This is a genomic window from Novosphingobium sp. PP1Y, from assembly GCF_000253255.1.
Taxonomy (GTDB): Bacteria; Pseudomonadota; Alphaproteobacteria; order Sphingomonadales; family Sphingomonadaceae; genus Novosphingobium.
Genome location: NC_015580.1, coordinates 1,315,001 through 1,544,394, shown reverse-complemented (window position 1 = coordinate 1,544,394; position 229,394 = coordinate 1,315,001). Strand labels below are relative to the sequence as shown.

Below are 229,394 nucleotides of genomic sequence, written 5' to 3'. Positions count from 1 at the left end.
ATAATGCCCAACCTGGCTTTCGATCGGCGCAGGTGCTTCGAGCGGAGTAAAATCAAGCGGCAGGATCGACGGCGCCGCATCGGTTGGATGGACCTTAAGTGGAACTGGTTTCGTCTTGTTCGCAACCAGCCGAAGCGGCAATGCTGGCTTGATGCCGATGCTGGGTCCCGCGGGCAGGCTTACCCGGTCAGGGAGCATATCGATCAGCAGATGAAGCTCGGCAAAGTTTGCCGGCTGGGCGATGATCGGGCTGGTACCATCCTCAGCCTTGTCGAGAATCAGGAGCCGGGTTGAGATTGAGGTGCCCTGCTTGATGAAACCGCGCTCGATCGTCGCGTTGAGGCGCAACGAGAGGGGACCAGCGATCCCGGCGAGGAATTTCGGAAGCTCGAACCATTCGGGCATCACTGCGACCAGGCGGCCACCGGGCAGGAGGCGCTTCCAGGCAGAACGTAAGTGCCGGTCGCCAGTGCGGCTATCGTGGCCCCTCTCGATACCGTGTGAATATGGCGGGTTCATCAGCACCACGCTCGGACCCACGTCGGGCGTGAGAAGTTCGTCGATCAGTTCCCCGTCAAACCCCGTGACTGTCGCCTCCGGAAACACAACGCCTAGGCATTCGCGGCGCAGCGGCGAAATCTCGTTGAGAGCAAGACGCGCAGTTGCCTTTGCTGCCCATACGCCCAGCATCCCGGTCCCGGCCGACGGCTCGAGAACCAGTTCAGCGGCAGAAATCGCGCATGCCTTTGCAGCCATCCAGGCCAGACGGGGCGGCGTCGCGAATTGTTGCCACTCGATCTGCTCATCGCTCCGGTTGGACTGGGTCGGGACCAGACGTTCGAGGTGCGTGAATGCCTCATCGGCGAAGCTGGAAGACATTGCAGGTGAGAATTCAGTTGCCTGCGCCAGGAACAACACCTGCGCCAATTCAAGTGCGGCATGGGCATCGCGTACGGACCAGCGTCCTTCGGCGTCGCTACCGTCGAAGTGATCGGCCATTGTTGCATTCACAGTGAGCCGTGAAATCGCTTGATCTGCAGCGAGCCGCGCGGCCAGCGCCCTCGCGGCTGCCAGCACTTGCGGCTCGGCGGGATCGGAGAATGCGAAAGCGGTATTTGCGTGTGACATGAGAGACCTCCTGAAGAGGCCCGGGGTTTGTCCGGGTGTCCGTTCGGATGGATCCGCCCGGGGGCCTCACAAGGCCCCAAGCCCGCTTTCCTCTCACCGACATTCAGACCGTAGCTCGGACTGAGCGCATGAGCACATCATTCCAGTCGTCGCCGGTTAGCTCCGGACGCCTGGTGACAATCAGCCGCCCTTCACAAGCGTAGGCCTCTCGCGCACGCTCTTCAGCAAGGTGCCCGCCCGCATCATTGTCGACAAAGAGATACAGCTGGTGCACCGATTCCGGGATTGTGGCCAAGCCGAAGCGTTCGTTTCCTAGCGTCGCCCAGCAGGGAACCTTGAACATTTGCATCGCTGAGAGGGCCGTTTCGTTTCCCTCTGCGAGGCCAAGGCGTCCCCCATTCGGGTACGCGAAACGCACCGCCCCAGAACCGGGGCTGCCTAACGCACGCCTGGGCTGATCGAAAGAAGCCAAGCTGGTTTTGTCGAGGTCAAGGAAGGAGCGGTGCAGCGCCAGAATTCCTGCATCATTGCGCACGGCCGCCACCATCGCGGGTAGAAACCGGACAGCACCCTTTGGCCCCAGCGGCATATGCGGGTGGAAACGCAGCTCCGGCGAAGAAATCGTGATGCCTCTGGACACGAGGTACTTCTCGGCGGGGCTGCCAGCGATGGTCGATGCCTCACGCCAGAGCCTCAGCGCATTGCGATTGGCGACTTCCTCGCGCGGTTCGGCCACGATCGGACCACTCGTGCCATCGAACAGGTCCGCAATTCGTATTCCGAGCCCGGCCATGGCTTCTATCACCGCCTCGTTCGTGCAGCCGGCAAAGCAATGAACAAGAATTGCGCGCTTTCCGAGTGTGATGCTTAGCGAAGGAGTGCGATCGTCGTGGGCCGGGCAGCAGCACATTCCGCGCGAACGCGACCAGGCACCGCCCAGCTGCTCGACTATCTTGCGCGCGCGGTTTTCCAGTTGCAGACCTTGGAATTGGGATGATCGGTGTTGGTGCATGGGGCATCTCCATCGTAACGTGCCTCCACCCGCGCAGCCTCCGCTCTGCGTCGCTGACGTTTCATTTTCCTACATCACATGTTCTATATATGTTCTTTCCCGATTCGACCACCAAAGGATTCGGGAATGAGACTGAAATGGGCAGTAGTTGCAGGGGCAACGACAGGACTTGGGTCCGTCCTCCCCGCTCACGCGCAGGAGATGGAGCCCCCTCAGATGACCGTTGCCTCGGAGTTGACGACCGACGGCTTCCGCGTTGCAGAAGGGGCTGATGGCTTCCTTCTCGTCGAACATGGCATTTGGAGAAAGCCTCCAACGATCTGGTCCGAGCCGCCGGCTACCGATACGGGTCGAACCTATCTGCCCTATCGATATCCAAAGCCCCAAGGCAGCGCGCCATCGGGATTCCGTCGGGCAAGCTACCTTCCTCATGTTTACGCTGCTGAGGCTCAATACTCGCTACCAAGCGGCCTTCTCGACGCTCTTGTATGGACGGAATCACGATATAATCCGATGGCCATCAGCAAGGCCGGGGCCGCAGGTTTGGGGCAATTGATGCCAGGGACAGCGCGGGACCTTGGCGTTTCAAATCGCTTCGATCCCAAGGCGAACATCTTGGGTGCGGCCCGATACCTACGCCAGATGCTGGACAAGTTCGGGGTAGTTCATCTGGCCCTCGCTGCCTACAACGCAGGTCCAGGTGCCGTCGAGCGCGCAGGCGGTATTCCTCGCAATGGCGAGACGCCGGCCTATGTGCGCGAAGTGCTGCGCCATTGGCGTTTTTGAACGGGGGGTGTTGTGAGCGCGGGTCGAATACGCGTCTCGGGAATTTTAAGCCGCGGTAGACGCGGGATGTTCCTGACCACGACAGACGAAGTCGTCTGGATCATCGAGAGCGAAGAACCCGAATGCGAATTCGTCGGATCAGCGGTGATTGTCGAGGGGGTTGTCGCAGGTCGAGATCGTTTGCGCGCAGACTGGATTGGACCGGTCTGATCGATGCCATAGTTATCAGGCTGCGCGCTTCCCTGCCTTCTTGATGTCGATCACCTTCCCGCCGCTCAGATAGTCAGCCCAGTCCTGCATCATCCGGCGCCGGGGAGCCAGATATTCAGCGGCATTGTAAGCTCCACGCACGTCGTTTTTCTCCGAATGCGCGAGCTGTAGTTCGACCCAATCCTCATGGTATTTCCTGATCCACATGGGCGGCTTGCCGAACTCGACCAACTGCTCATTGGCCCAGGTGCTCGCCAAGCCCCGGAAGCCGTGTACGGTTTGGCGACTGTGGTATCCGAGGCGATAGAGCGCGTAGATCATTGTGTTCTCTGAAAGCGGCTTGTTCGGGCCGTTACCCGGGAAGAGAAACTCGCCAGGCGCTGCTGCTATCATAGATTTCGCGATGTGCGTTGCCTGCTGCGAGAGGGGAACCAAATGCTCTCGTCCCATCTTCATTCGCTCGGCCGGTATGCGCCAGACAGGTGATTTGCCGCCGAGGTCTTCGAACTCGGATTTGGCGGCGAAGCGGAGCTCCTTCGTTCGAACCCAAGTCAGGAGCGCAAAGAGAACTGCGTCACGGGTGATTGAGGACCGTCGTTCGCCATCTTCCTGGTAGGCATGCAGCTTCTCGATGAATGCGGGCAATTCGCTGAGCGGCAGCCGGCTCATATGCTTCACTCGTGGTCGCGGCTTTAGCGCCCCACGCAGATGTGTCGTCGGATCATTCGAGGCCAGGCCACACGCGATTGCGAACTGGAAGACTTGCCCAACCCCTTGCTTCGCACGCCGGCTGATATCGAGCGCGCCTCTTGCTTCGATTTTGCGTATCATTGCCAGGACGTCGGGCGCAGTGATTTCATGCACGAGTTTCTCGCCGATGGCTGGAAACACGTCCCTTTCCATGCGCGACCAGACACGTTCGGCGTGCGCGGCATTCAACGCGCTCTTTCGATTTTCATGCCAGCGCTTTGCGACATCAAAGAAAGTGGCACTCTCCTGCGAGATCACTTCCCCCTTGGATTTCGTTGGATCCTTGCCCTCGGCTAGCAACGCCTTTGCGGCTGTGCGCTTGGCACGCGCTGCAGCTATCCCGAGGTCTGGGTAAGCGCCGAACGAGAGCAACTTCTCCTTGCCTGCGAAGCGGTACTTCATCCGCCACAACTTTGATCCGTTCGGCTGGACGAACAGGAATAAGCCCTCCCCGTCGGCCAGCTTGTAGGCGCGATCACTTGGCTTGGAATTTCGGGCCTGAGTCTCCGTGAGAGGCATTGGGGGTATCGCTCCTTTCCGACACTCCGCGAAAATACCCCCAAAATACCCCCACACCAAATCTGGCTGCATGTGGAAGACCATGGGCGCATGCGGACGCGAATCACCCGCAACCCTCTGCTTTTCTTTCGATTTTTGGAAAAATGCGGACGCTTGTGGAAGCTTCCGGATCAAAGGATGGTAGCGGAGGAGGGACTCGAACCCCCGACACGCGGATTATGATTCCGCTGCTCTAACCGGCTGAGCTACTCCGCCATACCATGTGGCCTGTTCCGGCCGCCCCGGTTTGCCCGGTGCAGGCCGCGTCCTTTAGGGGGGAGGTTGGGATCGGTCAACACCTGAAATGACGAATTATCCGCGAAAAGGAATCGTCCTGATTTCGCGCCACAAGCCGTCTTCCCAGGCGTAGAGGCCGAAGCCGCGAAAACGGAATGGAACAGGCTTCAGTTGCGGCGCCAGTTCGCCCTGCAGCGCCCGTGCCTCCTCAGCCGTCACCTTGTTCTGGATCGTGATGTGAAGCCGCAATGGCCTTGCGTCCTGGCTGGTCAACAGACCGTGCATGCGCTCGGCGATCACGCCATGCAATTCGACGATCTCAGGCGCTTCGACTGCAAGGGCAGTGCCGTGCCCGAGCTTCATCAGGCCGGTCATGCGCGCGGGCGGTGGCGGGCTTGCGGCGAGGTCCTTGAGGACCTGCACAAGCTCCTCCTCCACAGAGGCCGGCAAAGCATGGAACAGCGTGACATGAGCCCGCAGGCGATTGCGTTCAGGCGGGTAGTGGGCGCGGCGCAGGCCATCGGCCCATGAGAGGACGTCGCCCGGGAGTTCGGCCGTGACCAGCAGGGGCGCGCCGGGCTTGCGCTCGGGACTAAGGGCTTGTCCGGGCAGATTCGCGCCGATGGTGGCCTCCTCGGGTTGCGCGCCGTCAGCGGCGCGGCCGGCAACCTAACGCATCAGGCGTCAGAGTTCACCGCGCTGGCGACGGATCGCGAACCACTTCTTCACGTTGTCGTTATGCTCGGCCAAAGTCGCGGCGAAAGCATGACCCCCGGTACCGTCCGCAACCATGTAGAGCGCATCGGTCCTGGCCGGATGCAGGACAGCCTCGATCGAAGCGCGGCCGGGATTGGTGATCGGATGCCTGGGCAGGCCGACCATCGTGTAGGTATTGTAGTCGTTGACCGCCTGGATTTCCGACTGGAGGATGCGGCGGCCCAGCGGTTTGCCCCTGGTGATCGGGTAGATGATCGTCGGGTCCGCCTGCAAGAGCATGCCTTCGCGCAGCCGATTGGAATAGAGGCCGGCCACCATGCGCCGCTCGGAGGCCTTGCCGGTCTCCTTCTCGACGATCGAGGCGAGGATCAGAGCTTCCTCGGGCGTCTTCACCACAAGGTCCTTGCCGCGCTTGCCCCACTCCTCCTTGAGCGTGCGGGTCATCGCGGCCTGCATGCGGCGCAGAACGTCCTCCCGGCTGTCGCCCGACTGATAGGCATAGCTGTCGGGCAGCACCGAGCCCTCTTCGGGCACCGGTACTTCCCCGGTCAGTTCCGGCGTCGCCATCAGCCGCTCCTGCACCATGATCGAGGGCATGCCCTCGGGGATGGTGACATAGCGGCGGATCACGTCATCGCTGGTGATGATGCCGAGCACCCGCGAGGGGCTGGCATGAGCGGGGATGGCGAACTCGCCGGCCTTGATGGCGCCGCCGCCGCCGAAGATCCGCGCACGCAGCGCGAAGCCGGAAGCGGAACGGATCACGCCCTGCTCTTCCAGCCTTTCCGCAACTGCCGTCAGGCTGGCGCCCGCAGGCACGATGAAGTTGCGGTCCTTCTCCAGAGGGCCGGAACCGAACCAGCCGCCCAGGAAGCTCCAGAGAGCCAGGAGGACGGCCGCGGCAAGCACCGCGGCCAGAATCCATCCGCGCCGGGACATCATCGGCCCGTCCGCTCCATCGGCTATCGCCTCAGTCGATCTTGCGCATCACCAGGCTGGCGTTGGTGCCGCCGAACCCGAAGCTGTTGTTGAGCACGGCGCGCACTTCGCGCTTCTTCGCGGTGTGCGGCACGAGGTCGACGCCCTGGCAGCTCTCGCTCGGGTTATCGAGGTTGAGGGTCGGCGGCACGATCTGGTCGCGCAGTGCGAGGATGCAGAAGATCGATTCCACCGCGCCAGCACCGCCAAGCAGGTGCCCGATCGCCGACTTGGTCGAGCTCATCGAGACATCGTTGATGGCATCGCCGAAGAGGCGGCGCACCGCGCCAAGTTCGAGCTCGTCGCCAAGCGGGGTCGAGGTGCCGTGGGCATTGATGTAGTCGATGTCCTTGGGCTCGACGCCGGCCTTGCGCAGCGCCATCGCCATCGAGCGGTATGCGCCCGAGCCTTCGGGATGCGGCGCGGTGACGTGGTAGGCATCGCCCGAAAGACCGTAGCCGATCACTTCGGCGTAGATCTTGGCACCGCGGGCCTTTGCGTGCTCGTACTCCTCGAGCACGACGACGCCGGCGCCCTCACCCATGACGAAGCCGTCGCGGGCCTGATCGTAAGGGCGGCTGGCCCTGCTCGGATCGTCGTTGAAATTGGTCGAGAGCGCGCGGGCCTGCGCAAAGCCGGCAATGCCGATCGGACAGATGGTGCTTTCCGCGCCGCCCGCCAGCATGATGTTGGCATCGCCGTCCTTGATCATGCGCGCCGCGTCGCCGATCGAATGGGCGCCGGTCGAGCAGGCGGTGACGACCGCGTGGTTCGGGCCCATCAGGCCGTACTTGATCGAGACCTGACCCGAGATCAGGTTGATCAGGCGGCCGTGGACGAAGTGCGGCGAGACGCGGCTCGGGCCCTTCTCGGCCAGCACGAGCGATTCGCTTTCGATGCCCGGCAGGCCGCCGATGCCCGAACCGATCGAGCAGCCGGCCATGAGGCGGGTTTCCTCATCCATGTCGGCAAGACCGGCGTCTTCGATCGCCTGGCCCGCGGCATCGATGCCGAAGACGATGAAGGGATCGACCTGACGCTGGACCTTGTGGTCGACGCGCTTGTTGGCGTCGAAGCCATATTCATGATCGGCCGGCTTCACTTCGCAGGCGATACGGCATTTCTGGTCCGAGGCATCGAACTTGGTGATCGGCCCAGCGCCGCTCTTGCCGGCGAGGATATTGGCCCAGGTGGTCTCAACATTGGCACCCAGCGGGGTGACAAGACCAAGTCCGGTAACGACGACGCGACGCATTCATGCTCTCCAAAAATGCAGTTGGCCGGTAATGCATCTGGCCAGGGAAATTCAGTTGGCCGAAACGGCAACAGGCCCGCCCCTTAGAGGTCGAGCCTGTCGATATCAATCCGGGTTCCGGCATCCCGCCCCCTGACATCAGTCAGGGAAGCGGCGAAACCGAAGGACTGGCTCAGCCCTTGTTTTCTTCGATGTACTTGATCGCATCGGAAACGGTGCTGATCTTTTCAGCAGCATCGTCCGGGATCTCAACGCCGAACTCTTCTTCGAAGGCCATGACCAGCTCGACGATGTCGAGGCTGTCTGCGCCCAGGTCGTCGATGAAGCTTGCTTCTTCGGTCACCTTGTCGGCTTCGACGCCGAGGTGCTCAACGACGATCTTCTTAACCCGATCGGCGGTATCGCTCATTTGAATAGACCCCTTCTCAATCCGGAGGATAAAATCTCGAAAGTCGCCCTAATGACAACGAGTCGAGCTGGCAAGCCTCCCGCTGAACTTAGGAGGATGTCGGCAAGGTGACATACCCCCTGTTATCCACTGTCCAGGCGGGATTCCAGGCAATTTCCCAGGCATGGCCGTCCGGGTCGGCCACATAACCGCGATAGCCGCCATGGGGCGGGCTGTCCGCCTTGCGCAGCAGCGATGCTCCGGCTGCGACGAGCCGCGCAATGGCATCATCTACGGCCTGCGCGCTCTCGACGTTGTGCGCCAGGGCGAAACTGCCCGAACCCGATGCCTTGCGCTGCATGTCCCCGTCGAGGTCGCCGCGCCCCCAGATCCCGAAGACGAACCCGTTCATCTGGAAGAAGGCGACGTCGTCCATCTCGAACGCCGGCTCCCAGCCGAACCCTTCGCGATAGAAAGCCTTGGCCCGGGCCATGTCGGCGACGCCAAGCGTGATAAGCGCAATCTGCTGCTGCATTGTACAAGCTCCAACCTCAAGCGCAGCAACCATCGCCGCACCTGCAAGGCCATGGGGCTCGCCGGATGGCTGCCTGGTCACGCATGCCCCGGATGCAGGCCAGGGCGAATGCGCGGGCCGGCTCAACCGGAGCCGGCCTACCCATTTCAGGCAGACATCAGTCTATCAGCCTGCGTCGGGCGCGACAACGTGGCCCGGCGTGGCAACGGCGGGCTTCACCGCATCGACGACACGCAGGTGCAGTTCGCGAAGCTGCTTCAGCTCGGCCGGTGACGGCGCGCCCATCAGCAGGTCTTCGGCGCGCTGGTTCATCGGGAACAGCGTGACTTCGCGCAGGTTCTGCGCGCCGCACAGGAGCATGACGATGCGGTCGACACCGGCCGCCATGCCGCCATGCGGCGGCGCGCCATACTGGAATGCGCGGTAGAGGCCGCCGAAACGATCCTCGACGTCCTGCTTCGACAGGCCGACCTTCTCGAAAGCCGCAACCATCAGCTCAGGGCTCTGGTTACGGATCGAGCCGGAAGCGATCTCGTAGCCGTTGCACACGAGATCGTACTGGAACGCCTTGATCGTGAGCGGGTCCTGCGAGGTCAGCGCTTCCATGCCGCCCTGCGGCATCGAGAACGGGTTGTGCGCAAAGTCGACCTTCTTGTTGTCCTCGTCCCATTCGAAGAACGGGAAGTCGACGATCCAGCACAGCTCGAAGCGGTCCTTGTCGATCAGGTCGAGCTGCTCGGCGACGCGGGTGCGGGCGAGACCGGCGAGCTTGGCCGCCTGCTCTTCCTTGCCGGCAGCGAAGAACACGCCGTCGTTGGGACCAAGGCCCAGTGCCTCGATCAGCGCCGCGGTCTTGTCCTCGCCATGGTTCTTGGCGATCGGGCCGCCGGGGACGCCGTCCTTGATGTTGATGTAGCCCAGGCCCGAGAAGCCCTCGCCGCGCGCCCAGTTGTTCATCTCGTCGAAGAACTTGCGGCTGCCAGCGCCCGCGCCCGGCGCCGGGACCGCGCGGATCGTACCGCCGTTCTCGACGATGCCCGCGAAGATGCCGAAGCCCGAGCCCTTGAAGTGCTCGGTCACGTCCTTGATGACGATCGGATTGCGCAGGTCCGGTTTGTCCGAACCGTAGTCCAGCATCGCCTGGGCATAGGGAATGCGGCGGAATTCACCCGAGGGGGTGACCGGCTTGCCCTTGGCGAACTCGGCAAAGACGCCCTGGATCACCGGCTCCATCGTTTCCCAGATTTCCTCCTGGGTAACGAAGCTCATCTCGAGGTCGAGCTGGTAGAACTCGCCCGGCAGGCGGTCGGCGCGCGGGTCCTCGTCGCGGAAGCACGGCGCGATCTGGAAGTAGCGGTCGAATCCGGCAACCATCAGCAGCTGCTTGTACTGTTGCGGCGCCTGCGGGAGCGCGTAGAACTTGCCGGCGTGAATGCGGCTGGGCACGAGGAAGTCGCGCGCGCCTTCGGGCGAGGACGCAGTGAGGATCGGCGTCGAGTACTCGGTGAAGCCGATGCCTTCCATGCGGCGACGCATGTCCGAGATGATCCTGGTGCGCGTCACGATGTTGGCGTGCAGCGTCTCGCGGCGCAAGTCGAGGAAGCGGTACTTGAGGCGGATGTCCTCCGGATACTCCTGCTCACCGGCGACCGGCATCGGCAGTTCCTCGGCCTTCGACAGCACCGTGGCGCTGCGCGCATAGACCTCGATCTCGCCGGTCGGCAGGTTCGGGTTCACCGTTGCCTCGGTGCGCGCCTTCACGTTGCCCTCGATGGTCACGACGCTTTCGAGACGCAGCGAATCGAGAATTTCGAGCGCGGGGCTATCCGCATCGGTCACCACCTGGGTGATGCCGTAGTGGTCGCGCAGGTCCACGAAGAGAACGCCGCCGTGGTCACGCTTGCGATGTACCCAGCCGGACAGGCGGACGGTCTGGCCGACATCGGCCGCAGTCAGGGCGCCGCAAGTGTGGGAGCGATAGGGATGGGTCATGGCGTGGTCGCGCTTCTTCTCAAGAAAACTGGTTGCAAGCGCAGCCCCCTAGAGGACTGCCGCCACGATTTCCAGATGGCGTTTGCCCTGAGCCGATTTCCGCCCTCGCCCGCAGGCCCGCAAGATGCCGGGGCGTTACCCGAAATTAATCTCGTAACCCGAAATAAACGATTGCACTTCTATCTGCGATCCTACGGGTCATCAGGAGAGAATAACATGCTGGCCGAAATCACGATCGACGGAATGGTCGATGAGGAATTCCGCCATGCCATCGAGGTCCTGTTGCGCGAAGGCCAGGCCGAACAGGCGGAAACCTGGCTGCGAAGCCGAATCGCCCTGGTCAGCGGCCCGGGACTTCCCCTGCCCGAACGTTTCCCGCAGATCACTTCCGCAGACCTCCTGATCACGGGATGGGAAGACATCGCCGGACGACTGGCGCACCTGGACGCGCTGGGCGCGCCGATCACCGCCATCGGCATCGACCTCAGCGACCCGGGCCACATCGGCCTCTCGCCCGATCCTTCCGGCCTGATGCCGCCGCACGTCGAGACGCATTACTACAGCGATGACGCCTGGCCTTTCTCGCGCAGCGACCGCGCTTCGCTTCTGGGCGGCTACGTTGGCGCCGCAAGCCGCTGGACGGATCGATTTGTCGAAGTGGACGACACGATCGGCATTGCCGGCATCGACGATCTCTACGGCGCAGTTTTCGCGCTCGAGCAGCGCTGCCGTCCCGGCGGCGACGCCAGCGAAAAGGAACGCCGCGCCTATATGCTGGGCGCCAGCTTCATCGCCGTCCTTGCCCATATCGCCGTCCGCGACACGGCCATGCGCGAAGGCCTGCCGCGCCCCATGGCAGTGCTGGTCGGCAGCAACGAATCCTATCCTTTCGTCGCGGCTCCCGCCGTGGCCGCGCCCGATGCCTTCGTCTGCGAGCCGGCGCTGCAGCCTGCGCCGATTGCCGGCCCCGTCGCCGATACGACCGGACCCGGCCATGGCAGCTTCGCGCCCGCGACGTACCAGCCTGCGACCGGCCCTGCGGAACCTTTCGAGGACCACCGCCCACTCGAGGAAACCGCCGCTCTTCTGGAGCTTCGCGAACTCGCAGATCCCGGCGCCGATCCGGGCCTCGAACCCGAAGGATGGGAACCCCCGGAAGTCCCGGCGCACACCACCGGAACGCAGTTGCGCAGGCGAATCGTCACTCCTGAAAGTATCGCCGAACTCGAAGCCTTGGAAAAACCGAGCCTCTTTCAGAGACTATTTCGTCGCAAATAGTGGGGGAGCCTTCCCCTAAACCTTATCCGAGAGCGTTGATCCTGCGTCCTGTTAGGCGTAACGCCGCTGTTCAATGATCATTCATCCGCTCATAACCCAGACCGAAGATCTCGCTGCCCTGTGTGAACGACTGGCAAAATCCGATTTCGTCAGCGTCGACACCGAATTCATGCGCGAGAACACCTATTGGCCCGAACTCTGCCTCGTGCAGATCGCCAATACGGAGGAAGCTGCCGCGATAGATCCGATGGCCGAAGGCCTCGACCTGTCGCCGCTGCTCGACCTGCTGACCGACAACGAGGAAGTCCTGAAGGTCTTCCACGCCGGCGGCCAGGACGTCGAGATCATCTTCAACGCCACCGGTCGCACCCCGCACCCGATCTTCGACACCCAGATCGCGATGATGGCGATCAGCCAGTCGGAGCAGATCGGCTATTCCAACCTCGTCGAATCCTGGCTCGGCCTGACGATCGACAAGGGCGCGCGCTTCACCGACTGGTCGCGCCGCCCGCTCACCGAGCGGCAGATCGAATATGCCATCGGCGACGTCACCCACCTTTCCAAGATCTTCCCGAAGATCCTCAAGCGCCTGATCAAGACCGGGCGCGGGGCCTGGCTCAATCAGGAAATGGAAAAGCTCGCCGATCCGGACAATTACCGCAACGATCCCACCCAGGCCTGGAAGCGGATCAAGGCGGCAGGGCGCAACCCGGCCATGCTCGGCCGCCTCAAGGCGATCGCCGAATGGCGCGAGCATGAAGCGCAGGGCAAGAACATCCCGCGCGGCCGCATCGCCCGCGACGAAACCCTCGCCGACCTGGCCAACCACCCGCCCAAGCAGCAGTCGGACCTCGCCAAGGTGCGCGGCCTGTCGCAAGGCTGGAAGGACAACGAAATCGGCAAGCGCCTGATGGCAACTATCGCCAAGGCCCAGCCGCTTCCCGACGACGAGATGCCGCCGCGCGCACCGCGCGGGGCTCCTCTCGGCAAGGAAGGCGCCCTCGTGGCAGACCTGCTCAAGCTGCTGGTCAAGATCCGCGCGCGCGAGATCGACGTGGCCGCCCGCCTGCTTACACGCAGCGATGAACTCGAACTGCTCGCAGCGGGCGTCCGCAAGAACCTGCCGATCCTGCAGGGCTGGCGCTACGAGGTCTTCGGCAAGGATGCACTGGACCTGGTAGAGGGCAAGCTGGCCTTCGCGGTCGAGAACGGCAGGCTCAAGATGACCCATGTCGATGACGAGGTACCGCAGGAAGCGGCCGCGGAAACCGGCGAGATGGCGACAGCGGAGGACGAAGGCGGCCAGGCCACCGGATGACCGTCTACCAGCCCACGCTCAAGCAGCTGCAGTATCTCGTGGCCCTGCATGAGCATGGGCACTTCGGACGCGCAGCCGAGGCCTGCTTCGTGTCGCAATCGACGCTTTCGGCAGGCCTGCGCGATCTTGAGACGCTGCTGGACGTGACGCTGGTCGAGCGCACCAAGCGCGCGGTGCGCTTCACCCCGCTGGGCAATGCCGTCGTCGCCAAGGCCCACCGCATCCTGCGCGAGACCGAGGAGCTTTCCGAACTCGTCCAGTCGAGCGGAAAGCCGCTCTCGGGGGAAGTGCGCATGAGCGTTATCCCGACGATAGCGCCCTTTCTCCTGCCCCGGATGCTGCCCCGCCTGCGCCGCGAAAGGCCCAACCTCAAGCTGTTCCTGCGCGAGGAACCCAGTGCGGCCGCTATGGAATCGCTTCACCACGGCCGGGCCGACTGCGTGCTGCTGGCCCTGCCCTACGCAACCGGCGAAGTGGAGAAGGAGACGATCGAACTCGACGCCTTCTACGTCGCCTTTCCGCACGACGACCCGCGCAATCCGCCCGAGGAAGTCGCTCCCGACGTCATCGACGAGAACCGGCTCTTGCTGCTCGAGGACGGGCATTGCCTCAAGGACCATGCGCTGGCTGCCTGCAATCGCCCGGAGCTGCGTGCCAGCGCAACGATGATCGGTACCAGCCTGCACACGCTCGTGCAGATGGTCGATAACGGCCTCGGGCTTACGATGCTGCCGGAGATGGCGCTCGACGCAGGCATCCTCAACGGCACCAACGTCGTGGCCCGCCCTCTCGTCTCGCCCAATGCCAACCGCGAGATCGCGCTCGTATGGCGCAGGAATTCCCCGCGTTCGGACGAATTCCGGATGCTGGCGGACGAATTGCGGGCGGGATAGTCCTCCCGGAATGCACTTTGCGATAAAGCGTATGGCGACGACGGCCTGATCGGCCCGCCGCATCAGTCCATGTGCTTGAGGCCGACGCGCATGTAGTCCCAGCCGGTGATGATCGTCAGCGCCGCTGCCGCCCAGAGCGTCGTCAGGCCCACGGTATGCGGCAGGTTGATCGCGATTCCGGCGAAGGGCACGTTCCACCAGGGCATCGCTCCGCCGAGAATCAGCGCGCCGAGCGAAACCATCTGGAAAGTCGTCTTCCACTTGGCGAGCTTGCTGACCGGAACCGAAACCTGCAGCGGCCCGAGAAATTCGCGCAGGCCCGAGACGGCGATTTCGCGCACGAGAATGATCAGGCCGGCGATGACGTGCATGTCACCCACATAGGGGCCGCGCAGGATGCCCTGCGCCGTCAGCACGAGGATGACCGCAGCCACCATGATCTTGTCGGCGATCGGGTCGAGGAAGATCCCCAGCTTCGAGACCGTCCCGCTCGAGCGCGCGAGATACCCATCGAAATAATCGGTTATGCCCATGAGGCAGTACAGCCCGAAGGCCAGGCCGTATCCGAACTCCCAATTCGGCCACCACAAGAGAAATGCCAGAAGCGGCACAGTCAGGATGCGGGACAGCGTGAGGAGATTCGGCAAGGTGAGCATTCAGGCAATGCCCATAGCCGGTAACGCAGGGAGGAATAAAGTGCCGATCAGGGGTTGTGCCCCTCGCCCACCGCTTTAAGTGTCCGCGCACCAGAATTTGAGGCCGGTTACAGATCAACAGATGACAACGACGTCAAAACTCATCCGGGCCCGACGTTTCCTGCCGCTGTTCGTGACCCAGCTTCTCGGCGCGTTCAATGACAACCTGTTCAAGAACGCGATGGTTCTTTACGTGGTCTACAGCGTCTACAACTCCGAGGCCGACGAGGCCCGGTTCAGCGCTTTGGCCTCGGCGATCTTCATCATTCCGTTCTTCGCGCTCTCCGCCCTGTCCGGCCAACTCGCCGATATGCGCGACAAGGCGAAGATCATCCGCATCATCAAGTTCTGCGAAATCCTGATCATGCTGGTGGGCGGAGCCGGACTGGCGCTTGCCTGGCAGGGCATCGGCCTGCACACCATTGCGATTCCGCTGATGCTGGTCGCACTTTTCGCGATGGGCATTCACTCGACCTTCTTCGGCCCGATCAAGTACGCCATCCTCCCGCAGCACCTGCGCGATGGCGAAGTGCTCGCCGGCACCGGCCTCGTCGAGGCGGGGACCTACATCGCAGTCCTGGCCGGAACCATCGTCGCCGGCTGGATCAGTGTCGATGCCGCGGCGATCAGCGTCTTCGTGGTCGCCTGCATCGGCTATATCGCCGGGCGGCAGGTCCCGCCCGCTCCGCCGATGTGCAAGCCCGAACCGCTCGACTTCCATATCTGGCGCTCCTCGATCCAGCTCGTGCGCACGACGATGCAGGACAAGCGGGTGTTCCTGGCAATCTGCGCGATCAGCTTCTTCTGGGCGATCGGCACTGTCCTGTTCATCCAGTTCCCGCCGCTTGCCAAGAATATCCTGGCGGCCAGCAAGGAAGTCGCCAGCCTGTTCCTCGTGATGTTCTCGGTCGGCGTCGCCATCGGGTCGATTGCGATCAACGCCCTGCTCAAGGGCACGGTCTCGGCCCGCTTCTCACCGCTCTCGGTGATCGGCATGGGCCTGTTCCTCTTCGCGTTCGAAATGGTCTGCAGCGCCTGGACGTCTCACGGCGCACCGGGCGAACTGATGGACGTGGCGACCTTCCTCTCGCAGCCGCTGGCAGTGCCGCTGTTGCTGACGCTGCTCGGCATCGCCGTGTGCGGCGGCATGTTCGTCGTGCCGCTCTATGCCTTCCTGACCACTTTCGTGGACAAGTCGCAGACCGCGCGCACGGTGGCCGCCAACAATATCGTCAATTCCGGCGCAATGGTGGTGGGCTCGCTACTCACCGGCCTGCTGACCCTGCTCGGGCTCGCGATCGTACAGCAATTGCTCGTCGTGGCGCTGTGCTGCGTTGCTTCAGCCTGGCTCGGCTACCTGCTGTTTCGCGCAGAAAAGGCCGCAGAAGCGGCCTGACATCAATCCCTTTCCCGGGAAGATCTGCCCTCAGGCGATAAAGACGAGCATCGCGACGAGCGATGCGCAGTAGGCCTGCAGGAAGCTCTGCCAGTCCCCGCCCGTCATCTTCCAGCGCAACCTGGCAAGGGCATTGTCCTGCTGCACCTCCTGATCCAGCGGCGCCAGGCGCACATGGGCAGGAAGCGAGCGCCGGAACGGATGCCGGGCGGCTTCATCGGTCAGGACAAGGGCGCGTCGCTTCATGGCTTTCATGAAGCGGAAATTAAGACTTTGTTTACTTTTTCCGCAAGCCGCTTGTCGCGCCCCTCCCAAAACGGGACGGCGCGCGCGAGTTTGAGCAAGCCCGGCACAGCGCATTGGCGTACAACGCAAAAGGGCCGCCTTGCGGCAGCCCTTCAACCGGTTTCCTTGCGGAACCTGCATGCGACCTAGACCTTGTCGCCCAAAGCGCCCTTCACCTTGCCCTTCAGGTTCTGCATCTCGCCCTTCTTTTCCTGGGCCTTGCCTTCTGCTTCGAGTGAAGGATCATTGCGGGATTCGCCAGCAGCCTGCTTGATGTTGCCGGCTATTTCGTTAGCGAGGCCCTTGGCCTTGTCCTTGAGTTCACCCATAAAATTATCTCCTTGTTTCAGCGGAAGAAATTTCCCACCGTCACTAGGAAAGAACGGGCAGGCAGGACATCCGGTTCCCGCAGCGCGCCCGGCCGTGGCTGAGACGCGACCAATCAAGCGGATGCGCGGTCAGCCCTCCGACCTGGCGATAAGGTAGTCCCATTCCTCGGGCGTGATCGCTGCGACCGAAAGCCGCGAGAGCTTGACCAGCTCGATCTCCGCCAGTTCGGGATCGGCCTTGATTTCCTTGAGCGTGACCGGCTTCTTCAACTTGCGAACCGGCTTGACCTTCACGGCCGCCCACTTGCCTTCCGGATCGGTGGGATCGGCAATCCCCGCTTCGCTGATCGTGACGATGCCGACGATCTCCTTGCCGATGTTCGAATGGTAGAAGAACGCCTCGTCGCCCACTTCCATCGTACGCAGGTTGTTCGCCGCGCGATGATTGCGCACGCCGTCCCAGGTGCCTTCGCCCTCTGCGACGAGGTCATCCCAGCCGTATGCGTCGGGTTCTGACTTCATCAGCCAGTAGCGCTTCGCCATCTTTTGCCTTTCCGTTTCGACTAAAGTCCAGAAACAAATTAGGTAGGCCGCATAACGATTCACTACGGAATGCACCACTATGGACCTTGCCGAAATCCCCGTCCTCAGTCTCGACGCCGACCGCGAAGCCCTGCCCGGGCTCATCGGCGAGAGCTTTCGGACTTTCGGTTTCGCCATGGTGCGCGATCACGGTATCGCCCCGGATCTGATCGAGCGGGCCTGGGACCTGACCCGAGAGTTCTTCGCGCTGCCGGTCGAAACCAAGATGCACTACTTCAAGGCCGGCCAGGGCGGGGCGCGCGGCTACACGCCGTTTCGCACCGAAGTCGCCAAGGGCGCGACGGAGAAAGACCTCAAGGAATTCTGGCACATCGGGCGCGACCTGCCTGACGGTTCACCGCTCGCCTCAACCATGCCGCCCAACATCTGGCCTGCGGAAATCGAGGACTTCCAGAAAACCTTCACCCGGCTCTACGCGGCTTTCGACAGGGTCGGCGCCGAACTGCTCTCGGCGATCGCCATCGACCTCGGCCTCGATGCGCGCTGGTTCGACCATGCCATCGAGAACGGCAACTCAGTCCTGCGCCTGCTGCACTACCCCCCGGTCAGCCGCGATGCGGGTGGTGCAATCCGGGCCGGCGCGCATGAGGACATCAACCTCATTACCCTGTTGCTCGGCGCGGAGGAGGCAGGCCTCGAACTGCTTGGCAAGAATGGCCAGTGGCTCTCGGTGGCGCCGCCCGAAGGGGCGATGGTGGTCAATATCGGCGACATGCTGCAGCGCCTGACCAACCATGTCCTGCCCTCGACCACGCACCGCGTGCGCAATCCCGCAGGGGACCGCAGCACGCACAGTCGCTACTCGATGCCGTTCTTCCTGCACTTGCGCAGCGATTTCCCCTTCGTCACCCTGCCCCAGTGCGTCACTGCGGAAAACCCGGATCGCTATCCGCAAGTAATCACTGCCGACGACTATCTGCAGGAGCGTCTGCGTGAAATCGGACTTATCGCATGATAACAGGAAGTTGAGAGACCTTGATCGGGCACGGTGACAAGGCCCCTCCACGACAATAACGGCAGGCTTTACGGAAATTTCAGCTTAACCCGGTAAACGTCCCAGGACATTCCAGCTCCGGGGGGATTTTCGGTGACAGCAACCAAGGTGGCAGACATTCAGGACGTCTGCGCCGATCAAGCGGATGACCGTCAGATCGACGTCGTCGCGCTCGGCATTGTCACCGCCGCGATCCTCCTGTTCGTCGCGACAGGTAGTGAAGTCGGTCCCGCGGTCGTACGCTCGATCCTCGAGCGCGGGCCCGGACCGGACAACTTCATCCTCAATGCCTTCCTGCTCAACATCGCGATCATCATCTTCGGCTGGAGCCGCTACCGCCAGCTTTGCGACGAGATCAAGCTGCGCAAGCGCGCCGAACGGCAGGCCCGCCTGCTGGCCGAGACCGATCCGCTGACCGGCTATCTCAATCGCCGCAGCTTCAACACCGGTGTCGCCAAGTTGCTCGCCGACAATCAGGTTGAGGATCGCGCGGTCGTCCTGATGATGATCGACCTCGACAACTTCAAGCAGATCAACGACTACAACGGCCACAAGACCGGCGATCTCCTGCTGCAGGAGTGCGCGCGCCGGATTTCGGCAAGCCTGCCACAACAGGCCGTCATCGGCCGGATCGGCGGTGACGAATTCGCCGTCGCCCTCGCCTTCGACACGGGCCGCGACGAATTCCTCGATCAGGTCGCCGAATCCCTCGTCGACCGGATGAGCCGCCCGATCGCCATCGACACGCTGCTGCTCGAAGTGACCGCTTCGGTCGGGCTCGCCCGTTCCGACCTGCTGGGCATCGACGACGAATTGCCCGATGCCCGCACGCTGCTCGAACGCGCCGACATCGCGATGTACCATGCCAAGCGCCGCGGCCGGAACAGCTATTATTGGTTCGAAGCCCAGATGGCCGACGAGATGCGCTTTCGCAGCGAGATCGAACACGGCATCCGGCAGGGCATCCCGCGCCAGGAATTCGTACCCTTCTACGAACAGCAGATCGAGTTGCAGACCGGCAAACTGATCGGTTTCGAGATGCTCGCGCGCTGGGATTCGCCCAAGTTCGGCATCGTCGCACCGGACCTTTTCATTCCCATCGCCGAAGAGATCGGCGCGATTGCCGACCTGTCGGAAAGCGTGATCTCGCAGGCACTCGAAGATGCCAAGACCTGGGACGACCATCTCACCCTCTCGGTCAACATCTCGCCAATGCAGCTGCGCGACCCCTGGTTCGCCCAGAAGCTGATCAAGCTACTGATCGAGGCGAAGTTTCCGCCGCACAGGCTGGAGATCGAAATCACCGAATCCTGCCTGCACCAGAACATCGCCCAGGTCCGTTCGCTGATCACCAGTCTCAAGAACCAGGGTATCAAGGTCAGCCTCGACGATTTCGGCACCGGCTACAGCTCGCTCGCACAGCTGCGCAGCCTGCCCTTCGACCGCATCAAGATCGACCGCAGTTTCGTATCCAGCCTTGTCGACAACAAGGACAGCGCCGCAATCGTCAATGCCATCGCCCAGCTCGGCAAGGGGCTGGACATGCCGATTACGGCCGAAGGTATCGAGAACGGCGCGGTGCTTGAACGGCTGATGGAATTCGGCAGCATTACCGGGCAGGGATATTACTATGGCAGGCCGCAGCCGGCCCGTGAGGTCAGCGAATGGCTGGGCGGCATCGAACTGATCGCCAACCGCCAGTTCCTTGAAAGCGAACTGCCGCAGCTACGCCGCGGCGCTGTGCAGGATCTGCCCACTGCGCAGGCGGACACGCAGGACACGCCTGTCGATCCCGCAATCAAGCCCGCAAAGCGCGCCTGATCGGCTCCTTTTCGACGCATCACCACTGGACCTGAGGCCCGCCAACGCATAGATCGCGCGCCATGCGGATCGAATTCACCAAGATGCATGGGCTGGGCAACGACTTCATCGTGCTGGACGCGCGTGAGCGCGCCCTGCCGCCGATCGACTCCGCTGCCGCATCTGCCCTTGCCGACCGCCACACCGGCATCGGCTGCGACCAGCTGATCCTGCTTGAGCCCTCTTCCGAGGGGGATTTCCGCATGCGCATCTTCAATGCCGACGGCAGCGAAGTGGAGGCATGCGGCAATGCCACCCGCGCGGTCGGCCTGCTGCACGGCCAGCCGGCCCGGATCGAGACGCTGGGCGGCTTGCTCCACGCCTCGCCAAGCGACAGCGGCATTTCCGTCGAAATGGGCAAGCCCCGCTTCGACTGGGACCGCATTCCGCTTGCCTATGCAATGGACACCCATTCCATGCCGGTAGGCTGGGATGAGCTGACCGATCCCATCGCCGTCAACGTCGGCAATCCGCACGTGATCTTCTTCGTCGCCGATCCCTATGCGGTCGAAATGGACCGGCTCGGCCCGCTGATCGAGAACGACCCGCTGTTCCCCGAGAGGATCAACGTCAATGTCGCTGCAGTGACCGCACGCGACGCGATGACCCTGCGCGTGTGGGAACGCGGCGCCGGCCTTACCCGCGCCTGCGGCACCGGCGCCTGCGCGACGGCCATCGGAGCGATGAAGCGCGGCCTGGTCGATCGCCGCGTCACCGTGACCCTTCCTGGCGGGCCGCTCGTCATCGAATGGCGCGAGGACGGCGAGATCGTCATGACCGGTCCGGCGACCGAGAGCTTCCGCGGCTCGTTCGATCCGGCCGATTACGGGATGCCTGCGGGCGGGACCAAGGTTTGACGGTCGAAGTCCATTCCCTCGGCTGCCGCCTCAACATCGCGGAAAGCGAATCCCTGCGCGGCCTGCTCGGCGAGGCGCGGGATCTTGTCGTGATCAATTCCTGCGCCGTGACGGCCGAAGCCGTGCGCCAGACCCGGCAAGCGATCCGCCGCGCCCGCCGCGCGCGGCCCGACGCGCGCCTTATCGTCACCGGCTGCGCCGCCGAAGTGGAGCGCGAGATGCTGGGGCAGATGCCCGAGGTGGACGGCCTCGTCGCCAACACCGCCAAGCTCGATCCACGCGCCTGGAACGTGCCTGCTGCCCCGCCCCTTCGCGCAAAGGGTGGCTACACGCGCGGCTTCGTGCAGGTGCAGAACGGCTGCGACCATGCCTGCACCTTCTGCGTGATCCCGCAAGGCCGTGGTCCGAGCCGTTCGCGCAGCGTGGCCGAAGTGATCGAAGACATCGCCGTGCATGTCGATGCGGGAGTGGGCGAGATCGTCCTTACCGGGGTCGACCTTACCTCCTGGGGCAGCGACCTGCCCGGCGCTCCGCGACTGGGCGCACTGGGCGAAGCGATCCTGGCCCGCTTCGCCGCCCTGCCCCGCCTGCGCCTGTCCTCGATCGACGGCGCGGAAGTGGACCCCGGCCTGTTCGAACTGCTTGCGCATGAACCGCGCATGATGCCGCATGTGCATCTTTCACTACAGCATGGCGACGATCTCATCCTCAAGCGGATGAAGCGGCGCCACAGCCGAGCCGATGCCATCGCGCTTGTCGAAGGGCTGCGGGCCCACCGCGGCGATCTTGCCGTGGGCGCGGACATCATCGCCGGATTCCCAACCGAGGACGAAGCCGCGCACGCCAACAGCCTCTCGATCGTCGAAAGCCTGCAGATCGTGCACGGGCACGTCTTCCCCTACTCGCAGCGACCGGGTACCCCGGCCGCTCGCATGCCGCAGGTCAGCCCGCCGCTGATCAAGGCCCGTGCCGCGGAATTGCGTACCACCATCGCCCGCCAGCGCGACACTTGGCTGGAAGGCCTTGTCGGTAAGACGCTGACAGTGCTTGCCGAGAAAGGCGGGACCGGCCATGCCGAGAACTTCGCGACCGTGCGCCTTCCCGAGGGCACGCATCCCGGCGCACTGCTACGCATCACGCCTGGAAAGGCAGTCGAAGGAATACTGGAAGTATGAGTGACGAAGGCGCCCCCAACGACGCCTGGTCCGAACGCCTCTTCGGAGGCTTTCGCAAGACCTCCGAACGGCTGACCGGCAACCTCGCCGGTATCGTCGGCAAGACCCGCCTGGACGATGGCCAGCTCGACGACATCGAGGACGCCCTGATCATGTCGGACCTCGGCCCGCGCGCCGCGGCCCGCATCCGCGAGCGGCTCGCCGAAGAACGCTTCGAGCGCGATGCCGATGAGCGCGCGATCATGGAAGTCGTCGCGCGCGAGATCGCCGACATCCTGCGCCCTGTCGCAAGGCCGCTCGACGTGGTGGCTTTCCCGCGTCCGCAAGTGATCCTCGTGATCGGCGTCAACGGATCGGGCAAGACCACGACGATCGCCAAGCTGGCGCACCTGTTCCAGGAACAGGACTATTCGGTCATGCTGGCAGCGGGCGATACCTTCCGTGCCGCGGCCATCGGCCAGCTTGGCGTCTGGGCCGAACGGCTGGGCGTTCCCATCGTCAAGGGCCCCGAAGGCGGCGATCCGGCTTCCGTCGTGTTCGATGCGGTCAAGGCTGCGACCGACCAGGGCATTGACGCGCTGATCGTCGACACCGCAGGACGCCTGCAGAACAAGCGCGAGCTGATGGACGAGCTGGCCAAGATCCGCCGCGTCCTGGGCCGCCTCAACCCCGAGGCCCCGCACGACGTGGTCCTGGTGCTCGATGCCACCAACGGTCAGAACGCGCTGTCGCAGATCGAGATCTTCAAGGAAGTCGCGGGCGTCTCCGGCTTGATCATGACCAAGTTGGACGGCACTGCACGCGGCGGCGTCCTCGTCGCAGCGGCCGAGCAATACGGGCTTCCCATCCATGCCATCGGCGTCGGTGAAAAGATCGACGACCTGCGCCCCTTCAACCCGGACCTCGTGGCCCGGGTTATCGCCGGAATCGCCTGATGACCCAAGCATCCCCCGCCAAGGCCGAGGAAAAGCCGCGCAGCTCCTGGCTCAATCTCGTGGTCGACTACGGACCGCTGCTGATCTTCTTCCTTGCCTACCGGCACTATTCACCGGCTGACAGCGAGGACAGCATCGCCACTGTAGCCGCCGTCATCAAGGGCACGCTCGCCTTCATGGCTGCCACCGTGATCGCCCTCGTCGTCTCCAAGTGGCGGCTGGGCCATATCTCGCCGATGCTCTGGCTGACGACGGTGCTGATCGTAGGCTTCGGCGCTCTGACCGTGATCTTCCACGATCCGCTGTGGATCATGATCAAGCCAACCGCGGTTTACCTGATGTTCTCCGGGGTACTCTTCATCGGGCTTTGGCGCGGCAAGCCGATGCTCAAGTATCTTCTGCAGTCAGCCTTCGAGGGTCTGGACGAGACCGGCTGGATGAAACTCTCGCGCAATTGGGCGTGGTTCTTCCTGTTCCTGGCCGTCCTCAACACCGCGCTCGTCTATGCCAAGCATATCGGGGTCATCACTTTCGATACGTGGCTGCAGGCCAAGCTCTGGGGTTTCACGGTGATTTCCTTCCTCTTTACTTTCTCGCAGCTGCCCATGGTGCTCAGGCACGGCATGGGCGAAACTGCGAAGGAAGAGCTGATCGAGAATCCCCCGCACGACTGAGCCTGCGGGAAGGTCCTCCTCCCCATCCCATGATTTCATGTGACAAGCCGTGCCGGAATCGCGATAGTGCGTTGCCGGTCGCTGACTAACGCCAACAGCAGGGGGGCCGGCGCAAGAACATAAAGGGGGATGCAATGGCGAAACTGTTCGGAAACCTGAATCTCGTCCTGGGTGTAGGTATCGCGCTCGCGATCCTGATCATGCTGGCCTTCGCGCCATACTCACCGGTCAATCTCAATTCGGTCTTCCGCTGGCTCCACGTCTTTTTCGGGATCCTGTGGATCGGCCTGCTCTACTATCTCAACTTCGTGCAAGTGCCGCTGATGCCGTCGATCCCGGCGGAGCAGAAAGGCGCGGTCACCGGGCACATCGCGCCCAAGGTGCTATTCTACTTCCGCTATGCGGCGCTGTTCACGGTCATCACCGGGCTCGTCGTCGCGTGGGCCAGCGGCTACCTCGTCCAGGCGCTCAGCTTCGCGGGCGTTGGAGCCGTCGCGCTGATCGGCGTGGGCATGTGGATGGCCCTCGTCATGGCCTTCAACGTCTGGTTCATCATCTGGCCCGCCCAGAAGAAGATCCTGGGCATCGTCGAAGCCAGCGCCGAGGAGAAAGCCGCCGCCGCGCCGCGCGCGCTGATTGCCAGCCGTCTCAACACGCTGCTGTCGATTCCGATGATCTACTGCATGGTCAGCGCCAACCTCGGCTGATCGGTCACCGGAAACGCAAAGGGCGGGCCTGCCTTCGCAGCAGGTCCGCCCTTTTTGCTGTCCTCTCAAGAGGGAAGACGGACTGCGCGATCAGATCTCGAGCTGGCTGCCCAGTTCGACGACGCGGTTGGTCGGCAGGCGGAAGAACTCCATCGCACTGGCCGCATTGCGCATCATCCACGCAAAGAGCTTTTCGCGCCAGATTGCCATGCCCGGCTTAGCAGCCGGAAGCAGCGTCTGACGGGAGAGGAAGAAGCTGGTCTTCATCATCTCGAACGGAGCGCCGCAGATCTGGGTATTGGCCAGCGCTACGGGGATATCAGTCTCTTCCATGAAGCCATAGCGCAGCGTCAGGCGATAGAAGCCCTGCCCGAGGTCCGAAACCTCGTAGCGCTCGCTTGCCTCGACATAGGGCACATCGGCCACTTCGACGGTCAGCACGACAACGCGCTCATGCAGCACCTTGTTGTGCTTGATGTTGTGCAGCAGCGCCGAGGGCACGCCGACATTGCTCGATGCCATGAAGATCGCCGTACCCGGTACGCGCGCAGCGCTGCCGTGCGCGCTCTTGGCGAAGACGTTGAGCGGCAAGGCGGCCTCGGTCATGCGCAGGCGCATGAGGCGGCGGCCCTTGTTCCAGGTCGTCAGCAGCGTGAAGGCAATACCGCCGATCAGCAGCGGGAACCAGCCGCCATCCGCGATCTTGGTCGCGTTCGCAGCGAAGTAGGCGCCATCGACGATGAAGAATGTAACGATGACCGGGATCGCCAGCCACAGCTTCCAGCGCCACAGCACGATCAGCAACACCGTCATCAGGCAGGTGTCGATGAGCATCGCGCCGGTAACCGCAATACCATAGGCCGAAGCGAGGTTCGACGAGTTCTGGAAGACGAGGACCAGCACGATCACGCCGGTCATCAGCGCCCAGTTCACGAAGGGAATGTAGATCTGCCCGACTTCGTGCTCGCTGGTGTGGCGGGTCGAGAGGCGCGGGATGAAGCCAAGCTGCATCGCCTGGTGGGTGATCGAGAACGCACCCGAGATCACCGCCTGGCTGGCGATGAACGTCGCGCAGGTGGCCAGGATGACGAGCGGCAGGCGCAGGTATTCCGGCGCGAGGTTGAAGAACGGGTTCTCCATCGCCTCTGCCGCCGAAGCATCGTCCAGGCCGAGAATCATCGCCGCCTGGCCGAAGTAGTTGATCAGCAGGCAGGGCATTACGAAGCCGAACCACGACATGCGCATCGGGCCGCGCCCGAAGTGGCCCATGTCCGAATAGAGCGCTTCCGCGCCGGTCACGGCCAGCACGACCGAGCCGAGAGCCAGGAAGCCGAGCATCTTGTCGGTCAGGAAGAACTGGATCGCGTACCACGGGTTCAGGGCGACGAGCACGCCGGGCATCTGCACGAGGTGATAGATGCCCAGGATCGCCAGGACCGAGAAATAGATCACCATGACGGGCGCGAAGAGCGCTCCCACCTTGGCCGTCCCGCTTTTCTGCAGAACGAACAGGCCAATCAGCAGGACCAGCGCAATCGGCAGGACGAGCGGCGCCAGGCGCGATTCGACTACTGTCAGGCCTTCGACCGCCGAGAGCACCGAAACCGCCGGGGTAATCATCGAGTCGCCGTAGAACAGCGAGGTCGCAAAGACGCCCAGCAGCACGACAAGACCACCGTATCGCGATTTCTTGATGTGACCGGAAATCAGCGCGACGAGGGCGAGGCTGCCGCCCTGCCCCTTGTTGTCCGCGCGCATCAGGATGCCCACGTACTGGATCGATACGACCAGCGTCATCGACCAGAAGATCAGGCTGACGACGCCCAGAATGTGCAATTCGTCGATGGCCAGCGGGTGCGGGCCGACGAAAGTTTCACGAAAGGCGTAGATCGGGCTGGTACCGATGTCTCCAAAAACGACGCCGATCGCCCCGAAGGCGAGCTTGGCGACGTTGTTGGAACCATGACCATGGCCCCCGGGGACTGGATGCGCGGAAGACATCGCCGGATTGATTACCGACGGGGTTTCAGCACCACGACCCGATTGTTCATCACTCATTCCTGCGCCCCGTCATGGACTGGATAAGCCATCTCGCAGCTGCGGCAAGGGGTGGCCGTTAGCAGCATGCAAAGACCCAAGCAACGATACTTAAATCAGGCTCAGGGGGTTGACTGACCCGAAGAGGGACCTTGCCCACCCGATTGTCCGGCAAGGAACGCCTCCAGCTTGGACAGCTGATCCGCCAGAGGCGCGCGCCAGGGAGCATCCTCGGGCGCGCGTTCGAGCAGGTCGGACCACAGCTGGCGGGCCTCGGCGTAGCGACCAGACTGGGCGAAAGCGAGGCCCAGGAAGAACGGCGGCCCCGGTGCATCCGGATCCGACAGGGCCGCCTTGCGGAAGGCATAGAGCGCCGCGGGCGTCAGCAGCCCATCGGCATGGGAGACCAGCGCGTTGCCCATTGCCAGCCATGCCTCGGTGTTCTTGGGATCCGCATCGACCGCACCGCGCAGAACCTCGGCAGCATCGCCGTAACGGCCGTTTCGCGCCAGTCCGTCGGCAATCACCACCCAGCGATCGCTCGGCGGCAGGCTGCTGTCGCTGACCTTTCCGCGCGCATCGACCATCGCCGCTGCGTCCTTGGAGACCTGCTCGGACGCTGCCTTGGGCGCAGCGGGCAACCCCGGGCTTGCCTGCGAAGCGTAACCGGCAATGCCCAGGACGAGCGCAGCGGCGATCGCTTCCCAGCCGCTGCGCGGCGCCTTGAGGACAAAGGCAATCGCAACGAAGGCAACGACCGCCAGAACGACGACGAGGACCCAGGTCATTGTTCCCCTCCCCTGCGAAAGCGCCGGCGCAGCAACAGCACGGCCAGCAAGATGAGAAAGGCAGGCACGGCAAAGAGCGGCCAGGTGAGGCTGGTCAATTGCGGTGCGTAGCTGACGTAATCGCCGTATCGTTCGATCAGCCAGCCGCGAATCACTTCGGGATCTTCGCCTGCAGCGATCCGTTCCCGCACGAGCGAGCGCATCGAACCGGCAATCGGCGCATCCGAATCGGCAATGGACTGTCCCTGGCACTGCAGGCAGCGCAGCGTCTCCATCAGCGCCTGCGCTTTCTCCTCCTTGGCCGGGTCTTCTAGCTGGCGATAGGCATAAGGCGCGGTCGACTGCTCTTCCTGCGCCATGGCCGGCCCAGCGCACAGCAGGCCCAGAGCGGCCACGATCACCGCGAACAGGCGGCCCGACGGGCGAAGACAGACTGGCAGGCGGCTCACTGCGCGGCCTCCTTCAGCTTGTCGAGAATCATCGGGATATGTTCGGGACGGATTTCGCCGATGTGCTGGTAGCGAATCACGCCCTTGCCATCGATCACGTAAGTCTCCGGCACGCCAGAGGAGCCGAGCGCGAGCTGGACCTTGCCGTCATCATCGGCACCGATTCGCTGGAACGGATCGCCGTGTTCGGCAAGGAAACCCTGCAGCGCCTCGGTCGTGTCACGCACGGAGATGCCTTCGATCGGCACACCTGCCCTGGCCAGTGCCGCCAGTTGCGGTGCCTCGACGCGGCACGGCAGGCACCAGCTGGCAAAGATGTTCACGAGATGCGGCGAGCCATTGGCGAATTGCCGACTGTCGAGCCCGGGTCGACCGGGCAATGCCGGCGGAAGCTGGAACTCGGGCATGGGCTTGCCGACCAGCGTGCTGGCCACGTTGCGGTCCGCCGGACGATAGAGCCCGATCATGACGAGCGCGACGAAGGCCACGAACAGCACCAGGGGCAGCCAGATCGCCCACTTGGGGGCCTTGGGAGGCGTTGGCTCGCTCATCGGCCCTGACTCTCGCGCCTGTCGGCAATCTTGTCACGCGCGATGAGGCGGCGCAGGTCGCTCTTCACGCGGCCGATCAGGGCCAGCACACCGCCCAGGGCAATCAGCAGACCCCCCAGCCAGATCAGGGTGACAAAGGGTTTCCACCACAGGCGAAGCTGCCATCGACCGTCTTCCGCTTCCCCGCCCAGAACCGAGTAAAGCTGCCCGTTCCAGCGCGTCAGCAGCGAAGATTCGCTGGTCTGCTGCGGGGGCGCCCAAAAGCTGCGCGACTGCGGCCGGGCGATGACCGGGTCCGAATCCTTGTACCGCACCTTCAGTGCCGCCTCGAGCGCGGTCCAGTTGGGGCCGGCCACCGGTTCGACCCGTTCGAGGCGAACAAGCCACGGACCGACCTGCGTCGTCTCGCCGGGCCTCACCGCAACCAGCTTCTCGACCGAGAAGGCGCTCTCGCTGCTCATGCCGAACAGCGCCACGGCAATACCGAAGTGTGCGATCACCATACCCCACACCGGCAGCGGCGTGCGGCGCAGGTTGCGTTCGCGCAGCGGCATCAGGCTTGCCCAGGCAAGCCCTGCGGCCAGCGCCAGGCCGATGAACGGCAGGAATGCGACACCGCCAACGACCAGCAGCGCAATCACGCCTGCCGCAACCAGCATGGCGGGAATCACCAACCGCTTGCCGACCCGGGAGAAGGCATCGCGCCGCCAGCGAAGCAGCGGACCGACCGCCAGGACCATCAGCATCGGCACGGCGAACAGGGCGCTCATCGGGTTGAAGTACGGCGGCCCTACCGAGACCTTGGCGCCCATGGCCTCGGCCACCAGCGGATAGAGTGTCCCGAACAGGACGATGCCGAGAATCGCTGAAAGCATCACGTTATTGAACACCAACGCGCCCTCGCGGCTGACGACGGCGAAGCGCTCGCCCTCGGTCACGGTCGCGGCGCGCAAGGCGAAAAGCGTGAGCGCCCCGCCGATGTTGATCGCCAGAAGCGCGAGGATGAATGTCCCGCGCTCGGGGTCGACGGCAAAGGCATGGACGCTGGTGAGAATGCCCGAGCGCACCAGGAAGGTGCCGATCATCGACATCGAGAAAGCCACGACGCCCAACATGATCGTCCAGGCGCGCAAGGCATTGCGCGCGGCGAGAACGCTGGCCGAATGCAGCAGCGCAGTCGCCGCCAGCCAGGGCATGAGCGAGGCGTTCTCGACCGGGTCCCAGAACCACCAGCCGCCCCAGCCCAGCTCGTAATAGGCCCAGTAGGAACCGGCGGTGATACCCACCGTCAGGAAAATCCAGGCACCCATCACCCACGGCCGCATGGCGCGGGCGAAGGCCGGCCCGACCTCACGCGTGACCAGCGCGCCGATTGCGAAGCTGAAGGCCACCGAAAGGCCGACATAGCCGAGGTAGAGCGTGGGCGGATGGAACGCGAGGCCGAGGTCCTGCAGCAGTGGATTGAGGCCGTTGCCCTCCGCCGGAACCGGCGAGAGGCGTTCGAACGGGTTCGAGGCGATCAGCAGGAAGGCATAGAAGCCGAGGCTGACGAAGGCCTGTCCGGCCAGCGTTGCCAGCATCGTCGGCTCGGGCAGGCGCCTCTCGATCAACGCAACGAAACCGCCCGCCATGCCCATGACCGTGACCCACAGGAGCATCGAGCCCTCGTGGTTGCCCCAGGCACCGGCGATCTTGAAGACCAGCGGCTTCATCGAATGCGAGTTCATCGCCACCAGCTTCACCGACAGGTCGGTGACGGCAAAGACGTAGATCAGGCACAGGAACGAGACGAGCGCGAGCAGCCCCTGCACGACCGCGACCGGGCGCACGACGCCGCCCAGCGCTTCGCCGCGCCGGGTCAGGCCAAGCGCACCGGCAACGAGCTGCAGCGCGGCGAGCGCGGCGGCAAGCCAGAGCGCGGCGAGTCCGAATTCCGCGATCACTGCGTTTCCGCCACGATCTTGTCGGCCTGCGCTGCAGTCATCTCCTGCATCTCGCGCGGGACGTAGTTCTCGTCATGCTTGGCCAGCAGGTTGTCGGCAATGAAAGTGCCGTCCTTGCCCATCCGGCCTTCGGCGACGACACCCGACCCTTCGACGAAGAGCGAGGGGACGATGCCCTTGAAAGTCACCGGCACGCGCGCCTTCCCATCCTCGACGACAAAGGCGATGGTCACACCGTCGCCCTCGGTCTTGAGCGAACCCTTCTCGACCATGCCGCCAAGGCGCACGGCGCGGTCGGGCGCTGGCGGACTGGCGACAATCTCGTTCGGGACATAGAAATAGCTCGCCTGATTGCGCAGCGCCCAGGCCGCGAGCAGGCCAGCGCCAATCAGCACGACCAGCGCAAGGACGAGGAGGACCAGCCTCTGGTGTTTCGCTTTCACGGCCATCAGCGCTGCCCCCGCGCCTTGTCGCGGCGGGCCTCGGCCCGCTTCATCGAGATCAGCGACCAGGCAATCATCGCAAGCGTCGCCCCCACGCCGACGGCGTAGGACGCGATCACGAAAGTCCAGGCATCCATAGCCTCGCGCATCAGATAATTGCCTCGCTCATCCCGTAAATGCCGCTTGTCTTTATCAGAATGCCGCTTCGCTCATCGCCTTGCGGCGCAAGCGGGCCTCTGCCTGCTGGTCGGCGAGTATGGCCCGCATCCGGGCCAGCACGACGCCTGCGAAAATCAATGTGAAGCCGAGGGTAGCGGCCAACAGCGGCCACAGGAAGGCCCCGTCCATCGCCGACTTGCCCATGGTGATGCTCGGCGGTTGGTGCTGGCTGTTCCACCAGATCACCGAGTAATGGATGATCGGAATGTTCACCGCACCGACCAGCCCGAAGATCGCCGGTGCCCGGGTATGCCCGCCGGCGCTGGCCTCGCTCGCCTGCGACAGCGCCATCCAGCCGAAATAGAGGAAAAGCAGCACCAGCATGCTGGTCAACCGGCCGTCCCAGACCCACCAGGTCCCCCAGGCGGGACGCCCCCACAGAGATCCGGTGATCAGGCAAACCGCGGTAAAGACCGCACCCGGCACCGCGCATCCGCGCGCGGCGATCCCGGCGAGCGGATGACGCCAGACCAGTTCGCTAAAGCTGGCCGCGGCAATGCCCATCCAGCCTGCCATGCCCAGCCAGGCAGCGGGAACGTGAAGGAAGACGATGCGCACGGTCTCGCCCTGCAGGCGCTCCGGCGGGGCGCGAAACAGCCCCCAGTAAAGCGCGACCGTCGCGATAACGACTCCGACGCCCATGCAGAGCGGCATCAACCAGCGGGCGATGCGCAGAAAACGGGCAGGATTGGCAAAGCCGTGCATGACAGGCGCGTTCTATCGACAGACGCGCGCGGGGCAAGTGGACTTAGGGTCCACGCTGCAGATTTTCACCCGCATAATGCCAAACCGCTCAGGCAAAGGAAGAAAATGGGGCGATCGATGGGGTTCGAACCCACGACCTCCGGTACCACAAACCGGCGCTCTAACCAACTGAGCTACGATCGCCACACCGGGACAGGAGCAATGGCGCCTGCCTCCGGAAAGCCGCCCGGAACGCTGCAAGCAGCGATCAGTGCGGGAGCGCGCCTTTGCACAAGGGAGGCCATCTTGCAAAGCAAAAATTCGGATCGATGCAAGACTCCTGCAATTTTCCCGCGACAATCGTGCCGCTAGTGTCCGCCCCATGACGGCTCCAGGCGAATCATCCGGCGCTGCCCTCTTACGTACGGGCATGCAACGCTTCCCTTCCTCGCGGCTCGAACTCTTCGTGAAGCGCGATTTCCTCGACACTGCGCAGTGCGATGCCCTGATCGCGCTGATCGAGGCCGAACACCGGCCCTCGACTGTCGCCAACTACAACGGCGACGACGTGTTTCGCACCAGCTCTACCTGCGATCTGTCCCCCGACGTTCCCGCCGTGGCAGCCCTCGCCCGAAAACTCTGCGATATTTCCGGCATCGACCCGGCCCATGCCGAACCCTTGCAGGGCCAACGCTACGAGGTCGGCCAGGAATTCAAGGCCCACACGGACTATTTCGAGCCCAACAACAGCGATTTCGAAAAGTACTGCAGCGTTTCCGGCCAGCGCACCTGGACCTTCATGATCTACCTGAACGACGTGGATGCCGGCGGCGCCACGCGCTTCAAGGTGATCAACAAGCTGATCCAGCCCGAACGCGGCAAGCTCGTCGCCTGGAACAACCGCCGCCCGGACGGCAGCCTCAATCCCGCCACCCTGCACCACGCCATGAAGGTGCGTCAGGGCCGCAAGTACGTCGTCACGCAGTGGTTTCGGGAACGGTCGTGGAGTTGAGCCGAGGGTGACCTAGTGCCCTCCCCCGGCCCAACATCGCTTATTTCGGCGCGCTGATCACCGCGCAGGCGATGCGTCCGCCCGCAGCGCCCGAGGGCTGGCTCTTGTAGTCGTCCGCACCGGCGTGAATCACCAGGGCCGAACCATCGGCATCCTCCAGAGACTTCGGTCCCGGCGCGAGCGTGACTCCGGTATTGAGGATCTGCGTTTCGAGCACGCCATCGGCACCCACGTGCTGGTTGGGCATGTCGCCGCCGTGCGGACCGCCCTCGACCATCAGGCCATGCATGGCGCCCCCTGCGGCAAAGTGCCCGCCCGCAGTCGCGAACTTCTCCGCAGGCTGGCACACGCCCTTCTCATGGAAGTGGAAGCCATGCTCACCTTCGGGCAGCCCCTTGATGTCGGTCGAGACAAGAACGCCGGTCGGCGTGTCCTGGAGAGTCACCATCCCCAGCGCCTGACCATCGAGCCCGATCACGGTCGCATGGACTGGCGGCGCGGCCGCTTCGCCGTGATTGTCTGCCAGGGCAGCATGAGCCGAGAGCGCGGCTGCGCAGACGGCTAGGGTTCGGACGGTACGGATCATCGGTAATCTCCCTTTGGGGCCGGAAACTCATGTTCAGACAGGACGCCGCGGACAGCACATTTCCTCAAGTCGAAACCGATCGGTCCGGTTCCTGCCGACACCATCGCGCAGCAACGCTACGCGACCTTCCATAGGCTAGGCTTATCGGCCTGAAAGGCAATTGCGGACAGAATCTTGGCACCCCGCAAGACGAATCGTCCTTCGACCACCCCCAGCAATGAGCCTCCATGGAGATGCCAATGCCCGGTCAACGTCTCACCCAGCCAAGTCCATCCCTTCAGGATGACCAGAACCCCAAAGCCTTCGATCCGTCCGAGCGGAGGCGCGAGGAACGGCGCCCCACCAGCTTCGAGGCCACGCTGGAATTCTCCAACGGCGGGCGGGCCTCCGTTATGCTCGCCGACGTCTCACTTCACGGATGCTGTGTGCGCACCGAAGCGGAAAGGCTGCACCAGGGCGCGTTCGTGTCGATCGGCATGGGCGCCGAACCGAAGATACCGGCAATCGTGCGCTGGGTTCGCGGCAGCTCGGCAGGCATGGAGTTCCTTCTCCAGGTACCGGTTGAACATGCCGACTGGCATGACCTGATAGGCAACGGACCGAACTGAACCAGCCCGGCGAAACGGGCCGCCGCGTCAAGTCACGGCTGCAACAAAAAAGGCGGCCCTTGCGGACCGCCCCTTTCGCGTGTTCGCGATGGAACCCCGGCTCACTTCTTCTTGAGCGAGAGTCCGCCGAAACGCTTGTTGAACTGCGCGACGCGGCCGCCTTCGTTGACGCGCTGCGTACCACCGGTCCAGGCGGGGTGCGACGTCGGGTCAACTTCCAGAACCAGCGTGTCACCTTCCGAACCCCAGGTCGAGCGGGTCTGGAACTTGGTGCCGTCGGTCATCTGGACGGTGATCATGTGGTAGTCGGGGTGCGTATCGGCCTTCATTTCGAATCTCTTTCGCATATGGCCGGTTCCGACCGGCCTGCCTTGGAAAGCGGCGCGCTTACAGCGAAGCGGGCTGAAATGCAAGTGGGAGTGGGCTTCCCGTCCGTGTACCCATCCTGCCGGCGGGAGAGCCGACCGGAAGGCCCCACCCCGAAAAATCAGCTGTCGGCGATCATTGCCGTGAAGTTCACTTCACATGTGACCTTGTCGCCGATCGACGCCTTGCCCCAGAACTTGCATACGCGCGAACGCTTCTGGACGAAGCCGGCGCGCAGGTCGAGCAAGTTGCCGGGGGTTACAGGATTGCGGAACTTCGCGTCCTCGATCGCCATGAAGTAGACCAGCTTGCCGGTCCCGGCGAGGCCGAGGGACTCGATGGCAAGGATACCTGCCGCCTGCGCCAGCGCCTCTATCTGGAGAACGCCGGGCATGATGGGACGGCCCGGGAAATGCCCCTGGAAGAAATCCTCGTTGAAGCTGACGGCCTTGACCGCATGGATCTCCTCCTCGGTGAAGGAGACCACGCGGTCGACCAGCAGCATCGGGTAGCGGTGCGGAAGCGCCGCCAGGATCTTCGCGGTATCGTAGACCTGTTCGGTCGTCTCGCTCATGTCCTGCCCCCGATCAGCTCTTAGCGTCCGGTCGGCTGGGCAGCCGTGCTCGGCGCAGCCTGGCCCTGGGCGGCGGCCTGCTGCGCGCGCGCTTCACGGATCTGGCGCGGTTCCCAGCCCGACGGCGGGACCAGCTGTGCCGACGGGATCGAGGCGTTCAGCTCGTTCAGGATGTCCTGGTTGAGGTTGTAGGCGCTGCCGTTGACCGCAAGGATCGAGTCCGGCGAAAGCAGGATCGAAACCTTCTTCTTGGCCATCGCGGACTTCACCGCAGCGTCGAGCTTGTCCTCGATCTGCTCGTTCACATAGGCCTGCGACAGGCCGACCGGCGCGAGGATGCGCTGGATTTCCTGCTTGCCGTTTTCCTGGATCTGCTGGATCTGCGCGGCCTGCTGCTGCAGCGCAGTCTGGTTCGGGTTCGCTGCCTGACGGTCGGCGTTGAACTTGTCGATCATCGGCTTGAGCTGGGCATTGAGCGCTTCACTGCGCTGCTTGGCCTGATCGTACTGCGCCTTGTAGGTCGACTCGCGCTGCTGCTCGGCAGTCTTGTATGCGTTCGAGTTGGCGATCACCGCATCGAAGTTCGCAATCGCGAGGCCCTGCACGATGGTGCCACCGTTCTTGTCCTGCGCAAGAGCGGGCTGAGCAGCGACGGTAACCAGCGCCAGGCTCGAGGCCAGCGCGGCGGACTTGAGAAGAGTCTTCATCAGAATTGTGTTCCCACGTTGAAGGTGAATGCCTTGGTGTCGTCGCCCTTCTCCTTGAGAAGGACCTTCGAGAAATCGATCCGGAACGGACCGAAGGGCGAATTCCAGTTCACGCCGATACCGACGGCAACACGCGGCTTCCAGGTGTTGCCCAGGTACTGTTCGGTAAAGTAGCTGGTGCTGCCGGCAGGGTCGCCATTCGGCGTGGTCGTGGTGCCGGTGATGTTGTTGTCGGCGTCGCGCGTATAATAAAGCTGGTTGCCGTCGGAATCGCGCTGCTCGATGAAGCAGCCGTTGCTGCAATCGAGGGTGTCGGGCGTCTTGGTGCCCCATACGGCGCCGGCATCAACGAAGATGGACGGGCGCAGTCCCAGTTCGCGGGCACCGGAACCGAGCGGAATCTCCAGTTCACCGCGAGCCTTGTAGTAATACTTGCCGCCGAGTGCGTCGTCGGAATCGTTGGACATGGTCGTGTCCTCCGCGCCAACGACGCCGCTGTAGTACTGACGGATGACGCGCGGGCCGACGCCGCGGATGCCGAAGCCACGCATCTGCGGCTCGCCGAGGTAGAAACGGTCGGTCAGACGTACACTGTCGCCACCGTAGCCCTTGATCGCGCCGCCTTCGCCCTGCACGGAGAAGACGAAGCCTCCGCCGAGCGGCCAGTACTTGGCCGCGTTGGCACGCAGGCGAGCGTACTTCACGTCACCGCCCAGCCCGGCGATATCGAGGTTGATCGATGCGGTTTCACCCCTGGTCGGACGCACGCGGTTGTCGAGCGTGTCGTAGATCAGCGACATGCCGACGATCGAACTCAGGCGCTTGCCGATGGCTTCGCACAAGTAGCGGCCGGCGCGCAACGGATCGCAACTATAGTCGCCGTTCGAGTCAATCGAATAGAACTGGCTCTTGCTCACCGAGATGTCGTCGTAGTTGAGCGTATAGCGGCCAACCGCCGTCAGGTACTCGGTGAGCGGCACACCGGCGCGGACCTGGAAGCCGGTAGTCGACTGCTGGTAATTCGTCTTGCGGCTGGAGTTGTAGTAGTTGAAGCTGTTGTAGTCGCGGCGATAGATGTCGACACCCAGCGACACGTTCTTGTCGAACAGGTACGGCTCGACGAAGCTGGCCTCGACGCTCTTCGAATAGCGCGAATAGCTGCCTGAAAGGCCGACTGTCTGACCGCGGCCGCGGAAGTTGCGCTGGCGGATCGAGGCCTGGAAGATGAAGCTTTCAAGGCTCGAGAAGCCCGCCGAAAGCTGCAGTTCGCCCGTCGGCTTTTCCTCGACATTGGCTTCAAGGATAATGCGGTCGTCGGCGCTTCCGGGCTTTTGCTCGACCTCGAACTTCTCCTGGAAGTAGCCGAGCGACTTGATGCGGTTGGTCGAACGCTTGACCTGCAGCGAGTTGAACGCGTCGCCTTCGGCCAGACGGAACTCGCGGCGCACGACCTTGTCCTGGGTTAGTGTGTTGCCGTTGATGTCGATGCGCTCGACATAGACGCGCGGCGCTTCCTGGATGACGAAGGTCAGACCCATGGTGAGGTCGTCCTTGTTGCGGTCGTACTGCGGCCGCACGTCGGCGAAGGCGTAGCCGTAGGCACCGGCGGTGTCGTTCAGGCTCTCGATCGTGTCTTCGACGAGCTTGGCATTGTACCAGTCGCCCTGCTTCATCGGCAGGTTCTTGGTCAGGCGCTCGCCATCGAAGTCACGCAGCTGGCTTTCGACCTTCACATCGCCGAACTTGTAGCGCTGGCCTTCCTCCACCACGTAAGTGATGATGAAGTCCTTCTTGTCCGGCGTCAGCTCGGCGACCGCGGAGACGACGCGGAAATCCGCGTAGCCCTCGGTCAGATAGAACTGGCGCAGCTTCTGCTGGTCGAACGCCATGCGATCGGGATCGTAGCTGGTGCTCGAGCTGAAGATGCGGGTGAAGCGCGCCTGCTTGGTCACCATCTCGCCGCGCAGCTTGCCGTCGGAGAAGTGCTCGTTGCCGATGATGTTGATCTGGCGGACCTTGGACTTGTCGCCCTCGGTGATCTCGAAGACGATGTCGACGCGGTTCTGGTCGAGCATGACCATCTTCGGCTCGACGGTCGCGGCGTAGCGGCCCTGGCGCTTGTAGAGTTCGATGATGCGGGCGACGTCGGCACGGATTTTCGAGCGGGTAAAGATCTGGCGCGGCGCGACCTTGATCTCGGGCAGGATCTTGTCGTCCTTGATGCGCTTGTTGCCCTCAAGGATGATGCGGTTGACGACCGGGTTTTCCTTCACCTGGATGGTGACGTTGCCGTTGTCGTTGGAAATCTGGACGTCGGCGAAAAGCTCAGTCTCGTAGAGGTCCTTGAGCGCAGCGTCGGCCGATGCCTTCGAGTAAGGCTGACCGACACGCAGCTTGATATAGGAGAGGACCGTCTGCGGCTCGAGACGCTCGGCACCGGTCACCTGGATCGACTGGATCGTCTGGACAGGCGCAGTCTGGCTCGACTGGGTCGAGGCCGCATCGCCGCCCGCATCCTGAGCGAAGGCAGGTGCAGGCAATCCGGCAAGGATCGTGCTGCCGAGAAGCACGGCTGCGATCTGCGAAGCACGGTGGGCGTCAGTGCCTCGAACCATTTCCAATCCCATCATTCTACGCAAAATCCTGTAATCGATATCGCGAGACTATCTGCCGTCGGCGACAAGACATGAACCCGACCGCTAACCTGTACGGCAGGCAGTCGCAGCCATCTGCCCGATGGATGGCTTGCGATCAAGCAGCCAAACCCGGCAAGATTGTGATCGCGAGTGAATTCCTCCTGGCTATCCCCCGAAAATCGGGAGCGAAGCCACATCATTGACCGTTACGAAGACCATCAGGGCCAGCACCAGTGCCACGCCCGTCCGTATCGCCCACTCCTGACTGCGCACACTCAGCGGCTTACGACGGACCGTCTCGGCCGCGTAGAAAGCCAGGTGCCCGCCGTCGAGGCCAGGGATTGGCAGGAGGTTGATGAATGCCAAGTTAATCGAAATCAGCGCCGCGAAACTGATGAAATCCTCCCAGCCGAGGGAGAACTGCTCGCCCGAATATTTGGCGATCTTGATCGGTCCGCCAAGCTCCTTCACCGAGCGTTCGCCGGTGAAGATCTGGCCGATGCCGGTTACCATCATCTTCATGATGCCGAAGGAATTCTCGAAGCCGAGCTGCACCGCCTCAGCCGCGCCGACCGGCTCGATCTCGCCGAACCCGGCCTTGATCCCGAGCTGACCGACAGTGACCTTGTTACCCTTCTCGTCGACCGCCTCACCCCTGCCCAAAGTGACCGGGAAGATACGGGTCTGTCCGTCGCGATTGACCACGACCGAGATCGTATCACCAGCGCGCGGCTGCACGAGTTCGGGAATCTGGGTGAAGCTGCGGATCTCGTGATCGTCGATGGCGGTAATGCGGTCGCCTACCTTCAGGCCGCCCGCCTCCGCGGCAGAATCGCCGAAGAAGCCCCCAACCGTGGGCACCGCGAAGTCGATGCCCAGATCGCCGATGCGCGACTGGTTCCCGAAGCTATCGCTGACGGTCCGGTCGGCCAGCTTGACCGGTAGCGAGATATCGCGCCCGTCACGCCGGATGCCAAGCGTGACGGTCCGCCCCGGAAACGGGACGATATGCTCGGGCAGGTCGGAAATGGTGGCGACCTTGTCGCCATCGACGGCGACGATCTTGTCGCCGATTTCCACGCCGGCCGCCTGCGCCTGCGAATCCTGGGTGAACATCGCCACTTCCGCCGGCGATACGATCTTGCCGTGGGCGAAGTTGAACGCAGCGATGATCGCGACGGCGAACAGCAGGTTCGTCAGTGGCCCGGCCAGCACGATCAGCGCGCGCTGCCACAGGGGCTTCACATGGAATGTCTGGGCTCGCTCCTGCGGGGTCAACCCGTCCTCGGCGGCCGTTGGGGCGCTGGCGGCATTCATGTCGCCGGCGAACTGGACGTAGCCGCCCAGCGGCAACGCCGAGAGCTTCCAGCGGGTTCCACGCCTGTCGGTCCAGCCGGCGATCTCCTTGCCGAAGCCGATGGAGAACGCGTCGGCCTTCACACCGAACAGCCGGCCGACGAGGTAGTGTCCCAGCTCATGGATCAGCACAAGCGGGCCAAGCACGAGCAGAAACGCGAAAATCGTCGTCAGCAGGTTGGGTGAACCGGTCAAGTCAGGCAGCCTCCATCAATATCCGCGCCCTTGCCCGCGCTTCCCCGTCGACAGCCAGCACTTCGGCAAGGCCGGTCGGCGCGGGCGGCGCGAAGGACCCGAGTACGTCTTCCACATGTGCGGCAATGCGGGTGAACCCAATCTGACCGTTCAGGAACGCGGCAACGGCGACTTCGTTCGCGGCGTTGAGAACGGCGGGAATGCCGCCCCCTGCCTGCGCTGCCTCACGCGCAAGACGCGTGGCCGGGAAGCGCTCTTCGTCCGGCTTGCGGAAGGTCAGTTCGCCGATCTCGGCAAGATCGAGCGGCGCACAAGGCGTGTCCATTCGCTCCGGCCAGGCCAGGGCCGATGCGATCGGCACGCGCATGTCCGAAGGGCCAAGCTGGGCCAGCGTCGATCCGTCGCGATACTCGACCATGGAATGCACGATCGATTGCGGGTGGACGATGATGCGCAGCCGGTCGAGCCCGACCGGAAAGAGGTAGTGCGCCTCGATCAGTTCAAGGCCCTTGTTGAACATCGTGGCGGAATCGACGCTGATCTTGGCGCCCATGTCCCAGTTGGGATGCTTGATCGCCTCGGCCGGAGTGGCGCGAGACAGACGCTCCCACGACCAGTCGCGGAACGGGCCGCCACTGGCAGTCAGCGTGATCCAGCGCACATGCTCGGCCGCATTGCCCTGCAGGCACTGGAAGATGGCGTTGTGTTCGGAATCGATCGGCAGGAGCGTCGCGCCATGCCTGGCCACCGCCGCGGTCATGATCTCGCCCGCCGAAACGAGCGCTTCCTTGTTGGCAAGCGCGATGACACCGCCCCGCTCTATCGCGGCCATGGTCGGGGCCAGACCCGCACAGCCGACGATGGCGGCCACGGTAAAGTCCGCGCCGCGCCCCGCCGCTTCTGCCAGCGCAGACGCGCCGCCAGCCGCCTCGATCCCGCTGCCGGACAGCGCATCGCGAAGTTCCGGCAATTTCGCTTCGTCCGCGACGACCGCGATGCTGGCGGAAAACTCCCGCGCGAGCTTCGCCAGTTCGGCGACATTGCCGTTGGCGGTCAGGGCCTCGATGCGCCAGGCATCCCGATTGCGCCGGAGCAGGTCCAGCGTCGAGGCGCCAATCGAACCGGTGGCGCCGAGAACGGAAATGCTGCGCATCATCACGAGCCCGGTTGAAACAGGATCATGAGGCCTAGCACGAAAAGCACTGCCAGCAAGCCATCAACGCGATCGAAGAATCCACCATGTCCGGGAATGAGACTGCCCGAATCCTTCACCCCGGCGCGCCGCTTCAGCCAGCTTTCGAAGAAATCCCCACCCTGCGCGCAGATCGCGAAGAGAATCCCGGTCATCAGGCAGGTGGCAAAAAGCGGGACCACGCGGGCTCCGAGATACCAGCACGGCTGCATGCCGAAGCAGGACACTTCCTCGACCGCCCGGCCCGCCTGGGTCAGGGAAATCGCGCCGGAGCGCCAGAGCATCGCTGCGCCGAACAGGACCAGAGTCGCAGCCGCTATCGCACCGAACAGTCCGGCCCATGTCTTCGAGGGGCTGATGGCCGGAGCGATCTTCGGTCCTCCGAAAGTCCGTCCAGCAAAGTAGGCGCCGACGTCGACCGCAATGACCCCGCAGACCACGGTCAGCAATGGCGCGAGCGTGAAGGCCGGATTGCGCAGGAACAGCAGCATGGCCGCGCAGGTGCCGACATAGAACATGCCGGCAAAATTCCAGAATCCACGCTCAGCCGGATTCGGCGTGCCGGCCCGGGTCAGCTTCACCCACTCCCACAGCACACCCACAGCGATCGCGCAGACGAAAGCGGTCCAAACCGCACCGCCCAGCCATATCGCGAAACCTGTAACGGCGAGCATCACGACTGCGGAAATCGTCCGCACCCGCAGATCGGACTTCTTTGGAGCATCGCTCACGTCAGCATCCCCTGCCCTGCATCGTCACACAGGGTCCCTTTTCGTGTTTCGTGCCGAGCCGCGCAGACCGATCCGTTCAGCGTCCGCCATAGCGACGCTCACGGGTGGTGAAAGCCTCGAGGGCGTCGCGCAAGTGCTCGGCCGTAAAGTCCGGCCACAGCACGTCGGTGAACATCATTTCGGCGTAGGCCGCCTGCCAGAGCAGGAAGTTCGACAGCCTCACTTCTCCGGAAGTCCGGATCAGCAGGTCGAGCGGCGGCAGGTCAGCCGTATCCAGTTCGGCGGCGATGGTCTCGGGCGTGATCGGTCCCTTGGCCGCAGCCCTGGTTGCCGCGCGGGCGATCTCGTCCTGCGAACCGTAGTTGAGAGCGACGGCCAGCGTCGTGCCGGCATTGCCGGCAGTACGAGCGATCGCCTTCTCCACCAGTTCGACAACATCGGGCTTGAAGGCCTTGTAATCGCCAATGATCTTGAGGCGCACCCCGGCCTCGGCGAATTCGTCGAGATCGGATAGGATGAACCGTTTCATCAGGCTCATCAGGTCCGAGACTTCTTCCTCGGGGCGGCGCCAGTTCTCGGTCGAGAAGGCATAGAGGGTGAGCGCTTCGAGACCCATCTCACGGGCGCCGCGCACGACCTTGCGCACGGCCTCGACACCGCGCTGGTGCCCCAGCGCGCGCGGCATCAGGCGCTTCTTCGCCCAGCGCCCGTTGCCATCCATGATGATGGCAACATGGCGCGCCCTTACGGGTTCGGCCTTGCTCATCCCATACGCCTCGATCCGGACCGAACGCGTATCCTCACTTGTTGAGGATTTCCTTTTCCTTGTGCGCCAGCGCGTCGTCGACGGCCTTGATCTGCTCGTCGGTCAGCTTCTGGACTTCGGCCTCGGAGCGCTTGCGCTCGTCTTCCGAGATTTCCTTCTTGTTCTCGTCGGTCTTGAGGTTTTCCATGCCGTCGCGGCGCACGTTGCGGATCGCCACGCGGGCCTTTTCGGCATACTGCCCGGCCAGCTTGGCGAGTTCCTTGCGGCGCTCCTCGGTCAAATCGGGGATCGGCAGACGCAGCGTATTGCCGTCGTTGATCGGGTTGAGGCCGAGGCCCGCCGAACGGATCGCCTTTTCTACCGGGCCGATATTCGACTTGTCCCAGACCTGCACCGAAAGCAGGCGCGGTTCGGGCGCCGAGATCGTCGCGACCTGGACGATCGGCATCATGGCTCCATAGACTTCGACAGTGATCGGCTCGAGAAGCGCGGTGTTGGCGCGGCCGGTGCGCAGACCGGAGAGGTCGTGCTTGAACGATTCCACAGCGCCGTGCATGCGGCGTTCGAGATCGGCCTTGTCGTACTTGGCCATGGCTATCAGGCTCCTTTCTGGACGATCGTCTGCGTGCCCTCACCCGCGAGAACCCGGGCGAGGTTGCCCTTCTCTCGGATCGAGAACACAACGATCGGAATCGAATTGTCGCGGCACAAGGCAACGGCGCTGGCGTCCATCACCTTGAGATTGTCGGCGAGGACAGTGTCGTAATCCACTGTCTGGTAACGCTTTGCGCCAGGATTGGTCTTGGGATCGCTGTCATAGACACCGTCGACGCTGGTACCCTTGAGCAGCGCGTCGCAGCCCATTTCGGCCGCGCGCAGGGCGGCGCCGGAATCGGTGGTGAAGTATGGTGCGCCGACACCGGCCGCGAAGATCACCACGCGACCCTTTTCGAGATGGCGTTCGGCCCGGCGGCGGATCACCGGCTCACATACCTGATCCATCTGCACAGCCGACTGCACCCGCGTCTCGACGCCGAGCTGCTCGAGCGCGTTCTGCATCGCCAGCGCGTTCATGACGGTCGCCAGCATGCCCATGTAATCGGCCTGGGCACGGTCCATGCCCTTGGCCGCACCGGCCATGCCGCGGAAAATATTGCCCCCGCCGATCACCAGGCAGATTTGCAGCCCGGATTCCTTGGCCGCCTTCACTTCCTTGGCCAGTTCCGCCACGAATTCCGAGTCGATGCCGAACTGCTGCTCCCCCATAAGAACCTCGCCCGACAGCTTCAGCAGGACGCGTTTATAGGAGGGATTGCTCATTGGCCGATTTTCTCACGCAGGGGGATGAACGGCCATCGCATTAGGGGGCGGCGCGCGGATTGCCAAGGGGCGAGCTTGCGCAAATGCACCTCGCCGCGACCGATGCAGCCAACGTTTCGACCGTTCGCCGTGAACTCCGCGCAAGAAGGGGCGCAGCGCCCACGCGCCGCGCCCCCGTCCCGACGTGCCGGATCAGGCCGCCGCGCTCTCCAGCGGGCCGCCCACCGAGCATGCGGTATCGACGCCCAGCACGTGTGCCACGCGCCCCAGCGCCATCCACGCCGCCGTGCTGTATGTCAGGTCGACGATCTCCTCATCGCTGAGCGCACCTTTGAGCTTGGTCCAGAACGCCTCGTCGCCGGATAGCCCGCGCGGATCCGTGCCCATGCGCTGCGAGTATTGCACGGCAAGGCGCTCGCGCTCGCTGAGCGATGAAAGATCGCCATTGAGAACCGCCTGATACATCGCCTCGTCGGGCGCATCGTCCTGATCGATGACGCCATGTTCGATGCCGAGCAGGCGCAAGTCACGCTGCGAACGCCAGTTCATGCACACGATGCAGCCATTGATCACGGCCGTCGCGATGCGACACGCCTCGAACATGCGCAAAGGAAGCTTCGAATAGCGGTATGGTGCCATCGAGAATTCACCGCCTGCCTTGGTGATCTCCCGGCAATATTGCGCTGAAATATCCGGGATCGCATTGCCCGGCTGGGGTGCCAGTTCGACTCGCATAGGTCGCTCTCTCCTCTCGGCCGACCCTCATCCGGGTCGGTCTCCGACCGAAAGCCCTGATGACTCCGGCGTGGCAACAAGGCTACGCGGTCAGAGCAAAAAGTCAAACATGTCTGTTTTACGACGCGGCGATGCCGGCCACAACAAGAACGGGCCGGGAAGCCCAAGCTTCCCGGCCCGTTCTGATAATTCCCGAAGGAAGCTGGCTGAAATCAGCCCGCAACCGCCGCGGCGACTTCGGCTGCGAAGTCCGACTCTTCCTTCTCGATCCCTTCGCCGAGCTGGAAGCGCACGAAGTCCTTGAGGACGATCTTCGTGCCGGCTTCCTTGCCAGCCTGGTCGACGACCTGCTGGACCGGGGTCTTGTTGTCCATGACGAAAACCTGGCTGAGCAGCGCGTTTTCCTTGGCGTACTTGGCGATCGCGCCTTCGACCATCTTTTCCTGCACGTTCTCGGGCTTGCCCGATTCGGCCGCCTTTTCCTTCGCGATCTTGCGCTCACGCTCGATCAGCTCGGCGTCGAGATCGTCGGCGTTGAGGGCCAGCGGGAAGGCAGCGGCGATGTGCATCGCAATCTGCTTGCCCAGGCCTTCGAGAACCTCAGCCGAAGCGTCCGACTCGAGAGCGACGAGGACGCCGATCTTGCCGAGGTTCGGAGCGGCCGCGTTGTGCATGTAGGGAACGATGAGGCCCTGCGAGACTTCAACGGTCTTCATGCGGCGAACCTGCTGGTTCTCACCGATCGTAGCGACGTTGTTGGTCAGCGCGTCGGCTACAGAACCGCCGTTCGGGTAGTCAGCAGCCTTGAGCGCTTCGACGTCGTCACCGGCAACGCCCAGGGCGACTTCGGTGGTCTTGCGCACGAAGTCCTGGAACTGCTCGTTCTTGGCGACGAAGTCGGTTTCCGAGTTGACCTCGACCGCGACGCCCTTGGTGCCGGTCACGGCAACGCCGACCAGACCTTCGGCAGCGGTGCGGCTCGACTTCTTGGCAGCGGCGGCAAGACCCTTGGCGCGCAGCGCGTCGACGGCGGCTTCGATGTCGCCGTTCGATTCGTCGAGAGCCTTCTTGCAGTCCATCATGCCGGCGCCGGTGCGCTCGCGCAGATTCTTCACGTCAGCGGCGGTGTAGGCCATCGCTTTTATCCTTCTTCAGTAATTGACAGGCGCGCCGGGCCCGATGGACCCGGCGCGCGACATTTCAATGACGAAAATGCCGATTGCGTCGGGCCGATCAGGCCCCTGCGGTTTCCGCAGCGGCTTCGGCGACCGGCTCTTCCATGGCGCCAATGTCGGCACCCGAGTCGACAACCGCGTTCTGGCCACCCTTGGTCGCAGCCTGGGCGATCGCTTCGCAGTAGAGGCGAACGGCGCGGCTGGCGTCGTCGTTGCCCGGGATCGGGAACGCAATGCCTTCGGGGCTGACGTTGGTGTCGAGCACGGCGACGACCGGAATGCCGAGGGTGTTGGCTTCCTTGATCGCCAGGTCTTCCTTGTTGGCGTCGATCACGAACATGACGTCCGGAATGCCGCCCATGTCGCGGATACCGCCGAGCGAAAGCTCAAGCTTGTCACGCTCACGGGTCAGCTGAAGGACTTCCTTCTTGGTCAGACCGGCCGTGTCGCCGGCAAGCTGCTCTTCAAGAGCCTTGAAGCGCTTGATCGACTGCGAAATGGTCTTCCAGTTGGTGAGCATGCCGCCCAGCCAGCGATGGTTGACGAAGTGCTGACCGCAGGCGCGGGCGGCCTGGGCGATCGGCTCCTGGGCCTGGCGCTTGGTGCCGACGAAGAGCACCTTGCCGCCGGCCTGCACGGTGGCCGAGACGAAGTCGAGCGCGCGAGCCATGAGCGGCACGGTCTGCGACAGGTCGATGATGTGGATGCCGTTGCGGGCGCCGAAGATGTACGGCTTCATCCGCGGATTCCAGCGGTGGGTCTGGTGGCCGAAGTGAGCGCCGGCCTCGATGAGCTGCTGCATGGTGACGACAGGAGCCGCCATAAGTAAATTCCTTTCCGGTTGCACCTCTGGAAGGCTGGAACCGTGCGGCCGGGCAAGAAGCCCCTCGATCCGCTGCGGCACCGGTATGTGCGCCTTCCATGTGGATTTGCCCTGCGCGATCTGCCGGGAATCGACAGGCACCGCTCAGGCGGGGCCGCCCATAGCCCTCTCCACTCGAGAAATCCAGCGCGAAATTGCGCCGGAACCGCTGCGCCTCGGCCAACCCGCCTCGGGAACGGAGCCATGTCTCGGGGACAATCCCATGTCCGCTGTCCTAGTTCCCGCTCGCAAGCGGCAACCCGAAATGCCCCATGCTCAAGCCGCCCAATCGCCCTGCATGCAGAAACAGGCTTGACTTGAATGGAACAAAATAAGAACAAGAGCCGCAAGGAACATTGGTAGAACAGATTCGTTATTTCCACAAGCTGTCCACAACCCTGTCCCTCACGGGATCGGGCGCTGGCCCTGAAAGGAAGATGGTCATGACTGCATTTGCCGCTTCGCTCTTCACCCTTGGCGCAATCGTGTCGCTCTGGGTCATCGCCGCAAGCTGGATGCGCCACGGCCGCAAGGCATTCGCGCTCCGGGCCCAGCTTCAGGCTTGCCCAGGTACGCTGACTGTCACGTGGAAGATGATCGAGCGGGTGCCGGTTCCGGCCCTTGCCGCGCTCAGGACGGATCGGAAGGGACGTCCGGCCCATCGTCAGGCCCAGCGGTCGGCACTGGTGTGGCCTGGCCTTGAGCACGCCGCCTGACCTTGGCGTAGGACGCGATTCCCAAGGGGATCAGGGCAAGATAGCCCAGCGTGATCACCGCCAGAGTATACCAGGGCTCGGTCAACAGCGCCGCCACGGTCAGGCCGACCACCGCGATGAGGCCAATGCGCAAGTCGCGCGGGGGCTGCATCTTCGACCAACTCAGGGTGGGCACGCTCGAAATCATCAGGAAGGCGATCAGTACCATCCAGATGCTAACAGCAACGTCATTGGCGAATTCGGGAATGCCGGTCGCGATCCACAGATAAATCGGCAGGAAGGCAAGGCCCGCGCCCAGCGGTGCGGGAACGCCGGTCAGGAAGCCCGCCTGCTTGTGCGGCTGGTCGAGCATGTCGAGGCGCGCATTGAAGCGCGCGAGGCGCAGCACGCAGCAGATCGCAAAGGCAAGCGATGCGATCCAGCCCAGGCTGGGCAGCTGGTGGAGCGTCCACAGATAGACGATCAACGCGGGGGCGACGCCGAACGAAATCGAATCGGCCAGGCTGTCGAGCTCGGCCCCGAAGCGAGTCTGGGCGCGCAGCAGCCGGGCTGCACGGCCATCGATGCCGTCGAGCAGACCGGCGAGAATTACGGCTTGCACCGACTTCTCGAAATCCCCGGCAATCGCAAAGCGAATCCCCGTCAGGCCGGAACACAGTGCTGCCGCAGTGATGGCATTGGGCACGATCGCCCGCATCGAGAGCCCGCGCGCAAGCCGGCGGCGCGGCGAAAGCCGATCCTCGGCAAGCGGATCGGGCTCATCGATCACTGCGCGACGCCCTCGATCACGCGGGCTTCGGACACTTCGGCAAGGACGGTTTCACCGGCAACGATGCGCTGCCCCATGAGAACCTTCGGCTCGGTGCCGGCGGGAAGATAAACGTCGACGCGGCTGCCGAAGCGAATCAGTCCGACGCGCTGGCCTGCGGCGAGAATGTCGCCCGGCTTGACGAAAGGAACGATCCGGCGCGCGACCAGACCGGCAATCTGCGTGAAGCAGATGCGCAGGCCATCGCCGCGTTCGATAAGGATGTGCTGGCGCTCGTTCTCTTCGCTTGCCTTGTCGAGATCGGCATTCACGAACTTGCCGGGGATATAGATCACCCGCCGAACGGTGCCGCCGATCGGCGCGCGATTGATGTGGACGTCGAACACGCTCATGAAAATGGAAACGCGCGTAACCGGCTGCGTATCCATCGGCTTGGCACCGCTACCGTCTTCCATGGTCAGCTCACGCGGCGGCGCGACCTTCTGGATCAGCGTCACGAGGCCATCGGCCGGCGCAACGATCGCACGCTCGTCCTGCGGCGTCACACGCACCGGATCGCGAAAGAAGGCCAGTACGCACAATGTGAGCACGGCAAGCGGCCAACCGACCCACGGGCCCAGCAGCAACCAGCCTACAACCGCGATCACCCCGGCGATGCCGCCGAACTTGCGACCTTCGGGATGGATGGAGGGCCAGCGCCACGAAGCTTCGCCGCGACCTTGGTTATCGAGAATATCTCCGGGCATGGCTCTCTTCTAGAAGTGCTCGTCGGATACCGCAATGCCAAGGAATACCGTAGCTTCCCTGGAGGGGTATCGCCGATGTCGGTGATGGGGAAGCTGGTGGTGGACAGGGCTGGATTCGAACCAACGTACGCTTGCGCGGGCAGATTTACAGTCTGCTGCCTTTAACCACTCGGCCACCTGTCCACACCAGTTCTGGCTTGCGGGAAAACCCGCTTTGGTGAGGCTCCAGGAAGGAGCCCGTTGCCGAGGAGCCGCGCCTTTGCCGAAGCGAGCCTTGCCTGTCAATGGGGTGACTGGCAGGAGCGAAAATAGTTTTTTGTTGAAAGGACATTTCATGAGTAAGCGCGGCGATCATCAGGGCGGTGGAAAACCAGCCCGGGCCCTACGTGGAAGGGCCGGCCGCATGAAAAACGGGCGCGGTAGCGGACGTGCTTCCTCGGGCATGGTTCGCCTGTGGGGAAGACATGCCGTTGAAGCCGCTCTCAAGAATCCCGACCGCCATCACCGCAAACTGTGGGCCACTCGAGAGGGCGTTGATTCGCTCGACGGCGAATTACCCACCGATTTCACGGTCGAATGGGCACAGCCCGCCGACCTTGCCCGGCTCGTCGCCCGCGACGCGCCGCACCAGGGCCTCGTTCTCGAATGCGAACCACTGGATGATGTCTTTCTCGCCGATGTGCTCGACGGCGACCCGGCACGGCCCGTTCTCGTGCTGGACCAGGTCACCGATCCTCATAACGTCGGCGCGATCATGCGCTCGGCCCTCGCCTTCAATGCCTGCGCCATCGTCACGCAGGACCGTCACGCTCCGCCCGAATCGGGCACTCTGGCCAAATCGGCCTCCGGCGCGCTCGAAACTCTGCCCTGGGTACGCGTGGTGAACCTGGCCCGCGCGCTCGAGGAGATCGCCGAAGCCGGATACTGGCGGCTCGGCCTGGATGGTGAAGCGGAGGCCACGCTGGCCGAAGCCCTCCCCGCCGGTCCTGTCGCGCTCGTGCTCGGCGCTGAAGGCGACGGAATGCGCCACAACATCGTCCAGCACTGCGACGCCGTCGCCAAGCTGCCGATCAGCAGCGAGATGGAAAGCCTTAATGTCAGCAATGCCGCTGCCATCGCGCTTTACGCGGTGGCGACGCGCTGACTTGAGAAAATCAGCCACAGCTCTGAAACCAGGGGGAACAGAGATGCGACACTTTGCAATGTCCAAAATACACGGCCGCAGAGCGCTAACCGCGCTGGCGACCGGGGCCCTCACCCTGCTGCTGGCCGCGTGCATCTTCGCGCCCGGCAAGTTCACCTCGCAGCTCGACGTGCGCAAGGATCGCAGCTTTGCGTTTCGCTACACCGGCGAGATCCTGATGGTGCCGCTGATGGAGGCGTCGAAGAAGCAGAACTTCGAGCCGGAGACCTGCTACGAAGAAGACAGCTTCGACGAGCGCAAGTGCACCGACGACGAGATCGCGCAGCAGAAGCAGGAATGGGAAAAATCGCGCGAGGAAAGCAAGCAGAAGGACGCACAGGCCGCGCAGATGCTGCTGGGCGGCATCGACCCGAGCAACCCGGAATCCGGCAAGGCGATTGCAGAGAAACTGCGCCGGCAGGCCGGCTGGAACAAGGTCGAGTATATCGGCAAGGGCAAATTCGATGTCGACTTCGCCATCGAGGCCCGTCTCGACCATGACTTCACCTTCCCGACCTTCGAAGGCATGCCAATGACCAATGCCTTCGTGCAGCTATCGCTGCGCCAGGACGGCACAGTGCGAGTCGACGCCCCCGGGTTCGGTCCGGCCAACAGCCCGGGCGCGATGGCGGGCATGATGTCGGGCATGGCCAAGGGTGCGGCGGGAGGAGATGACGGACCGGCCACGCTGGCGGATGGTACCTTCACTATCCGTACCGATGCGCAGATACTTGCCAACAACACCGATGAAGGCCCCAAGGCCGCTGCTGGAAGCACGCAGACGCTGGCCTGGCAGGTCAACCCGCGAACGCCTGCAGCCCCCACGGCCCTGCTCAAGCTGGCGCCCTGAACGCGAAAGGGTCCGGTAACGCCGTGCGCTACCGGACCCTGCCTGAACCTGGCTTTGGACACTGCGCTATCGCGGCGTCGAAGAACCAATAAGAAACGCCGCGCTGACCCTGGGGTCGGCGCGGCGCAATCTTTTCAACCTGTGAGGCGAACAGGCTGGCCGTCTGGATTAGTTGACGGCGTCCTTGAGGCCCTTGCCAGCCTTGAACTTCGGCTGAGCCGAAGCCTTGATTTCCATGGGCTCGCCGGTGCGCGGGTTGCGGCCGGTCGAGGCCTTGCGCTTGGCAACCGAGAAGGTGCCGAAACCAACCAGGCGGACCTCGTCACCCTTCTTCAGCGCGCCGGTGATGGCGTCGAAAACGCCTTCGACGGCCTTGGTCGCATCGCTGCGGGTCAGACCGCTGGTGTCGGCAACTGCGCTGATGAGATCGTTCTTGTTCATTATGGGTACCCCCTAACCTTTCAGTGGAACCGGATGTGATGGGATAGTTGAATCGCCTCTTGAATGGCCCGGGAATTGAGCGGGTTTTCTCTGCCGTGTCAAAGACAAAACAGGCGAAAAACCCGCACTTAATCGCGTTTTTCCGCCATTCTTGTGTCGAATTGCGATTGTGCAGCGCAGCATCGGTGTTCTGGAGACATTCCGAATCGCTGCCCCTGTGCAAACCTGCCGAGGTCAAAACCGAAAGATCGCAACCGCGTCATTCGGCGTAACCCCGATTCGGGTGTTAACATCCTGTAATCTGGAGGCCTTGCCATAGACCAGGAGGATTGCAGGAGCGCGCAAAAAAGGCGGTCCGAACCGAACCGCCTCTCAAGCTGCCTGCCGCAAGACAGGCAATGTGCCGATGCTTACGCGTCGGCGCGAACGTCGCGGCGCTCGGCGATGCGGGCGCGCTTGCCGGTACGACCACGCAGGTAGTACAGCTTGGCACGACGCACGACGCCGCGGCGAACCACGGTGATCGAATCGATGTTCGGCGAGTACAGCGGGAAAACGCGTTCCACGCCTTCACCGAAGCTGATCTTGCGGACGGTGAAGTTCGAACCCATGCCACGGTTCGAACGCGCGATGCACACGCCTTCGAAGTTCTGGACGCGGGTACGGGTACCTTCGACGACCTTCACACCGACGCGGACGGTGTCGCCCGGACGGAACTCAGGGATATCCTTGCCGGCCTTGGCAATTTCCTCGGCCTCGATCTGCTGAATCAGGTTCATGAACCCAAATCCTCATCTTTGTGCCGCGCGCCAGAGGCAGACTGGTCCCGAGCGCCCCTATGACGCTCCCAAAGGTCCGGTCTGCGTAACCGTGTGTCTTCCTCCGCCTTTTGTTTCCGCCAGGCGGCGATCTTCGCATGATCCCCCGATCGCAGCACTTCAGGGATCGTGCGCCCTTCCCACTCGGTGGGTCGGGTATAGTGCGGATACTCGAGAAGACCGTCCTCAAACGATTCCTCGGCCCCGCTGGAAGCCGCGCCCATTACGCCGGGAAGCAGGCGAATGCAAGCGTCCAGCAGCATCAGGGCCGCAGGTTCTCCGCCAGACAGGACGATATCGCCGACCGACACCTGCTCCACGTTGCGTCCCTCGAAGATTCGCTCGTCAAAGCCCTCGAAACGGCCGCACAGGATGGTCACGCCCGGACCGGCCGCAAGCTCGCGCACCCGGGCCTGCGAAATCGGGCGGCCGCGCGGCGTCATCGCGATCACCGGGGCCTCGGGGCTGAGGCTGCGCGCATGGTCAATGGCGGCGGCCAGAACGTCGGCCTTGAGAACCATGCCCGCGCCACCGCCGGCAGGCGTATCGTCGACCGTGCGGTGCTTGTCCCTGGCGAAGTCGCGGATCTGCACCGTCTCGATCGACCACTTGGCTTCGGCCAGTCCGCGCCCGGCAAGCGAAATGCCGAGGGGGCCCGGAAACATGTCAGGATAAAGTGTGAGGACGGTGGCCGCGAATGTCATGGCCGCGGCAAAGCCCAAATCGGCAGCGCGGGCAAGAGGCCCGGACGCGAAAATGTCACAAGGGCTTGAAGATCCGGTCAGGCAAGACGCCGCGATAGGCTTCGAGTTCCTCCAGCAGCCATTCGCGCAGGCGCTCGATCTTGCGTACCCCGACGCGGTTGACCGGATGGACCAGCCAGTGTGCGCTTCCCGGCATATAGAGTGTCTCGAAGGGCTGGATCAGCCGCCCGCTCTCCAGCTCTGCCTGCCAGAACAGCGGGGACATCAGAGCCACGCCGTAACTTTCCTGGACGATGCTCGCTTCCTGGGACTGGTTGTCCATGACGATGCCGCGGCGCGGCGCGAGCTTCGCTTCCACCCCGGCAGCAGCGAACCACCCGGCCCACCCGGCATCGTTCGGCGCGAGCCGCTCCGCGCGCAGGAGATCCTCAGGCCTGGCGATCGCATTCGCCTCAAGGAATTCGCGCGTGCAGATCGGCGTGAAGTGCTGCCGGAACAGGAACGTGCTGCGCAGCCCCTCCCAGACGCCGGAACCGGCGCGGATCGCCACGTCGAAGGACGAATTGCCCAGATCGATCGTCTCGTTCGCCAGCGACAGGCGCACCGCCAGGTCCGGAAAACGCATCTGGAAGCGGCCGATGCGCCCGCTCAACCAGACGCTGCCGAGCGAGATCGCGGCATTGATCGCAAGGACCTCGTGATCCTCCTCCCTCAGCGCCGCGAAGGCGTCCGCCATGCCGGCAAAGGCTGCCGTGACGGCCGGGAGCAAACGGTGCCCCGCCTCGGACAGGCGCACCCTGCCCTTCTCGCGCACGAAAAGAGAGCGGCCAAGACGATCCTCCAACTGGCGCACCTGATAGCTGACCGCAGCCTGCGTCATCCCGAGTTCCTCTGCCGCGCGCGAGAAATTCTCGAGGCGACCCGCGGCTTCGAAGGCGCGCACGGCACTGAGCGGAGGAAGCGGTTCCATGCCGCAATCATAAGCCAGCCTTATACCCTTCGCCAGTGCTTTTGTTGGCTTGGCAGCGCTCCGGGGAGCATCAGGATCGGGTCAGAACCACCCTCCAGGCAAGGAGCAGAACCATGCAGGACGATCACTTCATCAGGGATTGGAACACCAGCCGCATCAGCTTCACCGGCGAGCGCACACTGGCACTGTCGCGGCTGGTACGCCGCTTTCATCGCCGCCCTCAAGCCAAGGATGCAATAGGCAAGGCTTATGGAGCCTGCAAGGAAACGGCGCTTGCCCGCAAGGCCCGCCTGACCGGCATCGCCCTAATCGGGGGCATGTCGGCCGGAACCAGCCTCGCCGTGCTTCTGCTTGGGCTTGCCGCGATGACTTACCCGGTGGCCGGTCATGCCGTCAGCGCTGCGCAGGCCAGTTGCGCAGGCACCCTGGCCTGAAACGGCGCACTGGGGCGCGCCAGGGCGTTGGTCAGTTCGGGAAAAACGAAGAAGGCCGCGCACGGTGCGCGGCCTTCCCCTGTTCATTCTTCCGCAAAAGCGGCGGCGATCACCAGCTTCTCGTGATCCCATTCGGGCACGGCTGCCTCGTTCATCGGCACCATGAAGCGGCGGCGCTTGCCATCCTCGCCCGGTGGTCGCTCGATCTCGACGACGTCGCCGGCTCCGAAGTTCTCCACCGCGACACAGGTACCCAGCGCTTCACCCGTATCGGAAACCGCGGCCAGACCGATGAGATCCGCAAAGTAGTACTCGCCATCCTCCAGCTCAGGCATCGCCGAGCGAGGCACGGTAAGTGCGGTACCGCGCAACTTCTCGGCGGCGTTGCGGTCAGCCACTTCCTCGAAGCGGGCGATGGCGCCGCCCTTTCCGTCATCGCGCAGCTTCTTGAGCGTAAGGGTCGAATCGTTGAAGGCGCGGTAGCGCTTGAGCGCCGCCACGCCTTCACCGAACAGCTTGAGGCGGACTTCGCCCGTCACGCCGTGGGCGCCGGAAACGGCAGCCAGCGTGACGGTGCGGTCGTTATCAGCCACAGGTCGGTCCTATGCGGACTCAGCCCTCGGTCTGTTCCTCGGTCGCTTCGGCAGCGGGAGCTTCCTCGGCAGCCGGTGCTTCCTCGGCGGGTGCTTCTGCAGCAGCCTTGGCAGCCTCTTCGGCCTCACGCAGCTTCTCGGCCTTCTCTTCGGCGCGATCCTTGGCCTTCTGGCCCGGCTCACCCTTCTGCGGGTTGCTGGTCGCGGCGCGTTCCTTGATGCCTGCCTTGTCGAGCATACGGGCAACGCGGTCGGTCGGCTGGGCGCCAACGCCAAGCCAGTAGCGCACGCGGTCTTCGTTCAGGCGAACGCGGTTCTCGTCGTCCTTGGCGAGCAGCGGGTTGTAGGTGCCAACCTGCTCGAGATACTTGCCGTCGCGCGGAGCGCGCGAGTTGGACACGACGACCTTGTAGTACGGGCGCTTCTTGGCACCACCGCGCGAAAGACGGATAGCTACGGACATTCTTCTACCTTTCTGTCAAATTCTGTAAAAATCACTTCTTCAAAAACTTGCTGAGATCGGGCTGACCGGCTCCGCCGAGCCCGGGCAACCCGCCCGCGCCGGGGCCGAGACCCTTGCCGCCGAGACCCGGCATGGCGCCGTCGAGGCCGCCCTTGCCGAACATCGCGGCAAGCCCCTTGAGGCCGCCCATCTTCTTGATCTGCTTCATGGCCTTGGACATCTCCATGTGCATTTTCAGCAGCTTGTTGACGTCCTGGACCTGGGTACCCGAACCATTGGCGACGCGGATCTTGCGCTTGGCGTTGAGCAGCGCGGGATTCGCCCGCTCCTTGGGCGTCATCGAACCGATGATCGCGTCCATGCGCAGCAGGACCTTGTCGTCCATGCCCGACTGCTGCATCGCCGCCTTGGCCTTCTTCATGCCCGGCATCATCCCGGCCAGCATGCCAAGACCGCCCATGTTCTGCATCTGGCGCAGCTGGGTGCGCAGGTCGTTCATGTCGAACTTGCCCTGCTCCATGCGCTTGGCCAGCGCTTCGGCTTCCTCGACCTTGACCGATTCGGCGGCCTTCTCGACGAGGCTGACGACATCGCCCATGCCAAGGATGCGGTTGGCAACGCGGCTCGGGTGGAACACCTCGATCGCATCGGCCTTTTCGCCGGTACCGGCGAACTTGATCGGCTTGCCGGTAACCGCGCGCATCGAAAGCGCGGCACCGCCGCGGGCATCGCCGTCCATGCGGGTCAGCACGACGCCGGTCAGATCCACTTCGCCCGAGAAGCTCTGCGCGACGTTGACAGCGTCCTGGCCGGTCAGCGAGTCGACGACGAGCAAGGTCTCGCGCGGGTTCGAGATGGCGGCAACCGCCTTCATCTCGTCCATCAGCTGCTGGTCGACGTGGAGACGGCCGGCAGTGTCGAGCAGGAGGACGTCGATCGCCTGCAGCTTCGCCGACTGCATCGCGCGGGTGGCGATCTCGGTGGGCTGCTGTCCGGCGATGATCGGCAGTGTGGCAACGCCGACCTGCTCGCCCAGAACCTTGAGCTGTTCCTGGGCAGCCGGACGGTTGACGTCGAGCGAGGCCATCATCGCCTTCTTGCCGTGCTTCTCCTTGAGCAGCTTGGCGATCTTGGCAGTGCTGGTGGTCTTGCCCGAGCCCTGGAGGCCGACCATCATGATGACGACCGGCGGAGAAGCGTTGAGGTCGAGCTCCGGCGTCGTATCGCCGCCGAGCATTTCCACCAGGGCGTCGTTGACGATCTTGACGACCTGCTGGCCCGGCGTGACCGAGCGCAGGACCGACTGGCCTACCGCCTTTTCAGTGACCTGATCGACGAATCGGCGAACGACCGGGAGGGCGACGTCGGCCTCGAGCAGCGCGATGCGCACTTCGCGCATGGCATCGCGAACGTCCTGCTCCTTGAGCGCGCCGCGACCGCGCAGCTTGTCGAACACGCCGCCGAGACGATCGGAAAGGCTGTCGAACATGGCCAAACTCCACTTTTGGCAAGCCATCGGCCTGCCAGAACGCCGAAAACGCCGGCAGGCGAAACCTCGCTGACCGGCGTGCCGTGACAATTACGCGAAAAACGCCGGCGGACGAAACCTCGTCGGCCAGCGTATCGCTATCACGCGAAACTCATATGTCGAAATGGTGGAGCCGAGGGGGATCGAACCCCTGACCTCTACAATGCCATTGTAGCGCTCTCCCAGCTGAGCTACGGCCCCGTCCATTTCAGCAGATCGAGCCTGGGAGGTTCGATCCGTTTCCCTTGCGTCAACCTTGGCTTCCGCTTGGGAGGCCGCCCTCTAGTGGGGGCATTCCCGGTTGGCAAGAGAGAAATTTGCGAGCGCGGAATTTTTTTTGTCCGCGCCCGCCAATTCCTTCACGCAGCGCGCTTACTCGTCGCGATCGTCGTCGTCACCGCCTGCGCCGATGCCGAGATCTTCGTCGCCGCCGAGGTCGACGTCGTTGTCGGGCGAATCGCCGTCATCATCGATGTCGAGATCGTCATCGGCCAGATCGGAGTCCTCCTGCTCGGGGGCTTCCTTCTTCTGGACTTCCTCATAGGGAATCGGCTGCTTCGACTTCAGCACCGGTTCCGGATGCCACTCGTTGCCGCACTCAATGCAGGTAACCGGGTCGTCCTTGCCCAGGTCATAAAAGCGCGTGCCGCATTTCGGGCAGCCGTGCTTGGCGCCCCACTCAGGCTTTGCCATGAAACGTCCTCATCTTTCCGGCCCGAAGGAGCCGGGCGTAAATTCCGTGTCTTGATGGTGGGACAGGCGCGCAAAATCAAGCATGCCGGCCGCATCAGGGCGCGCGCCTTGCCATAGGCGGCCCGCGCTGTCAAAAGCCGCGCGATTTTGCAGCCCCTGATAGTCCGAAAGAAGTTCCATCGTGAGCCACGCCGACGCCGCCGCCATGCGCCCCCGCCGCTTCCTGCCGACCGGCCCGCTCAAGGGCAGGATTCGCGTCCCGGGCGACAAGTCGATCAGCCACCGCTCCATCATGCTGGGTGCGCTGGCCGTGGGTGAAACCCGCGTGACCGGCCTGCTGGAGGGCGAAGACGTGCTGGCAACGGCTGCAGCGATGCGGGCGATGGGCGCCTCGGTCGAACGCGTCGGCGACAGCGAATCTGGCGGCGAATGGGTAGTGAACGGCGTGGGCGTAGGCGCCCTGCTCCAGCCCGAGGCCCCGCTGGACATGGGCAATTCGGGCACTTCGACCCGCCTGCTGATGGGCCTGATCGCCAGCCACCCGATCACCGCCACCTTCATCGGCGATGCCAGCCTGTCGAAGCGCCCGATGGGCCGCGTCATCACGCCGCTCTCGCAGATGGGCGCCAGCTTCGAAGCGAGCGAGGGCGGGCGCCTGCCGCTGATCCTCAAGGGGACGTCGCCCGCGGTGCCGATCACGTATCGCCTGCCGGTCGCCTCTGCGCAGGTGAAAAGCGCGGTCCTGCTCGCAGGCCTGAACACGCCGGGCAGGACGACGGTCATCGAACCCGTACCCACGCGCGACCATTCCGAACGCATGCTCAAGGGATTTGGCGCGCAGCTCGAGGTCGAAGTCGAACCGGACGGCACGCGCATCATCACCGTGACCGGCGAAGCGGAACTTCGGCCGCAAGTCATCGACGTGCCGGGAGACCCTTCCTCTGCCGCGTTCTTCATCGTGGCCGCCCTCCTCGTTCCCGGCAGCGAAGTGCTGATCGAGAATGTCGGCCTCAATCCCACGCGAGCAGGCCTCGTTTCGGTCCTGCGCCAGATGGGCGGCGACATCACCGAGGTTAACCCGCGCGAAGTGGGCGGCGAGCCGGTCGCCGACCTGCTCGTCAAGCACTCGGTCCTCAAGGGCATCGACGTCGATCCGGAGATCGCGCCCGCCATGATCGACGAGTTCCCCGTCCTTTTCGTTGCTGCCTCGCTGGCCGAGGGCAAGACGACCACGAGCGGCCTCGACGAATTGCGTGTCAAGGAATCGGACCGCCTCGCCGTCATGGCCGCCGCACTCACGGCAGCGGGCGCGCGCATCGAGGAGCGCGAGGACGGCCTCGTGATCGAAGGCACCGGCGGCGAAGCGCTCCCCGGCACGGAAGCGGCGATCGCCACGCACCTCGACCACCGAATTGCCATGTCGATGGCCGTGGCTGGCCTTGTCAGCCGTGGCGGCGTCGAAGTCGACGATACCCGTCCGATCGCCACCAGCTTCCCGGTTTTCGAATCGATGCTGGCCGGGCTGGTCGCATGATCCTGCCCATTTCCTCGCAACTGGCGAACGTCATCGGCTTCGCGGGGATGGCGTGCATCGTCTTCGCCTATGCCTACATCACCGGCCGCGAGAGGCCGAACCCGTTCGTGCAGCACGGCGTGAACCTGCTGGGGGCCTGCCTGCTGACGATTTCGCTGCTGGTAAACCTGAACCCTGCCTCGCTCGTGCTCGAGGGTTTCTGGGCCGCCATCGCAATCTGGGGCCTCGTCAAGGCCGTGCGCGATCGCACGTCCGGCACCCGGGCAAGGCAGAACTAAGCAATTCGGTAACCAGCCTCGCGTAGGGTCCCTTCAGAAGCAGGGGACTTTCGATGCGACTGGCGCGACCCGGCGACGGGGACATTGTCACGATGGCCGCTCACGCGGTCTGGCGCATGCGGCGCGCGATCGCCCAGGCCCCGCTACTTCTGCTTGTCCCCGCAACGCTGCTGATCGCTGCGCTCACCGCCCCGCTCGGCGTGCTTGTGCCGCTGCTCGCCTGGCTTGTCCGACACTCCTGGAACTACGAAGCCGAACTGACCGAGCTTTATGGACGCGACAGCCCGGAACTGGACGATATCGCGCGCTGACCTTGCCTAGCCTCGCGTGAAAGGCCAAAGGCAGCGCCATGATTATTGCCGTCGACGGACCAACCGCCTCGGGCAAGGGCACCATTGCCAGGGCCCTCGCCGCTCACTTCGGACTGCCGCATCTCGATACCGGCCTGCTCTACCGTGCGGTGGGCCGCCAGGTCATGCTGAACGGCGGCGACCCCGACGATGCCGAAGCCGCACTTGCCGCCTGCGCCTTCCCCGACAGCCTGCTCGACGATCCCGAACTGCGCTCCGAAGCGACCGGGGGCCTTGCAAGCCGCGTTTCGATCCACCCGCCGGTGCGCAGCGCGCTCTACGAACGCCAGCGCGCATTCGCCCTGCAGCAGGGCGGCGCCGTGCTCGACGGCCGCGACATCGGCACCGTCATCGCTCCCGAGGCGGACGCCAAGCTGTTCATCGACGCCTCGGTCGAAGCCCGCGCCCAGCGCCGCTTCCTCGAAATGCAGGACCAGGGACGCGAGGTCTCGCTGGAGGCCATTGCCACCGACCTTGCCGCGCGCGACGAGCGCGACCGCAATCGCGCGGATTCGCCGCTCGTAGCGGCGAATGACGCAGTGCTGATCGACACCTCCAGCCTGCGCCGCGAAGAGGCCATCGCCGCGGCCATCGCCGCCGTCGATGCGGCCATGGATCGCGCCCACGCCTGAAGGCCGCGCAAGGCCCCATTTCCCTTGCATTTTGCCCCCCCGGGGCGTAGTGGCCGCCGGTCCGATGGGTCCCTGCGGCCTTGAGGACGCCGTGACCGGCATTCGGCCGCCGCGGCAGTTCGGCCCTTTGGCCCGGTCATCGCATGGGGCGATGAGCGGAGAAAAGACCGGCGGATTCAACCGCCTGGCCGGAAAAATCGTTGAACAGGAAAGACCTGATAATGGCTACTTCTGCCAATCCGACTCGCGACGATTTCGCGAAAATGCTTGACGACCAGCTCGGCGGCGTCGCCGATGACGGCTTCGAAGGCCGCGTCGTCAAGGGTACCATCACCGCCATCGAAAACGACAAGGCCGTCATCGACGTCGGTCTCAAGAGCGAAGGCCGCGTGCCGCTGCGCGAATTCGCGCGCGGTGAAGCCGAGCACGGCCTGAAGGTCGGCGACGAAGTCGAAGTCTATGTCGACCGCGTCGAGAACGCCGAAGGCGAAGCGATGCTGTCGCGCGACCGCGCCCGCCGCGAAGCCGCATGGGACAAGCTCGAAAACGAATTCGGCGAAGGCAAGCGCGTCGAAGGCGTGATCTTCGGCCGCGTCAAGGGCGGCTTCACCGTCGACCTCGACGGCGCCGTTGCGTTCCTCCCCGGCTCGCAGGTCGACATCCGCCCCGTGCGCGACGTCACCCCGCTCATGGATGTGCCGCAGCCCTTCCAGATCCTCAAGATGGACCGTCGCCGTGGCAACATCGTCGTGTCGCGCCGCGCCGTCCTCGAAGAAACCCGCGCCGAACAGCGCAGCGAGCTGATCGACAAGCTGAGCGAAGGCCAGGTCATCGACGGCGTCGTCAAGAACATCACCGACTACGGTGCGTTCGTTGACCTGGGCGGCATCGACGGCCTGCTCCATGTCACCGACATGAGCTACAAGCGCGTCAACCACCCGAGCGAAGTGATCAACATCGGCGACACCGTCACCGTCCAGATCATCCGCATCAACAGCGAAACGCAGCGCATCTCGCTGGGCATGAAGCAGCTCGAGAGCGATCCGTGGGAAGGCGCAGCCGCCAAGTACCCGGTCGGCGTGAAGCTGAGCGGCACCGTCACCAACATCACCGAATACGGCGCCTTCGTGGAACTGGAGCCGGGCATCGAGGGCCTCGTCCACGTGTCCGAAATGTCCTGGACCAAGAAGAACGTCCACCCGGGCAAGATCGTTTCGACCTCGCAGGAAGTCGAAGTCATGGTGCTCGAGGTCGACTCCGACAAGCGCCGCATCTCGCTCGGCCTCAAGCAGGCTCAGCAGAACCCCTGGGAAGCCTTCGCCGAGAAGCACCCGGTCGGCTCGCAGGTCGAGGGCGAAGTCAAGAACGCCACCGAATTCGGCCTGTTCATCGGCCTGGACGGCGACGTCGACGGCATGGTCCACATGTCGGACATCGCATGGGGCATCTCGGGCGAGGACGCCCTGGCCCTGCACCGCAAGGGCGAGCAGGTCTCGGCCGTGGTTCTCGACGTCGACGTCGAGAAGGAACGCATCAGCCTCGGCATGAAGCAGCTTGAGCGCGGTGCTCCGGCCGCCGGCATCGCCGCTGCTGGCAGCACCCTGCGCCGCGGTGAAACCTGCACCGTCACCGTTCTCGAAGTCCGCGACGGCGGCCTGGAAGTCCAGGCCGGCGAAGATGGCGCCACCGGCTTCATCAAGCGTTCGGACCTCGGCCGCGACCGCGACGAACAGCGTCCGGACCGTTTCCAGGTCGGCCAGAAGGTCGATGCCATGGTCACCGGTTTCGACCGCTCGAAGAAGCCGAACTTCTCGATCAAGGCCCGTCAGCTGGCCGAAGAGAAGGAAGCGGTCGAGCAGTACGGTTCGTCGGACTCGGGTGCGTCGCTCGGCGACATCCTTGGCGAAGCGCTCAAGAATCGTTGATTCTCGGGCGTCCCGTCCGGGACACCGTAACCACATCACCAAGGGCCCGTCCGGAGCGATCCGGGCGGGCCTTTGCTTTGTGCAGGGCTTCAGATTACGGACATCGTCGCTACATTGATCCGCAGGAGAGATCCCGATGCTCGAAGTCCACCAGTTTCCCTGCCTGTCCGACAACTACGGCTTCCTGCTGCACGATCACGATAGCGAGGAAACCGTCTGCATCGACACGCCCGATGCCGACGAGTACCTGCGCCAGGCCGGCAAGAAGGGCTGGCAGATCACGCAGATCTGGAACACCCACTGGCACCCCGACCACGCCGGCGGCAACGAGACGATCAAGCGCGTCACCAATTGCTCGGTCACTGGCCCCAAGGCGGAAGCCGACAAGATCACGGGGATCGACCGCATGGTCGGCCAGGGCGATGTCATCAGGATCGGGGACCGCAAGGCCTGCGTCATCGACGTCGGAGGCCACACGCTAGGCCACGTCGCATATCATCTGCCCGGTGCCCGGATGGCCTTCGTCGGCGATTCGGTGTTCGCCCTGGGATGCGGCCGCATGTTCGAAGGGACCCCGGAGCAGTTCTGGACCAGCCTCAAGCGGGTAAAGGCCCTGCCGGCGGAAACCATGCTCTACTGCGCACATGAGTACACTGCCGCCAACGCAAAGTTCGCGGTCCATGCCGATCCCGACAACGCAGAGCTTGCCGGCTATGTCGAAGAGATCCTGAAACACCGCGCCCACGATCAGCCCACTGTGCCGATGAAGCTGGAACGCGAGCTGGCGACCAATCCCTTCCTGCGCGCCGACAATCCCCGGGTGCAGGCCCGTTGGGGCGGCGGCGATGCCGTGGCCACCTTTGCGGCCCTCAGGCGCGCCAAGGATGATTTCAGGGGGTGATGCCGCCCCTTCGGGTTCGGCGCGCCTCTGGCAAGGCCAGGGGCATGTCAGCGCGCCGGGCCGCTTGCGGCAGCGATTAACGCTTCGCGCGGCCTGAATACCAATTTGAGACTACGCCATCTTGTCGCTTTCCTTGCTTTCGCTTGTTTGATCCAATCGGGAAACAAGAAACAGGGAGGCGTAAATGGCACGATCTTTACGCGTGTTGACCGATGAAGGAGAGCGGCTCCCCGAGCCCGCTACGTCGTTCGACGTGACCGCCGAGCTTGGCAAGCTGCTGGTAATGCTTCGCGAAGTCTGTCCGCCCAATGCCGATGTCAGCTTCGACTTCGACGGGCAGCTCCACGTTCGAATCGATGTGCGGCAGGTGGAGGAAGTCCGCCTGATCCAGTCGCTCCTGCCCAGCGTCGGCGTGGGCCTGTTCGACAACATCAGCCATGGCCGTACACCGCACAGGCCATTCTACCACCGCATCAGCGCCGTGGTGATCCACTAGGCTGGTGCGCGTATCCCGTTGCCTGTCGTCACCCCGATCTTGATCCGGAAGCCTGCCCGTTCTGGAAGAAGCAGCAAGAAAACAGAAGCCCCAACCAGTCCGGGGATAACGTGAGTGGGGCGCCGATCCCGCGGCGAAACGACCCGGGTACGGACAACAAAAAAGCCCCCGCGAAGGCAGGGGCTTTCTTGTTTTTAGATCGTGGAGCCGGGCTCAGATAGAGCCGATGGCCTGATCCACGAATGCCTTGTCGGCAGTGGCCGAATGGTTCGCCTTGATCAGTATTCGGGCCGAAGCGGCAGCAGCGGCAGCGGCCTGGTTCTGCAGGTCGGTCACGGCAGCACGCTCGGCAGCACCGATCTTGTCCTGCGCCATCTTCTCGCGGCGCACGATCACATCGGCGGAGTCCTTCTCAGCCTTGGCGACGATCGCCTCGGCTTCGTGACGGGCATGATCGATCATCGCCGCCGCGTCCTTTTCGGCGTTGGCGATCTTGTCAGCATATTCCTTGCGCAGGGCTTCCGCCTCTGCGCGAAGGACCTTGGCCTCTTCGAGCTGCGCCTTGATGTCGGCAATCCTGGAATCGAGGCCGCCGGCGATCATCCTGGGCAGTCCCTTCCACAGGGCGATCAGGATCAGCACGATCATTGCCGAGCTGACGACCGCTACCGGCGGGGCAACGCCCAGCAGCAGAGGTTCGGCATGGTGCTCCACGGCGGCGTGGGTGTCCTGGGCTCCGGTGACTTCAGCGGCCTCGTGGGCAAGGCCCTGCTCGACCGCGGGGGAGACGTTCTCAGCCATGGACCAGGTTCTCCTTCACGGTCGCACGAACCGCGGCATCGTCGAGAGACAGGCCGGCGATGCGGCTGACGATATCGCGGGTGGCGTCGGCAGCGACGTCCTCGATCTCGGCGGCAGCCGACTTGCGGGCCTCCGCGATACGGGCTTCGGCTTCGGCCAGCTTCGTGTCGATCACGGACTGGGCGGCGGCAAGACGCTGCTCGGTAGCGGCAGCGGCCTTGGTGCGGGCCTCGGCGATCAGGGCCTGAGCCTCGGCGCGATTGGTGTTCTCACGCACGCGCCATGCTTCCTCTTCCTCATTGGCCTGCTTGCGCGCGCGCTCTGCAGCGATGAGGTCGTCGGAAATCTGTTTGTCGCGCTGCGCAACCGTATCCATCACCTTCGGCACCATGCCCCGTCCGACGACGAAGAAGGTGAAACCGAAGAAGACCAGCAGCCAGAAGATCTGGCTGGAATAGGTCGCGGCTAGCTGTTCGATCTGAGGCATTGGTCAGCCCTGTCTCGAGGTGGCCGGTAAAAAACTTGCCTCCGCGAGCCGGCCGCTTCACCAAAGGGCGTTGGCGGCCGGTGCGGGGTTTGCGCGCGATCAGGCGAAGATCAGCAGCGCGGCAACAACGAACGAAAGCAGACCGAGAAGCTCGGCACCGGCGAAGCCGATGAAGAGACGGCCCTGCTGCGCGTCGGCAGCACCCGGGTTGCGCAGCGCGCCTTCGAGGAACTTGGCGAAAACGCTACCCACGCCGATCGAAGCGAGACCGCAACCGATAGCGGCGAGACCAGCACCAAGCAGCTTTGCAGCTTCTGCGTCCATTTCAAAAACTCCCTTTGGTAAACTTGAAGGATAAAATCAGTGAAGGTTCTCTGCGTCGTTCAGATAGACGCAGGTGAGAAGAGCGAACACGTAGGCCTGGATGCCGGCCACGAGCAGTTCCAGCGCGCAGATGCCGACCATCAGCACGAAGCTGGGCAGACCGGCAATGGCGAACAGGCCGATGTTGGCGTTGCCCGAGCTGATCACGAAGCTCGAAAGCACTTCGAGCAGGACGTGGCCGGCCATCATGGCGACGAAAAGTCGCAGACCAAGGCTGAACGGACGCACCAGGAACGAGATGAGTTCGACGAAGAAGATCGGAACAACCATCACCACGGGCGTGCCGTGCGGCACGAAGAGCGAGAAGAAGTGCAGCTTGTGCTTCACGAAGCCGACGATGAGCACGATCGAGAACGACAGGATCGAGAGCACGCCGGTGGCCGAGAAGTGGCTGGTGAACGTGAAGGGATGCAGGCCGATCACACCGAGCGGCAGCAGGCCAAGGAAGTTCGCGAAGAGAATGAACATGAACAGCGAGAAGATGTACGGAACGTACTTCTTGCCGTTGGGGCCGACGTTGGCGGCCAGCATTCCATCGACGAAACCGGTGAAGGTCTCGACCGCCATCTGCCAGCGACCCGGCACGAGCTGGCGCTTGGCGCCACCCGCAACGAAGACCAGCAGGGCGACGGTGGCGATAGCCATCCACAACGCACTGTTCGTAAAGGCGATGTTGTAACCCGCGATATTCCAGCCATCCGAGCCGAACAACGGCTGGATGCTGAACTGATGCATCGGATCGACCTTCGCTTCGGCTGCCACGCGAATTTCCCTGTCGCCAATGAACGACAGCGCCCTGTTCACCCCCCGTTGGGTCAATTCGGGCGCTGGTTCGAATTCCTTATAATATTTCTGAAGGCAACGAAGATTCCGAAGAACAACATCACCAACAGTCCCCAGGGCGAGGTCCCGGCAAAGTGATCAATCACCCAGCCAAGGAACAAGCCACCGGCAACACCTCCCAGCAAGTCGGCCAGGACGCGGTTTCCGGCGCGATAGCTCGCATCCGATTCCGCGCCTCCAACCGGCTTGTGACGCTGCTCTTCCCGCTCGCGAAGGGCCTTGAGCCTTTCGTCCAGCGAATCGATGCGGGCGTCCTCACCGACAGGGTCCCGTGCGTTTGGCTCGTCGCTCATGCCTTCCCCCTTCGTGTTTGCACTCTATCGTGCACTCAACCCGGTTCGATCGACACAATCAACGGCTGCCCGCCGAGGGCGCCGCCCCCTTAGGGTGGGGGATTTGCCGAGTCAACCGTACCGCGCGTGGCACTCTTCAGTTGCAGACGCAGTATCGAAGCGCATCTGCGGAAAGCGCGCAAGAAGCCTAGTACCAATTGCCGATGCCGGAACAATAGCGCATCGGCGATACACCGGGCATCGTGCAAATCGAAAGGGACTGCAAGGCGCGTTTACCTTGCAGTCCCTTCACCAATTCGAATCGCGAATTCCTGGCCGGACAGGCCACCCGGAAAAGAATTACGGGCAGCGCGGATCGCGTACCGGTGCACCGCCGTCGCGGACCTTCCAAGAGCCATCGGGCGCCTGATACTTTTCACCGGGCTTGGTTTCGAGAATCAGGCGGCACGCGGTCGCGAAGGCATATTCCTCGATCGTGCTCTTGCCTGCGGCCTTCTCGGTGTAGACGGCGCGGCGCTTGTTGTTGAGGTCCTTGACCATGGCGCGAACGTCCGGCGACGCATTGCCGACCACGCCGAGGTAACCATCGGTCTGCTCGCCCACCTGCCCCGCAGCGCGCGCGGCGGCGTAGGCCGGGTCGCGATTCTGGGCGAAAGCCGCGCTACCGGCGCCCAGCGCCAACATGGCACCGGCGATGCCGATTGCGGCGACAGACTTGCGGAACAGACTTGCCATCAGAAAATCTCCGGGTTCTCGTCGATCGTATTGGCTGCATCCGCCGCCAACTTGTAGATCACTTCCTGCCTGATGTTGATGTTCAGCTCGATCACGATCGGCTTGTCGGGCGCGGAAACATTGATGCACCCCCCAAGCGCCGGGACCGTGCCCAACACCACCATCGCGGCGCATGCGGCGCGCCAGCCGGACCGGGGCCTTCCCTGCTGCATCGTCAACTTCCCTCGGCCGAACATGGCGGGGTATGTTGCAGCTGGAACGCTTCCGGTCAATTCGCAGGATTTCATGGATTATTCTCGCTGACTGGAGGCTGAATGGCGATGGATGGAGGCCGCGGCCTCACTTTCCCGTCCCGGTCGATCAGACCGAGCGTTCGCGGATCGGTGAGATAAGTCGGATCGTAAAGCGAGCGCATCGAGCCGAACAAGCTGAAGAACGGCGCCTTGATGTTGAGAATGAAGCGAATCGGCAGCTTGGCAACCTGCCTGGTCAGGAAGTTGCTCTTGGCCCCTGCCCCCTGGCTCAATCCGTCGAAGCTGATACGGGTCACGATCTCGCCGGACAGGGATCCGCCGAGGCCGATCTCCATGCTCTTGTAGTCGACCGACCTGAGGGCATTGAAGGCGAAGTTGCCCATCGCCGAGAGGTCCTTGTAAGTCAGCGCGCCGATGTAGGAGACATTGCCGCCCGGCTCGCGCGACTTGAGGTAGCCGTTCTCGATCCGTCCGCCGTCCTCGTCGAAGACCAGCGGCAGTTCGCCGTCGAACACGCCGGATGCATTGATGTTCGAGAGATCGAGGTGCTGGACGAAAGTCGCCGCGTCTAGCCCGGTCACCTTGAGTGTGTAGTTGCGCGTCTCGGCAACGCCGATGCGCATGCGTGCAGGTTCCAGCGTCAGCGTGCCGTCCATAAACGGCCAGTGCGCACCGTTCACCACCAGCAGATAGTCGGGCTTCATCTCGAAGGAGAGGACGCCGTCGTTCACCTCTATGCCCGGGTTGATCGAGGCGATCCTGAGCTTCTGGTCAGGTGCCGTAACAAGGCCGAGCAGGTCGGTGAAGCGCACTTCGCCGGAAAGCCCCTTCACCGGGCCGAAGGCGGCGGCGAAGTCCACGCCATCGGTTGCAAAGCGACCGCGGCTGCTCACGCCCGCCTCGTTCCAGTCGATGCGACCGGTACCTTGCACCGATCCTTCGAGATTAGAGACCACACCCAGCGCGAGATGGGACAGTGTGTCCGCCTGCAGCGATTTGTCGAAAGTGATCCCCCTGACCGTCAGGTCCGCGTGACCGCTGGCATCCATGAGATTGTGAACAATGTCGGCTCGCACAACCTCGCGATCCGAGCGCGGCTCGCGCATCACCGCTTGGGCAGTGATCACATTGTCGGCAAGACGCAAGGTGGCATCGCGGGCGACAACCGGCTCGAAACGCGCCACCTTCTCGCGGTCGACCAGCGTGAAGCTCGCCTTGTCGATGGTCAGGACACCATCGGCGTAGCGCCAGTCCCCGGCCGTCTGATGAAGGTCGAGCGGCACGGCATAGAGCGCGACGTCCGCCTCATCGAACTTCCCGCCGATATCCTTGCCCACGAGCGCATCGAGGTGGGTCACCCTGAACCGGGAAGCGCTGTCAGCAGCCCCCAGTTCGACATCGAGTGCTTCGGCCGAGACGGCGCCGGGATTCGATCCCTTCTGGGCGTAGCCGATGGCTCCGCTGGAGAGGCGGATCGGGGTTTCGCCGAGGTGTCCGGCGAGATCGAGTGAAGGAACGCCGGCAGCCAGCTCGAATCGGCCGGACCGGCTACGCAAGATCGGGCCTCCCGCGGCAGGGCAGACTTGCAGGCTCCGCTTGTCGATCGTCAGGTTGGCAAAGGCGAGACGGTCGAAACCGATCGTCGTGCACCGCGGCCAGACGCTCAGATCCCCGTTCGCCGCCCAATCGCCATGGACCGGCAGGATCAGGTTTTCGGCGCTCCCGCCCGGCAAGGCGCCGGTCAATCGGGCGCTGCCGGTAAAGCCGAGACTGCCGCCCGGCGCCTGCACCAGATCGAGCGCGGGCAGGGCAAGGCGCGTGTCGCCCGCGCGGTATTCGGGCATCTCGACATGCATCGAAAGCCCGCCATTGTCGCTGGATTCCATGCGCCCGGCGATCCTCGGCAGGCCTTGCCCGCCAGTCGCGAAATTGCCGGTCAGGCGCGGCGCACTTCCGGAGAACATGGCCTGCACGCGCGAAAGCGTCAGCAAGGCCTTGCCGCTGCCGCCCCGCACGGAGCCGCGCGGGACGACGAGGCTGATACCCTCACGCGAGTGCCGCAGGATCAGGCTCGCTTCGAGAGTGCTCCCCCGCGTCTCGCGCTGGAGCGCCTTGCGGACCTGGCTTGCCACCGGCCCCAGAAAAGTGCCTTCGCCCGAACGCGCGGCATCGGCAAGGGTCCGGTCGAGCTGTGCGCCCAGCGCCAGCCCCTTGCCCGAAAGTTCGCTTTCGACATCGATCCGCGCAAGGCCGGCATTCGAACGCACCCGGCCGTCTATCCCCAGGCTGGCCATCCGCGCCTGCGGCGTCGCAAGACCGCGCGCGGTAAGATCGTAGCGGGCGTTGAGCGTCTGCTTGCGATAGCTGACCTGTGCCTTGCCCGAAGCCCCGTCGAAGCGGTTGCTGGCGTAGTGGCCCTTCCCGGCCGTCAGGCCGATGCTGCCTTCACCGCCGTCGAGCGCCTTGTCGAAAGTGAAGTCGATCTTCGCTGCGGAGTTGGCGAGCGCCAGATCCTGATCCGCGCAATCGAGGCTCGCGAGCCGCAAGGGCCCGGCGAAGCGCGGCCTTTGCGAGGCTATCGAAATCTTGCCGTAAAGACTGGCCTTGCCGGTCTCGCAGCCAGCCATGGTCAGGCCGGGCGCCACTGCTGCCAGTTCGCCTGCGAACCCACCGCGCAAAGGCCCTTGCCCTGCGATCCGAACCCCGATCCGGCCATGCTCGCTCTCGACCAGGCCGCGTCCGTCGACGATCTTCAGATCGTAGTCCGGCATCGCGAAAGGCTCCTTGCCTCCCGTGAACAGCATCTTGTCGAGCGCGCCGAAGCTGGGACGATTGCCATGCATCGTGCCGTAAAGGCGCGGCTTGACGATTGTGATCCGGCCGATCCCGGGAATGCCCCAGTTCAGGCGCGTCCGGACGCGAATTTCCTCGATGGTGAGATCCGGCCTGTCCGGATCGCCGATCGACAGGTTGCGGATCACCTGTTCCGAGGGACCGATGCTGACGACCTCGTAGCGTGCGGGCAGGCCCAGCGAATCGAGTTGGCTCGCAATGAAGTTGTCGGCAATGTCCTCACGCAGGAGCCAGACGGTACCGCCGGCCACCGCGGCAAGCGCCAGAACGCCTGCCAGCGGCGCGCGCCAGCGACGTCGCCGCCGGGCTTCTCCCGCTAGCGGTTCAGGTGTCTCGATTCCTTCGACAGGCTGGTCTTCGTCTTGCGCCATCCGCTCCATCACTTGCGCTGGCCGTGCCGGAAAGGCAATTGTTTGTGCAGGATATGCCAGACCAAGCCCCACTCTTCGATGAACGCGGCACCGATTCCGGCGAAGGAATGGCGCATGGCGAAGCCCCGCGCGAAAGCCGCAAGGCGGGCGGCAACGATCCGGCCGGTCATCGCGCGCGCCTTCGCAAGCGGCTGATCGAGGGCGGGGACGAGGCTCTGGCGGATCATGAGGTCATTGAACTCCTCCTGATGCAGGCCGTTCCCCGCCGCGACATGAAACCGCTGGCGCGCAGCCTGCTCCAGCGCTTCGGCTCTCTGGCGGGGGTTCTGCAGGCTGCGCCGCGCACGCTTGCCGCGCATCCGGGCATGGGCGAGGCGAGTGCCGTCGCCCTGCGTATCGCCACAGTCGCCGCCACGCGGCTGGCCCGGCAGAAAGTGCGCGAGGCGCCGGTCATAGGATCGTGGCAGGCCCTGATCGACTACCTGACCATCGACATGGCCCACCTCACCCTCGAACGCGTACGGGTGCTCTACCTCAATGCGAAGAACATGCTGATCCTCGACGATCTCGTCGGCGAAGGCTCGATCGACGAGGCCGCGATCCACCCGCGCGAAGTGATCCGGCGAGCGCTGGACCTGGGCGCGACGGCCTTGATCATCGTCCACAACCACCCGTCCGGCTCACCCGAGCCCAGCCGCGCCGACATCGATGTGACCAACCGCATCGCCGAGGCCGGCAGGCTGCTCGGCGTCACGGTCCACGATCATGTCGTCATCGGCCGCGAGGGCCACGTCAGCCTGCGCGCCAAAGGCCTGATCTGAGATGTGCGTCGCCGCCATCGCCTGGGACGCTCACCCCGACTGGCTCCTTGTCGCCATTGGCAACCGGGACGAATTTCACGCCCGTCCGGCCGCTCCGCTCGCGCGCTGGAACAATGGCAGCGGGGTCATTGCCGGCAAGGACCTGCTGGGGGGCGGGACCTGGCTCGGCCTAAGCGAAGCGGGCCGCTTTGCGCTGCTCACCAACTTCCGCGTGCCGGAAGGTTCCCGTCCCGGCAGGCCGAGCCGGGGGAAACTCGTCACCGACCTGCTCGAAGGCCGGGATCCGGAGGGCCTGGGGCAGATGAATGCCTTCAATCTGGTCGAGGCCGACCACGGCGAAGCTCGGTTCCACACCAATTACCCACGTCTGGAAAGCCGCCGCCTGACGCGCGGGATTCACGGCTTGTCGAACGGCGGCTTCGACGTTCCATGGCCCAAGACAGTCCAGTTGCAACAAGCCCTCGCGGCGTGGCTGAAGCAATCCGCTGCGGAGATCGCACCGCTGCTCTCCAGCCTGCGGTCGGATACGCCGCCCGCCGAAACGGCACCGATCGAGAACGGGCCCGAGCCGCAATTTGCACCGATTTTCATCCGAAACGAAACTTATGGCACCCGCTGCAGCACCGTGGTGACTATTGCGCGAAGCGGGCATGGCCTGATCCACGAACGCAGCTTTTCCGCCACCGGCGAGGTTACCGGGGACAGATCCCTCGCCTTCCGCTGGCCCCTCGATTGACCCCGCCCCGCGCGTGGACCAGCAATTGCGCATCACCTGTGAAAACTTTTCTTTTCTTGCGCATCGGCGGTTTGCCGGTAACTCCTCGCCCCGGGGAATGCATTCCCGGGTGCGGCGTGTAGAACAGGGATAACGATGATCTTCGGAATCGATGCGGGTTCGCCGGCCGTGATGGCCGTGCTCCTGCTGCTGCTGTTCCTGGCCTTCGCATTCGAGGTGGCCGCGCCCGAAGTCGTCGCTCTCGTGCTGGTCTCCGTCCTGCTCCTGCTGGGCGTTCTCTCGACCGACGACCTGCTCGATTCGATGGGCAATCCAGCGCCGCTGACCATCGCCTGCATGTTCATCGTCTCGTCCGCCATGGTGCGCACCGGCGCGCTGGACCTGATGGCCAGCAAGATCACCGGGCTGGGCAAGCGGCGGCCGACACTGGCCATCGCGGTTTTCCTCGCGACGATCGCGACGCTTTCGGCGTTCACCAACAATACCCCGCTGGTGATGATGATGATCCCGGTCGGCATGGCGCTGGCCAAGGAACTGCGGATCACACCATCGAAGATCCTGATGCCGATTTCCTTCGCGGCGGTCCTTGGCGGCACCGTGACGCTGCTGGGCACCTCGACCAACATTCTGGTGGACGGCGTCGCCCGCAAGGCGGGCCTTGCGCCCTTCTCGATCTTCGAGATCGCTCCGGTCGGCGCGGTCGTGGCTATTGCCGGCGTCATCTGGCTGGCAATCAGCCACCGCCTCCTGCCCGACCGCCAGACCGTTGCCGGGCTCACCACCCAAGGGGAGAACAAGCGCTTCATCGTCTCGATCTTCGTCGAGGCGGGATCCCCCTACATCGGACAGAACCCGCGAGAGATCGATCTTCTTTCGCGTTCCGAGCGCCGGCTGGTCGACGTCCTGCGCGAAGACGTCTCGCTTCGCCGCGACTTCGATCACTGCCTGCTGGAAGAAGGCGACATCCTTGTCGTGCGCACTTCGGCCGCAGATCTGATGACCATCAAGGAACGCGGCGACCACGCTCTGACCGATTCATCGGCCGACCCGCACGTCGTGCAGCTGTCTTCGCGCAATTCGGTCATGGTCGAGACGCTGCTTGCGCCGGGCGCGGGCATCATCGGCCATACCCTGGCCGACTTGCGCCTGCGCCGCCGCTACGGCGTCTATCCCATCGCGCTGCACCGCAAGGGCACCAATCTGCAGAAGCGCTACGAGGACGTGCCGCTGCAGGTAGGCGACACCCTGCTGCTCGAAGGCGCACAGGAGGACCTGCGCAGGCTCGTCGAGGACCAGCAGCTGGTCAACATCGCCGAGCCGACGATCCGCGGCTTCCGGCGCAACAAGGCCTGGATCGCGGTCGCTACGATGCTCGGCATCGTCGTAGCCGCCTCGTTCAATCTCATGCCCCTGGCAGGTCTTGCGGTGCTGGGCGTCGCAGTCGTGCTGGGCTGTCAGTGCGTCGAACCCGATGAGGCGTTCAAGTCCGTCGACTGGCGCATCATTGCCCTGATCATCGCCATGCTTTCGATCGGCACTGCGCTGGAAAAGACCGGACTGGTCGAATCGGTCGTGCATCTGGCCACCCCCTGGCTCGGAACGATGGGCCCGATGGTGGCGCTCGCGGCGATCTACCTGCTCAGCCTGGTCCTGACCGAACTGGTCACCAACAACGCGGTAGCCGTGGTGGTCACGCCCATCGGGATCCATCTTGCCCAGGCGCTGGGCGTCGATCCGCGCCCCTTCGCGGTCGCGGTGATGTTCGCCGCGTCGGCCAGCTTCCTCACCCCTATCGGCTACCAGACCAACACCCTTGTCTATGGCGCCGGCGGCTATCGCTTCTCCGACTTCTACAAATACGGCTTCCCGCTGACGGCGCTGGTCACGGTCACCACGCTGATCATGATTCCGCTGATCTGGCCGCTCTGACGCGACAGTCCGTCAGGTCAGGTTGAGCCGGAACGCCGCCAGCCGCGCTACGGCCTCGTCGAGAATCGCGTCAGGCTTGGTAAAGCAGAAGCGCACGATGTGCTCGGGCCTGCCCTCGCCTTCGTAGAGCGCGGAAACCGGGATCGTGGCGACGCCGGCCTCGCGGATCGCGCGCTCGGCGAAATCGCGGTCGCGAATGGGCAGTCCGGAAGCCGCCAGATCGACGCAAAGGAACCAGGTCGCCTGGTTGGGCAGAACGGCGAATCCCGCCCGGTCCAGTCCTGCCATGAGCCTTGCGCGCGAAGCGGCCCATGCAGCGCGCTGATCGTCCAGCATCGCGTCGGGCAGGGTAAGACCTTCGGCCACGGCCCATTGCAGCGGCGGTGCGCTGGCATAAGTCAGGAACTGGTGGGCCCTGGCCAGCCCAAGGCCGACATCGCCCCTGCCGATCATCCAGCCGATCTTCCATCCCGTCACGCCGAAGATCTTGCCCGCCGAGCCGATCTTCACGCAGCGCTCGGCCATGCCGTCGAACTGCCTCAGGGAACGATGGCGCTTCGCGTCGAAGCGCACCTCCTCCCAGACTTCGTCGCAGATCGCGATGAGATCGCGTTCGATGCAAAGGCGCGCAATCGCCCCCATTGCCTCCTCGCTCGCCACGGTCCCTGCCGGATTGAGCGGATCGTTGAGTATCAGCAGCCGTGTCCGCTCGGTCAGCACCGCCTCTATTGCCGAAATCTCGTAACGGAAATGAGGCGGCACCAGAGGCACCGAAACGGGCACGCCCCCGGCTCTGAGGACCATCGGCGCATAGGCATCGTAGGCCGGCTGGAACAGCACGACCTCGTCTCCGGGCTGGACGAGCGCCAGCAGCGATGCGGCAATTGCCTCTGTCGCTCCGGAAGTTACGGTCACATCCTGAGGATCGACCTCAAGCCCCTGACGCCGCGCGTAATAGCCGCAAACCGCCTCGCGCAGTTCAGGCAAGCCCGCGCCGGGAGGATACTGGTTCGACTTCTCGCGCAAGGCGCGCACCGCCGCCTCGATCACCGGTGCGGGACCGGGACCATCCGGGAAGCCCTGCCCCAGGTTGATCGCCCCGGTTTCGCGCGCGAGCGCCGACATCCGGTCGAACACGGTCCTTTCCATCTGTGCATAGACGGGATGGACCCGGCTGGACGACATCATGACTCAACTGCTCCTTTACCGGGGCGGGACGAATTGAAGACCGGAGCGATAGCCTTCAAGCTGCCCGAAAGCACCTGTCCCTGTCGCCCCCGGGCGCCTTACCTTCAAACCTTTTGCGCTGCGAGCCCGTCTCAGCCCCCTCAGTTAAATCCATGAAATCGAACAGGAAGCGCCGGTTTGCCCTCCTGCCAGCGTCGGGCTACGAACATGCCTTTCTGGAACTTGATCTGCGTTCAAGCGTCTATCGCCTTGAAGCTGGACGATTCGATGCAAGGGACCTCAATGCGAATCGCCCTGGCAATGACCGCAAGAGAGATAAGCAGCCCGGATCGGCAGGACCGTTCCCTGCCAACCCCATGGGGACTGACTTGAGCAAGATCAGCCGATTCACCGAACGCCTGCCGCTGCTGAGCGGCATGCCGCCGGTGCAATATGGCGTGACGCTTGCGCTGTGCCTGCTGGCCCTGCTGCTGCGCTGGGAACTCGATGGCGCTTTCCCTCCGGGCTACCCTTATCTGACGTTCTTCCCGGCTGTCATCATCACCTCGTTCCTGTTCGGCCCGCGCCCGGGCATCGTCGCGGCCGTGCTCTGCGGCCTGTTCGCGTGGTATTTCTTCATCCCTCCGCGTCTCTCCTTCCACGGCGACAGCGGAACCGTGACCGCGCTGCTGTTCTATGGCGGTGTGGTCGCAGTCGACATCGGCCTCGTCCACCTGATGCAGGCCGCGAACCGCAGGCTGCTCGATGCACGGGAGAACGTGCGTGAGCTGGCAGAAGAGCGTGGGCGGCTTGCCGATCGCAGCGAACTGCTGTTTCAGGAAATGCAGCACCGGGTCGGTAACAACCTGCAGATGATCGCGGCGGTCCTGTCCCTCCAGCTGCGCGGACTGAACGAACCGAGCGCACGCAACGCCCTGTCCGACGCCGTCTCGCGCCTGCAGGTGATCGGGCGAATCCAGCGCCAGCTCTACCGCCCCGATGGCGATCTCATGCCGCTCGACAGCTTCATCCGCGAAGTCATGGGCCAGTTGATGGCCTCGAACGGCAGGCCCGGGATCGCGTGCAACATCGAAGCGGACTCCGGTATCGTACTCAGGCCTGGAACTGCCGTTCCGCTTGCCCTGATTCTCTCGGAAGCGGTGGCCAATGCGCTGGAGCATGGGCTTTGCGAGCGCGAGAGCGGAACGATTCTCGTGAAGGTCCTCCAGCGGGACGACGACATCCTCCTCTCTGTCGAGGACAATGGCGCCGGTCTGCCCGACGGGTTCGACCTCGAAAAGGCGGACAGCGTGGGCCTGCGCATCTCGCGGCTGCTCAGCCAGCAGCTCGAGGGCCGGATGATCCTGGAAAACCACGGTTCTGCGCCCCATTTCGATGGCGCGCGGATGACGATGGTTCTACCTGCATCGCAGATGCGAGCGCCGGAGAATGGCCCTCTTTGACACGAGGCAGGCCAACTGCCTGCAACGACCTGTCGATTCGATCAGTCTATACAGCTTCGCTAACTTGCGATTCAGCCATGCGCGCTTACATTGGCGGACGAAAGGACGGTTTATCCGACAATGAACGACGACCAGCCCAACGGCAATCCCTGGGTCAAGAGCCTCCTCGTCTGGGGTGGCATCTTCCTTGCACTGCTCATGGTGGTTTCCATGTTCAGTTCGCGCAGCGACGCTGGCCCGATGATTCCCTATTCCGATTTCCGCGCCAAGGTTGCCGAAGGCAGCGTGATGGCGGTCGAGATCGGCGAGGAACGCATCGATGGCCAGATGAAGAACGGCGACACATTCTCCACCGTGCCAGTTCCTGGCGACACCACCCTGACGCAGCTGCTCCAGGCCAATGACGTCAAGTATGCCGGCAAGGCGCCCGAGGAAGGCAACCTGCTGGTCTACATCCTGGCCCAGACCTTGCCCTTCCTGTTGATCGTCGGCATTGCGTTCTTCGCGCTGCGCCAGGTCCAGAAAGGCGGTGGCTCGGGTGCGATGGGCTTCGGCAAGTCGAAGGCGAAGCTGCTCACCGAACGGTCGGGCCGCGTTACCTTTGCAGACGTCGCGGGCATCGACGAAGCGCGCGAGGAACTGGAGGAAATCGTCGAGTTCCTGCGCGATCCCTCGCGCTTCTCCAAGCTCGGCGGCCAGATCCCCAAGGGCGCGCTGCTGGTCGGCTCGCCCGGTACCGGCAAGACGCTGCTCGCCCGCGCCATCGCGGGTGAAGCGGGCGTTCCCTTCTTCACCATCTCCGGTTCGGACTTCGTCGAAATGTTCGTGGGCGTGGGCGCCAGCCGCGTACGCGACATGTTCGAGCAGGCGAAGAAGAACGCACCGTGCATCGTCTTCATCGACGAAATCGACGCCGTGGGCCGTCACCGCGGCCATGGCCTCGGCAATTCGAACGACGAGCGCGAGCAGACGCTGAACCAGCTGCTGGTCGAGATGGACGGCTTCGAGGCCAACGAAGGCATCATCATCATCGCCGCGACCAACCGTCCGGACGTGCTCGACCCCGCGCTGCTGCGCCCGGGCCGCTTCGACCGCCAGGTCGTCGTGCCGGTTCCGGACATCGAGGGCCGCGAGAAGATTCTCGAAGTGCACATGAAGAAGGTGCCGCTTGCCCCCGACGTCAATCCGCGCGTCATCGCCCGCGGTACGCCGGGCTTCTCGGGCGCGGACCTCGCCAACCTCGTCAACGAGGCCGCCCTGCTTGCCGCGCGTCGCAACAAGCGTCTCGTGGCCATGCAGGAATTTGAGGACGCCAAGGACAAGGTCATGATGGGCGCGGAACGCCGCTCGATGGTCATGACCGACGACGAGAAGAAGATGACCGCCTATCACGAGGCCGGCCACGCGATCGTCTCGCTGAACGAAGAAGCTTCGGACCCGATCCACAAGGCAACGATCATCCCGCGCGGCCGCGCGCTGGGCATGGTCATGCGCCTGCCGGAACGCGATTCCTACTCGTATCACCGTGACAAGATGCTCGCGAACCTCTCGGTCGCGATGGGCGGCCGCGTCGCCGAGGAAATCATCTTCGGACACGACAAGGTCTCCAGCGGCGCCTCGTCGGACATCCAGTATGCCACCAGCCTGGCCCGCAACATGGTCACCAAGTGGGGCATGTCCGACAAGCTCGGCCCGCTGCAGTACGAAGAGCAGCAGGAAGGCTACCTCGGCATGGGCGGCTCGCATCGACTGATGGCCTCGGACGAGACCAACAAGCTGATCGACAGCGAGATCCGCCTGCTGGTCGACACGGCCCATGCGCGCGCCACGCAGATCCTCAACGAGAAGAACGAGCAACTGCATCTGCTCGCCAACGCCATGCTCGAGTACGAGACGCTCTCTGGCGACGAGATCAAGCAGCTCATGGATACCGGCGAGATCGACCGGCCCAGCGAGCCGAGCGGCAAGGGCAAGCCCGCGCGCGTGGCCGGGTCCTCGATTCCCAAGGCCGGCAAGCGCTTCTCCGGAGGCACAGCGCCGCAAGGGGCCTGATCCAGCGGATCGCATACCGCGGTTTTCCCTCGGGAAAATGCAGGAGGGGGCGGCGAGCAGAGATGCTCACCGCCCCTTTTGCTTGCCTGCCCGCTTCGGCCCGACCGCCTATTTGCGGCGTTCAGCCAGCTTGCGCTCAATCGCATTCCACAAGAGCGCGAACTGCTTCGCAGCCGGACTCTGGGGCGCAAAAGCCCCGACGGGCCGCTGGCGAACCGCGCTTTGCTCCACTACGCTGGCATAGGGGATGGCAGGCCAGTTCGGATGCTCCTTGAGCACTTCGCGGTGCAGCCCGCGCCGCAGGTCGAGCATCGAGAGTACCGGCAGGATCGGCGGATGCTTGCGGGTATGGCCCGCGATCTCCCGAACCACGAGATCGAAGGCCCGCGACGAAAGCGGCGATGGCGGCAAAGGCACGATGACGAGATCCGCTGCGCGCACGACCTGCGCGCTCACCTCGTTCATCACCGGCGGGCAATCTAGGATGATACGATCGTAGTCAGTCGCCAACTGCGCGGTAAGCTTGGCGAGACGCTTGCGCTTGCCGATCTGGATGAGCTTGGTGTCGAGCGCGCGCAGACTCTCGTCGGCCGGCAGAACGTCGATGCCATCGATGGTGGTATGCTGGATCAGCCGCTCGGGAGATTCTTCTTTCGAGAACACATCCTCGGCATGACGCGATCCCCTGGGCTCAAGGTCGAACAGGAAGGCCGAGCCACCGGCTGCATCGAGATCCCACAGCAGGGTGCGATGCCCGGACAAGTTGGCCGCGCACCACGCAAGATTGGCGGCGAAGGTGGTCTTACCTACGCCGCCCTTGACACTGTATATGGCGATTGTCGCACCGGAGGGCTTCGCCCTCCCGGATGATCTGGCACTGGTGCTGCCGGCTATGCGGGGCAGTGTACGTTTCTTTCCACTCACCCCGCAGAGACTTGCCGGTCAACCTGTCCCAGTCAACCTTAGACCGTCAGCCGTCGTAATCGCCGCCGATCGAGGTGTTGCGGGTCGGCGCCGAAGCGGTGATCCGCAGGGCCTCGGCCGACTGGCTGAGCGAGCCGACATCGTCCATCTCGTCATCGTCGTCGGGCAGCACGCGCTGCATCGAGGTGATGAGCGTTTCCTTGAGCTCGGCGGGACGAACCGTCTGCTCGGCGATCTCGCGCAGGGCAACAACCGGATTCTTGTCACGGTCGCGGTCGACGGTCAGCTCCGCACCACCTGAGATCTCACGCGCACGCTGTGCGGCAAGCAGGACGAGATCGAAGCGGTTGGGAATCTTGTCGACGCAATCTTCGACAGTAACGCGCGCCATGGGCACTCCGTAAGAATCTGCTGGTTCGGAAAGGCCGGCCAATAGGCAGATGGGCCGGGAAAGTCAAGAAAACGCGGGGGAGGCGCATTTGCGCCCCTTCCCTGTCAGCCCAGTTCCCCGCGCGAGGCCTGCAGCGCGAGCCGGGCGAGCTCTGGAAAGGCCTCGGCGCGTTCCTTTGCCTGTGCGTTGGCTGCGGTGCCGCGGATCACGCGGCCCTTGATGCCGTGGAAGATCGCGGCGAGGCGGAAGAAGTTGAAGGCCATGCAGTAGCGGTAGCCCGGCATGTCCTTGCGCCCGGTGCGCCGGCAATAGGCCGCGACGTAGTCCTTTTCGCTGGGAATGCCCAGGGCGACGATGTCGGCTCCGGCCAGCCCGGCCACGATATGCGGCGGCATGTGGTACATCATCGCGTGATAGGCGAAGTCTGCCAGCGGATGGCCCAGCGTCGACAGTTCCCAGTCCAGCACGGCCATAACCCGCGGCTCGGTGGGATGGAAGATCATGTTGTCGATGCGAAAATCGCCGTGGATCACGCTCGATGCGCCGTCGTCCTCGGGCATGTTCGCCTCGAGCCAGTCGATCACCGCGTCCATGTTCCCGTCGCGGCCCGCAGCCTCGTCGTCGCGGTACTGCTTCGACCAGCGCCCCACCTGGCGCGCGAAGTAATTGCCCGGCCTGCCGTAGTCACCAAGGCCGATCGCCTCGGGATCGAAGGAATGCAGCTGCGCGAGCGTCGCGTTCATCGCATCGTAGAGCGCCGCGCGCTCCGCGTTGGAGACGCCCGGCACCCTCGCATCCCAGAAGATGCGCCCTTCGACCATCTCCATGACGTAGAACCAGGTCCCGATGACATCGTCATCGGTGCACAGGCCATAGACCCTGGCCACCGGGAAACCCGCACCGTGAAGCGCCGACAGCACCTTGGCCTCGCGCTCCACCGCATGGGCGCCCTTGAGCAGCTGGCCCGGCGGCTTGCGCCGCAGCACGTAGCTGCGCGAGGGCGTCACCAGCTTGTAGGTCGGGTTCGACTGTCCGCCCTTGAACTGTTCGACCGCCAGGGGGCCCTCGAAACCCTCCACATGGGTCTCCAGCCACGCGGTCAGCGCGGCTTCGTCGAAGGCATAGCCTGCGCGGACCGCAGTCGTGCCGGTATTGGCCTCTACAACGTCTGTCATGCCCCTGCCGCTTCCTTCGCTGCCTCCTGGGCCTTGCGCCAGTCGCGCTTGATCTTCTTGGCAAGCGACCACTTGTGGACTTCGGTGGGGCCGTCGTAGATGCGAAAGGCGCGCACTTCGCGGAAGACCTGCTCGACGATGGTGCGTTCGGTCACGCCGGTTCCGCCCATGACCTGGATGCAGTTGTCGGCGATCTTCATCAGGGCCTCGGACACCGAGACCTTGGCCATCGAGCTTTCCACCGTGCCCAGCGAGCCGGTGTCCAGCACGGAGGCGCACCAGTCGATCATCAGCTCGCACTGCTGGATGAGGATCTTGTTCTCGGCCAGCATGAAGCCCACGCCTTCGTGGTCGATCAGGGTCTTGCTGAATGCCTCGCGGCGGCAGGCGTAGTCGGTCGCGATCTCGTGCGCGCGGATGCAGCAGCCAAGCCAGCGCATGCAGTGCGACAGGCGGGCAGGCGAAAGGCGGATCTGCGCATACTTGAAGCCTTCGCCCGGAAGGCCGAGCATCTGGTCGGCCGGGATGCGCATGTCCTTGATGGTCAGCGTTGCATGACCGCCGGGCATCGAGGTGTCGATGGTATTGGGAACTTCGTCGATCACGATCGCCGGATCGGGCAGGTCGACGAGGAACATGCAGGCGCCGCCCTTGGTATCCTCTTCCGCCGAGGCCGCCATGACGATGCCGACCTTCGCGCCCTGCGCACCGGTGATGAAGGTCTTGCGGCCATTGACGACCCAGTGGTTGCCGTCCTTGCGGCAGGTCGTCTTCATCATCGAGGGATCGCTGCCCGCACCGCCCCATTCGGCCGGCTCGGTCATGAAGAAGGCCGAGCGCCCCGAACCGTCGACAAGCGGCTTGAGGAAGCGCTCCTTCAACTCGGGCGAACCGACGTGGCCGATGAGGTACATGTTGCCCTCGTCCGGGGCCATCGTGTTGCACGCCAGCGGGCCGAGCGGCGAAAGGCCGGACCTGATCAGGACAACGGCCGTCTCGCGCTGGGTCAAGTGCGAACCGTCAGCCTTGATGTGGGGCGTAAGTACCCCGGCATCGCGGGCCCTCCCGCGCATCTCCATCACCAGTTCGTCGGTCGGCGCACCGTGGTGGTCGCGGCGCGGGTCCTTCTCGTAAGGCACCACAACTTCGCGCACAAAGGCTTCCACCCGCTCGGCCATGTCCAGGGCGTATCGGGAAATCTCGGTCATTACTGCAGCACCCTGATCGGATCGGAACCGTCCCAGTCCCGGGCGGCATCCTTCATCATCTGGAACAGGCCTTCCGTACCCGACATCGGTTGAAGATACTCGATCACGTGGCCCGGACCCTTGCCCGGATCGACATAGATCACTTCACCGTCCTCGCCGACCTTGCCTTCGACGATGACCTGCGCTCCCGCCTCGGCGCAAGCCCGGCGCGCTTCCTGGATGTCGTCGACGAAGACGCAGATATGGTGAAGCCGGTCGCGAACGGCATATTCGCCCGCGTAGAGCGAAGGCGCATCGCTATCCGTCTTGATCAGTTCGATCTGGATATCGCCCCAGTACCCGATCGCCATGGAGAAGACGGCATCGGTGGGCTCACCCTTGTACTTCATTTCGCCAAGGCGCACGTCATTGAGGACAAAGAACGGGCCGACGCCGACGGTCTCGATCCAGTATTTCATCGCCTCGTCCCAGTCTGTCGGGAAATAGGCGAGCTGGATCACTTCGCCCAGCTTCTTCAGCGGTCCCGGAGTAGCGGAACTGGTCATTGTATGTCCTTTCAGGCGAAGATGCCTTCCGGCTCCTCGATGAGGCTCTTGAGCGTCTGCAGGAACTGAGCCCCTGCCGCGCCGTCGATGGCGCGATGGTCGACCGAGAGCGTGAAGGAAATGCGGTTCTCAAATGCGACGCCGCCTGCCTCCGTCTCGACCGGCTGGCGCTTAGCGGCACCTACTGCGAGGATCGCGCCCTGCGGCGGATTGATGATCGCATCGAAGTTCTCGATCCCGAACATGCCCAGGTTGGAGACGGAGAAAGTCCCGCCTTCCATGTCCTCGATGCCAAGGCGACCCGCCTGCGCCTTGTCGATCAGGCGGCGGGTTTCGGCCGCGAGCTGGTCGATGCGCATGAGGTTCGCCTGGCGCACGACCGGAGTGACGAGGCCCTTGGGGCTCGCCACCGCCATCGAGACGTCGGCGTGCGGGAAACGGTAGATCTCGGTGCCATGCACCTGGACGTTGACATCCGGGTGCCGGGCGAGCGCCATGGCCGAAGCCTTGACGATCCAGTCGTTGACCGAGGCCTTGCAACCCAGCACGAGGTTGGCCGTCTTGCGCATCTCGATGAGCCTGTCGGCACGGGCCGACATGCGCAGGTAGAAGTGAGGGATATCCTGCTTCGCGGCGGTGAGTCGCTGGGCAACCACCTTGCGGATGCGATCGAAGGGTACAACTTCGGGGCGGTTCTCACCGGCCACGAACTCGGGCGTTCCCACGCCGGCACCGGCAGTCGGCTTTGGCACCAGCGCCAGCACATCGGCCTTGGAGATGCGGCCGCGGGCACCCGAGCCGGACACGCCGGAAAGCGAAATGCCATGGAGCGCGGCAAGGCGGCGCGCAAGCGGCGAGGCGAAGACCTTGAGGTTGTCCTCCTGAACCGCCACCGGCCCCTTGAGCGTGGGCACCGCCGACCCGCGCAACGCCTTGACGACGTCCTGGTGGGTGATGCGTCCACCCCGGCCCGATCCTTCGATCACGGCTATGTCGACGCCTTCTTCCTCTGCAAGGCGCAAGGCCTCGGGGCTGATCGGCCGGTTGGTGTCGATCTTGATCCGCTGCTTCTCCGGTTCCGCCGGAGCCGACGCGGCAGCGGCCGGTGCGCTTGCAGCGGACTTTGCCTTCGACGCGCCTTCGGCCACGCCGCCCTCGGCCGGCTTGAAACCGGCGATGAAAGCCTCGATGTCGGCATCGGAATTGCTGCCGTCGTCGAAAACGGCCAGAAGCGCGCCGACGGGCTCCGCCTCACCGCCGCCCTCGACGACGATGCGCCGCACGGTGGCATCGTATTCGGCATCGACCTCGTTGGTGATCTTGGCGGTTTCGATCAGGCACAGCGTCTGGCCGCGCTTGAAGCTCTCGCCTTCCTTCACCATCCACTCGGCGATGGTTCCTTCGGTCATCTCGATACCCCACTTGGGCATCGTGAAGGCGCGAATTCTACTCATGGGTGCGCCCTCCTCAGCGATATTCCAGGGTCTTGCGCACAGCCGCCGCGACCTTTGCGGGGCTCGGCAGGTAAGCGCTTTCCAGTTCGCGGGCGAACGGGACAGGCGTGTGCGGCGGGGTAACCATCTCGATCGGTGCCTTCAGGCTGGCGAAGGCCTTCTGCGCAACGAGCGCGGAAATGTCGGTTGCCAGCGAGCAGCGCGGCGGCGCTTCGTCGACGATGACGAGACGGCCGGTCACCTCGACGGAGTCGAGGATCGCCTCCTCGTCGAGCGGCGAAGTCGTTCGCAAGTCGACGACGTCGCAGCCGATCCCGTCCTGGGCCAGATCGTCGGCTGCCGTCTCGGCATAGCCGACCATCATGCCGGACGCGACGATCGTAACGTCCTCGCCCGCTCGGGCAAGGCGCGCGTGACCGAATGGCACGACATAGTCCGGATCGTCCGGTACTTCGCCCGACAAGCCGTAGAGGAACTTGTGCTCGAGGAAGACCACCGGATCGTCATCGCGGATCGCCTGGCGCAACAGGCCGCAAGCGTCGGCCGGGGTGGCCGGCATGACAACCTTGATGCCCGGCATGTTGGTGACGAACTGGCTGATCATCTGACTGTGCTGGGCCGCCGCGTTGTAACCGGCGCCGCACGGCATGCGGATCACTGCCGGACAGACCGACTTGCCGCCGAACATGTAGCGGAACTTGGCAATCTGGTTCCAGAGCTGGTCCATGCAAACGCCGATGAAGTCGGCGAACATGATTTCTGCCACCGGCCGCTTGCCGGCCAGAGCCAGGCCACCCGCCGCGCCCATGATGGCGCTTTCCGAAATCGGCGTGTCGATCACCCGGTCCGGGCCGAAGGCGTCGTAAAGGCCGGTCGAGGTCGACCAGATGCCGCCGATGGCCTCGGGGCCGCCGGCCGTTCCCATGCCGCCCACGACATCCTCGCCAAGGACGACGACGCGCTCGTCACGCTGCATTTCCTGGAAGATCGTGTTGCGAATGGCGTCGCGATACATCATTTTTGCCATGGTTTCGCTCCCGCCGTTCAGTAGCTGATGTAGACGTTGTCGAGGACGTTTTCGGGCTTGGGCCGCGCCGCATTGCGCGAGGCCTGTACCGCATTCTCGATGGCTTCGAGCGCCTCGGCATCGAGCTTGTCGATGTCTTCGTCGGTGAGCAGCTTGGCGCCGGTCACGCTGGCGCGGAACTTCTTGAGACAGTCGCGCGTCTCGCGCAGGCGATCGAGTTCGCCCTCACCGCGATAGCGCTGCGGATCGCCTTCGAAGTGGCCGAAGAAGCGCTCGGTATCGAATTCGACTGCGGCCGGGCCATTGCCGGGCGTGCGCACGTAGTCGAGAACTTCGCGCATCGTGTCGTGAACCGAAAAGAAGTCGGTGCCGTCCCCGCGCCAGACCTTCATGCCGAAGGCTTCCGCGCGGCTGGCGATGTCGTTGTTCGTGCCCACCGCATAGTCTACGCCGGTGTGCTCGGAATAGTGGTTGTTCTCGAAGACGAAGATCGCCGGAGCCTTGGTGACGACAGCCAGGTTCATCGCCTCGAACGTGGTGCCCTGGTTGCAGGCACCGTCGCCCGAGAAGGTGATGGCGACGGCCAGCTTGCCGTCCTCGTCAGGCCCGTCGATCTTGTTGGAAAGCGCCGCGCCCACCGCGATCGGCGCACCGCCGCCGACGATGCCGTTTGCGCCGAGCATACCCTTGTCTATGTCGGCAATGTGCATCGAACCGCCCTTGCCGTTGCACAGACCTTCCTGGCTACCCCAGATTTCCTTCATCATCCCGTCGACATCGCAACCCTTGGCAAGGCAGTGGCCATGGCCGCGGTGGGTAGAGACGATCTTGTCGGCAGCTGTCAGATGCTCGCACACGCCCACGGCAACGGCTTCCTGACCGCAATAGAGGTGCGTGAAACCGGCGATTTCACCGGTCTGGATCTCCTCGTGGAGACGTTCCTCAAATTCGCGGATCAGCTTCATTTGCCGATAGGCGTGGGTCAACGCCTCGCGGTTCAGCTGCATGTGGGCTTCCTCTCTTGGTTCGAATTGCGGTGACCGGTTCCGTGATCGCTCACAGGCCCAGCACCGACTTGGCGATGATGGTACTTTGAACTTCGTTGGTGCCGCCGAAGATCGTCCAGGCGCGGCTGTTGAGATAGCGCGGCGAGGCGAGCTGGGCTTCCTTCGAATGAAGCGCAAGAGGGGCCTCGTTGCCGTAAAGCGGACGCGCCATGTCGAGTTGCAGCCCTGCCGGGCCGTAGAGGTCGACCGCCAGCAGATCGATCTCCTGCCGCAGGTTCGAGGCGAGCATCTTGGTCAGCGACGTCTGCGGTCCGGGCTTCTTGCCCTTGGCAATTTCCGAAATGATCTTCAGTTCGATCATCTCCAGCGCCTCGACGCTGAGGCGCGTCTGGGCAATGCGGCGGCGCCAGTCCACCTGGTCGATCAGCTTGCCGCCCCGGCCGTCGCTTTCCTCGCGCGATGCGGTTTCGATCTGGTCTAGATCATAACCGAGCTTGGGTGCATGGCACGATCCGCCGCGCTCATTCTCGAGCAGGAACTTGGCGATGGTCCAGCCCTGCCCTTCCTCGCCGACAAGATTCTTGGCCGGGACGACGACGTCCTCAAGGAAGACCTGGTTGACTTCATGGTCCCCGGCGACGGTCAGGATAGGGCGCACGGAGACGCCGGGCGTGTCGAGATCGATGAGCAGGAAGGAAATGCCGGCCTGCTTCTTCACCTCGGTATTCGTGCGGACCAGCGTGAACATGCGGTTCGCGTGATGGGCATGGGTCGTCCAGATCTTCGATCCGTTGACGATATAGTTATCGCCATCGCGCACCGCGCGGGTCTTGAGACTGGCAAGATCAGAGCCCGAACCGGGCTCGGAAAAACCCTGGCACCAATAATCCTCGCCCGACAGGACGCGCGGCAGATAATAGGCCTTCTGCTCTTCGGACCCGAAAGTCCAGACCACCGGAGCGAGCAGCTTGAGGCCGAGCACGGTGAGGTTCGGCGCACCGGCCAGAGCGCATTCCTTCTCGAAGAGATAGCGCTGCAGCGGCGTCCAGCCGGTGCCGCCATGTTTCTTGGGCCACTGGTAGCCGAGCCATCCCTGCTGGTGCAGGATCGCATTCCAGGCCTGCCCGATCTCGGGTTCCACGAAGACCGACGGCGTACCCGCCGCGCCGTCCTTTACGACATCCGGCAGGTTGTCGCGCAGGAATGCGCGCACCTCGGCGCGGAATTCGGCGTCTTCAGGCGAAAGTTCGATATCCATTCAACGTTCCAGAATTGTCACGGCCGAGACACCGGGCGCACCGTAGACGTGGCTGTAAGCCGTCCTGGGATTGCCCGGGACCTGCCGCCCCCCACCGTCACCACGCAATTGGACGACGTTCTCATAAACCTGACGAAGCCCCGACGCGCCGATCGGCTCACCGCAGGCAAGGCAGCCGCCATCGGTATTGACCGGCAGCCTGCCGCCGATCTCGGTAAGGCCTTCGGCGAGCCACTTTTCCTGCTCGCCATCGGCGCAAAAGCCGTTCTCGGCCATGTGCATGATCTCGGCGCCAGCCTCGGTATCCTGGAGCTGCGCCACGGAAATGTCCTGAGGGCCGATCCCGGCCAGCTTGAAGGCATCCGCCGAGGCAATGCGCGAAGCGGTGCCGCGCGGCACGCTGTCGTTTTCGACAACATCGAGCGACGGCGCGAAGACTTCGAAGGAATGCGCCGGACGGGTGCGCATGGTTGCCGCCTTGAGGCGAACCAGCGGCTTGCCCAGTTCGCGCGCCTTCTTCTCGCTTGCGAGCAGCAGCGCCACACCGCCTTCGGCGGGCGAGCAGAACATGTACTTGGTGTAGGGATCGCTCACCAGCGGCGCTTCGAGGATTTCCTCGAGCGACACCGGCTGTCGCCGCCAGGCGTGGGGCGCGTGAACGGCATTGCGAAAGGCCTTCTCAGCCACGCGGCCCAGCGTTTCATGCGAAATTCCGAACATGTGCATGTAGCGCATGATCTTCGCCGCAAAGAACTGCGTGGTAACCATCTGCCCGACTTCGCCGTACCAGTCCGGCAGGTTGTACTCGCTGGGCAAGGCGTTGAAGGCACCGCGCGGGTGCTTGTCGAAACCGACGGCAAGGCCAAGGTCGAACTCACCCGACTTGATCGCCATCTGCGCCGAGAACAGCGCCGAACCGCCGGCCGCGCAGCCGTTGCGCACGTTAATGAACTGGACCCCGGTCAGGCCGAGGCGATCGACCATGGTGTCGGGATTGCCGGCGGCATCCGAGCTACCGTAAGCGAACTGAACCTGCGGCCAGTCGACACCGGCATCGGCCAGTGCCTGCCGAACGGCGTAGACGCCCTGGTCGACGCCCGAAACGCCATCGGTACGGCCGAACTTGTGGATGCCGATGCCGACGATGCAAACGTCGCTCATGCTGCCCCTCCTGCTGGTGCGAAGGCCGGGATCATCACCGGATCGGCCGCATCGGGATCGAGCGGCGCCGGCGCCAGGCGCAGCGACATGCCGATCGTCACGTCTTCGAAATCGACATCGACCAGCCGCGCCTCGACAATCGTCTCACCCGGCAGCTCGACGTAGGCAACGATCCAGGGGAGGAATGCCTCGGGGCCGGCATAAGGCGGCGTCTTGGGACGAAAGCGCTGCACGGTGTAGGACCACAAGGTTCCGTCCCTGCCCAGAGGTACGGGCTCGTAGCCGTCGCCTTCGGGGCACGGAAAAACGATGCGTCCCGTCGCAAGGTCGCGTCCCCCCACCAGTCGTGGAGAGGTTTCGTCCGTGAAAAGGCCTTCGGCAATAGCGCGCATCATGCTCCCACCCCGGTATATATGAGTCCGGTCATGGTGTTGGTTTAAGCCTTCGCGGCGCGGCTTTCCGACTCACCAAAACGCTAGGGTAGTCATTACGCTAGTTCGTGCATCCCTACGTGCAGGGAGACGGACATGACCGAGACTTGGGACTACATCATCGTCGGCGCAGGATCTGCCGGCTGCGTCATGGCCGAGCGCCTGAGTGCCGACGGGCGTTCGCGCGTGCTAGTGCTGGAAGCCGGCGGCGAGAACGACAGCTTCTGGGTCACCCTGCCCAAGGGCGTCGCCAAACTGGTGCAGAAAAGCGAACACATGTGGGCCTATCCCGTCGCCCAGCCACGCGAGGAAGGCGGCCCCGGCGGCGAAGTGTGGATTCGCGGCAAGGGCCTGGGCGGTTCCTCCTCGATTAACGGAATGATCTGGAGCCGCGGCGAGCCGGCCGACTACGACGCCTGGGAAAGCGAGGCCGGGGCGACCGGGTGGAACGGTGCCTCGATGACCGAGGCTTTCCTCGAACTAGAAGACCACGCCGCGGGGCCATCGCCCATGCGCGGCTCAGGCGGCCTCGTTCACGTCGATCCCGCCTGCTACTCCTACCCACTCGCCGACCGCATGATCGAGGCGGGCGAAGCTATGGGACTGCAACATGTCGACGATCTCAATGCCGCCACCGGGCCGCGCGTAGGGTTGTTCAGCCACAACATCCGCAAGGGCAAGCGCGAATCCGCCGCGCGCACCTACCTCGCCGTCGCGAGAAAGCGCCCGAACGTCACGGTGATGACTGACGCTATGGCCGAGCGCATCGTCTTCGACGGCACCCGTGCCGTTGCCGTGGAGGCAACCGTCAAGGGCCAGCCGCGCCGGCTCGACTGTTCCGGCGAGATCGTCGTGTCCTGCGGCGCGATGGAAAGCCCGCTCCTGCTTCAGCGTTCGGGAATCGGCGATGCCGACCGACTGGCGGCAGCCGGCATCCCGGTCATCGCCCATTCGCCCGATGTCGGCGAGCGGATGATCGAGCACCTCTCGATCTCCATTCCCTATCGCCTCGAAAAGGGACGCGGCACGAACAGGAGCTTTTTCGGCATCGGCGCGGCGCTGGCGATGCTGCGCTATCTTGTCAGGCATGACGGCATCCTTGCCACCGGGCCCTTCGAAGTGGGCGCCTTTCTCAATGTTGCGCATCCCGACGGACGGACCGACGCGCAGTTCTATCTGGGCGGCTACACCTTCAGGATCGGCGATGACAACGACCCTGTCCCGCTCGACAAGATCGACCCCAAGCCGGGCGTCACGATCTACGGCCAGCTGCTGCGCCTCACCAGCGAAAGTTCAGTACGCGTCACCGGTCCCTCGCCCTCGGACGCCCCGGAAATACTGCACAATTTCCTTTCTACCGAGCATGACCGCAAGTCCGCCATTGCGCTGGTAAGAGCCATGCGCCGGTTCATCGCCTCGCCGCCGCTGGGCGAGATGGTCGGCCCCGAACTCATCCCGGGCCCACAAGTGGAAAGCGACGATGACCTGTTGGCCGCCTTCCGTCACCTGTCGACATGCGGACTGCACGCGATTCGTTCCTGCCGCATGGGCGGGGACCCGCAGGCGGTCGTCGATCCGCGCCTGCGCGTGAACGGCGTTCAGGGACTGCGCGTCGCGGATTGCTCCGTGATCCCGTGGCACGTCACCGGCAACACCAATGCTCCCGCGATGGCCCTCGGCCTGCGCGGCGCGAAGCTCATGCTGGAGGACAGGGGCTGACGCCCCCTCCCCTTCATCAGCGAATTCAGGTCTGGAGCGAGATGTAGCCGAGCTGGGCCGCCTTGAAGACGGTCTGGCTGCGGTTCACGGCGTTGAGCTTGGTCGCGGCATTGTGGATGTGAAAGCGCACGGTGGCGCGACTGCGCGACATGATCATGCTGATCTCGAGGTCGGTCTTGCCGATCGCGGCCCATCGCAGGCATTCGACTTCGCGCTTGGATAGCCGGGATTCCGGTGGCAGCGCCTGAACCGAGCCCATGATCTGGACATAAGTCGAGATGAACGTGCGCGAATAAAGCCCCAATGCATCCGAGTAGAGCTTGAACTCCTCGGACAGGTCCGTCTTTGCCTTGTCCAGCGGGTTGAAGCTGACGGCGCCGATCTGGCCGAATGGCAGATGCACGGGAACGCAGATCGCCGCCTGGGTCAGCGCGCGCTGCTCGAAATTGGCGATATTGATAGAATCCAGATAGGCATTGGGCTCGAAGGTGCGGAAACCTTCGGCATTTGCCCAGAACGGCTGACTCTCGAAACGGCAGGCCGACGTCAGCGGCGAATCCAGCGCAATGCGGGAATTGCGCCACCAGACCTTTTCGTCGTCGCTCCAGCCGAAAACTTCCGTTGCGAGAATATTGCCTTCCGCGTCAACCGGAGTTCGCTTGTCCGCGATATCGTGCGCGGGAGCAGCTCGAAACCCGCACTCAAGGGCAATGCGGTGCAATGCCTCAGCTGCGGGCTTGATGCCTTCCGGAGTCATGACCCGGACGGCATCGATATTTTCCTGTGACAACAAATTCATGAATTCCTCTCTCGCGAGCCCGTCTTACCCCGCCGTTCCCGCCGGCACAATCGTCCCAAGGCCGAATTTCCGCCCACAATGCCTAACCTTTTGCGCAGCGGAGGACCACCCATCGATAGTGGTAAAGCGGAATTACAGACGGGAGTGGAAAGTGAATTTCGAACTGAACGAAGACGAAGAAATGCTGAAGGCACTGACTGAGCGTTTCGTCGTCGACCATTATGACCATGACAGCCGCCGCGCCTTTCTGAGTGAACCCAATGGTTTTTCCCGGAAGAACTGGGACTTTCTGGGCGAACTCGGCCTGATCGCCGCACCCTTTCCCGAAGAACTGGGCGGCCTCGGCCTCGACGGCACCGCCATTGCCACGGTCTTCGAAGCGCTTGGCCACGGCCTCGTTGTCGAGCCCCTGGCGGAGAACGTGGTACTGGCCGGACGCCTCTTTGCACTCACCGCGCCGGAGGATCTCAAGGCCGAATGGATCGAGGACCTGCTGACCGGTACGCGCCGCCTTGCCCTCGCCCATGCCGAGGCAGGCACGCGCGATGGCCTGATCTGGGTTGAAACCAAGGCCAATGCCGATGGCGGCAGCTATCGCATCACCGGATCGAAGCCCTATTGCATCGCAGGCGGCGGGGCTGACGGCTACATAGTTTCGGCGCGCGTTTCCGGCGCGCCCGGCGACAGGGACGGGGCCGAACTTTTCTTCGTCCCGGCTGACGCCGAAGGTCTCAAGACGCGGGACTGGCCGCTTGCCGACGGCAGCGTCGCCACCGACATCACGCTCGACGATGTGGTTGCCACCAGACTCGAAGGCGGGCTCGGTGCCCTGGCAGAGGCCGAGCAGGTTGCCACGCTTGCCCGCAGCGCCGAAGCGCTGGGCATCATGGCGCGCATTTTCGAGGAAACGATCGAGTACCTGCGCACCCGCGACCAGTTCGGCGTGCCGCTCGGTTCCTTCCAGGCCATCCAGCACCGCATGGTCGCGCAATATGCCGCTATCGAACGCAGCCGGGCCCTGCTCAACCTCGCGCTCGTTTCGTGGGGAACGGACGACTTTGCCCGCAACGTCCAGGGGGCCCGCGCCTTCATCGCCGATGCCTCGGTAACGCTGGGGCACGAAATGATCCAGTTCCACGGCGGCATGGGTGTGACCGACGAACTGGCGGTGGGCGGCGGGCACAAACGCCTGCTGGTTCTTTCGCGCTGGCCCGAACCGGCCCAGTCCGCGCTCGACCGCTTCGCCGGACTGCTGCACTGATAGGACAAGTTCCTGCAAACTGAAAAAGGGGCGGACCGGTTTTCCCGGTCCGCCCCTCTTCTTTTAGGCCCGCGGAGGAAGTCAGGCCCGCTCGCGATCCTTTATCCAGGCAATGCCGCGGCGCAGCAGGTCGTAGAAGACCGGCAGCTCCCAGGCGCAGCGATCCACTGAAGGCCACCAGTCGAGCATTGGCTGAAGATCGTAGTGTCCGCGGCAATGCCCCAGCGTATTGTAGAGCACCGCGCCCTTGCCGTGGCGCTTGATATACATGACCGGATGGACTCCAGGCGCATCGGCCGCCTCGACGAACCCGGTGCCTTCCTCGGTGCACTCGGTCTCGAGAAGAACGTGCAGATCGCCGTGCTGTTCGAGGTGATACAGCTCGTCGTTAGTCTCGAAAGCCTCGATCCCCTCGACCAGCGGGTGCGTGGGATCGGCTACCGTGACCTTGTATGGGGCAATCGGCGGATGGGAGACGAACTGGCTACCCAGCATGTCCATCATCAGCGGCGCCCAGCGCGGCGCATCCCACAGTCCGTTCTGCAGCAGGCGCAGTACCGAATTGGTACCGTGCAGCGCGTACCAGCGACCGCCGGCGGCCAGCCAGTCGCGCAGGACTTCCTGCGCTGCCAGCGAAGGCGTGACGTCGCAGGTATACGTGATGATGATGTCGGCCTTGCGGATCGCATCGAGGTTTTCATAATCCTCGAACACGCGCGTGCGCACGCTCTGGTCCTCGGCCAGAAGCTTGAGCAGTTCGAGCCGGGCAAAGTCCATGTCGTGCCAGACGCCGCCGCAGATGAAGACGCAGTCTATCCGGGGCGGATGCTGGTCGACATGCGCGCCTTGCCCGCCATACGCGCCTTCGCCGCTCATGCCGCATTCTCCTTGCTGCCACCCAATTCGCCGCTGATGTACTTCATCATCGTGTCCTGGAACTGGCGAATGCGGATTTCCTGGTAATTGCCCAGCTGGACTTCGCCGTTCTTGGAGGCGTGAAGGCCGTCCTGAACGAAGGGCAGGTTGTCCATATCCTGCTCGAACACATCGCCAAGGATGCCCAGTTCCGGCGCTTCGGTCCATTTCTGGTCGAGCGTGAGGAACTTCAGCGGCGCGCCATGCGGCATCGGCTGGCCCTTGGGAATGCGCGAGAGGATGCGCACTTCCATGATGCAGGTGTCGGGCGTCTTGCCGGGTCGCCAGTTGTAGACGATATTCGGCATGTAACCGCCCCAGGGCGCGAAGTTCGGGAAGACGTTGTAAACCAGCGCATCGAGCAGCTCGGCGTCGGTCGCATCCTCATGGTCGTAGCCGGTCTGTTCGGTATAGGCCTTGCGCATTGCCGCACCCAGCGCCGCGCGCGCCGTCATCCCTTCCGGCACAGCGATCGCCATCGGGTTTTCGGTGGCGCCTTCCTCATAGTTGTCGGCCGAGCGTCCGTTGTACTTGATGAACTGGTCGACGATCCACTGCTCGCCCTTACCTTCCTTGATGTGCGGGCTCATCACGCCGAAGGGGGTAAGGTTGACATTCACATTGTCGCCCCAGGTCCAGTAGGCGGCATTGGAATCGCCGGTGAAAGGCAGCAGCTGCGGGTGGGTAACGATCGTGTGCCAGGCCTCCATGAAGGCCTCCATCACGACCTTCCAGTTCGCCGGTACTTCCTTGGCCACGCGCATGACGGTCGCGCATTCTTCGTGCCGCCAGCGCTTGAAGTGCTCGGGCAGCGGCGCGAGGTATTCCTCAAGGCTCGGCCCGCCCTTTTCCTCGCGAATGAAGATGTAGCCCGCCCAGCGGCCCACTTCGGCTTCGGGAAGCCCCATCTCCTTTTCCTTGAGATGCGGGAAGTCCCACTGGCACGGCATCGAGTTGAACGATCCATCCTTGTTCCAGGCAAAGCCATGGAAGGGGCAGACGAACTTGTCGGCGCTGCCGTCCTCGGTGCGCAGCTTGCGCCCACGGTGGAGGCAGACGTTATGCATCGCACGGATCGAGCCGTCGTCTTGACGCACGATCAGGTAAGTCCGCCCGACGTTCTCGTAGACGACATAGTCACCGGCTTCGAGCAGGTCCTCTTCGCGCGCAACGAACTGCCACACGTAAGGCCACATCTTCTCGCGCTCCAGCCGAGCGAATTCCTCGCTGGTGTAGCGCTCGGCGGGGATCGGGTCGGAGCCGCGATAGGTATAGCTCTCCTCGGTCAGGATCTTCGGCGGCGTTCGCGAATCCGTGGCCATCAGTTCGGCCCAGGTGATACCTTCGCTGCGGTCTTCGCCCAGTTTCACTTCGGGGTCCCGGTCAGCCATCTCTCTGCATTCTCCCAAGAACGGAATTTCCTGTTTGGTCCATGTCTGGACCAGCGTGAAGTCATAGTCACCTTGCCGAAATCATAGGTTGTTCCGCCGCCCGGATCGGCCATGTTGCGCTTGGAAAGCAATTTTTGGGAGAATGCCGTGAGCAAACGGCTTGAAGGCAAGGTCGCGCTGGTCACCGGAGGCACTTCGGGCATCGGCGCGGGCACGGTCGAGCGGCTTGCCGCCGAAGGTGCAAAGGTCATTTTCACCGGTTCGAACGAGGCCGCCGCGCAGAAACTCTGCGCTGCCACCGGCGCACGGTTCGAAAAGCACAACGTGACCGACGCTGCGGCCTGGGGACCTCTGATCGACCGCATCCTCGAAGAACATGGCAGACTGGATATCGCTTTTGCCAATGCCGGGATCGAGGCGGGCGACGGGAGCGTCGAGGACATCACCATCGAGGCATGGAACAACATCATGGGCGTGAACCTCACCGGGGTGATGCTCACGGTGCAGCACGCAATGCGCGCCATGGCCAGGAATCCCGATGGCCCGACCGGCTCGATCATCGTCAATTCCTCGATGAACGCGCACCGCGCGATGGGCAATTTCGTGGCCTATTCGGTTTCCAAGTCAGCAGTTCTCGCACTGGTAAAGTCCTCTGCCGTTCACGCCGGCAACCAGAAATACAAGATCCGCGTCAACGCCGTCCTGCCGGGCGTGGTCGAAACCGCGATGATCAAGAACCTGATCGACAAGTCGGGCGACCCCGAGGCCACGCGTGCCGCCTACGAGGGGCTATCGCCGATGGGTCGCATGGCCACGGTCGAGGAAATTGCCGGGCTCGTCGCCTGGCTGGCTTCTGACGAGGCCCGCTTCTCTTCGGGCAGCGAATTCACCATGGACGGTGCCAGCACCGCGGGGATGAACGGCGTATGAGCGATCTGGGTTCACAACGCCTGCAGGGGCGCGTCGCCCTCGTTTCCGGCGGTCTGCGCGGCATCGGCCTCGCCTGTGTCGAACGCTTCCTGGCCGAGGGCGCCGAAGTCGTGCTGACCGACCTCGATGCGCCCGACAGCGAGCTTGCAAGCACGACCGTTGAGCGGCTCGGACAGGCAGCCAGCTACCTGCAGGCCAACGTCACGAAGAGCGAGGACTGGGAGCGTGCTCGCGCCTCCGTTGCGGAACGGCACGGCAAGTTGCACATCCTGGTCAACAATGCCGGCACCGATCTGACCGGCCCGGTCGAAAGCCTGACAGACGAAGGCTGGCGGCGGATCATGGCAATCAACGTTGACGGCGTCTTCATGGGCACCCGCGCTTTCGTCCCGATGATGGCCGAGAGCGGCAAGGACTTCAAAGGCGGCGCCTCGATCATCAACGTCAGTTCGATTATGGGCCTTGTCGGCATGAACGAGGTCTCTGCCTACAATGCCAGCAAGGGCGCGGTGCGCATGTTCACCAAGGGCATCGCCGTCGAATTCGCGGAAAAGAAGATGCCGATCCGCGCCAATTCGCTCCACCCCGGATTCGTAACTACACCCCTGCTCGCACAGGGTTTCCAGCGCTGGGTCGAAAGCGGCGTCGCTGAAAAGGCACAGGACCTGGTCGACATGGTCGCGGGCAAGACGCCGATCGGTCGCCTCGCGGACCCTTCGGAGCTGGCAAGCGCGGTGTTCTTCCTCGCCAGCGAGGACAGCTCGTACATGACCGGCGCGGAACTCGTCGTCGACGGCGGCTGGACGGCCCAGTAACCACTACAAGGCCAACAACCACAACAAGGCCAGTAACCACAACAAGGGAAGACAAAAGACCATGACCATCGCCCTTCCCGGCGTCGTCGCCGTCGTCACCGGCGCGGCCGGTGGCATAGGCCGCGAAATCGTCAAGGCCATGAAGGCTGCCGGAGCCACCGTCATCGCCACCGACTTGCGCGACAGTGCAGACATCGAGGGCGCCGACCATTACCTCAGGCACGACGTAACCAGCGACGCCGACTGGCGCGCGGTGGAAGCACTGGTGCGCGAGAACTATGGCCGTCTCGACGCGCTGGTGAACAACGCGGGCTTCTCCATCGTGACGAAGTTCGAGGACACGCCGCTGTCCGAATTCCACAAGGTCAACGCGATCAACGTGGATTCCGCGATCATCGGCACGCAGATCATGCTCGACCTGCTCAAGGCTGGCGGCAAGGCCCGCAAGGCTGGCGCGTCGGTCATCAATTTCTCGAGCGTGGGCGGCCTGCGCGGCGCGCCGTTCAACGCCGCCTATTGCACCAGCAAGGCCGCGATCAAGATGCTGACCAAGTGCCTTGGCGCCGAGTTCGGCGCACTGGGCTATAACATCCGGGTCAACTCGGTGCACCCCGGCGGCATCGACACGCCGATGCTCGGTTCGATCATGGACCGCTACGTCGAAATGGGCGCCGTCCCCTCGCGCGAAGTCGCGATGCAGGGCATCCTCGCCAATCATCCGATCGGCAGGATGGGCCGGCCCGATGAAATGGCCGGCGGCGTGGTGTTCCTAGCCAGCGAGGCCTCCAGCTTCATGACCTGCGACGAACTCGTGATGGACGGAGGCTTCAGCCAGGTCTGATCCCGGATCGCGATACTACGGGAGCCGCCTGCACCATCGGCTCCCGCCCTGCAATGCCAAGTGAAGGAACCCGCGCAATGTCCCGCAAGCTGCCCGGTGTAATCGGCGTGCACCATATCGGCGTGTCGGTTCCCGACCTCGACAAGGCGCGCGAATTCTATCTCGATATCCTTGGCGCGGTGGAAGAAGTCGAACCGCTGAGCTGGGCCGACAATCCCTTCATCGACAGGATCGTGGGCCTCGAAGGTAGCGCCGCAAGGCAGTTCTTCTGCCGCCTCGGCAACGTCCAGATCGAAGTCTTCGAATACAGTGCCCCCAGGCAGGCCCCGCTCGCCCCCGGCCGCGGGGTCAACGAATATGGTTACACGCACTTCGCGATACAGGTGGAGGATTTGGAAGCCGTGCACGAACGCATCGTCGCGGCGGGCCTGCCGGTCCATGCGCCGCCCGACATGTCATCGATCACCGTCGATGCCGACGGGACCAAACACGGCTACTCCGGAACCTACTGCCGCGACTTCTTCGGCAACGTGTTCGAGATCCTGGAAATCCACGAGACCCCGGAAATCCTGCCGATCTAAAGCGACGAGCCCCCATCGATGACGAATTCCGCCCCCGTTGCAAAGGCGCTTTCGTCGCTGGCGAGATAGAGGCACAGGGCGGCCACTTCATCGGGCTGGCCGATACGGCCGATGGGATGGCCGGCCACCCACTCGGCGTAAAGGGCATCGGGATTGTCCGACTGAGCCAGAACCTTGTCGAGGATCGGAGTATGGATCACGCCCGGATGCACCGAATTGCACCGCATGCCGTACTTCTCGCGGGCATAGTGCAGCGCGATCGACTTGGTCATGTGCGTAACGCCCGCCTTCGCCGCATTGTAGGCGGCCAGATAATGCGCGGCACGAATGCTCGCCATCGACGCGATATTGATCACCGACCCGCCGGTGCGCTTCATCAGCGCGATGACGTGCTTGCAGCCCAGGAATACGCCGGCAAGATCCACGTCCAGCTCGTGCCGGAAGGCATCGAGCGCGAGGTCCTCGACCGAACCGATGGTGGTGATCCCCGCGCAATTGACCAGCACGTCGATCCGGCCATGAAGCGCCTCGACGCGTTCGAAGGCGTCGATCCACTGGGCTTCGCTGGTAACGTCGAGGCTCACGAACGCCGCCGCCTCGCCCAGTTCATCGGTCAGTACCTGCCCGCCTGCCTCGTCGATGTCGGCCAGCACGACATGCGCGCCTTCCTGAACGAAGCGGCGGACAATCGCCTCGCCAAGACCGGAGGCCGCCCCGGTGACCAGTGCGACCTTTCCCGCGATCCTGCCCGTCCCGGCCATGATCATGCCTCGATAGGAATGAGAAAATCCATCGTGTAGCGCGTGGCCTTCCAGCCCGCATCGGTGCGTTTGACGTCGAAGTAATAGCGACCGTTCACGGTAATCCCGCCGCCCGCCTTGTACTTGCCCATGCCGATCACGTAGGCGCGGATCGATGCGGTATCGCCGTCATAGGCGGTGATTGCAAAGTTGGTCAGGTAATGGCCATGGGCCGACATCACCTCGAAAGTGTCCTCGAAGAACTTGCGGATCTCACCGTGTCCATTGAGGCTGGGGAAATTGATGCCCGAAAGGTCGAACACCGCGTCCTCCACAAAGACGTCGAGAATGCCGTCGATGTCGTGCAGACTGTCCACCGCGTGAGCGTAGGAGATCAACAGGTCCTGAATGGCGAGGCGGTCCTCGATCGGGCAAGCGGTCATCTACGGTAATCCTCTCAGGTCTGACATCTTGGGAAATGGGGCCGGCAACCTGCCCGGCTGCCGGCCCCGAGGGGAATATCAGGCGATCAGCGGCGCCCTTCGAGATAGTCGTTGATGACCTCGTGGAAGCGGCTGATGCGGGTTTCCTGTTCGGCCAGATAGGCGCGGTCGAAGCCCATCGATTGCAGGCCCTTCTGCTGGGTCACAGCCAGCGACAGGTCCTGCGACAGGAAGTCGCCCTGCGCGATCGCGGCCTTCTTCTCACCGAACAGCGCGGTCTCGTGCTCAGCCTCCTCGTAGGGACGCATGCCATAGAGCGTGGCGACTTCGTCGGCGCCCTCGATCTCGGGAACCATGTACCAGTAGTCGAAGGTCGACCAGTTGGGGTCTTCCGGATCGGGTTCGGTCCGGAACATGTGCAGGCCCTCAGGGGTGCCGGTCAGCGTCAGGTTCGGAAAGCAGGTTTGATGGAACTGGTCGGTCAGTTCATCGTCGCTCATCGTCGCAAAGTGATGATGGCCCCGCTCAGGGCCCAGCCGGCGCCGTGCTTCCTGCAGGGCCTTGCGCGCTTCCTGCGCCTTGCCTTCGAATTCGGACGGGTCGAGATCCCATTCCTTCAGCACGTCGGCCCACAGCGGCATGACGTTGACCGAACTTTCGTAGCGGCTGGAGGGCTGTAGTTTCTCGATCATGCGGTTGTGCCCCTGCGGGTACATCTCGAAGATCGTCGTCGAGTAGTGATCGTCGATCATCGGCTGGAACTGCGGGTGCACGGCCGGGATGTGATAGGACTCGTTGAAGTTGTCCGAGGCGAACTTCCAGTTGGTGTTCACGCGCAGGGTCAGCCAGACGACGCGCTTCCAGTTCGCCAGATCGCGGTTGCCAAGCAGTTGCGGTACCGGGTCGAGATATTCCTGCAGCGGCAGCGCATTGGGATCGAAGCTGTAGAAGACGAAGCCGCCCCATGTTTCGCAGGGCACTTCCTTCATCCGCAGGTTATCGCAAGGGTTACCTTGCGGAAAGTCCTCGGGGTCCTGCACTTCGTCGAGAGCGCCGTCAATGTTCCACTTCCAGTTGTGGTACGGGCAGGTCAGATGCTTGGCGACGCCCCCCTCCTCGACGTTGACGAGGCGGTTCCCGCGATGCTGGCAGACATTGAAGAAAGCGCGGATCGAGCCGTCTTCCTGCCGGATCATGATCACCGATTCATGGCGGAAGTTGTGCGTGATGAAATCGCCCGGCTCTTCGAGCTGGCTTTCACGCCCGCCCACGTGCCACACGCGCTTCCACATGTGTTCCCATTCGCGCTCCGCGAATTCCCTGGAATAATAGCGGTCTCCGGTGACCGCATCACCGCGCGCCTTGGGAAACTGGGCCGAAGGGTGCGTGGGATAGGTCGCGGCTTTTTCTGGGACTTCGAGATATCTTGTCATGGCAGACTTTCCTTCTGTCCCGGCCTTCTCCGCGACGCACCGGGTCGGGTTTTTCTTGTATTTCCGTTCTGGTTATTGCGCCTCGGCAGGAAATCCGGGGCGGATAGGATCGGTCACGCCGTCCCAGCCCTCTGCGGCTGCGGCAACGCGCTCGAAGAAATCGGTCTGGATCGGATTTTCCTCGATCAGCTCGATCATGCAGCCGATCGATTTGCTGGTATCGATATAGCTGAAACGGAAGCCGCCGAACTCTCCATCGACCGCGGCGACGAAACCCTGATCGACATAGCTGGCGTAAACCGCATCGTAGTCGCCGGTATAGATGGCGAGGTGATGAAATCCCCCCTCACCCTTCGCGATGGTGTCGCGATAGGCGGAGGGGCTGTCGCAGTGCTGCTGCACGAGCTCGATCTGCACACCGCCCGACTGGGCGATGGCGACCGAGAAATCGAGGCCGGCAGCCTTCTTGCCGCGATAGGCGTATTCGGCGACCTCGATGTGCGGGACGACGAGGAACGGCCCGATCCCGGTGGTCTGGGTCCAGCGCGTGCAGGCGGTCTCGATATCGTCGACCATCAGCGCAACCTGCATGACATGGCGGCCCGGGACACCGGGAGCGGGAAGGTTCACCAAGATCAGTCCTTGCCCTGGACCATGTCATTCAGCAGTTCGTGGAAGCGCTGAACGCGCTTTTCCTGACCAGGCAGGATGCAGCCCTTGAAGCCGCGGGAGTTGAGGCCCTGCTGCTGGCTGGTACCGATCGAAAGGTCCTGGTCGGCAACGAAGCCCAGACTCACGCCGTCACCGTAGACCGAGTGGCGAGCCTCAGCGTCATGACGAAGCGGCAGGTTGCCGATCGGCGTGACGACTTCCTTCATGCCTTCCACCGGCGGGTAAAGGCACCAGTGCTGGAAAACGCACTTTTCCGGATCGGTGGGATGCGGTTCGGTGCGCAGGATCTGGCACTGCTCCGGGCTCATCGTGATCGTGAGGTTCGGGAACAGCGTGCAGTGGAAATAGTCCACCAGCTGCTGGTCGGTCATGTCGTCGTAGTTCTTGTAGCCGCGGCCCGGACCGAGCTTGCGCTTGGCCTCGATGATCGCCTGGCGCAGGTCGCCGGTATGACCGTTGTATTGCGCCGGATCGATGCCCCAGGCCGCCGCGATCTCGTCGAGCGGGGCGGGAACCTCGGTAGTGTGGAAGTCCTGGCGCGTGGTGGCCTGGTGGCCCTTCATCCACATCGAGTTGTGGCCCGACGGGTACATTTCGAACAGCGTATCGGGCAGCCCGTCGTTGATGAAGGTCGACAGTTCCGGATGGATCGTCGGCAGGTGGTAGGATTCGTTGAAGTTGTCGCGGATGATCTTCCAGTTGAACTCGCAGTCCGCCGACAGGTTGAGCACGCGCACCCAGTTGTCGAGGCCATAGCCCTTCAGGCGTTCGGGGAACGGCGAGAGCCATTCCAGCAGCGGCGGGACATCATCGTCCATGCACCAGAACACGAACGGGCCCCACGTCTCGCAGCGCAGCTCGGACAGGTGCACCTTGCCGCAGGGGCTACCGCCCTCGAAGTCGTCGGGATCCTGTACCCTGGCCAGTGTCCCGTCGAGGTCAAAGGTCCAGTTGTGGTAGCCGCAGACGATGCGCGGAACGCTGGTCGCATCGCCAAGGACGAGGCGGTTGCCGCGGTGCGGACAGGAATTGTAGAAGGCGCGGACCGAGCCGTCCTCCTGCTTCACCATGATTACCGATTCCTTGGCGAAGTTGTGGCGGATGATGTCGCCTGGCTCCTCCAGTTCGGCAAGGACACCGCCCAGGTGCCAGACCTTGGGCCAGAGATGCTTCATCTCCTTGTCCATCCACTCCTTGGAGATGTAGCGATCGGCGGTGATCGTATCGCCGCGCACCGGCTGATCGAACTCCTTCGAATAACGTGAGATATTGGCCTGAACGTTCATGGTCTGGTTCCTTCTCGACTTCCGGGGGCTGGCCGCCAGCATTGCGGGCTGAAATCGAATTTGCGGCGAGCGGCAAGGTCGCGGATCTCCGCGACGGGACCGAAACCCCGCGATTGCGTCCTATCGAGCAACCTTGCCTCTCCCATTGTCAGAAGCTGTAGCGGAAGGTCGCGCCGTATTCGCGCGGCGCCCCGAGCGAGGCCAACGTACCGATGCCGGCCAGGCTCAGCTTCTGGTTGAAATACTTCTCGTCGAACAGGTTGCGGCCGTAAATGCCGATCTTCCAGCCGGCATCGTCAGGCCCCCAGTTCAGGCTGGCATTGACCAGCTCTACCGGCCCGACACGTTCCACCGGAAGGTTCGTATAGCTGGTGAACTTGGAGCTGGTGTAGCTGTACAGTCCGTTCGCGGTCAGTGTACCATTTCCAAGCGCCATCTGCCAGTTGGCGCCGAACGAGGCGTTCCACTTCGGCGAGTTCATGAGGCTGTTTCCGGCATAGGAAGCCGGAACCAGGCCGCCCGTTGCCGGGTCCAGGATCTGGGTGTCGTATTCCTTGTACTTGGCATCGAGGTAGGCCAGCGCGCCGGTCAGGGTCAGCCCATTCACCGGCGCGGCGGTGATCTCCAGTTCGAAGCCCTTCGTTTCAGCCTTGCCCGCATTGGCGATCGATGCCGAGTTCGCGCCTGAGGGATAGGTGATGTTCTGCACCACCTGCATGTTCTTGTAGAAATTGTAGAATGCGGCGAGGTTCACGCGCAGGTGGCGGTCGAGCAGGTCTGCCTTGAACCCGGCTTCGATAGTGTCGAGCTTTTCGGGATCGAACGGACCGATGTCCTCGGCCAAGACGATGCGCCCGGTAAAGCCGCCCGACTTGAAGCCGCGCGCATAGTAGCTGTACAACATGACGTCAGGCGTGACCTTGTAGTCGAGCCCGACCTTCCAGCCGACGTTGTTCCATGCCTTCTTGCCACTCGCGACGATCAGCGAGCCCGGGATCAGAGGATCGTCGAAAGTCGCGACCCCGTCCGGATTGATGGTGTTGGCCGTCGTGGAAACCGCGTCGGTCTTTTCATGGCTATAGCGAATGCCGGCCTGCAGGCGCAGGTCGGGCGTTATGTCCTGGTAAAGCTGCGCGAAGCCGGAGATCGACCAGTTGGTCTGCTCCTGCGTCTGCGGCTGGCCGAGACCCGGCAGGAAGCCGTCGAGCTTGCCCTGCTGGTCCAGCGTGTAGTGCTGGCGGAAGTAGTAGCCGCCGACGATCAGGCGGGTGCTGTCGGTGATGTCGACCAGGTCGCGCAGTTCCTGGCTGAACTGGTGATGCTTGATCCGGCGGTGCGTCTGCAGAAGCACCAGCGTGGTCGCATCGTCGTCCGAATAGAGGTCGTTGTCATAGTCGCGATAGCTGGTGATCGAGGTCCAGTCGCCGATGCCGGTCGACAGGTTCTGCGTCAGCGTTATCGAATAGGAATCGCGATCGTTCGCGTCGGGTTGATCGTAGCTGAGACCGCGCTTGAAATCGAAGGCCTTTTCGGTCTCGCCGGGAACGTAGAACAGTTCGCCCGGGCCGGCGAGCAGGATGCCCGTCTGCGAACCGTTGCGGCTGCGCACATATTCGCCGATCACGGTCGCATCGTAGTTGCCCTGGGCGTACTTGAGGTAACCGCGCAGCGAGGTGATGTTGCGCTCGCCGATGCGGCGATTGTCCGCGTAGTTGCGGAAGTAGCCGTCCATCGAATTGTGCAGGACGCTGATCTTCCCCGAAAGGTTGTCGGTGATCGGGAAGTTCAGCGCGGCATTGAGCTCGACATGGTTGTAGTTGCCGTAAACCGCTTCGAATTCGCCGCCCAGTTCGCCGGTCGGCTGCTTGGTCACGACGTTGATGACGCCGCCTGTCGTATTGGCGCCGAACAGGGTGCCCTGCGGTCCGCGCAGCACCTCGACCCGGTCGATGTCGAACAGCGAAAGCAGCGCTGCGGTGTTGACGCCGACGACGACACCGTCGACGACCACCGAAACCGTCGTGCCGACATAGGGGTCGGCATCGTTGACACCGACGCCGCGAATGGTGAAAACGGCCGAATCCGGCGAGTTGGAGAACGTGTTGATCTGCACGTTCGGAATGGAGTTGGACAAGTCAGCGACATTGTTGACCTGCGCTGCGGCAAGACTTTCGCCAGTGACAGCGGTCACCGAAATCGGAACATCCTGCTGGCTCTGCGCCTGCTTCTGGGCGGTAACGACGATCTCTTTGAGTCCGCCGGTGGATTCCTCACTCTGCTGCGCATAGGCCGGCGCCTGCACGATGGCGGCGCAACAGGTCCCCAGCAACAGATACGATAGTGCCCTCTTCATGCCTCTCACTCCCCTCTTGTCGTTCCGTCCACATTTTTGATGCGTGGATTGGGAAAATCAGGGTGACCGAAAATAACCGGCTGCCCTGCCGGTTTTTATGCTATACCTTGCCGCGTCAGCCCACCTGCCACTTTGACTAGGTATTGCGCGCCAAGGAACCTCGGGCAATTTCTGGCGCATAACTCCGGGGGTATGAATGACGATCGAAGCATTGCAGGACCGTATGTTGAGCGCCCTGCGACCGGATCACGTGTCCGAGCCACCCGCGAAGTGGCAACAGCGCAAGAGCGCCAGGATGCGCGAGAAGCTGGTATCGACCGCCGTCGATTGCCTTCTCGAACAAGGCTATACCGGCCTCACCACCGCGGCCGTCGCCACACGCAGCGGCGTTTCGCGCGGGGCCATGCACCATCATTTCCCGACGCGCCTGGAGCTCGTCAGTGCGGTCGTCGAGCATGTCGTCTTCGAACGGATGCGCGCATACCTGTCGGACTATTTCGACATCCTCGCCAACCGGCAGGGCGAAGCGATCATCGAACTTGCCTGCGAGGCGCACTGGAGCTCGGCGCAGAGTCGGGAATATGCAGCCTATCTCGAACTGACGGTCGCCGCGCGCACCGACACCGAGCTGGCGGAGCTCTTCAATCCTGCTTCGCGCCGCCTCGACGAAGTCTGGACCGGCGAAATGATCGAGGCCTTTCCGCAATGGAAGGATCACTGGGACATGCTCAAGCTCTCGCACGACTTCATCAGCGCGATGCATATGGGCATGGTCCTGCACAAACCGATCTACAGCGGCACCGATCGCATGGAAGTGCTGCACCGCTTCGCGTCGCACACCATCCAGGAACTCTACGACCGGCGCTGAAATCCCGGGGGGGAAGCCCGGCTTTCAATCCACCCGCTTGAAAACCGGCAAGTCGACCTGCTTTCTCTCACATATGACAGGTGTCGCAGGCCTTCCTCCTCCACCAGACTTGAGGCGATAACGAATCAATTTGGGAGAGAGGTCCCATGAACAAGCCAGCCGACTTCGAAGCCCCGCTCGACGGGCGCGATCCATCCAACCTGCGCGGCGATCCCATCACCGGCGATCGCTACTTTTCGCGCGAATTCATGCAGCGCGAATGGGACATGCTCTGGACCCGCATATGGCACATCGCCGGACGCACTGCAGACATTCCCGAGGCAGGCGATTTCGTCGTGCATGACTTCATGAAGGAATCGGTGATCGCCGTGCGGCAGGAAGACGGCTCGGTCCGCGCCTTCTTCAACTCCTGCGCCCATCGCGGCATGCGCATGGTCAAGGGCATGTCGTCGGTCGATGCGATCTCCTGCCCCTATCATGGCTGGCGTTACGGCATCGACGGCAAGCTGATCCATGCCCAGGATAGCGACATCGACTTCCCGCAGGGCAACCCATGCGGAAAGCTCGGCCTCCAGGAACTGCGCTGCGAAATCTGGGGCGGTTTCGTGTGGTACACGATGGCCAAGGAAGGTCCCTCGCTCCAGGAATACCTCGCGCCGATGCCGGCGGTATACAAGAACTACCCGATGGACACCGCGGTGCGCGTGGCCTGGTACCGCATCGCGCTCAACGCGAACTGGAAGTTCGTAACCGACAATTTCTCCGAGAGCTACCACACCCGCACCGCGCATCCGCAAGTACCGCCATGGATCGACCAGGACGTCGACACCGCAAGGCATGAAATGTGGGCCAATGGCCATGGCCGCACGGTCCAGCCAATGCGCCCCTCCCTTTCGGACCGGCTGCCGCCGGACCAGCCGCATCCCTACAAGATGATCCTGCAGGCCTGGGGGATCGATCCCGAAGGCTACGCCTCCTACGAGGACATGGCGATGCAGGGCTGGCTCGACCTCAAGGCGGCCAAGCAACGCGACTGGAAGGAGCGCGGCTACGTCCACTACGAGAACATGAACGACGAGGAGATCACCGACAGTCCGCACACGGTGATCTTCCCCAATGTGACGATCAGCTTCCTGCCCGACAACCTCGTCTTTTTCCGAAGCGAACCGCATCCGGAAGACCCGGAGAAGTGCTACTTCGACCTGTGGTGCATGGCTTTCCCGGTCGAAGGGCAGGAAATGGTGGAATCGGTCATGGCCGGCCCGAAGCCGCTGCGCGAGGTTGCCGAGTGCGAGCATCGCGATTTCGACGACGGCAAGGGCATCCCCGAACTGGCGGGCCAGATCGTCTATCAGGACATGGAACTCGCCGAAGGCATGCAGGCCGGCATGCATTCTCGCGGCTATACCGACGCGTACCTGACAGCCCAGGAAACGCGCGTGCGCTTCTTTCACGAAGTGCTCAATGACTGGCTCGAAGGAAGGAAACCCTGATGGCAAATGTGGCAATTACCGGAGCGGGTCGAGGCATCGCCCTCGAACTCGTCAAGAAGCATCTTTCGCAAGGCGATCGTGTCTTCGCACTGGTGCGCAATCCGGGAGGCGCGAGCGAACTGAACGCACTTGCGGAAAGTTCCTCCGGCAAAGTGACCGTTCATGAAATGGACGTTGGCAATGACGCTTCGGTGGCAGCCGGCGCCGCCTCTACCGGGGACGCCCCCATCGATATCCTCTACAACGTCGCCGGCGTGATTGGCGAGACTGCCGCGCAGCTCGACAGCTTCGACTGGAAGGACTTCGACAATACCGTTGAAATCATGCTGAAGGGGCCGATGCGCGTCATGCTCGCCTTCCTGCCGCGCATGAGCGAAGGCTCGAAGGTCATGAACTTCTCGAGCCAGCTCGCTGCCTCTACCTGGCCTTATGGCGGCTACTATCCCTATGTCGCGACCAAGGCCGGGCTGAACCGGATGATGCGCTCGGTGGCCATCGACCTAAAGGACCGCGGCATCGTCATCGGCCTGATCCACCCCGGCTACGTCCAGACTGACATGGGCGGCCCCAATGCCGATATCAGCCCGGAAGAAAGCGCGCGCCAGATCGTCGCTCTCGCCGAAGGCTGGACGCTCGACAAGTCGGGTGACTTCTACAAGTGGAACGGCGAGGAACACGCCTGGTAAGGGAGATCGAAGCAATGGCCTTTACCGGCAATTTCGAAGACCGCGTGCTCATCCGCGAAACGATCGAGACATATGCCCACGGCGTGATGACCAAGAATGCAGAGACCTGGGCCGCGACCTGGGCCGACGATGCCTTCTGGGCCTTGCCCGAGTATCCGGACCTCGGCGGTTTCACCGGCAAGGAAGCCATCGTTTCTGGTTGGGTCGAGTCCATGAAGCACTATGGCCTCGACAACTGCACCAAGCCGATGATCTACGTCGCCCATCCCGGCGAGATCAACGTTGACGGCAATCGCGCCACGTCGATCTCCTACACCTCGGAAATCTTCGAGGACCCCGCGACGAAGAAGACGCTTCGCGTCCGGGGCCGCTATGTCGACGAACTGGCAAAGATCGACGGAAAGTGGCTGTTCACCCGCCGCGAATATACGACGATGCACACCGCCGAGGACTGATCGGCATCGCCCATCCGGGCTTTCAGCCGACGGGAGGCAGGTCCGAAACCGCTTCCGTTACGCTGAAGGTCCGGATGCGCGAACGATCGAAGAGCTTTTTCTCATCCTCGACGATCATCGCGATCGTTTCCGGATCGCCCATCGCGGCAAAACACGCATCGCGCGTGGCCTCGTCGGGGAAATCGATCTCCATGACCACATCCGCATCGCAGGTCTGGTCCACCCCGTCCGTGGGCGTAAGGAAGCGGCGGACATATCGGGTGGCATAGCCCGACAGCACCTTCTCGCCGATATGGCGATGGCTGGTCTCGTAATAGTCGCGAAAATCCTCGCGGCTCATGCCCTCGCGGCGCTTGAGCAGGGTGATGACGGTCACGGTCATGCCAGCGTCTCCAGGAAACTGCGGGTCGCATCGGCCACGGCTTTCGCCCGCAGCGCCGGGTGGGAAAACGCCTCGCGCAAGGCAGCAGAGCGCAGTTCGATCGACAGCGGGATCTGCGGCGGCAGCGCCTCCAGCATCGCCGCAAGCGGCAGCACGCCCTCCCCGCACTGTTCACGCAAGTCGATGGCGTCAATGATCACGGCATCGAAATCGTCTGGCGCGGGCCGCTCGGCGCGGGCGTCGCAGAGCTGCGCATAGGGCAGCAAGGCCCGGTCGAGCGCAGCGATCTCGGCCACCGTGGTTCCCGAGCGATCGACGTGGATCGGGTCAATGAGCAAGGCCCGCAAGGGATGTGCAACCCGGTCGAGGACGCCAATCGCCTGCGACAGATTCTTCACCTCGGTAAATATCCCGAATTCCAGCGCAACGCGCATTCCCGTGCCCTCGGCATGGCGGCACAGCGCTGCCAGCTGCTCTACCGTCACCCCCGCGTCGTGATGGGAAGAAACGCAAAGGACGTTCTTCGCACCCAGTTCCATACCAACATCCAGCACGCGCTTGTGAACGTCGAGCGAAGTCTCGGGCTTGATCCACACGACTTCGACATCGAGCACCGGTAGCCCCGTAGCCGCCAGCGCGGCCCGGGTTTCACGCGTGGTGCTCTCGGTCCATTCGCCCGGTTCGACCCAGATACCGACCTCGTCGAATCCGCCCGCGGCGGCGGCCTCGACGATGTCGACCGGACCGAACTCGGGAAGGACACCCGAGGCAAGTGAAATACGGTGCATGAAATCCTCTCCCCGGTGGCCTTGCGCCCGACTGTTTACATCTGCGGTTCGGGAAGCGTCTCGTCGTCCTCGAGATACCAGTTCAGCCATTCGTGGAAGAACTGGTTGCCGCGTTCGTTGCGACCGAACGTGATGTCGTCATGCGCCCCGCTCTCGAGTCCCTTCTGGATCTCGAGACCGATCACGTAGTCTTCCTCGTACGTCACATCGCGGAAGAAGTTCATCGCCGCCTCGACTTTCTCACGGTCGGCTTCGTCCTTCACCGGCTCGCGGCGCAGGTAGTTGAGGACGGTGCGGTTGCGATCCGGCGTCGGCCCGGGGAACAGCTGGGCAATCTGGGTGATTTCCGGTGCGACGAAGATCGAGACGTTGGGGAAGAAGATGCGCACGAAGTCGTAGCCGTTGTTCTCGCACTCGCCCCACTTCTCGCGCGGGACGTCCTTGAGCTGATCGGCGATCGAATGCTGCGGGAAGCCGATGCGCATGTTCGGGCCGAAGCCTTCGTAATGCATCGTGTTCGACGGGGTGCGCGGGAAAATCGTTTCCGGGTGCAAAGACTGGAAGTGATAGCCTTCAAGGTATCCGTCGAATGCGATCTTCCAGTTCGCACCCTCGATCGTGCGATTGCCCAGGTAGGTCCAGTTGGCGAAGTCGAGCGCTTCGAAATCTTCGAGGTAGCCGCGGAAATACCTGTCGAGGTCCATCGGCGCATTGGGCGTCAGGCACACGAAAATCATCCCGGCGCGCTCTTCGCAGGGCAGGACGCGCAGGCCCATCTGCGACTTGTCGACCTCGCCGAAGGTGCTCGCTTCGGAAATGCCGAGCAGGCGGCCGTCGGCGCCGTAAGTCCAGGCGTGGTACTTGCAGGTGAAGCGCGAGCAGTTGCCCTTGCCCTGATCGGCGACCGGCGCCCCGCGGTGCGAACAGACATTGAGGAAGGCACGCACCTGCCCCTGCTTGTCGCGATTGATCAGGACCGGCACGCCCATGGCGTCCATGGCCTTGTAATCGCCGGGATTGGGCAGTTCGGCCGTGAATGCCAGCAGCAACGGTACGCGCTTGAAGATCAGCTCGATTTCCGCATCGAACTGATCCTTGTCAGTGTAGCTGTTCGATGGGACCTTCAGCGTCTTGTCGGTCATGAAGGTCTTCTTGTTCTCGACGTAATCGAGCATGATTTCGGCGACGTCGCCAAGGCGCTGGACGCGGTCCAAAGCTGTTCTCCCAATTTGATTCAACGCGATCCTGTGCGAGACGCCGATCCCGAACAAGCTGCTAGAGTTGCTAGGCCATGGGAAATAGCGGCCCGATCGCTTGTCCAGCCCGGATCGCCGCTGCAGCAATCTTCTCTTGCTTCGTTCCCTTGCCTTTTGGACAGTTGGCCGCAAGGCGCAGCAAGGGCAGTCAGGTTTCATGGTTGAGAGGAAGAGCCCTCCCTGGGCATGGCTAGAGATCCCCCCACCCCACCTTGCCGCTTACGCCGGCACGGGGGCCTGGGACGAACGTACCATCGCGCAGCAGGCGGCGGCGCTGGCCGAAGCAGAACCCGACTTCGTCGCACTGCTCGACGGCGACGTCTCGATGACGCGGGCAGAAGCAGTCGCCGAAGCCGAGGCGCTCTCGGCCGCCATGCACGCGCGGGGCCTGAGGCCCGGAGACGTGATCGCCTTCCAGGTGCCGAACTGGCGCGAAGCCATGGTCATCAACCTCGCTGCCGCGATGTCCGGCCTCGTCATCAATCCCATCGTGCCGATCTACCGCGATCACGAAGTGTCGATCATGCTGGGGGATTGCGGGGCGCGCGCGTTCTTCGTCGCTTCCTCGTTCCGCAAGTACGACTTTGCCGAAATGGCGCGCCGCATCAAGGGCAGCCTGCCCGAGCTGCAGCACATCTTTACCGTGCGCGGAGAAGGCACGGACGACTACGCCTCGCTGGTCGAGGAAGGCCGCGCCTTGCGCTTTGCCCGGCCGCAAGTCGATCCGCTCGGCGTCAAGATGGTGCTCTATACCTCGGGCACCACCGGCCGTCCCAAGGGCGTGCTGCACAGCCATGTATCGATCGCCCGGATCTTGCGGGAAAGCGCCGCATACTGGGGCCTCGTCGAAGGCGAAGCGACGCTTATGCCTTCGCCCGTCACCCATGTCTCGGGCTACGCCAACGGCCTCGAGGCGCCGTTCATCTGCGGCACGCGAACCGTGCTGATGGAAGCCTGGAACGCGCAGGAAGCGCTTGCGCTGATCGACCGCCACCAATTGGTCGGAACAGTCGCGGCAACACCCTTCCTCGTCGAATTGGCTGCCGCGGCACGGGCCAGCGGCGACCGCCTGCCCAGCTTCCGCTTCTTCGCGTGCGGCGGCGCTGCCGTACCGAACGACCTGATCCCGGCCGCCAATGCCGCCTTCGCCAATTGCCGCGCCTTCCGCGTCTTCGGCGCTTCCGAGGTGCCGCTCGTCACCTTCGGCTGGCCCAACGTGGAAAGCCTTGCGGCAACCACCGACGGCGCCATCGTCGATTACGAAGTGCGGATCGTCGATCATGAGGACAAGGACCTGCCGGACGGCAGCGAAGGCGAAATCCTTGCCCGCGGCCCCGCCATGATGCTGGGCTATGCCGACGAAACCCAGACCCGCGAAGCGATCACCACCGACGGCTTTTTCCGCACCGGCGACCTCGGGGTGCGTTCCGATGAAGGGGCGATCACCATTACCGGGCGCAAGAAGGACCTGATCATCCGCGGCGGCGAGAACATCTCCGCCAAGGAGATCGAGGACGTGCTGCACGGCCATGCCCACGTCCGCGAGGCCGCCGTCGTGGCGATGCCGCACGACCGGCTCGGCGAAGGTGTGTGCGCCTACGTCATTGCCGAGGGCGCCGTCCCGACACCCGACGATCTGATTGCGCACGTGCTCGCCAGCGGGCTTGCCAAGCAGAAGATCCCCGAACGCTTCGAATTCCGGGAGGACTTCCCCCGCACGGCCTCGGGCAAGGTACGCAAGGACATCCTGCGCGCCGACGTGAAGGAACGCATCGCGGCACCTTCGGAAAGTTGATCCGGCCTGGCACGCGCGTGCACACGGATTGCTACGCCTGCCACCCTGCCGTTGAACTCAAGTTCTCCGTCACCCCCGATCAAGTCCGGGGTGACGGCAGGAACCTGAATGTCAGGCCCAGTTCGATCCCGCTGCATGGCGCCCGGCACGGCGCCCGAAGTAGCTGCCCGGACCGAGGCTCAAACCGCTGGCATAGGCCTTGCCCGTGCGCGGAATGTGCGCCGCGCTCGCGCCCACGACGTATAGCCCGGGGATGACGTTGGAGCGCAAGTCCAGCGCCCTTCCCTGCTCGTCGGTCTTGATCCCGCCCAGCGTGATGAACAGGTACGTCGACTTGTCGAAGCTGATATCGAACGCGGCATAGGGCCCGACATCGAGCGGCTTTAGCCAGTCGGCGTGCTTGTGGAAGCGAGGGTCTTCGCCCTTGGCAGCGCCTCTGTTGTATTCGCTCATGGTCCTGACCAGCGATCCGGTCGGCAGGTTCAGTCCCGCCTCCATCTCCTCGATCGTTTCCCAACCGTCGACCAGCTGATGCTTCGCGAAGGGGTTTTCAGGGTAAGCGAAGACCTCGCTGTCGAGGATCAGGTAGGCAGTCTGCCCCGGCTGCTCCATCACGAAGTTGCCGAGCCGGCCGTGATAAACGTCCTCGGCCACGAAGCGCTCGCCGTTGCGGTTGACGACGATGCCCTTGATCAGCTGGCCCGGCGGGTAGATCGAGCCGGTCGGGATCAGCCCGTCCATCGCAACCGCGTAGGCACCTGCCGACATCCCTAGCCTGACGCCCGCACCGTCATTGCTGGGGATCGCCAGCGGCTCGGACGTTTCGGTCAGGAGCGGCAGATGCTCGTCGAGGAGTTCCTTGCACAGGTTGTGGCTGCCGCATGCGATGATAACCCCGCGCCGGGCCTTGACGAAAGACGTGCCGGTAGACTGCTTCACCTGCACGCCGACGACGCGCTTTTCCGCGTCCTGCACCAGCGCGATAACGGCGCTGTCGTAGATCGCGGGAATCTCCTCGTCGATGCAGCGCTGCAGCAACGGCTTCATACCCTCCGAGCCGGCATTCTCGCCCTGCCCCACCACCTTGTGACCGCGCGGTGCGGGCTTGGCGGCCTCGCGATAGGGCCAGGCCTTCTCATTTCCGGTCCACATCAAACAGGTGGAATCGAGCAGGTAGACCGCCTTGCCCGGGAAATATGTGCGCTCGAAGGGAACGCCCTGTTCCTCCAGCCAGTCGAAATGGTCCTTGCTGTCGCGGCAGAACGCCAGGGTCGCATTGGGATCGAGCGGATCGCAGCTAGCCATGAGGAAACGCGCCATGTCCTCGGCGCTGTCCTCGTAGCCGGCGGCGCCCTGCACCGCCGTACCGCCGCCGAGATAGAAGATGCCCGAGGACATCGCACTGGCGCCCCCACCGCCCGAGGCGCGCTCGACGATCAGCACATCGGCACCTGCACGATGGGCCTCCAGTGCCGCGCAGGTTCCTGCAACGCCCTGTCCGACGACAACGACGTCGACCTCGCGCTCCCAGGCGTCCACCGCATCGGGAGCGATTGTCGCAGGAACCTGCGCCGCGCTCATTGAGCAGCTCCGGTTGCCGCCGCGACCGAGGCCTCGATCTCGCTCTTCATCGGATTGCGGCGCAAGGTAAGGCCGCCGTTCACCTGGAGGTTCTCGCCGGTCATGAAGCACTCGTCACTGGCTAGCCAGACAGCAGCCGCGGCGATGTCGTCCGAAGTGCCGATCCGGCCCAGCGGGTACCCTGCGAGGAAGGAATCGAACAGGCCGGGCACATCCTTCGCGTACGAAGTCATCGGCGTATCGGTGAGGCCAGGCGATATCGAATTGGCGCGCACGCCCTCGCTGCCGAATTCGTGGGCCACGCAGCGGATCACATGGTCTGCCCCGGCCTTGGTGCCCATGTAGGCGGCATGGTCGTTGAGCATGATCGTTGCCGTCGCCGAGCTGATCTGGATGATCGATCCGCCCCGGCCGCCATTGCTGCGCATCATCTTGCGCAGCATTGCCTGATAGAAATGGAAGGGGCCGATGTATTGCAGGTCGGTCATCGCCACAAGATCCTCGTGCGTCGTGTCGAGGAAGGGCTTGAGCAGGCCCCAGCCGGTCGCGTTCACGGCGATGTCGATGCCGCCAAGCCTCGCCTGCGCGGCATCGGCCAGGGCATTGACGCTGGCTTCGTCCGTGAGATCGCAGGCAGCCCATTCGCAGCCGGTTTCTTCCGCAAACTTCTTCAGAACATCGTCCTTGCGACCGGAAACGAGCACGCTCGCGCCTTCTTTCATGAAGCGGCGGGCGATATGCTGGCCCATGTTGTCGGGGCTACTTGCGCCCAGGATGACGGCCCTCTTGCCTTGCAGTCGTGCCATGGCTCTCTCCTTGATCGTCTTGTCTGGCAAAGAGCTAGCACGCGCGCCGGACCAGCATTCCTGATCAAAAGTGTAGTGGTCCCCATGGTCCTCAGCGGCGAAAGGAGACATTCGCACAGGAGCCGGATACCAAGGTCCGGCAATGGCAGAGGAGCTGATCACATGGATCTCGGACTGAAGGGCAAGAAGGCCATCCTGCTCGGCGCCAATGGCGGCATCGGCCGTGTTGTCGCCCGGGTACTGGCCGCCGAAGGATGCGACGTCGCCATCTGCGGTCGTTCCCAGGGCAAGGTCGACAACGTGATCGGCGAAATCAAGTCGCATGGCGTAAGCGCGTATGGCGAAGCGCTTGACGTGACCGATCCGGCCGCCGTGCCCGCATTCGTCGAGAAGGCCGCCGAAACACTGGGCGGCTGCGACATCTTCATCAGCTTCACCTCGGCCAATCCCGGCCAGGACACCGACGAAGCATGGCAGACCATACTGGCCGCCGACATCCTGCCGATGCGTCGCGGCATCGCCGCCGCGCGTCCGTTCCTTACGAAGTCCGAGGACGGCTCGATCGTGTGCATCAGCTCGACCGGCGCAGTCGAGGAATTCATGGGCGTACAGCCCTACAATTCGATCAAGGCCGCAGTGATGAACTATTGTTCGGCCATGGCGCAGTCCTTTGCGTCAGAGGGCATTCGCGCCAACTGCATCACTCCGGGCCCGGTCTGGACCGAAGACGGTCCCTGGGCCTACATCAAGGACAATATGCCGGAGTTCTACAACCAGATCCTCGGATCCATTCCCAATGGACGGATGACCACCGGCGAGGAATTGGCCAATGCCATCGCCTTCACCGCTTCACCGGCCTGCAAGGCGATGACCGGCGCCAACATCGTGATCGACGGCGGCTTCACCAAGCGCGTCCAGTTCTGACACTGGCCCTTCATACGGACAGCGATGACGGGCTCCTTTTCGGAGCCCGTTTTTTTTTGGCCCGAAAAATCCGGCAACCTTGCCGGTAACTTCATGAAAGCCCCCTGCTTGTGCGGTTTCCTAGCAAAAAGTACAGGCCCTGCCCGCGCCCGTTCTTGACCTGAATCAAGCGCGGTGCCGCGCAAATATGGGATCTGTCTCTCCAGAACATGCGGAGAGGCAACAATGGCTGATTTCGATTCTCGCGAAGGCTTCAACAAGGCGCGTTGCCCCGGCCCGGGCTGGGAAGACATCCTCGCCGCAGACGACGTGGCCCCGCCCGCGTTCGTCGCGCAGGACCAGTACCAGTATCTCGGCTCCGATGCCGTCGACGCCTCGCGCTATTACTACCCGGAATTCTTCCGCGCAGAAAATGAAAGGATGTGGCCGCGCGTATGGCAATTTGCCGCGCGCGAGGAAGACCTGCCCGAGCCGGGCGACTATGTGACCTATGAAAACGCCGGCCGCTCCTACCTGATCGTGCGTCAGGAAGACGGCAGCGTCAAAGCTCTCCACAACGTCTGCCTCCACCGCGGACGCAAGCTCAAGACCGACAGCGGCAGCGTCGAGCAGTTCGTCTGCCCGTTCCACGGCTTTTCATGGAACACCGACGGCAGCCTGCGCAACATTCCCTGCCGCTGGGACTTCGGGCACCTTACAGACGAGAAGATGCAACTACCCGAGGCTCATGTCGGTCAGTGGGGCGGCTACATCTTCGTGCGCGAAAGCGATGAGGGACCGAGCCTTGAGGAGTTCCTCGAGCCGCTACCCGAGTTCTTCAAGCGCTGGCGCCACGAGGAATGCGTGACGGTCGCCTGGGTGGGCAAGGTCGTGAAGGCGAACTGGAAGATCACCATGGAAGCCTTCATGGAAAGCTACCACGCCTACGTCACGCATCCCCAGCTCATGCCCTTCACCGGCGATGCCAACGCCGCCTATCACGTGCTCTCGCGCCACGTGAACGTGAACTACACGCCCTTCGGCGTCGTCAGCCCCCACGTCTCCGACGCGAAGCTCTCCGAGCAGTGGATCATCGACGAATTTCGCAAATACAACGGACGCTCTGCCGACAACTATGAGGCGAACAAGGACGATCACGCGATCGACGTAGCCGAAGGCAAGACCGCCAGGCAGGCACTGGGCGACGCAATGCGCAAAACCTCCCAGGAGATGTTCGGCGGCGATTACTCCCAGGTCTCGGAAAGCGAGCTGCTCGACGCGCTGGTCTACAATGTCTTTCCCAACTTCGCGCCATGGGGCGGGTTCATGCCGAACATCGTCTACCGCTGGCGCCCCTGGCCCGATCAGGACCATTGCCTGATGGAAGTGCGCGTGATCGCCCGGGTGCCCGAAGGCCAGCCGCGCCCGGTCGGAGTGCCGATGCACATGCTGGGCGAGGACGAGGACTGGTCCGATGCGCCTGAACTGGGCGTTCTGGGCGCGGTCGTCGATCAGGACATGACAAACATGGAACTGACTCACGAAGGGCTGAAGGCCTCGAAGAACCAGCGCGTAGAACTGGGCGACTACCAGGAAGTGCGCATCCGCCACTTCCACCAGACGCTCGATTCCTATCTCAAAGACTGAGGGAGCCCCCACGATGACCGACCTCATGGCCAAGTACGGCGATGCCGCAGAGCGCATGCTTCACTTCGTCGAAACCCGCACGACCGACCAGGCAAGCGGTGTCTTCCAAGTGCCCGTCGCCAACTACCTCGACGAAGACCGCTGGGAGCGCGAGAAGGAGCGGATCTTCAAGCGCCTGCCGCTCATGCTGGCGCTTTCGATCGAGCTGCCGCAGGTCAACGACTACAAGGCCATGGACGTCATGGGCCTGCCCGTCGTGATCACCCGCGCCCGGGACGGCAAGGCACGCACCTTCCTCAACGTCTGCAAGCACCGTGCCGCCAACCTCGCGCCGGAGGGCAAGGGCAATTGCCGGGCCTTTTCCTGTCCCTACCACGGCTGGACTTATGCCAACGACGGCAAGCTCATCGGAATTGCCGAAGCCTCGACATTCGGCGAGGTCGACCGCTCCACTCTCAACATGACGCAGCTACCTTGCGACGAGGTGGCCGGCATGATCTTCGTGATCCTGACGCCGGGTCTGGAGATAGATGCGCGCGCTTGGCTGGGGGACATGTACGAGCACTTCGCCGCGCTCAAGCTGGAGACCTGGTACTATCACAAGTCCAAGGTCATGCGCGGCGCAAACTGGAAAGTCGCCTACGACGGCTATCTCGAGGGATACCACTTCCAGGCCGCGCATACGAATACCGTCGCCACCCGTTCCCCCTCGAACCGCGCAATATACGCGGGGCACGGGCCGCACATCCTTATCGGCTTCCCGCAAAACACGATCACCGGCCTGCATGACCTGCCTCGCGACCAATGGGGCGCCCAGGAGAACAGGGGCTACGACTTCATTCGCATGCTCTTCCCCAATTTCGCACTCTTCCTCGCGCCCGAGATGTGCCAGTTCGCCCAGCTCTTCCCCGGCGCAAAGGCGAACGAAAACGTCACGGTGATGAACTACGTCTTCCCGATCCGGCCCGAAACCGAAGAAGGCATCAAGGCGCTGGACGAGATGTGCGACTTCTTCTTCGACGTGGTGGAAGAGGAGGACTACTTCCTCGGCCTGAAGGTCCAGAACGGGCTGGAGAGCGGCGCGATGACACATCAGGTCTTCGGTCGCAACGAACCGGGCAACCAGTTCTTCCACAAGTGGGTGGACTACTACCTCGACGAGACCGGTCAGACCCCCGCGCCGGTCATGAAAGCGTGAGGTAGGCTGGAGGGGCGGCCCGGAGGAGAGCCGCCCTTCCTTCGATCAGGCGATCTTGAGGACCAGCTTGCCAGTGTTCGCACCGCTGAACAGCCGCATGAAGGCATCGAAGGCATTCTCCAGGCCTTCCTGGACGTCCTCGTCGATGCGCATTCTGCCCTCGGCCAACCACCGCGCCATCATCGCCCCGCCTTCGGCAAAGCGATCCGCATAGTCGGCGATCAGGAAACCGTGCACCACCGCCCGGCGGGCAAGCACCTGCCACAGGTTGCGCATCCCGATCCTCTCCTCAGAATTGTATTCGCTGATCAGGCCGCACAGGACGATGCGCGCATGAAGCGCGAGGTTGAACAGTTCGGCCTCCATGACCGTGCCGCCGACATTCTCGAACACGACGTTCGCGCCATCCGGCGCCGCCTTGGCGATTTCCGCCGCAAGCGTCTCGACGTCCTTGCCCTTGTAGTCGATCGCGGCATCGAACCCGTAGTCCTCGATCAGGCGGCGGCACTTGTCCGGACCACCGGCAATGCCGACGACCCTGCAGCCCACGATCTTGCCGATCTGGCCGACTGCCGAACCGACCGCACCGGCCGCACCCGAAACGAGGATCGTCTCGCCCGGCTGCGGCTTGCCCGCTTCAAGCAGACCGAAGTAGGCGGTCAGCCCCACAGCGCCCAGCGCCGAGAGAAAGTTCGAAGGCGATGCCACGGCATCGACGTCAACGGGCATGGTAAAGCCCCCGGGCATCGCGACAGAGTAATCCTCGATCGCATTGAGACCCATGACCCATTGCCCCGGCGTGAAGTCGGGATTGTCGGACGCATGAACGACGCCCACGGTCGTCGCCCGAACCGGATCGCCAAGCGGGATCGGGGGCATGTAGCTGGGCGCATCGTCCATCCAGCCGCGCTGGGCCGGATCGAGCGAGATATAGTGGTTGCGTACCACGATCCCCCCCGGCGGCGGCGAAGGAATTTCCGCGCTGACCAGCTCGAAATCCTCGGGAACGGGTGTTCCTTGCGGCCTGCGTACAAGCAGGAAGCGCCGATTGACTGCCATGGCATCGATCTCCTTCAATTGGCCAATGGGTCGGCCTTCGCACCCCTGCGCGCACCTGTGCAAATTGGCAGGTCGGCAAGCGCTTGATTATCCGACATAGTAAAGGGGAATTTACGGCCAAGAAGAGATTGGTCCAAGGGAGGAAGTACTGATGGCATCCGCAACAATTCGCGGAGCGTGGTTTGCTGCGCTTTCGACAACTGCCCTTACCTGTATTGCGACCCCCGCTTGTGCGCAGGAGAGCATTGACCAGGGCGTGGAGACGACGAACCCCAATGAAATCATCGTTTCTGCCCGTCGCCGCTCCGAAACGCTGCAGGATACCCCGATCGCGATTACCGCGGTCAACACGGCGATGCTCGAAAACAAGGCGGCTGTAAACATCGGCGATCTGCAGGGCGCGGCCCCGGGCCTGCTCATAACCCAGCAGAATTCGGGCGCGCAGGCAGCCAACATCTCGATCCGCGGCCTGACTTACGCCGACATCGAGAAGTCGCAGACCCCGACCGTCGGCGTCGTCGTAGACGGCGTGACGATCGGCACCAACACCGGCCAGTTGCAGGATGCCTTCGACATCGCCCAGATCGAAGTCCTGCGCGGCCCGCAGGGTACCCTGTTCGGCGCGAACACCATCGGCGGTGTCATCAACATCACCCGCACCAAGCCGACCATGGAACCCGGCGTGAAGGCCGAATTCACCTATGGTCGCTGGAATACCTGGGCAGCCAAGGCGATCGCCAACTACGGCGACGGCGAGACCTGGGGCGTCAAGGCGTGGTACTTTCACAACGAGACCGACGGCTTTTACCATAACGCCACCCGCGACACGAGCGACGGCTGGAGCAAGGGCGACAGCTACGGCGCCAGCGTGCTGTTCCAGCCCACCGGCTCGGGCTTCGATGGGCAGTTCACCATCGAAAACGTCGTCCAGAAATTCAACCCGGTCGTCAGCAACCTGACCAACAGCTCGGAACTGTTCTGCGGCCTCATTCCCGCCGAGGAATGCAACCGCAACAACACGACCGACCTGTACACCACCTTCGGCGAAGCCGCGGTGAGCACCTATCACGCTCCCGACGCGACGCTGCAGATGAACTACGACGCCGGTGCCGTGAAGCTGACCTCGATCACCGGCTGGCGCCACAGCCGCGAGGCGCAGACCCAGGACTTCGACGGTTCCTCGGTTGACCTCTATTATGCAGACCGCCGCCAGCACTACACCCAGTGGAGCCAGGAACTGCGCGCTGCAGGCAACCTGTTCGACGGCTTCGACTACGTCGTGGGCGGATACTACTTCCACTCGAAATACGACCTGACCCAGTACACCCGCTTCTTCGGCTTCGATTCCTCGGTGCCGGCGGACGAGTTCGACAGCAACCCGCAGTTCGTCAACGGCAAGACGACTAGCTACGCGTTCTTCGGCGACTTCAACTGGGCCTTCGCCGACAAGTGGCGCCTGTCCTTCGGTGGTCGCTGGTCGCACGATAACAAGAAGCTGACCAACGCCTTCGAACAGTCGGGCCTGATCGGATCGGGCGATGCCAACTTCACCAAGTTCACGCCCAAGATCGGCATCGACTATCGCCCCAACTCGGACACCATGCTCTACGCAAGCTGGTCGCGCGGCTACCGTTCGGGCGGCTTCAGCCCCCGCGCCGCCACTGCGGAAACGGCCAGCACGCCGTTCCAGCCGGAAACCGTCGATGCATACGAGGTTGGCGCCAAGCTCTCGCTGTTCGACCGCATGCTGGACATCAACCTCGCCGGCTACGTGTCCGACTACAAGAACATGCAGCAGAACCTGACCGTCCCCGGCGGCCCGACGGGCAACCAGACGATTACCGGCAACGTTCCTGGCGGCGCGATCATCAAGGGCATCGAGCTTGACGGTTCATTGCGCGTCACTCCGGAATTCCGGATCACCGCTTCGGGCGCCTACATGAAGTCGCACTTCCGCAACTTCATCACCGACGGCGTCCTTGGCACCGACATCGTACCCTTCGACTACTCGGCCAACCGCCTGATCTACGCGCCGAAGTTCACGATGTCGCTCAACGCCGACTACGAAGTGCCGACCAGCTTCGGCAAGATCGTCGCCACGGCCGGCTGGCGCCACATCAGCCCCTACGACGAACAGATCTCGGCTGCCTCGCTGACCCCGGTCACCGACGGTTCGGGCAACGTCACCCAGGTCATCGTCAACGGCAACGATCCACGCGTGCGCACCACGACGCAGGATCTCGTCGACAGCAGCCTGACCTTCAACTTCGATCTCGGCGATACGGAAGCCTATTTCCGCGTCTTCGGCCGCAACCTGACCAATGAGAAGACCACGACGCACGCCTTTACCGTCGCCGGCCTGTTCTCGTTCGGCATGGCTCTCGAACCGCGTACCTACGGCGCGACGATCGGCATCAGATATTGAGTCCGCGACTCGCCCTTACAGGCGCAAGCTCCTAGGGTAAGTACATAGGGGGGACGCGGGGAAGCCATGGGGTTTCTCCGCGTCCTACCACGATAGAGGAGAGTAGTACGATGGGCCGCCTTGAAGGAAAGATCACGCTGGTAACCGGAGCGGGCTCCGACCGCGGGCTCGGCGGGGCAACCGCCAAACGCTTCGCCGAGGAAGGGGCCTTCGTCTATCTTACCGACCTTGACATCGCAGGAGCCGAAGCCGTCGCCGCAGCTATCCGCGAAAGCGGTGGCCAGGCCGAGGCGCTCGCGCAGGATGTCACCAGCGAAGCGGACTGGGACCGCGTTTTCACGACGATCGAGACCGGCCACGGCCGCCTCGACGTACTCGTAAACAACGCCGGCATCGCCGTGCTCAAGCCGATCGCCGAACTGACGGCCGCGGACTGGGAAAAACAAAACCGGGTCAATCTCGACAGCGTCTTTTACGGCACCCAGCGCGCCGTGGCGCTGATGCGCAAGATCGGCCACGGCGGCTCGATCATCAACCTGTCGTCGATTGCCGGCCTGGTCGGCGTGCAGATGTGCGGCGCCTATGCTGCGGCCAAGGGCGGCGTGCGCTTGTTCTCTAAGGTCATCGCGCAGGAATGCGCGGCCCAGAACATCCGCTGCAATTCGGTGCACCCGGGCATGATCGAAACCGCCATGCAGGACGTTGCGCGCAAGGACAATCCGGAAGGCTTCAAGCAGATCGTCGCGGGCATTCCGATGCAGCGCATGGGCGAGCCGCTCGACATTGCCAACATGAACCTGTTCCTCGCTTCGGACGAGAGCCGCTATATCACCGGTTGCGAATTCGTGGTCGACGGCGGCGTTACCGCAATGTGACCGCACGGGTGCCCGGGGCCGGCCATTCGGCCCTGCCCCAGGCATCCAGTCTCCGTCAGAGCCTGACGATGGCCTTGCCGATGTTCTTTCCAGTCAGCATCCGCTCATAGGCGACAAGGACGTTTTCCAGACCTTGCGTCTCGTCGAAGCGGGTCGACAGCTTGCCCTCGTCCATCCACTGGCGCAGTTGCGGCAGAAACTCGGCTCCTCGCTCCAAGAAATCGGGGATGAAGAAACCCTCGATGCGCAGGCGCCGCATGAGGATCTGGTCGAAGCGCGCAGGCCCCGGCATCGGCGCGTCATTGTCGTAGCCGGCCACCAGACCGCAAATCGCCACGCGTCCGTAATGGGCCATGTTCGGCAGGACCGCATCGAGGATCGGCCCGCCGACATTGTCGAAGAAGGCATTGATCCCGCCATCGACGGTCGCCAGCCGCGCCTCGACATCCTCGCCTCGATAGTCGATCGCCATGTCGCATCCCAGCTCTTCCAGCAGATAGCGGCACTTGTCCGGCCCGCCGGCTATGCCGACGACCTTGGCACCCAGGTTCTTGCCGACCTGGCAGGCAAGGCTCCCGGTCGCGCCGGCAGCAGCGGAAACCGCCAGCCACTCGCCAGATTTGACTGCAGCCACTTCCTTGACGCCGACATAGGCGGTCCAGGCATTCATCCCCAGAGCGCCGAAATGCTGACGTGGATCGGCAATCGTGTCGTCGACGATCTCCAGCCCGGCCAGCGCAGGCGTAAGCGTGGCATAGTCGGACCATTGTCCGAAGCCGCGCACCAGAGAGCCTGCGGGAAAGGCGGGATCGCGCGTTTCGCTTACGCGGCCAAGGCAAAGTCCGACCATTTTCGAGCCCAGCGGCAGCGGCGGCTGATAGCCGTCCGTGCGCGGGCTCATCCACATGCGGGTGCCCGCGTCCATCGAGAGGTAATCGACGGCGATCCGCACTTCACCATCGCCAATCGGAGAAAGCTCTTCTTCACAAAGTGTAAGATACTGGGAAAAATCAGTATTCCCCTGGGGATGGCGATCAAGACGCCAGTAATGGAAAGTTGTCATTCAGGTCTCCTCATGCCCCGCACGGTGACCGTTGCAAGAAAGGCACGGAACCTCACCAAATTAATAGGCCTATCCGTTTGCATAGGACTGCCCATCCGTTTCTAGGAGATACATACCCCTCAAACGATTTAAGAATAATGGGAGGTACCTGATATGCAATTCCCCAAGTCCATTCTGCTTGCGTCAACGGCATTTGCCGCCGTGTCCATTGCCGGGCCCGCCCTGGCCCAGGATACGACCGGCAGCGAAGAGGCGACCAGGAACACCGGCCTGAGCGAAATCGTCGTGACCGCCCGTAAGCGCGTTGAAAGTGCGCAGGACATTCCTGTCGTCGTCACTGCGATCTCGGCCCAGACGCTCGAGCAGCGCGACATCACCAGCATCGAAAAGATCGCAGCCGCTACGCCGAGCCTGACCGTCGGCCACGCCTCGAACGGCTCGGCCGCGCAAGTCACGCTGCGCGGAATTGGCTCGTCTTCGACCTCGATCGGCATCGAACAATCGGTCGCCACGGTCGTCGACGGCGTTTATTACGGCCAGGGCCGCATTCTGGAGGAAGGCTTCTTCGACCTTGCCGGCGTCGAAGTGCTCAAGGGCCCGCAGGTCCTGTTCTTCGGCAAGAACGCCACTGCCGGCGTTATCTCGATCAAGACGGCCGATCCCACCCCCGAATGGGAATTCAAGGCCCGCGCCAGCTACGAATTCAAGGCTCAGGAAGCCGAGCTCGAAGGCGTCGCCTCCGGCCCGCTGGCCGACGATCTGGGTATTCGCGTCGCCGTACGCGGCAGCAAGGCCTGGGGCGGGTATTACAAGAACGTCTCGCGCGACTATGACCTTGCGCTGCTGCCGTTCACCTCGACCCCGACCAGTTCGGACCAGCCGGGCAACCGCCAGTTCCTGGGCCGCGTTACGCTGAAGTACGAACCGACCAGCGAAATCACCAATACGCTCAAGGTCTCGTACAACTACAACAAGGCGAACAACTCGAGCTACAACTACGTCGCCTATAACTGCCCGACCGGCTTCACCGCGCTGTCGGGCGATGCCTGCGGCCTGAACTTCCAGACCCATCAGAACGACATGCCGGCAGAGGAAGCGACCAACTTCCCCTATGCGGGCGACGGCAGCCTCTACAACAAGTACCGTTCCGCAGCGATCACCAACACGTTCAACTACGAGCTTGGCACGGTCACGCTGACAAACGTCACCAATTACAACTGGAACAACAACCGCTGGCTGTGCGCCTGCGAATTCCAGGCCAATCCGCTCTCCGTGTGGGCCACCGAAAACTCGAGCTGGAAGGCCTTCTCTAACGAAGCGCGCGCACTTACGCACTTCGACGGTCCGCTCAACGTGATGGTCGGCCTGCTTTACCAGAAGACCAAGCGCGACTTCGAACAGTTCGTCAGCTTCAGCCTCTCGGACATTCCGGCCGCGGGCAGGTTCCAGTACATCGACGCCTACAAGACCAGCTACACCAAGGGTGAGACGATCTCGGGCTTCGGCCAGGTAACCTGGAAGCTGACCGACAATCTCGAACTCGACGGCGGCGTGCGCTACACCCACGAGACCAAGAAGAGCGCCTTCACCCAGCCTTACGTCAGCCCCGCCTTCACTGGCGCTTGGGTACAGGGCCGCACGACGCTGGGCGACCAGACCTTCACCAACTGGTCCCCGGAAGTCTCGCTGACCTACAAGCCGATTCAGGACGTCATGTTCTATGCGTCGTACAAGACCGGCTACAAGTCGGGCGGCTTCTCGAACGGCGGCATCGACTCCGCCTTCGGCAATCCGGCGGTCGACCTGCTGTTCGATCCGGAGACGGCAAAGGGCTTCGAAGCAGGTGTGAAGTCCACCATCCTCGACAACCAGCTGCGCCTGAACCTGGGTGCCTACAGCTACAAGTACAAGAACCTGCAGATCGACTTCTTCAACTCGTCGATCATCGCGTTCCAGACCCTGACCGCCGACGCGCGAACCAAGGGCGTAGAGCTCGATTTCGAATTTGCGCCTTACGCGGTTCCGGGCCTGAACGTGCACGGCAGCCTCAACTACAACGACGCCAAGTACGACAGCTTCCCCGACGCCCCCTGCTATGCGGGCCAGACGCCGGACGAGGGCTGTAACCTCACCGCTGACGGTGCAGGCGGCTATCGCGTCCTCACGGCGGCCGAGATCACGGGCGGCACGCCAGGCGTCCGCCAGAACCTGAATGGCATGGTGCTGGGCATGGCCCCGCACTGGACCGGTTCGCTGGGCGTCAACTACGACACCCCGGTGGGCGGCGGCTTGAAGGCAGGCGTTGGCGGCAACATGCGCTACAGCTCCTCCTACCTGGTCCAGGGCTTCGGCGTCCCCCATTCGCGCAACAGCTCCTATGCCACGCTCGATGCCGGCCTTCGCTTGGGCGCAGAGGATGACAGCTGGCAACTGGCGGTCATCGGCAAGAACCTGACCAACAAGCAGTACATCAACGGCGGCGTCGACGGTCCGAACACCGGTTCGGGCACTGGCACGCCCGGCGGCGTGCATGCCGACCAGCTCGGCTTCGGTGCCGAACCGCGCACGGTCACCGTCCAGGTCACCACGCGCTTCTGATCGCAGCGCCTGGGGCAGACCGGTTGCGGCCGGTCCTGCCGGCCGGAACAGTCAAGGAAGGCGGGGGCCATTGGCTCCCGCCTTTTTCGTTTCATCACGGTCGCTTGCATGCGGAACAAGAAGAATTGTCCGCAATGCACGAAACCCGGCGGGGTCTGGCTGGTTGTCGAAGGGAAACACGGAGATTTCCCGCATGCCCAGCATCAAGTCCGCCAAGGTCGCCGACGTCATCGTCGAAACTCTCGAACAGGCCGGCGTCAGAAGATGGTATGGCGTGCCCGGCGACAGCCTGAACCACGTGACCGACGCGATCCGGCGCAGCGACATGCGCTGGATTCATGTCCGCCACGAGGAAGCCGGTGGCTTTGCCGCAGGCGCCGACGCCCTGCTGACGGGCGAACTGGCTGCCTGCGCGGGATCGTGCGGGCCCGGTAGCCTGCACTTCATCAATGGCCTGTTCGAAAGTCACCGCAACCGTGCGCCGGTCGTGCTCATCGCCAGCCAGATCGTACGCGACGAACTGGGCTTCGAGTTCCCACAGGAGGTGGACTTCACGCAGGTCTATGCCTCGTGCAGCGTCTTCTGCGATGAGATCCGCACGCCCGCGCAGGCCCGCCGCAAGACGGCCATGGCGGCTCAGGCCGCGCTCGCGAAGAAGGGCGTCGCCGTCCTTATCGTACCAGCCGACGTATCGCAGGCCGATGCTCCCGACGAGCCTCCCTTTCTGGTCCATCGATCCCAACCGCGGACCCTGCCCTCGCAGGCCGAGTTGCAGACCTTCGCCGATGCCCTCAACGACGGCGGACGCATCGCGATCTACGGAGGCTCCGGCTGCGAGGCAGCACATGCACAGGTCCTGGCCCTTGCTGCGAAACTCAAGGCCCCGGTGGCCCACACTTCGCGCGCCAAGGACTTCCTGGAACACGACAATCCCAACCTCGTGGGCATGACCGGCATATTCGGGTCCGAGGCCGGCTATCACGCGCTTATGGACTGCGACACGCTGCTGCTGCTCGGCTGCGATTTCGCCTGGCGCCAGTACTACCCGGACAAGGCGACGATCCTGCAGATCGATATCGACGGCACCCACCTCGGCAGGCGCCACCCGGTCGACCATGCCGCCGTAGGCGATGTGCGCGATACGCTGGAAGCACTGCTCCCGCTGGTCGACGAATGCACGGACCGCGAGTTTCTCGACGAATGCCTCAAGCATCGGGCGCGCGCGGTCAGGGAGCAGGAACGGCATGTGAAGGCCGACGACAATCACGCCATTCATCCCCAGTACCTGACCGAGACGATTGCCCGCCACGCCGACGCCGATGCGATCTGGACTGCCGACGGCGGATCACCAATGGTCTGGTGCCTGCGTCACGTCCCCTCCACAGGCCGCAACCGCACCGTCGTCTCGCTGACCCACGGCACGATGGCCAATGCCATGCCGCAGGCGCTGGGCGCGAAGGCGGCGTTTCCCGACCGGCAGGTCATCTCGTTGTCGGGAGACGGCGGATTGTCGATGCTGCTGGGAGACCTGCTAACGGCGATTCAGGAGGACCTGCCGATCAAGGTCTGCGTCTTCGACAATTCCTCGCTGGGGTTCGTAGAGCTGGAGCAGAAGGTCGAAGGTCTGCTCGATGCCTATACGAACCTCAAGAACCCGGACTTCGCCCGCCTTGCCGAGGTGATCGGCTTCTGGGGGCGCCGCGTCGAGAGGGCCAGCGACCTCGATACCGCGGTCGGGCAATGGCTCGCCCATCAGGGCCCTGCCCTGCTCGATGTCGTCACCGACCGCTACGAACTGGTCATGCCTCCCAAGGTCGAGGCGAAGCAGGTCTTTGGCACGGCGCTCTATTCGGCCAAGGCGGTCCTGTCCGGCCGCACCGGCGATGTCGTCGATCTGGTCAAGGGCGCACTATCCTGACTTGCGCAACGCACGCTCCCCATGCGTGCCGAAACGAAAAAGGCCCGGGATCATCCCGGGCCTTCTGCTTAATGCGATGGATCGTCCGCCTCAGCAGCCCTTGGGCGCGTGCTGGCGATGAATGTTGCGGAACGAGCGGCTCTTGAACAACCACTTGCCGTCGATCTTCACGCAGGTGTCTTCGTAGAGGCCGCGATCGCGCATGGTCGTGCCGTCCTGATCGTAGACCTCGGAAGTATAGCTGCGCATGACCGCCGTATCCCCGTCGATCTCGATCGAACCGGGCCATGCCTCGAACATGATGCCGGGGTAGGACTTCATCGCCTCCACCCACATTGCAACGATGGCCGGGCGCCCTTTGGTCGTGCCGAGTTCGGGATAGTCCGGCAAGGACCATTGCGCATCCTCGGCCCAGGTCGCCCCCCAGGCTTCGGCGTCGCAGCGCGTCACCGCATCGGCATACGTCTCCAGCAGTTCGCGAATGGCGAGGCGGTCCTCGAAGGGGCCTGTATAGGGCATATCCTGTTCTCCCGATTGATGCTCTGTTCGAAACGCGAGCCTAACGGGTCAGCCCCGCATTCCTACTATGGCTAATGCGAGGGCGCGGACAGGACCGATCAGGTCACGACCGGGCGTTCGTCCGGTCCCGGCGCGTGATCCGGCAGGGAGACCTCGATCATGCCATTCTCGACGCGCAGGGGAAAGCGGCGCAGGTCAGCATAGGCACCGCCGATGCAGCGGCCGGTAGCCACTTCAAAGCGCGCACCGTGCAGCGGACACATGATCGCCCCGCGCCGCACGCGGCCGGGCGAGAGCATCGCCGCCTGATGGGTGCAGCGGTCGTTGACGGCATTGAAGCCGTCGTCTGTCTTCACGACCAGGACGCTCCAGCCATCGACCTGTGCCGACAGCTTGCCTTCTTCGGGAAACTCAGCTTCGGCCACGATGCCGTGCCACAGTTCGTGTTCGCGGGTATCACTCATGCAATTCAAATCCTCACCATGGTCTTGCCGATCGTGCGGCCAGACATCAGGTCGATAAAGGCTTCCGGCAGCTTTTCAAATCCATCGCGTAGATTGGCCAGCGGCTTGAGCTTGCCCTGGGCCACCCATTCGTCGAGTTCGGCCTGAGCCTGCTCGATTACGTCGAGGTGGTCGTAAGTCAGAAAGCCCTGCATCCTGATGCGGTTCACCACAAGCTGCCAGAGGGTTTTGACGCCATAGGGATGGTCGGCATCGTTGTACTGACCGATCATCCCGCACACCGGCACGCGGCCGTGGGTGCGCATGAGCGGCAGCATGGCTTCCAGCGTCTCGCCGCCAACATTGTCGAAATAGACGTCCACGCCCTCGGGAGCCGCCTTGCGCACTTCCCCGGCAATGTCGGGCCTCGCGCGGTAATTGATCGCGAAATCGAAGCCCAGGTCGCGGATGACCTGCGCCTTCTCGTCGGAGCCGACAAGACCCACGACCTTGCAGCCCTTGGCCTTTGCGATCTGGCCCACGGTCGACCCGGTGGCCCCCGCGGCCGCACTGATGACGACGGTCTCTCCCGGCTTGGCCTCGCCCACCGCAAACAGACCGATCCAGGCCGTCAGGCCTACGGGACCCAGCGCCCCCATGTAATGATGCAGTTCGGTCCCGGGCTTCTGGTGCACAACTTCCAGGCCCAGCGCATTATCGTCGAGCACGAAGTATTCCGACCACGTGCCTAGCGCCCGCACCATGGTGCCGACAGGATATTTCGGATTGTTGGATTGCACCACCTCGCCCAGCGACATGCCGTTGACCGGCGCGCCCAGCGCGACCGGCGGCAGATAGCTCGGCCGATCGTCGAGGAAGCCGCGGATCGCCGGGTCGAGCGAGGCGACCCGCATGGCGACGAGGAACTGACCTTCCCCCGGAACCGGCATGTCGGTTTCCGCCATTTCGAAATCTTCAGGCGCCGGCATGCCTTCCGGCCGCCGCGCGAGCAATATGTGCCTAACCTTTCCCATTGCTCCTGCTTAGCCGCCCGAAGCCCCGCCGGAAGGCTAGCGGAATCGCTAGGTCGACCCGGTCTTCCATCTGCAGCAGATTTTCCGCCAGCCAGACCGGGACCCGTGGCTATTCCTAAGGCTAGGTTCGCAGCCCCAGGTTTCTACGCAGTCTGTCCCATGGAAGAGGAGACCAAGGCCATGAGCATGACCCCACAGGAAATGATCCAGTTCGTCGACGACCTTTACACGGCAACCGGCGCGGGCGACTGGGATAAAGCCGCCTCGATGCTTACCGACGACTTCGCGGTACATGAAGCCGACAGCCTGCCCATGGCCGGGACATATCGCGGCAAGAACGCCCTGCAGGAACTCTTCGTCAAGGTTATGGGGATGTGCGACGTCGCCAGCCTCGACCGGATCGAGACGACCGCAGGCAAAGACCACGCCGTGACCCTCCTTTCCTTTCGCTTTGCCGACCCGGACCTGGCACCGGCGGAGCTGTGCGAAGTATTCAAGTTTCGCGACGGCAAATGCTGCGAGATCAAACCCTACTACTTCGATCCGTCGGTCTTCCATGCCGCAACCAGGGCCAAGGCTGCCGCAAGCGCGGCCTGACCTGAAAGCCCCTGCAGTCGATCGGCGAGGGAGATCATGAAGGCAGTCTATTACTTCGAGAACGGCGGGCCGGAGGTCATGCAATATGGCGACCTGCCCGACCCGGAAGTCGGCCCGAAAACTGTGCTTGTCGCGGTCGAATGGATTTCGATCGAAGGCGGCGACCTGCTCAACAGGTTGGTTTCGCCGCCATCGAAGACGCCGTTCGTGCCCGGATACCAGGCCTCCGGAAAGGTTCTCGCGGTGGGCTCTGAGGTTACGCGCTTCAAGGAAGGCGACAAGGTCATCGGCTTTGACTGGCACGGCAGCCATGCCGAGCTATTCGCCGTGCCCGAACACTATGCCTATCCCGTGCCCGAAGGTCTCGACTTGCAGCAGGCGGCGACGATCCCTGTTGCTTTTGGAACCGCGCATGACTCGCTGTTCCAGTTCGGCCAGGTGAAGCCGGGCGAATTCGTTCTTGTCCAGGGCGCGGCGGGCGGCGTCGGCCTTGCAGCCGTGCAACTTGCCAGTCAGGCAGGCGCGGTCGTGATCGGCACGGCATCCAGCCGCGAAAGGCTGGAGCGGATCGTGCCTTTTGGCCTTCACCATGGCATCGACTACCGCACGGAGGACATCGCTGCGCGGTGCAAGGAGATCACCGGAGGCAATGGCGTCGACCTCATTCTCGACCTTGCCGGCGGTCAGGGCAAGGACGCCCTGATCAGCGCGATCCGTCCGCACGGCCGCTACGCCGTCATCGGTGCTGCCACGGGCAACCTGCCCAGCTTCGGGTTCTTCGAACTGATCCGCAAGGCGATGCACGTCTATGGCATTTCCTTCGGCCGCGAGATGAATACCGAGCGCGCGCATGCGCTTCTGGCCGACATCGCCCGGCGCATGGCGTCGGGCAATCTACAGATGCCGATCGACGCCGAGTTCGACCTTTCCGATGCCGTCGCCGCGCATCGTCACGTCGCCGAGGGCCATCCCTTCGGGCGCGTTCTGATGAAAGTCAGCCGCTAGCGCCGGTCCATCGCTGTTTCCGGGCTTCCCGGCACAAGCGCCTGCCACGAAAGACGAAATGGCTGCCGCGGGCAGAACGCGGCTTCCTTGCTTGCCTTAAATCGAGCGAGGTCGCCTTAGCGGCAGCCACCTTCGTTTCGCCGCACGTCGACGGCGGCCTCAAGCATGCGGCATTGCCAAGTTCGCGATGAGAACATATTAAGAACATATGCAAAATGCCGCGATTCTCGAGCGTCTCGAAATCCTCGCCGATGCGGCCAAGTACGATGCCTCGTGTGCCTCGTCGGGAACAGTCGACCGGAGCAGCAGGAACGGACGCGGCGTGGGCTCGACGTCAGGGGGCATGGGCATCTGCCACGCCTATGCCCCTGACGGTCGCTGCATTTCCCTGCTCAAGCTGCTGCTGACCAACCACTGCATCTTCGATTGCCATTACTGCGTGAACCGCAAGAGCTCGAACGTCGCACGCGCACGCTTCACACCCGAGGAAGTGGTCGACCTCACCCTCACGTTCTATCGCCGCAACTACATTGAAGGCCTGTTCCTCAGTTCGGGTATCGTGCGCAGCCCGGATCACACAATGGAGCAGATCGTGCGCGTGGCGCGTACGCTTCGCGAGGTCCACGATTTTCGGGGCTACATCCACCTCAAGACGATTCCCGAGGCCGATCCCGAGATCGTCGCCGAGGCCGGCCTGTGGGCGGACCGCGTCTCGATCAACGTCGAACTGCCCACCGCGGCAAGCCTCGCCCGGCTGGCGCCCGACAAGAACGCGCCGCGTATCGAAGGCGCCATGGACGATTTGCACAGCCGCATCGTCGATGCCCGGGACGCCCGCCGCAAGTACCGCGCTGCCCCGCGGTTCGCCCCGGCCGGGCAGTCCACGCAGATGATCGTCGGCGCCGATGGCACTTCGGACACGCAGATCATCGACAAGGCGAGCAGGCTCTATGGCCGGTTCGGCCTGCGCCGCGTCTATTACTCGGCCTTCAGCCCCATTCCCGATGCGAGCGCGGTACTACCCCTGCAGCGGCCGCCCCTGATGCGCGAACATCGCCTCTACCAGTCCGACTGGCTCACGCGCTTCTACGGTTTCGCACCGCACGAAGTCGGTCAGGCTGCCGATGCGAATGGAATGCTGCCTCTCGACATCGATCCCAAGCTCGCCTGGGCGCTAAAGTTCCGAGACCGTTTCCCCGTCGATCTCAACCGCGCACCGCGCGAGGCGATGCTGCGGGTGCCGGGCTTGGGCGTAAAGGCGGTGGATGCGCTGCTTCGTGCGCGCCGCCATCGCTCGATCAGGCTCGAAGATCTGGCCCGCGTCACGAATTCCCTGCGCAAGCTGCGCCCCTTCGTGGTTACAAGCGACTGGCGCCCCGTCGCCATGCTCGACCTGGCGGACCTGCGCGCCCGCCTCGCGCCCCGGCCGCGCCAGATGGAACTCTTCGCATGATCGGCGCCAGGCTGGGCGATCCTGACGATTTCGACGCCTGGCGCGACATGGCCCGCTCCTTCATTACGCGCGGTATCCCCCCAGAGAAGATCGCCTGGAGCGAAGGCGAGGACAACGCCGACCTGTTTTCCTTCACCGAAGATGCCGCGCCGCATCCTTCCAGCCTTCCCGAACCATCGCCAACTCCGGTGCGCGCATCGACTGCCTTTCTCAGCCTGGCGACCAGTGTCTTCAGGCACAGCGATCCGGCGCGGCTCGATCTGCTCTATCGCACGCTATGGCGGTTGCAGAAGCACCCACGGCTGATCGAGGACACCACCGATGCCGACGTTGCGAACCTGCGCCGTCTTGCCCAGCAGGTCCGCCGTGACATCCACAAGATGCGCGCTTTCCTGCGTTTTCGCCAAATCGAGGGCAATGCGGGCACAGAGCGCTATATCGCGTGGTTCGAGCCGGAGTATCGCATCGAACTTGCCAACGCGCGCTTCTTCGTCGAGCGGTTCGCCAATCAGCGTTGGTCCATCCTCACCCCGCGACTGAGCTTGCATTGGGACGGTACGACACTGGCACGAGGCCCTGCAGCCTCGCGCGCGCAGGCTCCTGCCGACGATGCCGCGGAGGACCTATGGCGCGGTTACTACCGGTCGATCTTCAACCCGGCGCGCCTCAAGACCAAGGCCATGATCAAGGAGATGCCGCGCCGTTACTGGCACAACCTGCCCGAGGCCCGCGAAATTGCCGCACTGATCTCCAGTGCGCAAAGACGCGAGACTTCCATGCTTGCGCAAGGTCGCGAACTCTTTGCCGAATTGCGCCCCGTCGACCTCCCTTCGCTTGCCGAGGGGATCGCGCACTGTCGGCGTTGCCAGATCGGCTGCAACGGCACTGCGGCAGTTCCCGGCGAAGGCTTCACCGGCGCCCGACTGATGATCGTGGGCGAACAGCCCGGCGACAACGAGGAATTGGCCGGGCGCCCGTTCGTCGGTCCTGCCGGAAAGCTACTGAACGCCCATCTTGCCGCCGCCGGAATTGACAGGCAGGGGGCCTACGTCACCAATGCAGTCAAGCATTTCAAATTTGCCGCGCGGGGGAAACAGCGTCTGCACCAGAACCCGACCGCGCGGGAAATCGACACCTGCCGCTGGTGGCTGGATACGGAGCGCGCACTGGTTCAGCCGCGCATCGTCCTCGCGCTTGGTGCCAGTGCCGCCCGCGCCCTGACCGGACGCACGCCGTCGATCGGCCGCGAACGTGGGCGCATGCTGCAGCTGCCCGACGGCGTCCCCCTCCTGCTGACGGTACACCCCAGCTACCTGCTGCGGCTCGACGGCCCGGCGCGCGAACGCGAGGAAGCACGCTTTGCATCGGACCTCGCAGCGCTAGCCATACACCTTCGCGATCCGGCAGTTCGCGACAGCCAATCAGCCTAGCGCGGACAAGCCGCCAGCATCTGCGGGCTAATTCGCCTGTTTGCCGGCGTACCGATCCGTCGCGCGGATGAGCTGGTCGAGTATCCCCGGTTCGGAATAGGCGTGTCCCGCCCCTTCGATGAGGTGAAAGTCGGCCTCCGGCCACGCCTTGTGCAGCGCCCATGCATAGTGGGCCGGACACGGCATGTCGTAGCGACCGTGGACGATGGTGCCCGGTGTGTGCCGGAGCTTGTGCGCATCGCGCAGCAACTGGCCCGGTTCGAGCCAGCACGCATTGACGAAGTAATGCGTCTCCAGCCGGGCGAATGCCAGGGCGAAATGGCCGTCGTCGTGCTGCGCGGAAATCGCGGATTCGGGCAACAGCGTGATCGTTTCGCCTTCAAACATGCTCCATGTCCGGGCGGCGGCGATCCGATCCTCCATCGGCCCCGTCGTCAGGCGACGATGATAGGCCCGCAGGATGTCGCCGCGCTCGGTCTCGGGGATGGGCGCGATCAGGCGCTCGTACTTGTCGGGGAACATCTGCGAGACACCGAACTGGTAGAACCAGTCGAGTTCCGGCTTCGAACACAGGTAAATGCCGCGCAAAACCAGTTCGCTTACCCGTTCGTGATGGGTCTGCGCATAGGCCAACCCGAGGGTCGATCCCCAGGACCCGCCGAAGACCAGCCACTTCTCTGCGCCGACAAGCGTGCGCAGCCTCTCGATGTCGGCCACCAGGTGCCATGTCGTGTTGTCTTCAAGCCCGGCATGCGGGGTCGACCTGCCGCAGCCGCGCTGGTCGAAGAGCAGCACGTCATAAAGTTCGGGGTCGAACAGGCAGCGGTGCGCCGGAGCGATACCGCCACCTGGACCTCCGTGCACGAACACGGCGGGCTTGGCACCCGGTGTGCCGCATCTTTCATAATAGATGCCATGGCCTTCGCCCGTGTCGAGCATGCCGGTTTCGTAAGGTTCGATGGGGGCATAGAGAGTTCGTAGCATCGCCCCATCCTGCGCGATCGCAACCCAAAAGGATAGATCGCGAACCTCTCATTGCGCCCGCGGTCCACGACGTGAATGCGCCTACCCGGCCCGGCGTGCCGTCTTGCCTGCGGACCCGCGGTCGACCGGCCGCTCCAACGGCAGGCCGAGGATCGCAAACGCCGCGATGACCGAACCAAGGCCCATGGCAGCCGCCACCAGCGCAAGGCCGAAACCGTTTGCGAACAGGTACCCGGCCACGACCGGCCCCATCGCCGCCCCGCCGCGGCCGATACCGATAACGAAGCCGGTTCCCCCTGCCCGCAGCTGCGCAGGATAGGCCGCCGCGATCAGTGCATAGAGACCGACGACAGCGGCGTTGGAGAAGAACCCCGCAATCGCCGCCGCCCGCTTCAGGGGATCGAGTCCGCCCGAGGTAAAGCCGAATGCCGCAATCATCAGGAAGCTGAGCACGAGGATCGCGATCATCAGCTTGCGCAGCGGCATGCGCGTTGCCAGCACGCTGAACAGGAGCGAACCGGTCATGCCGCCAACGTTTGCCCAGACGAGGACGCCGCCAGCAGCGGAAGGCTCGAAGCCCAGGTCCACCACGATCTTGGGAATCCATTTCAGGATGAAATAGAACGCGGTCATGTGAAAGAAATAGGCCACGGTCAGCAGGATCGTGACGCGGCGCATGTCTCCCTTGAAAAGCCCGGCCCGGTCCGCCTTGGCCACCACTTCGACCGGCGGCAACATCTCGACGACGCGGTGGCCAAGGCGCTGCAGCGACTTGTTCACCTTGCCAAGCGCTCCTTCCGGGCCGAACCGGCGCATGGAAAGATCGATCGATTCCGGCAGGACCAGCAGGACGATCGGCAGGAAGACGACGGTCATGCCCGCGCCCAGCCAGAAGATGTCGCGCCAGGTTCCGTCGACGAGCAGGCTTGAGGCAATGGCACCGCCCACGATCGCACCCAGGGGATAGCCCGCCGCCATGATCGCGACGGCAGCCGAACGATAGCGCGCATTCGACGCTTCAGCGACGATGGCATTGGTGCAAGCCAACATGCCCCCGATCCCCAGGCCGGTGATCAGACGGATCACCGCCAGTTCGACGATGCCGCCGGACAGGGCCGCGGCCGTCATCCCTGCAGCCATGACCAGCAGGCTGACGACCACGACGGGAATGCGGCCCACGCGGTCGGCCACCATGCCCAGCAGGATCGAGCCGACCGACATGCCGATCAGTTCCATCGAGAGGATGACCCCAAGGGCCGCCCGGTCCACTCCCCAGTCCGAAGCGATCCCGGGCGCGGCAAAACTGATCGAAAGGACGTCGAAGCCGTCCAGTCCGTTCAACAGCACGCACAGGGCCACAACGACGATCTGCCGCCATGTCATCCGCCCGGAATCGACGATCTCGCGCGGATCGATTACGCCTGATGCCATCTAAGTCTCTCTCCCGCCGGGGGGCTGGTCTTGTTCTTCGTCTCGATCGGCCGCCCCGTAAGGGGCAGAGGCTCAGATCGGGTAGTGGCCGTCCTGGGTATCCACCGTGATCCAGCGGGTTTCGGTGAAACTGTCAATTCCCTGCCTGCCGCCAAACCGGCCGTAGCCCGATGCACCGACGCCGCCGAAGGGCATTTGCGGTTCGTCATGCACGGTCGGTCCGTTGACGTGGCAGATCCCTGCCCGGACCTGCCGTGCCAACTGTAATCCACGCGCGATGTCGCGCGTGAATATCGCAGAGGACAGGCCATATTCGCTGTCATTGGCAAGCGCGACGGCATGTTCGGCATCACGTGCCCGCGCAATCCCGACGACCGGCCCGAAGCTCTCGTCGCGGAACAGCTTCATGTCAGTCGTGACCCCGTCGATCACGTGGGCCGGCATCAGCACGCCTTGGGCTTCGCCGCCGACGACCTGCCGGGCCCCCTTGGCTACGGCATCCTCGATCAGTCCGAGGCAATGGTCGACCGTCTTGCGATCGACCACGGCACCGAGCGGGGTCGTTCCCTCGCGCGGGTCGCCCACGGTCATCGAGGCGGCCTTGGCCGCGAAGCGCTGCGCGAATTCATCGGCCACGGCATCGACGACGATGATACGTTCGGTCGACATGCAGATCTGGCCCTGGTTCATGAATGCGCCGAAGGCCGCGGCCTTCACCGCCTCGTCAAGATCGGCATCCTCCAGGACGATGAAAGGGGCCTTCCCGCCCAGTTCCAGCAGACACGGTTTGAGGTGATCGGCCGCCCGCCTGGCGATGATCCGGCCAACCGCAGTCGATCCGGTGAAATTGATGCGCCGCACTTCGGGCGCATCGATGAGCGCACCCACGACATCTCCGGCATCGGCCGGCGCATTGGTCACGCACTGAACGAGGCCTTCGGGAAATCCGGCTTCGGCAAAGGCTTCGACGATCAACCGGTGCGTTTCCGGGCAGACCTCGCTCGCCTTCAGGATGACGGCATTGCCGCAGGCGAGCGGGACCGCAATTGCGCGCACACCGAGGATCACCGGGGCATTCCACGGGGCGATGCCGAGGATGACGCCGACCGGCTCCTTGACGGCCATGGCGAGGCATCCCGGCTTGTCCGACGGGATGATCTCACCAGAGATCTGTGTGGTCAGTGCAGCGGCTTCGCGCACCATGCCCGCAGCCAGCATGACGTTGAACCGGGCCCAGCCCTCGGTCGCACCGATTTCGCCCATCATGGCGTCCACGAACCGGTCCGCCCGGGCTTCGAGCGCGTCCGCGGCGCAGTTGAGAACCTTACGCCGTGCGCCGGGACCCATCTGCCCCCACTGCGGCTGCGCACTGGCCGCGCTGGCCGCGATTGCGGCCATCTCGTCTGCCTGCATTGCCCTGGCTGTGGAAGCGACCTCACCGGTCATGGGATTGATGCGCTGAAATTCCATCGGACTTATCCTCGAAGCAAAAAAGGAAGGCCCGGCCCTGCCTAGCCGACAGGATACCGGGCCGCGGCGATCAAGCGAGATCGCCAGTCAGGTGATGATCAGAATTCATAGCCGACCTGCATGTACCACGCGCGCGGCCGGGCATAGATCACTTCGGCATAGCCCAGCGTCGCAAGCGAGGCATTGCCCTGAACCTTGTAGTGTTCATTGAACAGGTTCTGGACTCCAGCCTGGACCGTGAGCCCCTTGCCGTCCTGCGCCAGCGTGATCGACGCATTGGTGACCGCATAGTCGCCCTGTTCGATCTCGGGCACGCTGCCGGTGATGAAGGTCGTCTTGGTCTGGTAGCTGACGTCCACGCGCGGGGTCAGGGTCCAGTTGCCCAGCATGACTTCATAACCGATGCCCAGGTTACCCTGGAACGAGGGCGTGAGCGGCAGTTCGTCACCCGGCGCGATCGTCGCGGTTGCGCCAGGGATTGCGGTAACCGAACGGATCTGGTCATCGAGGTGGCTCAGCCCCGCATCGATCTGCAGGCCCCAGGCCGTGTGATAGCTGAATTCAGCTTCGAAGCCCTGCATGCGCGCCTTGCCCGCATTGAACAGCAGCGGCACCGGGCCCTGGCGGAAGATGAGCTGGATGTCCTTGTAGTCGGCGCGGAAGGCAGCAAGATTCAACCGGACATCGCCCAGGTCAAACTTCGCACCCACTTCATAGCTGGTCACCTTCTCCTCGTCGAAGGGTACCGGCACGAAGCCCGGCGGCGGTGCGTTGTAGCGGGTATTGAAGCCGCCCGACTTGAAGCTGTTGGCATAAGACACATAAGTGCTCAGCCAAGGCGCCACGTTGTAGCGGATGCTCGCCGACCCGGTGAGCGCGGAGAAGCTCTTGCGATAGGGACGATAGTATATGTACAGCGGCCCGCCATCGGGGATTGCCTCGGTCGGGATCGGATCGGGGTCCGGCAGCGTCGCGGGGAACAGACTGCTGACGTTGCCGATGTAGGACTTCTTGTCCTTGGTGTAGCGCGCGCCGACCGACACTTCGAGATCGTCGGTCAGCTCGTAGGAAACTTCACCGAACCCGGCGACCGAATCCGTCTTGAGATCCGAGAGCTGAAGGTCGCGGCTGCCCGGACCGCCAGTGAGGACAGAGGAAATGACAGGCGGCGACGGCGGGAAAGCCAGCAGCACCGTGGCCCGCTCGAAGCTCTTCTCGTTGTAGTAGAACCCGCCCACGATCATGTTCAGCCGATCGAAATCGAACTGGAACTGGAACTCCTGGCTGAACTGCTCGGAACTGGTGGTGAGATCGGTGGTCAGGATGTCGAACGGCGTGTTGTCGGCATCGCGCACACCGCGCGACTTCGTCTTGCGATAGGATGTGATCGTCTTGAAGCTCAGCCAGTCGGACAGGGTTGCCCGAGCGGTCGCGGCAAGGCCCCAGGTCTCGGAAGTGCTGGTGACCGGCGCGGTGCCGCCATTGGTGAACTTGCCCAGCGCCTGATAGTCGTTGGCGCAGCGCGCATCGTCGATCGAAGGCACGAAAGGCGCGCCAAACCGGGGATCGCCGGGTGTGAGCGGCGCGAACGGAATGGTCGCGCCCGGACAGCCCGCCCCAACGCTGACAATAGCCGGAACCGGCGCATTCTCGTTGATGCCAGCGAATACGAACGGCGCGCCGTTCTCGTCGCGCTTGTTGTAGTCGCCGCGAATGAACAGGTCGAAGTCGCTCGACGGCTCCCACTTGATCGAACCGCCAAGGCTCCAGGAATTGTCATTGCCCAGATCGAGTCCGTCATAGACACGCGTGACATAGCCGTCGCGCTTGCGAAAACCGCCTGATACGCGCGCCGCAACCGTTTCGCCGAACGGCAGGTTCAGCGCCGCGAAGCCTTCGCGCAGGTCGTCGTTGCCGATGCGCACCCGCCCCTTGCCGCTGAACTCACCGAGTACCGGCTGCTTGGTGCGCACAAGGATGGCGCCGCCGATCGTGTTGCGACCGAAAAGCGTACCCTGCGGCCCGCGCAGAACTTCAACGCCGGCGATATCGCCGAAGTCGATTGCCCCGCCTACGGCCCGGCCCACATAGACTTCGTCGATATAGATGCCCACGCCCGGATCGACCGCAGCGGTCGGGTCCAGCTGACCGATGCCGCGAATGAACACGACGGTCGCCGCGCTGTTGCCCGACAGCTGCCCGGCAGACTTGAACTGAAGACTGGGGGTTACCCGCTCAAGGTCCTGGGTCTGCTGGATCTGCCGGCTTTCCAGCATCTCTGCAGACAGTGCCGTTATCGCGACAGGCGTTTCCTGAAGGCTTTCCTCACGCCGTCTTGCGGTGACGACGATAATGTTCCCCGCGGCCTGATCGCGTCTGGCCTGCGTGTCTGCGTCGCCTTCCTGGGCCAACGCGGGCGCGGCCAGCCCGACCGCTGCCAGCGACAAGCAAGTCGATGCTGCATAGAATGCCCGAATGAATTTAGAATGCTTTTGCATGCCCACCTCCCTTGAATTCGGGCATTTTGCCCGATGATGCGCTTTTATGGCCTTTGGCCACTGTTCTTATTTATAGCTATTGGCTATAGCAATATCCTGCTAAGCGCAAGGATAAAACATGGCCACCCAGCTTGACAGTCTTCGCTTCGTTGTGAACGAGCTTTAACACCGCAACTTGGCGCCATGCGCAGGGAGATACCGAAAACGTGGCAGACGACGTGACCGACCCGCTGGAAGAACGGCCGGGTTACCAGCTGAAGCGCGCTGCAGCAGCTGCAATGAGCGATCTCAACGATCGGCTTTCGATGCTCGACCTGCGCCAGGTCGACGCGTCGGTCTTGATGATGATCGATGCCGAACCCAACGTGATCGCCAGCCATATCGGCCGTGTCCTCGACATCAAGAGCGCGAACATGGTGCCCCTGCTGCGGAGGCTCGAGGAACGTGGGCTGATCGAGAAGGTCCCGCTCGACGGAAAGTCGCACGGGCTGCACCTGACTGTGGACGGCGAGACCATCATGGCCGATGCCCGCGCGATTCTGGACCAGTTCGAATTCGACCTGCTGGAACGTATTCCCGCCGAACATCGCGAACACCTGGCTCCGGCGCTACGGGCGATCTGGCACACCGAGGACTGATCGCGCTCGCCGCCTCAGGCGACGAGCATCAACGCATCGAGCACCGACAGCCCCTGCCCTTCATCGTAGAGCATCACGGGATTGAGATCGATCTCGAGGATGCGATCGTTGCCCTCCATGACCCTGCCCACCGTCTCGGCGAGGCGTGCCAGCGCCGCAACATCGCGCGGCGGGGTGCCGCGAAATCCTCGCAGCAGGGGCGCCTGGGCCAGGCCGTGAATGGCAGCGGCGATCGCGTCGACACTCTCGCCCGGGGTGATCAGCGTGACATCGCCAAGGATTTCCGCGGTAACGCCGCCGAAGCCGACCAGAACCACGGGCCCCCATTCGGGATCGCGCTTGGCGCCGACGATCATCTCCGTTCCGGGCTCCCCCATGGCTTCGATCAGCACGCCGTCCAACGCGATCGTGGGATCGTAGGCCGCCACGGCCTCGTACATGGTCGCCCATGCCTCGCGAACGACCGTCTCGCCCGCGAGCCCCAGCCGGACTCCGCCGGCATCGCTCTTGTGCCCCAATGCCGAAGCCTGCGCCTTCATCGCCACACGCCCGCCAAGCGCGGCAGCGGCAGTCACTGCCTCATCAGCACTGGCGGCGAAGCGGCCTTCCGGAAAGGCAATTCCCGCCCCTGCCAAGATCTGCTTGGCACGATATTCCGGGATCGTGCCGGCCTCGAGACCGGCAAGCGGCAAGGGGGCGGCCAGTGTCGCGCCAACCCTGGCCTTGCGATGGGTGAGACGCGCAATCGCCCGCAAGGCACGCTCCGTGCTCGGAAAGCAGGCGATGCCCGCAGAACGCAGACGCTCCAGCCATTCGCGCGGCACCTCGGCACCTTCGTCAAGCCCGGCGAACACGACAGCTTTGCTGCTTTCGCGCCCTTCGAGGGCCTTGAGCAAGGCGGGAAACTTCAAGGCACAAGTCGTCGCATCGGTCTGGATAAGCCCGACGAGGATGGCGCCGACGCGATCGTCGACCAGCAGCGCCTCAATGGTCTCGGTGTAGATCTGCGGCTGCGACAATCCCATCGCCGTTATGTCGAGCGGATTGGAGACCGGGACGAATTCGGGCAAGGCCGCCCGGAGCGCGGGACTGTCGGCATTGCCAAGCGGAGCCAGGGCAAGGCCCAATTCTTCCGAGAGGTCTAGCGTCAACGCCTTGAAGGCACCGGACTCGCCCAACACCGCAGCGCCCGCTTCCGGCAGGCCCGGCGAGCGGACCGCGATTTCGGATACATCGGCCAGTTCCTCCAAAGTCTCCGCCATGACGACCCCGGCCTGCTCGACCATCGCGCGCATGACCTTGTAGTCGCCCGCCATGGCCCCGGTATGGGTCGCTGCGCTTTCCCGCGCGGCGCTGGACCGCCCCGGATGCAGCAGGACAACTTCCTTGCCTGCCGCACGCAACCGTTGGACCGCCTGCAGAAAGGCGCGCGGCTGGCGGAAATGCTCGACGATCATGGCGATGACGTGAGTGTGTGCATCGTCGACGAGCCAGTCGAGATAGTCCTCAACCCCGCTCGCCGCCTCGTTACCGGTCGAGACCGTATAACTGATACCCAGCTCGCGCGACTGCAGCATCGTGGCCAGCACGGCAGCCATCGCCCCGCTCTGCGACACGACTGCGATCCCGGGGCCCTGCGGCGGTTGGCAGCGCGTTTCCACGAAGGTCAGCGGCACCTTGTCGACGTGATTGACACAACCGAGGCAGTTGGGCCCTTCGACGACAATGCCATGCCGTTCCGCAATCGCCGCGATCTCGCGCTGTTCGGCAAGACCTTCCTCGCCATCTTCGGCAAACCCGGCAGAAAAGATGACGGCCGCGCCAACACCGCGGTCGGCCAGCCCCTTCAGCGCCGGAAGAATGCCCGCGCGCGGAATGGCGAGGACAGCGCAGTCGACGCCCTCGGGCAAGTCCTCGATCCCTGCATAGCACTTGCGCCCACCGATCTCGTTGCGCTTGGGATTGATGGGGTAGATCGCCCCATCAAACCCGTTGCGCTCGAGGTTTGCCAACATCGAGGCTCCCAGCGCACCGGGCTTGTCCGATGCGCCAACGACGGCGACGGATCGCGGCCTGAGCAACCTGTCGATGATCTTCGGGCGCTTCATGTCTCGCACCTCTCCCGGATATGATTTCTTAGTCCAACTTGCTCTTGTCGAAGGCGCCCAGCCCCGGCTTGTACGACTTTTCGTCGAGGAACTGGCGGGTCGCCTCCTTGCGGCTCTGCTTGCCGCCGAAATCGTTCAGAGCTTCCTGCGTCCGCACGAGGTAGTCCTCGGCGTTGTCGTAAGTCATTTCTCGCACCCGGCGGATCGCCCACTTCGTGGCGCGAAGGGCGTTGGTGTCCTTCTTCTTCAGGCTGTCGCAGACTTCCTGCACGCGCGCCTTGAGCTTGTCGTCCGGCAGGCACTCGTTGACGAGACCCCATTCGGCTGCCTGTTCACCGGTCAGGTTCTCACCCATCATCGCATGGTACATCGCCCTGCGGAAGCTCAGCAGCTCGGCAGCAACCTTGCTTGCCCCGCCGCCGGGCAGGATCGCCCAGTTGATCTCGGACAGGCCGAATTGCGCAGTCTGTGCGCAGAAAGCAAGGTCGCAGGCGAAGAGCGGGCCATAGCCACCGCCGAAACACCAGCCGTTAACCATCGCGACCGTGGGCTTCTCGTACCAGCGCAGCCGTTCCCACCAGCCATAGGCTTCCCGCTGGGATTGGCGAATGGCACCGATGCCCTTTTCCTCGTTCATGCGGAAATATTCGAGCAGGTCCATGCCCGCAGACCAAGCCACGCCCTCACCGGCGAGGACGAGAACCTGAACGTCGTCACGAAACTCGAGTTCCTCGATCACGCGCATCATCTGGCGGTTGAGCTTGGGGCTCATGCAATTGCGTTTGTCGGGGCGATTGAAATAGACCCACGCAACACCGTCCTCGATGTCGTAGCGGACGGTTTCCTCTTCAGGACGCGGATCTGGTTGTGATGGCTTAGCCATGGATCATCTCCCTAAAATGCCGAACGCATCGGCCCCTATAGCACAAGTACTAGCCAAAGTTTTTGCTATGATCAATAGCTATTTTGCATATCAATTTTCCAGCCACGACAATTCCCGGCGCAAAGGCGAAGGCTGTGGTGGACCGAAGGTGCTCTCCGGCCATGAATGGGAGGATTGAACCACGCTTGCTCCGCTGAGGTGCCCTTAGCCCGGGCCGGCCGGGCTTTGCGCCCCAACCTGCGCCACGAGAGGCAGTCGTGATCGTTCAGGGAACTTCCGCAGGGCCTGAAGCTTTGTCCGAACAAGGAGAGCGTCATGGCCATCACCATCAATTCGCAAAGCCACGACTTGCCGGGCGATCCACGCATCACCCTGCTCGACTTTCTCCGTGACCACCTGGGCCTGACGGGAACCAAGAAGGGTTGCGATCACGGGCAGTGCGGGGCCTGCACGGTCATCGTGAACGGGCTGCGGATCAACAGTTGCCTCTCCCTGGCGGCGCTGCACGATGGCGACAGCGTAACGACGATCGAAGGCATCGGAACCTTGCAGGCCCCTTCCGCGCTGCAACGCGCCTTCGTTGAGCATGACGGTTTCCAGTGCGGTTACTGCACTCCCGGGCAGATCTGTTCGGCGACGGCGCTCCTCGACGAAATCACGATCGGCTGGCCAAGCGATGCGAGCGATGACCTGAATGGCCCGGTCACCCTCACCCACGAAGAAATTCGCGAACGCATGAGCGGCAATCTGTGCCGCTGCGGCGCCTATGCCAACATCGTCGAGGCCATTCTCGCAGCTTCGTCGGCGGAACCGGCATGAAGCCTTTCGATTTCCAGCGCGCCGAAAGCCTCTCCCACGCCGCGCAACTTTGTGCAGCGGACACCGCCTCGCCGATTGCGGGCGGTACCAATCTGGTCGATCTGCTCAAGCTCGAAGTGACCGCGCCGGACACGCTGGTGGACGTCAATCGCCTGCCGATGAGCGATATTGCCGGGCTCGACGGTGGCGGCCTGCGCATCGGTGCACTCGCGACGAATACGGCCGTGGCGGTGGATGAACGCGTCCGCTCGGACTGGCCTGTGCTGTCCCGGGCGATACTGGCCGGTGCGACGCAACAGCTTCGCAACCGCGCAACCACCGGTGGCAATCTGTGCCAGCGCACGCGCTGCTATTACTTCACCGACACCAGCCAGCCCTGCAACAAGCGCGCCCCCGGATCGGGCTGCGGCGCCATCCCCGGCATCGCGAGGCTCCATGCGGTACTCGGCTCCAGCAACCAGTGCATCGCCACTTATCCCGGAGACATGGCCGTGGCGCTTGCGGCGCTCGGCGCCACTGTCGAGATCGCGAACGGCGACCATGAGTTCAGAACGGTACCGGTGCGTGAATTCCATCGTCTGCCTGGCGACACGCCCTGGAAGGACAATGTATTGGAAGCTGGCGAAATCATCACCGCGATAACCCTGCCGCCCCCGGTTCCCGGCAAGCAACTCTACCGCAAGGTTCGCGAGCGTTCCTCCTACGCTTTCGCGCTAGTCTCGGTTGCCGCCATCGTCGACATGGCCGAGGGACGCATCGCCCGCGCCGAACTTGCCTTCGGCGGCCTTGCCCACAAGCCCTGGCACGATCCGCGCCTGTCCGAACTGCTGATGGGAAAGACGCCCGACGAAGCTCTTTTCGAACAAGCCGCCGACCTGCTGCTCGAAGAGGCTAAGGGTTTTGGCGAGAACGATTTCAAGATTCCTCTCGCGCGCCGGACCCTCAAGGCCGTGCTGGGCGATGCCACGGGAGTTGCACTGTGACCGTTCATTTCCGTCAGGACGAACCCGACAACCGCAACCTGCTCGACAGTTTCGGGCAGAAGATCATCGGCAAACCGCTGTCGCGGCCGGAGGGTCTGGCCAAGGTCACCGGCACGGCGCCCTATTCGGCTGAATATGTCGTCCCCGGGTGCCTGCACGGTGTGCTGGTCACCGCACCTTTCACCAAGGGCCGCATCTCGCGGATCGACAAGGAGGCAGCCCTGGCGATGGATGGCGTCGTCGCAGTCATCGACGATGAGCGCATGACCGTGCGCCCTGCCCAGGGCACGGCCGGAAAAGCGCCGAAGCAAGACCCGCGAGAGATCGCCTACCATGGCCAGCCGATCGCTCTCGTCGTCGCCGAGACTTTCGAACAGGCGAGCCACGCGGCAAAGCGCCTGCGGTTCGACTTCGAGGCGCAGGACCCAGCCGAGTTGCCGCTCGATCCCGCCGCAGTCGACGCCAAACTAAAGAAAGGTGGGACACAGACAGGCGATCTCGCACACGCCATGGCCACGGCTGCGCACAGCGTCGACCTGACATACACGACCGAGGGCCACGCCAGCGCTGCCATGGAACCGCACGCCGCCATCGCCAAATGGGACGGCCAGAAGCTGACGGTTTATGCCTCCCTGCAAATGCCCAATTACAACATCGCCGAACTCGCCGATGCGCTGGGACTGGATGAGGACGCCATCCGCCTTGTGGCGCGTTACGTGGGCGGGGGCTTCGGCTCAAAGCTTGGCATCAGTCAGGAAACCCTGGCCGCCTCGCTTGCGGCGATGGAACTGCAGCGGCCGGTCCGGGTTATCATGACCCGCAGGCAGGTGTTCCAGACAATCATGCGCCGCTCCGAGACGCAGCAACGCCTGCAACTGGCTGCCGATGCTGAAGGCAGGCTGACAGGCTTCGGTCACGAGGCGCGCGTTTCCAACCTTCCCGCAGAACCCTTTGCCGAACCGGTGCTGCAGTCCAGCGCCTTTCTCTATGGCGGCGAAAACCGTCTGCTCCAGCTCGAAGTCGCGCGCGTCCATCGCATGACCGCCGGATCGGTTCGCGCGCCGGGCGAGGCGGTCGGCATGCCGACGCTCGAAGCGGCCATGGATTGCCTTGCCGAAAAGGCGGGGATCGACCCTGTGGAACTGCGTCTTCGCAACATACCGGACAAGCACCCAACCCAAGACCTTCCGTTCACCGCCCACGGCCTCGCCGAGTGTCTCACGAAAGGTGCAGAAGCCTTCGGGTGGGACCATGGACCGCGCAAGCCCCGTCATCGGCGGGAGAGCGAATGGTGGATCGGCACCGGCATGGCCAGTGCAGCGCGGGTCCACAATGTCGCCGAGGCCAAGGCAAGCGTCACGCTCAATCCCGACGGCACTGCCACGGTCCAGAGCGATATGACCGACATCGGCACCGGCACTTACGCCATCCTTGCCCAAATCGCGGGAGAAATGCTGGGTCTGCCCGGCGAGAAGGTGCTCGTCGAACTGGGCGACACTGCCTTTCCCCGCGGTCCCGGGTCGGGCGGAAGCTGGGGCGCCGCCTCGGTAGGATCGGCGGTGTCGGTTGCCTGCGAGGAGATCCGCAACCGGCTTGCCGGAAAGGCAGGCGTTTCGCCGAAGGATCTGAAGCTGGAGGACGGAAGGATCGCAGGAAGTTCCGGCCGACCGATCGGCGATCTGCTTGAGGGGCAGCCGCTTTCGGTAGTCGGTCATTACGAGCCAGGCGCGATCTCCGAAGACTTCGCGGCATCAAGTTTCGGCGCGTTCTTCACCGAAGTGCGCGTCAATCGACATACCGGCGAAGCGAGAGTCTCACGAATGCTGGGAGCCTTCGGCATCGGCCGCGTGCTGAACGCCAAGACCGCGCGCTCCCAGTGCATCGGCGGCATGACCTGGAGTATCGGCGCCGCTCTGACCGAGGCGCTGCTGTTCGACCCGCGCAACGGCCACCTCGTCAATTGCGACCTCGCCGAATATCATGTGCCCGTCCACCGCGACGTTCCCGACCTCGAGGTGCTGATGCTGGAGGAGCGCGATCCCGCCGCCAGCGCCATCCAGGCAAAAGGCGTGGGCGAACTGGCCATGTGCGGGGGAGCCGGCGCGATTGCCAACGCAATTTACAACGCCTGCGGCGCACGCCTGTTCGACTTTCCGATGACCCCCGACAGGGTACTGGCGGCGCTGCCCGATTGACCGTCAGCTGCAGGCACCCATTCAGTATCTGCGCGCCCGTTACCGGTCAGCCCATGCCTCGCGGTGGGCCGAATGCTACCTCTCCCCGGCCAAGAATCATGGCACCATCGCGCGCGGGATCACGCGCGGGACAAGTCGTCGTAGTACAACGCCCGAAGCGCCGCATGAACGGGGCGCTTCGGGCAGAAGGGATCACGGCTTCGCGGGAAATTGCTTTCGCTTCACAGTCCAGCCAGGCGTCTTGCAAAGCCCGCAGTCTTGCCCGGTAAACATCAGTCCGGCCTGCCTGTCGCCCTTCAACTGCCAGTTCAGCCATGTGGCACCCACGCGCGCCCATTCGCCACCATCGGCCAGCGCAAGCGTCCCGCCATGGCCGACCGGCAGATTTGCCAGCATCACCGGGACATGTGCAATCCGCGCGAAGTCGTCGGTGCCGTTGGGATAGGCAATGTCGGTCGGACCGCCCAGGATATAGGCGACGGGCGTGTGCAGCCGCTTGAGGTCGTCCTTGACGATCTTCACCCCGCTCAGGCCCGACCCGGTTCGATTGTAAACCCCGCTGCCGAAGGCGATCACCGTGTCGACGCGCGGATCGGCGCCCGCGGCCAGCGCCTGCAAGCCACCGCAGCTATGCCCCGTGGCGGCGATCCGCGTCGTATCGATATGACCGTATAGCGGATCGGCTGGATCGGCATTGACGCGTTCGGCCCAGTCGATCGCGTCAAGCATTTGCGCGGCCGAGGTTTCGTCGGCCTTGCGCTCGGCCTCGGTCGGCATGCGCATGGGCCCCTCACCCGGCTGCGGCAGGGCGGCAAGCACCGGGCGCTCCTGGCGCGGGGCGCCGTTGGCGATAACGAGATAGCCGTGGCTGGCGAATTCCTTGAGCGCATGTCCGGCGCTCAACCCGTCGTCGCGGCAGCCGCCATTGCCCCACAGGACGAGCGGCAGTTTTCCTTCCGGCAGAACTTGCGGACGATAGATCGTATAGCCCGGCGCATCGGCGCGTGCCTGCGCCACCGCCGGATAGGTGCCGCGCCCACCCGGCCCGCCGATCTGGCCGGAAATGGCAGCGTCGTGCGGTTCGCGCAGCGGCAGGTCTATGCGCGAGCCGGACTGCCAGCCGCGCTCGATTTCCAGCACCGGCGGCGGGTCCTGCCGCACCTCGGCCAGGTTGCGCTGACGCGGATCTGCTCCGGTCATCACGAAGCGCAGCCGATAACCCGGCTCGATGCGGTGAGAGAGCGGCATCATGGCGATTTCCATGCGAGCGGTCTCGCCCTTGCCCAGCGGCGAGACGTCCTTGCGCAGTCCGCTATGCCAGGGCAGTCCGAGGTTGTCCCATGGCGCCGGAGCGATCGCGCGGTGCGACAGCTTAAGCCGCCCGAACGAAAGCACTTGCGCCGCCCCGCCCGGAGATACTTCCTCCAAATAGACGAAGACATCGGCATCGGGACGGTCCGACTGCAACTGCAGATGCGCCAGCGGATAGCCGAGCAGGTCCACCGGATGCTCGAGCGGGGCACTGGTATAAGTAATCCCATGGGCGTCGAGCGGTTCGGGCCAGAACGCGAAATAAGCGTCATTGGCTACATCATAATCGACCGTGAACCGGTCCGTACCGCTTTCACCGGGGCGGGAAGAAAGCGCGCGCGCGCCATCCATGTCGCCCCCATTCAGATACCACGACCAGGTGGTCGAACCGGCGCCAGGCAAGGCGTCCTGTCGCACGTAGTGACCCTCGGCATTGCCGTCGGCCGACCAGAATGTCACCGGCGGCTGCGCGGAAAATCCGTTGTCAGCGCCCTTCAGGTAGTAATCGAAATAGCGCGTGATCTCCCCGGTGAAATCGAAGCCCGGCGGCGGCACGCAGTGGCTCCCGGGGCCCACCAAGAGCCGACTGCCAAGGTTCTTCGCGGCAACCAGGACCTGGCTCGTCGGTTCGTCCTTCCAGTTCCCCCACATGTAGGTCGCAATGCCCGACTTGCGGATCGCATCGGCGTAGCGCCAGATCGCCACTTCGTTCCAGAAGTCGTTGCCCGTCAGCGGCGACACGCTGTCACGATAGGGCATGGAGTACCACAGACCGCCCATCGAAGTGTTCGCGGCATGCTCCGCCACGGCCTTGCGCAGCATCGCACCGTCGGGATCGGCGTCGACCGGCACGCTGGCAAGATCGACCGTCGGCGGCTCGTCAGGCCGGGTATTGAACTGCGCGGTCAGGCCGCCCCGGCGCACGAAGGCATATTTGTCCCAATCGGTCGCGCCAATGAACGCGGCCTTGAGCGAGGGCGGCGCGGTACTGACCGTGTGCATCGTCGTGCCGCCCAGATAGGAACAGCCGATCATTCCGACCTTGCCGCTGGAAAATGGCTGGTGCGCCAGCCACTCGACGAGGTCGTATCCGTCGCGCGCCTCGGTACGGTCCTGGAAGCCGCGGCGATGGCCGAAGGAGGCCCCTTTGCCGCGGATGTCGGCCACGGCGACGACATAGCCTGCCCGCAGCAGCGAGCGCAGGGCCAACTGGTCGCCCAGTGCGGCCTCGACGATCTTGCCGTCCTTGTCCTTGTAGCGTGCGCGATAGGGCGTGAAGGCGAAGATCACCGGCAGTTTCTCGTCTGTGACGCCGTCTGCATTGGCGGGACGATAGACGTTCATGGCCAGTTTCGTGCCGTCCCTGACCGGCACATAGAAGGAACTGCGCGTGTAATCGGGATAGTCTTCGGCCCGCACGCCCGAAGCGACAACAAGGGAGCCGGCGGCCAAAGCGGAGAGAAACACGGTCGTCCTGCGCCAAAGCCGATGCGCACGGCCCACCCGGAATTCACCTGTCATTGCCCGGATGCCAGCCATTGCAGTATCTCCTCCCGGTGTTGATCAATTGTCGGCGGAGCCTCGTTCGTACCCGGTTGCCCCGGCCGCATGCGGAAACCCGCGTTGGGTACCGAGACCCGGTCGCCTCCCGGCAAACCCGCGATCGACATCTCCATCAGCGCGTCGGGGGTGGCGAGGCTCGCCGCTTCACCGACCCGGCGGATCTTGCCGCAAGGGATGCCTGCATTGCTAAGGTCCCGTTCCCAATCGCCGGAATCGCGAGTCAGGAAGATCGCTGCCAGTTCCCCGTGCATCGCATCGAAGTTGGTCCGGCGCGCATCGGCCGTGGCGTAGCGCGGATCGCTGAGCCAGTCCTGCCGCCCGAGTTCGCGTGCGAGCGCGGCGAACTGGTTCTCCTGCACTACGCCAAGCGAGACGTGCCGCCCGTCGCGCGTTTCGTAGAGCGCAGCGGTCGGCAATTCGCTGTAGCCGGTGTTGCCGAGCCGCCGCAGCGGGCTACCGGTCACGAGATAAGGCGTAAGTGCGGAAGTCATGAAGGCCAGGCTCGCGTCGAGCATCGATACGTCGATATAGGCACCCTCGCCGGTCCGCTCTCGCTGCAACAGCGCGCCCAGGATCGCGACAGCCGCGGTCTGGCCAGTCAGCGTATCGACGATGGGGAAGCCCACGCGCACTGGCGGATCGCCCTCCGCGCCGCTCAGCATCATCATACCGCTCGTCGCCTGAACGATATTATCGATGGCGGGCCAGTCGCGTTGCGGGCTGTCCTGGCCATATCCCGAGACGGAACAGAAGACGATACCGGGCCGAATGGCCCGCACCGCTTCGTATCCGAAGCCGAGGCGGGCGATCACGCCGGGTCTGAAGTTCTCCAGTAGTACGTCGCTGCGCGCGACGATTTCCCGCGCAATTTCAATGTCCTTCGGGTCCTTCAGGTCAAGCGCAATGCTCTTCTTGCCAACATTGGCCGCGATAAAGGCCGGGCTCATTCCATCGTACTGGCGGTTCGAGCCGTAGTTGCGAAACTGATCCCCATTGGGAGATTCGATCTTGATCACTTCCGCGCCCATCAGGCGCAGCAGGTGGCTGGCGAAGGGGCCCGCCATGACATGGCTGAAATCGGCCACCCTCATCCCGGCTAGCGGCTGCGTCATGAGCGACCTCCACACTTGACCCGATTGCGGGCGACAAGACTTTCGCGAGCCACGCGATAGGCTTTCATTCCATTGATTCCGTATTGTTCGAGCGAGCGCGCGGTCTGTTTTGCCTCGCGCAGATAAAGGGCCTCGAACCGCGCCTGTTCAGCTGGTTCGGCCGGACTGTCGACAATGATCCCGCGCCCCGCCGCCTTGCCTGCCGCTGCAGCAGCGCGGTTCTCCTGGGCAAGCGCCTGCTCCCAGACACCAATGCCTTCTTCCAGGATTTCCCGCTGCGAAGGATCAAGCGCGTTCCAGGCATCGAGGTCCATGGCGCGCCCGGGATAGGCACCGCGCGGGATGCGCAGTTCGAAGAAATAACGCGTCACTTCCGCGAAATGAAGCGAACGCAAGGTATCGGGTGGAGCGACGACGCCGTCTATCACCCCCTTGGCAAGGGCGCTGTAAACCTCGCCCATCGGCAAGTCGACCGGATCGGCACCGAGTGCCTGCAGAATCGGCAGCAGTTCGGTCGGCGCCCTTATGCGCAGGCCCTTGAGGTCTGCGAGATGCTCGACCTTGCGGTTGCGCGTCAGGATGCCGGGCAGCACCCCGCCCTGCACGGCCAGCACTTTCAGCCCGGTCAGCTCGCGCGAGAACTCGGGCACTGCACTCGCCATGCAATGATAAAGCGAGAGCTGCGATTCAATCGTATCCGCCCCGCTGTAGAAGCCCGTCTGCGTGCGAAGCAGATGCGTGCCGCCGCGCGAATAGATCGGGGTGATCAGGCCTATGTCGGCCACCCCATGACGGATCTCCTCCATCGACATGTCGGAAGACAACAAGGCCCCCGACCAGATCGGGCGGATCACCAGCTTGCCACCCGAGCGCTTCTCGACAAAGTCGATCCAGCGCTGGTCGGCCCGGCTAAAGGGATGCGAAGGCGGATAAGGGGAGGCATAGACCAGCTCGGTCACGCCCTGGGGCAAGGGCCGGGAACAGGACGCCAGCAAGGCCAGCGCCAGCAAGGCGGCCAACCGCTTCATGCCAGCCCCTTGTCCCGCAGAAAGTCCTCGACCATCGCGACCATCCGGTCATGATCCCAGATCTTGGCGTCGACCATGTCGGCATCAATCATCAGTACAGGTACGCCGGCCTTCTCCAGCGCCAGCGCGGTCAGCTTCGTGCCCGATTGCGAGAGGCGGTTGTCAGGCGGGAGCAGGATCACCGCCGCATCGATCCCGCAGCGCTCGGCTTCCGCGGTCATCCAGCCGCTCATCCACGGCGGCAGGTGCAGCGTTTCATTCATCGAGGCAACGCGGCTGGCGAGGGCCTCCATCGGCCGCCCCTTGATATCGCGGATATAAGCGGGCCCGGCAAAGGGCATGTACATCGACCAGACGAATACCGCGCCGAGATTTTCCTCAAGCGCCTGGTAGAACCCGGGATCGTGCCATACCCCCGCGCCGATCCACATCAGGCGCAGACGCTCCTGCGCAGCGGCGCCCTGCCCCTTCGCAATCCGCTCCAGAACCTCGTCCCGGAATTCGCGGGCATGGGCAACTGCCCAATCCGATCCGCGATGCCACTGCGGGATCATCGTATTGGGCATCTGCTCGGCAATGGAGACCGGACACGGCCGCGCCTCGCCGATGGCGCGGGCGGCTTCCCAGATATAGCCCTCCTGTTCGTTGATCCGCTCCATCAGCGTCTCGAACCTGGCGGCGTCGAACTTACGGCCCGTGCGTTCTTCCAGCAGGGCGATCAGGTCTTCCATCTCCCGCACCATCTGCGCGATCCGATCGGGCTGGTAGATGCGTTCCCAGTCGGCCTTGGCGTTTGCGTACCAATCCTCTTCCTTATGCTCCCAGGCGGGCGCTTCCATGGGGAAGAACTCGCTGCCCAGTTCCTTCGCCCAAAGGCCGAAGACATGCTGGATGCAATCGCAGGTCAACCGCGCGACCAGCACCGTCGGGGTCGGCAGCCCACCCCAGGGCGCTGTCTCCGGTTCGTTGGCGAGCGTGCAGGCAAGGCCGAGCGAGCAATACTTGCAGCTATTGGCGGGAAAGCCCTTGTCCACCATGGCATCGAAATAGCGGCCGGAAAGCTGCTTGGCGGAAATGTAGGCGGACCACCACTGGTTCGTGACGATGGGAATGCCCATCGCGTGAAACAGCTCGTGCGGTGTGTCGGCCTGGACGATGGCGTAGGGTTCCTGATCGTCGACGACGCGGCGGCGCAGGTCCTGGCCGAAAGCCTTCTGGTAGGCCGTTGCCTTTTCGGTACAGGCAAGAACCTTGCGGCTGCGCTGGTTGGCGGATTGGCTCAATGGAATACTCCGTCGTCATCGAGGCGGGCGATATCCGCCACCGAGAGGCCCGAGAGACTGCGGGCGATTTCATGACTGTGCTCGCCCATCGACGGCGCGCGGAAAGGCTGCATCCGGTCTCGCGAAAAACGCATCGGCGTCGCCACGTGCCCGAACCTGCCGAGCAACGGATGATCGAGGTCCCACAAGACCTCGCGGGTCGCGATCTGAGGATCGCGCTCGATCAGGTCCTCGCAGTCCTGCAATGCGCCGGCGGCTATGCCCGCGGCCTGCAGCTGCGCGGCGATGGCGTGGTCCTCGCGAATGCAGGTCCAGGCGGCGATGTCGGGGCCGGCAATCTCCAACAGGCGGCTGTGCTCCTCAGGCGTAAAGGCGCTGATTGCCACCCAACGGTCTTGCCCCGCGGCGGGGAAGACATCCTGGAACGGTACTGCGGGATCGGCGTTTCCCAGCCGCCGAGGATGCTGCCCCGCTCGCGCCATCGCCAGGAAATCGCGCATCTGCTGGACGCAGATTTCATACATGGAAGCATCGATGTGACCCCCCTGCCCGGTCTCGCGGCGGCGTTGCAGCGCCGCGGCCACATGGCCTGCCATGACGTAGGGAACGATCACGTCACCGTAGGGCACCGCGCCCGGTATGACCGGTTCACCGTCCGGATAGCCGGTCAGGAAGGTACGGCCGGACAAGGCTCCACCGGTTCCGTCGACACCCCATTCCTGCGCCAGCGGACCGGTCTGGCCGAAGACGCTCCCCGAAACCATGACGATACCCGGATTGCGCGACGCCAGCCGGTCGTAGTCCAGCCCGAGCTTGGCCATCGTCCCGGGCGAGAAGTTCTCGACCACCACGTCCGCCCAGTCCACCAGGGGATCGAGCACTTCGCGCGATGCAGGTTGCTTGAGATCGAGTGTCAGACTGCGCTTGGAGGTATTGAGGTTCGCGAACCACGGCTTGTCGTCGAGACTGGTGGCCGAAGATGCCGCCACCTGCACGTCCATGCGCGCAAGATCGGGCCGGTTACGGGTCTCGATCTTGACCACTTCCGCACCAAGATCGCCCAGCGTCTTGGTGGTGATCGAGCCGACCAGCGCCCAAGCGAAATCGAGTATCCTGACGCCGGAAAGCGGCCCGGACCGCGTGCCCGCATGGATTGCCGGAGCCGCAACGGCGGCACCGTCCCGCACGAGCGCAAAGCGCTCGGGCAAGCCGCTCGGCGTATCGAGGAAGCCGCGGGCGGCGAGATGCGCATCATGCAGGACATCGGACGGTTCGTTCACGACGCAGGCGTTGATGCCCCTGCGGCGGCCCTCCTCGGCAATCTCCGCCTTGGTGCGCGCGGCGAAGAAGCGGGCCATTGCCGCTTCCCACTGGGCGCGCGTCTCGGCCGGAAGGGTCGAGCGGTTGTATGCCAGCCAGTCGACCTCGCGCATGGGATTGTCGCAACCGGTCTCGTCCATCCATTGCGACAGTGCGCGGTTCGCAGGCGCGCCCAGCCGCCCGGTCATCAACGCGTGGAAACACCAGCCGTCGGCGAGCTTCCAGATCACCCGCACTTTTGCGCGGCCATAAGCGATGCACCCGCCGGCCCGATCGAGCTTGCGCTTGTCAAACTGCCATACGAGGATGCCGTTGACGTTGCGGCTCATCGCCACTTGCTGGATCGATACGTCGACGTGCTGGCCCTGCCCATGTGTGCCACGCGCGAAGTGCGCCGCCATGGCTCCGGCCGCCGCGACCATGTCGGCGTGAAAGGTACAGGCATCGCCCGCTTCCTTCACCGGCTTCTCGCCTAGCTCGCCGGTCAGGCGCAGCGCGCCGCCCATGGCTGAGGCCACGAGTTCCCCGCCGCGCCATGCCGAACGCGGACCACCCGAGCCGAAGGCAGTTACCGAGACGTGGACGGCATCGGCAGGGATTCCCAAAGCCGCGGTCGCCTCAAGACCAAGATCGTCGATCACGAACGATGCGTCTTCCACCGATCCGCCCAATTCGGCGCCAAGCGAGGCGAGATAGCGCGCAAGCGGACGATCGTGCATTGAGCCCAGCACGGCCACGCGATGTCCGGCCAGCAGGCTCATGCGTTCACCTCCATGAGAAAGGCCTCGATTTCCGCGGCGGCTCCGTCGCGCCCCAGCCAATCGCGGCGAGTGAGGATGAGGGAGGGCAAGCCCGAGGCTTCGATCGCAGCGCGCTCGTGCGGCAGGTGCCAGCACTGCGCCTCGTCTTCCTCGATGCGCCAGAGGACGACTGCCGCAGCGTCGCTTGCAGCAAGTCCGGCGCGCAGCGTCGCCGCCGGATCGGCAAAGCTGCGCGGTCCTTCGGCACGGACATGAAGCTTGCGGCCGAGGGCGGCGTAGGGATTGCCGCTCCCGCGCTCTGCAGGTGCGCCAAGGTCGGCCCATTCCTGCGCGAGCGTACGCCCCGCAGCGCGAAATCCGGCCCTGGCGACCGCATCGTGCAAACGCATGTCGGGCGGATTGCTCCCAGCCAGCAGGCAGACGCGGCCCTCGCCCGGCTCTGCACTCTCACCGCCCGCTGTATCGTGGCTTGCGACGATGGCCTCTTCGAGATCCGCTTCGCTCACGCCCAACCGCTCGCCCATCTCGCGCAGCTTATCGACAGTCCGGTCCAGGCTAGTGCGCCGCGGGATCTTGGCAATGTCGAGGATGATCGCTTCGGGGCCGCCCAGCTGCCCCAGGCGCTGGAGTTCGCAGACGTAGTAGTAAAGGCGCTGCGAAGTATCGTCCGCGCGGCTGAAAAGCACCTGGTCGAGATCGTCATAGGCCCCTTGCGCCCAGCTCTCCAGCACGCTCCGCGCCCAGGGAGCGAACTTGTTTTCCAGCCAGCGGTCGGCGAGCGGGGTCTCCAGGTCCGGATCGAAGCGGATCGCACCGGAATTGCGTCCGGTCGCATTGAGCAGTTCAATCGGCAGATTTGGGCCGGCGATTGCAATCATCGGTCAGGTTCCAAGCATTTCTGGCAACCACAGGACGATTGCCGGGAAGAGGATAATCAGAAGCAGGTGCAGGAAGTCTGCCGCGAGGAACGGGAGCACCCCGCGAAAGATGCTGGAGATCGAGATCTCCTCCGCCACGCCCTGCATGACATAGAGGTTGATGCCGAGCGGCGGGGTCAGGAAGCCGACTTCCATCGCGCGAACGAGGAAGACGCCGAACCAGATCGCGCTCATTCCGGCGCCTTCGACGATCGGCAGAAGGATCGGCGTCATCAGTAACATGAGTGCCAGTCCGTCGAGCACGGTGCCGAGCACCAGCAGGACCAATGCCACCAGCACGAGCGTGCCGAATGTCCCGGTCCCCAGCCCAGCCACGAATGCGCCTGCCGCGTCGGCTAGCCCGGTCACGCCAACGAAGACCGAAAAAATCAGCGCACCGATCACGATCAGGTAGATCAGCCCGGTGGTGCGCAGCGTCTCGCGAAAGGCGGTGAAGAGGCACTCGAGACTGAGCTTGCGGCGCAGCGCAGCGATGGCGAGTGCCCCGGAGGCACCGATGGCCGCCGCTTCCGGCGGGCTGAACCAGCCCACCGCGATCCCGCCAATCACCAGGAGAACAAGGACGAGGATTTCCCAGATTCGTGCGAGCGCACGAAAGCGCGCAGGCCAACTGGCCCGCTCGCCTGCAGGACCCAGTTCGGGCCGCAGTCGCACCAGGAGCGCGACGACCGCCACATAGAGCAGCGCCTGCGTGATCCCGGGGACGATGGCAGCGGTAAACAGGCGTCCGATCGATTGCTCCGCGACGATGCCGAACACGATCAGGGCGCCCGAAGGCGGGATCATCTGGCCCAGCGTGCCACCCGCAGCGATGGTTGCGGTCGAGAGACGGTCGTCGTAGCCCCGCTTCTTCATCTCGGGATAGGCGACGAGGCCTACGGTCGCGGTCGTTGCCAGGCTCGAGCCGTTAATCGCACCGAACCCGCCACACCCGGCGATGGAGGCATAGGCCAGTCCACCGCGCCGATGGCCGACCAGCTTGGCCGCGGCATCGAACAGGTCGCGACTGGCATCCACCGCGAAGAACAGATGCGCCATGAACAGGAACAGCGGCAGCGTGCCCAGCTCGTAGCGCGTGAGCGTGTCGATGACGATCACACCCGCCTTGATCAGACCGGCCTCCGGACCGATCACGAGCATCAGGCCGCCGAGCCCGACAAGCCCGAGCACGGCGCCGATCCGCCCGCCCGCCAGCAGCAGCGCGAAAAGTACGAGGATGCCGACGAGGCCGCTTGCCGCAGTATCGATCATTCACCGGCCCTTCGCACGATGCGCAGCATCAACACGGCGCAGATGGCAAGCAGGCAGGCGTTGGCGAACAGGCGCAGCACGCGCCACGGCACGCCAAGCAGCTCGCTCTCCTCGTGCGCGTTCCACATGTCGACGGAAAGCCAGATCGATCCCACCAACAGGGCAAGGACGAAAAGCAGCGTCAGCCCATCCGAACAGCGGTCCGCCAGCGACCGCCAGGAGGGCGGCAGGCGGTCGACGATGAGCCGCACCCGGGCATGGGAACGGAATATGGTCGAGACCACCAGCCCGATCGAGCCAGACACCAGTACCGCAGCCTGCATCAGTTCGATGGATCCGGTAACCGGCAGGCCCAGGTGGCGGCCCAGCACGGCGAGCGTATCTATCGCCGTGGCTGCCAACAGCGCAGCGCCGCCCAGCCAGATCACGATCTTGAAACTCGGGTTCACGAGACGGCTTCCACCCTGCCCTTGTCGTTCACGGCGATGGGGGGCAAGCCGGCGTCGCGCGTGATCTTCTCGAGATAGTCGGCAATGGCGCGGGCGCGTGGCCCAGCGGCAAGGACCGGACGGCCCGGCGCTTCGACATGCACCGGCACGATGGCAGCACGCGGTGGGCCATCGCCCAGTGCGAGGGTGCCGATGAAGGCATTTACCGCCTCGGGATGGAACGGCGCGAGGTAATAGGCCGGGTCGGGTTCGAAACCGAACAGCTCGCGCCGCCGAGTTGCCCATTCCCGCCGCGCAGCGTTGTCCTGATCGGGCGAGAGGGCGCGCGTCACGACGCAGCCGTTACCGAGGCCGTGAAAGATGGGCCGGCCGCGGTGGAACTCGATCCCGCGCACGATGTGCGCATGATGCGACACGACGGCATCCGCGCCGCCGTCAACCGCCAGACGGGCCACCTCGCGCTCATAAGGGGCGACGAACGAGGGCGTGTGAACTTTGCCCTTGTGCAGGGCGACGATCACGAAGTCCGCCACCTTGCGCGCCTCTGCGATGTCCTCGGCCAGCATTTCGGCAACCGTCGCCGGAACGCCGACGATCTCGGACATGGGTGCAACCGGCGCCCCGTCGCGGGTGTCCAGCGGCAGATAAGCGCAGCCCGCGGACCTTTCCTTGGCCCATCCCGCCTGCGGACCGACGCAATTGTAGCTGAGCAGGGCAACCCTGCGGCCCTTGGCCTCGGCCACGGCCGGGGTGCGGGCGCGGGAAAGGTCCGCCCCTGCCCCGGCGTGACCGATGCCGAGCCGATCGAGTTCCGCAATCGTATCGGCAATGCCCTGCGCGCCGCAGTCGGCCATGTGATTGCCTGCAAGGCTGACCATGTCGAACCCTGCCCGCGCCAGCGCGTCGAGGTTCTCCAGCGGCGCGCCCGGCGCGGGAACGTCGCCTTCCAGTTGCTCGGCACTCACGGTGTGCGGCACTTCAAGATGGCCGATCGCGAGATCGGCCTCCTGCAGGACCGGGGCGATCTCCGCGAGCCAGTAACCGGGATCGGGTTCATCCAGGACCAGGTCGCCGGTCACGGCCAGGGTAATCGCCTTCGTCATGCCTTCACGCTCTCCGCCGCCGCTTCTCAGAAGCGGACCCGCGCGCCCACTGCGAACTGGCGCCCGATGGGGTTGGCCGCGGTCGCATCGTATCCGCCGCTGCCGTTGGGCCCCGGCGCCACGTTGACATAGGGCGGGTCAACATCAAACAGGTTGCGCACTTCCGCCGAGAGTTCGAGGCCTTCGAGGCCCGGCCCGGAAAACGTCTCGCCCACACGCCAGGTCAGTGAGAGATCGACCGGGGTATAGGAATCCACCTTCTCAGACGGGGTGACGACATTGTTGGTGTAGCCCCCGACATGGCTGATCATCGTGCGCAGGCTGAGCGGACCGTGGTCCCAGTTGGCCACGAAGCGAGCCTTGAACTTCAGCGGCTGGAAGATCAGGTTCAACTGATCCACCTGGTCCGCCGCCGGCGACACCGCCACCTTGTAATCGGTGATATAGGTGCCCGAGGCATTCAGCGTCAGGACGTCATCCTTGCCGATATCCGCGCTGTAGCCGATGTTGAAGTCGATGCCGCGCGTAATCGACTTGCCGAGATTCAGGCTACGCCCATCAACGAAGAGATTGACGTTGGCGATGTCGTCTCCCGGAAACGGGCGCAGGAGGATTGGAATGCCCTGGTCGACCAGCGACTGGATGCGATCGCGTGCCGCCTGATCGTGCAGGATAACGCCCGTCCCGGCATACTGGTTCTCCTGCGCCAGGATGGCGAGATTGGACAGCAGCGCCGTGACCTGGTTGTCGTAGGCGACGTCGAAGTAGGTGAGCGAGATGCGCAACCGGTCGATCGGCTCGATGTCGGCTCCCACCGACCACGTCGTCGCCGTCTCGGGTCCCAGATCGAGATTCGGTCCGGACAAAGTATAGCCCAGCAATGGCGCACCGCCCGAGGGGTTCTGGTAGAGCTGGCCGAACAACGCATTGGAATTGCCGTAGATCTCCGGGATCGTCGGCGCGCGGAACGAGGTGCCGTAGCTACCGCGCAACTTCAGGCCGTAGAACGGCGTCCAGTTGACGCCGAACTGCGGGTTGGTGGTGTCGCCGGCATCGGAGTAGTCGTCGTAACGGACTGCCGCGGTCAGCTCCAGTTCGCGCAGGCCGGGAGTAGCATTGCCCGCACCGAAGATCGGGACGAGCAGCTCGGCATAGACCGAGTCCACCTTGCGGTCGAAAGAGCGAAAACTGATCGGCGTCGTCGGCGCGCCGCGTGCGCTGCCCAGTTTGGCGGTGAAATCCTGCTTTTCGTAGCCGACCGCCAGCTTGACCTCGCCACCCGGCAATTCGAACAGCGGACCGTGCGCTCCGATCTCGTAGAAGGTCAGCTCACCACTGGTCGGGGCAAGGAAAATCTGGTCGAACAGCCCGTCCAGCACCGACTGGCTGGTGCGGCCAAGCCCATAAGGATCGAGCGCCGTCGCCGGATCGCCGCTGGCCAGCGCCGCCGCCAGCGCACCGCGATTCAAGCCGTCGTAGGAACCTGAAAAGTCCTTGGTCTTTCCGTAGCTGAGCAGGGCTTCAACTTGCCAACGGAATGGCAGGTTGAAACGCACGCCGGGTGAAACTTGCCAGCTTTCCGCCGAGCCGGTCGTCTGGCTGGTCGGGATGTCGTTCACGAAGCTGTAGTCGATTGTGTAGCTGCTTCCAGTGAAACCCGGCGGGCGCACGAAGAACGCATTCGTATCGGGCACCGCAAGCTGCGTGCTGATAACCGCGCCTTTGCGGCGGAACTTTCGCTTCGAATAATAGCCGTCGAAAAACAGCTCCATCCAGTCATTGACTTCGAAAGTAGCCGTTCCGTTCAGGGAATTGTATTTCTGCTGCGGGAACAGGTCCTGTCCGATCTGACTGTCGCACAAGTTGGACGTGCCGGGCGTGATCGCTCCCGCATTGGCCTGAGTATACTGGTCGGGCAAAGCATAAGTCGTGCCACCAATGGTCATCGTCCCCGGAGCGCACCCGGTCACGCGGTAGTCGTTGCCGCCGAAAGGCACCTGGTTGCTGGTGTAGAACTTTCGGTCGTCTCCGCTCAGGTTGGAGCGCTCGACATGCTCGAAGGCCACCATTACCTGGCCACGATCGAAGATCTTGCCGAACGCGGCGCCCGCCGACCATTCGTCGAAGGCGCCGTCCTCGGCGGTATTGTAGCGGGCGAACCCTTCGACCCCATCGAGGTCACGCCGCGGAATGAGATTGACGACGCCCGCGACCGCATCCGAACCGTAAATCGCCGACGCGCCGTTGGCGACAACCTCGATACGCTGCACGCCCAGCGTGGGCAGCACCGAAGGATCGGTCGAGCGGCTGTTGTTCACGGCACGATGGCCGTCGATCAGCACCAGCGTCGCGTAAGGTCCGATGCCGCGCAAGTTGACCGTATTGCCATAGACAATGTTGCCCGAACCGCCGGCTTGCGCGCGTGAATTCTCCGAAACGCCAAGGTCGAAGTTCTGCGGCAGTTCCTTGATGACCCTATCGATGGTGATCGAACCGGACTGAGTGATTTCATCGCGCCCCAGGACTGTCGCCGCAGCGCCAACCGGCGCGCCCGAGCTGACGCGACTGCCGGTCACGATGATCTTGTTCGCATCTTCCTCCGAGAGCCCCTCATCCTGTGCATGCGCCAAGTAGGGCAGGCAGAGCACTGCCAACGATACCCCTGCGAGCAGGCCATTTCCGGTCAATTGACGGACTTTTCCTAGCTTCTGCATCCTTTGCCTCCCTCGTCCGCCCGGGAATTCGTGCCCGGTGCGTGCAATCGATCGAGCATTTCAGCCCCTCTGCCCGCTTGTGTTTTCGCAAAGCCGGTCTGCATGCAAGGAAAATATCGATGACGATATTGTTGACAATTCTGTCGATCAGATTCAGTACTTGGGCATGGACGACATTGCCAAGACTCTTCCGCAGAAAGGACCTGCGAGCTCCGAAATCGCAGACTGGATTCGCGACCAGATCCGCACCAGCCGCTTCGTCCCCGGGCAGCGGCTGATAGAGGTCGACATCATTCGCAAGACAGGCGGAAGCCGATTCAAGGTACGCGAGGCATTGCAACGCCTTTCGGCCGAAGGTCTGGTCGAGATCGAAGAGAATCGCGGTGCCTCGGTGCGCGAGGCCTCAATGTCGGAAATCCGCCAACTCTACCGCTCGCGCGCAGCGTTGGAGAGCATCTGCGCAGGCGACTTTGCCCGCGATGCATCGCCGACGGAGAAGGCCGAACTGCAGGCTATCGCTGAAGAGATGGAAAGCTGCCTGGAAGACGGCGCGCCGGAGCGCTTCGGCAGCCTGAATGCCAAGTGGCACGCGATGATCATGCCCGTGACCGGCAATACCGTCATCGCAGGCATCGTACGCCGCCTCAACACACCGGTTCACCACCTGCTGTTCGAAACGTTCTACCGCGGGAACCGCATGCGAGACGCCGTGAACGACCACCGGTTGATCCTTTCCGCGATCATCGAAGGCGATGTAGAGGGTGCGGAAAAGGCCATGCGCCAGCACGTCGAAAACGGTCTGCAGTTCCTGACCTCACTGGACAAGGCGCTCCATCGCGAGTGAGCCGGCCGGCCCGGCGGTGCGGACACGCATTCAATGACAGAGTCTCAAGTAATCCATGTCGCCGACAGCTACGAAGGCAAGCACCCTGGCATGGAGCTGCACGGCTAATTGACTGACCGACTGACGCCGGCAGGATCATGCGGCGGGGCTGAAGCCATCTTTGTGGGTATGTCGATCGAGATACCGCATGATGATGTCATCGGTGATGTTACCGGATGTGGTCGAGCTCCTGCTGGATCTTCCGCGATGATCGCCCCTTGGCCCGGCGCACGAAGTCGCTGGCAGACACATGCGGCAGGATTTCGACGAACATGTCGACGTGATCGCAGGACAGGGCGCCGTTGATGATCGTCACGCCCATCTCTGCGCAGACCTGCTTGATGACCTCCCGGACCCGCAAGCGGACGTCGCCATGGAGCACCTTGAAGCGGTACTTCGGAGCCCACACGAGATGATAGCGATGATGGAATGTCGTGTGACAACCGCTCTTGTAGCGCATAGCCTGTAACCTCGCGAGGCTGTGGCTGAAGCCAGTATTCGACTGAAAGTCGGAGCGCTTCCTACCCACCAATGCAGCCACAAACCCGGCACTGGCAGATCTCGAAGGTCGACCGTCCGGTCGGTTTACATTGCGAATGACGGGCATTAGCCTCCGTTCCCGAGCGATTATCGCGGCCTTGATCTGTTCTCCACACAGATCCAACACATATTGCGGAAAGGGATACCGTGCGTAGATTGCCGTCGCCTATGGCGAGAACCTGCGGCTCAAGAATGAAGGAAATTGCCAGCCGAACGGCCCTTGCCTGCCTTTTGGCGATTGCCTCTTCTACGGGAACCTTCGTGGTCTCCGCACATGCCCAAGCCGATGTCTCTTGTCGTTCGAGTGACAGCGCAGGCGATCTGCTTCCTGATGATCGGGCGGCACGGGACGCATTGCTTCAATCAACGGCATTTGATGCGACAATCTATGGAATGTCGGCCTATCTGCAGTATGAGCAGCTGTATCGCCAGGTCTACGATCGCAACTCGGCCAACTATACCGGTTTCAACCGTTTCTCGCACGAGCGCGAGCTGGCCGGTCCGGATTATGCAACGTTCAAGGTCCCAAACTCAGACACGCTTTATTCAACAGCCTGGATCGATCTTGAAAATGGTCCGGTGGAAGTGAACATTCCTCCCACCAGCCTGAAATACTTCACGCTCAACATCTTCGATATATTCGGTAATCCCGGAAACCTGAGCAGCCGCACAATCGGGTTCAAGGGCGGGCGCTTCATGCTCGCCCCCCCGAACTGGAAAGGCACACCGCCCCCGGGGGTGACCGTTTACCGCTCCAGTTCGGTGCGAGTCTGGATCCTCATGCGGGTCTTTGCCCAGTCGAAGCGCGAGCTCAAGCTGGCCCGTGACTTTCAGGATAGGGTGGAGATCGGCTCTGCTCCGCCCACTGGACAAATCCCGGCGCCTGAAGCGGGCGCGGCGGGCTTCCTGCGCGTGCTGGACAACGTGCTGCGGGTCGACGGCTGCCTGCCCGGCGAAGAGGCTCTTGTCTCGCGCTTTCGCATCCTCGATATTCTGGGTACAGAGCCGTTCGATCCCGCGCATTTGAATGCCACGTCGCTGGCGGCAGTGGAGAATGGCTACCGGGAGGCGCAGGCACTCATCGAGCGGTCGCGCTCACAACTCGGCTCACCTACAGGAACGGGTTGGACAAAGGTGCGCAAGGGCAATTACGGCTTCGACTATGTGCGCCGATCGGTAACCAACGCAGCAGGCCTCGGAGCCAACGTTCGCGAGGAAAATTCATCCTACACGACGTTCGTCGACGGCACAGGCAAGCGGCTCGACGCGAGCGCGTCGGACTATGTTCTACAGCTGAAAGATCCCCCGCCGGTTAACGCTTTCTGGTCCGTGACGCTTTACGATGCGCGAACCTTTGCGCTCTATGCCAATCCACTCAAACGCTATCTTATCAGTGACCGGACCTCGGGCCTGAAGCGGGGAGCGGACGGGTCGATTACCATCGATATCCGCCATTCGCCCCCTGAACACGGCAATTGGTTGCCCGCGCCCGATGGGCCCTTCTTCATCGTGATCCGCGCCTATTCGCCCAAGCCCGAGATGTTCGAGGGCAAATGGCTTCCACCAGCGATCAAGGCGCAGTCCCGCACCTCAAAGGCGTCTCGTTAGGGCCTCTCGGCGGCAACACGAGGACAAGGGTATGCTGACATCGGCGAGCACCCCGGGCAGTGCCCGTCCATCAGATTGTCGCAGCTGCCCTGAAAGCCTCGAAGATGGCATGCGAGACGCGTCGAGGCGCCAGGCAATCTCCGACCGAGCGCATTTCCTTCGTGACTGCGGCGAGAGACTTGCGCAGCTCGCTGACGGGTGAGCGACCGGTCTGAACGACGAGGAGGTCGAATGTTTCTCGAATAACCTCGCCACTCGCGAGGTTGACGAGGTCGACGCCCTCCTCGTCCGCGCCAAGCACCTCGGTCAGCGGCAGGTAGCGAGCCTGCCCCCCGCCAAGCCGGCCCAGAAGCGGAGCGACGCTCTCGGTCGGGATTGCCGCCGCAATCGTGGCAGATGGCGTTGCCAGGGTCAGTTGCCAGCCCGCGTCGACGAGCGCATTGGCCACACCATAGGTCCACCAGAAGCCGCTGCCGTCGTCGACCATCAGCACCTTGTTGTTCCCGCGCGGTGCCGGGGCGCCTTCGGTAAGGACTTCAAACCAGCGCATTGCACCTGGACCGAAACGCTCTGCATCGATCGGATTGGGCTCGGCTCCGGTGGCGACAATTACCGCGTCATACGACCCGGAAAGGTCATCGGCCCCACTGATCCGGCTGCCGAGCCTTACGTCGACCCCGAGCAGGCGCAATTCACCTTGCAGGTAATCGAGAAGACGACGAAGGCCGGCACGTTCAGGCACGCTGGAGGCAAGAAGGAATTGTCCTCCGAGTCCGTCCGAAGCCTCGTGAAGCGTTACGTCATGTCCCCGCAGTGCCGCGACGCGCGCCGCCTCCATCCCGGCCGGCCCGCCCCCCACGACGGCAATACGGCGAGGAACATCGGTCGGTGACGGAACCTGCGCAAACGGGCTTTCAAGCTCGCGCCCCGTCGCGGGATTGACCGCGCAATGCAGGTGAGGTGCAAAAGCCCGGCAATCCTGATTGAGGCCGATGCAAGGGCGAATCCGTCCGGCCTCGCCCGACGCCGCCTTTGCCACCCAATCCGCGTCGGCGACAAAGGCTCGTGCAAAACCGATCGCGTCGGCCTGCCCAGCCTCGAGTACGTGCTCAGCCACCTCGGGGGAAGTCATCCGCTGCCCGGCTATCGTCACGAGCCCAGAAGCCTCGCGCAGGATTCCGGCCGCGCGTGCCGCCATCGCTGCTGGCTGTGTGACGTCCTTGACGTAGGCTCCGCGCGTGCCGAGCGTTACACTGACGTAGTCGGGCGGGCAGTCCCTTGCGATTACCTCGACGATGCGCCGCGTGTCGGCAATTTCAAGACCATCGGCGATCTCCTCGTCCGCACTCAGGCGCAAGCCCAACAGGAAGGAGGCGCCGCAGGTTCCGCGGATCGTTTCGATGATCTCGCGCAGGAAGCGCATCCGCCTTTCCGGCGTTCCTCCCCAGCGGTCGCTGCGATGATTTGTCGCTGGCGAGAGAAACTGCGCAACGAGATAACCATGTGCACCGTGGATCTCGACCCCGTCATGGCCTGTCTTCTCTAGGTTCGCGGCACTAAGCGCAAATGCTTCAATGACCTCGCGAATCTGGGCATCGTCCATTTCCTGCGGGGCGAAGAGGTCGCGCGGTGAGCGCAGTGGGCTTGGCGCCAGCAAGGGATAGTCCGATTCCGCGCCGATCGACTCGCGACCCAAATGGATAATCTGGCCGACGATGGGAACGCCGTGCTGGTGGACGGCCTCGACACGCTTGGCCAATCCCTCGAGAGCATGGTCGGAATAGTTCTCAAGGAGCTTGCGCCCTCGGCGCGCGGTGTCGGGTGAAACCACGGAGGCCCCGGTAATCATCAGGCCCGGCCGCGTCCGTGCCCGTCTTTCGTAATAGGCGATGTCGCCTTCGGTCAGCATCCCATCAGCAAGCATACTGGTCCCATGGGGCAGCATGACGATGCGATTTTCCAATGCCAGCGTACCGATATGCAGCGGCGAGAAGAGGCGGGGAAAGGTGTCCATGGTCCTTTGCTGACAGGCCGAAACGTGAAGCGCATCGAAAATGTTGCCCATCGCGTCAGGAGCTGTCGCAAGGGTCAGTAGCCGCGCTTGTGAAGCGCAACCTATGTCATTGGGCGAGAGGAGTAGGCATGGCATTGACCAATCGGCGTTGGCTGCTGGCAAGACGCCCGCAAGGCGAGCTTTCGCTTGACGACTTTGCCTTCGAGGAGCGACCGTTCGAGGAGCCCGAGCTAGCCGCAGGTGAAGTCATTGTACGCACCGGCCTGTTCGCCTGCACCCCAACCGTTCGCAATATGCTGAACGATGCCGGCCACAGCCATCGCGGCTCGATCCCGCTCGGCAATCCGATCCAGGGCATCACGGGTGGCTTGATCCTGCGTTCGCGTCATCCCCGCTACCCTGAGGGCAAACGGCTCGTCGCGGTGCTCGGCTGGGAGGACTATCGCGTGATCGCGCCCGACCTTTCCCCTCTGCCGGTCTTCCTCTTGCCCGATGACATGACGATCGAGGAGGCGCTCGGCGTCGCAGGCCTCAACGCACAGACCGGTTACTGCGGCATGCTCCATGTCGGCAGACCCCGACCGGGCGAGACAGTCGTCGTCTCGGCAGCCTCCGGATCGACGGGATCGATCGCGGCACAGGTCGCCCGGATCGGGGGGTGCCGCGTCATTGGCATCGCCGGCGGCAAGGCCAAGTGCGACTGGCTGTTGAACGAAGCGCGTCTCGATGCGGCAATCGACTACAAGAATGAAGACGTCGCCAACCGGCTGGCTGAGCTGTGTCCTGAAGGTATCGACGTTTTTTATGACAACGTCGGCGGTTCGATACTGCAGGCGGCGATGGACAATATCGCGGTGCACGGACGCGTCGTCGTCTGCGGCCAGCTTTCTGCCTACGACAGTGGCGCGCCTGCGCCGGGCCCAGACGACATGATGAAGGTGGTGTACTCCCGCGTGCGCATCGAGGGTTTCGTCATCGGCGATTTCGACGCGGCAACCACGCGCCGGGCCCAGGCGGACCTCTTGCGATGGCACCGCGAGGGCGCTCTCGCCCATCGTCTCGATATTCGCCATGGCTTCGAGGCCCTGGCGGCCTCCTATCTCGACTTGTTCAGGGGCGGCAATGAAGGAACTCTGGTAGTCCGGACAGCGGACATTGACTGAGTTGGCAACCGGCAGACTTCGATCCGGGAGGCACCCTGGCGCTGGCCGTCTCGCGGGCAAGCGCACGCTAATCACCGGTGCCGCGGGCAATGTCGGAATGGGGCTCGTCCAGGGATTCCTGGCAGAGGGCGCTCAAATCCTCGCTGCCGATCTCGCGGTGTTCAACGATTTCGAAGTGCGTCCGACTACCGGAAATGCGGACGCGTTGCTCACGATCCGGCTCGACGTGACTGATCCTGCCGACTGGAATCGTGCACTTACACTGATCATCAGTGAATGGGGCGGAATCGACGTGCTCGTCAACAATGCTGCCATCGCTTCGGCGCTCGTTCCCATCGACGCGCGTGAACCGGAAGATTGGGACCAAATGATGGCGATCAACCTGCGCGGTCCATTCCTCGGCACGCGGGCCGTCATTCCGCCCATGCGCGACGCGGGCGGCGGTGCGATCGTCAATCTCTCATCGGTCGCCGGGCTTGCCCAGTCGCGTAGCATGGACGCGGCCTATGCTGCCTCGAAGGCAGGTCTTGCCATGTTGACGCGAGTGACCGCCGCGCAACACGGCGCGGACGGCATCCGCTGCAATTCAGTGCATCCCGGGCCGATCGACAGCGCGATGATGCGTGCGGCCTATCCTGATCCCGAAGCCTTGGCGAAAAGGCTCTCGCGCGTGCCGATGAGCCGAGCAGCGAGCATTGCCGAAGTGGTTGCTGCGACGATATTCCTCGCAAGTGACGAGTCATCCTTCACAACGGGCACCGCGATCGGTGTCGATGGCGGTGCGATTGTCGAGTGATACCGGAGCCGCGAGCTACCTGCGCGCGATTGTTCCAGAAGCCTATCCCGACCTGCCTTATCCGGCCAATCCGGATTATGGCACAGGAGCCTGCCGCCGCCGCATTGTGCTCAATGGCAGCGCCGGGCGTGTTGAAGGCTGGCTTTCGGACAATTTTCACGAAATGACCGTTACCCTTGAACACGATAGCTCCCGGGTGAAACGGATCTCGGGAGAAATGATCCGTTATCCGACGACTGCCTGCCCGGGCGCGTCCAGAGTACTCGACGAACTCGTCGGCATAGAGGTCGGCACACCGTCGGCGACACTGTTCGCAGGCGGGCGGGCCCGCCGCAATTGCACTCACCTGTTCGACCTTGCCGTTCTAGCCGTAGCTCACGCGGAGAGATGCGAGCAAGAGCGGAGATATGACATTCTGGTACCCGATACGATCGAGGGCCAGACCAAGATCAGCGTACTTCGAAATCAAGTCACGATCCACTCCTGGGCCGTCGTTGACGGATGGATTGTTGCCCCTCGCGAACTTGCCGGACAACCGGTGGGCAAGGGCTTCGCGCAATGGGCCCGCGAGCTGTATTCGGGTGATGAACTGGAGGCAGCACTGGTTCTTTCCCGGCTCAATTACCTTGCCGTGGGCCGGCGTTGGCTGACCGAGACATTCACCGGCGAGCCGATCGGGCGCAATGCAGCTCTCCACGATGTCTGTTACGCCTATTCAAAGGGCCTACGCGAACATGCGGTGTTCCGCGATGGCGCGAGGCAGGAATTCCCCGAGGGGATTCCTGAGCGGGATTGACGCCCCTATAGCCGTATCCGGAGAACCTCAGACACCAGGGAAACGTGGCGTGCGCCGCTCAAGGAAAGCGGCGAAGCCCTCGCCTGCCTCGTCGCCGGCAGCGGCCGCAGCGATGGTTTCTGCTTCCAGCGCGAGGTGCGCGGCAAGATCGGGCGTCGAGGAAGCGCGCAACAGCGCTCGGCACGCGCCGATGGCACCGGTCGCGCCTGAAGCGAGCCTTGCAGCCAGCGCATCGGCCTCTTCTGCGAGGCGCTCGTCAGGAACGACATGGGTGACGAGGCCAAGGTCGCTAGCCTCCTCAGCACTGATGCGAGGGTTTTCGAACAGGATCCGCTGCGCACGGCGCAACCCGACCAGGCGCGGCAGCATCCATGAAGTGCCCCCGTCGGGTGTCATGCCGATGGCGGTATAGGCCGCAGTCAAGTGCGCTGAACGTGCCGCGAGTACCACATCGCCGATGAGCGCCAGGCCAAAGCCGGCCCCTGCCGCCGGACCGTTGATAACCGTAACGAGCGGCTTGTTCATTGTCAGGAGACGGTAAATGCCGGCATTGAACTGACGGGCCAGGCCGTGAACGATTGCCCGCGCCTCGCCCGCTTCGCGCGCCGCAACGAAGCGGGATATATCGCCCCCCACGCAGAAGAAATCACCTTGCCCGGTCAGCATCACGCAGCGCACGGTCGGATCGCTTGCGCAGCGCTCGGCCAACTCGTCGAGTGCCTCGGCGATCTCGGCGTTGATGGCATTGCGCGTCGCGGGCTGATTGAGCCTTAACCACGCAACACCGGCCTGCACGTTGTATAGGATGGCCGGTTCGCTCATTTCTGCGACCATTCGGCACGGGTGATGGCGAGCGCGAGCCGGGCGAGCTCTGGAAAGGCCTCGGCGCGTTCCTTTGCCTGTGCGTTGGCTGCGGTGCCGCGGATCACGCGGCCCTTGATGCCGTGGAAGATCGCGGCGAGGCGGAAGAAGTTGAAGGCCATGCAGTAGCGGTAGCCCGGCATGTCCTTGCGCCCGGTGCGCCGGCAATAGGCCGCGACGTAGTCCTTCTCGCTGGGAATGCCCAGGGCGACGATGTCGGCTCCGGCCAGCCCGGCCACGATATGCGGCGGCATGTGGTACATCATCGCGTGATAGGCGAAGTCTGCCAGCGGATGGCCCAGCGTCGACAGTTCCCAGTCCAGCACGGCCATAACCCGCGGCTCGGTGGGATGGAAGATCATGTTGTCGATGCGAAAATCGCCGTGGATCACGCTCGATGCGCCGTCGTCCTCGGGCATGTTCGCCTCGAGCCAGTCGATCACCGCGTCCATGTTCCCGTCGCGGCCCGCAGCCTCGTCGTCGCGGTACTGCTTCGACCAGCGCCCCACCTGGCGCGCGAAGTAATTGCCCGGCCTGCCGTAGTCACCAAGGCCGATCGCCTCGGGATCGAAGGAATGCAGCTGCGCGAGCGTCGCGTTCATCGCATCGTAGAGCGCCGCGCGCTCCGCGTTGGAGACGCCCGGCACCCTCGCATCCCAGAAGATGCGCCCTTCGACCATCTCCATGACGTAGAACCAGGTCCCGATGACATCGTCATCGGTGCACAGGCCATAGACCCTGGCCACCGGGAAACCCGCACCGTGAAGCGCCGACAGCACCTTGGCCTCGCGCTCCACCGCATGGGCGCCCTTGAGCAGCTGGCCCGGCGGCTTGCGCCGCAGCACGTAGCTGCGCGAGGGCGTCACCAGCTTGTAGGTCGGGTTCGACTGTCCGCCCTTGAACTGTTCGACCGCCAGGGGGCCCTCGAAACCCTCCACATGGGTCTCCAGCCACGCGGTCAGCGCGGCTTCGTCGAAGGCATAGCCTGCGCGGACCGCAGTCGTGCCGGTATTGGCCTCTACAACGTCTGTCATGCCCCTGCCGCTTCCTTCGCTGCCTCCTGGGCCTTGCGCCAGTCGCGCTTGATCTTCTTGGCAAGCGACCACTTGTGGACTTCGGTGGGGCCGTCGTAGATGCGAAAGGCGCGCACTTCGCGGAAGACCTGCTCGACGATGGTGCGTTCGGTCACGCCGGTTCCGCCCATGACCTGGATGCAGTTGTCGGCGATCTTCATCAGGGCCTCGGACACCGAGACCTTGGCCATCGAGCTTTCCACCGTGCCCAGCGAGCCGGTGTCCAGCACGGAGGCGCACCAGTCGATCATCAGCTCGCACTGCTGGATGAGGATCTTGTTCTCGGCCAGCATGAAGCCCACGCCTTCGTGGTCGATCAGGGTCTTGCTGAATGCCTCGCGGCGGCAGGCGTAGTCGGTCGCGATCTCGTGCGCGCGGATGCAGCAGCCAAGCCAGCGCATGCAGTGCGACAGGCGGGCAGGCGAAAGGCGGATCTGCGCATACTTGAAGCCTTCGCCCGGAAGGCCGAGCATCTGGTCGGCCGGGATGCGCATGTCCTTGATGGTCAGCGTTGCATGACCGCCGGGCATCGAGGTGTCGATGGTATTGGGAACTTCGTCGATCACGATCGCCGGATCGGGCAGGTCGACGAGGAACATGCAGGCGCCGCCCTTGGTATCCTCTTCCGCCGAGGCCGCCATGACGATGCCGACCTTCGCGCCCTGCGCACCGGTGATGAAGGTCTTGCGGCCATTGACGACCCAGTGGTTGCCGTCCTTGCGGCAGGTCGTCTTCATCATCGAGGGATCGCTGCCCGCACCGCCCCCATTCGGCCGGCTCGGTCATGAAGAAGGCCGAGCGCCCCGAACCGTCGACAAGCGGCTTGAGGAAGCGCTCCTTCAACTCGGGCGAACCGACGTGGCCGATGAGGTACATGTTGCCCTCGTCCGGGGCCATCGTGTTGCACGCCAGCGGGCCGAGCGGCGAAAGGCCGGACCTGATCAGGACAACGGCCGTCTCGCGCTGGGTCAAGTGCGCACCGTCAGCCTTGATGTGGGGCGTGAGTACCCCGGCATCGCGGGCCCTCCCGCGCATCTCCATCACCAGTTCGTCGGTCGGCGCACCGTGATGGTCGCGGCGCGGGTCCTTCTCGTAAGGCACCACAACTTCGCGCACAAAGGCTTCCACCCGCTCGGCCATGTCGAGGGCGTATCGGGAAACGGCAGCGGAATTGGTCTGTAATACAGTCATTGTGCGGACTTGCCTCCATCGACCACAAGTTCCGAGCCAGTCATGTAGCGCGCATCGTCACTGGCGAGGAACGCGATACCGTCAGCAATTTCTTCGGCTTCGCCCGGACGCCCCATCGGGACGTCTGCCAGCAATTGCCTGGCGATCACGGGGTCGGCATAAGCCTCGGCGGTTAGCGGAGTGGCCGTGTGCCCGGGATGGATCGAGTTTGCACGCACGCCGTTTCCAGCCGCAGCACATTCCAATGCGGTGACCTTGGTGAACATACGCACTGCCCCCTTCGACGCACTGTAGGACCCGGTGTTGACCCCAGCGATGATACCGCGAATGGACGAGACATTGACAATGGCCCCGCTACCCGAGGCGGCCAAAAGCGGCATCAGGATTTTGGTCGAGAGGAAAATGCTTTCCATGTTGACCGCCATGACTGCACGCCAGGTTTCGAGACTCGTATCGGCGATCGGCGCGAAGCTGCCATAGCCCGCATTGTTGACCAGCACGTCGAGTCTCCCATGGCGTTCGCCGATGACCCTGGCCAGCGCCAGCCAGCCCGCCTCCTCGGTCACGTCGAGGACGTGACTCTCGTGCCCCTCACCCGAGAGCGCGGCGAGCGCTGCGGGAAGCTTCTGCGCGTCTCGGTCTGCCAGCAACACATGCGCGCCTTCCGAGGCGAGGCGCGCACAAGTGGCCAATCCAATCCCCGAAGCCGCACCGGTGACGAGTGCAATGCGCCCCTCGAAGCGGTTCACGACGCTTCTACTCCAACTCCGGCGTCGCGCACGCCGACGTCATCCTTGCTGAGTTCGAGGATACTTTCGAAGGTCGGATTGGCACGCTCGACGATGGACTGCGCTCTGGCGCGAATACCGGCGTCGAAGCGCTCGGTAGTAAAGACATAGAACTGGTTCGCACGGATACCCTCGAATGCAAGTTCGGCAACGGCCTCGGGCGAAGGGGCACTGCGATAGAGATCATCTGCAATCGCCTGGAGTTCTGGTTCTTCTTCGGGGCGCCCGCCCCGTGCACGCAGGTGTTCGGGCCTCGACCGCTCGGCATCATAGATGCGCGTCGCCACGAGTCCGGGGCACAGCATCGTTACGCCGATCGGCGCGCCAACCTCGCGCAGTCCCGCGAAGAGAGCCTCCGTGATTCGAACGACAGCATGTTTGGAAGCGCCGTAGACCGCAGACCCAGAGCCGCTGACAAAGCCCGCGACCGACGCCGTGTTTAGGACATGCGCAGGCTTATCCTGGGCAATCAGGCGTGGCACGAAGCTGCGGATGCCATTGGTCACCCCATCGACATTGACGCCGAAGGCCCAGCGCCAGTCCTCTGGCGTAAATTCCCATACCATACGGTGACGGCCGCCTGGAACCACGCCGGCATTATTGCAGACGAGCGCGACATCGCCGCATTGCGCAAAGGCATCGTGCGCCAAGGCGTCCACAGCCTCTGGATCGGTAACATCGACTACCCGCGTCAGGCATTGCGTCACGCTTAATCGGGAAGCGACTCCGGCAAGGTCAGCCGCGTTGATGTCTGCGAGGACCAGCCGCATGCCGAGCCCCGCCGCTTGCTTTGCCAGCGCAGCGCCGATGCCGCTGCCCGCGCCGGCTATGACGGCGGTCCTACCTTCGAACTCGTTCATGTCTCTTCCTTGCTATCCCCTCGCGGTCCGGCTTGTCCGATCGCTCAAACTGTGTCGGAATGCCGTTGCGGCGACATCGCTCCATGCGCCTCAGCATTAATCGACCGACCAGTCGGGCGTCAATGATGAAGGTGACACCGAATCAAAGAGGCGAGGTTGATCAGAAAAGGAGCGCGCCCTGGCGATTGACGAGCCGTCTATCGACGCTTAGTCATTGCCCAACCGACCGGACGGTCTATTAAGTTGGAGAGATAATCATGACAGACGCCGTCACCAGCGTTGAACCAAGCGGCGTCGAGACCGCAGTACAGCTCTCGGCTCTGGGTGTTCTGCGCTGCAATGCACCAATGACCGTTGCAGGCTTTCAAAGATGGCGATCGATCATCGAGACCGACGGAGCGGTTCCGGCGAGAATCAAACTGCTCTTTGTTGCTTGCGCAGCGTGCGTGAAGGGCTATGTCGAGCTCGGTCGGCGTGAGCTTGCCGCGGCGCGCGAGGCTGGACTCAACGCTTCCGAGGCAGGGGCTGCCGTCGCAATTCTGTCTAGTGTGCGAGGCGAAGGGGCAGCATTGCGCTTCCATGGCATTGCCGAAACGCTGTTCGGCCCGCTCACATCCGACGAAGTGCCGGATGAGGTTGTCCGTGATGTCGAGCCCGGCGCAGCGGAGTCAAACTTCCTCGCCTACTTCGGAGAAATGCCCCCTTCACTCGCCAAACTGCTCGAACTCAAACCGCTGGGTGCTGACGCCTACTATCTCATGCGCGAAGGCACACTGTCTGGCACCGCGCTTGCATCCGACCATGCTGAGCTGCTGCTCGTGACTGTGCTCGTTGCCGATTACAGCAATTGGGCCTCAGTGCACATGAACGGCGCACGGCGTGCCGGTGCGAGCGAGGAAGCCATTGCCGAAGCGGTAATCTGCGCAGTTCCGACCAGCGGGCTTTCCGCCTGGGTGGTGGGCGCGACAGCAATGGACGCCTGACCGCTGCGATCGGAATTACTCTACCCTAAAGACCACTCACCAGATGGCCGCCGTCGACAGCAATGACCGACCCGGTCATGTAGCGAGATTGTTCCGAGGCTAGCAGCAGCAGCGGTCCATCCAGGTCTTCCAGTTCTCCGAGGCGGCGCTGCGGAATGCGCGCGATCAGTCTCTGGCCTGCATCGGAGGCAAAGAAATCACGGTTCAATTCAGTCTCGAGGTAGCCGGGCGCCAAAGCATTGACCCGGACCCCCAGCGGCGCCCACTCGAGCGCGAGCGCCTTGGTCAACTGGATCAACCCAGCTTTGCTTGCGGCGTAGGCAGCCAGTCCCTTGGACACCCGCTCGCCAAGGATCGAGGCGATATTGATGATGCTGCCACCATGCCCGCGCATGGCTTGTGCGGCCTGCTGCGCGACGAAGAATGCGCCGGTGAGGTTTGGCCCGAGGACCGCATTCCAGTCTTCTGGTCCGACGTCCAGGGCAGCGCGAGTCTGCGCGACGCCAGCGTTGTTGACAAGGATCGAGGGAGGAGCAGGCGCGCGCGCGGCGATGGCGGCGAAAGCGCTTTCCACCGAGGTCGAATCGGTCACGTCCAGCGACAGGGCCTCGCAGGTGCCCCCCGCCCTGCCGATCTCTCCTGCCAGTGCAGCAAGTGCATCAAGCCGCCGCGCCGCAACAAAGACATGCGCGCCGTGTGCCGCCAGCACCTTGGCGAAATGGCGTCCGAGGCCGGAACTCGCGCCGGTTACCAGAGCCACCTTCCCGTTAAGATCGACCATTCACTCTCTCCCTTGCCCGCACGGCGATGGATAGGCGACACGCCCGCCATTCAGCTGTCGGTTAAACTCGAACCGGTCCGCCTTAGCGATCGACATCAGATCGTCGAACTGACCATTTGGGCGACGGAAAGGCGAGACAGCCGGTCGAATCGGGCTTGTAGCGATACACAACCGATCAGTCGGTCGAGAACATGCTTGGCAAGAGTGTGATCTTCTGGTTTGGGAGACTATGGCTCGTATTGCGGCAAACGCCCGCAGAATTGGATGACGAACGACGCGGCGGATTACAGTCCAATGCGGTGAAAGGGCGAGAACACCGGACATGCCACGGCAAAATACAAAGAAGCGACAGACAACTGAAGCGCACGATGAAAAGCGCAATGAGATCCTGAAACATTGCGCCAGCCTGTTCGACAAGGTTGGCTACCACGGCGCGTCCATGCAGATGATCGCCGACGAAGTGGGCTTGGGCAAGCCGACGCTATACCACTATTTTTCGAGCAAGCAGGCGATTCTATATGCCATTCACGATGCGCATATAACCGCGCTGATCGATGGGCTCGACGCAAGCGATCCCTCGATTGAACCGTCCCGCCTTCTTCGGCTGGCCTGCATCGACATCTTGCGCGAAATCGCCGAACATCCCGGCTACGTTCGCGCTTTCATGGATCACTACACGGACCTTGAAGGCCCGCAGAGGCAAGAAATACGCTCGCGCCGTCAGGACTATTTCAACCGCATCCAGTCCATCATCGCGAGGGGCATTGAATCCAAGCACTTCATAGAGTGCGATCCGGTCCTGACCGTTTACGGCTTTCTCGGCATGTGCAACTGGGCCTACAAGTGGTATCCTCAGGTCGCCAAAAAGAGAAAGCCTGAGGATGTCGCCGATGCCCTGTGCAGGCCGTTTTTCGAGGGATTGTGCCGACGCTGACAGGCGTGCGGGATCGCGATGACCAACAAGCAGGTGTCCGACGTCCGGTTCGACAGCGTGGACGGCATTCGCAAAGCGGCCACGACACTGCGTTTCGCGGTCGAGGACATTTGCGGACTGCGCACGGCTATAACGCACAATATCGCTGTGCGTGAACCAATGCGCGACAGCAGTGGCGCCGTACTCGCTACCGAAGTCTTCGGTTTCCGAAACGACGAACCGCGCTGGTGGGAAGCACCGCAACTTGCCCTGACCTCGCCACTTGCACTCGCATGTCGGGTGGAAGCCGAGCCTTTCTGGTGCAATGCCGAGGGCTTCCGCACGCGCCTGCCCAACCCCCTTCTTGATCTGGTCGACCGCACCGATTTCGAAGCTCGCGCACTGACGCGCGCCGCGCTCGTGGTACCGATCCATCTGCCGTTCGGACAAATCGCTGCGGCTAGTTTCCTTTCGCACGACCCATTTGAAGACGACCTTTCGGCACAATATGCCTATGCCGACCAGGTCGGGGAACTCGCTCGCGCATTCGTGTGTTGCTACGTCAAGCTGAATTGGACCAGGTCCGCCGGCCCTCATCCGGTTTCTCTTACCAAACGCGAAGTTGAATGCCTGCGCTGGGCCGCAGCCGGCAAAACCAATGACGAGATCGGCATCATCCTCGGGCTGCAACGCACGACTGTGCGGTTCCATATCCGCTCGGCATCGGTGAAGCTCGATGCGGTCAATCGCGACCAGACGCTTTTCAAGGCTGCCCAACTCGGATTTCTCGGGATGTTGCGCTAGCCGAACGAGCCTTCCGGCGAGGGGGAAGATACGCCTTCTGTCGCAATGGTCAGAAGCCAATCGGAGTTCTGGGCGATAGGCCTATTGGCAGGAGAGCACTCATGCCAACAAGTCCAGCACCGCCCATCGATTCAGAGATAATTGTCGAGATTGGCGGCAAAATTGCCCTTGCCGCCTCGCGCGAAATCGCAAGCGGCCGTATCGTATTTCCGCCCAAGATAGCCGCCGACGCGCGCTACGAGCATGTCGTCCTGCCAAGCGAAGGGAGGCTGTGGTCCTGGACCGTACAGCGCTTCCGGCCAAAGTCGCCGCCCTATGCCGGGTCAGACACCTTCGAGCCGTATGCCGTCGGCTATGTCGAGCTCGATGGTGCGCTGATTCTTGAGACCCGCCTGACCGACGTCGCCTTCGACGCGTTACACCTCGGTATGCCGATGCGGCTCGTGCCTCTCAGCTTCGAATTGGCTGGCGGCGAGAGGCGCACAACCTTTGCATTCGCACCCATGGAAGGGAGCGCCACGTGACGGAAGTGTGCATCATCGGCGCCGGCATCCACCCTTTCGGTCGCACGCCAGAACGCTCCGGACTTGAACAAGGGGCTTATGCCGTGCGCCAGGCCCTCGCCGCGACGGGACTCGAATGGAGCCAGGTACAGTTTGCCTATGGCGGTTCGGACGAAGCCGGCAATGCCGACACAATGGTTTCCGAGCTTGGTCTGACCGGCCTGCCCTTCATCAATGTTGCCAACGGCTGTGCCACCGGCGGATCGGCCATGTTCGGCGCATACAACACGATCCAGTCGGGGCAGTTCGACCTTGGCATCGCAGTGGGCTTCGACAAGCACCCGCGCGGTTCCTTCTCGCCATTACCAGCCGATTGGGGATTACCCGATTGGTACGGCGAAACAGGTCTCATGCTGACGACGCAGTTTTTCGCGATGAAGATTCAGCGCTACATGGCGAACTATAGCATAGCCGCCGACACGCTTGGGGCGGTCGCCGAAAAGGCTTTCGCAAACGGAGCGCTCGCCCACCATGCCTGGCGGCGCGAGCCGGTCGATCGTACGACCATTCTGAACTCGCCCATGGTGAGCGACCCTCTCACCAAATTCATGTTCTGCTCGCCAGCAGAAGGCGGCGTAGCGCTCGTCTTCGCCAGCGAAAAGCGCGCGAAAGCAATGGGACTGCCGTTCGTCAGGCTCCGGGCTGCGGCCGTCCGCACGCGCCCGCCCGGGTCCTTCGAGGTATTCAGCCCGGGGCTCGACATAGAACGCGGAGGCTCTCCCACCACGCTCGCCGCGAAAGCTGCCTACGAGATGGCTGGTGTGGGGCCTGAGGACATCGACATCGCTCAGTTACAGGACACCGAGGCAGGCGCAGAGATCATGCACATGGCCGAAAACGGCTTCTGCATCGACGGCGAGCAGAGCAAGTGGATTGCCGAGGGACGCACCCGCATCGACGGCGCACTTCCGGTCAATACGGATGGCGGTTGCCTGGCATGCGGTGAGCCAATCGGTGCATCTGGCCTGCGCCAGGTCTACGAGAACTTCGTCCAGCTTACCGGCCGCGCTGGCGCGCGCCAGGTCGCCGGTCGTGACGGACAGGGACCGCGGCTCGGATACAGCCACGTCTATGGCGCGCCGGGCGTTTCCGCCGTCGCGATCCTCGAACGCTGAGATTGATTATGGACCTGTCACTCACACCATTTCAGGAAGCCTTCCGTCATGAAGTCCGAGCCTTTCTCGCCCAAGCGCTGACGGACGACCTCAAGCGCGGAGCAGCGCTTACAACGGGAGTCTTCGCCGAACCCGACATCGCGCGCGAATGGCAGGCTATTCTCGATGCAAAGGGCTGGCTCGTCTACCACTGGCCAGCATCCGCCGGAGGCCCTGGCTGGAGCCCGATCCAACGCTGGATCTTCGAAAAGGAATGTGCCGAAGCCGGTGCGCCAATCCTGCCGGGCATGGGCCTGAAACTCGTCGGCCCCGTGCTCTACACTTTCGGCACCGAGGCGCAAAAAACGTATTACCTTCCTCGCCTGAGGAGCGCCGAGCACGTCTGGGCCCAAGGCTTCTCGGAACCCGGCTCGGGCTCGGACTTGGCCAGCCTTCGCACCAGAGCGGTGCGTGAGGGCGATGAATACGTCGTGACCGGCCAGAAAATCTGGACCACCCAGGCCCAGTACGCGAACTGGCTATTTGCCCTTGTACGCACCGACTTCGAGGTGAAGCCCCAAGCGGGTATCAGCTTCCTGCTCATCGACATGACGAGCCCCGGCATCTCGGTCCGTCCTATCCTCTCGGCTTCGGGCGATCATGAGCTCAACGAAGTCTTCCTCGACGAAGTCCGGGTGCCCGTCGCCAATCGCATCGGCGAAGAGGGCCAAGGCTGGACCATTGCCAAGTTCCTGCTGGAAAATGAACGCGGTGGCTCAACCTTCGCGCCTCAACTTTTGGCAGACTTGAGCCGGCTGCGCGAAGCGGCGCCTCCCCTGCCCGCCACACTTGCATTGCGTGCTGCCCGCATAGAGGCCCAAGCCTGTGCACTTGAACTCACCGAACTTCGCACACTGGTCGAACTCGAGGGCGGAGCAAAGCCGGGGCCGCGTACCTTTGCAACAAAGCTGATAGCTTCCGAAATTCGCCAGGAGCTCGAGACTCTGGGGGTCGACGCCTTCGGCCTGGCAGGACTTCAGCTGCCGGCCGAGCGCCCGCTCTACGGCGAGCGGGCAACCGCGCCCATCGCCTGCGCCGAGGCCCAGGCCGCTGCCGCGCGTTATCTGAATGCCCGGGCCTGGTCGATCTTCGGCGGAACGAGCGAAATCCAGCTGGACATCATTGCCAAGGCCGCGCTCGGCCTTTGACCTGACAAGACACCATAAGAAAGAGAAGAGACCATGCCTGAAGCCTATATCGTCTCCGCCCGCCGCACCGCCGGGGGCCGCCGCAATGGCCGTCTTGCCGGCTGGCACCCAGCGGACCTGGGCGCCGCCGTACTCGACGCTCTCGTTGCCGATGCCGAAGTCGATCCCGCCGCGATCGACGATGTGATCATCGGCTGTGTCAGCCAGGTAGGCGAGCAGTGCTTTGCCTTCGCTCGCAACGTCGTGCTGGCCTCCAGCCTGCCACAGAGTGTGCCCGGTGTGACAATCGATCGCCAGTGCGGTTCCTCGCAGCAGGCACTGCATTTCGCCGCGCAGGCCGTCATGTCGGGCATGCAGGATCTAGTTGTCGCGGGCGGTGTCGAAAGCATGACGCGCGTCCCGATGGGGTCCGCAATCACTTTGGCACAAGCCGGTGGCATCAATGCCGATCCTTTCTCACCCGCGATCAAGGAGCGCTTCGGCGTGCCCGCGTTCAACCAGTTCGCCGGCGCACAGCTGATTGCCGACAAATACGGTTTTACGCGCGAGGATCACGATGCCTTCGCGCTCGAAAGCCATCGCCGCGCCGCCGCCGCAACCCAGAACGGCGCTTTCGCCAAGGAAATCGTCCCGATCGCTTACGAAGCGGAGGACGGCACAAGCGGTAGCCACGAAACCGACGAAGGGATACGCGCCGATTCCACCATGGAGTCGCTCGCGCAGGTCAAGCTGATCGGCGGAAAGGGAACGCTTTCGGCCGCGACGGCAAGTCAGATCTGCGACGGCGCCTCAGGTGTGCTTGTCGCGTCTGCCGAAGCGGTCAAGGCACATGGTCTCACGCCAATTGCAAGAGTGGTGAACATGGCGGTCACCGCAGGCGACCCGGTCATCATGCTGGAAGAACCGATCCCGGCAACGCGCAGCGTGCTTCAGCGGGCCGGGCTTTCGCTCGGCGATATCGACCTGTTCGAGGTGAACGAGGCCTTCGCCTCGATTCCGCTTGCCTGGGCCAAGGCGCTCGGCGCCGACCTTGCGAAGGTCAATATCCACGGCGGCGCGATCGCGCTCGGCCACCCGCTCGGTGCGACCGGCACCAAGCTCATGACGACCTTGATCCATGCACTGCGGGCCCGGGGCAAACGCTATGGCCTGCAGACGATGTGCGAAAGTGGTGGGATAGCCAACGCCACGCTGATCGAGGCGCTGTGAAGCCATGAATTTCGCACCCAGTGAAGAGCAGGCCATGGTCTGCGACATGTTGCGCCGGTTTCTCTCCGATCGGGGCGAGAGCGCTGGCCTGGCGCATGGCCCTATGCCGAAGGCGGACTGGCTGGCGCTGGGCGAGCTGGGGCTCTTCGCCTTTCTCCTGCCGGAGAGCATGGGTGGAATGGGCGGCGCAGCAAAGGACGTCATGCTTGCGGCCGAAGCCTTCGGCACCGCGCTTGCCATAACCCCGCTCGCTCAGGGCGTAGTAATGGCCGGCGCACTGATCGGCGCGGGCGCAAGCGGCGAATCGGCCGGCCATTGGGGAGAAGCGATCGCTTCGGGCGAAGCAACCTTCGGATACGCGCAGGGCGGGAGACGGCAGGATAGACGGGTAACGGGCAAAATAGGCCTTGTGCGCGACGGCATGACAGCATCGGGCTTTCTGCTGCAGCTCGAATCTGGAGAGCTGGCGCTGATCGAGGCCGACGCACCCGGCGTACAACGCACACCCGTTCGCCTCGCCGACGGGAGCCTTGCGGCGAACCTCGAGGTCGGGGATGCAAAGGCCGAATTCCTATCCCATGCTTCTGGCGACTTCGAACGAGCGCATGCACTGGCAGGCATCGCCGCGAGCGCCGAACTTGTGGGCACGATGGAGACGCTGCTCGGCCTGACCGTCGATTACGTCAGGCAACGCCTGCAGTTCGGCAAGCCGATCGGCAGCTTTCAGGTAATCCAGCACCGCTGCGCCCGGCTCTATATCTCGCTGGAACAAGCCCGTTCCTTGCTGCTGCGCGCAGCGCTGAGCGATGCGGGCCAGTTCGTTCGCAATTCGGCCATGGCCAGCGCCTTCATCGCCGAGGCGGCACAAGGGTTGGCCGAGGACGCGGTGCAACTCCATGGCGGTATGGGAGTCACCGACGAACTGGCCGTCGGACGGGCTTTGCGACGCGTACTCGTGCTGACGCGCAGCGACGGCGGTGCAGCGACGGGTTGGGACAGGCTGGCTCTGCAAGACGCGGCCTGAGGCCGGCAGAGGTCAGCCTGCAGGGCAAGCGGCCGGGTCAACCTCTTCCACCGGCATGATCGCAGGCGGATGCCATTGGCCTTTGGCCGCAGGCGGCAAAGGCCGATATAACCGCATCATCAGCATGAACCCCTCTCGAGGCGCGGGCAACCAGTTTGCTTCGCGCCCGGGCCCCGGGTTCTCGCTCTGGACGTAGATGCGAAGCGAGCCGTCCGCTCCGTAGCGAATACCCGGTGTTCGGTCTCCGATCGAATAGCGCTGCATGGAATTCGGGACGAGGAATCCCTTGGCATAGTACATGGTGATCGACCAGAACGCGCCTACCGGTGGCAACTGGTTCTTCGCGAAGCAGATCACATAATCCTTGCGACCATCCAGCGCCGCGCCGTCGCCGTCGAAATGCGCGACAGGGTAAAGCGCCTCGTCCTTGTCGTTGACGTAGATCTGATCCATCGCGACGGCAGCACGCAGAAGGTAATCGCCTCCGAAACGTGAGCCGGCGAAGCTCGTCGACCATCCGCGTGAAAGCTCGCCCAGATTCGCTGTCTTGGCACGGATCACGGCGAAACCATCGGTTACCCCGCGCTCAACCGCATTGCGCTCCGCCTCGTCGAGAAGGGACGGTAGAAAGCCGTTCTCACGCGTCAGACCTATTCGGGCGAGCGGCGCGATAATCTTCGCGTCCTGAGGCATGGGGAGCCAATCCTGCAGCACCGCGCCAAGATCGCTTAGAAAGTCAAATGGCTCGGGATCCGCAACGAGGCCACCTGGCAACACCCGCTGTGCCGTGACTGGCGCCTTCTCGATCCGATCCGGCCCGAGCCAACGATCCAACTCAATCCTGTCCTGGAGCGCGTGCACCGCTGGCAGATCCGCCTCGCCGTTTACCAATATGCGGCCTGCGATCATCATGTAGCGCTGCCGGCTACGTACGACGAGTGCGCCTCGCGGGATCGGTCCCATGTATTTCGGCGCGACAACCGCGATCTGCGGCAGCTTCGCTCCATGCGTTGACTGGCCGTAGGAGTACTGCGTCGAACTGTCGGCCTCCCCGAACTGGAAGGTATAGTAGCGCGCACCGAAATCGGGAGTTCGCAGCAGGAATGGCCCCTCGTCAGTGTCGAGGAATGCCAGAACGTAAAGGGTATCGTTGTTGGGCGCTACGCCGATGCGCGTCTTGGGGTCGGCAAGAGCGCGGGCACGACCAAGGCGGTTGAGCGGCGCCGTCGCAAGCGTGGCAGGCCTTTGGGAGAAAGGGTGCTCCGGTTGAGTGGCCTTCACTCGCAACTGGGCGGCCCGTACGAGCGGATACCCCCACACCGTAGCGCGCAAGGCGAGTACATAAGGATCCATGCTCTCACCGGAAAAGATCTGTTCGGTCGTCTCAGCGCCGACCAGAGAGACCGGCTGAGCGGCAAGTACCTGTGTCTGGGTGGGGGTCGCATTGTGAGGCGGCTGGACGCAGGCTGACAAAACGAGCGCACCGAGCAAAGGGATCGATCTCGTGGTTCTGGCCATGGGCCAATGCTCCCTGTCGGATCAGCGCGAGAGATCCCGCGTATAAGTGCGAGCAGCGAGAAGGAAGCAGCCTCCCGCACCGATAGCAACGAAGGAGAACGCTGCCATGGCGACCCTGAGCCCTTCTTCACCCCCGATCGTGTCGCTCAGCAAACCGGCAAGCCAGGGCCCCAATCCCAAACCGACGATGTTGACCGTCAAAAGCAGCACCGAGGTCGTGAAGGCCCGGATGCCGGGCGGAACGAGAGCAAGGCAAAGCGCAATGATAGGGCTGTAGTAGAAGAACAGGAAAAACACCGCGAACGCGCTGCCGAGCAACGAGACCTCGAGCGAGGGAGAAAGAACTTGCAGAAGCGTTGCAGGACACACGGCCATGGCCACCAGCGCCATGATGATCGGCTTGCGGGCCTGCCGCTTCTGGCCAATGCGATCCGTGACCCAACCGCCGGCAAGGATACCGGCGCCACCGCCCAGGCCCACCATGAATGCAAGCGCCGTTGCCACTTCGCCCAGCGACATATGGTGGAGGCGCGCATAGAACGGTGCGTTCCAGTTCAGCGCGATCGAAAGTACGAAGTTATTGAGTGCGCCGCCCGCGAAGAGAAACAGAAGACTCGGCCGCGCCAGCATGATCGCGAAGCCTTGCCGCAGTCCGGGTAGCTCGACCTCCGAACCAATATCGAAACGCCCGCGGGGCGGCTCCTTCAACAGGGCGAGCAATATCGGCGCCAACAACAGGCCCGTGCCACCGATAATCCACATTGCGGCGCGCCAATCAATGGCTTGTGCGATCCACCCCCCGGATAGGTAGCCTAGCATTACGCCGATCGGAAGGGCCATCCCCCACAATGCAAGGGCGGTGCCGCGCCGGGCGGGTTCGTAATAATCTGCGATGACGGAATGGCTTGCGGGAATGCTGCCTGCCTCACCCAACGCCACCCCGATGCGGAAGAAGACGATCGAGGTAAAGCTCCAGCTGAAGCCTCCGAGCGCGGTCATCGCACTCCACAGGGCAAGCGAGGCGACAATGACATATTTGCGGTTAAAACGGTCGGCAAGCCGTGCGATCGGCACGCCCATCGTGGAGTAGAAAAGCGCGAAGGCAAGACCGGTCATCATCCCGAGCTGCGCATCGCTCAAGGCCAGGTCGCGCTTGATCGGCACCTGCAGGATCGAGATTATGGTCCGATCGACGTAATTGAAGATTGAGACCAGCAGCAGGACGAGCAGAGCGACCCTTCGGTTTCGCACGGACGATACATGGTCGCTATGCGGCATTTCGGTCCTTCTTCCCAAATCATTTATCTGTTCGGCGTGTCCGGCCGCAAGAGTATTCATCCCCTGCGCCCGGACCTTAAGCCAAGATCACTGACCGAAACGTGCGTTCAATGTAATTCCGATTACACGCGATGGCGCGATGGCCAGCCTTTCGACGTCTCGCTGAGCGGCTGGAGTTGCGGCAACTTCCGAGGGCGAAAGCTGGTAGAAGTAGTAATTGAGGCCGTTGGCCGCATAAGTCTTGTTGAAGACGTTCGTGCTCCACAGACGGATGTCCCAGGCCCCACTCGGCGGCGAGTATGAAATCGAGACGTTCCCGACGTTCTTCTGCTTGGTATAGGGAACGCCGATCTGGTTCGCATTGGTCGCCACCAGCTGGTACGCGCTGGCCCACTTGTCGTCGAAATGGAACGTGATGCGCGCGCCGCTATCCAGTTCCTTCGTGTAATCCAGCATGGCGGTGAAGGCGTGCTTCGGTGTGAAGGGAACCTGGTTCCCGCTGCAGTCGGCCCCTCCTGCTGCGCAACCCTGGAAAGTGGAGTAATAAGCATCGGTGTACGCGTAATTGGCTCCGATCGACAGCCCCTGAACCGGGTTGAGCTTTGTCTCGACCTCGACGCCCTTGACGCGCTCACTGCCAGCGTTGCTGTCGGTAAGGACACCATCGACGAGGGAGCGGACCTGCAGATTCTTGGTATCGGCGATATAGGCCGCGATGTTGGCAGTCAGCAGGTTGTTGAAAAACGACGACTTGGTGCCGATTTCGTAGCTCCATGTCGTCTCAGCCTTGAGGGGCACTTGCGCCTTGATCTCATTGGGCGCGGTCAGCACCCACCCGCCACCCTGGAAGCCCTTCGACGCTGAGGCGTAGAACGAAATGTCACGCGCCGGCTTGTAGTCGAGGATGAAGCGCGGAGTGAATGCCGACCATGAATTCGTCGCCCCGCCCTTGCCGAGCTCGGTGAAGAATGGGGCCCCATAGAACGGAGAGGAGCCGGTGTGCCGGGTATAACCGTCCTTCTTCTCGTAGGCGTAGCGCACGCCCGCAGTCAGCGAAAGCTGGTCGGTAAGCTTGTACTTGCCCTCGACGAAGGGTCCGACGCTGAAATTGTGGATGCGCCCTTCGACGAGCTGCGAGGCCAACGCACCTTTGGTCAGGACCGAAAGGTAGGATTCTGGATACGTCCCGTCGAAATTGAACTGAATGCCCTTATAGAGGTTCTCGTAGCCGACATAGACCCCCGCGAGCAGACTGAAGGGGCCACCCCAATTCGACGTGAAGCGAACCTCTTCACTGATCTGGCTCTCGTTGTTATAATTGATTGAAGGCGTATTGAGCGGCAACGGCCCCCCGTCGGCATCCTCAATGAACGCCGCATCCATCCAGCGATAGCCGGTGATCGAGGTAATGGTTCCGATGCCTGTCTCGTAATCCAGCTTGAGAATGCCGGCAAACAAGTCGCGCCGCGTCGAGCCGTCGGTATCGAGAAGAGTCTTGTGCAAGTCCCCTCCGTTTGCCGCTTGCACCTGGGCTGCCAGCGCACCGGGACCGACGATCACTGCACCGCTGCCGTATCCGCCACGGTGCGTATAGGACGCGCTCGCCGAAACCTTCAGCGAATCCGAAGCCTGCCATGCAAGAGAGCCGCGCACGCTCTGGACCTTGTTATCGTCGAGATAGTGGCCGGTCGTGAGGTTCTTCTGGTAGCCGCCGTTGTTCTTGATGCCATAGGCAAATCGAGCCGCCAGGTTTTCATTGAGAGCGACGTTGAAGTAACCGTCGGTCTCAATGCCTGGCTGTCCGGCATCGTTCACGAGCCCAGTCATCGTGATCCGACCATCGTTTCGGCCGAGCTGCGCCGGATTGCTTGTAATCTGCACCGCACCGCCGACGGCGTTGCGACCGAACGTGGTGCCCTGAGGACCGCGCAGAATGGCGACCTGCTGGACATCGAACAGGTTCGTGTCGAAGGAGGCCAAGGTACCATAATAGATGTCGTCAATGTAAACGCCGACGGGAGTTTCAAGCCCTGGCGCGTCATTGGTCGTCGATTTGCCGCGGATCTGGAATGTCGTCGTCGAGGTTCCCTTCACCGGAACGAACGTCGGTCCGGGCGTAATGCGCGTCATCGAGGCGAAGTTATCGATGCGCTGCGCCTGAATCTGCTCCGCATTCACCGCGCTGACGGCGATCGGCACGTCCTGCAGCCTTTCAGCGCGCCGCGTCGCCGTGACAACGATTTCCTCCACCGCCTTTGCCGAGGCCTCGCCAGCCGGTCCATCCTGCGGCGCCGTCTGCGCGGCTGCCGGCGAACATGCGAGTCCGGCTGTCGTGCAAAGCAATGCGATCCGAACGAAGTTATGCTGCTTCATAATCAACCTCTCCCCAAATGCCTTTGTGTGTGCACTTCCGTTAATTGTGTTTCCTGGAAGCCGAGCTCATCAGGTGGCGCCAGCCTCCCTCGCCGCGTGCCAGGCGGCACGTGCGAGCGGTTCGATGCGAGTAATGACTTCCTGCGCATTCTCTGCGGTTTGCACACCGTCGCGCGCACGTCCCGCGATGCCCTGCAGGATCGCGGCGACGCGAAAGAGGTTGAAAGCCTCATAGAACGGCGCCGTCGGGTCGGATTTGAGCCCCGTCCTCTCACAGTAGCGGCGGGCATATTCGTCGGCATCCGGGATACCGAGTGCGGCGAGGTCCGCGCCCTTGAGTGTACCGCGCACATCGACCCCCGCCGGCCGAAACCATTCGAGCATGTGGTAGGTCAGGTCGCCCAGTGGGTCGCCGAGAGTTGAGAGTTCCCAGTCGATGACTGCCGAGACACGCGGCTCAGTCGGATGGATCAGCAGGTTATGGAAGGAAAAGTCGCCGTGGATGATCGCGGTCGTATCGCCCGTATCCGGAATCGCCGTGGGTAGCCACTCGATCAACCGGTCCATCTCTGGAATGTTCTGCGTACGCGAAGATTCATACTGACGCGACCAGCGCGAAATCTGCCGCGCGAAATAATTGCCAGGGCGCCCGTAATCCGAAAGACCGAGAGCCGCAAAGTCGACCATGTGCAGGCGGGCGAGCGTCTCGTTCGCTGAATCGTAGATCGCTGCACGCTCTGCCGGATCGAGACCCGGCATCATGGGATCCCAGAAGCTGCGACCCGGCACGTAGCGCATGACGAAGAACATCGTGCCGATAACATCGTCGTCTTCGCAGAGCACCAGTGGCTCGGCAATCGGCAGGCCCACTTCGAACAAGGCGCGCGTCACGCGAAACTCCCGGTCGACCGCGTGCGCCGACTTGAGAAGGACGCCGGCTGGCTTGCGCCGCAGCACGTACTGAGCATCTGATGTAGTAAGCCGGTACGTCGGGTTCGACTGGCCACCAGCGAACTGCTCGACTTTGATCGGCCCCGAAAACCCGGGGATCCTTCCCTCGAGATAAGCAACCAGGCGCGCCTCGTCGAACGCCGCATTTGCGGCGACGGCGTGAGTGCTCCCGATCATCGCCTCTGCCTTGCTTACATTTGCGGGCGATGCGCTCACTGGGAAGTCTCCCGGTACTTGCGAAGTTCAAGCCGAGCCAGTTGGCGTTCGTGAACTTCATCGGGGCCGTCGGTCAGACGAACGATGCGGGTGTTGGCATAGAGTTCGGCGAGGCCGAAATCGTCGCTGACGCCGCCACCGCCGTGAGCCTGAATCGCCTCGTCGACGATGCGTTGGGCAATCTTGGGCGCGGCAATCTTGATCATCGCGATTTCCGCGCGAGCCGCTTTGTTACCGACAGTGTCCATCATGTGCGCCGCCTTGAGGCAGAGGAGACGCGACATTTCGATCTCGCAGCGCGCGCGCGCTATGCGCTCCTCCCAGACCGAATGCTCCGCGATAGCTTTCCCGAAAGTGCGGCGCGAAAGCAGACGCCTACAGGTCTTTTCGAGCGCCACTTCCATCGACGCGATATTCCGCATCGTGTGGTGAATGCGACCCGGCCCCAATCGCCCCTGCGCAATCTCGAAGCCGGCGCCCTCTCCCACGAGAATGTTTTCAACGGGTACCCGCACATTCTCGAGGGCAACTTCGAAGTGGCCGTGCGGCGCGTGATCGTAACCGAAGACCGGCAGGTAACGCACGAGCGTAACGCCCGGCGTGTCGCGCGGAACGAGGACCATCGACTGCTGCCGATAAGGTTCGCCCTCCGGATCTGTCTTGCCCATCACGATGAAGAAGTCGCAGCGCGGATGACCTGCACCGGATGACCACCACTTGCGGCCGTTGATCACGTATTCATCGCCTTCCCGGCGAATATCCGTCTGAATGTTTCGCGCGTCCGAGGAGGCAACGGCAGGCTCGGTCATGAGGAAGGCCGACCGGGTTTCCCCGTCGCGCAGCGGAACCATGAAGCGTGCCTTCTGCTCATGCGTACCGTAGCGGTGCAGGACTTCGAAGTTGCCCGTATCCGGTGCCATGCAGTTAAACACTTCGCTTGCGAACGAAATGCGCCCCATGAGTTCCGCTATGGGTGCATACTCCACATTGGAGAGCCCCACACTGGTAAAATACTCGTCATCATGCTCGCTGGGCGGCATGAAGATGTTCCACAGCCCCTCTTCTCGCGCCTTAGCCTTGAGTTCGTCGAAGATTGGCGGCACCTCGGCCCAACGGTCAATCTCGGCGAGCTGGCTGTGGTAGATCGGAACGGCAGGTACGATGTGCTCGTCCATAAAGGCGCGCACGCGCTCCATCCACGCGACCGAATTGGCAGATTGCCCGAAGTCCACTTTTCTTCTCTCCCACGCACTGCGGTTGGTTCGCTGATGGCCAAACCCATACGGTACATTCGACCGACCGGTCGAGTGGTAATTAATCGACCGACCGTTCGGCTGTCAATTTGGTTAGTGAAAAAATTTTCGGTTGACGCCCGACCAGTCGGTCGAGCATTTGAGGAGGCAAGAGAGGAACGACATGACAATAAGTCCATTGCTGCAGAACGCGCTCTTGCAAGACGTGGCGCCATATACCCTCGCCGGGTTTTCTGCCTTCCGCGAGGTAGTCGACACCGACGGTGCAGTGCCTGCCCTGTACAAGGCACTATTCGCGGCGGTGGCGGCAATAGATCGACGCCATCACGTCCTGGCTGAACGCGAACTGGCTCGCGGTGCCGGTCTCGGTTTGAAGCTCGACGAAGCTGTCTCTGGGTTAATCGTACTGGCAAGTTTGCGTGGCGAAGCTGCAGCGCAAGACTTCTCTTCGATTCTCGAAAGAGTTTACGGTGCCCCGCCCCAGCATGATCCGAAACCCCTGCCCGAAGCCGCTCCCGGCGAAGCCCAGGAAAACTTCGTCTCCTACTTCGGCAATGTCCCGCCCCCGCTCAAGCAGTTGCTTCGGCTCTGTCCGCGCGCAGCTGACGGCTATTACCTGATGCGCCGGGGCAGCATCGACGCCAATCCTCTTACTCCCAAGTATGGAGAGCTCCTTCTGCTCGCCATACTGGCCGCTGGCTACAGCCCGATGGCCGCTACCCATGTACGCGGCGCCCGCAACGCGGGAGCTACCGACGCCGAGATTGCCGAAGCGGTGCTTTGCGCAGTTCCGGCCGCGGGAATCGCTGCCTGGATGGCCGTTGGGGGCATGCTCGCCCCTCCAGAGGAAGGGGGGATCGCCTGCTGAGGAAACCAACCAATCATCGATAAAAACTAAACTGTTACGGAGAAGAAAGATGGAACCCGAGAAAGACGTCATCCAGTACGAAGTCGCCGATAACGGCATCTGCACGATCTGGCTCAATCGCCCACACGTAAAGAACTGCGTCAGCCCGCAGCTTCTTCGCGAACTGGAGGCAGCCGTCGACAGGGCCGCAGAAGACGACTCGGTCCTTGCGGTCGTATTCCGCGGCCGCGGCAACACCTTCTGCGCCGGCGCCGACCTCGGGCAGCTCGTCGGCCCGGTCCTGCACGAGACCAGCACCTCGCTGCAGCTCGCCATCGATTCGGCACGCACGTACGACAAGATTTACAACATGAAGAAGCCGACGATCGCCTGCGTCGAAGGCTACGCGGTAGCCGGCGGCTTCGAGCTCTTCATCTCCTGCGACTTCGGCATTGCCGCCGACGAAGCCAAGATCGGCGACTTCCACATCCGCCGCGCGCTGTTCGGCGGCGCCGGCCCGATTTATCGCCTGCCGCGCTATATCGGCATGCGCAAATCGAAGGAACTGATGCTCACCGGCAAATTGCTTTCAGGCAAGGAATGCGTCGAGTGGGGCCTTTGCAACGCCTCCGCCCCTGCAGACCAGCTCGACCAGCTGATCCAGGACTTCTGTGCTCCGCTAATCGACAAGAGCCCGTTCTGCATGTGGATGACCAAGATGGCCGTCAACCGCGGCATGGACGCCGATACCAACTCGCTCATCACGCTCGAGACAATGACCTGCAATGTCGTCCATCATTCGGCGGACGCGAAGGAGGGCGTTGCTGCATTCCTCGAGAAGCGTGAGCCCGTCTGGACGGGTAAATAAGCCATGCCTGTTAGCATGGTCGTCCTGGCCAGCCGGCCTAGCGATTGGACACAGGACCAGTTCACTGCCTGGTGGCGCGGCCCGCATGCCGACGCCGCCAGGGTCCTGCCGGGTCTCGTCGCCTACCGCCACGGAGTGGTGAAGACGGACTTCGACAATCCCGAGGCTCCAGGCTGGGACGGCCATGCTGTCCTGACTTTTCCGGACCAGGCAGCGCTTGATGCTGCCTTTGCATCGGAAGAGTGGAAGATCGCCACCCGTCAGACCAAAGGGATGGGAGGACGGCGAATCATCCTGCTCACCGATGAGGTTGATCTGCTCGCCGGAACAGACGGTGGAAGTGACCGATGATTGATTTCTCTCCAGGATTTGCGACGCGGCGCTTCCGACTCGACGGCAAGCGTGCCCTCATCACCGGCGGGCGCGGCGCGCTCGCCGAAGCGATGGCGGCGACTCTGGCGGACCTAGGCTGCAGTGTCGCGCTGGCCTCGCGTACCGAAACGGATTGCGCCGCACTTGCCGCCCGGATCTCCGAACGCTTCGGCGTCCAGGCGATTGGCCTTGCGTGCAATATCGCAGATGAGTCCTCGGTCGAAACGGCGATTGCCGAAGCGATTGAAAGACTGGGCGGCCTGGACATCCTGATCAACAACGCCGGTGCCTCTTGGTGGGGGCTGCCGCAGGATATTCCGCTCAAGGGCTGGCAAAAGGTGATCGATGTCAATGTAACCGGCACGTTCCTGGCATGCCGTCACGCCGCACGCCACATGATCGGGAACGGCGGCGGCTCTATCGTCAACGTCGCCTCCGTCGGTGCATTCCTTTCCTACCAGCCCGATGCCGGTCAAGTTGTCCCATATACCACCAGCAAGGCCGCGATCGTCCACCTGACAAGCGACCTGGCGGCGCAGTGGGCCGGCCACGGCATTCGTGTGAACGCCATCGCGCCAGGATCAATCGAGACGGGCATGACCGAGACACTCGACCCTGCGACCCAGGGAAAGACCCGGGCGGGCATCCTGCTACGCCGCTTCGGCCGCCCTGAAGAAGTCTGCGGAGCGCTCGCACTGCTTGCTTCGGATGCAGGTAGTTTCATCACCGGCCAGACCTACCTCGTAGACGGAGGCCAATCCATTGCCTGAGCACAGCGGCCACACCCCTTTCGCTTGGGACGAATCCAGGCTCTGGCCACAGTTCGCCTCGCTCAGCGCAGCAGCGCCGACCAAAGCCGCACTGGTCGACTGCAACGATAGGGTCTGGCGGCGCAAGGAAATAGCCGCGCTGGCCGAAGAGATCGCCGCGCGGCTTTCCGCCGCCGGTGTCAGCGCAGGCAGCCGCGTTCTTGTCGTTGCACACAAGACACCGGCAACGATCGCCGCGGCACTCGCCGTCTCGCGTCTCGAAGCCGTGTTCTGTCCAGTTTCTCCGAAGCTGGGAGCAGGAGACCTGACGCAACTCGAAGCACTTCTCGGCCATGTTGCGCGCGTCACTGGCGATGGCCCCGAGGCGGTGGTCGTGGAAGCAGTCTCTGCGCCCCGATCCGCGGACCCACGCGATGCGTCGTGCGTGCTGATTGGTTTCACTTCGGGCAGCACCGGCGTGCCCAAGGGAGTCATGCACGGGCCCGGTGCGCTCAACTACGCCACACGCGCCTGTGCCTCGATTGCAGCACTCGAACCGGACGATGCGATCCTTGGCATCGTCCCGCTCGACAGCGCACCGGGCTTCACCTTCACGGCGCACTTTGCGCTCTCGCTCGGCCATCCCCTCGTCCTCGTCGACCCCTGGGTACCGGCCGAAGCATTGCGCCGCGCCGAACGGCACAATTGCGGTTGGGCCATCGCCGTTCCGACACACCTGTTCACGATGGTAGAGGCTGCGCGCATGGGCGAATGGCACGGTACCCTGCCGCTGCGGGCCATGGCCGTAGGTGGCAGTGCCATGACTGCCGAACTGATTGCAGACGCTAACGCCATTCTCGGCCTGAAAGTCTTGCGCATGTTCGGCATGTCCGAATGCATGGGGCATGCCTCTACTCGCCCGGCGGATACGCTGGAAAGGCGCCAAGTCTACGACGGTCTGCCCTTCGCGGGAACCGACGAAGAGGCTTTCGACGAAGACCTTGCGGCTCTGCCACGTGGCACCCGTGGGCAGGCCGGGGTCCGCGGCCCTTCGCTTTTCCTCGGCTATGCGCAGGGGCTCGGTGCCGGACAAGAGCGTATGACGCCGAGCGGCCACTATCTTACCGGCGATGAAATCGTGCGCGATGCCGACGGCTACATCCGCGTTGTCGGCAGGATCAAGGATCAGATCATCCGCGGCGGTTTCAACATCGATCCTGCGGAGATCGAGGCTGTCCTGCTGCGCCATCCTGCGATTGCCGAGGCGGCCGTCGTGGCCGTGCCGGAGCGCAAGCTCGGAGAACAGGCTTGCGCCGTTTGCCGCTTGCGTCCGGGCGCAAGCGAGCTCGATCTCGCCGCTGTATTGGCCCACATGCGCGAGGCGGGCGTCTCGCGCAAGAAATGGCCCGAACACCTCGTCCTGGTCGACGAAATGGAAGTGACCGCCACGGGTAAGCTCGACAAGAAGGCCATGGCCACAATCGCAGTTGAATGCGTTACGCGCCGTCGCGAGGAAATCGGGGGCAAGGCGTCGTGACGGGGCCGGCGACCAGCGTCACTGTCGATCGAGTGGCAGTGATCACGCTCGACAATCCACCGGTTAACGCTCTTTCGCATGCTTTGCGCGCCGGACTCCTTGCCGAGTTGGAAGCAGTGCTTGCCGATCCGGCAATCGATGCAGCGGTCATTCACTGTGCTGGCCGTACCTTCGTGGCGGGAGCCGACATTAACGAATTTGGCAGGCCAATCGCGCAACCTGGCTTTCCCGAACTGTTCAGCGCTATCGAAGATTCCGCCAAACCGGTTATTGCCGCAATCCACGGCACATCGCTGGGGGGCGGCTTCGAGCTATCGCTCGCCTGCCATTATCGGGTGGCCGTTCCCTCGGCCCGCGTGGGACTGCCCGAAGTCAAACTCGGCATCTTGCCTGGTGCCGGTGGGACGCAGCGCCTGCCCCGCCTCGTTGGCGCTTGCGCTGCACTCGAAATCATGACCAGCGGACGCCAGGTCAAGGCGGAGGAGGCACTGGCGATCGGGTTGCTCGATGCCGTCCTACCGGGCCAGGATCTCGTGATGGAAGCAGTTGCTTTCGCTCGCAATGTCGTTGCGGAAGGCGCTCGTACACCGCGGGTGCGGGACCGCGAGGACATGCTCGAAGTCGACCGCAAGGATCCAGAACTGGTCGACAGGTTCTTCATCAAGAACGCGCATCGATTCCGGGGACTCGATGCACCCACTGCGATTGGTGCTGCCGTGCGTGCTGCGCTTTCCTTGCCCTTCGAAGAGGGTCTCGCTCACGAACAGCAACTATGCCTTGCGCTTGCAGAGGGCCACCAATCTGAAGCACTCCGCTATCTTTTCTTCGCAGAGAGACAGACTACGCGCGTTCCCGACCTGCCGCCCAACACGATGCAGCGCCCCGTCGCCTCGATCGGCGTTATCGGCGCAGGAACTATGGGGGGGGGCATTACGATGACCTTCCTCGATGCGGGACTGCCCGTCACGCTCGTCGAAACCTCCAAAGCCGCACTTGAACGCGGCTGCTCCAACATCCGCCGCCATTACGAGGCAAGTGCTCAGAAAGGTCGCATGTCCGCGGATGAGGTCGAGACGCGCATGTCCCTGCTCTCGCCGCGACTCGACCTCACAGCACTGCGCGATGCGGATTTTGTGATCGAGGCGGTGTTCGAGGATCTCGCGCTGAAACGCGACCTGTTCGCTCAACTCGATGCGCTCGCCGCCCCGGATGCAATACTCGCATCGAATACCTCGTTTCTGGACCTCGACGCCATCGCCGATGCGACAAGCCAGCCCGAGCGTGTGCTTGGCCTGCATTTCTTCTCCCCTGTTAACGTAATGCGGCTGGTTGAGGTCGTGCGCACAACGCGAACCAAGCCAGAGAACGTTGCGACAGCAATGTCGCTCGCCCGGCACATCGGCAAAGTCCCGGTTCTGAGCGCCGTGTGCGACGGCTTCATTGCCAACCGACTTATGGCTCCGCGCGGCGCTGAGGCCGAAATTATGATGCTTGAAGGTATTCCCATCGAGCGAATCGACAAAGTGCTCACCGACTACGGCTTCGGCATAGGTCACTTCCAGATGATGGATATGGTCGGTCTCGACGTCGTGGGCCGCGGCGCGAGCGAGCGTACCGTGATGGGCGATCTCGTCGCCGCAGGACGCCTCGGACTTAAAAGCGGATCGGGATATTACGACTATGACGGGAAGCACCGCCCTTTACCCTCCAAATTGACTGAAACCACGATCGCTGCAGTCGCGCGCGAAAAGGGTGTGATAGGCTCTGACCAAGTGAGCGATGAGGAACTTCTGACAAGGCTGCTCTGCCCTGTTGTCAACGAGGGCGCGCACATCCTCGAAGAAGGCATCGCGCTCCGCGCCTCGGATATCGATGTGGCGGCGGTGCTCGGCTACAACTGGCCGGCACACACCGGCGGCCCGATGGCATGGGCGGAACATTACGGGCTTGCACGAATTGTCGAGAGCTTGCGTAAGCTTGAGGCCATGCATGGCGCACGTTTCAAGCCAGCTCGCCTGCTTGTCGGACTCGCAAAGGACGACAAGGACTTCGCCGAGGCTCAGGTTCGTCCTCTGACCACCTAGTCCTTTTGCTGCTGCGACTGGCCACCATTGAGTAGCCAGTTCAGCCTGAGCGCACCGTCATCCGCCTGCCGGCGACCTATGAGGCCGTCTATAGCACCGCCATTGCCCAACTGGAGGAGCACCTCGCCGCGCGCGAGGCGATTGGCTCGAGGAACACGATCCGCGCTCTGATCGAGGCAGCGGTGGTCCATGGCGTTGACAGCCGCGGTGGCAAGCATGGCTGCCTGGAGCGGATGCTTGCGCGCAAGCCGCGTATGCTCGTCTCGGTCGCGCTCGCCAACAAGATGGCGCGCATGGTCTGGACGCTGCTCACAAAGAACGAAGATTACAGAGCTCCGGCAGCGGTCGCGGCGTAAGCCAAGGCAGCGGCCAGAGGCGTCGGGGACTTAGGCGGTCAAAGGAGGGTATGGCACAACAGTCGGCGAGACGGGGCTGGAAGAACCAGGGAATGGCAGAGCGCTAGCCAAGCGCGCAAAGCTGAAATGGATCCGGTCCGCGAACTCCCATACTGGCCCGCAGCATATGGCGCTGCTCATCGAGGCCGGACAGATGACAGCATCCGACAACGTGCCAACAAACTCCGATTTACTGCTTGCATCCGATGGGGCGTCCACAGATGCCATCTTCTGACGCCACATCATGGTTGTTTGTAGTGCGCTGCTTTCAAGCTGCGCGTACAAGCTCGCTCAGCGTTATGGCCCTCGACGCCGCGTCCTCATGTGTCCTCGTCACACATCCTCTCGAATATGACTGCGGTGATCTCTGTCACATCACCAATCATCGTTTCGATTTTGCGTTCGCTGAGTTGCTCCTGCCTGAACTGGATGGGTACGATCGCCGCGACACTGAGACATACACGCAATATCTCGTATAGCCGGTTCCGAGATACGGCCGGAAACAACCTGCTGAAATGATCGATATAGCGTTCGCGCACTTCCTGAACCTGTTCTTCCATCGCCGCGCGTGCTATGTCGGCGTGAGAAAGCTGTGCCACGAGTATACGCAGATAGCTGTGTCCTCTGCGTGTCCTTGCTTCACGTAACATTGGTGCGAGATAGGCGTTGAGCAGGCGGCGCACTGCTGCCGACCGATCAGTGCCGATTTCAACATCATCCAGAAGCTCAGTTCGACTCGCTTGGATCCTCCCGAGTGCATCTTCTATTACTGCAAGATAGAGAGCTTCTTTAGATCCAAAATGATAGTTTGCTGCGCCGGGATTGACCCCGACCTCGCGCTGAATTGCCCGCTGACTTGCGCCTTGCAACCCGTGCTCGGCAAAGTGCACAGATGCGACGTCAATCAGTCGATCGCGAACCGGTCCTGCTTCGCATTCCCGTTGGCTATTATCCGTAATCTCATTTTCCTCAGATGCGCTGCTTGGCATAGAAACGCTCATGCAAAATCGGCTTGCTTCACGCAATCCCGAAATGGCTCATCCTCGCAACGGAGCCCACTGTTTTGAAGCAATAGCAAGAAAATGAATCGCTTGATTGCGCAATGTAGCTCAAGACATGGCCTTCGCTACTTCACGAAGCACCGCCTTCTGGACCTTCCCAGTAGAAGTCTTTGGGATCTCCCCAAACATGATCACCTTGGGTACCTTGAAACCCGCAATATGGGATCGGCAAAATGCTTGCAGCTCTACCGGACTGGCCTGCTCGCCTGTCCGCAATTCGATAAACGCACATGCCACTTCGCCCCAGCGCGCATCCGGCTTTGCAACCACTGCCGCAAGCGAAACGGAGGGATGCTGATGCAACACATCCTCAACCTCCAGCGACGAAATATTTTCGCCGCCGGAGATGATGATGTCCTTCGAGCGGTCGGTGATCCGCGCATATCCGTCAGATTCCACAACTGCGAGATCACCGGTGTGAAACCATCCTCCGGCAAAGGCCTCGATAGTTGCCTGGGGATTATTCAGGTACCCAGTCATCGTGGCGTTCCCGCGAAACATGATCTCGCCTGCGGTCTCGCCGTCAGCTGGCACAGGCGCCATCGTTGCCGGGTCGAGTACGCACATCGCGTCTTGGGAAATCATAGCAACTCCCTGCCGGGCGTTGAGCCTTGCGCGTTCCTCGGCTGTTTTGTCCGCCCAATCAGGCTGCTTGAGGCAAACCGCCGCAGGACCGTAAACTTCGGTGAGTCCGTAAACATGTGTCAGATCGAAGCCGACCCTTTCCGCGCCTTGCATCAGAGCTTTTGGTGGCGCCGCACCGGCAATCATGCCCTGAACGCTCTTCCTCAACGTGCTCTCGTTCCGGGTCAGCTCGTCAATCAGCATGGAATAGACTATCGGCGCGCCACACAGGTGGGAAACTCTGTGGGCGGCAATCAGGTCTAGGACGAGCGGCGGATCGACCTTACGCAAACATATATTCGTGCCCCCTTGCGCAGCCAGCGCCCAGGGGAAACACCATCCGTTGCAATGAAACATCGGCAATGTCCAAAGATAGACCGGATTGAGCGGCATGGTCCAAGTAATGATTTGAGAGAGAGAATTGAGGTACGCGCCCCGATGATGCGTCAAGACGCCCTTGGGGTCGCCGGTGGTGCCAGATGTGTAATTAAGCGAGATCGGATCGCGCTCATCCTCGGGCATCAGCCAAGGTACTTCGGGCGAGCCTTCCGCCAGCAACCCCTCGTAGGCTATGGCTCCTTCAGTAAAACAAGCTCCGCCGTAAAGAGGATCGTCAATGTCCACGATCAGCGGTGGATCCGCCATGATTTTGGTGGCGGCCGCAACAGTTTCGCTGAATTCCCGGTCGACCATCAGGATGCGTGCTCTGCCGTGCCCAAGCTGGAAAGCGATTTCCTCTGCTTTCAGTCGCGTATTAAGCGTGTTGAGAATGGCTCCCGCCATCGGGACGCCAAAGTGTGCCTCGTACATAGCCGGGATATTGGGTGCGATGATCGCGACGACATCGCCGCGATTAACCCCGCGTGCCCGCAGTGCAGAGCCAAGCCGGACGCAGCGTGCATGGGTTTCGCACCAGCTTTGTCGTAGCGTGCCGTGGACCAGTGCAATTTTCTCTGGGAAAATTTTGGCGGCGCGAGGAAGGAAGGACAGCGGGGTTAGCGGCGTGAAATTTGGCTGCCCCCGTTCATCTATGGCGCTGGCAATTATGATTTCGCCGTTCATGTTGCCCCCTCACGCAGCTGTCGGAATTGCAGGAACTATTTGTCCTGCACAGGTCCCAAAACCGATGGACGCATATCCTTCCCTCTCGCAGCGACCCGAAAAGGCAATCTCATCACCGTCTTCGATAAATCCCCTACTCTCCCCGTTCGGGAGCATGAATGGCTCCCTACCTATAAAGGTCAGCTCAAAAAGGCTGGCAAGATCGGCGCGTGTTGGCCCGGAAATAGTTCCGGTGCCGATCAGGTCGCCCGGCACCAGGGCACAACCTGTGATCGTGTGTTGTGCAACCATCTGAGCGCAAGTCCAGTAAAGATACCGCGCGTCGGTCTTGAGCAAAGGCGTCGGCGCCTCTCCGGCACGACGCATTTTCTCGGTACGGATGGTGGCTGCTAGCGCCACGCCGAGTCCGCCTTCGGCGCGGTCTGCGGGGCTGGCAAGGTAGTCGGGCACGGGCGGCGCCTCGGGGAAGCGGGCCATTGCAGGAATACGGAAGGGTTCCATGGCATCGGCTGTAACGACCCATGGCGAAATGCTGGTACCCGAACTTTTCCCATTGAATGCGCCGAGAGGCACCATCTCGAACATCTGGATATCACGCGCGGACCAGTCGTTGAGCAAACAGAAGCCGACTATCTGGGCATTTGCGTCCGCTACGCTTAGCCGCTGCCCCATCGCATTACCGGGGCCGATAAAAAAACCCATTTCCAGTTCGAAGTCCATCCACTGACAGGCACCGAAAGTCGGCTGAGGATCTTGAGAGAGGCGCTGGCGCATCCCGACCGGACGATAGATGTCGTTTCCACTCACGCACACGGTTGAGGAACGACCGTTATATCCGACAGGCATGTAATGATAATTGAGTGGCAGCTGGTAGTTATCGCCGTTTATGATCTCTCCGCAGCGCTGCGCATGGTGAATGCCGACAAAGAAATCGGTAAAATTGCGCACCTTGGTCGGCAGATGCATCTCGCATCTCGCCATGTCATGTAAGAGGGTCTCATCCGGTTTGCTGCTATCGGATTCCAATATCGCGAAAACATCATGCCGCAATGTGCGCATGACCGGGCGCCCCAGTGCAAAGAGCACATCCAGCGTTTCATGCTTTACCGCGTCGGCTGCTTGCGACTGCAGAATACCCCGACTTGCGGCTTCGCGCAGGTCGAATATTCGATCGCCAATTGCGACGCCGCAGCGCGGTCCATCCCCAGGAGGCGAGAAAACGCCCAAAGGAAGGTTCTGGATCGGGAAATCGGTCAATCCGTCATTTGCACTAGCGACCCAGCTCAGCTTTGCGGGGTCATGGGTGTGATCCGTCTTCATGAGTGAATTTCGACCTTCACTGCCGGTTCCGCCGCGCTTTTCGATATGCCCCAGAGTGGCGCCCAGGCATTACGTACTGCAACCTCGTCGATCTTCGCAAATTCCTCATAAATATGATCGCGCGAGCGGATCAGTCGACCGCGAACGGCATCCCAGTCCAGCCCGGTTAATAAGCCCCCTCGCTTGCGAGCGACGCCGTCCACCCAGACAGAGTCGATATCGGCTGCATCGGCGTAGAACACCAGCGCCGCGATGGGGTCGCGAACCGGGCTCATGTTAACGCTGTCCATCCGAGTAAGAATGATATCCGCCTTTTTGCCCGGCGTGAGGCTGCCGGTAATATCTTCCATCCCCATGCAAATCGCGCCACCAATGGTCGCGAACTCAAGCATCTTTCGAGCGGCATAGCGTTCCGTAGTCGGCAAACCGGCATTAGCGACTTCAAAATCGCGAAATCGCATTGTCTGAAGCATCAGCCGCATTTGCGCAAACATGTCGCCGGCATAGTTGGAGGCAATGTCGATGCCGAGAGAGGGGACGCTCCCGCTTTCGACCACGCGCTCGAGCACCGGATAGCCCATTCCCATCTGAAGCTCGCTTTCGGGCGTTATCGATAGCCAGCCGCCATTTTGCCTGAGCATCGAGAGCTCGCCCAGTGTCAGGTTGTTTCCATGTACGAAGAGTAGATCGTCGCCCAACTCGCCATGCTCGAGTAACTGCGGAATGATGCGAAAGCCCTCGTTGACGCCGTAGCTGATGTGGATGCTGATCCGCGAAGGCTCGAGCGTACGCGCCCATTGCATTTCCATCAGGATCGGAGCCATGTCGGTGAAGTTGACCCACTCGCTCGTAGCAATACCGAACTGCATCAGACCGTCGTTGGACGGGAAATGCTTTTCTCGCACGCGAGCAGCGTTCTGCCGATGGAAGTCGTCCAGCGGTCCGGCGATATCCGCAACGATTTTTTCCGATGTCAGCGCATCACCGGGTTGGTATTTTGGATTGCGGTAAATCCCATAACACATGATCCCGCGAATGCCGGAGTCTTTCAGGCCCTGAACCAGTTGATCGGAATGATCGGGAGAGATTTGAAGATGGCCATGGTCAACCATCGACGTAATACCCGCGTTGATCGCATCAAGAGCTCCGACATAATTGCCTAGATATGCGTCGTCAGGGCTGTAACAGACCGAATACATGGACCGCATCAAGCATGCATAGTCAAACAGGCTCCAGTTAATTGCCGCGCCCTTGAGCTGGGTCTGCCAGACATGCCGGTGAGTATCGACAAAGCCCGGACTTGCGATCATTCCTTCTGCGTCCACGATTTCCGCGTCATCAGCGGAAATCGTGGACGCGATCTGGGCGATACGATCGTCGACAATCAGTATATCACCCTTAGCCAGATCACCGATCGTAGGATCCATGCTTACGATCGTGGCCTCGCGGATCAGCGTTTTCTTCGGCATGGCTCTTCTCCTTGAAGTTATAAGTGCAATTTTCGTACATACCTAGCAGGCAACGTGAAATTGGTGACGATCACTCGACGGCGGCCATCGAAATAAAGAAGGCGGTTTCGGCCTGCGCCCACCTTATGGGCAGCACAGATTGATATTCGGGCGAACCATACCACGCGCGTGCGGCGGCCTCGTCCGACGCACGTAACAGGATCATACGCTCCGCAGGCGGCTGACCTTCGATCATTTCCGGATCGCCGTAGGCGAGAACCTCAATTCCATAGGACACAAGCGAAGCGAACGCGCCGTCCATATAGGGGCGATATTTTTCTTCGTCTGCGATGGAAACCGCGCCCAGCAAATATAAAGGCATTACTTGGTCTCCTCAAAATTTGCCTTACGGTCACCAGCCAATGCGATATTGGACGCCATTCGGTACGACTTTCCCAGATGGCATCGCTTATGATTCAGAGCTCTGCAGAGATTTTCTAGAATTGGTAGCCTACGCGGATTCCGTAGGTCCGTGGCTCTTCAAGATAGCCGTTGATAGGGAAACCAAAGAGGGCCGAACTCACATAAGCGCTGCCGATCGTAGTCTTGTTCGTGAGATTTTTCACAAACAGCGAACCATTCACTCGTTCATCGGTCGAGGTCCAATTCAGAAAGGCGTTGACCTTGGCAAAAGCGGGCTGGCTGACATAATCTACATTGAACGGCGTAAAATAACTGCGGCTCCGGTAAGACACTTCGCCACGCAGTGTGAAATCGCCTGCGCTGTCTGTCGGCACCTTGTACTGTGCGCCCACGAAAAAGCTGAAGTCCGGCGACTGTCCGAGTGTATTGCCGGCGAGATCAAAAGCCGACTGGCCAAGATCGTCCGTCACCTGCCCGCTTCCATATGGCCGGCCCGGATCGGCACTGACATAGCTCTTGAACCGGGCGTGCAGCCAGGATGCATTCGCGTCGATCTCGATGCGGTCCGTCAAAACGGCCTGCGCCTCTGCCTCCAGCCCATAGATTCTGGCAGTGGCCGCGTTCTCAAGAACGGTGATCTGTCCCACGACCTTACCAACCTGAAGATCGGTATAATCATAATAGAAGCCGGCCAGGTTGAGGCGAAGTCGACGATCAAACAGCGTCGCCTTCATGCCGCCTTCCACGGCGGAAACCTTTTCCGGGTTAACCGGTGGAATGAACGATCCAAGGCTGTAGGTACCTGACTTGAAACCTTTCGACCAAGAAGCGTAAAGTAACACGCTCGGCGTAAGCTGATAATCAAGTGCGATCTTGGGCGTGAAAGAGTTGAACCGCTTGTTTCGCTCGATGACTTGCGCGCTGGCAGGGGTCGCCAGCACCACGGCTGCGGGCGTGGTCGGATCAGTAGGTGTGAAAACGTCGAACGCAGATTCGTCCCGGTTGGTCTTCTTCTCGGTGCTGTAGCGGGCGCCGAGCGTCAGACGCAGGTTGTCGAATATCTCGTAGGTCGCTTGCCCGAAAGCAGCCAACGCGTCGGTCTTGATGTAGCCTCCGCCATAATAGCCCCGCACGAATGCTCCGGGCTCCGGAAAGCCGACAACGAGATTGTTGAGAGGAATGGCCAGCTGACCACGATCATTCTCCCGGAAATAAAACCCCCCGATCAGCCAGTTGAACCGATCGCCTTTGCCCGAAAGCTGTATTTCCTGGCTGAACTGCCAATCCTGCTCGCCCTGGTGAAGTACCGACAACTGCGCACTGGTCGAATCGAGATCGGTTCGCGTCCTGTATCGCAGCTCCCGATAAGCCGTCAGCGAGACAAGTTCGATGTCGCCGCCCAGATCGTAGGACATCCTCCCGCTCGTCCCCCAAAAGCTCATGCGGTTGGCAGGATCCATATCGTTCGCGATGTCGCGTATGTTAGACGTTGCCACCGCTCCGCCAATCGCCAAGCCCGTTGGAGTAAGCGGCACGCCTGGCGCAGAAAACCCTCCCGAGCCAAGGTAATGGTAGCCGCCGGAATTGTCGTTCTGCCGGTAATAGTCCGCCTTGATATCCACCGTCAGCTCGTCGCTGGGCGTAAAGCGCAGGCTCCCTCGCACGGCGCGACTGTTCAGGTCATCAATGTCATTGCCGGTGACAATGTTCTTCCCGTACCCGTCCCGGTCCTGGGTTTGAAACGCGACGCGTGCCGTCAACACACCGGGAACGATTGCGCCGCTGATCGCACCCTCGGCGACGATCCTGCTATAGTTCCCAACAGTAAGTTTTGCGTATCCGGTCAGCTCCTCTGTGGGGTTGCGGGTGCGGAGATTGATCGAGCCACCGGTGGCGTTGCGCCCGTAGAGCGTGCCCTGCGGACCACGCAGCACCTCCACCTGCTCCACGTCGTAAAAGCTCGCCAACGCCGCCACGGAGCGCGAGATGAACACGCCATCCACGTGAAAGGCGATGCTGCCCTCTGCTCCCGGCTGGAGACTCTCAAGGCCGATACCGCGAAGCGCGATCTTTGCTACGCCAACCTGCTGCCCCAGGTTGAGATTGGGCACGGCTGCGGTTACACCCTGTAAATCGGTGATACCGCTGCGCTGTAGCGCTTCAGCACCAACGGCGGTGATTGCCAATGGCACCTTCTGAAGGGATTCGGAGCGCTTCTGGGCCGTGACGACGATTTCGCCAATTCCCGCCTCGTTGCCATCAGCCGCATCGCCTACTTGCGTAGCACTCTCGGCTGGCGCGGGAGCCGTTAACGCGCTTGGCGCATTATTCTGAGCCATTGCAGGCACGGCCGACGCGATCGCAGCCAGACTGGTGCCCGCGCGCGCAATTTTGCTGAAGCCTTTAATCATCGTTTCTCCCCTTTTTTCCTGTCACATGACACCGGTCGGGACGGGTTTCTTAGAATCAATCATTTGATTGAGCCGCCACCCAAGAAATGTCAAGCGCCTCGTCGCAACACGACCAAATTCACGAAAATTCGTCGGTTTCGGGAGAAAAATTTTCACAATTCCTCGGTCGACATCGTCTGACACACCCCTTTGACAATCAAGTGATTGACATTTATGCGTGTGGCAACAGGAGATGACGATGAACCGCGAATACACTCAGGGAATGCACCAGATCGGTCAAGATTGCTGGGCTTGGATACAGCCAGACGGCGGCTGGGGATGGTCCAACGCAGGCCTGGTTACAGACGGCGAATGCTCGCTTCTTGTCGACACATTATACGACCTGGATATGACCGCTAATATGCTTAGCGTTATGCGCGACACCACGCCCGCCGCCAATGATATTAACGTTCTGGTAAATTCCCACGCCGATGGTGACCACACCTATGGCAATCAAATTGTGGGAACTTCACGAATTATCGCATCGAAGGCAACCGCCGCAGAGTTCTTCTCCCTGCCTCCTGCAAAAATCGAGACGATCGTGCAGCAGGCCGACGTCTTGGGCGAAGGTGCACAATATATCGCGGGATGGGCCAGAGATCATGGGTTCACCTTCGCTGGCAATCAATTGGTTGGTCCCACAGAAACCTATGAGCGCGAGCTCGATTTGAAGGTGGGCGACAAGGAGGTTCGCCTCATCAATGTTGGCCCGGCGCACACAGCCGGAGATACGCTGGTGCATTCGATACAGGATAAGGTTGTCTATACTGGGGACATCCTCTTCATGGGCGTCCATCCCGCTATCTGGGCGGGCTCGCTCGATGGCTGGCTTGCCGCGTGTGATCGCATGCTTACTATGGACGTTGATGTCGTGGTCCCTGGTCATGGCCCCATCACCGATAAGCAGGGAGTTCGGCTCTTCCATACTTATCTGGCAAGCTTGCGACGCGAAGCACGCATTCGATTTGAGGCAGGTCTTTCGGTTGAGCAAGCGGCCGATGACATTCGGCTGGAACCACCCTTTGATGAATGGCTTCTGCCGGAGCGTATTGCAGGAAGCGTGAACTCCCTTTTCCTGCAGTGGGGTAGCCCGACGGCAGAAAAGGAATTCATGAAGGTGTTCGATCTAATAGCCCGCTATGCGAAGCGAAAAGCCCTGCGGGAATGTGCGCACGGGCGACATGTTGCGGGATGCGGCCACCAGCACTAGCGCCCTTTCTGACGAAACATCGCGCTTCACGCGCGAGGAGCCAGAGTACATCTGCGCTGCACCGTGACGGCCTGAGCGGCTTACTTTTTAAGACGAGGTGAGCCGATGGCAGCTAATGACAGTCCTAGTCAGGCCAATTAAAGGCCTATATTTTAGCGGAATTGGTCCAGTACATTTCTTGCCCCTAGAGCAGGACGACCTTCCCTTTCGGCGCAGCCGTCAGCCGAAAGTGGCGTAGCGCGATCCCCAGCTCCGCAAAGCAGGGTGCCAGTCCATCCGGCAGGTCGCCCTCCGGCATGACCAAGGTCGGTGTTGTCAAAAGGATGGCCGGACTGGTGATCGGCTGTTAGCCGCAGTGAATGAGCAAGGCCGATAATCCGTTCAGATACGTTCACTCATCGCCCGATATCATCCGCATGGTAGTGATGCTTTACGTGCGATATCCGCTGTCGCTACAGAACGTGGAGGATCTGCTCTTCGAACGCGGATATGACTTTTGTCACGAGACAGTCCAGCTTTGGTGGAACCGGTTCGGACCGATGTTTGCAGCCGAGATTCGGAGGCTGCGTGTGAACCACATGCGTGGCGTTCGACACTGGCGCTGGCACCTTGATGAAATGTACGTGAAGATGAACGGCGAGATGGTCTATCTGTGGCGCGCGGTTGATCACGAAGGCCAGATTCTGGAGAGTTACGTCACGAACAAACGGGACAAATACGCGGCTCTGGCGTTCATGAAGAAGGCGCTGAAGCGTCACGGCCGCGCGGAGGCCATCGTTACCGATGGCCTGAACTCATATCCTGCCGCGATGAAGGAATTGGGCAATCAGGAGCGTCGCGAAATGGGGGATTGGCTCAACAATCGGCCCGAGAATTCGCACCTCCCGTTCCGAGGACGGGAGCGGGCGATGCAGCGATTTCGGCGAATGAAGTCGCTGCAGAAATTCGCGTCCATCCACGCCTCTATTTCAAACCACTTGAATTCCGAACGCCACCTCGTCGATCGACAAACTTACAAGACCCGCCACTTAGCTGCCCTGGCCGAGTGGCAGAAGCCTGCTACCTGAGGCCAGCCGGTTTCCGGGATCGCTGCGCCAATTGGAGACGAATTGTCATCCGACTGACAGCACACGACCTTGCCTTTGAGATGAGGCGAACGCGGCCGTATCGGGCGGGATTTGATGCCCCAGTCGAATAGCCGCCGCTGGACCGCTTCAGCGAAAGACTCAAGCCCGCGGTCAGTCTGAATTCGCTGGATCGCGAATGGCATCTCCTCGATTACCTGCTCAAAGAAGCGCAGCGTGTTGGCGGCCGTGCGGCGGGTAAAGACGCCGAGCACCTTGTACCGTGAGCAATCGTCTATGGCGGTGTACCGGTAAACTCCCGGGCGGATCTTGCAGACATCCATCCCCGGCCTATCAAACCGCCGCGTGAAGATCGAGCATGACCGGACGCTCTACAAGCAGCGCAACCGCATCGAGCGCATGTTCCCGCGCCATTGCCACTCGCTATGACCAGCTAGCCAGCAGCTTCCTCGGCATGGTCCATCTTGCAACGGCTAGATACTGGCTCAAATTTGTCCACGCAGCCTAGGTCTCCAGCGCGGTTCTTCTCTTATCCGCGCTTGTGGCAGGGGATAGTCTTGGGCTAAGTCATTTAGGTTGGTTTTCTGCCTTGCTCGGTAGCGTGCAGGATGCGGCAGAAGTTCTGGCCGATGACCTTGCGGATCGTTGCAGGCGGACAGCCCTGATGCCGAAGCTCGTCGACAACGACATAGAGGAATCCGGTGTGCTGTCCGGGCCAATGGTGATTAGCATTATACATCGCACCCGCGACCCCAGTGTCGCTGCCGACCCCCACATGGTCCTCGCCCGCAGTGTTCACAAGATCGATGATCGCTGCCGCATAGGCGCTGATTGTCGGGAAGATATGCCAGACGCCAACCACGCCGCCAGCCTCGGCAACGGCATGCACCTCATCAGGGCGCAACAGCCGCATTGGCAAACGGGTGTCGGGCCAGGTGGGCACCGCGCCGAGGCCCACAGGCGAAAGCAGGGCCGTGTGCGAAAAGATGAGCGGAACCGACGACACCTCGATCGCGTCTTTCAGCGTCTTTCCGCTTGAATGGGCAAGGTCGATCACAATGCCGAGGCGGTTGCACTCCTCAATGACGGATCGGCCAAACGGTGTCAGCCCATCGAACTGCGGGTCCAATGTCTGCAGGTCACCAAGCGGCGCAAAGGGATCCTGCACCGAGTGGGCAAGCTGGAGATGGCGCAGGCCGTTATCGTAAACCTCGGCAAGTCGCTCCAGCCGGCCTTCGAGAAACTGGGCACCTTCCGCCGCCTGAATGACGCCCGGAATTCGGTCGCGGTGACAGGCTTCGAGGTCGGCCAAGCTCATGATTTCGCGGATTCCGGCTTCGCTGGTCAGCTTCTTCAGGTTCTGCACCCAGTCTACGTGAACCTTGTACCAGTCCCCTTCCGCCTTCCGCGGCACGACGTCGACCGGGAAGCTGGCACAGATTGCGTCGAGCCCCGCTTGTTCCATTCCGGCCTTGATCGGGAACTCGGCCACAGTCGCATCGGGCGGGATATGGCTATGCATATCGACCGTGATGGTCGAGGCGATCAGCTCGTGCGTGGCATCGCTGGCGCTGGAAGCGCCGAGAGCACGCGAAGCAACCAGCGATGCTCCGGCCGCGAGGCAAGTCTGTAAGGCGTTGCGCCGGTTCATTTCGTCTCTCCCGGTATGGACTTGCGCATGACCGTCCAGCCGGGCTTCGTGCACAGGCCGCATTCCTCGCCCGTGAACAGCTTGCCCGCATCGCTGGAGTTCTTGAGCTGCCAATCGAGCCAGGCGACCGCAACCTGCGCGCCCTCGCCGCCGTTCGGCTGCCGGAAGGTGCCGCCGTGACCGACATCCTCGCTGGCAAGAAACACCGGCTGCGTGTCAATGGCGGCAAAGTCGTCGAGCGCATTCTGCCAGGCGATGTCTGTGTCTCCGCCCATGATATAGATCACCGGTGTGTGCAGGCCATCGAGCAAGGCGCGGCTGCCCTCGACCCCGCCAACCATAAGCTTGTTGCCGATCGGAAAGGTGCCGCTGTTGTGCACCACCACAGCGTCCACGCGCGGATCGGCGGCAACGCGCAAGGCAAGCAAGCCTCCACAGCTCCGCCCCGAAGCGGCTATCCGCTGCGGATCGATCCGCTGGAAATAGGGGCTGTCGCGGCGGGCGTTCTCGGCCAGTGCCCAGTCAATGCCCGCAACCATGTCGGCCGCCGTTACCGCAGCATCGGGCAGTGCGCCATCGGCGGCAGGCAGGGCGACGGTTTCGCGCGCATCGGGGGCGCCGGGCCCGCTCAGTATCTGGCCGGCAGCGATGACGAGGTAGCCGTGTGAGGCCATCTCGAGCAAGTGCAGGCGCGAACTCGCGGCGTCGGCGCTGCAGCCGCCATTCCCCCACACCACGACCGGCAGCTTGCTATTCTGAAACGGCGAGAGATCCGCCGGCCGGTAGATGACATGATCCGGCAACGAAGGATCAACTTCCATGATCGCGGGATAGTCACCCGAACCCGGCCCGTTGGGCATGGCAGCGTAGGCGTCCAGTTCGGCATCTGCGACTTGCGGCTGCGCCGTGGCGGAAGCATCTCCCAGCGAGCTGCAAGCGCTGAGCAGCGCTGCGGCAGCAAGCGACAGGCCAATCGGCGCGAAGAGACGGCTGACCGCCACCGGCATCATAAACATCCGCACTACAAATTCTCCGTCAACGCGCCACCAGCCAAAGGGGGAAGGCAATGGCGGGAATTCCTAAGGCTGCGGAAGTCCGCAGCGATAATCGCCCGCACCATTCGCCAAGGCAATCTGCGGGTATGGACAAAGCGGCATCTTGCGTCCCGGCCACGGCGTATCATCCCCGGCAGTTGCAGGGATTGACGCGGGGGCCACCCCGTCGATGACCCAGCTTTCAAGCGCCGCAAGCGAGTCGAACCGGTCGGTCGCGGGGCCGCCGCCGCAATGGTTCATTCCGGGCACCGGGAAGACCCTGACAAAACCATCAGCCTTCCCGCCATTGGCCGCATTCACCCCGTTCCACCAGTCGATCGTATCGAGCACGGAAAAGACCGGATCGCCGCCGCCGTGCGGCACGATCAACTTTCCGCCATGAGCGCGAAAAGCCGAAAGATCGGTCGAGCGCATGCCAACGTCTTGCCAGGCGCTGGTCGTGTAGGGCGGCACAACGGCGTAAATCGCCGGAGCGTCCTTGTCGAAGTCGAAACCCAGCTGCCATGCGAGCAATTGCTCCGGATCTGGCTGAATGGGCGTCGGCAGGGTGGTGAATGCAGAAGCCAGCGCGTTGCCGCCCAGCACGACATTCAGCGATGGTGGGCCATCCACCAGCCCCGTCTTCCACACTTGCCAGCCCGGCGATCCAACGCCGCCATCCCAGGCCCATTGGGAATAGAGCGCCTTGCCGGAAGAATCGTGGGGACCATCCATGATTGTGATCAGCGCATCCACCTGCGCCTTATCAAGGCACCCCGTGTCACCCTGCGCTGCGCACTGACGGGCGCGCAGTTCGGGTTCGACGCGTGCTGTCGTGCACTGTCCAACGGCGGCGACAATCCCGTCCTTTGCGCCATCAAGGCCATCGCAGGCGGCCAGCGTGGCACTGCTCACGAGATCGGACTGCGCAGACGAAAACAGGGTCCGCAATCCCTCGACCGTCGGCTTCTCACCGCGCGCTGACAAGATGCCCGCCAGCGCCTGGGTGTCCCATGCTTCAGCCACGGCAGCGCGCGGCAACGACATGCCCGGAGCCATGGCCACGATCCCGTCGAAGGCATCGGGATAGCGCTGGGCAAAAGCCATCCCCTCTTGCCCGCCCTTGGAACAGCCCCAGAAAAGGTTGGTCTCGCTTTTCCGGCCATAGAATGTGGTGACGATGTATTGGCCAAGATCGTAGGTCAGTTTGAGGCTGGCATGGCCATAGTCGGCCCGGGCCTGCGGATCGTGGCCGAAAACCATCTGACCGCCATCGGCCGGCACGTTGTTGCGATCATTGTCATGCCCGCTGTCCTGGGCGATCACGGCGTAGCCGCGCTCAAGCGCGGGAGTATTGCCGACGCCGTTCCGCCCGGTGGCATCGCGGATCACACCATTGGAGCCCCCGCCGCCTTCGAACAGGAAGCGCCCGTTCCAATCCAGCGGCAGACGCATGCGAAAACCGGTCCGGTATGGGCCGCCGACAAGGCCTTCGTGCTCGCCGTAATAGCCTTCGACCAGACAATGGGGCGGCAATGGTGTTTGCGCATCCGGGCCGGTTCCGCCCACCGTGGCAGCCTCTTCCCAGTCACTGGTCACAACGACGAGACCGTCAACCGGCGCCCCGGCCATCAATTGCGCCCCCAGAGCGTTGCATTGGTTCGAGAGCGAGCCCAGGCTTCGATCGGCGTCGGGAGCGGTCGGCGCTACCCCGGCGCAACCGACAACCAGGGCGGCTAGGCTCGCTGATGCAATAACGTTACGATAGGTCATCGATCTTCCATTTCCGTGGTAGCCGCGCATCGGCTGACAACTGTTGCGATGACCTCATTGCGACGGAGGGTCATCTGATCGGGAGAATGGGCCTCCAGCTCGAAGACATGGCCGAAGGTATGGACGTTCGCGATGTAGTGGAAACACAGGGCGGCCACGGTCAGATGTATCTGCAGCGGGTCCAACCCGCGTCGCAGCGTACCTTCCTCGGCCCCGCGATTGAGTATCCGCCGCATGGTCTCCAGCGCTAGTTCACGCTGCTGAAAGCTGTCAATCGACCGGATCTGCTGGCCGAGGTTGATGTTTTCCGCCATGATAATGCGGACGATCTGCGGCCGACTGGCATGCACGTCAAACGTGGCACCTACTAGCGTTGAGAGAGCATCAAGCGCCGGCAAGTCATCGTAATCGAGCGATCCTTCGGCGATACGAAACTCGTCGTATGCCTGTTCAAGGACAGCGCGATAGAGCCCGTCCTTGCTGCCGAAATGGTAGTAGATCATGTGCTTGCTGGTCGCGGTGCGCGCGGCGATTTCCTCCACCCTCGCACCGGCCAGGCCTTTTTCGGCAAATTCATCGGTTGCGGCTGCGATAAGTTCGGCGCGCGTTGCCGAAGCATCGCGCTTGCGCCGCTCTCCTGTAGCCGCCTCTGCCATGTTTTTCACTATCATGCCTTCCCAAGCTTTCGCCCCGTCATAACCAGGAGGCGGGCGCTCAGGCAACAACATTCCAACCAGTATGTTTGTTATTGACCGGACCAACCGGTATGTTTATTGGCGTGGCGACCGACCTCGTAGAAATGAGGCGGGATGAGCGAGGATGTCATGATTGCACCCAGCAGCTGCCACGCGGTATTTTCCGCCCCCTGGATCGCCGGATGAGCGCAGACAGCGCCCTTCCCCGTTCTGTCGAAGCTGGCGCTTGGAAGCCGCTGCAAGTCATTGCGGTCGGCCTGTGCTTCCTGCTCAACATGCTTGATGGGGCGGACTTGCTGGTCATGTCCTTCGTTGCACCCGTTCTTTCCGACGAGTGGGCAATCGCGCCCCAGGATCTTGGCGTTATTTTCAGCGCGAGCCTTGCCGGTATGGCCTGTGGTTGCCTGTTCATCGCGCCGCTGGCCGACCGTTTCGGCCGTCGTCCGCTGATTATTTGCGCCCTTGCTGTTGTTGCCGTCGCGATGGTGATTTCATCGCAGGTCCACAGTGTGGAGGCGATGATCCTCGCCCGGTTCGTGGTCGGCCTCGGCGTCGGCACCATTGGCGTCACCATGACGGCCATGGCCTCCGAGTTTGCGCCGCCGCGTTATCAGGATTTTGCCGTCGGCTTCGTGCAGGCGGGCTGGCCCTTTGGATCGATCATCACCGCATTTCTGACGGTGTCGTTGCTGCCTGATCACGGGTGGCGCACGGTTCTGCTGGCGATCGGCGCGCTTAGTCTCGGCTTGCTGGTTATCGCGCTGGCGTTGATGCCGGAGTCGATTGATTTCCTGTTGCGCCGCCAGCCAACCAAGGCGCTGGACCGGGCTAACCGGCTGCGTGCGCGGCTGGGTCACGAACCGCTCGGTGCCTTGCCGTCCAAGCCGGAAGCCGCGAGCAGAACCAGCTTGCTGCGCCTCTTCGACGATGGCCGCCTGCGTTCGGGTGTGATCCTGTGGATCGCCGTCGCCCTCGGCTACTTCGTCCTTTACTTCGTGATCAACTGGATCCCTGAACTAACCACCCGGGCGGGTCTTCCTCTCGATCAGGCAATCTACGCCGGGGCTACCTACAATCTGGGTGCCTTCCTTGGCACGAGCCTTATGGGCTGGCTTGCCGTGCGCTTTGCCTTGCCGCGCGTCATCGCATTGTTCTTCTTTGCTGCCGCAGTGGCGATGCTGATCTTCGGCAACCTGTCGATGCCACTGGTGCTGACGTTGCTTGCGGCGCTGGCCGTTGGTGTCACGGTACAGGGTGGCTTCAACGGCTTCTGGGCCCTGTCCGCGCGGTTCTATCCCACCGAGATCCGCAGCACGGGCATCGGCTGGTCGATGGGCGTAGGCCGCATCGGCGCAGTGCTCGGCCCGCTGGTTGGCGGTTATCTGGTCGGGACCGACCTTCCTGTCGGGACGGTCTTCATCATCTTTGCCGTGCCTGCCGTAATTGCCGGTTTGCTAGCCCTACTCGTCATCATTCCGGAGAAGCGCGCATGACGGACGCTGCGTCCTCGATAAAGATTGGCTTGCTGGGCCGAGGGATTGGCGCCTCGTCATCCCCGGCCATCCACGAGACGGAAGCAGCTCGCCTCGGCCTCGCGCTCACCTACGATCTGTTCGATTTCGACGCGCTTGAACTGGCGGACGAAGCCTTGCCCAACATGCTTGCCCAGCTGGTCGAGCGTGGCTTTCGCGGGGTCTACGTCACCCATCCTTTCAAACAGGCGGTGATCCCGCTGCTCGACGAAGTTGATTCCACCGCGGCATCGCTCGGTGCGGTTAACTGCGTGAGCTTTAACGACGGGCGCATGTCCGGCACCAACACCGACTGGATCGGCTTCGAGTTCATGCTTGATCTGGCCTTCCCGCAGGAGCCGCGCGATGTCGTTGCGCAGATAGGCTCAGGCGGAGCCGGGTCGGCAACGGCCTTTGCCCTGCTCCATTCCGGAACCCGCGAGCTGCGCATTCATGACATGTCCGCCGACCGGGTCGATGCGCTGGCCACCCGCCTCCGGTCAGCTTTCCCCGAAGCCAGCATCGTCGCGAGCGCAACGCCAGCCGCTGCCATTGACGGTGCTTGCGGCGTTGTCCAGTCTACCCCTGTCGGCATGGTGGCACATCCTGGCATGCCATTTGATCCTGAATTGCTCTCGCCCGGTCAGTGGCTTGCCGACGTCATCTATTTCCCGCGCGAGACCGAGCTGCTGAAGGCGGCGCAAACGCGCGGGCTGGCAACCGCCGGCGGAGCGCCCATGGTGATCGGCCAGGCTGCCGAGGGATTGCGTCGATTTACCGGAGTGGAACCCGATCGCGACCGCATGTTGGCCGCACTGGGCGCAGTGGACAATCAAGCTCAGCGAGGCGCGGCATGAAAACATCAATCGCCTCTGTCTGCCTGAGCGGCCCACTTGCCGATAAACTCGAATCCGCCGCTCGAGCCGGGTTCGGCGGCGTGGAGATCTTCGAAAACGACCTGATAGGTGCACCGCAGGATGCCCGCCAGATTGCGAAGATGATGCGCGACCTGGGGCTTGAATGCACCATGTTCCAGCCGTTTCGTGACCTCGAGGGCATGCCCGAACCGCTGCGCAGCGCCGCCTTCGCGCGCATGGAGCGTAAGTTCGAGATCATGGAGGCGCTCGATACCGATCTGGTGCTGCTATGTTCGAACTGTTCGCCGGTCGCCCTGCCCGAACGCCAGCGCATGCTCGACGACCTGCACGAGCTTGGCGAGCTGGCTGCGCGGCATGGCAAGCGCATCGGCTACGAAGCGCTTGCCTGGGGGCGCCACGTTAGCGACCATCGCGACGCGTGGTCGCTGGTGCGCGACGTGGACCACCCTTCGATCGGCCTGGTGCTCGATACGTTTCACTCGCTCGCACGCGACGTTCCCAACAGCAGCATCGGCGATATTCGTGCGGAAAAACTGTTCTTCGTGCAGCTTGCCGATGCGCCGCGCCTGTCGATGGATCCGCTCAGCTGGAGCCGCCATTTCCGCGTTCTGCCGGGGCAAGGCGACTGGCCAGTGGCCGAATACGTCGCCGCCATTCAGCGCATTGGCTACGATGGCTGGTTCAGCCTTGAAATCTTCAACGACCAGTTCCGCGCTGGTGCCGCTGCCCAGCTGGCAGTGGACGGCCACCGTTCGCTGCGCTTCCTTGAGGACGAAGCGGCACGCAAGCTTGGCCAAACCCCGGTGCTTCCCGACCGGGTCACCGCCACTAGCACCGAATTCATCGAATTTGCCGCCAGCCACGAGGAGGCGGAGGAGTTCGCCCGCTATTTCCGCGCGCTCGGCTTCACGCCGGTGGCGAAACACCGCAGCAAGGATGTTACCCGGTGGAAGCAGGGAGACATCAACTTCGTGCTCAATTGCGAGCCCGATGGCCATGCCCACAGTCACGAGGTTGTCCATGGCGGTTCCGTCTGCGCAATCGGCCTGGGCGTGACCGATCAGGAGGCCGCTCTCGCCCGCGCGCAGGCGCTGGGCATCCAGCGTTACGCGCAGGCCGTGGCTCCCGACGAATGGGAAATTCCCAGCCTTCGCGGGCTGGGCGGCAGTCTGCTCTACCTTGTCGATGCAGCGCAAAGCGGCTCGATGTGGGCGGAGGAATTTCCGCACCAGCAGGAAGAAGAAAGCACCGCGCAGCTGCTGACGCGCATAGATCACGTCGCCCAGACGATGCAGCAGGGCGAGTTCCTCAGCTGGCTGCTGTTCTACGTGTCGCTGTTCGACATGGACACGACTGCGCAACTGGAGATCGCCGATCAGATGGGCCTGGTTTACAGCCAAGCCGTGCAGAATGCCGACCGCAGCGTGCGTTTCACTCTGAACGGATCGCTGGCACACCAGTCTTTGAGCTCGCGCTTTATCCGCAATTACTTCGGCGCAGGCGTGCAGCATATTGCCCTGGCGACAGATGACATTTTCGAGGCGGCGCAGTCCACGGTCGATGCGGATCTGCCGATGCTCGAGATCGGGCCAAACTATTACGACGATATCGAAGCCCGCTTCGGGCTGGCTCCGGACCTGCTCGAAAGGCTGCGTGCGGGGAACATTCTCTACGACCGCGACGAGCAGGGGGAGTACTTCCAGTTCTACAGCCGCGCGGTGGCAAAGCGGGTGTTCTTCGAAGTCGTCCAGCGGCGCGATTACGACGCTTTTGGCGCCGCCAACGCGGCCATCCGCCTGAGTGCTCAGGCCAGCCATCGCGAGCCGGAGTGGATGTAAGCCATGCGGCCAATCTGAACATCGAGACCAACAACGCATCCCTGGGAGGGGAGATCACTGAGATGACAAAGCTCGCACTCGTCGCGGACCACTCGTCCGACGCAATCAGCACCACAAACCCTTGGCAGTACTTCACAAAATATGCCGACGCGATGCTCGGCGAAATGAGGATGCATGACATGCGCAATACTCTGAAATCCAATCTTGCCGCGTTGCTTGGCGGTGGCTCTCTGATTGCCCTGTGCCTTCCGGCCGTGGCGTTTGCACAGGATGCTGGCGCTGGAAGCGAGGAAGATCCGCATCCGCAGGCAATCGTTGTGACTGGTAGCCGTATCCGCGGCATCGAACCGACCGGATCGCCGGTGATCGGGCTGAGCCGTGACGACATTGAACAGAGCACCGCATCCACAACGACCGAATTGCTGTCGGAACTGCCGCAGGTCTTCAATTTCGGCGCGACCGACGCGTCCTTTACCTCGGCCAACAACCAGAATGCCAACCGCACGTTCGGCACGGGCATCAACCTGCGCGGACTGGGCACCGAATCCACGCTGACCCTGCTTGACGGTCGGCGCTTGGCCGGCGCTGGCACGCAGAGCCAGTACTTCGATCCCTCCGTCATCCCGACCATGGCGATCGCGCGGCTGGAAGTCCTGGCTGACGGCAGCTCCGGCATCTACGGCTCGGATGCCGTGGGCGGCGTGGTGAACATCCTGCTGCGCAAGGATTTTAACGGTGCCGAAGTCATGGGGCGCGTGCGCTTTGCCGACGGCTTCGAGGAATATCAGGCCGGTGCAGCGCTGGGCAAGACCTGGGGCAGCGGCTCCATCATGGTGGCGGGCGAATTCAACCGCCGCGGAACGCTGTTCGCAGCTGATCGTGCCTATTACACCGACAATCTGGCCCCCTTCGGCGGTCCGGATCTGCGGTCTTCGAATGCTGCGCCGGGCAATGTCACCGTGGGCGGCGTGACCTACGCCATTCCCGATGGCAATGGCGAGAACCTGACCGCGGGCGATTTCACCGCGGGCACGCGCAACCTGCAGAGCGCCTACCTCGGCGCGGCAGTCCTGCCGGAACAGGAACGTCGCAGCGCGGCCGCCACCTTCGAACAGGATATCACCGATAGCATTCAGGTCTACGCGCAGGGTTACTATGCCGAGCGTGACGGGCTTCTGACCGGACCCGCGCTGACCGCCCAGTTCAACGTGCCGACGACCAATCCCTTCTACGTCAATCCCGGTACGCCGGGCCAGACCGTGACGGTGGCCTATTCCTTCATCAACGAACTGGGCAACGAGCGCTCTGCGTCCTCCCAGCAGTCCTACCACATCACGGGCGGGCTAAATCTGAAACTTGGCGCGGACTGGTCGGCTAATGTCTTCTATGCCTACAGCCACGACGGCGAACGGTCCCTGACCCGCCAGATCAACTCCGGGGCGCTGAATGCGGCGCTGGCCAACACCAATCCGGCCACAGCATTCAATCCGTTCAGTTCTACCGGCAATAACAACCCCGCTACCATTGCCACCCTCACCAACCCGTTCCGCGTCGATACCAATTACGGTATCCAGGAGTACGGCGTGTCGGCAGACGGTCCGCTGCTCGCACTCCCGGCGGGCGACATTCGTGTCGCGCTGGGCGCGTCGCGGCAGCAAATCAACTGGCAGGACCTTGCTCCTTTCCAGACCAACAGCGACCGCACCATCAATTCTGTCTTTGGAGAGGTCTATGTGCCGGTCCTGGGCGGTGACGGCCCGGAGCTCAATCTGTCGGCCGCCGCTCGCTATGATGACTATGATGACGTCGGTGATACGCTGAATCCGAAGTTGGGCGTCACCTTCCGCCCGGTAGCATCGCTGACTCTGCGTGGCAGCTACGGCAAGTCTTTCCGCGCGCCCACGCTGTCCGACAAGGGCTCACCCTTCAATCAATACCGGCAGCTCGTCGGCCCGAGCAACGTGCTCACCAACGTGCTGTTCCTGCGCGGCGGCAATCCCGGCCTGCAGCCGGAAAAAGCCACCACATGGTCTCTCGGTGCCGACTGGAAGCCACTCTCGCTTCCGGGCCTCAAACTCTCCTTCACGTACTACAATGTGGACTATACCAACCGGATCGCCACGCCCGGGAACGACCTGCTGGCGCTGCAGAAGGCTGAGCTGGCGCCGGTTGTGACTTATAATCCGCCGCTCGCCGTGGTGAACCAGATCCTGGCTGGCGGCCTGTTCAGCGCCCCGCCTGCTTCGCCCTCGGATGTCCAGGCCATCGTCGACGGGCGCAAGGTCAACCTGGGTGCGAACAAGACGGACGGGCTGGAATTCATCGGTAGCTATGAAGGCGATGCGAGCTGGGGATCGTGGCGCGTTGGGGTAAATGCCACCAAGATCCTGACCTTCGATCGTTCGATCATCTCGGGCACGCCGCTGCGAGACGTGCTGAACACGATCAACAATCCCGTATCGTTTATTGCCCGTGCCTATGTCGGGGCGGATGTCGGCGGCCTTTCGGCCACTATGTTCGTCAACCACTACGGCAGCTACGATAACGACTCGATCACGCCGATCCAGGATGTGCCGGCACATACGGAGTTCGACCTGGCCCTGCGCTATACGGTCAAACAGCCGTTCTCCATTGCCCAGGATGTTACCTTCAGTCTGGATGTGCAGGACATCTTCGACAATGATCCGCCTTACGTGCAGAACGGCAATCTGGCCTTCGACCCCAACGCACATAGCCCGATCGGACGTACGATCGCGATTGGCGTGCGCGCCGGGTTCTGAACGAGACGGTCGGCAAGCCTCCCCTTGCCGACCGTTTCCTTTTGGTGATCATGGAGCGATCGATGAAGACTACATTGCTGCGTTTCGGTCTGCTTGGCCTTTCTGTGCCGCTGGCAGGCTGTGCACCGGTGGGCGAGGCAGCCATGCCGGCCGACCAGGCGGCAGCGCGGATGGCATCCGATGCAATCCCGGATACGCCGGGCAGCGGGCCATACCCCGCCTCGCGCGATGTTCGGCCCGGCCTTCCCGATCACATTGTCTACCGTCCACGCAATCTGGATGCTTTGGCAGGCCGCCCGCTTGGCGTGGTGCTTTGGGGAAATGGCGGCTGCTCCGCAGATGCTGCCTCTGCCCGTTTCCACCTGCTGGAAATCGCATCCTATGGCTATGTCGTGATCGCGCCCGGCAAGGCTTATAGCGGCCCGGACGCCCTGCCCGCCCCGCCGCGTGAAACGCACAGCGACGGAACATTTCCGCCGGTGCAGACGCTTCCCGCTGATCTGTTGTCCGGTCTCGACTGGATTCTCGCCGAAAACGAGCGCGCCGGTAGCCCGTTTTACGGGCGCATCGATCCGAAGATGGTCGCCGTTGCCGGGCATAGCTGCGGCGGCTTGCAAGCTATCAGTGTTGCCGCCGATCCGCGCGTGGCCACCGTGATAGTGCACAACAGCGGGGTGCTGGATCCCGACGCTTTCAATCCCATCACCGGGTTCTCGGTCGCCAAGGACGCGCTCAACCGCATCCACACGCCGATCCTCTACATTCTCGGCGGCGAGAGCGACATCGCCTACCCCAACGGCATGGACGATTTTCGCCGCATCGATCAGGTTCCGGTGGCGGTTGCGAGTGTGGACGTGGGCCATAGCGCCACTTTTCGCGAGCCGAACGGCGGCAAGGTTACCCCTGTTGCGGTGGAGTGGCTGGAATGGCAGCTTCGCGGCGACGAGGCGGCATCGCGCTGGTTTGTGGGCGAAGATTGCCGTCTGTGCCGCGATCCGGAATGGACCTATGACGCGAAAGGCCTCTGACATGATTTGCCGCAAAGCGCTCCTGCCAGGCCTTGCCGCTGCCTTTCTCGCCCTTGCGCCCGCCAGTCCGGCGATAGCCCAGCAATATACGCTGAACCTCTATGACGGCCCCGCCCCCGGCTCGCAGGATTGGACCGAGCCGCTGGTGGTGAACCCGAAGGGCCTCGGTGAAGAGCGTTACAACACCACCCAGCCGCGCCTGCTGGTTTACCTGCCCGACCCCCAACAGGCCGATGGCGCTGCTGTCGTCTTATTGCCGGGCGGCGGCCTGCGCGTTCTGGGCATGGGCTCTTACATTCAGGACACCATCGATCTGCTGAATGCCCAAGGCGTTGCGGTAATCGTCCTCGAATACCGCACGCTGCAACGCACGCCGGAAGAGATCGCGCAGGCCACTGCGCCGCGCCCGCCATCTTCGGGGCCGATCGAATTTCCCAGCATGGAAATCCGCAAGGCCAACGCCAATCCATCGCCCGACGACCCGGCCATGAACGAGGTTCTGGGTCTGGCCGTGGCAGATGGACAGGCCGCGCTGCGTCTGGTGCGGAGCAAGGCCGCGCAGTGGCATATCGATCCCGATCGCGTCGGCATGTTCGGCACCTCGGCAGGAGGCGGCGTTGCCTTTGGCACGATGATGGCTGGCGAAGACGGGGCTACTCCCGATTTCATCGTCTCCAATTTCGGCCCGGCGCTGCAGGATATTGCCGTCCCGGACAAGGCCCCGCCCTTATTCCTCATTACGGAAGCAGGGCACGGGCCGGTGACCGATGGGCTTATCGCTCTCTTCCAGATGTGGAACAAGGAGCGCGAACCCGCCGAGTTGCACGTGTACGACGTGCCGAATTTCTCGATGACGCCGGACTTGTGGGGGCCGCGCCTGATCGAATGGATGGCTGAGCGTGAGATCTTGAAAACCGAGGCTGAAGAGGTGCGGAGAGACGAGTTGTGAGCAGGCTTTCCCTTCACCGAAAGTCAGCGATGGTCTTTGTCGGAGCGTCCCTGGTATTCGGCGCTGCCGCCATGAGCCCAACCACCGAAGACATTGCCAGCCAGTGGTGGAGGCCAGGCGAGGAACACCTCATCGGCGACACGCTGGAATTCCCCAACGCAGACGGTCGCCTGCGCCTCATCAATACCGGCGAGCCAATCAATACTGCTGGTCACCCGTTCTTCGAACCGATCGGCGAAAATGGCCGTGCCTGTGTCACGTGCCACCAGCCAGCCGATGCCATGAGCCTATCGGCCAAAACTGCGCGCGAGCGATGGGACGCGACCGGAGGCAAGGACCCGCTGTTCGCCGCTATCGACGGCTCGAACTGCCCGAGCCTGCCTCAGGGTGAGCGGGCCTCCCACTCCCTGCTACTGGACAAGGGGCTTTTCCGGATCGGACGCCCCTGGCCGCCCAAGGCTGCCGATGGCAGCGTGATAGAGCCCGAATTCGATCTCGAAGTGGTCAGTGACCCGACCGGCTGCAATCTCGATCCCGAATACGGGTTGCTGAGCGACAATCCGACCGTCTCCGTGTTTCGCCGCCCGCGGCCGGTGGCGAACATGAAATATATGCTCAGTCTGCCCCACGGGGTGACCCCGCACGAATATTTCCTGTACAACGACAAGAGCCTGCTCCCCAAGGATCCGGAAACCGGCGAGTTCGTCTCCGTGCAACTAATGTCGGACGGTAGGCTGCCCACCTTGCGCGGTCAGGCAACCGATGCGGGCTTCGCCCATCTGGAAATGCTTGCCGCACTGACACCGGAAGACCTGCGCCAAATCGAAGAGTTTGAAAGCGCGATCTATGTCGCACAGGGCTTCAGCAATCAGGCAGGAGAGCTGGAAGGCCCCGGCACGCCGCCGGGTCTAGGCCCCGAAGCGCTGCGAGATGGCCACCCTGGCGAGCTCGGCAACAATCCGGTCAACCGGGTGTTCGGCACCTTTGACATGTGGCTCAACCCGGCCGGCGAAGGCGACGTAGAACCCACTCCTCAGGATGAGTTCCGGGCGTCCGTGGCGCGAGGCGCAAACGTCTTCTTCGACAAGCGCTTCTTCATTCAGAACGTGGGCGTTTACAACGACAAGGGACTTGGCAATCCGTTCAAACGCAGCTGTGCCTCAGGATGTCACAACACGGTTCTGACGGGAATGGATCTGGCCCCCGGCTTCATGGATCTGGGGCTAAACAACTGGCCCTGGAACCGGCGCGAAGATCTGCCCCTGTTCAAGGCGACCTGCCACGACGATGCGGTGCCCCAATCCTATCTCGGCAGGGTGATCTACACGCACGATCCGGGCCGCGCTCTGGTTACCGGCAAGTGCAGGGATATCGGTGCCAGCATGACGCAGCAGATGCGCGGGCTGGCCGCACGTGCACCCTATTTCATGGCCGGAGAGGCCGATACTTTGCGCGAGATGGTCGACTTCTACGATCGCCGTTTCAACATCGGCTATACCGATCAGGAAAAGCAGGATCTGATCAATTTCATGAGTGTGTTGTGATCATGCGGTTTGGTTCTCTCGGTCCATGGCTGGCGCTCGGTTCTCTGGCCGTTGCCGCTCCGGCGACTGCGCAGCAGCATGTCGCCTTTGTCACCTGTCCGATCGCACAGGACACTGGCCCACGGAGCGACGTGTGCTTTTTCGTTCGGCACAATAGCGTGCGCTATGGCTTGGCCATCCCACCCGACTGGGGTAATCCACAGCTCGGCCACAAGCTGCTGGTCGAAGGTGTTGTCACCGACGGGCCGCAGGAATGCGCCGGTGTCCGCATCGACGGGCGCGCCTCGGTGATGCCCGAGCTTTCGCCTGAATGTAACGAGATTGCGCCGGCAAGCCCGGAGATTCTCGCGCTGAGGCTGGGGCGAAGGCCTGACATCACCGATGAGCAGCGCGCGATGATCCTGGCCGACCCGTCCAGCTCCTTGCAAATCATGCGGCTGGCTGCTCTGCCCGTGCCTGAGGTGGCGCTCGATCGCACGGAGATGGTTTATTTCCCCTTCGAGCGCGACCGTGCGTCCGGCCCGGATGCTATGGTGTTGTTGGAACTTGCGCGGCTTGCTCAAGCAACCTCCGACGTTAAAGTCTCGGTTCGCGCGTTTCGTGGCGCCACCTTGCTGGACAATGGCGAAATCCTCACGGAGCGAGAGGACATGGCGCGCCGAAGAGGAGAGAAGATTGCCGATATTCTCATCGGGTTGGGTGCGCCGGAAAGCTCGATAGACCTCGAAATCGTCGATGCTGTCACAGGACCGATCGGTACGGCAGATTGGCAAAGTCGCCGAGCCGAAGTGCGTTTGTCGACACCCCGCTGAGGTTGACCTCAAGCAGGGTGAGGCGTCCGTTTCCATGGAATCTAGAGGTTCGCTTCCGCCGGATAAGTCTGAGTGCACGGCAGCATTCGGGAAATTGAGCGACCGCTCGAATGGCTGACATGGTGAAGGGTTTCGGGCGCTTGCGTACGAAAGCCTCCCATGCAGGAACCCGCGGGCCCGGCAGGCTACGCTATGGGGATTTGTACTTTGCGGTGGTTTGGCTAATTGGAGTGTGCGCAATCAGGGGTGCGCGAGAGCGGTGGAACGGTAGATGTGGGGATGCACCAGAGGTGTGATTGCCGCTTTGGTGTGTCCGTCGTCGAAACATTTGGCCCAAATCGGGGTGTGGATTAGCGGAGAGCGAGCCTCGTCTGGGGTTTGATGTTAGGCGGCGAGCTTGCGGTGAAGCAAGCGGCGATGTTCGATGGTCTTTCGCTTGATGGCCTCGCCGCGCTTGAGGATGGCGGGGGCCCTGCCGAAGTAGGCGTCTGCCGGCGTCACTTTGTCTGGCTCTCATGGTAGCGCTGGTGATTGTAGTGCTCCACGAAGGCCGCGATCTGGGCCTCGAGATAGCCTGGCAGGAAGTAGTTTTCCAGCAGGATGCGGTTCTTCAAGGTCTGGTGCCAGCGCTCGATCTTGCCTTGCGTCTGCGGATGCAACGGGGCTCCGCGGACATGGCTCATCTGCTGAGCCTCGATGTACTCGGCGAGTTCACCCGCGATGTAGCTGGGACCGTCGTCCGATAGCAGCCGGGGCTTGTGCAGGACCGTGGCACTGTCACACCCCGATGCCTTGAGGGCCAGGTCCAGCGTCTCGGTGACATCCCCGGCCCGCATGTTTGTGCACAGTTTCCAGGCGATGATATAACGCGAGTAGTCGTCGAGCACGGTCGAGAGGTACATCCAGCCCCATCCGATGATCTTGAAGTAGGTGAAGTCCGTCTGCCACATCTCGTTCGTCCGTGTGGTCTTCGTGTGGAACTGCTCGGCAGCCTTGACACGGTATAGGCCGGGCTGGTGATCAGGTCATGCGCCTTCAGAAGCCGGTAAACCGTGGCTTCCGACACGAAGTAGCGTTTCTCGTCGGTGAAGCGCACCGCCAGTTCGCGAGGGGAAAGCTCGGTCGCATCAAGCGCCATCTCGACGATCTGCTCGCGGATATCCTTGCCGACACGGTTCCACACCCGGCCCGGTGCCGAGGGGCGATCCTCCAGCGCTTCGGGGCCGCCTTCGAGGAAGCGATCATACCAGCGATAGAATGTCCGGCGGGGAATGCCGAGCTTATCCAACGTGTGCTTGGCGGGCAAGTGCGACTGCTCCACGATCCTGATGATTTCCAGCTTTTCCGTGGCGGGGTACCTCATTCGTCGTCGCCCCCATCCGCGATCATGCTTTTTTTGGCAGGCGGTTTTCCAGCGTCAGATCGGCTACGCATTCCTTCAGGGCACGGGCTTCTCGACGCAGGTCCTGGACCTCGCCCGTGGTTGCAGCACGAGCGGTGTCGCCCGCGAGCCGGCGTTTGCCGGCTTCCATGAACTCCTTTGACCAGGTGTAGTACAGGCTCTGGGCAATGCCTTCACGCCGGCACAGCTCAGCAATGCTGTCCTCGCAGCGCAATCCGTCCAGCACGATGCGGATCGTGTCTTCAGCCGAGAAATGCCGCCGCGTCTGTCGGCGGATGTCCTTCACCACGGCTTCGGCAGACGCCTTGGTCGGCGATTTTCGCAAGGAGGGTTTGGGCTTCATCTTCGTTCCTTCGTCACTACGACGAAGCCCAAACCCTCCTTAAACCTCAACCCCTAATCTGTGCCATGGGCGCTGACGCCGGACAATACGTCTAGATCGAGATCCCCGCCTTCCGGCAGACCTCCTCGACCGTCGTCCCATCCTCCGACTGCTTCAAGATGAAGGCAATCTGCTGCTCACTGAACCTGGACTTCTTCATGCCGCGAATCTTCTGGCTGGCACTGGCCAAACCTAACCGGGAAATTCTCACAATGTTCGGACCAGTTTACCGGGCTCAGGTCACAAGGCGGCAAGCCGCCAGGCCTGTT

Annotated in this window: 209 protein-coding genes, 4 tRNA genes and 4 pseudogenes (1 of these 217 cut by a window edge); 86 read left to right on the top strand and 131 right to left on the bottom strand. The window is 63.0% G+C overall.

Going from position 1 to position 229,394, the window contains the following annotated elements:
* Positions 1–1,128, bottom strand: the beginning of a protein-coding gene (locus PP1Y_RS13400) for a strawberry notch family protein (protein WP_013832720.1). The gene continues 3,105 nt to the left of window position 1, outside the view; the window shows 1,128 of its 4,233 coding nt (coding positions 1–1,128); its start codon is at positions 1,126–1,128; its stop codon lies beyond the left edge, outside the window.
* A 103-nt stretch (positions 1,129–1,231) separates the two neighbouring features.
* Positions 1,232–2,140 carry a toprim domain-containing protein gene (locus PP1Y_RS13395; protein WP_013832719.1) on the bottom strand — a complete coding sequence of 303 codons (909 nt, stop codon included), beginning with the start codon at positions 2,138–2,140 and terminating at the stop codon, positions 1,232–1,234.
* Positions 2,141–2,266: 126 nt separating this feature from the next.
* Here PP1Y_RS13395 and PP1Y_RS13390 point away from each other — a divergent pair, with 126 nt between their 5' ends.
* Together PP1Y_RS13390 and PP1Y_RS26115 are read left to right on the top strand one after the other, a co-directional pair.
* Positions 2,267–2,926, top strand: a complete 660-nt coding sequence (locus PP1Y_RS13390) for a lytic transglycosylase domain-containing protein (RefSeq protein ID WP_013832718.1) — start codon at positions 2,267–2,269, stop codon at positions 2,924–2,926.
* A 66-nt stretch (positions 2,927–2,992) separates the two neighbouring features.
* Positions 2,993–3,136, top strand: a complete 144-nt coding sequence (locus tag PP1Y_RS26115) for a DUF5818 domain-containing protein (protein WP_007013843.1) — start codon at positions 2,993–2,995, stop codon at positions 3,134–3,136.
* Positions 3,137–3,151: 15 nt separating this feature from the next.
* On the opposite strand, the gene PP1Y_RS13385 is transcribed toward PP1Y_RS26115, so the two are convergent.
* From PP1Y_RS13385 to aspS, 8 genes are all read right to left on the bottom strand, one after another.
* Positions 3,152–4,405 (bottom strand): integrase arm-type DNA-binding domain-containing protein, encoded by a 1,254-nt coding sequence (locus tag PP1Y_RS13385; RefSeq protein WP_013832717.1) that lies wholly within the window; start codon positions 4,403–4,405, stop codon positions 3,152–3,154.
* A 178-nt stretch (positions 4,406–4,583) separates the two neighbouring features.
* Positions 4,584–4,660 (bottom strand) — tRNA-Met (locus PP1Y_RS13380).
* Between the two features lie 96 nt (positions 4,661–4,756).
* Entirely contained in the window at positions 4,757–5,197 is a 441-nt protein-coding gene (locus tag PP1Y_RS13375) for a 2'-5' RNA ligase family protein (RefSeq protein WP_255327363.1), read from the bottom strand.
* A 168-nt stretch (positions 5,198–5,365) separates the two neighbouring features.
* Complete coding sequence (gene mltG, locus PP1Y_RS13370; RefSeq protein WP_041558845.1) at positions 5,366–6,340, bottom strand: endolytic transglycosylase MltG; 975 nt, start codon at positions 6,338–6,340, stop codon at positions 5,366–5,368.
* Between the two features lie 28 nt (positions 6,341–6,368).
* A complete protein-coding gene (gene fabF, locus PP1Y_RS13365) occupies positions 6,369–7,631 on the bottom strand; it encodes a beta-ketoacyl-ACP synthase II (protein WP_013832714.1) in 1,263 nt (420 codons plus the stop codon).
* 172 nt (positions 7,632–7,803) lie between these two features.
* Entirely contained in the window at positions 7,804–8,040 is a 237-nt protein-coding gene (locus PP1Y_RS13360; protein WP_007013838.1) for an acyl carrier protein, read from the bottom strand.
* 88 nt (positions 8,041–8,128) lie between these two features.
* Positions 8,129–8,554: a VOC family protein gene (locus PP1Y_RS13355; protein ID WP_041558844.1), complete on the bottom strand. Its 426-nt coding sequence runs from the start codon at positions 8,552–8,554 to the stop codon at positions 8,129–8,131.
* Positions 8,555–8,719: 165 nt separating this feature from the next.
* The gene (aspS, locus tag PP1Y_RS13350) at positions 8,720–10,546 is read right to left on the bottom strand and encodes an aspartate--tRNA ligase (protein ID WP_013832712.1); all 1,827 of its coding nucleotides are present in this window, start codon (positions 10,544–10,546) and stop codon (positions 8,720–8,722) included.
* Positions 10,547–10,762: 216 nt separating this feature from the next.
* Here aspS and PP1Y_RS24700 point away from each other — a divergent pair, with 216 nt between their 5' ends.
* The 3 genes from PP1Y_RS24700 (at position 10,763) to PP1Y_RS13335 (ending at position 14,035) form a co-directional block, all read left to right on the top strand.
* Entirely contained in the window at positions 10,763–11,824 is a 1,062-nt protein-coding gene (locus PP1Y_RS24700; RefSeq protein WP_051010034.1) for a hypothetical protein, read from the top strand.
* Positions 11,825–11,897: 73 nt separating this feature from the next.
* The gene (gene rnd, locus PP1Y_RS13340; RefSeq protein WP_013832711.1) at positions 11,898–13,142 is read left to right on the top strand and encodes a ribonuclease D; all 1,245 of its coding nucleotides are present in this window, start codon (positions 11,898–11,900) and stop codon (positions 13,140–13,142) included.
* Positions 13,139–14,035 carry a hydrogen peroxide-inducible genes activator gene (locus PP1Y_RS13335; RefSeq protein ID WP_013832710.1) on the top strand — a complete coding sequence of 299 codons (897 nt, stop codon included), beginning with the start codon at positions 13,139–13,141 and terminating at the stop codon, positions 14,033–14,035. The genes rnd and PP1Y_RS13335 overlap by 4 nt, the downstream gene beginning before the upstream one ends.
* 62 nt (positions 14,036–14,097) lie before the next feature.
* On the opposite strand, the gene pgsA is transcribed toward PP1Y_RS13335, so the two are convergent.
* Entirely contained in the window at positions 14,098–14,691 is a 594-nt protein-coding gene (gene pgsA / locus PP1Y_RS13330) for a CDP-diacylglycerol--glycerol-3-phosphate 3-phosphatidyltransferase (RefSeq protein ID WP_013832709.1), read from the bottom strand.
* Between the two features lie 121 nt (positions 14,692–14,812).
* On the opposite strand from pgsA, the gene PP1Y_RS13325 reads away from it, so the two are divergent.
* On the top strand, positions 14,813–16,126 hold the full coding sequence (locus PP1Y_RS13325) for an MFS transporter (protein WP_013832708.1): 1,314 nt from the start codon (positions 14,813–14,815) through the stop codon (positions 16,124–16,126).
* A gap of 30 nt (positions 16,127–16,156) precedes the next feature.
* Here the strand turns inward: PP1Y_RS13325 and PP1Y_RS13320 are convergent, their stop codons facing one another.
* The 3 genes from PP1Y_RS13320 to PP1Y_RS13310 form a co-directional block, all read right to left on the bottom strand.
* Positions 16,157–16,372 carry a hypothetical protein gene (locus PP1Y_RS13320; RefSeq protein WP_232512676.1) on the bottom strand — a complete coding sequence of 72 codons (216 nt, stop codon included), beginning with the start codon at positions 16,370–16,372 and terminating at the stop codon, positions 16,157–16,159.
* A gap of 185 nt (positions 16,373–16,557) precedes the next feature.
* Positions 16,558–16,740 carry a CsbD family protein gene (locus PP1Y_RS13315; RefSeq protein WP_041558843.1) on the bottom strand — a complete coding sequence of 61 codons (183 nt, stop codon included), beginning with the start codon at positions 16,738–16,740 and terminating at the stop codon, positions 16,558–16,560.
* Between the two features lie 129 nt (positions 16,741–16,869).
* Positions 16,870–17,283 (bottom strand): EVE domain-containing protein, encoded by a 414-nt coding sequence (locus tag PP1Y_RS13310; protein WP_013832706.1) that lies wholly within the window; start codon positions 17,281–17,283, stop codon positions 16,870–16,872.
* Between the two features lie 79 nt (positions 17,284–17,362).
* Between PP1Y_RS13310 and PP1Y_RS13305 the strand changes: the two genes are divergently transcribed.
* From PP1Y_RS13305 to PP1Y_RS13275, 7 genes are all read left to right on the top strand, one after another.
* On the top strand, positions 17,363–18,298 hold the full coding sequence (locus PP1Y_RS13305; RefSeq protein WP_013832705.1) for an isopenicillin N synthase family oxygenase: 936 nt from the start codon (positions 17,363–17,365) through the stop codon (positions 18,296–18,298).
* 132 nt (positions 18,299–18,430) lie between these two features.
* On the top strand, positions 18,431–20,158 hold the full coding sequence (locus PP1Y_RS13300; RefSeq protein ID WP_232512674.1) for a bifunctional diguanylate cyclase/phosphodiesterase: 1,728 nt from the start codon (positions 18,431–18,433) through the stop codon (positions 20,156–20,158).
* Positions 20,159–20,220: 62 nt separating this feature from the next.
* Positions 20,221–21,054, top strand: coding sequence for a diaminopimelate epimerase (gene dapF, locus PP1Y_RS13295; RefSeq protein ID WP_013832703.1), 834 nt, complete (start codon positions 20,221–20,223; stop codon positions 21,052–21,054).
* Positions 21,051–22,229, top strand: a complete 1,179-nt coding sequence (locus PP1Y_RS13290) for a MiaB/RimO family radical SAM methylthiotransferase (protein ID WP_041558842.1) — start codon at positions 21,051–21,053, stop codon at positions 22,227–22,229. Before dapF ends, PP1Y_RS13290 begins: the two co-directional genes overlap by 4 nt.
* On the top strand, positions 22,226–23,164 hold the full coding sequence (gene ftsY, locus PP1Y_RS13285) for a signal recognition particle-docking protein FtsY (protein ID WP_007013824.1): 939 nt from the start codon (positions 22,226–22,228) through the stop codon (positions 23,162–23,164). The genes PP1Y_RS13290 and ftsY overlap by 4 nt, the downstream gene beginning before the upstream one ends.
* A complete protein-coding gene (locus PP1Y_RS13280) occupies positions 23,164–23,838 on the top strand; it encodes an inner membrane-spanning protein YciB (RefSeq protein ID WP_007013823.1) in 675 nt (224 codons plus the stop codon). The genes ftsY and PP1Y_RS13280 overlap by 1 nt, the downstream gene beginning before the upstream one ends.
* A gap of 134 nt (positions 23,839–23,972) precedes the next feature.
* Positions 23,973–24,545: a urate hydroxylase PuuD gene (locus PP1Y_RS13275; RefSeq protein WP_007013822.1), complete on the top strand. Its 573-nt coding sequence runs from the start codon at positions 23,973–23,975 to the stop codon at positions 24,543–24,545.
* Between the two features lie 90 nt (positions 24,546–24,635).
* Here PP1Y_RS13275 and PP1Y_RS13270 read toward each other — a convergent pair whose 3' ends face one another.
* The 9 genes from PP1Y_RS13270 to PP1Y_RS13235 all read right to left on the bottom strand — a co-directional run bounded on the left by PP1Y_RS13270 (position 24,636) and on the right by PP1Y_RS13235 (position 31,863).
* Positions 24,636–26,603, bottom strand: a complete 1,968-nt coding sequence (locus PP1Y_RS13270) for a potassium transporter Kup (protein ID WP_013832701.1) — start codon at positions 26,601–26,603, stop codon at positions 24,636–24,638.
* 101 nt (positions 26,604–26,704) lie between these two features.
* Entirely contained in the window at positions 26,705–27,370 is a 666-nt protein-coding gene (locus tag PP1Y_RS13265; protein WP_013832700.1) for a tetratricopeptide repeat protein, read from the bottom strand.
* A complete protein-coding gene (locus PP1Y_RS13260) occupies positions 27,367–27,819 on the bottom strand; it encodes a cytochrome c-type biogenesis protein (protein ID WP_013832699.1) in 453 nt (150 codons plus the stop codon). Before PP1Y_RS13260 ends, PP1Y_RS13265 begins: the two co-directional genes overlap by 4 nt.
* Complete coding sequence (locus PP1Y_RS13255; RefSeq protein WP_013832698.1) at positions 27,816–28,370, bottom strand: DsbE family thiol:disulfide interchange protein; 555 nt, start codon at positions 28,368–28,370, stop codon at positions 27,816–27,818. The genes PP1Y_RS13260 and PP1Y_RS13255 overlap by 4 nt, the downstream gene beginning before the upstream one ends.
* Positions 28,367–30,313, bottom strand: coding sequence for a heme lyase CcmF/NrfE family subunit (locus tag PP1Y_RS13250; RefSeq protein ID WP_013832697.1), 1,947 nt, complete (start codon positions 30,311–30,313; stop codon positions 28,367–28,369). Before PP1Y_RS13250 ends, PP1Y_RS13255 begins: the two co-directional genes overlap by 4 nt.
* Complete coding sequence (gene ccmE / locus PP1Y_RS13245) at positions 30,310–30,762, bottom strand: cytochrome c maturation protein CcmE (protein ID WP_007013816.1); 453 nt, start codon at positions 30,760–30,762, stop codon at positions 30,310–30,312. The genes PP1Y_RS13250 and ccmE overlap by 4 nt, the downstream gene beginning before the upstream one ends.
* On the bottom strand, positions 30,762–30,905 hold the full coding sequence (locus PP1Y_RS26110) for a hypothetical protein (protein WP_007013815.1): 144 nt from the start codon (positions 30,903–30,905) through the stop codon (positions 30,762–30,764). Before PP1Y_RS26110 ends, ccmE begins: the two co-directional genes overlap by 1 nt.
* A 43-nt stretch (positions 30,906–30,948) precedes the next feature.
* Positions 30,949–31,680 carry a heme ABC transporter permease CcmC gene (gene ccmC / locus PP1Y_RS13240; protein WP_007013814.1) on the bottom strand — a complete coding sequence of 244 codons (732 nt, stop codon included), beginning with the start codon at positions 31,678–31,680 and terminating at the stop codon, positions 30,949–30,951.
* Positions 31,681–31,786: 106 nt separating this feature from the next.
* A tRNA-His gene (locus PP1Y_RS13235) sits at positions 31,787–31,863 on the bottom strand.
* A 178-nt stretch (positions 31,864–32,041) separates the two neighbouring features.
* Here PP1Y_RS13235 and PP1Y_RS13230 point away from each other — a divergent pair.
* The gene (locus PP1Y_RS13230; RefSeq protein ID WP_013832696.1) at positions 32,042–32,671 is read left to right on the top strand and encodes a 2OG-Fe(II) oxygenase; all 630 of its coding nucleotides are present in this window, start codon (positions 32,042–32,044) and stop codon (positions 32,669–32,671) included.
* Between the two features lie 40 nt (positions 32,672–32,711).
* On the opposite strand, the gene PP1Y_RS13225 is transcribed toward PP1Y_RS13230, so the two are convergent.
* Positions 32,712–33,257, bottom strand: a complete 546-nt coding sequence (locus tag PP1Y_RS13225; protein WP_013832695.1) for a superoxide dismutase family protein — start codon at positions 33,255–33,257, stop codon at positions 32,712–32,714.
* A gap of 239 nt (positions 33,258–33,496) precedes the next feature.
* On the opposite strand from PP1Y_RS13225, the gene PP1Y_RS13220 reads away from it, so the two are divergent.
* Positions 33,497–33,865 (top strand): PilZ domain-containing protein, encoded by a 369-nt coding sequence (locus tag PP1Y_RS13220; protein ID WP_158511851.1) that lies wholly within the window; start codon positions 33,497–33,499, stop codon positions 33,863–33,865.
* 101 nt (positions 33,866–33,966) lie between these two features.
* Here PP1Y_RS13220 and rpmE read toward each other — a convergent pair whose 3' ends face one another.
* The 16 genes from rpmE to PP1Y_RS13140 form a co-directional block, all read right to left on the bottom strand.
* On the bottom strand, positions 33,967–34,194 hold the full coding sequence (gene rpmE / locus PP1Y_RS13215; RefSeq protein WP_007013811.1) for a 50S ribosomal protein L31: 228 nt from the start codon (positions 34,192–34,194) through the stop codon (positions 33,967–33,969).
* A gap of 158 nt (positions 34,195–34,352) precedes the next feature.
* Positions 34,353–34,805: a 3-hydroxyacyl-ACP dehydratase FabZ gene (gene fabZ / locus PP1Y_RS13210; protein ID WP_007013810.1), complete on the bottom strand. Its 453-nt coding sequence runs from the start codon at positions 34,803–34,805 to the stop codon at positions 34,353–34,355.
* Positions 34,806–34,825: 20 nt separating this feature from the next.
* Entirely contained in the window at positions 34,826–35,512 is a 687-nt protein-coding gene (locus PP1Y_RS13205; protein WP_013832693.1) for an OmpH family outer membrane protein, read from the bottom strand.
* Positions 35,512–38,142 carry an outer membrane protein assembly factor BamA gene (gene bamA / locus PP1Y_RS13200; protein WP_041558841.1) on the bottom strand — a complete coding sequence of 877 codons (2,631 nt, stop codon included), beginning with the start codon at positions 38,140–38,142 and terminating at the stop codon, positions 35,512–35,514. The genes PP1Y_RS13205 and bamA overlap by 1 nt, the downstream gene beginning before the upstream one ends.
* Positions 38,143–38,313: 171 nt before the next feature.
* A complete protein-coding gene (gene rseP, locus PP1Y_RS13195) occupies positions 38,314–39,699 on the bottom strand; it encodes an RIP metalloprotease RseP (protein ID WP_013832691.1) in 1,386 nt (461 codons plus the stop codon).
* 1 nt (position 39,700) lies between these two features.
* A complete protein-coding gene (locus PP1Y_RS13190) occupies positions 39,701–40,852 on the bottom strand; it encodes a 1-deoxy-D-xylulose-5-phosphate reductoisomerase (RefSeq protein ID WP_013832690.1) in 1,152 nt (383 codons plus the stop codon).
* A gap of 2 nt (positions 40,853–40,854) precedes the next feature.
* The gene (locus tag PP1Y_RS13185; RefSeq protein ID WP_013832689.1) at positions 40,855–41,622 is read right to left on the bottom strand and encodes a phosphatidate cytidylyltransferase; all 768 of its coding nucleotides are present in this window, start codon (positions 41,620–41,622) and stop codon (positions 40,855–40,857) included.
* 76 nt (positions 41,623–41,698) lie between these two features.
* Positions 41,699–42,388 (bottom strand): polyprenyl diphosphate synthase, encoded by a 690-nt coding sequence (gene uppS / locus PP1Y_RS13180; protein ID WP_013832688.1) that lies wholly within the window; start codon positions 42,386–42,388, stop codon positions 41,699–41,701.
* A gap of 34 nt (positions 42,389–42,422) precedes the next feature.
* Positions 42,423–42,980 carry a ribosome recycling factor gene (gene frr / locus PP1Y_RS13175; RefSeq protein ID WP_013832687.1) on the bottom strand — a complete coding sequence of 186 codons (558 nt, stop codon included), beginning with the start codon at positions 42,978–42,980 and terminating at the stop codon, positions 42,423–42,425.
* A 5-nt stretch (positions 42,981–42,985) separates the two neighbouring features.
* Entirely contained in the window at positions 42,986–43,708 is a 723-nt protein-coding gene (pyrH, locus tag PP1Y_RS13170; RefSeq protein ID WP_013832686.1) for a UMP kinase, read from the bottom strand.
* 192 nt (positions 43,709–43,900) lie between these two features.
* On the bottom strand, positions 43,901–44,443 hold the full coding sequence (locus tag PP1Y_RS13165) for a carboxymuconolactone decarboxylase family protein (RefSeq protein ID WP_013832685.1): 543 nt from the start codon (positions 44,441–44,443) through the stop codon (positions 43,901–43,903).
* 212 nt (positions 44,444–44,655) lie between these two features.
* Entirely contained in the window at positions 44,656–45,579 is a 924-nt protein-coding gene (tsf, locus tag PP1Y_RS13160) for a translation elongation factor Ts (protein ID WP_013832684.1), read from the bottom strand.
* A gap of 97 nt (positions 45,580–45,676) precedes the next feature.
* On the bottom strand, positions 45,677–46,441 hold the full coding sequence (rpsB, locus tag PP1Y_RS13155) for a 30S ribosomal protein S2 (RefSeq protein ID WP_013832683.1): 765 nt from the start codon (positions 46,439–46,441) through the stop codon (positions 45,677–45,679).
* Between the two features lie 669 nt (positions 46,442–47,110).
* A complete protein-coding gene (pssA, locus tag PP1Y_RS13150) occupies positions 47,111–47,965 on the bottom strand; it encodes a CDP-diacylglycerol--serine O-phosphatidyltransferase (RefSeq protein ID WP_013832682.1) in 855 nt (284 codons plus the stop codon).
* The gene (locus tag PP1Y_RS13145; RefSeq protein WP_013832681.1) at positions 47,962–48,711 is read right to left on the bottom strand and encodes a phosphatidylserine decarboxylase; all 750 of its coding nucleotides are present in this window, start codon (positions 48,709–48,711) and stop codon (positions 47,962–47,964) included. Before PP1Y_RS13145 ends, pssA begins: the two co-directional genes overlap by 4 nt.
* A 97-nt stretch (positions 48,712–48,808) precedes the next feature.
* Positions 48,809–48,894, bottom strand: a tRNA-Tyr gene (locus PP1Y_RS13140).
* A 220-nt stretch (positions 48,895–49,114) separates the two neighbouring features.
* Here PP1Y_RS13140 and rlmB point away from each other — a divergent pair.
* Together rlmB and PP1Y_RS13130 are read left to right on the top strand one after the other, a co-directional pair.
* Positions 49,115–49,855, top strand: coding sequence for a 23S rRNA (guanosine(2251)-2'-O)-methyltransferase RlmB (gene rlmB, locus PP1Y_RS13135; RefSeq protein WP_158511850.1), 741 nt, complete (start codon positions 49,115–49,117; stop codon positions 49,853–49,855).
* A 58-nt stretch (positions 49,856–49,913) separates the two neighbouring features.
* The gene (locus tag PP1Y_RS13130; RefSeq protein ID WP_013832679.1) at positions 49,914–50,744 is read left to right on the top strand and encodes a hypothetical protein; all 831 of its coding nucleotides are present in this window, start codon (positions 49,914–49,916) and stop codon (positions 50,742–50,744) included.
* Between the two features lie 168 nt (positions 50,745–50,912).
* Here PP1Y_RS13130 and PP1Y_RS13125 read toward each other — a convergent pair whose 3' ends face one another.
* The 4 genes from PP1Y_RS13125 to PP1Y_RS13110 all read right to left on the bottom strand — a co-directional run bounded on the left by PP1Y_RS13125 (position 50,913) and on the right by PP1Y_RS13110 (position 53,677).
* Entirely contained in the window at positions 50,913–51,185 is a 273-nt protein-coding gene (locus tag PP1Y_RS13125) for an HU family DNA-binding protein (RefSeq protein WP_007013794.1), read from the bottom strand.
* 410 nt (positions 51,186–51,595) lie between these two features.
* On the bottom strand, positions 51,596–51,964 hold the full coding sequence (gene rplS / locus PP1Y_RS13120) for a 50S ribosomal protein L19 (RefSeq protein WP_007013793.1): 369 nt from the start codon (positions 51,962–51,964) through the stop codon (positions 51,596–51,598).
* The gene (trmD, locus tag PP1Y_RS13115; RefSeq protein ID WP_013832677.1) at positions 51,961–52,707 is read right to left on the bottom strand and encodes a tRNA (guanosine(37)-N1)-methyltransferase TrmD; all 747 of its coding nucleotides are present in this window, start codon (positions 52,705–52,707) and stop codon (positions 51,961–51,963) included. Before trmD ends, rplS begins: the two co-directional genes overlap by 4 nt.
* Positions 52,708–52,762: 55 nt before the next feature.
* The gene (locus PP1Y_RS13110; protein WP_013832676.1) at positions 52,763–53,677 is read right to left on the bottom strand and encodes a LysR substrate-binding domain-containing protein; all 915 of its coding nucleotides are present in this window, start codon (positions 53,675–53,677) and stop codon (positions 52,763–52,765) included.
* Positions 53,678–53,790: 113 nt separating this feature from the next.
* Here PP1Y_RS13110 and PP1Y_RS13105 point away from each other — a divergent pair, with 113 nt between their 5' ends.
* Positions 53,791–54,111 (top strand): hypothetical protein, encoded by a 321-nt coding sequence (locus PP1Y_RS13105; protein WP_148274969.1) that lies wholly within the window; start codon positions 53,791–53,793, stop codon positions 54,109–54,111.
* An 83-nt stretch (positions 54,112–54,194) separates the two neighbouring features.
* On the opposite strand, the gene rimM is transcribed toward PP1Y_RS13105, so the two are convergent.
* The 6 genes from rimM to PP1Y_RS25995 all read right to left on the bottom strand — a co-directional run bounded on the left by rimM (position 54,195) and on the right by PP1Y_RS25995 (position 57,568).
* Positions 54,195–54,704: a ribosome maturation factor RimM gene (gene rimM / locus PP1Y_RS13100; protein WP_013832674.1), complete on the bottom strand. Its 510-nt coding sequence runs from the start codon at positions 54,702–54,704 to the stop codon at positions 54,195–54,197.
* A 19-nt stretch (positions 54,705–54,723) separates the two neighbouring features.
* Complete coding sequence (rpsP, locus tag PP1Y_RS13095) at positions 54,724–55,167, bottom strand: 30S ribosomal protein S16 (protein ID WP_007013788.1); 444 nt, start codon at positions 55,165–55,167, stop codon at positions 54,724–54,726.
* Between the two features lie 31 nt (positions 55,168–55,198).
* Positions 55,199–56,656 carry a signal recognition particle protein gene (gene ffh, locus PP1Y_RS13090; RefSeq protein ID WP_013832673.1) on the bottom strand — a complete coding sequence of 486 codons (1,458 nt, stop codon included), beginning with the start codon at positions 56,654–56,656 and terminating at the stop codon, positions 55,199–55,201.
* A gap of 164 nt (positions 56,657–56,820) precedes the next feature.
* Positions 56,821–56,896 (bottom strand) — tRNA-Ala (locus PP1Y_RS13085).
* 171 nt (positions 56,897–57,067) lie between these two features.
* Complete coding sequence (locus tag PP1Y_RS13080) at positions 57,068–57,388, bottom strand: TIGR02300 family protein (protein WP_013832672.1); 321 nt, start codon at positions 57,386–57,388, stop codon at positions 57,068–57,070.
* Positions 57,389–57,397: 9 nt separating this feature from the next.
* Positions 57,398–57,568, bottom strand: a complete 171-nt coding sequence (locus PP1Y_RS25995) for a hypothetical protein (RefSeq protein ID WP_007013785.1) — start codon at positions 57,566–57,568, stop codon at positions 57,398–57,400.
* Positions 57,569–57,593: 25 nt separating this feature from the next.
* Between PP1Y_RS25995 and aroA the strand changes: the two genes are divergently transcribed.
* From aroA to PP1Y_RS13045, 7 genes are all read left to right on the top strand, one after another.
* Complete coding sequence (aroA, locus tag PP1Y_RS13075) at positions 57,594–58,922, top strand: 3-phosphoshikimate 1-carboxyvinyltransferase (protein WP_013832671.1); 1,329 nt, start codon at positions 57,594–57,596, stop codon at positions 58,920–58,922.
* Positions 58,919–59,200 carry a hypothetical protein gene (locus tag PP1Y_RS13070; protein ID WP_013832670.1) on the top strand — a complete coding sequence of 94 codons (282 nt, stop codon included), beginning with the start codon at positions 58,919–58,921 and terminating at the stop codon, positions 59,198–59,200. Before aroA ends, PP1Y_RS13070 begins: the two co-directional genes overlap by 4 nt.
* A 53-nt stretch (positions 59,201–59,253) precedes the next feature.
* On the top strand, positions 59,254–59,511 hold the full coding sequence (locus PP1Y_RS13065; protein ID WP_041558840.1) for a hypothetical protein: 258 nt from the start codon (positions 59,254–59,256) through the stop codon (positions 59,509–59,511).
* A 38-nt stretch (positions 59,512–59,549) separates the two neighbouring features.
* Positions 59,550–60,182, top strand: a complete 633-nt coding sequence (locus PP1Y_RS13060; protein WP_007013781.1) for a d(CMP) kinase — start codon at positions 59,550–59,552, stop codon at positions 60,180–60,182.
* Positions 60,183–60,403: 221 nt separating this feature from the next.
* Positions 60,404–62,107 (top strand): 30S ribosomal protein S1, encoded by a 1,704-nt coding sequence (gene rpsA / locus PP1Y_RS13055; protein WP_007013780.1) that lies wholly within the window; start codon positions 60,404–60,406, stop codon positions 62,105–62,107.
* Positions 62,108–62,243: 136 nt separating this feature from the next.
* Positions 62,244–63,008: a hydroxyacylglutathione hydrolase gene (gloB, locus tag PP1Y_RS13050; protein ID WP_013832669.1), complete on the top strand. Its 765-nt coding sequence runs from the start codon at positions 62,244–62,246 to the stop codon at positions 63,006–63,008.
* Between the two features lie 184 nt (positions 63,009–63,192).
* The gene (locus PP1Y_RS13045) at positions 63,193–63,504 is read left to right on the top strand and encodes a hypothetical protein (protein ID WP_232512673.1); all 312 of its coding nucleotides are present in this window, start codon (positions 63,193–63,195) and stop codon (positions 63,502–63,504) included.
* A gap of 213 nt (positions 63,505–63,717) precedes the next feature.
* Here PP1Y_RS13045 and PP1Y_RS13040 read toward each other — a convergent pair whose 3' ends face one another.
* The 8 genes from PP1Y_RS13040 to PP1Y_RS13005 all read right to left on the bottom strand — a co-directional run bounded on the left by PP1Y_RS13040 (position 63,718) and on the right by PP1Y_RS13005 (position 70,525).
* Positions 63,718–64,305, bottom strand: a complete 588-nt coding sequence (locus PP1Y_RS13040) for a hypothetical protein (RefSeq protein ID WP_083835203.1) — start codon at positions 64,303–64,305, stop codon at positions 63,718–63,720.
* Positions 64,298–64,792 (bottom strand): F-type H+-transporting ATPase subunit b, encoded by a 495-nt coding sequence (locus PP1Y_RS13035; protein WP_007013776.1) that lies wholly within the window; start codon positions 64,790–64,792, stop codon positions 64,298–64,300. The genes PP1Y_RS13040 and PP1Y_RS13035 overlap by 8 nt, the downstream gene beginning before the upstream one ends.
* A 99-nt stretch (positions 64,793–64,891) precedes the next feature.
* Positions 64,892–65,116, bottom strand: a complete 225-nt coding sequence (locus PP1Y_RS13030; RefSeq protein ID WP_007013775.1) for a F0F1 ATP synthase subunit C — start codon at positions 65,114–65,116, stop codon at positions 64,892–64,894.
* A 36-nt stretch (positions 65,117–65,152) separates the two neighbouring features.
* Positions 65,153–65,911, bottom strand: a complete 759-nt coding sequence (locus PP1Y_RS13025) for a F0F1 ATP synthase subunit A (protein WP_369799500.1) — start codon at positions 65,909–65,911, stop codon at positions 65,153–65,155.
* Positions 65,912–65,991: 80 nt separating this feature from the next.
* The gene (locus PP1Y_RS13020) at positions 65,992–66,312 is read right to left on the bottom strand and encodes an AtpZ/AtpI family protein (protein WP_007013773.1); all 321 of its coding nucleotides are present in this window, start codon (positions 66,310–66,312) and stop codon (positions 65,992–65,994) included.
* Positions 66,313–66,651: 339 nt separating this feature from the next.
* Positions 66,652–67,047 carry a YdbL family protein gene (locus PP1Y_RS13015; protein ID WP_041558839.1) on the bottom strand — a complete coding sequence of 132 codons (396 nt, stop codon included), beginning with the start codon at positions 67,045–67,047 and terminating at the stop codon, positions 66,652–66,654.
* Complete coding sequence (locus PP1Y_RS13010; RefSeq protein WP_013832664.1) at positions 67,047–67,259, bottom strand: YnbE family lipoprotein; 213 nt, start codon at positions 67,257–67,259, stop codon at positions 67,047–67,049. Before PP1Y_RS13010 ends, PP1Y_RS13015 begins: the two co-directional genes overlap by 1 nt.
* Before the next feature lie 71 nt (positions 67,260–67,330).
* Positions 67,331–70,525: a YdbH domain-containing protein gene (locus PP1Y_RS13005; RefSeq protein ID WP_013832663.1), complete on the bottom strand. Its 3,195-nt coding sequence runs from the start codon at positions 70,523–70,525 to the stop codon at positions 67,331–67,333.
* Positions 70,526–70,578: 53 nt separating this feature from the next.
* On the opposite strand from PP1Y_RS13005, the gene radC reads away from it, so the two are divergent.
* From radC to PP1Y_RS12990, 3 genes are all read left to right on the top strand, one after another.
* Complete coding sequence (gene radC, locus PP1Y_RS13000; RefSeq protein ID WP_013832662.1) at positions 70,579–71,346, top strand: DNA repair protein RadC; 768 nt, start codon at positions 70,579–70,581, stop codon at positions 71,344–71,346.
* A 1-nt stretch (position 71,347) separates the two neighbouring features.
* Positions 71,348–72,082, top strand: coding sequence for an NRDE family protein (locus PP1Y_RS12995; protein ID WP_013832661.1), 735 nt, complete (start codon positions 71,348–71,350; stop codon positions 72,080–72,082).
* Between the two features lie 135 nt (positions 72,083–72,217).
* The gene (locus PP1Y_RS12990; protein ID WP_041558837.1) at positions 72,218–74,011 is read left to right on the top strand and encodes an SLC13 family permease; all 1,794 of its coding nucleotides are present in this window, start codon (positions 72,218–72,220) and stop codon (positions 74,009–74,011) included.
* 12 nt (positions 74,012–74,023) lie between these two features.
* Here the strand turns inward: PP1Y_RS12990 and PP1Y_RS12985 are convergent, their stop codons facing one another.
* A complete protein-coding gene (locus tag PP1Y_RS12985) occupies positions 74,024–75,199 on the bottom strand; it encodes an aminotransferase (RefSeq protein ID WP_041558836.1) in 1,176 nt (391 codons plus the stop codon).
* Positions 75,200–75,555: 356 nt separating this feature from the next.
* Between PP1Y_RS12985 and PP1Y_RS12980 the strand changes: the two genes are divergently transcribed.
* Both PP1Y_RS12980 and ftsH read left to right on the top strand, forming a co-directional pair.
* Entirely contained in the window at positions 75,556–76,641 is a 1,086-nt protein-coding gene (locus PP1Y_RS12980) for a sensor histidine kinase (RefSeq protein ID WP_013832658.1), read from the top strand.
* Positions 76,642–76,761: 120 nt separating this feature from the next.
* Complete coding sequence (gene ftsH, locus PP1Y_RS12975) at positions 76,762–78,693, top strand: ATP-dependent zinc metalloprotease FtsH (RefSeq protein ID WP_007013762.1); 1,932 nt, start codon at positions 76,762–76,764, stop codon at positions 78,691–78,693.
* 108 nt (positions 78,694–78,801) lie between these two features.
* Here the strand turns inward: ftsH and PP1Y_RS12970 are convergent, their stop codons facing one another.
* The 11 genes from PP1Y_RS12970 to PP1Y_RS12920 form a co-directional block, all read right to left on the bottom strand.
* The gene (locus PP1Y_RS12970) at positions 78,802–79,596 is read right to left on the bottom strand and encodes a ParA family protein (RefSeq protein ID WP_232512720.1); all 795 of its coding nucleotides are present in this window, start codon (positions 79,594–79,596) and stop codon (positions 78,802–78,804) included.
* A gap of 67 nt (positions 79,597–79,663) precedes the next feature.
* Positions 79,664–80,008, bottom strand: a complete 345-nt coding sequence (gene rpoZ / locus PP1Y_RS12965) for a DNA-directed RNA polymerase subunit omega (protein WP_007013760.1) — start codon at positions 80,006–80,008, stop codon at positions 79,664–79,666.
* A 104-nt stretch (positions 80,009–80,112) separates the two neighbouring features.
* Positions 80,113–81,183 (bottom strand): phosphotransferase, encoded by a 1,071-nt coding sequence (locus tag PP1Y_RS12960; protein WP_013832656.1) that lies wholly within the window; start codon positions 81,181–81,183, stop codon positions 80,113–80,115.
* Positions 81,180–82,391, bottom strand: a complete 1,212-nt coding sequence (locus PP1Y_RS12955) for an acyl-CoA dehydrogenase family protein (RefSeq protein WP_041558835.1) — start codon at positions 82,389–82,391, stop codon at positions 81,180–81,182. Before PP1Y_RS12955 ends, PP1Y_RS12960 begins: the two co-directional genes overlap by 4 nt.
* On the bottom strand, positions 82,391–82,936 hold the full coding sequence (locus PP1Y_RS12950) for a VOC family protein (protein ID WP_013832654.1): 546 nt from the start codon (positions 82,934–82,936) through the stop codon (positions 82,391–82,393). The genes PP1Y_RS12955 and PP1Y_RS12950 overlap by 1 nt, the downstream gene beginning before the upstream one ends.
* A gap of 11 nt (positions 82,937–82,947) precedes the next feature.
* Positions 82,948–84,390 (bottom strand): 2-oxo acid dehydrogenase subunit E2, encoded by a 1,443-nt coding sequence (locus tag PP1Y_RS12945; RefSeq protein ID WP_013832653.1) that lies wholly within the window; start codon positions 84,388–84,390, stop codon positions 82,948–82,950.
* 13 nt (positions 84,391–84,403) lie between these two features.
* Entirely contained in the window at positions 84,404–85,417 is a 1,014-nt protein-coding gene (locus tag PP1Y_RS12940; RefSeq protein WP_013832652.1) for an alpha-ketoacid dehydrogenase subunit beta, read from the bottom strand.
* 17 nt (positions 85,418–85,434) lie between these two features.
* Positions 85,435–86,424 (bottom strand): thiamine pyrophosphate-dependent dehydrogenase E1 component subunit alpha, encoded by a 990-nt coding sequence (locus tag PP1Y_RS12935; protein WP_013832651.1) that lies wholly within the window; start codon positions 86,422–86,424, stop codon positions 85,435–85,437.
* A gap of 49 nt (positions 86,425–86,473) precedes the next feature.
* Entirely contained in the window at positions 86,474–87,682 is a 1,209-nt protein-coding gene (locus PP1Y_RS12930) for an acyl-CoA dehydrogenase family protein (protein WP_013832650.1), read from the bottom strand.
* Positions 87,683–88,843, bottom strand: coding sequence for a thiolase family protein (locus PP1Y_RS12925; RefSeq protein ID WP_013832649.1), 1,161 nt, complete (start codon positions 88,841–88,843; stop codon positions 87,683–87,685).
* On the bottom strand, positions 88,840–89,235 hold the full coding sequence (locus PP1Y_RS12920) for a Zn-ribbon domain-containing OB-fold protein (protein WP_013832648.1): 396 nt from the start codon (positions 89,233–89,235) through the stop codon (positions 88,840–88,842). The genes PP1Y_RS12925 and PP1Y_RS12920 overlap by 4 nt, the downstream gene beginning before the upstream one ends.
* 135 nt (positions 89,236–89,370) lie before the next feature.
* Here PP1Y_RS12920 and PP1Y_RS12915 point away from each other — a divergent pair, with 135 nt between their 5' ends.
* Positions 89,371–90,993 (top strand): GMC family oxidoreductase, encoded by a 1,623-nt coding sequence (locus PP1Y_RS12915; RefSeq protein ID WP_013832647.1) that lies wholly within the window; start codon positions 89,371–89,373, stop codon positions 90,991–90,993.
* Positions 90,994–91,018: 25 nt separating this feature from the next.
* Here PP1Y_RS12915 and PP1Y_RS12910 read toward each other — a convergent pair whose 3' ends face one another.
* Positions 91,019–91,792 (bottom strand): helix-turn-helix transcriptional regulator, encoded by a 774-nt coding sequence (locus PP1Y_RS12910; protein WP_013832646.1) that lies wholly within the window; start codon positions 91,790–91,792, stop codon positions 91,019–91,021.
* A gap of 151 nt (positions 91,793–91,943) precedes the next feature.
* On the opposite strand from PP1Y_RS12910, the gene PP1Y_RS12905 reads away from it, so the two are divergent.
* Complete coding sequence (locus tag PP1Y_RS12905) at positions 91,944–93,053, top strand: acyl-CoA dehydrogenase family protein (protein ID WP_041558834.1); 1,110 nt, start codon at positions 91,944–91,946, stop codon at positions 93,051–93,053.
* Between the two features lie 81 nt (positions 93,054–93,134).
* Here the strand turns inward: PP1Y_RS12905 and PP1Y_RS12900 are convergent, their stop codons facing one another.
* Both PP1Y_RS12900 and PP1Y_RS12895 read right to left on the bottom strand, forming a co-directional pair.
* Entirely contained in the window at positions 93,135–93,929 is a 795-nt protein-coding gene (locus PP1Y_RS12900) for a ThuA domain-containing protein (RefSeq protein ID WP_013832644.1), read from the bottom strand.
* Positions 93,926–95,359, bottom strand: a complete 1,434-nt coding sequence (locus PP1Y_RS12895) for an SRPBCC family protein (RefSeq protein WP_013832643.1) — start codon at positions 95,357–95,359, stop codon at positions 93,926–93,928. Before PP1Y_RS12895 ends, PP1Y_RS12900 begins: the two co-directional genes overlap by 4 nt.
* Positions 95,360–95,470: 111 nt before the next feature.
* Between PP1Y_RS12895 and PP1Y_RS12890 the strand changes: the two genes are divergently transcribed.
* The 4 genes from PP1Y_RS12890 to PP1Y_RS12875 all read left to right on the top strand — a co-directional run bounded on the left by PP1Y_RS12890 (position 95,471) and on the right by PP1Y_RS12875 (position 98,526).
* Complete coding sequence (locus tag PP1Y_RS12890; protein WP_013832642.1) at positions 95,471–96,289, top strand: SDR family NAD(P)-dependent oxidoreductase; 819 nt, start codon at positions 95,471–95,473, stop codon at positions 96,287–96,289.
* Positions 96,286–97,104, top strand: a complete 819-nt coding sequence (locus tag PP1Y_RS12885) for an SDR family NAD(P)-dependent oxidoreductase (protein ID WP_013832641.1) — start codon at positions 96,286–96,288, stop codon at positions 97,102–97,104. The genes PP1Y_RS12890 and PP1Y_RS12885 overlap by 4 nt, the downstream gene beginning before the upstream one ends.
* A gap of 61 nt (positions 97,105–97,165) precedes the next feature.
* Positions 97,166–97,945 (top strand): SDR family oxidoreductase, encoded by a 780-nt coding sequence (locus PP1Y_RS12880; RefSeq protein ID WP_013832640.1) that lies wholly within the window; start codon positions 97,166–97,168, stop codon positions 97,943–97,945.
* A gap of 77 nt (positions 97,946–98,022) precedes the next feature.
* Entirely contained in the window at positions 98,023–98,526 is a 504-nt protein-coding gene (locus PP1Y_RS12875; protein ID WP_013832639.1) for a VOC family protein, read from the top strand.
* Here PP1Y_RS12875 and PP1Y_RS12870 read toward each other — a convergent pair.
* From PP1Y_RS12870 to PP1Y_RS12845, 6 genes are all read right to left on the bottom strand, one after another.
* Positions 98,523–99,287: a glucose 1-dehydrogenase gene (locus tag PP1Y_RS12870; protein ID WP_013832638.1), complete on the bottom strand. Its 765-nt coding sequence runs from the start codon at positions 99,285–99,287 to the stop codon at positions 98,523–98,525. The genes PP1Y_RS12875 and PP1Y_RS12870 overlap by 4 nt on opposite strands.
* A 2-nt stretch (positions 99,288–99,289) precedes the next feature.
* A complete protein-coding gene (locus PP1Y_RS12865) occupies positions 99,290–99,709 on the bottom strand; it encodes a nuclear transport factor 2 family protein (protein WP_013832637.1) in 420 nt (139 codons plus the stop codon).
* A gap of 86 nt (positions 99,710–99,795) precedes the next feature.
* On the bottom strand, positions 99,796–101,142 hold the full coding sequence (locus PP1Y_RS12860) for an SRPBCC family protein (protein WP_013832636.1): 1,347 nt from the start codon (positions 101,140–101,142) through the stop codon (positions 99,796–99,798).
* Between the two features lie 72 nt (positions 101,143–101,214).
* Positions 101,215–101,772: a VOC family protein gene (locus tag PP1Y_RS12855; RefSeq protein ID WP_232512671.1), complete on the bottom strand. Its 558-nt coding sequence runs from the start codon at positions 101,770–101,772 to the stop codon at positions 101,215–101,217.
* A 5-nt stretch (positions 101,773–101,777) separates the two neighbouring features.
* Positions 101,778–103,100 carry an SRPBCC family protein gene (locus PP1Y_RS12850; RefSeq protein ID WP_013832634.1) on the bottom strand — a complete coding sequence of 441 codons (1,323 nt, stop codon included), beginning with the start codon at positions 103,098–103,100 and terminating at the stop codon, positions 101,778–101,780.
* A 148-nt stretch (positions 103,101–103,248) separates the two neighbouring features.
* Positions 103,249–105,453, bottom strand: a complete 2,205-nt coding sequence (locus PP1Y_RS12845) for a TonB-dependent receptor (RefSeq protein ID WP_013832633.1) — start codon at positions 105,451–105,453, stop codon at positions 103,249–103,251.
* Between the two features lie 196 nt (positions 105,454–105,649).
* Here PP1Y_RS12845 and PP1Y_RS24695 point away from each other — a divergent pair, with 196 nt between their 5' ends.
* The 4 genes from PP1Y_RS24695 (at position 105,650) to PP1Y_RS12825 (ending at position 108,955) form a co-directional block, all read left to right on the top strand.
* Complete coding sequence (locus PP1Y_RS24695; RefSeq protein ID WP_013832632.1) at positions 105,650–106,321, top strand: TetR/AcrR family transcriptional regulator; 672 nt, start codon at positions 105,650–105,652, stop codon at positions 106,319–106,321.
* Between the two features lie 146 nt (positions 106,322–106,467).
* Positions 106,468–107,814: an SRPBCC family protein gene (locus PP1Y_RS12835; RefSeq protein WP_013832631.1), complete on the top strand. Its 1,347-nt coding sequence runs from the start codon at positions 106,468–106,470 to the stop codon at positions 107,812–107,814.
* Complete coding sequence (locus PP1Y_RS12830; RefSeq protein ID WP_013832630.1) at positions 107,814–108,500, top strand: SDR family oxidoreductase; 687 nt, start codon at positions 107,814–107,816, stop codon at positions 108,498–108,500. The genes PP1Y_RS12835 and PP1Y_RS12830 overlap by 1 nt, the downstream gene beginning before the upstream one ends.
* 14 nt (positions 108,501–108,514) lie before the next feature.
* Positions 108,515–108,955: a nuclear transport factor 2 family protein gene (locus PP1Y_RS12825; protein WP_013832629.1), complete on the top strand. Its 441-nt coding sequence runs from the start codon at positions 108,515–108,517 to the stop codon at positions 108,953–108,955.
* 22 nt (positions 108,956–108,977) lie between these two features.
* Here the strand turns inward: PP1Y_RS12825 and PP1Y_RS12820 are convergent, their stop codons facing one another.
* Genes PP1Y_RS12820 through PP1Y_RS12810 form a run of 3 tightly spaced genes read right to left on the bottom strand, consistent with a single transcriptional unit; the run spans position 108,978 to position 111,339 of the window.
* Positions 108,978–109,337, bottom strand: coding sequence for an EthD domain-containing protein (locus tag PP1Y_RS12820; RefSeq protein ID WP_013832628.1), 360 nt, complete (start codon positions 109,335–109,337; stop codon positions 108,978–108,980).
* Positions 109,334–110,125, bottom strand: a complete 792-nt coding sequence (locus PP1Y_RS12815) for a sugar phosphate isomerase/epimerase (RefSeq protein WP_013832627.1) — start codon at positions 110,123–110,125, stop codon at positions 109,334–109,336. The genes PP1Y_RS12820 and PP1Y_RS12815 overlap by 4 nt, the downstream gene beginning before the upstream one ends.
* A 35-nt stretch (positions 110,126–110,160) precedes the next feature.
* Positions 110,161–111,339, bottom strand: coding sequence for an aromatic ring-hydroxylating dioxygenase subunit alpha (locus PP1Y_RS12810; RefSeq protein WP_041558833.1), 1,179 nt, complete (start codon positions 111,337–111,339; stop codon positions 110,161–110,163).
* A gap of 199 nt (positions 111,340–111,538) precedes the next feature.
* Between PP1Y_RS12810 and PP1Y_RS12805 the strand changes: the two genes are divergently transcribed.
* On the top strand, positions 111,539–113,176 hold the full coding sequence (locus PP1Y_RS12805) for an AMP-binding protein (RefSeq protein ID WP_013832625.1): 1,638 nt from the start codon (positions 111,539–111,541) through the stop codon (positions 113,174–113,176).
* 111 nt (positions 113,177–113,287) lie between these two features.
* Here the strand turns inward: PP1Y_RS12805 and PP1Y_RS12800 are convergent, their stop codons facing one another.
* Entirely contained in the window at positions 113,288–114,757 is a 1,470-nt protein-coding gene (locus tag PP1Y_RS12800) for an FAD-dependent oxidoreductase (RefSeq protein WP_013832624.1), read from the bottom strand.
* Positions 114,754–115,563 carry an SDR family oxidoreductase gene (locus PP1Y_RS12795; RefSeq protein WP_013832623.1) on the bottom strand — a complete coding sequence of 270 codons (810 nt, stop codon included), beginning with the start codon at positions 115,561–115,563 and terminating at the stop codon, positions 114,754–114,756. The genes PP1Y_RS12800 and PP1Y_RS12795 overlap by 4 nt, the downstream gene beginning before the upstream one ends.
* 162 nt (positions 115,564–115,725) lie before the next feature.
* Between PP1Y_RS12795 and PP1Y_RS12790 the strand changes: the two genes are divergently transcribed.
* The 3 genes from PP1Y_RS12790 to PP1Y_RS12780 all read left to right on the top strand — a co-directional run bounded on the left by PP1Y_RS12790 (position 115,726) and on the right by PP1Y_RS12780 (position 119,311).
* Positions 115,726–116,487, top strand: coding sequence for an SDR family NAD(P)-dependent oxidoreductase (locus PP1Y_RS12790; RefSeq protein WP_013832622.1), 762 nt, complete (start codon positions 115,726–115,728; stop codon positions 116,485–116,487).
* 225 nt (positions 116,488–116,712) lie between these two features.
* Positions 116,713–118,113: an SRPBCC family protein gene (locus tag PP1Y_RS12785; RefSeq protein WP_013832621.1), complete on the top strand. Its 1,401-nt coding sequence runs from the start codon at positions 116,713–116,715 to the stop codon at positions 118,111–118,113.
* A gap of 13 nt (positions 118,114–118,126) precedes the next feature.
* Positions 118,127–119,311, top strand: coding sequence for an SRPBCC family protein (locus PP1Y_RS12780; RefSeq protein ID WP_013832620.1), 1,185 nt, complete (start codon positions 118,127–118,129; stop codon positions 119,309–119,311).
* Between the two features lie 45 nt (positions 119,312–119,356).
* Here PP1Y_RS12780 and PP1Y_RS12775 read toward each other — a convergent pair whose 3' ends face one another.
* Positions 119,357–120,370, bottom strand: coding sequence for an NADP-dependent oxidoreductase (locus PP1Y_RS12775; protein ID WP_013832619.1), 1,014 nt, complete (start codon positions 120,368–120,370; stop codon positions 119,357–119,359).
* Positions 120,371–120,521: 151 nt separating this feature from the next.
* On the opposite strand from PP1Y_RS12775, the gene PP1Y_RS12770 reads away from it, so the two are divergent.
* Entirely contained in the window at positions 120,522–122,795 is a 2,274-nt protein-coding gene (locus tag PP1Y_RS12770; protein WP_013832618.1) for a TonB-dependent receptor, read from the top strand.
* A gap of 110 nt (positions 122,796–122,905) precedes the next feature.
* Positions 122,906–123,670, top strand: coding sequence for an SDR family NAD(P)-dependent oxidoreductase (locus PP1Y_RS12765; RefSeq protein ID WP_013832617.1), 765 nt, complete (start codon positions 122,906–122,908; stop codon positions 123,668–123,670).
* A 55-nt stretch (positions 123,671–123,725) separates the two neighbouring features.
* On the opposite strand, the gene PP1Y_RS12760 is transcribed toward PP1Y_RS12765, so the two are convergent.
* Entirely contained in the window at positions 123,726–124,733 is a 1,008-nt protein-coding gene (locus PP1Y_RS12760; RefSeq protein WP_013832616.1) for an NADP-dependent oxidoreductase, read from the bottom strand.
* A 153-nt stretch (positions 124,734–124,886) separates the two neighbouring features.
* On the opposite strand from PP1Y_RS12760, the gene PP1Y_RS12755 reads away from it, so the two are divergent.
* Positions 124,887–127,331 carry a TonB-dependent receptor gene (locus PP1Y_RS12755; RefSeq protein WP_013832615.1) on the top strand — a complete coding sequence of 815 codons (2,445 nt, stop codon included), beginning with the start codon at positions 124,887–124,889 and terminating at the stop codon, positions 127,329–127,331.
* 193 nt (positions 127,332–127,524) lie between these two features.
* Complete coding sequence (locus PP1Y_RS12750; RefSeq protein ID WP_013832614.1) at positions 127,525–129,249, top strand: ubiquinone-dependent pyruvate dehydrogenase; 1,725 nt, start codon at positions 127,525–127,527, stop codon at positions 129,247–129,249.
* A gap of 90 nt (positions 129,250–129,339) precedes the next feature.
* On the opposite strand, the gene PP1Y_RS12745 is transcribed toward PP1Y_RS12750, so the two are convergent.
* From PP1Y_RS12745 to PP1Y_RS12735, 3 genes are all read right to left on the bottom strand, one after another.
* Complete coding sequence (locus tag PP1Y_RS12745) at positions 129,340–129,768, bottom strand: nuclear transport factor 2 family protein (protein WP_013832613.1); 429 nt, start codon at positions 129,766–129,768, stop codon at positions 129,340–129,342.
* Between the two features lie 98 nt (positions 129,769–129,866).
* Positions 129,867–130,232, bottom strand: a complete 366-nt coding sequence (locus tag PP1Y_RS12740) for a Rieske 2Fe-2S domain-containing protein (RefSeq protein ID WP_013832612.1) — start codon at positions 130,230–130,232, stop codon at positions 129,867–129,869.
* 5 nt (positions 130,233–130,237) lie between these two features.
* Positions 130,238–131,176: an NADP-dependent oxidoreductase gene (locus PP1Y_RS12735; protein WP_232512670.1), complete on the bottom strand. Its 939-nt coding sequence runs from the start codon at positions 131,174–131,176 to the stop codon at positions 130,238–130,240.
* A gap of 249 nt (positions 131,177–131,425) precedes the next feature.
* Between PP1Y_RS12735 and PP1Y_RS12730 the strand changes: the two genes are divergently transcribed.
* The 4 genes from PP1Y_RS12730 (at position 131,426) to PP1Y_RS12715 (ending at position 135,730) form a co-directional block, all read left to right on the top strand.
* Positions 131,426–131,842, top strand: coding sequence for a nuclear transport factor 2 family protein (locus PP1Y_RS12730; RefSeq protein WP_232512669.1), 417 nt, complete (start codon positions 131,426–131,428; stop codon positions 131,840–131,842).
* 36 nt (positions 131,843–131,878) lie between these two features.
* Positions 131,879–132,847, top strand: a complete 969-nt coding sequence (locus PP1Y_RS12725) for a zinc-binding alcohol dehydrogenase family protein (protein WP_013832609.1) — start codon at positions 131,879–131,881, stop codon at positions 132,845–132,847.
* A 208-nt stretch (positions 132,848–133,055) separates the two neighbouring features.
* Positions 133,056–134,300 (top strand): putative DNA modification/repair radical SAM protein, encoded by a 1,245-nt coding sequence (locus PP1Y_RS12720; RefSeq protein ID WP_013832608.1) that lies wholly within the window; start codon positions 133,056–133,058, stop codon positions 134,298–134,300.
* Positions 134,297–135,730, top strand: coding sequence for a UdgX family uracil-DNA binding protein (locus PP1Y_RS12715; RefSeq protein WP_013832607.1), 1,434 nt, complete (start codon positions 134,297–134,299; stop codon positions 135,728–135,730). The genes PP1Y_RS12720 and PP1Y_RS12715 overlap by 4 nt, the downstream gene beginning before the upstream one ends.
* Positions 135,731–135,757: 27 nt before the next feature.
* Here PP1Y_RS12715 and pip read toward each other — a convergent pair whose 3' ends face one another.
* The 4 genes from pip to PP1Y_RS12695 form a co-directional block, all read right to left on the bottom strand.
* Entirely contained in the window at positions 135,758–136,714 is a 957-nt protein-coding gene (pip, locus tag PP1Y_RS12710; protein ID WP_013832606.1) for a prolyl aminopeptidase, read from the bottom strand.
* 81 nt (positions 136,715–136,795) lie between these two features.
* Entirely contained in the window at positions 136,796–138,145 is a 1,350-nt protein-coding gene (locus tag PP1Y_RS12705; protein ID WP_013832605.1) for an MFS transporter, read from the bottom strand.
* A gap of 72 nt (positions 138,146–138,217) precedes the next feature.
* The gene (locus PP1Y_RS12700; RefSeq protein WP_013832604.1) at positions 138,218–139,615 is read right to left on the bottom strand and encodes an aldehyde dehydrogenase; all 1,398 of its coding nucleotides are present in this window, start codon (positions 139,613–139,615) and stop codon (positions 138,218–138,220) included.
* A gap of 98 nt (positions 139,616–139,713) precedes the next feature.
* Positions 139,714–142,062: a TonB-dependent receptor gene (locus PP1Y_RS12695; protein ID WP_232512668.1), complete on the bottom strand. Its 2,349-nt coding sequence runs from the start codon at positions 142,060–142,062 to the stop codon at positions 139,714–139,716.
* A gap of 257 nt (positions 142,063–142,319) precedes the next feature.
* Between PP1Y_RS12695 and PP1Y_RS12690 the strand changes: the two genes are divergently transcribed.
* Positions 142,320–142,751 carry a MarR family winged helix-turn-helix transcriptional regulator gene (locus PP1Y_RS12690; RefSeq protein ID WP_148274967.1) on the top strand — a complete coding sequence of 144 codons (432 nt, stop codon included), beginning with the start codon at positions 142,320–142,322 and terminating at the stop codon, positions 142,749–142,751.
* Between the two features lie 14 nt (positions 142,752–142,765).
* Here the strand turns inward: PP1Y_RS12690 and PP1Y_RS12685 are convergent, their stop codons facing one another.
* Both PP1Y_RS12685 and PP1Y_RS12680 read right to left on the bottom strand, forming a co-directional pair.
* A complete protein-coding gene (locus PP1Y_RS12685) occupies positions 142,766–144,859 on the bottom strand; it encodes an acetate--CoA ligase family protein (protein ID WP_013832601.1) in 2,094 nt (697 codons plus the stop codon).
* A 28-nt stretch (positions 144,860–144,887) separates the two neighbouring features.
* Entirely contained in the window at positions 144,888–145,742 is an 855-nt protein-coding gene (locus tag PP1Y_RS12680; RefSeq protein WP_013832600.1) for a p-hydroxycinnamoyl CoA hydratase/lyase, read from the bottom strand.
* 315 nt (positions 145,743–146,057) lie between these two features.
* On the opposite strand from PP1Y_RS12680, the gene PP1Y_RS12675 reads away from it, so the two are divergent.
* From PP1Y_RS12675 to PP1Y_RS12665, 3 genes are read left to right on the top strand one after another with little or no spacing between them, the layout of a single operon-like run.
* On the top strand, positions 146,058–146,561 hold the full coding sequence (locus PP1Y_RS12675) for a 2Fe-2S iron-sulfur cluster-binding protein (protein WP_013832598.1): 504 nt from the start codon (positions 146,058–146,060) through the stop codon (positions 146,559–146,561).
* Positions 146,558–147,544, top strand: a complete 987-nt coding sequence (locus PP1Y_RS12670) for a xanthine dehydrogenase family protein subunit M (protein ID WP_013832597.1) — start codon at positions 146,558–146,560, stop codon at positions 147,542–147,544. Before PP1Y_RS12675 ends, PP1Y_RS12670 begins: the two co-directional genes overlap by 4 nt.
* Positions 147,541–149,739, top strand: coding sequence for a xanthine dehydrogenase family protein molybdopterin-binding subunit (locus PP1Y_RS12665; RefSeq protein WP_013832596.1), 2,199 nt, complete (start codon positions 147,541–147,543; stop codon positions 149,737–149,739). Before PP1Y_RS12670 ends, PP1Y_RS12665 begins: the two co-directional genes overlap by 4 nt.
* Before the next feature lie 192 nt (positions 149,740–149,931).
* On the opposite strand, the gene PP1Y_RS25340 is transcribed toward PP1Y_RS12665, so the two are convergent.
* The 10 genes from PP1Y_RS25340 to PP1Y_RS12610 are packed head-to-tail and all read right to left on the bottom strand — an operon-like array spanning position 149,932 to position 164,545.
* Complete coding sequence (locus PP1Y_RS25340; RefSeq protein ID WP_065762410.1) at positions 149,932–152,589, bottom strand: CocE/NonD family hydrolase; 2,658 nt, start codon at positions 152,587–152,589, stop codon at positions 149,932–149,934.
* A complete protein-coding gene (locus PP1Y_RS12650; protein ID WP_013832594.1) occupies positions 152,568–153,725 on the bottom strand; it encodes a CaiB/BaiF CoA-transferase family protein in 1,158 nt (385 codons plus the stop codon). Before PP1Y_RS12650 ends, PP1Y_RS25340 begins: the two co-directional genes overlap by 22 nt.
* Positions 153,722–154,753 carry a TRAP transporter substrate-binding protein DctP gene (dctP, locus tag PP1Y_RS12645; RefSeq protein ID WP_013832593.1) on the bottom strand — a complete coding sequence of 344 codons (1,032 nt, stop codon included), beginning with the start codon at positions 154,751–154,753 and terminating at the stop codon, positions 153,722–153,724. Before dctP ends, PP1Y_RS12650 begins: the two co-directional genes overlap by 4 nt.
* Positions 154,750–156,036 carry a 2-hydroxyacyl-CoA dehydratase subunit D gene (locus PP1Y_RS12640; protein WP_013832592.1) on the bottom strand — a complete coding sequence of 429 codons (1,287 nt, stop codon included), beginning with the start codon at positions 156,034–156,036 and terminating at the stop codon, positions 154,750–154,752. The genes dctP and PP1Y_RS12640 overlap by 4 nt, the downstream gene beginning before the upstream one ends.
* The gene (locus tag PP1Y_RS12635) at positions 156,033–158,117 is read right to left on the bottom strand and encodes a CoA transferase (RefSeq protein WP_041558832.1); all 2,085 of its coding nucleotides are present in this window, start codon (positions 158,115–158,117) and stop codon (positions 156,033–156,035) included. The genes PP1Y_RS12640 and PP1Y_RS12635 overlap by 4 nt, the downstream gene beginning before the upstream one ends.
* Positions 158,114–158,995 carry a hypothetical protein gene (locus PP1Y_RS25990; RefSeq protein WP_013832590.1) on the bottom strand — a complete coding sequence of 294 codons (882 nt, stop codon included), beginning with the start codon at positions 158,993–158,995 and terminating at the stop codon, positions 158,114–158,116. The genes PP1Y_RS12635 and PP1Y_RS25990 overlap by 4 nt, the downstream gene beginning before the upstream one ends.
* A gap of 3 nt (positions 158,996–158,998) precedes the next feature.
* Complete coding sequence (locus PP1Y_RS12625; RefSeq protein WP_041558831.1) at positions 158,999–160,306, bottom strand: TRAP transporter large permease; 1,308 nt, start codon at positions 160,304–160,306, stop codon at positions 158,999–159,001.
* Complete coding sequence (locus PP1Y_RS12620; RefSeq protein ID WP_041558830.1) at positions 160,303–160,755, bottom strand: TRAP transporter small permease subunit; 453 nt, start codon at positions 160,753–160,755, stop codon at positions 160,303–160,305. Before PP1Y_RS12620 ends, PP1Y_RS12625 begins: the two co-directional genes overlap by 4 nt.
* Positions 160,752–161,858 (bottom strand): CapA family protein, encoded by a 1,107-nt coding sequence (locus tag PP1Y_RS12615; RefSeq protein ID WP_013832588.1) that lies wholly within the window; start codon positions 161,856–161,858, stop codon positions 160,752–160,754. Before PP1Y_RS12615 ends, PP1Y_RS12620 begins: the two co-directional genes overlap by 4 nt.
* A gap of 26 nt (positions 161,859–161,884) precedes the next feature.
* Positions 161,885–164,545 (bottom strand): TonB-dependent siderophore receptor, encoded by a 2,661-nt coding sequence (locus tag PP1Y_RS12610; protein ID WP_158511849.1) that lies wholly within the window; start codon positions 164,543–164,545, stop codon positions 161,885–161,887.
* 193 nt (positions 164,546–164,738) lie between these two features.
* Here PP1Y_RS12610 and PP1Y_RS24690 point away from each other — a divergent pair, with 193 nt between their 5' ends.
* Positions 164,739–165,416: a GntR family transcriptional regulator gene (locus PP1Y_RS24690; RefSeq protein WP_013832586.1), complete on the top strand. Its 678-nt coding sequence runs from the start codon at positions 164,739–164,741 to the stop codon at positions 165,414–165,416.
* 208 nt (positions 165,417–165,624) lie between these two features.
* Here PP1Y_RS24690 and tnpA read toward each other — a convergent pair whose 3' ends face one another.
* Entirely contained in the window at positions 165,625–165,915 is a 291-nt protein-coding gene (tnpA, locus tag PP1Y_RS12600; protein ID WP_013832585.1) for an IS200/IS605 family transposase, read from the bottom strand.
* Positions 165,916–166,187: 272 nt separating this feature from the next.
* On the opposite strand from tnpA, the gene PP1Y_RS12595 reads away from it, so the two are divergent.
* On the top strand, positions 166,188–167,603 hold the full coding sequence (locus PP1Y_RS12595) for a DUF1254 domain-containing protein (RefSeq protein WP_013832584.1): 1,416 nt from the start codon (positions 166,188–166,190) through the stop codon (positions 167,601–167,603).
* 70 nt (positions 167,604–167,673) lie between these two features.
* On the opposite strand, the gene PP1Y_RS12590 is transcribed toward PP1Y_RS12595, so the two are convergent.
* Positions 167,674–169,617 carry an FAD-dependent oxidoreductase gene (locus PP1Y_RS12590; RefSeq protein WP_198409104.1) on the bottom strand — a complete coding sequence of 648 codons (1,944 nt, stop codon included), beginning with the start codon at positions 169,615–169,617 and terminating at the stop codon, positions 167,674–167,676.
* Between the two features lie 128 nt (positions 169,618–169,745).
* On the opposite strand from PP1Y_RS12590, the gene PP1Y_RS12585 reads away from it, so the two are divergent.
* From PP1Y_RS12585 to PP1Y_RS12575, 3 genes are all read left to right on the top strand, one after another.
* A complete protein-coding gene (locus PP1Y_RS12585) occupies positions 169,746–170,780 on the top strand; it encodes an NADP-dependent oxidoreductase (RefSeq protein ID WP_013832582.1) in 1,035 nt (344 codons plus the stop codon).
* A 97-nt stretch (positions 170,781–170,877) separates the two neighbouring features.
* Positions 170,878–171,576: an SDR family oxidoreductase gene (locus tag PP1Y_RS12580; RefSeq protein ID WP_051010032.1), complete on the top strand. Its 699-nt coding sequence runs from the start codon at positions 170,878–170,880 to the stop codon at positions 171,574–171,576.
* Positions 171,566–172,372 carry a DUF2889 domain-containing protein gene (locus PP1Y_RS12575; RefSeq protein WP_158511848.1) on the top strand — a complete coding sequence of 269 codons (807 nt, stop codon included), beginning with the start codon at positions 171,566–171,568 and terminating at the stop codon, positions 172,370–172,372. Before PP1Y_RS12580 ends, PP1Y_RS12575 begins: the two co-directional genes overlap by 11 nt.
* Positions 172,373–172,399: 27 nt before the next feature.
* Here the strand turns inward: PP1Y_RS12575 and PP1Y_RS12570 are convergent, their stop codons facing one another.
* The 5 genes and pseudogenes from PP1Y_RS12570 to PP1Y_RS12550 all read right to left on the bottom strand — a co-directional run bounded on the left by PP1Y_RS12570 (position 172,400) and on the right by PP1Y_RS12550 (position 177,145).
* Complete coding sequence (locus PP1Y_RS12570) at positions 172,400–173,194, bottom strand: enoyl-CoA hydratase/isomerase family protein (RefSeq protein WP_013832579.1); 795 nt, start codon at positions 173,192–173,194, stop codon at positions 172,400–172,402.
* Positions 173,191–174,267: a phosphotransferase gene (locus PP1Y_RS12565; RefSeq protein WP_013832578.1), complete on the bottom strand. Its 1,077-nt coding sequence runs from the start codon at positions 174,265–174,267 to the stop codon at positions 173,191–173,193. The genes PP1Y_RS12570 and PP1Y_RS12565 overlap by 4 nt, the downstream gene beginning before the upstream one ends.
* Positions 174,264–175,446 (bottom strand): annotated as a pseudogene (locus PP1Y_RS12560) (acyl-CoA dehydrogenase family protein). Before PP1Y_RS12560 ends, PP1Y_RS12565 begins: the two are co-directional and overlap by 4 nt.
* A gap of 47 nt (positions 175,447–175,493) precedes the next feature.
* Positions 175,494–176,246, bottom strand: coding sequence for an SDR family NAD(P)-dependent oxidoreductase (locus PP1Y_RS12555; RefSeq protein WP_013832576.1), 753 nt, complete (start codon positions 176,244–176,246; stop codon positions 175,494–175,496).
* A complete protein-coding gene (locus tag PP1Y_RS12550) occupies positions 176,243–177,145 on the bottom strand; it encodes an SDR family NAD(P)-dependent oxidoreductase (RefSeq protein WP_041558828.1) in 903 nt (300 codons plus the stop codon). Before PP1Y_RS12550 ends, PP1Y_RS12555 begins: the two co-directional genes overlap by 4 nt.
* Positions 177,146–177,402: 257 nt before the next feature.
* Between PP1Y_RS12550 and PP1Y_RS12545 the strand changes: the two genes are divergently transcribed.
* A complete protein-coding gene (locus PP1Y_RS12545; RefSeq protein ID WP_013832574.1) occupies positions 177,403–178,128 on the top strand; it encodes a carboxymuconolactone decarboxylase family protein in 726 nt (241 codons plus the stop codon).
* 25 nt (positions 178,129–178,153) lie between these two features.
* Here the strand turns inward: PP1Y_RS12545 and PP1Y_RS12540 are convergent, their stop codons facing one another.
* Positions 178,154–178,909 carry an SDR family NAD(P)-dependent oxidoreductase gene (locus PP1Y_RS12540; RefSeq protein WP_013832573.1) on the bottom strand — a complete coding sequence of 252 codons (756 nt, stop codon included), beginning with the start codon at positions 178,907–178,909 and terminating at the stop codon, positions 178,154–178,156.
* Positions 178,910–179,231: 322 nt separating this feature from the next.
* On the opposite strand from PP1Y_RS12540, the gene PP1Y_RS12535 reads away from it, so the two are divergent.
* From PP1Y_RS12535 to PP1Y_RS12505, 7 genes are all read left to right on the top strand, one after another.
* On the top strand, positions 179,232–179,843 hold the full coding sequence (locus tag PP1Y_RS12535) for a TetR/AcrR family transcriptional regulator (RefSeq protein WP_013832572.1): 612 nt from the start codon (positions 179,232–179,234) through the stop codon (positions 179,841–179,843).
* 18 nt (positions 179,844–179,861) lie between these two features.
* On the top strand, positions 179,862–180,626 hold the full coding sequence (locus tag PP1Y_RS12530; RefSeq protein WP_013832571.1) for a helix-turn-helix transcriptional regulator: 765 nt from the start codon (positions 179,862–179,864) through the stop codon (positions 180,624–180,626).
* A gap of 101 nt (positions 180,627–180,727) precedes the next feature.
* Positions 180,728–181,150 (top strand): Zn-ribbon domain-containing OB-fold protein, encoded by a 423-nt coding sequence (locus tag PP1Y_RS12525; RefSeq protein WP_013832570.1) that lies wholly within the window; start codon positions 180,728–180,730, stop codon positions 181,148–181,150.
* Positions 181,147–182,304, top strand: a complete 1,158-nt coding sequence (locus PP1Y_RS12520; protein ID WP_013832569.1) for a thiolase family protein — start codon at positions 181,147–181,149, stop codon at positions 182,302–182,304. Before PP1Y_RS12525 ends, PP1Y_RS12520 begins: the two co-directional genes overlap by 4 nt.
* A gap of 8 nt (positions 182,305–182,312) precedes the next feature.
* Positions 182,313–183,491: an acyl-CoA dehydrogenase family protein gene (locus PP1Y_RS12515; protein ID WP_013832568.1), complete on the top strand. Its 1,179-nt coding sequence runs from the start codon at positions 182,313–182,315 to the stop codon at positions 183,489–183,491.
* Between the two features lie 33 nt (positions 183,492–183,524).
* Positions 183,525–184,700, top strand: a complete 1,176-nt coding sequence (locus PP1Y_RS12510) for an acetyl-CoA C-acetyltransferase (RefSeq protein WP_013832567.1) — start codon at positions 183,525–183,527, stop codon at positions 184,698–184,700.
* 4 nt (positions 184,701–184,704) lie between these two features.
* Positions 184,705–185,724 (top strand): acyl-CoA dehydrogenase family protein, encoded by a 1,020-nt coding sequence (locus PP1Y_RS12505; protein WP_013832566.1) that lies wholly within the window; start codon positions 184,705–184,707, stop codon positions 185,722–185,724.
* Between the two features lie 12 nt (positions 185,725–185,736).
* On the opposite strand, the gene PP1Y_RS12500 is transcribed toward PP1Y_RS12505, so the two are convergent.
* The 5 genes from PP1Y_RS12500 to PP1Y_RS12480 form a co-directional block, all read right to left on the bottom strand.
* Positions 185,737–187,242, bottom strand: coding sequence for a DUF1254 domain-containing protein (locus PP1Y_RS12500; RefSeq protein WP_013832565.1), 1,506 nt, complete (start codon positions 187,240–187,242; stop codon positions 185,737–185,739).
* Positions 187,243–187,263: 21 nt separating this feature from the next.
* Positions 187,264–188,520, bottom strand: a complete 1,257-nt coding sequence (locus PP1Y_RS12495; protein ID WP_013832564.1) for an MFS transporter — start codon at positions 188,518–188,520, stop codon at positions 187,264–187,266.
* An 87-nt stretch (positions 188,521–188,607) separates the two neighbouring features.
* Positions 188,608–190,893, bottom strand: coding sequence for a TonB-dependent receptor (locus tag PP1Y_RS12490; RefSeq protein WP_013832563.1), 2,286 nt, complete (start codon positions 190,891–190,893; stop codon positions 188,608–188,610).
* Between the two features lie 69 nt (positions 190,894–190,962).
* A complete protein-coding gene (locus PP1Y_RS12485) occupies positions 190,963–192,021 on the bottom strand; it encodes a phosphotransferase family protein (RefSeq protein WP_013832562.1) in 1,059 nt (352 codons plus the stop codon).
* 35 nt (positions 192,022–192,056) lie between these two features.
* Positions 192,057–193,235: an acyl-CoA dehydrogenase family protein gene (locus PP1Y_RS12480; RefSeq protein WP_041559292.1), complete on the bottom strand. Its 1,179-nt coding sequence runs from the start codon at positions 193,233–193,235 to the stop codon at positions 192,057–192,059.
* A 241-nt stretch (positions 193,236–193,476) separates the two neighbouring features.
* Here PP1Y_RS12480 and PP1Y_RS12475 point away from each other — a divergent pair, with 241 nt between their 5' ends.
* The 7 genes from PP1Y_RS12475 (at position 193,477) to PP1Y_RS25755 (ending at position 200,126) form a co-directional block, all read left to right on the top strand.
* Positions 193,477–194,181 (top strand): carboxymuconolactone decarboxylase family protein, encoded by a 705-nt coding sequence (locus PP1Y_RS12475; RefSeq protein WP_041559291.1) that lies wholly within the window; start codon positions 193,477–193,479, stop codon positions 194,179–194,181.
* A 49-nt stretch (positions 194,182–194,230) separates the two neighbouring features.
* The gene (locus PP1Y_RS12470) at positions 194,231–195,028 is read left to right on the top strand and encodes an enoyl-CoA hydratase/isomerase family protein (RefSeq protein WP_013832559.1); all 798 of its coding nucleotides are present in this window, start codon (positions 194,231–194,233) and stop codon (positions 195,026–195,028) included.
* A 3-nt stretch (positions 195,029–195,031) separates the two neighbouring features.
* A complete protein-coding gene (locus PP1Y_RS12465) occupies positions 195,032–195,379 on the top strand; it encodes an EthD family reductase (protein ID WP_013832558.1) in 348 nt (115 codons plus the stop codon).
* A complete protein-coding gene (locus PP1Y_RS12460) occupies positions 195,376–196,170 on the top strand; it encodes an SDR family NAD(P)-dependent oxidoreductase (protein WP_013832557.1) in 795 nt (264 codons plus the stop codon). Before PP1Y_RS12465 ends, PP1Y_RS12460 begins: the two co-directional genes overlap by 4 nt.
* Positions 196,163–197,686 carry a class I adenylate-forming enzyme family protein gene (locus PP1Y_RS12455; protein WP_013832556.1) on the top strand — a complete coding sequence of 508 codons (1,524 nt, stop codon included), beginning with the start codon at positions 196,163–196,165 and terminating at the stop codon, positions 197,684–197,686. Before PP1Y_RS12460 ends, PP1Y_RS12455 begins: the two co-directional genes overlap by 8 nt.
* The gene (locus PP1Y_RS12450) at positions 197,641–199,770 is read left to right on the top strand and encodes a 3-hydroxyacyl-CoA dehydrogenase NAD-binding domain-containing protein (protein ID WP_013832555.1); all 2,130 of its coding nucleotides are present in this window, start codon (positions 197,641–197,643) and stop codon (positions 199,768–199,770) included. Before PP1Y_RS12455 ends, PP1Y_RS12450 begins: the two co-directional genes overlap by 46 nt.
* Positions 199,771–199,952: 182 nt before the next feature.
* Positions 199,953–200,126: a hypothetical protein gene (locus PP1Y_RS25755; RefSeq protein WP_369799495.1), complete on the top strand. Its 174-nt coding sequence runs from the start codon at positions 199,953–199,955 to the stop codon at positions 200,124–200,126.
* Between the two features lie 359 nt (positions 200,127–200,485).
* Here PP1Y_RS25755 and PP1Y_RS25335 read toward each other — a convergent pair whose 3' ends face one another.
* The 6 genes from PP1Y_RS25335 to PP1Y_RS12415 all read right to left on the bottom strand — a co-directional run bounded on the left by PP1Y_RS25335 (position 200,486) and on the right by PP1Y_RS12415 (position 208,514).
* Positions 200,486–201,166 (bottom strand): TetR/AcrR family transcriptional regulator, encoded by a 681-nt coding sequence (locus PP1Y_RS25335; RefSeq protein ID WP_013832553.1) that lies wholly within the window; start codon positions 201,164–201,166, stop codon positions 200,486–200,488.
* Between the two features lie 108 nt (positions 201,167–201,274).
* A complete protein-coding gene (locus tag PP1Y_RS12435; RefSeq protein ID WP_013832552.1) occupies positions 201,275–202,912 on the bottom strand; it encodes an acyl-CoA synthetase in 1,638 nt (545 codons plus the stop codon).
* Positions 202,913–202,921: 9 nt separating this feature from the next.
* Positions 202,922–204,232, bottom strand: coding sequence for a fumarylacetoacetase (gene fahA / locus PP1Y_RS12430; RefSeq protein WP_013832551.1), 1,311 nt, complete (start codon positions 204,230–204,232; stop codon positions 202,922–202,924).
* Entirely contained in the window at positions 204,229–205,701 is a 1,473-nt protein-coding gene (locus PP1Y_RS12425; RefSeq protein WP_013832550.1) for an amidohydrolase family protein, read from the bottom strand. The genes fahA and PP1Y_RS12425 overlap by 4 nt, the downstream gene beginning before the upstream one ends.
* A gap of 70 nt (positions 205,702–205,771) precedes the next feature.
* Positions 205,772–206,062 carry a DUF1330 domain-containing protein gene (locus PP1Y_RS12420; RefSeq protein WP_013832549.1) on the bottom strand — a complete coding sequence of 97 codons (291 nt, stop codon included), beginning with the start codon at positions 206,060–206,062 and terminating at the stop codon, positions 205,772–205,774.
* Positions 206,063–206,177: 115 nt separating this feature from the next.
* Positions 206,178–208,514, bottom strand: coding sequence for a TonB-dependent receptor (locus PP1Y_RS12415; protein ID WP_013832548.1), 2,337 nt, complete (start codon positions 208,512–208,514; stop codon positions 206,178–206,180).
* Positions 208,515–208,752: 238 nt separating this feature from the next.
* Here PP1Y_RS12415 and PP1Y_RS12410 point away from each other — a divergent pair, with 238 nt between their 5' ends.
* Positions 208,753–209,763, top strand: a complete 1,011-nt coding sequence (locus tag PP1Y_RS12410) for an MBL fold metallo-hydrolase (protein WP_013832547.1) — start codon at positions 208,753–208,755, stop codon at positions 209,761–209,763.
* Positions 209,764–210,122: 359 nt separating this feature from the next.
* Positions 210,123–210,830: an IS6 family transposase gene (locus PP1Y_RS12405; RefSeq protein WP_013832546.1), complete on the top strand. Its 708-nt coding sequence runs from the start codon at positions 210,123–210,125 to the stop codon at positions 210,828–210,830.
* Between the two features lie 44 nt (positions 210,831–210,874).
* Here PP1Y_RS12405 and PP1Y_RS12400 read toward each other — a convergent pair.
* The 5 genes and pseudogenes from PP1Y_RS12400 to PP1Y_RS12380 form a co-directional block, all read right to left on the bottom strand.
* Positions 210,875–211,183 (bottom strand): annotated as a pseudogene (locus PP1Y_RS12400) (DDE-type integrase/transposase/recombinase); the annotation flags it as partial.
* 236 nt (positions 211,184–211,419) lie between these two features.
* Positions 211,420–212,340 carry a dipeptidase gene (locus PP1Y_RS24680; RefSeq protein ID WP_158511847.1) on the bottom strand — a complete coding sequence of 307 codons (921 nt, stop codon included), beginning with the start codon at positions 212,338–212,340 and terminating at the stop codon, positions 211,420–211,422.
* A gap of 155 nt (positions 212,341–212,495) precedes the next feature.
* A complete protein-coding gene (locus PP1Y_RS12390) occupies positions 212,496–213,515 on the bottom strand; it encodes a S9 family peptidase (protein WP_232512719.1) in 1,020 nt (339 codons plus the stop codon).
* Positions 213,516–213,578: 63 nt separating this feature from the next.
* Positions 213,579–215,306, bottom strand: coding sequence for a tannase/feruloyl esterase family alpha/beta hydrolase (locus PP1Y_RS12385; protein WP_013832542.1), 1,728 nt, complete (start codon positions 215,304–215,306; stop codon positions 213,579–213,581).
* Entirely contained in the window at positions 215,303–216,034 is a 732-nt protein-coding gene (locus PP1Y_RS12380) for a TetR family transcriptional regulator (RefSeq protein ID WP_013832541.1), read from the bottom strand. The genes PP1Y_RS12385 and PP1Y_RS12380 overlap by 4 nt, the downstream gene beginning before the upstream one ends.
* Positions 216,035–216,072: 38 nt before the next feature.
* Here PP1Y_RS12380 and PP1Y_RS12375 point away from each other — a divergent pair, with 38 nt between their 5' ends.
* The 8 genes from PP1Y_RS12375 to PP1Y_RS12340 all read left to right on the top strand — a co-directional run bounded on the left by PP1Y_RS12375 (position 216,073) and on the right by PP1Y_RS12340 (position 227,341).
* Entirely contained in the window at positions 216,073–217,494 is a 1,422-nt protein-coding gene (locus tag PP1Y_RS12375; protein WP_232512666.1) for an MFS transporter, read from the top strand.
* A complete protein-coding gene (locus PP1Y_RS12370) occupies positions 217,491–218,369 on the top strand; it encodes a shikimate dehydrogenase (protein ID WP_013832539.1) in 879 nt (292 codons plus the stop codon). The genes PP1Y_RS12375 and PP1Y_RS12370 overlap by 4 nt, the downstream gene beginning before the upstream one ends.
* Positions 218,366–220,228: a bifunctional sugar phosphate isomerase/epimerase/4-hydroxyphenylpyruvate dioxygenase family protein gene (locus tag PP1Y_RS12365; protein ID WP_013832538.1), complete on the top strand. Its 1,863-nt coding sequence runs from the start codon at positions 218,366–218,368 to the stop codon at positions 220,226–220,228. Before PP1Y_RS12370 ends, PP1Y_RS12365 begins: the two co-directional genes overlap by 4 nt.
* A gap of 62 nt (positions 220,229–220,290) precedes the next feature.
* The gene (locus PP1Y_RS12360; RefSeq protein WP_148274964.1) at positions 220,291–223,008 is read left to right on the top strand and encodes a TonB-dependent siderophore receptor; all 2,718 of its coding nucleotides are present in this window, start codon (positions 220,291–220,293) and stop codon (positions 223,006–223,008) included.
* A gap of 62 nt (positions 223,009–223,070) precedes the next feature.
* Positions 223,071–224,036 carry a hypothetical protein gene (locus PP1Y_RS12355; RefSeq protein WP_232512664.1) on the top strand — a complete coding sequence of 322 codons (966 nt, stop codon included), beginning with the start codon at positions 223,071–223,073 and terminating at the stop codon, positions 224,034–224,036.
* Between the two features lies 1 nt (position 224,037).
* Positions 224,038–224,985 carry an alpha/beta hydrolase gene (locus PP1Y_RS24675; RefSeq protein ID WP_013832535.1) on the top strand — a complete coding sequence of 316 codons (948 nt, stop codon included), beginning with the start codon at positions 224,038–224,040 and terminating at the stop codon, positions 224,983–224,985.
* A gap of 71 nt (positions 224,986–225,056) precedes the next feature.
* A complete protein-coding gene (locus PP1Y_RS12345; RefSeq protein WP_013832534.1) occupies positions 225,057–226,529 on the top strand; it encodes a hypothetical protein in 1,473 nt (490 codons plus the stop codon).
* Positions 226,526–227,341: a hypothetical protein gene (locus tag PP1Y_RS12340; protein WP_148274963.1), complete on the top strand. Its 816-nt coding sequence runs from the start codon at positions 226,526–226,528 to the stop codon at positions 227,339–227,341. Before PP1Y_RS12345 ends, PP1Y_RS12340 begins: the two co-directional genes overlap by 4 nt.
* A gap of 384 nt (positions 227,342–227,725) precedes the next feature.
* Here PP1Y_RS12340 and PP1Y_RS12335 read toward each other — a convergent pair.
* Together PP1Y_RS12335 and PP1Y_RS12325 are read right to left on the bottom strand one after the other, a co-directional pair.
* Positions 227,726–229,086 (bottom strand): annotated as a pseudogene (locus tag PP1Y_RS12335) (IS3 family transposase).
* Positions 229,087–229,183: 97 nt separating this feature from the next.
* Positions 229,184–229,285, bottom strand: a pseudogene (locus PP1Y_RS12325) (transposase); the annotation flags it as partial.
* Between the last annotated feature and the right edge of the window lie 109 nt (positions 229,286–229,394).

Coding starts and splice junctions, on each gene's coding strand:
- PP1Y_RS12955 (WP_041558835.1), bottom strand. CDS start 82,391: ATGACCGAGATTTCCCGATACGCCCTGGACATGGCCGAGCGGGTGGAA.
- PP1Y_RS13190 (WP_013832690.1), bottom strand. CDS start 40,852: ATGCGCAGCATTTCCGTTCTCGGCGCCACCGGTTCGATTGGCGCCTCG.
- PP1Y_RS12880 (WP_013832640.1), top strand. CDS start 97,166: ATGACCATCGCCCTTCCCGGCGTCGTCGCCGTCGTCACCGGCGCGGCC.
- PP1Y_RS12875 (WP_013832639.1), top strand. CDS start 98,023: ATGTCCCGCAAGCTGCCCGGTGTAATCGGCGTGCACCATATCGGCGTG.
- PP1Y_RS25995 (WP_007013785.1), bottom strand. CDS start 57,568: ATGGAACTTCTTTCGGACTATCAGGGGCTGCAAAATCGCGCGGCTTTT.
- PP1Y_RS12915 (WP_013832647.1), top strand. CDS start 89,371: ATGACCGAGACTTGGGACTACATCATCGTCGGCGCAGGATCTGCCGGC.
- PP1Y_RS24675 (WP_013832535.1), top strand. CDS start 224,038: ATGATTTGCCGCAAAGCGCTCCTGCCAGGCCTTGCCGCTGCCTTTCTC.
- PP1Y_RS12375 (WP_232512666.1), top strand. CDS start 216,073: ATGTTTATTGGCGTGGCGACCGACCTCGTAGAAATGAGGCGGGATGAG.
- PP1Y_RS12625 (WP_041558831.1), bottom strand. CDS start 160,306: ATGATCGATACTGCGGCAAGCGGCCTCGTCGGCATCCTCGTACTTTTC.
- PP1Y_RS12800 (WP_013832624.1), bottom strand. CDS start 114,757: ATGAGCGCGGCGCAGGTTCCTGCGACAATCGCTCCCGATGCGGTGGAC.
- PP1Y_RS12365 (WP_013832538.1), top strand. CDS start 218,366: ATGAAAACATCAATCGCCTCTGTCTGCCTGAGCGGCCCACTTGCCGAT.
- PP1Y_RS12900 (WP_013832644.1), bottom strand. CDS start 93,929: ATGAGCGGCGAAGGCGCGTATGGCGGGCAAGGCGCGCATGTCGACCAG.
- PP1Y_RS12755 (WP_013832615.1), top strand. CDS start 124,887: ATGCAATTCCCCAAGTCCATTCTGCTTGCGTCAACGGCATTTGCCGCC.
- PP1Y_RS12830 (WP_013832630.1), top strand. CDS start 107,814: ATGGCAAATGTGGCAATTACCGGAGCGGGTCGAGGCATCGCCCTCGAA.
- aspS (WP_013832712.1), bottom strand. CDS start 10,546: ATGACCCATCCCTATCGCTCCCACACTTGCGGCGCCCTGACTGCGGCC.
- PP1Y_RS12355 (WP_232512664.1), top strand. CDS start 223,071: ATGAAGACTACATTGCTGCGTTTCGGTCTGCTTGGCCTTTCTGTGCCG.
- PP1Y_RS12770 (WP_013832618.1), top strand. CDS start 120,522: ATGGCATCCGCAACAATTCGCGGAGCGTGGTTTGCTGCGCTTTCGACA.
- PP1Y_RS12505 (WP_013832566.1), top strand. CDS start 184,705: ATGAATTTCGCACCCAGTGAAGAGCAGGCCATGGTCTGCGACATGTTG.
- PP1Y_RS12920 (WP_013832648.1), bottom strand. CDS start 89,235: ATGCGCGCTATTGCCGAAGGCCTTTTCACGGACGAAACCTCTCCACGA.
- PP1Y_RS12370 (WP_013832539.1), top strand. CDS start 217,491: ATGACGGACGCTGCGTCCTCGATAAAGATTGGCTTGCTGGGCCGAGGG.
- PP1Y_RS13305 (WP_013832705.1), top strand. CDS start 17,363: ATGGACCTTGCCGAAATCCCCGTCCTCAGTCTCGACGCCGACCGCGAA.
- PP1Y_RS13225 (WP_013832695.1), bottom strand. CDS start 33,257: ATGATCCGTACCGTCCGAACCCTAGCCGTCTGCGCAGCCGCGCTCTCG.
- PP1Y_RS13390 (WP_013832718.1), top strand. CDS start 2,267: ATGAGACTGAAATGGGCAGTAGTTGCAGGGGCAACGACAGGACTTGGG.
- PP1Y_RS12760 (WP_013832616.1), bottom strand. CDS start 124,733: ATGACAACTTTCCATTACTGGCGTCTTGATCGCCATCCCCAGGGGAAT.
- PP1Y_RS12590 (WP_198409104.1), bottom strand. CDS start 169,617: ATGGACACCTTTCCCCGCCTCTTCTCGCCGCTGCATATCGGTACGCTG.
- PP1Y_RS12540 (WP_013832573.1), bottom strand. CDS start 178,909: ATGGTCGATCTTAACGGGAAGGTGGCTCTGGTAACCGGCGCGAGTTCC.
- PP1Y_RS12785 (WP_013832621.1), top strand. CDS start 116,713: ATGGCTGATTTCGATTCTCGCGAAGGCTTCAACAAGGCGCGTTGCCCC.
- PP1Y_RS12925 (WP_013832649.1), bottom strand. CDS start 88,843: ATGAGCGACGTTTGCATCGTCGGCATCGGCATCCACAAGTTCGGCCGT.
- PP1Y_RS12680 (WP_013832600.1), bottom strand. CDS start 145,742: ATGGCTAAGCCATCACAACCAGATCCGCGTCCTGAAGAGGAAACCGTC.
- PP1Y_RS12765 (WP_013832617.1), top strand. CDS start 122,906: ATGGGCCGCCTTGAAGGAAAGATCACGCTGGTAACCGGAGCGGGCTCC.
- PP1Y_RS12980 (WP_013832658.1), top strand. CDS start 75,556: ATGGGGACTGACTTGAGCAAGATCAGCCGATTCACCGAACGCCTGCCG.
- fahA (WP_013832551.1), bottom strand. CDS start 204,232: ATGAAGACGGATCACACCCATGACCCCGCAAAGCTGAGCTGGGTCGCT.
- rpoZ (WP_007013760.1), bottom strand. CDS start 80,008: ATGGCGCGCGTTACTGTCGAAGATTGCGTCGACAAGATTCCCAACCGC.
- PP1Y_RS12715 (WP_013832607.1), top strand. CDS start 134,297: ATGATCGGCGCCAGGCTGGGCGATCCTGACGATTTCGACGCCTGGCGC.
- PP1Y_RS12845 (WP_013832633.1), bottom strand. CDS start 105,453: ATGAAGAGGGCACTATCGTATCTGTTGCTGGGGACCTGTTGCGCCGCC.
- PP1Y_RS24700 (WP_051010034.1), top strand. CDS start 10,763: ATGCTGGCCGAAATCACGATCGACGGAATGGTCGATGAGGAATTCCGC.
- PP1Y_RS12470 (WP_013832559.1), top strand. CDS start 194,231: ATGGAACCCGAGAAAGACGTCATCCAGTACGAAGTCGCCGATAACGGC.
- ccmE (WP_007013816.1), bottom strand. CDS start 30,762: ATGGCCGTGAAAGCGAAACACCAGAGGCTGGTCCTCCTCGTCCTTGCG.
- ffh (WP_013832673.1), bottom strand. CDS start 56,656: ATGTTCGACAGCCTTTCCGATCGTCTCGGCGGCGTGTTCGACAAGCTG.
- PP1Y_RS13205 (WP_013832693.1), bottom strand. CDS start 35,512: ATGAAGACTCTTCTCAAGTCCGCCGCGCTGGCCTCGAGCCTGGCGCTG.
- ccmC (WP_007013814.1), bottom strand. CDS start 31,680: ATGCACGGCTTTGCCAATCCTGCCCGTTTTCTGCGCATCGCCCGCTGG.
- PP1Y_RS12815 (WP_013832627.1), bottom strand. CDS start 110,125: ATGCACCGTATTTCACTTGCCTCGGGTGTCCTTCCCGAGTTCGGTCCG.
- PP1Y_RS12795 (WP_013832623.1), bottom strand. CDS start 115,563: ATGGCACGACTGCAAGGCAAGAGGGCCGTCATCCTGGGCGCAAGTAGC.
- PP1Y_RS12745 (WP_013832613.1), bottom strand. CDS start 129,768: ATGCCCTATACAGGCCCCTTCGAGGACCGCCTCGCCATTCGCGAACTG.
- PP1Y_RS12580 (WP_051010032.1), top strand. CDS start 170,878: ATGGGGCTCGTCCAGGGATTCCTGGCAGAGGGCGCTCAAATCCTCGCT.
- PP1Y_RS12885 (WP_013832641.1), top strand. CDS start 96,286: ATGAGCGATCTGGGTTCACAACGCCTGCAGGGGCGCGTCGCCCTCGTT.
- PP1Y_RS13125 (WP_007013794.1), bottom strand. CDS start 51,185: ATGAACAAGAACGATCTCATCAGCGCAGTTGCCGACACCAGCGGTCTG.
- PP1Y_RS13130 (WP_013832679.1), top strand. CDS start 49,914: ATGTCCAAAATACACGGCCGCAGAGCGCTAACCGCGCTGGCGACCGGG.
- PP1Y_RS25340 (WP_065762410.1), bottom strand. CDS start 152,589: ATGGCTGGCATCCGGGCAATGACAGGTGAATTCCGGGTGGGCCGTGCG.
- dapF (WP_013832703.1), top strand. CDS start 20,221: ATGCGGATCGAATTCACCAAGATGCATGGGCTGGGCAACGACTTCATC.
- PP1Y_RS12895 (WP_013832643.1), bottom strand. CDS start 95,359: ATGGCTGACCGGGACCCCGAAGTGAAACTGGGCGAAGACCGCAGCGAA.
- PP1Y_RS13025 (WP_369799500.1), bottom strand. CDS start 65,911: ATGCATCAGTTCAGCATCCAGCCGTTGTTCGGCTCGGATGGCTGGAAT.
- PP1Y_RS13265 (WP_013832700.1), bottom strand. CDS start 27,370: ATGACCTGGGTCCTCGTCGTCGTTCTGGCGGTCGTTGCCTTCGTTGCG.
- PP1Y_RS13310 (WP_013832706.1), bottom strand. CDS start 17,283: ATGGCGAAGCGCTACTGGCTGATGAAGTCAGAACCCGACGCATACGGC.
- PP1Y_RS12950 (WP_013832654.1), bottom strand. CDS start 82,936: ATGACCAGTTCCGCTACTCCGGGACCGCTGAAGAAGCTGGGCGAAGTG.
- PP1Y_RS13255 (WP_013832698.1), bottom strand. CDS start 28,370: ATGAGCGAGCCAACGCCTCCCAAGGCCCCCAAGTGGGCGATCTGGCTG.
- PP1Y_RS12850 (WP_013832634.1), bottom strand. CDS start 103,100: ATGAACGTTCAGGCCAATATCTCACGTTATTCGAAGGAGTTCGATCAG.
- PP1Y_RS13355 (WP_041558844.1), bottom strand. CDS start 8,554: ATGCAGCAGCAGATTGCGCTTATCACGCTTGGCGTCGCCGACATGGCC.
- PP1Y_RS12460 (WP_013832557.1), top strand. CDS start 195,376: ATGATTGATTTCTCTCCAGGATTTGCGACGCGGCGCTTCCGACTCGAC.
- PP1Y_RS12565 (WP_013832578.1), bottom strand. CDS start 174,267: ATGACAGACGTTGTAGAGGCCAATACCGGCACGACTGCGGTCCGCGCA.
- PP1Y_RS12410 (WP_013832547.1), top strand. CDS start 208,753: ATGAACCGCGAATACACTCAGGGAATGCACCAGATCGGTCAAGATTGC.
- PP1Y_RS13395 (WP_013832719.1), bottom strand. CDS start 2,140: ATGCACCAACACCGATCATCCCAATTCCAAGGTCTGCAACTGGAAAAC.
- PP1Y_RS13070 (WP_013832670.1), top strand. CDS start 58,919: ATGATCCTGCCCATTTCCTCGCAACTGGCGAACGTCATCGGCTTCGCG.
- PP1Y_RS13060 (WP_007013781.1), top strand. CDS start 59,550: ATGATTATTGCCGTCGACGGACCAACCGCCTCGGGCAAGGGCACCATT.
- PP1Y_RS12945 (WP_013832653.1), bottom strand. CDS start 84,390: ATGAGTAGAATTCGCGCCTTCACGATGCCCAAGTGGGGTATCGAGATG.
- PP1Y_RS12670 (WP_013832597.1), top strand. CDS start 146,558: ATGAAGCCTTTCGATTTCCAGCGCGCCGAAAGCCTCTCCCACGCCGCG.
- PP1Y_RS13165 (WP_013832685.1), bottom strand. CDS start 44,443: ATGCGAGTCGAACTGGCACCCCAGCCGGGCAATGCGATCCCGGATATT.
- PP1Y_RS13020 (WP_007013773.1), bottom strand. CDS start 66,312: ATGAGCGACGAGCCAAACGCACGGGACCCTGTCGGTGAGGACGCCCGC.
- rpsP (WP_007013788.1), bottom strand. CDS start 55,167: ATGTCCGTAGCTATCCGTCTTTCGCGCGGTGGTGCCAAGAAGCGCCCG.
- PP1Y_RS12820 (WP_013832628.1), bottom strand. CDS start 109,337: ATGACCGTGACCGTCATCACCCTGCTCAAGCGCCGCGAGGGCATGAGC.
- fabZ (WP_007013810.1), bottom strand. CDS start 34,805: ATGAGCGAGACGACCGAACAGGTCTACGATACCGCGAAGATCCTGGCG.
- PP1Y_RS12345 (WP_013832534.1), top strand. CDS start 225,057: ATGAGCCCAACCACCGAAGACATTGCCAGCCAGTGGTGGAGGCCAGGC.
- PP1Y_RS12935 (WP_013832651.1), bottom strand. CDS start 86,424: ATGCAGCTGAACCGCGAGGCGTTGACCCACGCCTATCGGCAAATGAAG.
- dctP (WP_013832593.1), bottom strand. CDS start 154,753: ATGAAGCGGTTGGCCGCCTTGCTGGCGCTGGCCTTGCTGGCGTCCTGT.
- PP1Y_RS12825 (WP_013832629.1), top strand. CDS start 108,515: ATGGCCTTTACCGGCAATTTCGAAGACCGCGTGCTCATCCGCGAAACG.
- ftsY (WP_007013824.1), top strand. CDS start 22,226: ATGAGTGACGAAGGCGCCCCCAACGACGCCTGGTCCGAACGCCTCTTC.
- PP1Y_RS26110 (WP_007013815.1), bottom strand. CDS start 30,905: ATGCGCGAGGCTATGGATGCCTGGACTTTCGTGATCGCGTCCTACGCC.
- PP1Y_RS12570 (WP_013832579.1), bottom strand. CDS start 173,194: ATGAGCGAACCGGCCATCCTATACAACGTGCAGGCCGGTGTTGCGTGG.
- PP1Y_RS12490 (WP_013832563.1), bottom strand. CDS start 190,893: ATGAAGCAGCATAACTTCGTTCGGATCGCATTGCTTTGCACGACAGCC.
- PP1Y_RS12635 (WP_041558832.1), bottom strand. CDS start 158,117: ATGAGCCTGCTGGCCGGACATCGCGTGGCCGTGCTGGGCTCAATGCAC.
- PP1Y_RS26115 (WP_007013843.1), top strand. CDS start 2,993: ATGTTCCTGACCACGACAGACGAAGTCGTCTGGATCATCGAGAGCGAA.
- PP1Y_RS12740 (WP_013832612.1), bottom strand. CDS start 130,232: ATGAGTGATACCCGCGAACACGAACTGTGGCACGGCATCGTGGCCGAA.
- PP1Y_RS13145 (WP_013832681.1), bottom strand. CDS start 48,711: ATGCCCGGAGATATTCTCGATAACCAAGGTCGCGGCGAAGCTTCGTGG.
- PP1Y_RS12890 (WP_013832642.1), top strand. CDS start 95,471: ATGTTGCGCTTGGAAAGCAATTTTTGGGAGAATGCCGTGAGCAAACGG.
- PP1Y_RS12720 (WP_013832608.1), top strand. CDS start 133,056: ATGCAAAATGCCGCGATTCTCGAGCGTCTCGAAATCCTCGCCGATGCG.
- radC (WP_013832662.1), top strand. CDS start 70,579: ATGCCAGACCAAGCCCCACTCTTCGATGAACGCGGCACCGATTCCGGC.
- gloB (WP_013832669.1), top strand. CDS start 62,244: ATGCTCGAAGTCCACCAGTTTCCCTGCCTGTCCGACAACTACGGCTTC.
- rpmE (WP_007013811.1), bottom strand. CDS start 34,194: ATGAAGGCCGATACGCACCCCGACTACCACATGATCACCGTCCAGATG.
- PP1Y_RS12865 (WP_013832637.1), bottom strand. CDS start 99,709: ATGACCGCTTGCCCGATCGAGGACCGCCTCGCCATTCAGGACCTGTTG.
- PP1Y_RS12835 (WP_013832631.1), top strand. CDS start 106,468: ATGAACAAGCCAGCCGACTTCGAAGCCCCGCTCGACGGGCGCGATCCA.
- PP1Y_RS13385 (WP_013832717.1), bottom strand. CDS start 4,405: ATGCCTCTCACGGAGACTCAGGCCCGAAATTCCAAGCCAAGTGATCGC.
- PP1Y_RS12550 (WP_041558828.1), bottom strand. CDS start 177,145: ATGAACGAGTTCGAAGGTAGGACCGCCGTCATAGCCGGCGCGGGCAGC.
- PP1Y_RS12360 (WP_148274964.1), top strand. CDS start 220,291: ATGACAAAGCTCGCACTCGTCGCGGACCACTCGTCCGACGCAATCAGC.
- PP1Y_RS12385 (WP_013832542.1), bottom strand. CDS start 215,306: ATGACCTATCGTAACGTTATTGCATCAGCGAGCCTAGCCGCCCTGGTT.
- PP1Y_RS12510 (WP_013832567.1), top strand. CDS start 183,525: ATGCCTGAAGCCTATATCGTCTCCGCCCGCCGCACCGCCGGGGGCCGC.
- PP1Y_RS12420 (WP_013832549.1), bottom strand. CDS start 206,062: ATGCCTTTATATTTGCTGGGCGCGGTTTCCATCGCAGACGAAGAAAAA.
- PP1Y_RS12415 (WP_013832548.1), bottom strand. CDS start 208,514: ATGATTAAAGGCTTCAGCAAAATTGCGCGCGCGGGCACCAGTCTGGCT.
- PP1Y_RS12910 (WP_013832646.1), bottom strand. CDS start 91,792: ATGAATTTGTTGTCACAGGAAAATATCGATGCCGTCCGGGTCATGACT.
- PP1Y_RS12860 (WP_013832636.1), bottom strand. CDS start 101,142: ATGACAAGATATCTCGAAGTCCCAGAAAAAGCCGCGACCTATCCCACG.
- PP1Y_RS13230 (WP_013832696.1), top strand. CDS start 32,042: ATGACGGCTCCAGGCGAATCATCCGGCGCTGCCCTCTTACGTACGGGC.
- PP1Y_RS12500 (WP_013832565.1), bottom strand. CDS start 187,242: ATGGCCAGAACCACGAGATCGATCCCTTTGCTCGGTGCGCTCGTTTTG.
- PP1Y_RS12450 (WP_013832555.1), top strand. CDS start 197,641: ATGCGTTACGCGCCGTCGCGAGGAAATCGGGGGCAAGGCGTCGTGACG.
- uppS (WP_013832688.1), bottom strand. CDS start 42,388: ATGAGCAAGGCCGAACCCGTAAGGGCGCGCCATGTTGCCATCATCATG.
- PP1Y_RS12705 (WP_013832605.1), bottom strand. CDS start 138,145: ATGGCATCAGGCGTAATCGATCCGCGCGAGATCGTCGATTCCGGGCGG.
- tsf (WP_013832684.1), bottom strand. CDS start 45,579: ATGGCCTACACCGCCGCTGACGTGAAGAATCTGCGCGAGCGCACCGGC.
- PP1Y_RS13360 (WP_007013838.1), bottom strand. CDS start 8,040: ATGAGCGATACCGCCGATCGGGTTAAGAAGATCGTCGTTGAGCACCTC.
- PP1Y_RS13220 (WP_158511851.1), top strand. CDS start 33,497: ATGCCCGGTCAACGTCTCACCCAGCCAAGTCCATCCCTTCAGGATGAC.
- PP1Y_RS12380 (WP_013832541.1), bottom strand. CDS start 216,034: ATGTTGTTGCCTGAGCGCCCGCCTCCTGGTTATGACGGGGCGAAAGCT.
- PP1Y_RS12940 (WP_013832652.1), bottom strand. CDS start 85,417: ATGGCAAAAATGATGTATCGCGACGCCATTCGCAACACGATCTTCCAG.
- aroA (WP_013832671.1), top strand. CDS start 57,594: ATGCGCCCCCGCCGCTTCCTGCCGACCGGCCCGCTCAAGGGCAGGATT.
- PP1Y_RS12545 (WP_013832574.1), top strand. CDS start 177,403: ATGACAGACGCCGTCACCAGCGTTGAACCAAGCGGCGTCGAGACCGCA.
- PP1Y_RS12960 (WP_013832656.1), bottom strand. CDS start 81,183: ATGACAGACGTTGTAGAGGCCAATACCGGCACGACTGCGGTCCGCGCA.
- rlmB (WP_158511850.1), top strand. CDS start 49,115: ATGAAAAACGGGCGCGGTAGCGGACGTGCTTCCTCGGGCATGGTTCGC.
- PP1Y_RS13315 (WP_041558843.1), bottom strand. CDS start 16,740: ATGGGTGAACTCAAGGACAAGGCCAAGGGCCTCGCTAACGAAATAGCC.
- PP1Y_RS12750 (WP_013832614.1), top strand. CDS start 127,525: ATGCCCAGCATCAAGTCCGCCAAGGTCGCCGACGTCATCGTCGAAACT.
- PP1Y_RS13015 (WP_041558839.1), bottom strand. CDS start 67,047: ATGGCAAGTCTGTTCCGCAAGTCTGTCGCCGCAATCGGCATCGCCGGT.
- PP1Y_RS12790 (WP_013832622.1), top strand. CDS start 115,726: ATGGATCTCGGACTGAAGGGCAAGAAGGCCATCCTGCTCGGCGCCAAT.
- pip (WP_013832606.1), bottom strand. CDS start 136,714: ATGCTACGAACTCTCTATGCCCCCATCGAACCTTACGAAACCGGCATG.
- PP1Y_RS13275 (WP_007013822.1), top strand. CDS start 23,973: ATGGCGAAACTGTTCGGAAACCTGAATCTCGTCCTGGGTGTAGGTATC.
- ftsH (WP_007013762.1), top strand. CDS start 76,762: ATGAACGACGACCAGCCCAACGGCAATCCCTGGGTCAAGAGCCTCCTC.
- PP1Y_RS12515 (WP_013832568.1), top strand. CDS start 182,313: ATGGACCTGTCACTCACACCATTTCAGGAAGCCTTCCGTCATGAAGTC.
- PP1Y_RS12985 (WP_041558836.1), bottom strand. CDS start 75,199: ATGATGTCGTCCAGCCGGGTCCATCCCGTCTATGCACAGATGGAAAGG.
- PP1Y_RS12390 (WP_232512719.1), bottom strand. CDS start 213,515: ATGTTTATGATGCCGGTGGCGGTCAGCCGTCTCTTCGCGCCGATTGGC.
- PP1Y_RS13270 (WP_013832701.1), bottom strand. CDS start 26,603: ATGAGTGATGAACAATCGGGTCGTGGTGCTGAAACCCCGTCGGTAATC.
- pgsA (WP_013832709.1), bottom strand. CDS start 14,691: ATGCTCACCTTGCCGAATCTCCTCACGCTGTCCCGCATCCTGACTGTG.
- PP1Y_RS13035 (WP_007013776.1), bottom strand. CDS start 64,792: ATGCCTCAGATCGAACAGCTAGCCGCGACCTATTCCAGCCAGATCTTC.
- PP1Y_RS12585 (WP_013832582.1), top strand. CDS start 169,746: ATGGCATTGACCAATCGGCGTTGGCTGCTGGCAAGACGCCCGCAAGGC.
- PP1Y_RS13110 (WP_013832676.1), bottom strand. CDS start 53,677: ATGGAACCGCTTCCTCCGCTCAGTGCCGTGCGCGCCTTCGAAGCCGCG.
- PP1Y_RS12495 (WP_013832564.1), bottom strand. CDS start 188,520: ATGCCGCATAGCGACCATGTATCGTCCGTGCGAAACCGAAGGGTCGCT.
- tnpA (WP_013832585.1), bottom strand. CDS start 165,915: ATGCGCTACAAGAGCGGTTGTCACACGACATTCCATCATCGCTATCAT.
- trmD (WP_013832677.1), bottom strand. CDS start 52,707: ATGACATTCGCGGCCACCGTCCTCACACTTTATCCTGACATGTTTCCG.
- PP1Y_RS13045 (WP_232512673.1), top strand. CDS start 63,193: ATGGCACGATCTTTACGCGTGTTGACCGATGAAGGAGAGCGGCTCCCC.
- PP1Y_RS12735 (WP_232512670.1), bottom strand. CDS start 131,176: ATGGCGGAAACCGACATGCCGGTTCCGGGGGAAGGTCAGTTCCTCGTC.
- PP1Y_RS12650 (WP_013832594.1), bottom strand. CDS start 153,725: ATGACGCAGCCGCTAGCCGGGATGAGGGTGGCCGATTTCAGCCATGTC.
- PP1Y_RS12930 (WP_013832650.1), bottom strand. CDS start 87,682: ATGGATATCGAACTTTCGCCTGAAGACGCCGAATTCCGCGCCGAGGTG.
- PP1Y_RS12995 (WP_013832661.1), top strand. CDS start 71,348: ATGTGCGTCGCCGCCATCGCCTGGGACGCTCACCCCGACTGGCTCCTT.
- PP1Y_RS12535 (WP_013832572.1), top strand. CDS start 179,232: ATGCCACGGCAAAATACAAAGAAGCGACAGACAACTGAAGCGCACGAT.
- PP1Y_RS12525 (WP_013832570.1), top strand. CDS start 180,728: ATGCCAACAAGTCCAGCACCGCCCATCGATTCAGAGATAATTGTCGAG.
- PP1Y_RS12405 (WP_013832546.1), top strand. CDS start 210,123: ATGAGCAAGGCCGATAATCCGTTCAGATACGTTCACTCATCGCCCGAT.
- PP1Y_RS12675 (WP_013832598.1), top strand. CDS start 146,058: ATGGCCATCACCATCAATTCGCAAAGCCACGACTTGCCGGGCGATCCA.
- rpsA (WP_007013780.1), top strand. CDS start 60,404: ATGGCTACTTCTGCCAATCCGACTCGCGACGATTTCGCGAAAATGCTT.
- PP1Y_RS13040 (WP_083835203.1), bottom strand. CDS start 64,305: ATGGCTGAGAACGTCTCCCCCGCGGTCGAGCAGGGCCTTGCCCACGAG.
- rnd (WP_013832711.1), top strand. CDS start 11,898: ATGATCATTCATCCGCTCATAACCCAGACCGAAGATCTCGCTGCCCTG.
- PP1Y_RS12730 (WP_232512669.1), top strand. CDS start 131,426: ATGAGCATGACCCCACAGGAAATGATCCAGTTCGTCGACGACCTTTAC.
- PP1Y_RS13030 (WP_007013775.1), bottom strand. CDS start 65,116: ATGGACGCAGAAGCTGCAAAGCTGCTTGGTGCTGGTCTCGCCGCTATC.
- PP1Y_RS12700 (WP_013832604.1), bottom strand. CDS start 139,615: ATGGAATTTCAGCGCATCAATCCCATGACCGGTGAGGTCGCTTCCACA.
- PP1Y_RS12485 (WP_013832562.1), bottom strand. CDS start 192,021: ATGATCGGGAGCACTCACGCCGTCGCCGCAAATGCGGCGTTCGACGAG.
- PP1Y_RS12530 (WP_013832571.1), top strand. CDS start 179,862: ATGACCAACAAGCAGGTGTCCGACGTCCGGTTCGACAGCGTGGACGGC.
- PP1Y_RS13335 (WP_013832710.1), top strand. CDS start 13,139: ATGACCGTCTACCAGCCCACGCTCAAGCAGCTGCAGTATCTCGTGGCC.
- PP1Y_RS25990 (WP_013832590.1), bottom strand. CDS start 158,995: ATGATTGCAATCGCCGGCCCAAATCTGCCGATTGAACTGCTCAATGCG.
- PP1Y_RS25335 (WP_013832553.1), bottom strand. CDS start 201,166: ATGAGCGTTTCTATGCCAAGCAGCGCATCTGAGGAAAATGAGATTACG.
- PP1Y_RS12465 (WP_013832558.1), top strand. CDS start 195,032: ATGCCTGTTAGCATGGTCGTCCTGGCCAGCCGGCCTAGCGATTGGACA.
- fabF (WP_013832714.1), bottom strand. CDS start 7,631: ATGCGTCGCGTCGTCGTTACCGGACTTGGTCTTGTCACCCCGCTGGGT.
- PP1Y_RS13010 (WP_013832664.1), bottom strand. CDS start 67,259: ATGCAGCAGGGAAGGCCCCGGTCCGGCTGGCGCGCCGCATGCGCCGCG.
- PP1Y_RS12425 (WP_013832550.1), bottom strand. CDS start 205,701: ATGCCGAAGAAAACGCTGATCCGCGAGGCCACGATCGTAAGCATGGAT.
- PP1Y_RS12805 (WP_013832625.1), top strand. CDS start 111,539: ATGGTTGAGAGGAAGAGCCCTCCCTGGGCATGGCTAGAGATCCCCCCA.
- rpsB (WP_013832683.1), bottom strand. CDS start 46,441: ATGGCGGCTCCTGTCGTCACCATGCAGCAGCTCATCGAGGCCGGCGCT.
- PP1Y_RS12480 (WP_041559292.1), bottom strand. CDS start 193,235: ATGGACGAGCACATCGTACCTGCCGTTCCGATCTACCACAGCCAGCTC.
- frr (WP_013832687.1), bottom strand. CDS start 42,980: ATGGCCAAGTACGACAAGGCCGATCTCGAACGCCGCATGCACGGCGCT.
- PP1Y_RS12775 (WP_013832619.1), bottom strand. CDS start 120,370: ATGGCAGTCAATCGGCGCTTCCTGCTTGTACGCAGGCCGCAAGGAACA.
- PP1Y_RS12475 (WP_041559291.1), top strand. CDS start 193,477: ATGACAATAAGTCCATTGCTGCAGAACGCGCTCTTGCAAGACGTGGCG.
- PP1Y_RS12990 (WP_041558837.1), top strand. CDS start 72,218: ATGATCTTCGGAATCGATGCGGGTTCGCCGGCCGTGATGGCCGTGCTC.
- pyrH (WP_013832686.1), bottom strand. CDS start 43,708: ATGAGCAATCCCTCCTATAAACGCGTCCTGCTGAAGCTGTCGGGCGAG.
- bamA (WP_041558841.1), bottom strand. CDS start 38,142: ATGATGGGATTGGAAATGGTTCGAGGCACTGACGCCCACCGTGCTTCG.
- PP1Y_RS12725 (WP_013832609.1), top strand. CDS start 131,879: ATGAAGGCAGTCTATTACTTCGAGAACGGCGGGCCGGAGGTCATGCAA.
- PP1Y_RS13065 (WP_041558840.1), top strand. CDS start 59,254: ATGCGACTGGCGCGACCCGGCGACGGGGACATTGTCACGATGGCCGCT.
- PP1Y_RS12870 (WP_013832638.1), bottom strand. CDS start 99,287: ATGGCCGGGACGGGCAGGATCGCGGGAAAGGTCGCACTGGTCACCGGG.
- PP1Y_RS12615 (WP_013832588.1), bottom strand. CDS start 161,858: ATGACGAAGGCGATTACCCTGGCCGTGACCGGCGACCTGGTCCTGGAT.
- PP1Y_RS12685 (WP_013832601.1), bottom strand. CDS start 144,859: ATGAAGCGCCCGAAGATCATCGACAGGTTGCTCAGGCCGCGATCCGTC.
- mltG (WP_041558845.1), bottom strand. CDS start 6,340: ATGATGTCCCGGCGCGGATGGATTCTGGCCGCGGTGCTTGCCGCGGCC.
- PP1Y_RS24690 (WP_013832586.1), top strand. CDS start 164,739: ATGGACGACATTGCCAAGACTCTTCCGCAGAAAGGACCTGCGAGCTCC.
- rplS (WP_007013793.1), bottom strand. CDS start 51,964: ATGAACCTGATTCAGCAGATCGAGGCCGAGGAAATTGCCAAGGCCGGC.
- PP1Y_RS13105 (WP_148274969.1), top strand. CDS start 53,791: ATGCAGGACGATCACTTCATCAGGGATTGGAACACCAGCCGCATCAGC.
- PP1Y_RS24695 (WP_013832632.1), top strand. CDS start 105,650: ATGACGATCGAAGCATTGCAGGACCGTATGTTGAGCGCCCTGCGACCG.
- PP1Y_RS13325 (WP_013832708.1), top strand. CDS start 14,813: ATGACAACGACGTCAAAACTCATCCGGGCCCGACGTTTCCTGCCGCTG.
- PP1Y_RS12435 (WP_013832552.1), bottom strand. CDS start 202,912: ATGAACGGCGAAATCATAATTGCCAGCGCCATAGATGAACGGGGGCAG.
- PP1Y_RS13320 (WP_232512676.1), bottom strand. CDS start 16,372: ATGAAGCGACGCGCCCTTGTCCTGACCGATGAAGCCGCCCGGCATCCG.
- PP1Y_RS13080 (WP_013832672.1), bottom strand. CDS start 57,388: ATGGCAAAGCCTGAGTGGGGCGCCAAGCACGGCTGCCCGAAATGCGGC.
- PP1Y_RS12595 (WP_013832584.1), top strand. CDS start 166,188: ATGAAGGAAATTGCCAGCCGAACGGCCCTTGCCTGCCTTTTGGCGATT.
- PP1Y_RS13005 (WP_013832663.1), bottom strand. CDS start 70,525: ATGGCGCAAGACGAAGACCAGCCTGTCGAAGGAATCGAGACACCTGAA.
- PP1Y_RS13280 (WP_007013823.1), top strand. CDS start 23,164: ATGACCCAAGCATCCCCCGCCAAGGCCGAGGAAAAGCCGCGCAGCTCC.
- PP1Y_RS12780 (WP_013832620.1), top strand. CDS start 118,127: ATGACCGACCTCATGGCCAAGTACGGCGATGCCGCAGAGCGCATGCTT.